The following is a 227676-nucleotide window of genomic DNA, read 5'->3' on the forward strand; positions in this document are numbered from 1 at the left end:
TGGAAGCACGGTAACGTGTGGAGCTGACCGGTACTAATAGGCCGAGGACTTGACCACAAGGTTTTTGCTTGCGTCCACTAGGCAATTCTGAGACAGCAACTGGCAGCTTCGCTGCTTTTTGCGGGGTCTCGTAGGGTTACGGCGGTTATGGCGGGAAGGAAACACCCGGTTACATTCCGAACCCGGAAGTTAAGCTTCTCAGCGCCGATGGTACTGCACTCGGGAGGGTGTGGGAGAGTAGGTCACCGCCGGACAATCTTTGGAAATGGGGTCTCACCTTCGGGTGAGGCCCCATTTCTGTTTTCGGGGGTCGTCCCGCCCCGGGGCGGGACCGGTCGCGGCGGTCGGTATGGCCGTCAGTCCGAGGTCAGAAGTGGCTCGATGCGGTACGGGATCTGGGTCGAGAGAGCGATCGTGGTGTCCGTCCGTTGGATGGCCGGTGACGTCAGGATGTGGGCGATGATCTCCTGCAGATGCTCCGTGCTCCGGGCCACCACCCGGCAGAGCAGATCGTGCTGGCCGCTCGTGCCGTGGACCTCCAGGATCTGCGGCACCCGGTCCAGTGCTTGCACGGCCTCCGCCAGCCGGCCCTGCGCGATCTGCAGCCAGACGAACGCCATGATCGGATAGCCGGCCCGCGCGGGCGACACCGTCGGGCCGAAGTCCTCGATCACTCCGCGAGCCGTCAGTTTCTCCACACGAGCCTGGACCGTGCCTCGGGCGACGCCGAGCAGCCGGGCCAACTCGGTGAGGCCGATACGGGGATGCGCCCGCATGGTCACGAGCAATCGCGCGTCCAAGTCGTCCACCCGCAACTCCCGAAGACTGTGCGATTCGTCCAGAAAGTACCGCTGTAGCCGTACGGAACCAAGCGTATCGCCCAGGTGAAGTGGGCGCTCTTGCCAGGAGACGGGCGAATTGCTGTCATCTACGGCATGTTCGAGGAAGCGCAGTACTTCGCGCCCATCGCGGCGCAGGACGACGGCTCGGTGGTGGTTGAGCTGGCCGCGTCCCATCCGGGGTTCGCCGACCCGGTGTACCGGGCCCGGCGTAACGCCATCGCCGAACTGGCGGTGAACCACCGGCGGGGGGAGCCGATCCCGGCTGCCGAGTACACCGAGCAGGAGCACGAGATCTGGACCCTGGTGACCGGGGAACTGGCCGTCAAGCACGCCAAGTACGCCACGGCCGAGTACCTGGAGGGCGTGGAGCGGCTCGGGCTTCCGGAGACGCGCATTCCGCAGTTGGAGGAGGTCGGTGACCTGCTGGAGCCGCTGACGGGGTTCCGGTACCTGCCGGCGGCGGGGCTGGTGCCGTTGCGGGACTTCTACGGGGTGCTGGCCGACGGCTACTTCCACTCCACTCAGTACATCCGCCACCATTCCGTGCCGTTCTACACCCCCGAACCAGACGTCATCCACGAGGTGATCGGGCACGCCAACGGGCTCGCGCACGACCGGTACGCCGCGCTCTACCGCCTGGCCGGGGGTGCCGCGCGCAGGGTGGAGTCGGAGGAGGCGCTGGAGTTCGTGTCGAAGATCTTCTGGTTCACGCTCGAATTCGGCGTGATGCAGGAGGGCGCCGAGCTCAAGGCGTACGGGGCCGGGATCCTGTCCTCGTACGGGGAGATCGAGGAGTTTCGCGGCATGAGCATCCGGCCGCTCGACATCGGCGCGATGGGGACGACGGACTACGACATCACCAAATATCAGGATGTGTTGTTCCGGGCCGAATCACTTCAGCATCTTGAGGACGTCGTCGGCGGGTTCTGGGAGAACTGCGACGACGACTCCATCGCGAAACTGCTCGCCGACGCCTAGCGGGGGTTGCCGCTTTGTCGTGATAATTCAGCAATGGTGGCGGGGAAGGTGGCATGCGGGATGCTGGCGCTCGCCCTTCTCCTGCCGCTGACGTCGGTCTGTCCGGCTCCCCGGCCGGCCGGGGCCGCCAGGCCGCCTGAGGGAGCGCTCGAAGGGGCCTTCCGGCCTGGCGGGCTTCCCCGGGCCGGGTGGGAGGCCCGGGGACCCGAATCGCCGGTGGCGGATGTGCAGGTCTCCAGGAAGCCGGCGAGTGCGCGGCCGCCCGACGTGCCGGTTGTGGGTGTGCGGCCGCCCGACGTGCCGGTTGCGGGTGCGTGGCCGCCCGACGTGCCGGCTGTGGGTGCGTGGCCGCCCGGGGGGCCGGTCGCGGGTGCGCGGGTCTTCAAGCCGCTGGCGGCGGAGTGGCGGGCTGTCGCGCCGGCGTCGCGGCAGAGGTTCGTCGCCGAGCGTGAGCCGGAGCCCGTGCCGGTGAAGAGGATCGAGCGGCGGCTGACCGGCTTCCTCGCAGGACGGCCCGGCCCGGTCACCGCCATGGTGAAGGACCTCACGACCGGCCGCCTCTACCGGTACCACCGCGGCGAACGCCTCATCACGGCGAGCACCGCCAAGGTCCAGATCCTCATGGCGCTCCTGCTCGACACCCCCTGGCGTGAGCTTCCCGGGAGCGTCCGGCACGACGCCGATCTCATGATCCGCTACAGCGACAACCACGCCGCCGACCGCCTCTGGCTGCGCATCGGCGGCGCCCCCGGGTTCACGAAGGCGGGCCAGCGGTACGGTCTGCGCCACACCCGGGGCGTGCCCGGCGACTGTCTGGACCTCTACTGCTGGGGCATCACCGAAACGTCGGCCGAGGACCAGGTGCGGCTCATGGCGGCGCTCGTGTCGGGCCGCAGCCCGCTGCCGGCCGCCGACCGGGACAAGGTCCTCAAGCTCATGAGCGGGGTCGTCCGCGGGCAGGACTGGGGCATCAGCGCCGCCGCCTGCAAGGGGGACCGGGTGGCGCTGAAGAACGGCTGGCTCAGGCGGGTGTCGACCGGACGATGGGCCGTGGTGAGCGCCGGGCTCGTTCGAGGGGGCGGGCACGACTACGCGGTGGCCGTGTTGACGGAGGGAAGCGCCGAGGTGGGGCAGGGCATCGCGACGGTCGAGGGCGTCGCCACACGGATCATGAAGTCGTTCCGGGCGTGCACGAGGATTCGTTGAGGGCATCCGCGCGCGCCCCTCATCATGGGGATATGACGTATCGCGTGTGCCTGGTCTGCATGGGGAACATCTGCCGCTCGCCGATGGCCGAGGTGGTGCTGCGGCAGGTGCTGGAGCGCCACGGGCTGGGCCGCGAGGTGATCGTGGAGAGCGCGGGCACCGGCGGCTGGCACGCGGGCGCGCCGATGGACGAGCGCGCCCTGCGGACCCTGGCCGGCCGCGGCTACGACGGGTCGGCCCATCGGGCCAGGCAGTTCACCGAGGACTGGTTCGACCGCTACGACCTGGTGCTCGCCATGGACCGCGACAACCTGTCGTTCCTGCGGAGGATGGCGCCCGCGGCGGTCGAGGTGCGGCTGTTCAGGTCCTTCGACCCGGCGGCGCTCGACGGAGCCGAGGTGCCTGACCCCTACTACGGTGGCCAGGACGGCTTCGACGAGGTGCTGGAGCTGGTCGAGAGCGCCGCCGAAGGCGTCGCCAAGCACATCGCCGATGAGATCCGTTGACGACCTGGGCTCGTCGCACGGCCGGCGGTTGCAGCGGGCGGTGCTGGACGACGGGCGCGAGGTCTTCGTCAAGACAGGCGGCGCCCCGGAGGCGCTCAGGTCGGAGGCAGCCGGGCTGCGCTGGCTGGGCGAGGCGATCACGGTCCCCGAGGTGGTCGAGGTGGCCGACGACCGGCTCGTGCTGGCGTGGGTGCCGGCCGGGCGGCCCTCACCGGCCGCCGCCGAACGGTTCGGCCGCGAGCTGGCCCGTATGCATCGGGCCGGGGCGCCCGGCTTCGGAGCCCCGTGGCCGGGGTTCATCGCCGACCTGCCGATGGACAACACGTCCGCGAGCGACTGGCCGGAGTTCTACGCCACCCGCCGGATCCTGCCGTTCCTCCGGCAGGCGTCGCTGCCCGCCGAGGACGTACGGCTGATCGAGCGGGCCGTCGAGCGCCTGCCCGAGGTGGCAGGACCGCCGGAGCCGCCGGCCCGCGTCCACGGTGACCTGTGGAGCGGCAACGTGCTCTGGTCGGGCGGGACGGGCGTGCTCATCGACCCGGCGGCGCACGGCGGCCACCGGGAGACGGACCTGGCCATGCTGGCGCTGTTCGGCGTGCCCCACCAGGACCGGATCCTGGCGGCGTACCAGGAGGAGAGCCCGCTGGCCGACGGGTGGCGGGAGCGGGTGCCGCTGCACCAGCTGCACCCGCTGCTCGTGCACGTCGTCCTGTTCGGCGGGTCGTATCGCGACAGCCTGATGCGGGCCGTCAGTCGGGTGCTGTCCTCGGCGCGTTGAGCCGCTTGAGAACCTCCTCGTGCAGGGCGCCGTTGGTGCAGACCATGCTGCCGCCCTCCAGGCGGGGTACGCCCGCGAGGTCGGTCCAGACGCCGCCGGCCTCCTCGACGATCACGGTGAGCGCGGCCATGTCCCACGGTGAGAGCTCCGGCTCGGCCGACAGGTCCACCGAGCCCTCGGCGACCATCATGTGCGACCAGAAGTCGCCGTAGGCGCGGGTGCGCCAGCAGGAACGGCTGAGGGACAGGAAGTTGTCGAGCCTGCCGCTCTCCTCCCAGCCGCCGAAGCTGGAGTAGGAGAACGACGCGTCGCTCAGCTTGGCGACCGATGACACGCGCATGCGGGTGGCTTCGGCCGGGCCACGGCCGGTCCACGCGCCGCCTCCGGCCGCCGCCCACCACCGCCGGCCCAGTGCCGGGGCCGACACCACGCCGACGACGGCCTTGCCGTACTCCATGAGCGCGATCAGCGTCGCCCAGACGGGCACGCCGCGCACGTAGTTCTTGGTGCCGTCGATGGGGTCGACGATCCAGGTCCTGGCGCCGCCGCCGGTGTTGCCGAACTCCTCGCCCACGATCGCGTCCCTCGGCCGTTCGCGGCCCAGCGTCTCGCGGATCGCCTCCTCGACGGCGCGGTCGGCGTCGCTGACCGGCGTCAGGTCGGGCTTGGTCTCCACCTTGAGGTCGACCGCCTGGAACCGTCGCATCGTCAGGTCGTCGGCGGTGTCCGCCAGGAGGTGGGCGAGGCGCAGATCGTCGTCGTAACCCTGCTCGGAGTAACTGTGCACGGACAGCCACGCTACCGTGCCGGACGCGCCGGGCATCAGTAGGCCACGGGGCCTTTTCTGGTAGGTCCCTCTTTGGTTACTCGCCAGTAGCATGGTGGGCATGTCCTTCGACGCCGGAGCGCTTCTGCTCCAGACCGTGCCCTTCGCCCGCACCCTCGGCATCACCTTCGACCACGCCGCGGACGGCCGGGCCGTCTGCCGCCTGCCCGACCGTGCCGACCTGCACAACCACGTGGCGGGGCCGCACGCCGGGGCGCTGTTCACGCTGGCCGAGTCGGCCTCCGGAGCCGCCATGCTGTCGGCGCTCGGCGACCAGCTGTCGCGGGCCGTGCCGCTGGCCACCACCGCGACCGTCCACTACCGCAAACTCGCCATGGGAGAGGTCGTCGCGGAGGGGCGCCTGCTGGTCTCGCGTGACGAGGTGATCGCGGAGCTGGACGCGGGCCGGCGGCCGGAGTTCGACGTCGCCGTGGAGGTCCGCAACGGCGAGGGCGTCGTGGTCTGCTCGCTGACCGTGGGGTGGACCCTCCGCCCCAACCGCGGCTGAGCTCAGGTCGCCGGCTCGTCCGGGGCGCCCTCGCGGCTGGACAGCAGGCGGCGCAGCGACTCGAGCCGGGCGGGGCCGGCGTGGCCGTCCGCCACCCAGGCGTCGAGGGCGCAGCCCTCGCCGAGGTGGGTGCAGCCCTTGGGGCAGTGCACGGTGCCCTCGACCAGGTCGGGGAAGCCGGCCAGGACCGTCTCGACGGACACGTGCGCGAGGCCGAAGCTGCGCACGCCGGGCGTGTCGATGATCCAGCCGCCTTCCGGCAGCTCCAGGGCCACCGCCGACGTGGAGGTGTGGCGGCCCCGGCCGGTCACCGCGTTGACCTGCGACACGGCTCGGTTGGCGTCCGGCACCAGGGCGTTGACCAGGGTCGACTTGCCGACCCCGGAGTGGCCCACCAGCACGCTGACGTGCCCGCGCAGGTGGTCGCGCAGCTCGTCGAGCGCGCCGCCCTTGTGCACGACCACGTGCGGCACGCCGAGCGGCTCGTAGAGCGCGACCAGCGCGTCGGGCGGCGCCAGGTCGGACTTGGTCAGGCAGAGCAGCGGGTCGATGTCGGCGTCGAACGCCGCCACCAGGATGCGGTCGATCATGCGCGGGCGCGGCGGCGGGTCGGCGAGCGCGGTGACGATGACGAGCTGGTCGGCGTTGGCCACGACCGGGCGCTCGATGCCGTCGGTGTCGTCGGTGTCGTCGGCGGAACGCCGCAGCATCGACGTGCGCGGCTCCACGCGGACCACCCGGGCGAGCGTGTCGGGACGGCCCGAGACGTCGCCGACCAGCGCCACCCGGTCGCCCACCACGATGCCCTTGCGGCCGAGCTCCCTGGCCTTCATCGCGACGACCAGGCGGGCCTCCTGCCGCCGCCTGGCGGCCGAGCCCTTCTCCGGGTGGACCAGCGTCGTGTAGCGGCCCCGGTCCACGGCCACCACGAAGCCCTCGACCGCGTCGTCGTGGGCAGGGCGGATGCGGGTCCGCGGCCGCGAGCCCTTGCCCGGCCTGACCCGTACGTCGTCCTCGTCGTACTGCCGCTTCTTCAGCGGTCTGCTCCCCTGTGTCCGCGGCGCCACCGCGCCCCTCGCTCCGGCAGGCTCATCGTGTGCCCAGCATGGCGGCCCACATGCCGGTGAACTCCGGGAGCGTCTTACCCGTCGTCGTGATGTTCTCCACCTCGACGCCGGGGACGGCCAGGCCGATCACGGCGCCGGCCGTGGCCATGCGGTGGTCGTCGTAGCTGTGGAACAGGCCGCCGTGCAGCGGGCGCGGGCGGACGACGAGGCCGTCGGCGGTCTCCTCGGCGTCGCCGCCGAGCCGGTTGATCTCGGTGACGAGGGCGGCGAGGCGGTCGGTCTCGTGCCCGCGCAGGTGGGCGACGCCGCGGATGCGGCTGGGCGTGGCGGCGAGGGCGGCCAGCGCGACGATCGTCGGCGTCAGCTCGCCCACCTCGCGCAGGTCGGCGTCGATGCCGTCGATCCGTCCGGTGCCGGTGACCGTCAGGTCGCCGCAGCCCGACGCGGCGTCGGAGGCATCGAGGCGGACAGTGGCGCCCATGCCGGTGAGCAGGTCGCGCAGCGCGTCGCCCGGCTGGGTCGTCCGGTGCGGCCAGCCGGGGACGGTGACGCTGCCGCCGGTCACCATGGCGGCCGCCAGGAACGGGGCCGCGTTGGACAGGTCGGGTTCCACCGTCAGGTCGCGCGGGGCGACGGGGCCCGGCTCGACCCGCCACACGTCGGGCTCGCCGTCGTCGACCCGGACGCCCGCCGCCCTGAGCATCTGCACGGTCATCTCGATGTGCGGCTGGGACGGCACGGGCGGCCCGGAGTGGCGGATCGTGACGCCCTTGTCGAAGCGCGCGGCGGCGAGCAGCAGCCCCGAGACGAACTGCGACGAGCCGGAGGCGTCGATGGTGACCTCGCCGCCCGTGATCGGCCCGTGGATGGTGAACGGCAGCGCGTCGTTGTCGACGCGGGCGCCCAGCGCGCGCAGCCCGTCGAGGATGGGGCCCATGGGCCGCTTGCGGGCGTGCGGGTCGCCGTCGAACGACACCGGCCCGTCGGCCAGCGCGGCGACCGGCGGGACGAAGCGCATGACCGTGCCGGCCAGGCCCGCGTCGATGCTCGCGCCGCCCCTGACCGGGCCGGGGGTCACCAGCCAGTCCACGGAGGAGACCGTCTCGTTGGCCGGCTCCAGGCGCGTGCCGAGTGCCCGCAGCGCCGCCACCATCAGGTCGGCGTCGCGGCTGCGCAGCGCCCGGCGGACGGTGCCGGGGCCGTCGGCGAGCGCCGCGAGGACCAGGGCGCGGTTGGTCACCGACTTGGAGCCGGGCAGCGTGACGGACGCGGACACCGGGCCGGTCGCCGTCGGCGCGGGCCAGTGGGCGGCGGCCGCGCCGGTGGGTGCGGGGGTGCCGGCGGGCGCGGGCGTGCCGCCGGCTGCGGGTCCGGATGCGGGCGTGGGCTCGGTCGCGGGCATGGTCAAAGCCTACTTGCCTCGTGGTCCGGCCGGTTTCGCGCCGCTCGCGCGGGTGACCGTACGGCTTCGCGGCCGTTCGTACATGCGAGCGAAAGGCGTACGTGGCAGTGTGGTGTCATGTGCGGTAGATACGCCTCGGCGCGCAAGAAGCACGAGCTGCTGGAGGAGTTCCAGGTCGAGCTCGACGGCGACCCCGACAAGGAGCTGGGGCCCGACTACAACGTGGCGCCGACGAAGAACGTCTACGCCGTGCTCAGCCGGGTGCCCAAGGAGGCCGAGCGGGCGGTGCGGCAGCTGCGGATCGTGAAGTGGGGCCTGGTGCCGGCCTGGGCCAAGGACCCGTCGATCGGTTCCCGCATGATCAACGCCAGGATCGAGACGGTGGCCGAGAAACCGTCGTTCCGCCAGGCGTTCGCCAAGCGCCGGTGCCTGCTGCCTGCGGACGGCTACTTCGAGTGGATGCCGGTCGAGGGTGGCAAGGGCGATAAGTCCGGCAAGGGGGACAAAAAGAAGAAACAGCCTTACTTCATCCGGCCCGAGGATGGCGGGGTACTGGCGATGGCGGGCCTGTACGAGTTCTGGAAGGACCCGACGCGCGCCGACGACGACCCGCTCAAGTGGCTGGTCACCTGCACGGTCATCACCACCGACGCCGAGGACGACCTCGGTCGCATCCATGACCGGATGCCCATGATGATCGAGCGTGAGCGCTGGGCCGACTGGCTGGACCCCAAGCTCACCGACACCGAGGACGCCTCGCGGCTCCTGGTCCCGGCCGACACCGGGCGGTTGACGGCCGTGCCCGTCTCGACGGCGGTCAACAATGTCCGCAACAACGGGCCCGACCTCATCGAACCGCTCTCACCGGAAGAGGAAAGCGGACTTTTCTGATGTGTAAAAACAATGCCAAGCGGGCATCCGGTGAGGAAAGCGGTGGATCCGTTCATCGGGTTCCACCGCGCATCACCCCCTCATGAGCGCCGCGCGGGACATCCGGGGAGTCCTCGCGGCGGACTGTCCCTATGTCCCGGAGGTGCGGATTCGTGGATGCCACGTCCGCTCGTCAGCGTTTGGAGAAGATGCTCGCCGACCTCGACCGGTCGATCGGGGTGCTCCAGGGAGACCCCGTCGCCGTGCGCGATCGCTCCGCGGCCGACGCGGGGTCGGACCTGAGCGACGCCGACCGCGCCCAGGCCATGCTCACCGTCGCGACCGCGCACCGGCGGGCCGTGCTCGACGCGCTCAAGCGCCTGGACGAGGGCAGCTACGGCCGGTGCGTCGACTGCGCCCGGCCGGTGCCCGAGGGCCGGCTGGAGGCGCGGCCCGAGGCGGCGCGGTGCGTGCAGTGCCAGGGCAGGCGCGAACGGCGCCGCTGACCGCCGTCAGGAGACCTTGCGGGCGCTGGCGACCAGATGGATGCCGACCGTGTCGTCGTCGTCCGGGTGCGCCTCCAGCTCGGTGCGCACCAGCCAGTTGAGCGCCCGGGTGCCGGAGCCCAGCACATGGTCGACGGTGGACGGCGACAACACCGTGCGCGGCCGTACCCACTCGACCTCCAGCCCCGCGCCCATGAGGAGCTCGCGGAGCTGACCGCTGCTGAAGCAGCGCGTGATGCTGCCGTCGGGCCAGGGCACCAGCATGACCTCGCCCGTCTGCCGCAGGTGCTGCCACTGGCCCTGCTCGGCCAGGATCGCCATGCCCAGCACCAGCGAGTCGACGCAGACCAGAGTCCGCCCGCCCGGCCGCAGCACCCGCGCCACGTCGCTCATCGCCGACTCGGCCATCAGCTCGATCGACATCGCCCGCTCCTCGGCGAGCACCGCGTCGACGCTCTCGTCGGGCAGGAACGCCAGGTCGTCAGCCCGGACCGACCGCACCCGCTCAGCGTCGCGCAGCCGCGACTGCCCCTCGGCGGCCCGCCGCCAGTCGAGCACCTCGATCACCCGGTGGCCGGCTCTGGCGGCCTGACCGGACCAGCGGCCCCGGCCGCCGGACAGGTCGAGCACCACGGAGGGTTCGCCGGGTAGCCATCGGCTCAGTTGCTCCTCGACGACGGCTCGATAGAAGGTCCAGTACGGTCCGAGCGTCCCTGAGCCGTTCAGTTCCTCGGCCGGAATGGGCAGCACACGCGACTCCTGGGTTCCGGAAATGGCTACCAGCCGGTACGTATGGTTTTCCCCGCACCGGGTCGTTCGTCACCTTCTATCTTGCGGGAACAGACGAGGGGGCGGGCGTGTTGCGACGAGCATGCTCACATTGCTCGAACCTCTCCCCGGTGACCAGCCGGTGCTTGACGAGCGGGTATTCTCGCCTGAGTACGGTGTCCCGCCACGTTCGGCCACCGGTGATCTTAGGGGGGTGGGCCCGGTGCCCGCGACAGGCGCGGAGACTCTGCAACAGCGGAGCGAGCGGTTCGAGCGCGAAGCCATGCCCTACCTCGAGCAGCTCTACTCGGCCGCGCTCCGGATGACCCGGAACCCCGCCGACGCCGAGGACCTGCTGCAGGAGACGTTCGCCAAGGCGTTCGCCTCCTTCCACCAGTTCCAGATAGGCACCAACCTCAAGGCGTGGCTCTACCGCATCCTGACCAACACGTTCATCAACAGCTACCGCAAGAAGCAGCGCGAGCCCAAGCAGTCCGGCACCGAGGAGATCGAGGACTGGCAGCTCGCGCGGGCGGAGTCGCACACCTCGACCGGCCTGAAGTCCGCCGAGGTCGAGGCGCTGGAGCACCTGCCCGACGGTGACATCAAGGAGGCGCTGGCGGCGCTTCCCGAAGAGTTCAGGATCGCGGTCTACCTCGCCGATGTCGAAGGTTTCCCCTACAAGGAGATCGCCGAGATCATGGGCACCCCGATCGGCACGGTGATGTCGAGGCTCCACCGCGGCCGCAGGCAACTGCGCACGCACCTCGAGGACTACGCCCGCGAGCGTGGCCTGGTCCCGGCGGAGGGATCCAAATGAGCTGTGGAAAACCGCACGAGACGGACTGTCGTGAGGTGCTCGACAAGGTCTACGCCTATCTCGACGGCGAGCTCGAGGAGGGCGACTGCGTCGACATCCGGGTGCATCTCGACGAGTGCGGCCCGTGCCTGCAGGAGTACGACCTCGACAAGGTCATCAAGCAGCTCGTGGCCAAGCACTGCGGCTGCGACCCGCTCCCGGGTGACCTGAGGTCCAAGGTGCTCGCGCGCATCGCGCAGGTGAGGGCGGACCTGTCCGACTAGGATTCACCCATGCGCGTGCTCGTGACCGGGGGTGCCGGTTTCATCGGGTCCAATCTCGTCGACCGCCTGCTGGCCGAGGGCCATGACGTGGTGGCGGTGGACGACCTGTCCTCCGGCACCGGCGACAACCTCGCCCAGGCCGCCGCGAGCGACAGGTTCGCGCTGCGGGTGCTCGACATCTGCGACCCGTCGCTGGCCGACCTGGCCGCCGAGGTGCGTCCCGAGGTGATCTGCCACCTGGCGGCGCAGATCAGCGTGCGGCGGAGCGTCGCCGACCCGATGCGCGACGCGCGGGTCAACGTCGAGGGCACCGCGTCGGTGCTGACGGCGGCCCATCGCGGCGGCGCGCGCAAGGTGGTCTACGCCTCCTCCGTCGCCGTCTACGGCCGGCCGGCCACGATCCCGGTGCCCGGCGACGCGCCGGTCGACCCCCGCTCGCCGTACGCGGCCTCCAAGCTGAGCGGCGAGACCTACCTCGCCACGTTCCGCGCGCTCCACGGCATCGAATACACCACGCTGGTGCTCTCCAACGTCTACGGCCCGCGCCAGTCGCCCGAGGGCGAGGCCGGAGTGGTGGCGATCTTCACCGACGCGTTGCTCGGCGGCACGCCGACGGTGGTCCACGGCGACGGCACCCAGACCCGCGACTACGTCTACGTCGACGACGTTGTCGACGGCTTCGTCAGGGCCTGCGGCTCGCGGGGCGACGGGCGGCGCTTCAACCTCGGCACCGGCATCCAGACCACCGACCGCCGGCTCCACTCGCTCATCGCCGACGCGGCGGGCGGCCCGGACAAACCCGGCTTCGCCCAGCCCCGGCCGGGCGACCTGCCCGCGATGGCGGTCGATCCGGTGCCGGCCTTCGAAGGGCTCGACTGGGAGCCGCGCACCGACCTCGCCACCGGGCTCAAGCACACCGTCGAATGGGCCCGGAGTCGCCGCAGGTAGTGGCTTGATTACGCTTTGCTTGCGATTCGCGACTCCGCCGGTGCGGCGACGCCGTCTTCTGTAGCGTGAGCCGCAGACTTCGATGGGGAGGCACCGGATGTCCACAGTGATGCTCGCCCGGCTTTTCGCGGCCCTGACGCTGATCGCTCCTGTCGCGCTGCTGATGACCGGTGACGGAGGGCTCTTCCCGCCCGGGGTGTCCTGGACCTGACCGACCCGTGAGGGGCCGCAATGCGTGATCTGTCGTGGCCGGCGAGGGTCTACCTGCTGGCCGTCATCGGCGTGGCGGCGCTGATGCTCTGGCACGGCCTGTCCTCCCGCGCCGACCTGCTGGCGCCCGAGCGGGTCGGCACGCTGCTCGTGCTCATCCTGCTGTTCCTCGTCTGCGAGTCGATGCCGACGCTGCTCAACGTGGAGCAGTTCGCCGTGTCGGTCAGCTTCTCGGCCGCGCTCGCCGCCGTGGTGCTGATCGGGCCCGAGGGCACGGCGCTGGTCGGGTTCACCGCGGTGCTGAGCGTGCGGCCGGGGCTGCCTCTGGTCAAACGGCTGTTCAACGGCGCGCAGTTCGCGATCTGCGGCACCGTGGCCGGCTGGGTCTACCTCCACCTCGGCGGCAGGACCGGCGTGCCGGCCGCCAACGCGTTCGACGAGCTCATCGGTCCCTACGCCGCCGCGACCGCCGTCTTCGTGCCGCTGAACATCGTGCTCACCCTCACCATGATCCGCCTGGCGACCGGGTCGGGCACCATGGCGATGCCGGTGCGCGGCATGGTGCAGTTCTTGTTGTCCTACCTGGGTTACGGCACGTTCGGGCTGCTGGTGGCCGGGCTGTGGGCGACGGTGCAGTCCATCTCGGCGGTGCTCGTGCTGCTGCCGCTGTTCGTCGCGCGCTGGGCGTTCGGCCAGTACCACGCCCAGCAGCGCTCGTACGACGCCACGATCGCGGCCCTGTGCCAGGCGGTCGAGACCAAGGACTACTACACCCGGGGCCACTGCACCCGCGTCTCCAGGGCCTCCACGATGATCGCCGAGGAGATCGGCATGGGCCGGGAACGGCTGCGGGCCATCGGCTACGCCGGCATGCTGCACGACGTCGGCAAGCTGGGCGTGCCGACCAAGGTGCTGCAGAAGGAGGGGCCGCTCACCGAGGAGGAGTTCGCGGCCATCCAGCTCCACCCGATGCGCGGGCTGGAGATCGTGCGCGGCATCGACTTCCTCGACGAGGCCTACGCCGGCATCATGCACCACCACGAGCGTCACGACGGCAAGGGCTATCCCATGGGGCTGGCCGGTGACGAGATCCCGGAGTTCGCCCGGATCATCGCGGTGGCCGACGCCTTCGACTCGATGACCTCCGACCGGTCCTACCGCGGGGCGCGGCCGGTGGAGGTGGCCGTGCGGGAGCTGCACAAGGGCGCCGGCACCCAGTTCGACCCGGTCATGGTGACGGCGTTCGTCAAGGCGCTGCAACGCCGGCCGTGGCAGCCGCCCCGGCGCGTCGAGCCGCCGCCGCCCGAGGTCGACGAGACCCCCATCAAGGATCACGACGACCCCACGATGCCGATCGAAGTGGTGAGCGGGCCGTGACGCGGGCCTGGCAGGGGCTCGACTCGGGGCAGTTGCTGCTCATCTGCGGCGCCGGGCTGGTCGCCGTGGCCGGGGTGGCGCACACGGCCGCCACCGGCCTCGGCCACCCGGAGGTCGCGATCGGGTTCGGCGCGCTGATCGCCATCGGCGAGCTGGCCCGGCTGACCATGCCCGGCAACCGGGAGGTCGCGCCGATCGGCGCGGCCGCCGCGCTCGGCTACACGCTGCTGCTCGACCTCAGCAGCCAGCAGCTCCACCACTCGGCGCTGCAGGTGGTGGCGGTGATCGCGGTCGGCATGATCGCGGGAGCGCTGCCCCACCTGGCGGTCGGCCGGCCGCCGCGCCTCGACGCGATGGCGCGGCGGCTGCTCACCGGGGCGTTGCTCGCCTTCGCCTTCCGCCCGCTGGCCGACCCGCTCTACCAGCTCACCCAGGAGCCCACCCGCACCTGGTGGCCCGCCCTCGGCGTGATGGTGGTGCTGACCACGCTCGCGTCGCTCATCGACGTGCTGGTGGCCGCGATGCTGCGGGCCGAGCAGGTGCGCACCGCGTTCCGGGTGGCGGTGCGCGACGAGCTCAACATGGCCTTCCCGCTGGGCGCCGCGGTGGCCGCCTCCGGCGTGCTGCTCGCCCTGGCCACGCACAGCATGGACCTCGTGGCGCTGCTCGTCTTCGCCGCGCCGTTGCTGGTCACCCAGGTGGCCTTCCGCAAGTACGCCGGCATCCGGGCCACCTACCTGCAGACCGTACGGGCCCTTTCGCGGGTCACCGAGGTCGGCGGCTACGTCGAGCCCGGCCACTCGCGGCGGGTGAGCCGCCTGGCCGTGGCGGTGGGCCGGGAGCTCGGCATGGCGGAGCCGGAGCTGCTGGAGCTGGAGTACGCGGCGCTCATGCACGACATCGGCCAGCTCTCGCTGAGCGACCCCATCCCGGGCGGCGCGACCGTGCTGACCGACCCGCGGCAGGCCCGCCGCATCGCCGAGCTGGGCGCCGAGGTGATCAAGCAGACGGGGGTGCTCGACCGGGTGGCCGACGTGGTGCGGCACCAGTGCGACGTGATCGGCGACGATCCGCCGCTGTCGAGCCGCATCATCAAGGTGGCCAACGCCTACGACGACCTGGTGGGCGGCTCGACCGACCGCGACCGGGCCGGGGCCGCGCTCGAGCGGCTGCGCCTGGCCGCGGGCACCGCCTACGACCCGGCCGTCATCGAGGCGGCGGCTCGGGTGGTCGACCGGCTGCACGCCGTCAACCGGCTGTAGGAGGCCGACGGTCCGGCCCGCGTTCGTGGCGCCGTGGGCACTCCGGCTTCGTGCGGTTCCTGCGGACGGTCCGGCCCGCGTCCGTGGCGCCGTGGCGTCCCGCCTTTGTGCGGTTCCCACAGACAGCGCTGCGCGGATCGGTGGGTTCGGAGGAACGGGTGCGTCCCCGCGGCGGTCGTAGGGTGGCTGGCGTGCTCGATCGGACCCGTTCTGGTCGCCGGCCGAGGGGAGACCGGGCGCGGGTCACCGCACGCTCGGGCGCCGGATCGCGCGGATGGTGCGCGACGGCGCGTGAGGTCCGCTCACGTGGCATTGTTGGATCTCTTGGAAGAGGGGAGTCGCGGTGGCCGAGGTACGCGCCGAGATGGTGGCGAACGTGTGGCAGGTCGTCGTCAACGAGGGTGACACCGTCTCCGACGGCGACACGCTGGTCATCCTCGAGTCGATGAAGATGGAGATCCCGGTCCTGGCCGAGGACGACGGAGTGGTGGCTCAGCTGAAGGTGAGCGAGGGCGACGTGATCCAGGAGGGCGACCTCATCGCGGTCATCGAGTAGCGCGCTCGACGAACCTGGCCCGGTCGACCACCACCCGCTCGATCGTGCCGCGGCCGACCACCTGGTGCCGGTCGCGGGCCACGAACGTGAAGACGAGCCTCCTGCCGTCGACCTCGGTCAGCTCGGTGGTCACCTCGACGTGGGCGCCGACCGGGCTGGGGAGGAGGTGCTCCATCTCGACCCGGGTGCCGACCGACGTCTCGCCCGGTCCCAGATGGGCGCGCGTGGCCTCGACGCTGGCCTGCTCGGCGAGCGCCAGCAGGCGGGGCGTGGCCAGCACCGGCACGTCGCCGCTGCCGACCTCCTGGGCCGTGTCGGTGCGCTCGACCATGATGAGCACCTGCGAGCGGAGACTTGGAGCGAGCGTCATGACGCCAGCCTACTGGGATCGCTGCGGCGGGCCGGTGCGCGAGGCGGCCGCCCGAGCGGGAGTCGCACGACCGGGAACGCGGGATGCTGATCTCGTAAAACCCGGACAACTACTGGCATTTGGCTTCAGGATAGGGTTTGTACGGCTTATGGCATTGATGTGGTGAGTGAGGCGAGTGAGTCGTACACTCTCAAGATTCTGTGACCTCGGTGTTATCTCGCCGCGACACACGTCCGCTTTGTTGGAGAACCCTGGGGTGCGCGAGATAACCGAGGTAGGGGGGTAACGGGGGAGTCATGGTGGCCCAAGGGACGACGCTGGCGGGGCGATATCGCCTGGACACCCGCATCGGCGCCGGTGGCATGGGCGAGGTGTGGCGAGGCGAGGACATCGTCCTGGCCCGCACCGTCGCCGTCAAGGTGCTGCTCCCGGGCCGGATGGACGACCCGGGGTTCGTCGCGCGCTTCCAGGCCGAGGCCCGGGCGATGGCGACGATCAACCACGCCGGAGTGGTCGACGTCTACGACTACGGCGTGAGCGGCGACACCGTCTACTTAGTGATGAAGTTCGTCGACGGCGAGCCGCTCGACCGGCTGCTGGGCCGGCTGGGCAGGATCCCGCCGAAGGCCGCGATGGAGCTCATCGCGCAGGCCGCCGCGGCGTTGCAGGCGGTGCACGAGCAGGGGATCGTGCACCGCGACGTGAAGCCGGGCAACCTGATGGTGCAGCGTGACGGCACGCTGGTGCTCACCGACTTCGGCATCGCGCGCTCCGACCTCGCCAACCGGCTCACCGACGCCGGCATGGTGCTGGGCACCGCCGCCTACTGCGCGCCTGAGCAGGCCGAGGGCGCTCCGGTGACGCCGGCCGTCGACATCTACGCCCTGGGCGTGGTGGCCTACGAGTGCCTGGCGGGGCAGCGGCCGTTCGACGGCGACAGCGCGGTCACCATCGCGCTCAAGCACATCCGCGAGGCGCCGCCGCCGCTCCCCGCCGACATCCCCGCCCCGGTGCGGGCGCTGGTGGAGCAGGCGCTGTCCAAGGACCCGGCGCGGCGCTTCCCGACGGCCAAGGCCATGAGCGACACGGCCCGCCGGCTCGCGGCGGGCGAGTTGCCGCCCGCAGCCGGGCCGCCCCCAGCGGCGCCGTCCACGGGCGCCACGATGGCGGCGCCGCAGCAGCCGTACCCGCAGGGGCCGCAGCCCGGCGCCCACCAGCCGGGGGCCTACGAGACGGGCGCCCAGCAGTCCTACCAGACGGGCGCTCACCAGCAGTACCCCCAGCAGACCGGCGCTCACCAGCCGCATCCGCACCAGACGGGCGCTCACCAGCCGCACCCGCACCAGACCGGCGGGCACCAACCGCACCCGCACCAGACCGGCGGGCACCAACCGCACCCGCACCAGACCGGCGCTCACCCTGCCGCGTCCCAGGACACCCTGGTCGCCGGGGCAGGGCGGGGCGGCCGGGGGGCGGGCCGGACGCGTCGCAGGGGCGGCCTGATCGCGGGCATCGCCGCCGCGGTGGTGTTGGGTGCGGGCGCGGGAGCGGTGGCCGTGTCGAGCATGAACTCCCCCAAGGAGCCGGACGTCACCGTCACCACGACCAACGCGGCCCTGGAGCCCACACCCGGCAAGACGACCAAGACATCCAGGCCCAGACCCACGAAGACGCCCACGGCGACGCGTGAGCAGATCACGCCGACGCAGCGGTCGCAGCCGCCCACGGAGGAACCCACCAGGAAGCCGACGCCGAACAAGTCGCCGACGCCGACCACCAGCAAGTCGCCGTCCCCGACGCCGTCGGTCACCAAGCAGCCGAGGAAGGCCGTGCCGCACACGCTCGACATGCTCTTCCCGGAGGCCGAGCGGCTCATCACGCAGGCCGGCTTCACCGTGCGGACCGACGACCAGACGGGCGGCGCGTTCCCCGACCAGTGCCTGCGGGTCGTGGAGTCGATCCCGGGCGGCGGCTCGCTGCTGGAGCTGAAGAAGCCAGTCAAGCTGGTGCTCCTGGAAGCCGCCTCGTGCCCGGGGATGACGCCGACGCCGACGCCGACCTACACGGCCAACCGGCGGTAGGCCGGGCTCACACGCCCGTGGTGTTGCGGGGGTAGGCGATCTGGGGATCGGTCGCGATGTTCACCAGGTACGGGACGCCCGAGTCGAACGCCCGGCGCAGCGCCGGACCGATCTCCGACGGCTTGGTGACCAGCTCGCCACCGCCGCCGAGGGCGGTCACCACCTGGTCGTAGCGGCAGTTGGGCTGCAGCTCGGCGGCCACGTCGTAGCCGTAGAGCAGCTGCATGGGATGCTTCTCCAGCCCCCACATGCCGTTGTTGCCGCAGATCATCACCACCGGCAGGTTGTGCCGTACGAGCGTGTCGACGTCCATCAGCGAGAAGCCCGCCGCCCCGTCGCCCAGCAGCAGCACCACCTGCGAGGAGGGCCTGGCCAGCCGCGCCGCGATGGAGTAGCCGAGGCCGGTGCCGAGGCAGCCGTAGGGGCCCGGGTCGAGCCAGTTGCCCGGCCGCCTGGGCTCGACGTACTTGCCCGCGTAGGAGACGAAGTCGCCGCCGTCGCCGATGACCACGGCGTCGTCGTCGAGCACCCGGGCCAGCTCGCCGTAGATGCGCATCGGGTGGATGGGGTCGCTGTCGGCGGCCAGCAGGCCGGCGTCGCCCGCGATCGCCGCGGCGGCCGTCTCCGACAGCCGGGCCAGCCAGGCGGCGTGGCGGTCGGGCTTCACCCCGGCCTCGTCGCAGGCCGTGCCGAGGCTCCAGAACACCACGGACAGGTCGCCGGCGGCGGACGCGGCCGGCTGCATGTGCGTGGCGAGCTGCGACGGCGCGTCGGCGATGTGCACCACCTTGGCCAGCGGGGCGCCGTCCTTGCCGCCGAACCAGCCGTAGCCGAGGCGGAAGTCGAGCGGCGTGCCGATCACGATGACCAGGTCGGCCTGGCCGAGGGCGAGGCCGCGCGCCCGGGTGACGAGCAGCTCGTGACCGGCGGGCAGGATGCCGCGTCCCTGGCCGTTGGGGATGACGGGCAGCCGCCAGGTCTCGGCGAAGTCGCGGGCCGCCTCCTCGGCGCGGTCCATCCACACGTCCGACCCGAGGACCAGCACCGGACGCTCGGCCTCCGCGATCAGCCGGGCGATCGAGGCGAGGGCGTCGGGGTCGGGCTCCAGCGGCGACGGCGTCTGCGTCTCGACGTCGTGGATCGGTGAGGGGGAGAACAGGTGGTCCATGTAGACGTCGAGGAACACCGGGCCGCGGTGCGGCGCGAGGGCGGTGCGGAAGGCCAGCTCGACGTCCTGGCCCACCGACTCGGCGTCGCTCGCGGTGAAGGCCAGCTTGGTGATCGGTTCGAGCAGCGGGGGGTGGTCCATCTCCTGGAGCGCGCCGCTGCCCCAGCGTGACTGCGGGGCCCGGCCGCCGAGGATCACCACCGGGGAGCCGTTGAAGTGGGCCGTGGCGACGCCGCTGACGCCGTTGGTGATGCCGGGGCCCGCCGTGAGCACCGCCAGGCCAGGTCTTCTCGTCAGCCGCGCGGTCGCCTCGGCGGCGAACACCGCGCTCTGCTCGTGCCGTACGTCGAGGATGCGCATGCCCTCGTGCACGGCCCCGTCGTAGAGCGGGAAGACGTGGCCTCCCGACAGGGTGAACATGGTCTCGACGCCATAGGCCTTGGACACGGCGACGGCGGCGTCACCGGCGTGCTTCGCAGACTCCATGCCGGGAACTTACCAACGAGTCACACGAGTAAACAGCGGTTCCACGCCCGTGCTGGGCGGCTCGGCCCCGGCCGGGTCAGCCGCAGCAGACGCGGACGCGGCCGTCACCCGTCTCGGCGGTGATCTTCCTCGGCGAGCCGGGGTCGTGCCGCACGTCCATGTCCACGACGGTCGCGCTGGTCGTCACGTCGTACGACGTCCCGTCGTCGGGTACGACCACGCTCACCCCGCCGGATGCGCGGATCACCGCCCGGACATCCGTCGGCGGCTGCCGGAAGACCAGCTCCACGTCACCGGACCCCACTTCCACGTCGGTGCGCCCGCCGCCCAGTTCCATGGCCGCGACGTCGCCGGAGCCGCTCCTGACGTGCACGTCGCCGAGGGCGTCGGTCACGCGCACGTCACCGGAGACCGTGGTGACGCGCACCTTGCCCTGGACGCCGGCCACGTGCAGCGACGCGCCCACGGTCCTGGCCTCGATGATCGCCTCCGGTGGCACGAACAGCACGTAGCCGACGTCGCAGATGGGTCCGTCGCGCAGCCGGTCGGAGCAGCCGGCACCGAGCCGCAGGGTCCGCCCGTCCCACTCCTCGGTCACGTCGGGCCTGCGCTCGCTCCACCGCAGTCGCCGCTCCAGGACGAGCTCGCCCGCTTCGCCGGCCTGGACGAAGAGGGCGTGAACGCCCGGGCCGGCCTGCAGGTCCAGCACGGCCTGGTCGACGGTGATGGACCTGCGCGAGATCTCCGTCGGCGGATCGGCGTCGGCGACGCCGTGGTAGAGCCCCACGGTGGCCAGCGTCAGGGCGATCACCGTGGCCGCCGTGCCGAGGAGCAGCCAGAGTGCCCTCACGGCAGGCTCCTGACCTTGAGGAACCGCAGCACGGCGAGCACCCGCCGATGATCGCCCTCGGCGGGGGGAAGGTCGAGCTTGGTGAAGATGTTGCCGATGTGCTTGCCCACCGCGCCCTCGCTGAGCACCAGTTCCTGGCCGATGCCCGCGTTGGAGCGGCCCTCCGCCATCAGCTTGAGCACCTCGTGCTCGCGCGGGGTGAGCCGGTCGAGCGGGTCGCTGTGGCCGCGCAGCAGCAGTTGGGAGACGACCTCCGGGTCCAGCGCCGTCCCGCCGGCGGCCACCCGGCGCAGCGCGTCGATGAACTCCGCCACATCGGCCACCCGGTCCTTCAGCAGGTAGCCGACGCCGCCGCCGGTCGCGGAGGCGAGCAGCCGGGCCGCGTACCGCTCCTCGACGTACTGCGACAGCACCAGCACGGCCATGCCGGGCCACTGGCGGCGCAGCACCAGCGCCGCCCGCAGGCCCTCGTCGGAGTGCGTGGGAGGCATCCGCACGTCGGTGACCACCAGCTCCGGCCGGTGCTCCTCGGCCACGCGCAGCAGCCCCTCGGCGTCCGCCACGGCCGCCACCACGCGCATGCCGGCCGCCTCCAGCAGCCGGACCAGGCCCTCGCGCAGCAGGACCGAGTCCTCGGCGAGCACTACTCGCATGGCAGCTCCACTTCGATCGTCGTCGGGCCGCCGAACGGGCTGCTCAGCCGCAGCGTGCCGTCCACCGAGCCGATTCGCTGGGCGAGGCCGCGCAGCCCGGTGCCGCCGTCGAGGTCGGCGCCGCCGCGGCCGTCGTCGTGGACGGACACGCGCAGCCGGTCGCGCTCGCGCGTCACGCTCACCTCGGCCCTGGTGGCCGCCGCGTGTTTGGCGATGTTGGTCAGGGCTTCGGACACGATGAAGAAGGCCACCGCCTCTATGGTCGGGGAGGGGCGCCGGTCGAGGTCGACGCGGAGCCGTACGGGGAAGGGGGCGCGGGCGGCGACGCCGGACAGCGCCGCGTCGAGGCCCTGGTCGTTGAGCACGGCCGGGTGCAGGCCGCGGACGAAGTCGCGCAGCTCCTTGAGTGCCTGTTTGGCCTCCTCGTGCGCCTGCTCGATGGCCGCGCGGGCCGGTTCGGGCAGGTCGGTGAGCGTGGCGCGGGCCAGCCCGAGGTTCATCGCCAGCGACACCAGCCGCTGCTGGGCGCCGTCGTGCAGGTCGCGCTCGATGCGGCGCCGCTCGGCGTCGGCGGCGTCGATGACGCCGGCTCGGCTCTCGGTCAGCGTCTCGATGCGCCGGTCCAGCTCGTGGCGGCTCGGGCCGAGCAGCACGCGGGCGACCGCCAGGTCCAGGCTCGCGGTGGCCCGCGCCAGGATCGGGGCGAGCACGAGCAGAGCCGCACCGACGGTGACGTACGCGCCGGCCACGACGGGGTTGCGCAGGTCGATGGGGAACTCCAGCGGCGGCGGCTGCAGGTGCGGCTGCAGGAACGCCGTCAGCCCCACGAGAGCCCCCGCCCAGGCCAGCGCGACCGGGAGCGCGCACACGACGCTCACCAGCGGCGAGAGCAGGTGGTAGCCGGCCTGCCGCCAGGTCGCCGGGTGGCGCCAGGTGGCGGGCGCCGTCGTCGGCGGGATGCGCACGTCGAGGAAGGCGGCGAACCGCGACCGCTGGACCCCCGTCAGGACCGGCATGCCGCGGCGCAGCAGCGGCGGCACCACCACCATCACCAGCGTCAGCTCGAAGAACACCGCCGAGACCAGGACCCCGGTCATCAGGTGCGCCGTGTCGAGCCAGGCCCGTGCCGACCACGGGCGGGGGACTTTCATGGCCACCACGGTAATGAGCGGGGCGCGGCGCGCGACATGGGTCTGGTGTGCGGGTGGGGGGTGGGGCCAGCCCCACCCCAGCGGGGATCACTACAGCGGGGGCACCGACCAGCCCTTCTCGCGGAACAGCGGGGCGTGCTCCGGGTTGACGAACAGCCGGTCCTCGGGCGCCGGGACGCGGAGGTAGCTCTGCGGGTGCAGGAGCTCCCTGGCGTCGTCCGACAGGTCGAGGACGTAGCGGTCGGGGGCCCGGCGCTGCGCCAGGAAGCGCAGCTCGAACGGCAGGAGCGCCAGCGGAGCGGTGTGCTCCCACAGGCCGAGCCCGCCCGCCCGGGCCGCGCGGACGGCCTCCCTGGCGCGGCCGAGCGCGCCCGCCTCGCCCACCGCGCGGCCGGTGCCGGGCGCGGGCACCGCGTCGGCCACCCGCCCCTCCTGCCGGACGAACGGGTCGACGTTGGGCCAGATGAAGTACGGCACCACGTGGCCCGCGGCGAGCAGGCGCTCGTTGTAGGGGTCGGGGCGGGGCCTCTCGCGCTGCTCGCGGTTGACGTAGCAGAGCAGCCGGCCGTACCTGTCGAGGATCTCGTGCGCGAAGGCCAGCCTGAGCTTGAACGTGGCCTCGGTGTGTCCCTGCTCGGCGAGGTCGCCGGCGATCATGTCCTTGAGCGCCCGGGTGGCGGGGGCGGCGTGGCGGGCGTGGTTGGCGGCGGCGTCCGGCCCCAGCCGGGACAGCAGGTCGCGGTGCAGAGCGCTGCGCAGGACGAGCGGCGGGAAGCCTTCGGCGAACGGGTCGGTGAGGAACGTCGTCCACGCGGGATGCTCGATGGGGACGAATCCGCGCGGGAGGTCCGGGAGACCGGGGTTGCGAGGCAGCTCGAAGCTGACCTCCGGAGCGTCGACGCCGAGCAGGCGCACGCCGAAGTTGCCGTCGGCGGCGATGTTGATCGTGTCGCCGTCGTGCACGACCCTGTCCACCGGCTGCGCCACGCCGTTGCGGCGGGCCAGCAGGCCATGGCCGACCGTGATGCCGGGGACGGGTTGTTCGATCGCCTTTGCCATGCCTGCATCATCACCCCGGATCCGTCGTATGTCCCGATGATCCGAACCAAAGCGCAGTATGCGGCATCTCATCAGTTGTCGTTCATACGGGAGGTTCTGATGATTCAGCTGGGCATGGCGGTGGTGGCCGCCGCCGCGGTGCTGGGCGGCTCGGGAGGCCTGCCGAAGGGCACCCTGTTCATGGAGTCGCACCCGCCGGCGAAGTCGTGGGAGACCTACACCACGTCCGACTCGCTCAGGCGCCCGCTGAGCGTCAACCCGTGCAACCGCAGGAAGGCGTGGGACGGCGGGCGGGTGGCCGCCCGCACCATGGTGCACGCGTGGGAGAACCAGATGCGCGACGAGCAGCTCGTCGTCTACCGCGACACGGCCGAGGCCAGGAAGGCCGTGCGCGGGCTGCGGGCCGAGCTGGCGCGCTGCGCGGTGGTGGGCGGCGGGCACGACCGCTCCCGCTACTACGCCAAGCCGGTCGCGGTGGGCGACGAGGCGCTGAGGGTGGGCGGCCTGCATTTCGAGAACAGCACGAGGTCGGTCGTCATGCGGCGGGGCGCCGCCGTCTACGTCGTGGGGGAGACGGGACGGGTGTCGAAGGGCCTGCCCATGCCGTACTTCCGCGGCCTGGTCGAGCAGGCCGGCCGGATGGCCGCGAAGGTGTGCGGGCTGCCGCGCACCGGCTGCTGAGCCACACCTGACCGGCGCGCCCCGGGACGGGCGCGTCGTGCCGAGGCGGGGCGCGTCCACCGGGGGATCGTAGCGTCGTGCCGAGGCGGGGGCGCGTCCGCGGGGGACGGGCGCGCCTCGGGGGGACGGGTGTGCCCGCGGGGGCGGGCACGTCCACGTGATGGGCGCGCGGCTGTGCGCGGGGGCCGCAGCCGCGCGCCCCGCACGGCCGCGGGCGCGCGCTCCATGGCTTCCGGTCACACCGCTCCCGGTCACACCGGCAGCTCAAAGCTCCGTCTGAACGTGGCGAGGTCCAGGGAACCGCCCAGGGTGGCACCCAGTCCTGCGCGCGCGACGCCGGCGAACGCCTCGGCGCCGAGCGCGCCGCAACCCTCCGGCAGCACCCCGGCCAGCGGGCGTGCCGCCAGCATCTCCAGGTCGGCGACGTTGCTCCGCTCGGCCTCGCCGGGCTCTCGGGGCCAGGACCCGATCACCAGGCCGGCCAGGGACAGCCCGCGGTGTGCCAGTGCCTCCAGCGTGAGCGCCGTGTGGTTGAGCGTGCCCGATCCGGCCCGGACGACCACGAGGACCGGCGCGCCGAGCATCCGCGCCAGGCCGGCGAGTGTGCCGCCGTCCTCGTCGAAGCGCACCAGCAGCCCGCCCGTGCCCTCCACCAGCACCAGCCGGTGGGACTCGGCCAGTTCGCCGATCCGCTCGGCGGCCGCCGTCAGCGACACGGGCGGCAGACCGGCCGCCCGCGCGGCGGCCGCGGGGGAGAGCGGCGCGGGGTAGCGGGCCAGCTCGAACGTCGTCGGCACCCCGGCGAGCCGGATGACCTCGTCCAGGTCCCCCGGCTCGCCGGGGGCTCTGCCCGTCTGGGCGGGCTTCACCACGGCCACGCTCGATCCGCGCTGCCTGGCCAGCGCCGCCACGGCGGCGGTCACGACGGTCTTGCCGACGCCGGTGTCGGTGCCGGTGACGATGAGTACGCTCACCAGGCCAGCCTAGGACGGCGTGGCCCGCGTCCCGCGCCCGGCGCACGGGCCGGCGGTGAGAGCCGGAGTTCGCGGCGCCTGGCCGGCCCAGGGGGCTCGCGAGGGCCGCCTTCGAGGGCTCCCACGGCCCACAGGGCGGCCGTCGCGGTGGCCCGCCGTCGTCCGGTCAGCGGGCGTCTTCCTGGAGGCCCTCAGCCCCGTGCGGCGGGTGGCGGTGCCGGCGGCCGTGCCGTAAAGGATGGGTCAGGGGCGGCGCAGGCGCGTGACGAACTTGTAGCGGTCGCCGCGGTAGAGGGACTGGGCCCACTCGACCGGGTTGCCGTCGGCGTCGAAGGCGTGGCGGGTGAGCAGCAGCATGGGCAGGCCCACGTCCACGCCAAGCGCCTTGGCGTCGTACGGGGTGGCCAGGACCGTCTCGATGATCTCCTCGGCGTCCGTGAGCCGCACGTTGTAGGCGTTGTGCAGCGTCTCGTACAGCGACGAGTGCACCTCCAGCTCGCGGCGCAGCCGGGGGAAGCGGCGGGCCGACAGGTGGGTGGTGTCGATCGAGACCGGCTCGCCGTTGGCCAGCCTGAGCCGGTGGATGCGCAGCACCCGGCCGCCCGGGTTGATCGCCAGGCGGCGGGCCAGCGCCTCGTCGGCCGTGATGTAGCCGATCTCCAGGATCTTGGTGTCGGGCTCCAGGCCGGCGGTGCGCAGGTCGCCGATGTAGGAGGTGAGTTGCAGCACCTGGGCGACCTTCGGCTGGGCGACGAACGTGCCCTTGCCCTGGATGCGCAGCAGCCGCCCCTCCACGACCAGCTCGGTGAGCGCCTGCCGGACGGTGGTGCGGGACGTCTCGAACCGTACAGCCAGCGTCCGCTCCGGAGGCAGCGCGGAACCGGCGGGCAGGCTCTTGGTCAGCTCCAGCAGGCTCCGCTTCACGTCGTAGTACTTCGGTACGCGAGGGCCGTCGTCGGTCACGCTCTCACCTTCACTTCTGCCACGGCGGTGAGGGCGTGTCTGATCACCGCGAGATCATCGGAACTCAGATTGGCCCGAGCGGTCAACCGCAGGCAAGGCCGGCCTTCCGGCACCGAGGGCGGGCGGCGGCGACGCGCGCGTACCCCCGGCTCCGCACAGGTGGCGGCGGCGGCCCGCGCGGTCCCGGGCGGGCCGAGCACCACGGGCACGACCGCGCCCGCCGGCCCGCTCGTCCCCGGACCGGACGCGCGGACCGTGGCGGCCAGCGCACCCGCCCGGCGACGTGCGCGTCCAGGCAGCTCAGGCTGATGCTGAAGGATATCCACAGCGGCGGACGCGGCGACAACCGAGGCCGGTGCCGGAGCGGTGTCGTGGTCGGGCGGCCTGCCCGTGTCGGTCAACGTGTCCATCACCTCCGGCTCCCCGGCACTGCTCCGCCCCGAGATCCGGGGAACGTGGGCAGTGTGACGGTTCTCACAATGTGAGATGCCCCGATTGGTCCGGTTTTCTGCATGAGGCGGCGCCCTTCTTCACCGGCGAGGCCGAGCGAGCGGGCCGCGGCGGGCCGCGCGGCGTGGCCGCCCGCGTGCCGCGGACCGCCGGTCTGCCGTTCGATGGCGGCCCCGTGCGGCCCTGCCAGGGGATCCATGCGCGCCGTCAACCAGGGGGCCGGTTTGGCCGTTGAGGGGAGAACCACGCATGATGCACTCGTGCCCACACTCAGCGACCTCGTCGTCCGCCACACCTCACTCGACGCGGCGGACCTCGAATGGCTGCACTCACTGGTCTCCGACTGGCAGCTGCTCGCCGACCTGTCGTTCGCCGACCTCGTCCTGTGGGCGCCGCTGCTGCCGCCGTCGAAGGAGCCGGCGGGCGGCTGCGACATGGACCACGGCAGCGGGTGGATCGCCATCGCGCAGATGCGGCCCACCACCGGACCCACCGTCTACCACGACGACATCGTCGGCACGGTCGTCGCCCCGGGCGAGCGCCCGCTCATCGACACGGCCTGGAACGAGCGGCGGATCTGCCGCGAGGGCGACCCCGACTGGTCCACCGGCGTGCCCGTGCGCGAGGAGACCATCCCGGTGCGGCGTGCCCTGCCGGGCGGCGAGGGCCGCTTCCTCGCGGTCATCCAGCGCTCCACCAACCTGTCGTCCGCCCGCACCCCGTCCCGGCTGGAGCTGACCTACCTGCAGAGCGCCTCCGACCTGGCGCAGATGGTGGCCGAGGGCCGTTTCCCGTTCTCGGGCGAGGAGCCCATCCTGGTCCGCTCGCCGCGCGTGGGTGACGGCCTGCTAAGGCTCGACCGCGCCGGTCGGGTCACGTACGCCTCGCCGAACGCCCTGTCGGCCTACCGGCGGCTGGGGCTGCACGCCGACCTGGTGGGCGCCGAGCTGGGCCGCGTCACGGCGCAGCTGTGCTATTCCGACGAGCCGATCAACGAGGACCTCATGATCGTGGCCAGCGGGCGCGCGGCCAAGGAGACCGAGGTCGAGTCCGGCGGCACGATCGTCCAGCTCCGCGCCATCCCGCTGATCGTCGGCGGCGGGCGCATCGGCGCGCTGGTGCTCATCCGCGACGTGACCGAGCTGCGCCGCCGCGAGCGCGAGCTGATGACCAAGGACGCGACCATCCGCGAGATCCACCATCGCGTCAAGAACAACCTGCAGACCGTGGCGGCGCTGCTCAGGCTCCAGGCGCGGCGGCTGCGCGTGCCGGAGGGGCGCGAGGCGCTGGAGGAGGCCGTACGGCGGGTCGGCTCGATCGCGATCGTGCACGAGACGCTGTCCCACGCGCCCGAGGAGTTCGTCGACTTCGACGACATCGCCGACCGGGTGATCGCGATGGCCGGCGAGGTCTCGTCGGCCGAGGCGGCTGTCACGCCGCGGCGGGTGGGCGCCTTCGGGGTGCTGCCGTCGCTGATCGCCACGCCGCTGGCGATGGCGCTCACGGAGCTGCTGCAGAACGCCCTGCAGCACGGCCACCCGAAGCGGTTGCAGGTGGTGGTCCGGCCCGAGGCCGACCGGCTCAACGTGGTCGTCTGGGACGACGGCCAGGGGGTGCCGGACGACTTCGACCTCGACAGCACGACGAGTCTGGGCCTGCAGATCGTCCGCACGCTGGTGGTGGGGGAGCTGTCGGGCAAGCTCGCGATCGAGCGGCGCGAGGGCGGCGGGACGGAGGTCACGCTGTCGATCCCGCTGCCCGCCTCGTGAGGCAGCGGGCGCGTACGCGGGCGGGCGTGCGCCTGGGCCGCGTCAGGGGTCGCCACGGCCCGATCCAGCCGCGTGGGGGCGTGCCTGGCGCGGTTCGGGTCAGCCGAAGGGGTGGGACGCCGCGTCCGGCTGCCGGACGCGGGCGGTCCTGGTCGCTGTGGGGATCAACGGTTCTCGCCGGTCGGGTTCATCGAGTGGAACGGGCGAGTGGATCGGGCCGACGGGTAGGGCGGCCGGTCGAGCGGGGGTCAGGCGGAGGCGCGGGCGCGGGCGCGGGCCGTGCGGCGCTTGAGCGCGCGGCGCTCGTCCTCGCTCAGACCGCCCCAGACGCCGGCGTCCTGACCGGACTCCAGGGCCCACTTCAGGCAGGCGTCGACGGCCGGGCACGACCGGCAGACCTGCTTGGCCTCCTCGATCTGCATGAGGGCGGGGCCGGTGTTGCCGATCGGGAAGAACAGCTCGGGGTCCACGTCACGGCAGGCGGCTACATGGCGCCAGTCCATGCGTCACTCCTTAGTAGATGGAGCCTGTGTGCTCCGTGCGGCCACTACTTTGTGAAGAGTTTCACTAAGGCGTGCGTACAGTGACCCGGTCCCTGGTGGTGGACCGGGCTTGCTCGCCCGACGGGCGGAACGACCTCGGGTTATGGTCAAAGGTCCTACGTTCCGACGTCAGTCTTGAGCCTGTCAGCCACGCTGAGTGCACGCAAGGGGTCAGGCCGAAGTTTTGGTCGGAATAGATGTCGTATGCGTCACACCTGACCGAATGTAACAAGCTAGACCAGCACTCGTAACGCGTCCGGGATAGAGCGGAACGTCACCGACTCCCGCTCGCCCAGGTAGTCGCCGTCCAGCTCGAAGGCCACCGGCCGGCTCGCCGTGAGGGTGAACTCCTGCTCGTCGTGGAGCTGGACCAGGTGCCTGCCGGAGGGCAGGGCCTCACTCTCCGTGAGGATGTGCCTGATGAGCGGCACCAGCGCGAGCGGCCCCATCCGCTGGAGCCCGAGCAAGTCGAGTCCGGTCTCGAAGCTCGCCCACGGAGTGGGCCGGACCGGGCGCGGACCCACGTACGTCCACGGCGAGGTGTTGGTGATGATCGCCATGAAGACGCCGTCGGCCTTGGGGATGCCCGGGCCGGTGAGTGTCATGGCGGGGTGCCGCTTGTCGGTCAGCAGATAGTGGCGCAGCGCGGTGGTGACGTAGCGGGTGGGCGTCGCCTTGCGGCCCGCGCCGCGGAGCCCCTCGACGGCGCGGATGACCTCGGCGTCATACCCCATCCCCGCACAGAAGGTGAAATATCGGCTTTCGCTGCTCCAGCGGGCCTGGCCGAGCCCCACGGTCCTGTGCCGTCCCTCGCGCAGCGCCTCCAGCACCGCGCCGGTGGCTTCCACCGGGTCGTTCGGCAGGCCGAGGCCGCGGGCGAAGACGTTCGCGCTGCCGCCCGGGATGACGATCAGCGAGGGCCGTCCGGCAGCCGCGCCGCGGCCGGCCGACGCCGGCGCGGTGGTGCCGTCGTCGATCGGATTGAGCAGGCCGTTCACCGTCTCGTTGATCGTCCCGTCGCCGCCCAGCACGGCCACGACGTCGTATCCCTTGACCCGGGCGGTGGCGGCGAGCGTGGCCGCGTGGCCGCGGTAGCCCGTCTCCTCGACGGTCAGCTCCACGGCGGCGCCGAGCGCGCGGATCAGCACGTCCCGCGTACGGGAGTTCGTGGTCGTCGCCTTGGGGTTGACCAGGAGCATCGCGCGCATGGGGCCAGCGTATCCGTGATCGTTGTCTATCTTGTCGCCAGATTTCCGATTTTGCGGAGCCAGGGGAATGTCCGGCGGCCCGGCAGAGCCGTCGGCCTCCCCGACGTGGGTCCCGCGTGTCCCGGCCGGGGCGCCGACCGCGGTCGCGGGCGGATAGGGTGCGGGTTGTGTCGAAGCGCCCGCCCAGCTTGGTTGCCGCCGCCCTCGTCGTCGCCCTCGAAGGGCTGATCGCGCTGGGGCTCGGCGGCTATGGCATCCTCGAGACGCTGCGCGGGGCGGCCAGTGACCTCACCGCGGGCCTCGCGGCGGGGGCGTTCGGTCTGCTGGTCGGCGCGGGGCTGCTCTGGGTGGCCTGGGGCGGGCTGCTCAAGGTCGAACGCTGGGGGCGTGCTCCCGGCGTGCTGGCCCAGATCCTCCTGATCCCCGTCGCCGTCACGCTCATCCAGTCGCAGCAGGCGCTGCCGGGTGGCACGCTGCTCGTGATGGCCGTGGTGGGCCTCGCCGCACTGCTCGCACCGCCCACGACCCGCGCCCTCGTCGGCGAGGACTGACCACCGGACGGGACGTGACCGGCGGGATTGTGCTGTTCGCAGGACTCACGGCGCCGTACGCGCGCGGGGCTGTGCCGCTGCATTGCCGTACGAGAGGGGGCGCCGGGGTGGGGCAGGAGCTGTGCGGCGTCGAGCGTGCACGGGAAGAGGCGCGCCGGACGCGGGACGGACGGCCCGGAGTGACGGCCCGGAGTGACGGCACTGGAGCGACGGAGCCGGGCGGACGGTGCGGGACGGACGGCCGTGCGAGGCGACGGCCGTGTCCCCGCTAGTCGTCGGCGGTGAGGCCCTCGCGAAGCTGCGCCAGCGTGCGGGCGAGCAGCCGCGAGACGTGCATCTGTGAGATGCCCAGCTCGGTGGCGATCTGGGACTGGGTCATGTTGCCGAAGAAACGCAGCAGCAGGATGCGCTTCTCGCGCGGCGGCAGCCGTTCGAGGAGCGGCTTGAGCGACTCGCGGTACTCGACGCCTTCGAGTGACTCGTCCACGATGCCGAGCGAGTCGGACACGGCGGGGGCGTCGTCGTCGCCGGAGTCGGGCGCGTCGAGAGAGACGGTCGAGTAGGCGTTGGCCGACTCGAGGCCCTCCAGGACCTCTTCCTCGGTCATCTTCAGGTAGGCGGCCAGCTCGGCCACGGTCGGCGCGCGGCCCTCCCGCTGGGAGAGCTCGCTGATCGCCTTGGTCAGCGAGAGCTTCAGCTCCTGCAGGCGGCGCGGCACGCGGACCGCCCAGCCCTTGTCGCGGAAGTGCCGCTTGATCTCGCCCACGATGGTCGGCGTGGCGTAGGTGGAGAACTCCACGCCACGGTTGAGGTCGAACCGGTCGATCGACTTGATCAGCCCGATCGTGGCGACCTGGGTGAGGTCGTCGAGCCACTCACCCCGGTTGCGGAACCGGCGGGCGAGGTATTCGACCAGCGGAAGGTGAAGCTCGACCAGCTCGTCCCGGATGCGCTGGCGGCGCGGCTCCTCGGGGCCGAGCTCGGCCAGCTCGGCGAAGAGCATGCGGGCGCGGACCCTGTCGGGCACGGCGTGATCGCTGGTGGCCATGGCTCCAGTCCTTTCCGTCACGCCGGCCTCGCCGCGCCTCGGCGCTTACGCAGGACGATCGCCATACGGTCCGGAGAGTCGGTCACCGCTTCCACGTCGTCGGCCAGAGCGGTCAGGACCATCCAGGCGAAGTCGTCGCGCTTGGGCGCGGAGCTGCCGACCGTCACGACCTCGACCCTGACCTGCATCTCCAGCCCGGTCAGCTCGAACTCGGCGGTCAGGTCGGTGCCCGGCACGGCCTCGCCCAGGAGCATGGCGCACGCCTCGTCGACCGCGATCCGCAGATCCTCGATCTCGTCGAGCGTGAAGTCGAGCCTGGCCGCCAGCCCCGCCGTGGCCGTACGCAGCACGGACAGGTAAGCGCTCGCCGCGGGGAGCCTGATGCTCACCACGTCACGGATGCCGGCCTCGCCTTCCATGCGCGTCTCGGTTTCCTCGGTCACGTTCCTCCTCGCGTATATGACGCTGACTGCAACTTACCGCCCCTGAGCGGTGCTTGGACGAATCAGACTCGCCATCAACGGAAAAGGCTCTGTGCGGCCGGTCACCACACAGAGCCTTATGTGCCGTTTTACGCGGCCTTGGTCTCCCAGAAGATCTTGGAGATCTCGTCGATCTTGCCGAGGAGGTCCTCCGCCTTGGCGACGTCCACCGTGCCCTTGGCGCCCGCCGCGCCCGCGAGCTTGGTGGCGTCCCAGAACAGCTGGTGGAGCTGGGGGTAGGTCTCGAGGTGCGGCGGCTTGAAGTAGTCGGTCCACAGCACCCACAGGTGGTGCTTGACCAGCTCGGCTCGCTCCTCCTTGATGGTCAGCGCGCGGGCGCGGAAGACGGGGTCCTCGTTGGCCGCGTACTTCTCCATGATCGCCTTGACGGACTCGGCCTCGATCCGGGCCTGGGCGGGGTCGTAGACGCCGCAGGGCAGATCGCAGTGAGCCGAGGCGACATGCTTGGGTCGCAGCAGTCGTGCGAGCATCAGAAAGTCCTTCCTTGATGCTGAGTCAGCTTGGTCCAATTACCGACCTTACTCGTGCCGCAAGGCCCGCGGAGTTGGGGGTATCCGCCCATGAGAGTGCGTGTCGAGGGTGACTCGATGCGTCCCGCGCTGCTGCCGGGAGACTGGTTGCTCGTCCGGCGCGGCGCCCGGATCCGGCCGGGCGACATCGTGGTGGCGAGGCTGCCGGACGACCCCGACCGGCTGATCGTCAAGCGCGCCGGGTGGCGCGGCGCGGACGGGTGGTGGCTGGAGAGCGACAACCAGCGCGCCGCCGGGCGGCGCGACAGCTGGGACTTCGGCCCGGTCGGCGACGTGGTGGGCCGGGTCGTGCTGCGCTACTGGCCGCCGCGGCGCCGCGCCCGGTAGCCGTGGGCGCGGCGTCGCGCCGGGTCGAAGGGGCGGGGCTCAGCGGGGCGGGGCTCAGCGCGGCGGGCGGCGGCGGGCGCGGTAGGCGGCGACGTTGGCGCGGCTGGCGCAACGGGCCGAGCAGTAGCGGCGCGAACGGTTGGAGGAGGTGTCCAGGAACGCCTGCGAGCAGCGTGGCTCCCGGCACCGGCCGAGCCGGTCCGCGCCCAGCTCGGCCACCACCGCGGCCAGGCCCATCACGGCGCTCGCCGCCTCGTCCTCGGCCAGGTGCAGGTGCCAGGGGCGGCCGTCGTGGGCCGAGAGCCGGGGGTGCACCGGGTAGCGCGCGAGCAGGGCGTTGAGCAGCGCGGCCACGGCGTCCTCGTCGCCGGCCGAGGCGGCGGCGAAGACCTCGGCCAGTTCCTCGCGCAACCGGCGCAGGGCCGGCGGCGCGCCGGGGTCGTTGACGAGACGGACCGCCCACTCGGCGTAAGAGGTCAAGTCCACGATGGAGTATTACACAGTGTGACGGGGGAGGGGTCTGCGGGGCTGGTGGAGGTGACCCCCGGTGGCGGGGGAGGGGTGTGTGGGCGCTGGAAGAGATGAGGGCTGTGGCGGGGCGCTGGGGGGTGCGCCCCGCCGGGTGGTGCCCGCCGCGGGAGGGGTCCCGGGCGGTGGTCCTCAGCCCTCGGGGTGCAGGACGCGGCGCAGGAAGGCGCGGGTGCGCTCGTGCCGCGGCTCGCCGATGACCTGGGCGGGCGGCCCGTCCTCGACGACGACGCCGCCGTCCATGAACACGACCCGGTCGGCCACCTCCCGGGCGAAGCCCATCTCGTGGGTCACCACGAGCATGGTCATGCCCTCCTCGGCCAGCTTGCGCATGACGGCCAGCACGTCGCCCACCAGCTCCGGGTCGAGCGCCGACGTCGGCTCGTCGAACAGCATCAGGTCGGGGTTCATCGCCAGGGCCCTGGCGATGGCCACGCGCTGCTGCTGCCCGCCGGACAGCTGGGCGGGGAAGGAGTTCGCCTTGTCGCCGACGCCGACCCGTTCGAGGTTCTCGCGGGCGACCTTCTCGGCCTCCGCCCTGCCCCGCTTGAGCACGCGCCGCTGGGCGACCATGACGTTCTGCAGCGCGGTCATGTGCGGGAACAGGTTGAACTGCTGGAAGACCATGCCGATGCGGCGCCGTACGGCGTCGATGTCCACGTCGGGGTCGGTGACCTCGATGCCCTCGACCAGCACCTTGCCGCGGGTGGGCTGCTCCAGCAGGTTCACGCAGCGCAGCAGCGTGGACTTGCCCGAGCCGGACGGGCCGATGACGCACACCACCTGGCCGGCCTCGACGGTGCAGTCGATGCCCCGCAGCACCTCGTTCTTGCCGAAGTGCTTGTGCAGATCCTTGATCTCGATGGCCGGCGTCATCGGGCCCTCACCTTGCGCTTCTCCAGCCTGGCCGCCAGGTGGCCCAGCGGAACCGTGACGAGCAGGTACGTCACGCCGGCCACCATGATCGGCGTGGCGTTGGCGTACTGGGAGGCCAGGTCGTTGCCGAACTTGGCCAGCTCGACGTACTCGCCGGAGATGCCCAGGAAGAGCACCAGCGAGGAGTCCTTGAGCAGGGCGACGAACTGGTTGGTGGTCGGCGGGATGACGATCCTGATGGCCTGCGGGATGACCACGGTGATCTGCGCCCTGGCCGCCGACATGCCGAGTGAGCGGGCCGCCTCGGTCTGGCCCTTCGGCACCGCCTGCAGGCCCGCCCGGAACACCTCCGCCTGGTAGGCCGCGCCCACCAGGCCGAGGCCGAGGATGCCCTGCCCGTACGTGCCGCCGGGCACCGCGAAGCCGGGCAGCGCCAGCGGCAGGAAGGTGATCAGCAGGAAGATGAGCAGGGCCGGCAGGCCGCGGAAGATCTCGATGTAGAGGCCCGAGATCCACCGGTACGGCCGCACCGTGGACAGGCGCATGAGCGCGAGCAGCAGCCCCAGCAGGAACGCGAAGACGAACCCGCCGGTGGTGTAGATCAGCGTGTTCTTGAGCGCGATCGTGAACAGCTCGGGGAGGGCCTTCTCGGCCACGTCCGGCTTGGCGAAGTTCTGCGCCAGGCTGGGCCAGTCGGCGTACAGGACGACGCCGACGAGCACGGCCACCAGCACGACGTACTGGATCGCGCGGCTGATGCGTTGCTTCTTACGCGGGCTGAGCCGGGCCTTGCCCGGCTCAGCCGCCAATGACTGGTCCGTCATGGATCAGCTCAGCTCACCGGGCTTCTTGCCGAACCACTTCACGAAGACCTGCTCGTACGTGCCGTCGGACTTGGCGGCGGAGAGGGTCTCGTTGATGGTCTTGAGCAGGACCGGGTCGGCGTTCTTCTTCAGGCCGATGCCGTACTGCTCACCCGTGTCGAGGCTGGCGATCATCTCGAACTTCTCGGCGATCTCCGGCTTCTTCAGCCAGGTGAGCACCACCGGCAGGTCCTGGACGATCACGTCGGCCTGGCCGGCCTGCAGGGCCAGCAACTCCTTGGCGGAGTCGGCGTACTCGGTCGGGTTGAAACCCTGCTTCTTGACGTAGTCCAGGCCGGTGGTGCTGGCCTGGGCGCCGAGCTTGAGGTTCTTGGCCTTGATGTCCTCCAGTGACGTGGCGCCCGTGCCCTTCTTGGCCAGCAGCGCCTGCGTGGCGTCGAAGTACGGGTCGGAGAAGGTGATGTTCTGCTTGCGCTCGTCGGTGATCGTCATGCCGGCCGCCGCGACGTCGCACTTGTTGGTGGCCATCGCCGCGCCGCTCTTGATGACGGCGAAGTCGATGTCCACGATCTGCTGCTCCACGCCCAGCTTCTTGGCGACCAGGTCGACGATGTCGACGTCGAAGCCGACGATCTTGCCGCTGGCGTCCTTGAACTGGAACGGCTCGTAGGGGATGTTGGTGCAGGTCGTGAGCTTGCCGGGGTTCACCAGCTTGGCCTCGCCCGCAGCCGTCGCGCCGCCCGGGCTAGTCGTGGCGGCGGTGTCACCGCTGCCCGAACCACTGCCGCAGGCGGACAGTCCGAGGGCGGCGGCCAAGGCGAGCGCGCTGATGGTGTGGCCACGGCGGCTCTTGGACCAGAGGGCCATGTCGGGCCTCCTCAAGTGATATGTCATGAAAGTTGCGTTTTGTGAAGCCTAAGTCGCCGCATGCGACGATCCGTCATCGGGGATTTAACGATGCGTCAACGGAACAGCGTCGCCCCGGACACCGATCCCCGACAGTCGTCTCAGCATGTGGCACTATGGAGCGACGGGTGACCCCCGTAACCCCTCACGAGACGATCGGGAGGGGACCCTGGCGGCTACCGAAGCCAGGCCTCTCGCGCCGTCTGCCGAAGGTCTCCATCGTCCGTCCGATGCCTACTGGGGTCTCTCTGTGACTGCCACTCCTGCTCCCGCCTCTCTCGAATCCCTCGACCTCGACCCGGCCTTCGCCCTGCACCGCGGGGGCAAGCTGGAGGTCCGCTCCACCATTCCCGTCCGCGACGCGGACGACCTGTCTCTGGCCTACACCCCCGGGGTCGCCCGGGTGTGCACCGCCATCGCCGACACGCCGTCGCTGGTCAACGACTACACCTGGGTCTCCAACGTGGTCGCCGTCGTCTCCGACGGCACAGCGGTGCTCGGCCTCGGCGACATCGGCCCCGCCGCCGCGATGCCGGTGATGGAGGGCAAGGCGCTGCTGTTCAAGGAGTTCGCCGGAGTCGACGCCGTCCCCCTCTGCCTGGCCTGCACCGACGTCGACGCTCTGGTCGAGACCGTGGTCCGGCTCGCGCCCTCGTTCGGCGGCATCAACCTCGAGGACATCAGCGCCCCGCGCTGCTTCGAGGTGGAGGCCCGGCTGCGCGAGCTGCTCGACATCCCCGTCTTCCACGACGACCAGCACGGCACCGCCATCGTCACCCTGGCCGCCCTGACCAACGCGGCCCGCCTCACCGGCCGCTCGCTGGGCGACCTGCGCGCGGTCGTGGCCGGCGCCGGGGCCTCCGGCGTCGCCGTGACCCGCATCCTGCTGGAGGCCGGCATCGGCGACATCGCCGTGGCCGACTCCAAGGGCGTCATCTACCCGGGCCGCGACGGGCTCAACTCCGTCAAGGAGGCCCTGGCCCGCGACACGAACAAGGCCGGCCACACCGGCTCCACCGAGCAGGCGCTCGCGGGCGCCGACGTGTTCGTCGGCCTGTCGGGCTCGACGGTCGCGGAGGAGGCCATCGCCTCCATGGCCGACGACTCGATCGTCTTCGCGCTGTCCAACCCGACGCCGGAGGTGGCGCCGGCCGTGGCCGCCAGGCACGCCCGCGTCGTGGCGACCGGTCGCTCCGACTTCCCCAACCAGATCAACAACGTGCTGGCGTTCCCCGGCGTCTTCCGCGGCGCGCTCGACGTGCGGGCCACCACGATCACCGAGAACATGAAGGTCGCCGCCGCCACCGCGCTGGCCGACGTCGTGGGCGACGACCTGCGGGCCGACTACGTCATCCCCAGCCCGTTCGACGCCCGCGTCGCCCCGGCCGTCACCGCCGCCGTGGCCGCCCAGGCCCGGCGCGACGGGGTCGCCCGCATCCCCGGCTGACCGCCCCGCCTCTCCGCGCCCAGGAGCCCGTTCGAGTAAAGAGAAGTCTTGGGCTTCTCTTTACTCAGCGTGATATAACAGGAGCCTTCTGTAAGGATGCCGGCTCCGACTCCTGGCGAGGAGAGCGATGCGACGCGAGCCCAACCGACTGCTTCAGCTGCTCATCGCGGAGGCGGGTTTCTCCCACAAGGGGTTGGCCAGGCGGGTCAACGACCTGGGCGCCGCCCGCGGCGCCCCCGGCCTGAAGTACGACCACAGCTCCGTGCTGCGATGGATCGGCGGCCAGCGGCCCAGAGATCCGGTGCCGTCCCTCCTTACCGAGATTTTCGCCCTACGGCTCGGCAGACCGGTCACGCCTGAAGACCTCGGGATGCCGGCCATCGTCTCACCCCCCGATCTCGGGCAGGTGTTCACGCACACGTGGCAGGAGGGGGTCGCTACCGTGACAGCACTGTGGCGGGCCGATGTGGAGAGACGACGATTCCTGATCGACTCCACGTTATCGATAGGGGCAGGCTCCGTGGGAGCCATGCGCTGGCTGACGTCCCCGACGGACGGGCGCCTCGAAGGCGGCGGCTCACGACGGGTGGGCCGGGCGGACATCGCGGCCATCCGTGAGGTCACCCGTTCCTTCGGCGAGCTCGACAACCGCTTCGGCAGCGGCCGCGTCCGCGTGGCCGTGGTCGAGTACCTCGACACCGCAGTCTCGCCGCTTCTCAAGGACGGCTCGTACGGCGAGGGCACCGGCAGTGAGCTGGCCGCCGCCGCGGCCGAGCTGACCCGGCTGGCCGGGTGGATGGCCTACGACCTGGAACAGCACGGTCTGGCCCAGCGCTACCTGATCCAGGCGCTGCGGCTGGCCCGGGCGGCCGGTGACGACGCGCTCGGCGGCGAGATCCTCGCCGGCATGGCGCACCAGGCCGTCTACATGCGCCGACCGGCCCACGCCCTGGACCTGGCACGGGCCGCCCAGCTCTCGGCCGCGCGCTCGGGCGTGCGCACCCTGATGGCCTCCTGCCACGTGCTGGAGGCGCACGCGCACGCCGGGCTCGGCGACGCCCGTTCCTGCGCCGCCGCGCTGCACCAGGCCGAGCTGGCCTTCGACGGGCGCGCACCCGGGCAGGAGCCCGCCTGGCTGAGCTACTTCGACGAGGCCTACCTCGCGGCCAAGCTCGCGCACTGCTTCCGCGACCTCGGCGACGGGGTGCAGGCCGTCCGCTACGCGCGCCGCTCGCTCGACATGGACGGCCGCTACGTGCGCGGGCGGATGTTCAACCTGTCGCTGCTGGCCGCCGGGCTGACGCAGTGCGGGGAGCTGGAGGAGGCGTGCCGGGTGGCCGCCGAGGCGTTCGAGCTGGCGGGCGAGCTGCAGTCGGTCCGCTCCCGCTCGTACGCCGCCGACCTGCGCAGGCGGCTGGAGCCGTACAAGCGCGAGCCGGTGGTCACGGCCCTGCGCGAGCGCACCCGCGAGCTCGCGGCCGTGTGACGGCGGTCGTCCGAGGGCGGTCCTGTGACGCAGGCTGTCTGAGAGCGGTCGCGTGGTCGTGTGACGGCGGCCCTGTGACGGCGAGAGCCCGCCTCCGGCGCGGGCGCCGGGGACGGGCTCGTCAGCGTCAGCGGGTCAGCCGGGGAGCAGCTCGCCGTTCGGGCCGACGATCTTCTTGGTCTCCGCGAGGTTCGCCTTGGCGTAGACGTCGGCCACCTCGCCGTCGAAGTACGCCGAGGTGATGTGGTCGACGCGGTCGTTGCCGTCCTCGTCGACGAACAGGCTCGTCACGCCGTTGACGTAGCCGGTGCGCTTGTTGTTGTCGTACCTCACCAGCCACGGGCCGCCGTCGGCGCCCGGGGTCATCGAGCACTTGAGCACCTGGTGGGTCTCCACCCGGAAGGTGTTGATCTGGTACGTCTTCGTGCCGGTCTTGCCGGTGCACCACTTCGGGGTCAGGCCCGAGAACGGGCGGTCACCGTCGGGGTGCGGGGCGGACGGGTAGCCGAAGGCGATCACGCGCTGGTTCATCGGCTGGTTCCAGGCGATGCCCTGCCCGCCCACCACGTCACCGAGCCGGCCGGCGTCCTTGACGATCCCGATCATGTACTCGGCCATGTAGTACTCGCGGGTCGTGCCGGGCTTGACCCACTTCTGGACGTAGTAGCGGATGATGGAGTAGTTGCCCCGCTTGTCGTCGCTCTTGTCTCCGGGCCCCTTGTAGGCGTCGTACTCCGCCTTGGTGGCGGGCACGGTCTCCGGCTCGCCGAACTTGTAGCCGCTGCCCTTGCCGGTCTTGGCGTCCTTGTAGGCCTGCGCGCCGACCTCTTCCCGCTCCAGGACCGCGCCGGGGTAGTCGGGGCCGACCCTGTCGGCGGGCTTGTCCTCGCCCTCGCTGTAGCAGTCGCCGAGGTTGAGCAGGCACTTGCCGTACTCCTCGGCGGTGATCGGGCGCGGCTGGACCCACTTGTCGCCCGCCCACTTGTCGAACTCGGCCTTGGTGACCTTCTTCTGGCCCGCGAGACGGAAGCCGTTGTGCACCGCGACGAAGGCGAAGTCGCCGTCGTAGTCGTCGTAGGTGTCGAGGTCGTAGGCCGTGAAGGCGTAGGCGCCCACGTAGACGCCGAAGGGCGCCTTGCCCTGGTAGTAGCCGGGGACGAAGACCCACTTGCGGAAGACGTCCTTGCCGTGCTCGTACACGCAGTGGCCAGCGGTGGCGACCAGGTTGCGGTGGCGCGACTGGATGGAGGTGGCCGAGCACCAGCGCGGCTGACCGGCGCGGTCGAGGAAGAAGACCTTGCCGATCGTCTTCGGCAGGTTGACGTTCTTGCTCTTGGCGGACGGCGGGGTGGTGCCGGTGGGGGCGACCCCGCCGGGCTTGCCGTCACCGGCCTGCGTCTGCGGACGGACGAGCTTGGGGACGTCCTTGGCGTCGACCCGGTACTGCGTGGCCTTCTTCAGCGCGGCGCCGTTGGCGTCGAGCCAGAACTGGGCGTTGCTGTAGGCGTCGGCGGGCTTGGGAGCGAGGGGATCGCTGATCCAGCCGGGCTCTGCGGCAGCCGGCAGAGCGAGTGCGGTGGCGCCGAGGCTTGCTGCGGCGAGGGGGACGAGCAGGCGCTTCACTGAGGAACTCCACGAAGTTTACAACGGGCGTGTCGGAACCCTATCGATCTTCTGGACACTCCGGTAACCCCCGTCACAAAGCACCCAGAAAAGGCCGAAGGGCCCGGCTGGATGCCGAGCCCTTCGGGTGTTGTATGGGGTGAACGCCGACCGAGGTCGTCGTTCGGTCCGCCGGTACTACTTGATGAGCTTGCCGGACCACACGGCCGCAGCGGCCTTGTAGATCGACGCGGTCTCACCGTCGAAGATCGCGGAGGTGATCGTGTCGTAGCGCTTGTTGTTGTCGGTGTCGACGATGAGGCTGGTGACACCGGTGACGTAGCCAAGACGCTTGGCGTTGCTGTACCGGGTCAGCCAGGGGCCACCGTCGTAACCGGCGGTCACGGCGCAACGGAACGACTGGTGCTCCTCAACCCGGCGGGCCGGGATCTTGAGCACCTTCTCCTGGGTCTTGCCGTAGCACCACTTCGGCGTAACGCCGGTGTAGGGCTTGTTGCCGTCGGGGTGCGGGCCGAACGGGTAACCGAAGGTACGGACAGCGGTGCCGCCCTTCTGGTTCCACGCCACACCCTGGCCACCGACGTTGTCACCGAGGCGACCGGCGTCCTTGATCAGGTGACCGACGATGTAGAACTCGCCGACCCAGTAGAACTCCTTGGTGGTCGACTTGACCCACTTCTTGATGAAGTACTGCTGCTTGTGCCACGAGATCTCGGCGCCCTTGGCGTCCTTCTCGGCCCACAGCTTGCCCAGGAACTTGCCGTCAGCCTTCTCAGCGAGGAGTCGCTTGTACTCCTCCTGGCTGATGGAAGCCTTGCTCGCGTTGGTCGGGCCGACGAACTTGGCGTTGTTGTCGAGGCCGTCCGCAGCCTTGTTGTACTCAACCTCGGTGACCTCGGCGGCGGTCAGCTTGACGCCGTTCTTGCCCTCCGCGGTGTAGTACGCCAGAGCGTCCGCCGCGTCCTTCACGTCAGCCGGCTTGCCGACGGTCTCGGGGGCGGAGGTGGTGCTCTCCTTCTGGTACGGGCCGTTCTCGCCGTACTTGGAGACGCCGGCCGTGTACTCCTCGGCCGAGATCTCCTGCTTCTTGACGAACTTCTCGCCCTTGTAGGCGTCCCACTCGGACTTGGAGACCTTCTTCGGCGTGTAAGCCGCGCCACCGATGCCGTTGTACACGGTCACGAACGCGTAGTCGCGGTCGAAGTCCTCGTACACGTCGAAGTCGTAGTGCGTGAAGGCCTGCTTGCCCGCGTAGATGCCCCACGGAGCCTTGCCCTGGTAGTAACCCGGGACGAAGACCCAGTTGGAGACGACCTCGTCGTTGCCGGCGATGTCGTAGACGCAGTGCCCGGCCGTGGCGACCAGGTTGCGGTACTGCGACTGGATGGAGGTGCCGGAGCACCAGTAGGGCTTGCCGTCCTTCGCGACGAAGAACACCTTACCGATGGTCTTCGGGAAGTTGACGTTCTGCGTCTTGGCGACGACCTTCTTCTCTTCGCCGATCGGGACGACCTGACCCGGCTTGGTGTCGCTGCTGTAGCCGCCACCGCTCTGGATCTTGGAGACCTCGAGCGAGTCGGGGTTGAAGGCCACAGCCTGCTTCAGGGCCAGGTAGTTCGAGGCAGACCAGAACTCGACCGTCTCGACGGCCTTGGCCTCGGAGTTCAGAACGTCGCTGGAGACGTCGCTCTGCGCCTGGGCGGTACCGGCCAGGCCGGCGGCCAGGAGACCGGTGGCCAGAACGGCGCCACCGGCGGGGAGGAGGATGCGCTTCAAGGTGACTCCTTGCGCTGTCGTGGAACGCCTCTTGCGTCCCATGCGTCAGTAAAGGGATAGCCAGGAATCTACAGTGTCGATCTTGGGATCGGGTAGCTACTTCGCACAGAAAAGATCGGGTTTGCGGCCCGTGATCGTTCTGTGATGTTTAGGCGGCATATGCGGGTGACTTGCCGGAAGTGTCTGACGCACCCGTTTTCGCAGATCAACATAAGGAAGTTGTCAGTGTGACTTGCGGGGTGCGGCTGGCGTACGGGCGCAGCGGTCTCAGGGCATGTGATGCAGATCACATCGCTTGGATGGCACCGGATGGGCGCGCCGTGCGTCAAAACGCCTCACAGATCGCCGGAAACGCCTAAGGGCCCGGCGATCGCCGGGCCCTTCGTGAGTCAACGCGTCAACGATCGGCGCAACGCCGGTCGCGGTACGTCACTTAGATGATCTTGCCGGACCACACCTTCGCGGCGGCCTTGTAGACGCTCGCGGTCTCGCCGTCGAAGTACGGCGAGGAGATGTAGTCGACGCGGTCGTTGCCGTCCTGGTCGTTGAAGGTGCTGGTGACACCGTTCACGTAGCCGAGACGCTTGTTGTTGCTGTACTTGAGCAGCCAGGGGCCGCCGTCGGCGCCCTCGGTCATGGCGCACTTGAGCGCCACGTGCTCCTCGATCTTCTTGGCGGCCGAGCCGACGAGCTTCTTCGTGGTCTTGCCGTAGCACCACTTCGGCGTGACACCGGTGTAGGGCTTGTTGCCGTCGGGGTGCGGGGCGGCCGGGTAGCCGAACGCGCGGACGTACTTGCCCGTGGGCTGGTTCCATGCCACACCCTGACCGCCGACGTTGTCACCCAGGCGGCCGGCGTCCTTGAGGTTGTGGACGACGATGAAGTACTCGCCGACCCAGTAGATCTCCTTGGTGGTCGACTTGACCCACTTCTTGATGAAGAACTGCTGCTTGTACCAGGCCTTCTCGTTGCCGTTGGCGTCCTTGTCCGCCCAGAGCTTGCCGAGGTACTTGCCGTCGGCCTTCTCGGCGAGGAGCTTCTTGTACTCCTCCTGGCTGATGGCGACCTTGCTCGCGTTGGTCGGGCCGACGAACTTGGCGTTGTTGTCGAGGCCGTTCGGAGCCTTGTTGTAGTCGTGCTCCGTCACCTCGGTGGCGGTCAGCTTGACGCCGTTCTTGCCGGTGGCGGTGTAGTACTCGAGAGCCTGCTTCGCCGTCTTGACGTCGGCGGGCTTCCCGATGGTCTCCGGCGCGGAGGTGACGCTCTCCTTCTGGTACGGGCCGTTCTCGCCGTACTTGGAGACACCGGCCGTGTACTCGTCGGCCGAGATCTCCTGCTTCTTGACGAACTTCTCGCCCTTGTAGGCGTCCCACTCGGACTTGGAGACCTTCTTCGGCGTGTTGAGCGTGCCGCCGATGCCGTTGTAGACGGTGACGAACGCGTAGTCGCGGTCGTAGTCCTCGTAGACGTCGAAGTCGTAGTGGGTGAAGGCCTGCTTACCGACGTAGATGCCCCAGGGAGCCTTGCCCTGGTAGTAGCCGGGCACGAAGACCCACTTGGACATGACGTCCGTGTTGTGCGCGGTGTCGTACACGCAGTGGCCGGCGGTGGCCACCAGGTTGCGGTACTGCGCCTGGACGGAGGTGGCGGAGCACCACTTCTTCTCGCCCTTGGCGTTGACGAAGAACACCTTGCCGATGGTCTTCGGGAAGTTGACGTTCTGCGTCTTGACCGCGGGCTTCTTCTCCTGGCCGATCGGCGAGGCGGAGCCCGGCTTGGTGTCGGCGCTGTAGCCGCCCTTGCTCTGGAGCTTGGCGACGTCCTTGTTGTCCCAGATGTTGGACTGGGTCGCGGCCTTGAGAGCCGCGCCGTTGGACTCGGCCCAGAACTGGGCGATGGCCTTGGCGTCGGCCGCGCTCTTCGCCATCGGGTCGCTGGCGACGTCGCTGGCGGCCGTGGCGGTGCCGGCGAGGCCGGCGGCCAGAAGGCCGGTAGCCAGGAGGGCGCCACCGGCGGGGATGAGGATGCGCTTCAAGGGAACTGCTCCTTGGTCTGTCGTGGGTCGCAACGTGCGTCCCATGCGTCAGTAAAGGGATAGCAAGGAACATAGCGCGGTGATCTTCGCAGGTGGAAGCCGGTTTGCCCCATTCGGCATGCGGCCTTACCGCCGTGACCTTTCCGTTACCAGTCAGTGATCTTCGCTGACGGTGATCGGAGGAGCGCGTCTTCGCAGGGCATGCCGAAGGTCTCGAAAGCGGGTGTGACGGGTCCGTCGCACAAAGTGAGAGCGTGAATGTGACTCAGATCACAGGAACCAAATCCGGGGTCAACTCCGTCTAATGATGCTCCGGCCGCCTTAACGATCTTCGGCAGGGGGGTCTCGGCCCGTCCCGTACACAAAAAAGGGGGGGTCCGGCCGAAGCCGGAACCCCCCGCGGGACCGTGATCCCTACTTGTGCAGCTCGCCGTTCGGGCCGACGATCTTGCCGGACCAGACGTTCTTGGCCGAGTTGTAGACCGACGCGGTCTCACCGTCGAAGTACGGCGAGGTGATGTAGTCGATGCGGTCGTTGCCGTCCTGGTCGGCGAAGGTGCTGGTCACGCCGTTGACGTAGCCGAGACGCTTGCCGTTGCTGTAGTTGGCCAGCCAGGGGCCGCCGTCGTAGCCCGGGGTCACGGCGCACTTGAGGCCGATGTGCTCCTCGATCTTCAGCCAGGAGGCGCCCACGGCCTTGCCGGTGGTCTTGCCGTAGCAGGTCTTCGGCGTCACGCCGCTGTACGGCTTGTTGCCGTCGGGGTGCGGGGCGGCCGGGTAGCCGAACGCGCGCACGACCTTGCCCGTCGGCTGGTTCCACGAGACGCCCTGGCCGCCGACGTTGTCGCCGAGGCGGCCCACGTCCTTGGACAGCAGGATGTAGTTGCGTCCGCCCCAGCTGCGCTTGGGCCCGGTGAAGCGGTCGTAGTCCCTGCGGCTGACCTGCTTGACGCCGGTGAAGCCGATGCCGTTGTAGACGGTGACGAACGCGTAGTCGCGGTCGTAGTCCTCGTAGACGTCGAAGTCGTAGTGGGTGAAGGCCTGCTTGCCCACGTAGATGCCCCAGGGGGCCTTGCCCTGGTAGTAGCCGGGCACGAAGACCCACCGGTCGAGGACGTCACGGTTGCCGTCGGTGTCGTACACGCAGTGGCCGGCGGTGGCGACCAGGTTGCGGTAGTTGGACTGGACCGAGGTGGCCGAGCACCAGCGGTACTTGCCCGAGGCGTCGACGAAGAACACCTTGCCGGTCGTCTTCGGCATGTTCACGTTCTGGGCCCTGCTCATCGGCGCCTTCTCCTCGCCGATCGGCGCGGCGCTGCCCGGGCTGCCGTCGGGGGTGGCCCCGCCCTTGGAGACGACCTTCCGGACTTCCTTGGCGTCCCAGGTGTAGGCGGTGGCGGCGCGCAGGGCCGCGCCGTTCGACGCGAGCCAGAACGACGCGACGGAGGCGGCCTGCGCCGTGTTGCGGGCCATCGGGTCGGAGGCGATGTCGGCACGGGCCTGCACGCTGCCGGCCATGCCGCTGGCCAGGAGGCCGGTCGCCAGAACGGCGCCACCGGCCGGGACAAGGATTCGCTTCAAGGTAACTCCAGGCTTTGCCTTTGTGCTGACGCGGGGCGGATGCACCCCGTAAGCAGCAAACGGTCAGCCCGGAACCTACAGGTCTGGCCCTGGACCCGGAATTTACGGAAGATCAGGTGAAGCGGTCATCGGGCGGATGTGATCGTTCCGAGATCTGATCGTGCCTGATCACCTGGTGGTTGACAACGGTGCGTGTAACTTACGTCACATTTGTGGAGTCTTGAGTGTGGCGGCCCGCTGGTACACCTGGCCGGTGGCGACCGTGAAGGGCGGTGAGGACACCGCGTCGTAGCCGTCCTTGGCGTCGCGGTTCCAGGTGAGGCTGTTGATGCCGTTCAGCCCGCCGAGCTGCTGTACGGGCCGGTAGTCGATCAGCCAGGCGCCACCGCTCGCGCCGGCGCTGAAGTTGCACGGCTGCAGCTGCACCCCGAACTGGAGGTCCAGGCTGGGCGCCACGGTCTTCCTCGTGGTGCCGGCGCAGGTCCGCAGCGTGCGGCCGTTGAACGGTCGGGTGCCGTCGGGCTGCGGGCCCGCCGGGTAGCCGAAGGCGTGGATCGTGAGGCCGAGCCCCTTGCTGACGGCCAGGCCCTGCCCGCCGACGTTGTCCTGCAGCCGGCCGACGTCCTGGGTGGCGAGCTTGCCGTCCTTGTTCACCCAGGTGAAGCCGCGGTTCACGGTCACGAACGCGTAGTCGTAGTCGTAGTCGCCCTTGCCGGGCCAGTGCTCGTGCATGCTGATCGCCGAGCCCACGTAGATGCCGTCCGGCGCGGTCCCGTCCGGGCCCGGGTTGGGGACGAAGATCCAGTCCTGGGCGGCCTTGCCCTGGCGGGGGTCGTAGGCGCAGTGCGCGGCCGTCGCGACGACGGAGCGGTTGCCGGCCGCGACCGCGCTGGCCGAGCACCAGTACTCCTTGGCCCCGAACCGGAAGAAGACCTTGCCCATGGTCTTGGCGGCCGTGCCCTTGCGCGGGAGGGCGGGCGCCACGGCGAGGGACTTCCTCGACGGCGCCGCGGTGCTGATCCGGCCGCCCACGCTCCCCCCGGCGGCGGAGGTGGGCGCCGCCTGGGAGCCCGGCGTGGCGGGGCTGTAGCTGTCGGCCTCCTTGAGGCGCTCCGGCTTCCAGTAGTCGGCGACCCGCTGCACGTCCGCCGAGGTCTTGGTCAGCGTGACCGAGTACACGATCCCGGCGGCCGAGGCGGCGGCGTCGCCTCCGAAGGCAGGCAGCGTCAGCAGCGCGCTCAGCGCGGCTGCCGCCAGATGCCTGGCCCGGGGGATCATGAAAAGCCTTTCGTGGGGTGTAAGGGTGGATTCTTACAGATCTGTCCTATGTATTGCAGCTCGGGTGGGGGATTCGTTATCCGATCAAGCGTGACTTGTGTCCTATAAGACAGTCGTCAAGGCATCCATCCGCATAGGCGCAACTGATCCCTCGTGTCGGTCGTTGCCGCAGGTCAGCGCACCAGGAAAGGTGGTATCCATGCGTCGACTTCTCTGCTTGGCCGTCCTTTCCTGTACGGCTTTCAGCGCCGCTCCCGCCGTGGCTGACACGCACGCTCCCGGCAGGGGACTGAGGCTTTTCTTGATCACAGTCGGGGACAAGACCGGTGTGCTGTCGTGCACCCGGCGTGCCCGCACGCCCGCCTGCACCACTCTGGAGAGAGTGGGCGGCGATCCCGCGCAGCTCACCCGGCCGGACGGCACGGCGTGCACCATGGAGTACAACCCGGTGCACGTCAAGGCGATGGGCATCTGGGACGGCAAGCGGCACGACTACGACCGTACGTTCTCCAACGGCTGCGAGCTGGCCGCCTCGACCGGACCGGTCTTCCGGCTCTGATCCCACCCGGCAGCCCCGGTCCGCCTCCGCGCGGCCCGGGGCTGCCGCGTGTCCGGCAGAAGCACCACCCTGTTGCCGGAACATTGTTCTGCTTCAATGGCGGCATGGACCCCCGTACCCCCTGCCTCGTCGGCGTGGCCCAGCGCACCGTCCGTGACCAGCCCGGCCCCGAGCCGCTCGACCTCTGGGAGGAGGTCGCCCGCGAGGCCGCCCGCGACGCCCGGCTGCCCCTGACGCGGCTCGACTCGATCCAGCTCGTCCACACCGACTCCTGGCAGTACGACTCGCCCACCGGGCGGCTCGCCGAACGGCTCGGCGCCACGCCGCGCCACCAGGCCTACTCCCGTGTCAGCGGCACCGCGCCGCACCTGCTCATCGGGGAGGCCGCCGCCAGGATCGCCGCCGGCGACCTCGACGCGGCGCTGGTGGCCGGAGCCGAGGCGCTGGCCACGCGCAGGGCGTACCGGAAGGCGGGCGAGCGGGTGCCGTGGAGCCATCCGGCCGTCCCCAAGCCCCCCTACGGCTGGGAGCGGCCCCCGCACCCGGCCGAGCTGGCGCACGACCTGTTCCTGCCGGCGCACACGTACGCGATCATGGAGACGGCCCGGCGCGCCGCCCTCGGCTGGACCATCGAGCAGGAGATGGCCGACCGGGCGCGCATGCTGGCGCCGATGACCGAGGTGGCCGCCGCGAACCCGTACGCCTGGCGGCGCACCCCGCGCACGCCCGAGGAACTGGCGGCCGGGGGCAGGTTCGTCGGCTGGCCGTACACGCGCGACACCGTGGCCGTCCTGGAGGTCGACCAGGCGGCGGCCGTCGTCCTGGTGAGCACCGCCCTGGCCGACCGGCTTGGTGTGCCCGCCGACCGGCGGGTGCATCTGCGCGGATGGGCGTACGCCGAGGACACCTGGGAGGTGGCGGCCCGGCCCGCGCTCGGCGCCTCGCAGGCCATCGCGGGTGCCGCCACGGCGGCGTTCGGGCGGGCCGGGGTCACGCTCGACGACATGGGGGCGATCGACCTCTACAGCTGCTTCGCGATCGCGCTCCGGCAGGCCTGCGACGCGATCGGGCTCGACCCGTCCGATCCGCGTGGCCTCACGGTCACCGGCGGCCTGCCGTACGCGGGCGGGCCGGCCAGCGACTACGTGCTCCACTCGACCGCCACGATGGCCGGGGTGCTGCGCGAGCGGGGCGGTCACGGGCTGGTGACCGGTGTCGGCATGCACCTGACCAAGCACGCGTACGCCGTGTGGTCCACCGAGCCGGGCGACGGGCCGGTCGGCGCGCGGGGCGACGCCCGCCCGGTCTTCACGGCCGAACCCGTGCCGATCGTGCCCGCGTACGACGGGCCCGCCGTGGTGGCCGGGTACACCGTGGCGCACGACCGCGAGGGGACGGCCGAGCGGGGCATCCTCGTCGTGGACCTGCCCGGCGGCGGGCGGGCGCACGCCCAGGTGCCGGAGCCGGACCTCCTGGCCGAGGCCGAGTCGCGGGAGCTGGTGGGACAGCGGGTGCGGCTCTCCTCCGACGGCCGGGTCAACGTGGCGCGGTGGTGATACGCAAAACCCGTGCAAAGATTGTGACCGAGTGACTACTGTGAGCTCTTGACATTTTTATGTCATGAGCGGACGCTGGAGTCATGCGGAGGACCACGGTGCGGATCGACGAAGCACTCCTCAACGAGGCGAAGGCGTACGCGGCCCGAAACGGACGCAGTCTCACCTCAGTGATGGAGGACGCCTTGCGACAACTGCTCAACCGCTCCACGGAAACGGCCCGCCGCCCCCATGTGGAGCTCGTGACGTCGGACGCCCGGCTCAGACCCGGCATCGAGCTCACGCCCGAGTTCATCAAAGAGCTGATCGACCAGGAGGACATCGAGCGCTACGCCGGGACGGTGTCGGATGCTGCTGAGTGACGTCAATGTCCTCATCAACGCCTTCCGTCGGCGGGCTGACGATCATGAGGTCTGTCGGCGCCTGGTGGACGGCATGGTCAACGGAGACTCGGCCTACGCGGTGAGCGACTACGTGATCAATGGTGTCGTGCGGATTCTCAGCCACCCCTTCCTGCACGAGGATCCACCCACGATGGACGAGATCCTCGCCTTCGCCGGGCAGGTCCGCAATCAGCCCCACGCCATCGTCCTGGAGCCTAGTGAGCGGCATTGGCACATCTTCACCCGGTTGTGCCGCCAGACACAGGCCAGGAGCAAGCTCGTGCCCGACGCCTATCTCGCGGCGCTGGCCATCGAGCATGGTTGTGAATTCGTGACCTGTGACAAGGACTTCGGCAGGTTCGAGGGCTTGCGCTGGCGGTCACCGCTCAACTGAACTGAAGGCAGGGCGCATGCCACTCCACCGGGTGAGGTCGTCGTGGCCGATCAGTTCGATGTCATCGAGTCGGGCCGGCGCGGGCATCGGCGATGGATCGGCCTGGTCGTGGTGGCGGTGCTCGTCGCGGTCCCGGTGGTGGGCCTGGTCGTCAGCCGCGAGCCCGAGGCGCCGCCGCCGCGCGCGGCCGTGCCCGAACCGATCCGGTCGATGCGCACGCTCAGCAACGCGCCCAACGCCCTCTACCCCAAGCCGAGGGTCAAGGGGGACGACGAGATCGTCCGGGTGGTCTTCCCCGACGGCAGGCGGGGCGAGGTCCGTTACCCCGCCGGGCTGGAGCTCGACCGGCTCGGGGTGCGGCCGTTCCGGGGCGTCTGGATCGACGGGGCGTACCGCCGGCTCACGGCTCCCTACGGCGGCGAGGCGGAGGTGTCCAAAGGCGGCCCGCCGATCAGAAGCCTCACCTCCAACGTGCAGCTCTGGCCGCGCCAGCCGGGCAGCGGCGCGTACGGTCAGGTGCTGCTGTTCGCGTTCGGGCCGTGGCGGATGGCGCTGTACGACCGGTTCGACGGGCTGACGTTCGAGCAGCGGATGGCGGCGGCCGAGCGGCTGCGTGGCCGGGTGACGAAGGACGGCTACCTCGTGCTGTCCGGCGGCGGCCCGGTGCGCCTGGCCGAGCCGGGCGATGTCGCGCAGGGTGATCCGGTCGGCCCGCAACTGTGGTTCGGCAGCGTCGTGGGGGACATGGTGGCGGTCATCCCGCTGCCCGGCTGCGCCAAGGGCTCGCAGGTGCCGGAGATGATGGAGCGGGGCCGCCGCCCGGCCAGGGCCGCCTGCCACGACGGGGTGCAAGTCGCGGCGACCGGCGGGCGGGAGTTCGTCGAGCGGGCCGTCAAGGAGATCAGGATCACGCTGAAGTAGGGTGCGGCCATGTTCGCCGTAACCGCCACACAGACCGATCCCGACAACCCTCTGGCCGGGCTGACGCTCGGCGAACGTCCGGAACCGGAGGTCCCGGACGGCTGGACCACCGTCGCCGTACGGGCCACCGCGCTCAACCATCACGACCTGTGGACGCTCAAGGGAGTCGGCATCCGGCAGGACCGGCTGCCCATCGTGCTCGGCTGCGACGCGGCCGGCGTCGACGAGGACGGCAATGAGGTCATCGTGCACTCGGTGATCGGCAGCGGGGCCGACGAGACGCTCGATCCGAAGCGTTCGCTGCTGTCGGAGGTGTACGACGGCACCTTCGCCGAACGGGTCGCCGTGCCGCGCCGCAACCTGGTGCCCAAACCCGCCGCGCTGACGTTCGAGCAGGCGGCGTGCCTGCCGACGGCCTGGCTGACGGCGTACCGGATGCTCTTCGACAAGGCCGGGCTGCAGCCGGGCGCCACCGTCCTCGTGCAGGGGGCGGGCGGCGGGGTGGCGACCGCGCTGATCGCGCTCGGCCGGGCGGGCGGCTACCGCGTCTGGGCGACCAGCCGGTCGGCCGAGAAGCGCGAGCGGGCCCTGAAGCTCGGCGCGGACCGGGTGTTCGAGCCCGGCGCGCGGCTGCCCGAGCGGGTGGACGCGGTGATGGAGACGGTCGGGCAGGCCACCTGGGACCATTCGCTCAGGTCGCTCAGGCCCGGCGGGCGCGTCGTCGTCTCCGGCGCCACCAGCGGGGCGGTGCCGCCGGCCGACCTCAACCGGGTCTTCTTCCTGCAGCTGTCGGTGGTCGGTTCGACCATGGGCACCCGCGACCAGTTGCGGAGACTGGCAGTCTTCCTGGAGCAGACGGGGGTGCGTCCGGTCATCGACCGGACGCTGCCGCTCGCGCGGGCGCGCGACGGGTTCGCCGCGATGAGCGAGGGTGACGTCTTCGGGAAGATCGTCTTCACGGTCTGAGCGGGCTCAGGCGGACACGCGCCGCCGGGTGGTGACGAAGGCGAGGACGAGGACGGCGGTCAGGCCTCCGTCCCAGGCCGCCGTCTCCGCCGCCCCCGGGACGGCGGCGGTGGCCAGGTATGCCAGCGCCGTGACGGTCAGCGCGGCCTTGTTGGCGATCAGCAGCATCCACACCGTGGCGTGGGTGTCCGGGCGCCAGGCGAGGACGGCGAACAGGCCCGCACACAGGAACAGGCCGTACATGCGCCAGGTGTGCGCGATCAACGCCTCCGGGCCGGCGCCGGCCACCTCGCCGATCGCGCCGGCGCCCGCGGCGGCGGCGGTCAGCGCGGCCAGGACCAGCAGCCCCCGCCCCACCTGGAACCACCGGTTCGGCTGCGCGGTCGTGGCGGTGAGCGTTGCCATGGGGTCCTCCTCAAGAAATGTGCGACAAAGTGTCGCCTTTAGAGAAGCATGGCACACGCGGAGGCCTTAGGGCAACAAGATGTCGCCTTTAGGTGCCGTCCGTGCCGAGGAGTGTGTCGACGATCCGGTCGGCGTAGGCGGCGTCGATGGGTTCGGCGGTGACCAGCAGGCGCAGGAACAGCGGCGCGATGAGCCGTTCGATGAAGAAGTCCGGGTCGGTGCCGGCCGGCAGCTCGCCCCGCTCGATTCCGCGCCGCACGATGGCGCCGGCCAGCGCGAACCGCTTGCTCCAGAACGCCCGTCCGGCGACGGAGATCTCCGGCACCTGCCCCGCGTCGGAGACGAGCGTGCGGAGCAGGCTCTGCCCGTCCGGGGCGGAGATGTTGGCGACGATCGCGTGGGTGAGCAGGCGCAGGTCCTCGCGGAGCGAGCCGGTGTCGGGCATCGGCACCGCCTGTCCGGTCTGGGCGAGCAGCGCCTCGGCGACGAGTTCCTCCTTGGTGGCCCACCGCCGGTACAGCGTCGCCCGGTGCACCTGCGCGCGGGTGGCCACCTTGTCGAAGCTCAGCTTCGAGTAGCCCGACTCGACGAGTTCGTCGAGCACGGCGGTGAGGATCGCCTCGTTGACGCGTGCGCTGCGCCCGCCGGGGCGCGTGCGCCGCTCGGGGTCACCTCGACGGGATGGTGCTGCCATGACGGCTCCTCTCTTATGGCGACACCATGTTGCCACAGTGGGAGGGGGCGTGCGTCGAGGCTCGCGGCGGCGCCGGAATGCGGGCCCGGCCGCGGGCGGGGTGTCGCCGGCGCCTCCTCGCGCGGCACTGGTGGCCGGCGGTCGGTCGGCGTCGTCAGGCCGGATGGCGGCGACGGGCGGTAGGTGGATGGCAGGTCGGGGGGTGGCGGGCGGTGGGTCGACGGCGGGCCGGATGGTGGCGGCGGGCGGTGGGTCGACGGCGGGCCGGATGGTGGTGGCGGGCGGTGAGGCGGCGGGTCGGGGGGTGGGCGCGGGGCGAGGCGCTGCGCCGGGGAGCGGAGGCCGTACCGGATCACGGGCGGAGGGTGTCGCGGATGCGGTCGGACGCCTCGTCGAGGACGCCGCGGAGCTGGTCGAGGCGCTGCGGGGTGAGGCGGGACTCCGAGGCCTCCTCACGGACCCGGGCGACGAAGTCGGCCAGCAGGCCGCCCAGCTCGGCGTCGAGGTCGGCGGCCTGGCCGGGATGGGCGCCCGGCCCGCCGAGCGTGGACCAGATGTCGGCCCAGATCCTGCGCCACTCGCCGCTCAGCCGCTGGCTCTCGTCCTGCCACTGGTGGGCGTGGTCCCGCCACTGCCGGCGCTGCTGCTCCTTGAGCCGTTCGAAGTGCGCCTTCTGCCGCTCGCGCTGCCGTCCGGCGTCGGTCTCGGCTCCGACGCGGACGTCCTTGGCCATCCGGGTCAGCTCCTCGCGGAGCGACTTGACGGTGTCGCGGACGTCCTCCTTCACCTCGCGGGCGATGTCGCGCACCGAGGCGGAGATCTCCTGCTCCAGGTCGGCCAGCTCGTCGAGCCGGGCGTTCAGCTCCTCGCGGCCCTTGTCGGTGATGGAGAAGACCTTCTTGCCGTCGATCACCTCGTGGGTGACCAGCCCTTCCTCCTCCAGGCGGGCCAGGCGCGGGTAGATGGTGCCGGGGGAGGGGGAGTAGACGCCGAGGAAGCGGTCCTGCAGCAGCCGGATCACCTCGTAGCCGTGGCGCGGGCTCTCGTCCAGCAGCTTCAGCAGGTACAGCCGGAGCCGGCCGTGACCGAAGACAGGGCTCATGCGTTCTCCCCCTTGAGCAGCGTGACGTCACCGGAGACGGTGGTCGCCGCCAGCGAGGCCATGCCGCCACCCAGCCGGCCCGACAGCGACTTCGCGCCGGGACCGCTCTTGTCGGACAGCTTCTCGAACGTGCTCATCAGGCGTCCGGAGGTGGACCGGATGCTGACGTCCGTCTCCACGTCCTCCGGAAGCCTGACCAGGATGTCACCCGAGACGCTGTTGAGGGTGACGTGCCCCGTCGGTCTCAGGCTCAGGTCCGCGGTGATGCGGCCGGACACCGTGCCGGCCCGCAGGCGCCGGGGCACTCCTCCGGCCACGGTGAGGTCGCCGGAGACGCTCTGGAAGGACAGGTCGCCCTCCATGGCCCGGCTCTCGACCCCGCCCGAGACGGTGGTGGCGCTCACCTCCCCGCTCACCCCGTCGAGCACGATGTCGCCGGCGGCGCTCTTGACGCTGGTCATGTTCTCGAACCCGGCCACGACGGCCGAGGCGGAGACCACGCCGGCGTTGATCCGGCAGCCTTTCGGGACGGTGAGCGTGGCGACGGTCTCGCGGCGGGCGCTGCGCAGCCAGCTCAGCACGCCCTCCCAGGTGAGGTCCTTGTAGGCGACGCTGAGCCGCTGGGCCTCCTCGTCGTAGGAGACGATCAGCGGGGCGGAGTCGATGCTGGAGACCTCCAGCGACGGCGGGCCCTCGCTGGCCAGCACCGCCAGCCTGCCGGCCACGATGCGCACGTCGAGGGTGGTCACCGGCCCGAACGTCAGCTGCTCGGGTCGTTCGATCGTCCAGTGCCGCATGTCCCCGTCCCTTCGTCCCGGATCACCGTCACACAAGACACGATATGTCGTGAGTCGCGGAAACTCAAGATGTATCGCGTCTTGTCGTGTATCCCGGTCCCGTGAAAGGGCGGGAGGGGTGCTACTCGTCCTCGTCGTCGTCGAGACGGGCCAGCCACGTGGCCAGCCGCTCGACCGGGACCTCGAACTCCGGGTTGAGGTCGACGAACTCGCGCAACCGCTCGCCGAGCCAGAGGAGGCTGACCTCCTCCTCGCCCCGCCTCTCGACGAGTTCCTCGATCCCCCGGTCGGTGAAGTACATCGTGCTCCGTTTCGGTCATGCGTGCGTGCTGCCGGGTCACCGGCTTCCACGCCTCACTCTAGGCCGTCCGCCATATGGGAAGACCCCCGCGCGGCCGGGCCGGCGGGGGTCTTCGGGGGCCGTGATCAGCCGTAGATCTGGCCGAGGATCTCCTGCAGCTCGGCCTCGTGGGCGGCGTGCGAGCCGACCGCGGGCGAGCTGTTGGGGGTCCGCGAGACCCGGCGCAGCGAACGCCCGCCGAGCAGGCGCGGGTCCTCCGCGAGCTTGAGCGTCAGGTAGGGCCACGGGCCCATGTTGACCGGCTCGTCCTGGACCCAGACCAGCTCCGCCTGCGAGCCGTAGCGGGCCAGCTCGGCCGTGAGCTCGTCGGCCGGGAACGGGTAGAGCCGCTCCAGCCGGACGAGCGCGACGTCGTCGCGGCCCGTCTCGTCGCGCTTGGCCGCCAGGTCGTAGTAGATCTTGCCGGAGCTGAGGACCACCTTGGTGACCTTGCCCGGGTCGACCTTCGTGTCGGACAGCACCGGCTGGAAGGTGCCGGACACGAAGTCCTCGGCCCTGGACGTGGCCGCCTTGTGGCGCAGCAGCGACTTGGGCGTGAAGACCACCAGCGGGCGGTGCCGGCCGGACTCGACCTGCCAGCGCAGCAGGTGGAAGTAGTTGGCCGGGGTGGTGGGCTGCGCCACCGTCATGTTGTCGAGCGCGCAGACCTGCAGGAACCGCTCGATGCGGGCCGAGGAGTGGTCGGGACCCTGCCCCTCGTAGCCGTGCGGCAGCAGCAGCACGACGCCGGACTTCTGGCCCCACTTCTGCTCACCGGACGAGATGAACTCGTCGATGATCGTCTGTGCGCCGTTGACGAAGTCGCCGAACTGCGCCTCCCAGCAGACCAGGGCGTCGGGACGCACGACGCTGTAGCCGTACTCGAAGCCCAGCGCCGCGAACTCGCTGAGCAGCGAGTCGTAGACGTAGAACTTCGTGGTGCCCTGGTTGAAGGTCTTCAGCGGCGTGTGCTCGGCGCCCGTCATCCGGTCGACCAGCACCGCGTGGCGCTGCGTGAACGTGCCGCGCCGGGAGTCCTGGCCCACCAGGCGGACCGGGTGGCCGTCGATGAGCAGGGAGCCGAACGCGAGCGTCTCGCCCATCGCCCAGTCGATCGTGCCCTGCTCGACCATCTGGCCGCGCCGCTGCAGCACCGGCGCCAGGCGCGGATGCGGGGTGAAGCCCTCGGGCAGGTTGAGCTGGGTGTCGACGATCCGCTTGAGCGTCTCGTCGCTGATCGCGGTGGGCGTGTCGTCGTGCGACCACTTGACGACCTCGGTGGGCGGCACGCGCATCTCGCCCGCCTCGTGCGGCTTCTTGGCCGCCTCGCGGGTCTCGGTGAACGCCTGCTCCAGCTTGGCCTGGTAGTCGCGCAGCGCCTGCTCGGCCTCCTCGACCGTGATGTCGCCCCGGCCGATCAGCGCCTCGGTGTAGAGCTTGCGGGTCGAGCGCTTGGCGTCGATCAGGTCGTACATCAGCGGCTGGGTGAAGGCCGGGTTGTCGCCCTCGTTGTGGCCGCGGCGGCGGTAGCAGATGAGGTCGATGACGACGTCCTTGCGGAACGCCTGGCGGTACTCGTAGGCGAGCTGGCCCACGCGCACCACGGCCTCGGGGTCGTCGCCGTTGACGTGGAAGATCGGCGCCTGGATCATCCGGGCCACGTCGGTCGCGTAGACGCTCGACCGGGACGAGGCCGGCGAGGTGGTGAAGCCGACCTGGTTGTTGACCACCACGTGCACGGTGCCGCCGGTGCGGTAGCCACGCAGCTGCGACAGGTTGAGCGTCTCGGCCACGACGCCCTGGCCGGCGAAGGCCGCGTCGCCGTGGATGAGCACCGGCAGGACGGTGAAGCCCTCCTCGCCGCGCTCCAGCAGGTCCTGCTTGGCGCGGACGACGCCCTCGAGCACCGGGTCGACCGCCTCCAGATGGGAGGGGTTGGCCACGACCGAGGCGGTGATGGTCTTGCCGCTCGGCGCGGTGAACTCGCCGCTCGCGCCCAGGTGGTACTTCACGTCGCCGGAGCCGTGCGCCGTGCGCGGGTCGATGTTGCCCTCGAACTCGCCGAAGATCTGCGCGTAGGACTTGCCGACGATGTTGGCCAGCACGTTGAGCCGGCCGCGGTGGGCCATGCCGATGACGACCTCGTCGAGGCCCTCGTCGGCGGCGTCACTGATCACCGAGTCGAGCAGCGGGATCAGCGACTCGCCACCCTCCAGCGAGAACCGCTTCTGGCCGACGAACTTCGTCTGCAGGAACGTCTCGAACGCCTCGGCGGTGTTGAGCCGCGACAGGATGTTGAGCTGCTCGTCGCGCTCGGGCGAGGCGTGCGGCTTCTCCACCCGCGCCTGGATCCAGGCCCGCTCCTCGGGGTTCTGGATGTGCATGTACTCGATGCCGACGGTGCGGCAGTAGGAGTCGCGCAGCACGCCGAGGATCTCGCGCAGCTTCATCAGCGGCCGGCCGCCGAAGCCGCCGGTGGCGAACTCGCGCTCCAGGTCCCACAGGGTCAGGCCGTGGGACTGAATGTCGAGGTCGGGGTGCTTGCGCTGCTTGTACTCCAGCGGGTCGGTCTCGGCCATGAGGTGGCCGCGCACCCGGTAGGCGTGGATGAGCTCCAGCACCCGGGCCGACTTGGCCACGTCGTCGTCGTGGGAGGTCGAGATGTCCTGGACCCAGCGGACCGGCTCGTACGGGATCCGCAGCGCCTCGAAGATCTCGTCGTAGAAGCCGTCCTCGCCCAGCAGCAGCCGGTGGATCTGGCGCAGGAAGTCGCCGGACTGGGCGCCCTGGATGATCCGGTGGTCGTAGGTGCTGGTCAGCGTCATGACCTTGGAGACGGCCAGGCGGGACAGCGTGTCGGGCGAGGCGCCCTGGTATTCGGCCGGGTATTCCATCGCGCCGACGCCGATGATCGTGCCCTGGCCGGGCATGAGGCGCGGCACGGAATGGACGGTGCCGATCGTGCCAGGGTTGGTCAGCGAGATGGTGGTGCCGGCGAAGTCGTCGACGCCCAGCTTGCCGCCGCGCGCCTTGCGGACGACCTCCTCGTAGGCCATCCAGAACTGCCGGAAGTCCATCTGCTCGGCGCCCTTGATGGACGGCACGAGGAGCTGGCGCTCGCCGTTGCTCTTCTGGACGTCGATGGCCAGGCCGAAGCCGACGTGCTCGGGCTTGATCAGCGTGGGCTTGCCGTCGACCTCCGTGTAGGAGTAGTTCATCTCCGGCATGGCCTTCAGCGCCTTGACGATCGCGAAGCCGATCAGGTGCGTGAAGGAGACCTTGCCGCCGCGTCCCCGCTTCAGGTGATTGTTGATCACGATGCGGTTGTCGATCAGCAGCTTGGCCGGGATGGCCCGGACGCTGGTCGCGGTCGGCACCGACAGCGACAGGTCCATGTTGGCGGCCGTGCGCGCGGCGGCGCCGCGCAGCTTGACCTCCTCGGCGCCCTTGGGCACCGGTGCGGCAGGCTGCTTCGGCTTCGCGGCCTGCCCGTCGGCCGCCGCGGCCGGTGCCGCGGCGGGGGCCGGCGGCCGGCCGGCCTTCGGGGCCGCTGCGGCGGGAGAGGGCGCGGTCATCGTGCCGTTCGCCGCCTCCTTGGCGGGGGTGCGGCCCGGTCCATAGTCGGGGTTGTAGTCAGCGAAGAAGTTCCACCAGGCCTTGTCGACCGACTCGGGATCCTGGAGGTACTTCTGGTACAGCTCGTCGACAAGCCACTCGTTCTGGCCAAAGCTTGCCAGCGGGTTTGTCCGCGACGACTCAGACGACACGGCGGAAATCGCCCTCTTCCGCAGATCGGCGTTGATGTAAGAGAACCTGTCCAAGGTTACTCGTCTTGTTCGGCAACGCGCGCCGGGGTGGGCGTGCGACCTCCCTCGATCCTCTCAGGACTGTCCAAAGAGGTCACGACCCCCTAGTCAATCAGGGTCATCCGGTGACGTTGCTGTTTGGTATCAACACCGGACCTGGGGGTTTAGTTCCCGCCGGCCAGCAGTCGCGTGGTGATGCGAACCCCCGGCGCCAGCTCCGACAGCAGGTCGGCCAGCTCCTCCCCGGCGGCCTTGAGCTCCTCCATCGTCATCGGCTCCAGCCGTTCGAGGATGAACAGCGCGTTGACCGTCTCCTCGGTGATGCGGGTGCGGACGCACTGGCGCCAGTTCCACCTGCGGCAGGTGACGCCCACGTCGTCGCGCCAGATCACCTCGCCGGGCTCCGGGGCGCCGAGCGCCTCCTCGGAGGACTCGCCGCCCGCCGCCCGCACCAGCCGGGCGGGGCCGGAGTAGCGGTCGAGGTCCTCGCCGCCGATCGGCAGGGCGTGCTTGACGCTGATGACGTTGTAGGCGTCGACGACCTGGTTGATCTCCGGAAGCGGCAGGCGCCGGGTGAGGGCGTCGACCGAGGGCCGGGTGCGCGAGGGCTTGGCGCCGAACGCCCGGTAGGCGTCACGCCAGGCCTCGATCTTGGCGGGCTGCGCCTCGCGGGAGGCGGCGTCGGCGGCGTCGGCCAGCCAGGTCCGGGTGCGGCCGTCGGTGGGCCCGTTGCGCAGGCCGTGCGCCGTCATCAGCAGCACCGCGAAGTCGGGGCGCAGGGCGAAGATCGCGTCGTCCACCTGGATGTCGTCAAGCATGCGGTCAGTGTAGTGAGCCGCGGAAACCGCAAAATACACTTTGCAAAATTGTCTTTGCGACCTAGGTTGGGACGTATGGAGGAGTCCTACGACATCAGCGATCCGCGGGTGCTGAAGGTGGTGGCCCACCCGCTGCGGGTGCGGCTGCTCGGCCTGCTGCGCTCCGACGGCCCCGCGACGGCCAGCGAGCTCGGCCGCGCGGTCGGGGAGAGCTCCGGCTCGACCAGCTACCACCTGCGCGAGCTGGCCAAGTACGGCTTCATCGAGGAGGACCCCGACCGGCGTGACGGCAGGAAACGGCGCTGGCGGGCCCGGCACCGCTACACCTCGTGGGACAACCGGCGGATGCACGCCACCCCCGAGGGCCGCGAGGCGGTCGCCATCATGCAGGCCCGGCAGGTGGAGGTGCTGGTGCAGGCGATGCGGTCCTTCGACGAGACGGGCTGGCCGGCCGAGTGGCTCACGGTGGCGGGGATCAGCGACGACATGGTCCCGCTCCCGGTGGAGGGGCTGCGCGAGCTGAGCGCCCGGATGGGCGAGCTGGTGCACGAGGTGGCGGCCCGCTACGCCGGCCGCCCCGAGGCCGTGCTCGTCCAGGTCTGGCGCGCCGCCTACCCGCGCGAGCAGGTGATCGAGGCCGTCCGGCGCGAGGAGGAGGGGAGATGACCGCACGCTCGGCGTTGCGGCGCTACCTGCTCGTCTGCTTCCTGACCTGGCTCCCGATGGGGCTCATGCTCACCACGATGGTGCTGCTGATGGCCGAGCGGGGTCTCGGCCTCGCCGAGATCGGCCTGGTGTTCACGGTCTTCTCGCTCGTCACCGTCTCCCTGGAACTGCCCACGGGCGGGCTGGCCGACGTGGTCGGCCGCAGGGTGGTGCTGGCCGTGTCCGCCGGGTTCACCGTCGTCGCGCTCGCGCTCATGGCCGTGTCCACGACGTTCTGGGCGTTCCTGCTGACCGGGGTGCTCAAGGGGGTGGCCCGGGCGCTGTCCAGCGGCCCCGCCACCGCCTGGTACGTCGACACGCTGCACGACCTGGAGGGTCCCGGCGCCGACCTCAAGCCGGGGCTGGCCCGCGGCGGGGCGCTGGAGTCGGTGGCCCTGTGTGTGGGCGTGCTGGCGGGCGGGTTCGTGCCGCTCGTGGCACCGGCCCGCCTGGTGTTCCCGTTGGCGGTGCCGCCGATGCTGGGCGCCCTGGCGGCGGCGGTGCTGCTGGTCGTGGTGGTGCTCGCGCTGCCCGAGCCGTCCCACGCCCGCAGGTCGCCGGGCGAGATGCTGCGCGCCGTGCCCGCCACCGTGGCAGGGAGCGTGCGGCTGGCGGCGGGGCACGCGCTGCTGCGCCGCCTGCTGGTGTTCTACCTGGCCTCGGGCATGGTGCTGACCGCCGTCGAACTGCTGACCCCGGGCAGGCTGGCCCGGCTCTCCGGTACGGCGGAGCTGGGCAGCGCCGCGTACGCCGTCGTCGCGGCCCTCGGCTTCGCCGGCAGCGCGGCGGGCAGCGCGCTGGCCCCGCGGGTGGCCCGGCTGGCGGGCGGCTCGGCGCGCGGCGCGGCCGCGGGGGTGGTGCTGGCGGCGCTGTCCGTCGGCGCACTGGCGGCCACGGCCGGGCTCGGCGGCGCGGCGGGCCTGGCGAGCGCAGGAGCGGCCTACGTCGCGATGTTCACGGGGATCTCGGTGACCTTCGTGCTCTGCCTGGAGATGACCCACAACGCGGTGTCCGCCGCGCAGCGGACCACGGTGTCCTCGGCGGGCTCGCTGGCGCAGCAGGCGGGCGGCGCCGTGTCCAACCTGGGCCTCGGGCTGCTGGCCGCCCAGGCGGGCACGGCCGCGGCCTGGACGCTGGCGGCCGTGCTGGCGGGCGCGTCGGCGCTGGTGTTCGTCGGGGCGCCCGGGTGGGCGAGAGGCCGGGCGGCGCGCGACGGGGAGCGGCTCGCCGCGCCCTGAGAGGAGCGGAACACCGCCCCAATAGAACATCGTTCGGGAATTACGTGCACAATCGTGGTCATGGCGAAGTACGTGGTGACCCCGTCCAGCGAGACGCAGCACGCGGCGTGGCGGAGCGGCGCGATCCCGGAGGTGGAGCGGGTGCGGCCGGGGCTGTGGTCCATCCCGGTGCCCATTCCGGTCAACCCGCTCCGCTACGTCCTCGTCTACGCGCTGGAGCTGCCCGACGGGGTGGCCATCGTGGACGCGGGCTGGAACACCGACGAGGCCTACGACGCGCTCGCCGCCGGGCTGGGCGTCGCCGGGTACGCGCTCACCGACGTCAAGGGCGTGCTCGTCACCCACATCCACCCCGACCACTACGGCCTGGCGGGCCGCGTCCGGGAGGTGTCGGGCGCCTGGATCGCGCTGCACCCCGCCGACGCCGCGCTGGTGCACGACCGCTACGACGACGACGCCATCGACTCCCTCGTGCACAGGGAACGGATCCTGCTGGGCCGGGCCGGGGTGCCCGCCGAGACGCTGGACGAGCTGGCCGGCGCGTCGATGATGATCAGGCACCTGGTGGCGACCGCCAAGCCGGACCGGCTGGTCGAGGACGGCGACCGGCTCGACCTGCCCGGATGGGACCTGCGGGCCCTGTGGACCCCGGGTCACTCGCCCGGCCACCTGTGTTTCGTGTCGCCGTCGCGCAGGCTGCTCTTCTCCGGCGACCACGTCCTGGCCAAGATCACTCCGATCGTGGCGGTCCACCCGCAGTCGCGGCCCAACCCGCTGGCCGACTACCTCGACTCGCTGGCCGTGGTGGGCAAGCTCGACGTCGAGGAGGTGCTGCCGGCGCACGAATACCGGTTCGCGGACCTCGCGGGACGGGTCGGCCACGTGACGGCGCACCACGAGGAGCGGCTGGCGGAGATCGAGGCCGCGGTCGCCGCCGCCGGCGACGGGGTCACCTGCTGGGACGTGGCCACCCGGCTCACCTGGTCGCGGGCGTGGGAGACGTTCCCGCCCTTCATGCGCCGCGCGGCCACCAACGAGACGCTGGCGCACCTCGTCTGGCTGGCGGACCGGGGACGGGTGACCCGGGTGGCGGGCGAGCCGGACCTGTGGTTCCCGGGCCTGCCCTGACGATCGGCAGAACCACCGCCGCCGGGTTATGGTGCTCGTACCAGAACGTTGTTCTCCTGCGGTGGAGGTTCGATGCTTCGGTTCGACGACAGGGTCGCGATCATCACAGGGGCCGGGCACGGCCTCGGCAGGGCGCACGCCCTCCTGCTCGCCGAGCGGGGGGCCAAGGTCGTCGTCAACGACCTCGGCGGCGCGCTCGACGGCACCGGCGCCTCCGCCGGCCCGGCGGCCGAGGTGGTCGAGCTCATCACCAAGAACGGCGGCCAGGCGATCGCCAACGCCGACAACGTCGCCACCCCGGAGGGCGCCGGGGCGATCGTCCAGGCGGCGCTCGACGCGTTCGGCCGGGTCGACATCGTCGTCAACAACGCGGGCATCCTGCGCGACAGGTCGTTCGGCAAGATGACGGTCGAGGAGTTCGACGCCGTCCTGGCCGTGCACGTGCGCGGCTCCTACCTGGTCAGCCGGGCGGCCTATCCGCACATGAAGGAGGCCGGCTACGGCCGCATCGTCAACACCTCCAGCCCGGCGGGCCTGTTCGGCAACTTCGGCCAGGCCAACTACTCCACGGCCAAGATGGGCCTGGTCGGCCTGACCAAGACGCTCGGCATCGAGGGCGCGCGCAACGGCATCAAGGCCAACGCCATCGCCCCGGTCGCCTGGACGCGGATGACCGAGTCGCTGCTGCCGGCGGAGTTCGAGGCGAGGTTCACCCCCGAGCGGGTCAGCGCCCTGGTCGCCTACCTGGTGCACGAGTCGTGCGAGGCGAGCGGCGAGGTGTTCTCGGTCGGCGGTGGCCGGGTCGCGCGGGTGTTCGTGGCGGAGGGGCCGGGCTGGCGCTCCGACGAGCCGACCCCGGAGGACATCTCCGACAACTGGGCGGCGATCATGGCCGAGCAGCCGTACGTGCTCACGGCGGCCGACTCGATGAAGGCGATGCTCTAGCAGGCCCGCGGCCCGGGGAGCGGGGAGTCTCCCCGGGTCCTGCGCGTGGTGCCAGGGAGGATCCAGCCGACACCGGCGCGACAGACCGGCGGATGTCGGCAAGAAGCGACCTTTGTTCGCTCATCGGCGAAACCGGGGGAAGTTCGTACGTTTCCGGGTCTTGATTCGCCGGGAAACGGATCTTATCGTCGGCGGCATGACCCCCGCCCCGGGCTCGCCCGGCGACGTCCTCACCCTGATCGGTGCGGGTTCGGCGACGACCCGTTCGGATCTGGCGCGGCTCACCGGCCTGGCCAGGTCCACGATCTCCCAGCGCGTCGACGCGCTCATCGAGTGCGGCCTGGTGGAGGAGACCGAGAACGGCGAGTCCACCGGAGGTCGCCCGCCCCGCCAGCTCCGCCTGCACACCGACGGCCACGCGTTCGCCGGCGTCGATCTGGGCGCCACCCACTGCCGGGTCGTGCTGATGGACATGTCCGGCGGCGTCCTGGCCGAGTGCGAGGACCCGCTCCTCGTGGCCGAGGGGCCCGAGGTGGTCCTGGGCCACGTGGACGAGCGGCTCGACCGGCTGCTCGCCGAGACCGGCCGTCCCCGTGCGGCGCTGCGCGCGATCGGCATGGGGGTTCCCGGGCCGGTCGAGTTCGCGACGGGCCGGCCCAACAACCCGCCGATCATGCCCGGCTGGAACGACTACCCGATCCCCGAGCACTTCGCCGGCTGCGCCGTCCTCGTCGACAACGACGTCAACGTGATGGCCCTCGGCGAGCAGCGCAACGCCTTCCCCGGCGCCCGGCACCTGCTGTTCGTCAAGATCGGCACCGGCATCGGCTGCGGCATCGTCGCCGAGGGCAGGCTGCACCGCGGCGCGCAGGGCTCGGCCGGCGACATCGGCCACATCCGGGTGTCCGGCCACGAGGACGCCGGCTGCCGCTGCGGCAACAGCGCCTGCCTGGAGGCCGTCGCCGGGGGAGCGGCCGTCGCCCGCAGGCTCACCGAGCTGGGCACGCCCGCCGAGACCGGCGCCGACGTGGTCGCGCTGGTGCAGGCGGGCAACACCCAGGCGCTGCGCCTGGTCAGGGAGGCCGGCCGGCTCGTCGGCGAGGTGCTGGCCGGCCTGGTCAACTTCTTCAACCCCGAGGTCATCGTCATCGGCGGCGCCCTGTCACGGGTCCACGAGCACCTGCTCGCGGGCATCAAGGAGACCGTCTACCGCAGATCGCTGCCGCTGGCCACCCACCACCTGTCCATCGTGCCGAGCCGCACCGGGGTCAACGCCGCCGCTCTGGGCGCCGGGATCCTCGCGATCGAGCACTACCTGTCACCCGACAACGTCAACCGCCTCGTCACCGCCTGACTCGCAGGAGGCCCCGATGCTGGTCATGAGGGGAATCGTCAAGCAGTTCCCGGGCGTGCGCGCGCTCGACGGGGTGGACCTCGACGTCCAGGCCGGCGAGGTGCACTGCCTGCTCGGCCAGAACGGCGCCGGCAAGTCCACCCTCATCAAGGTGCTGGCCGGCGCGCACCGCCCCGACGAGGGCACCATCGAGCTGAACGGCGCCCATGTCAGCCCCGCCAGTCCCGTCGACGCGATCCGGCTCGGCATCGCCACCATCTACCAGGAGCTCGACCTCGTCGAGGGGCTGAGCGTCGCCGAGAACATCTTCCTCGGCCACGAACACGCCCGCCTCGGCTTCACCAACCGCGCCGCAGGCAACCGCGCCGCCCACGAGGTGCTGGCCCGCCTCGGCCACCCCGAGATCCGCCCCGCCACCGAGGTCGGCCGGCTCTCCCCGGCGGCCAAGCAGGTGGTCTCCATGGCCCGCGCCCTGTCGCACGACGCCCGGCTGATCGTCATGGACGAGCCGTCGGCCGCCCTCGCCCACGACGAGGTGGCCAACCTCTTCCGCATCATCCGCGAGCTGACCGCCCAGGGAGTCGCCGTCGTCTACATCTCCCACCGGCTGGAGGAGATCCGCGAGATCGGCGACCGCGTCACCGTGCTCAAGGACGGCCGGACGGTCGCGGTCGGCCTGCCCGCCCGCGACACCCCCACGAACAAGATCGTCTCGCTGATGACCGGCCGCAACGTCGAGTACGTCTTCCCGCCACGCGCCGCCCGCCCGCCCGGCGAGGAGGTGCTGCGCGTCGAGGACCTCACCTCGCCGGGCGCGTTCGCGGGCGTGTCGTTCACCGTGCGCGCGGGCGAGATCGTCGGCCTCGCCGGGCTCGTCGGCTCCGGCCGCTCGGAGATCCTGGAAGCGGTGTACGGGGCCCGGGACGCCGCCGGCCACGTCGTGCTCGGCGGCGAACCGCTGCACCCGGGCGGCCCGCTGCAGGCCGTACGGCGGGGCGACCTGCTCGGGGCCCTGCGCCGCGGCGGCGTGGTCCGGTCCGTGCGGCGCGGCATGGGGCTCGCCCCCGAGGAACGCAAGGCGCAGGCGCTGCTCCTCGACCAGAGCGTCACCGCCAACATCACCCTGGGCAACCTGCCGGAGTTCGCCAGGCTCGGCTGGCTGGACCGCGGCCGCGAGAAGGCCGAGGCGCGGCGGCTGGTGGAGGCGCTCGACATCCGGCCCCGCGACCCCGAACGCCCGGTCAAGACCCTGTCGGGCGGCAACCAGCAGAAGGCCGTGCTGGCCCGCTGGCTGCTCGGCGGACGCCGGCTGCTCCTGCTGGACGAGCCGACCAGGGGAGTGGACGTCGGCGCCCGGGCCGAGCTCTACGCGGTGATCCGCGGCCTGGCCGACCAGGGCATCGGCGTGCTGCTCGTCTCCAGCGAGGTGCCCGAGGTGCTCGGCCTGGCCGACCGCGTCCTGGTGCTGCGCGAGGGCTCGGTCATCCACGAGGGCGACGCGCAGGACCTCGACGAGCACCGCGTGCTCGACATGATCATGGATGGGAGAGCCGCCTGATGACAGACACGGGAAACACGTCCGCGGTCGTGGCGGGACCCGGCGCGCTACGCCGCTTCGGCGACATGCGCCACCTCGGCCTCCTCGTCGCGCTCGCGCTGCTCGTCCTGGTCGGCCTGGTCACCAGACCCGACAACTTCGCCACCGCCTCCAACCTCGTCAGCATCCTGTCGCTGGCCGCCACCATCGGCGTGATCACCGTCGGGGCCACGTTCGTCATCATCGGCGGCGGCATCGACCTGTCCGTCGGCGCCATCATGGCGCTGGCGTCCGTGTGGGCGACGACGGTCGCCACCCAGGAGTTCGGGCCGTTCGTGATGGCGGTCTGCGCCATCCTGGTCGGCACCGGCGCCGGGCTCGTCAACGGCCTGCTCATCGCGTACGGGCGGCTGGTGCCGTTCATCGCCACGCTCGCCATGCTGGTCGCGGCGCGCGGCCTCGCGCAGCGCATGTCCGACCGCAAGACTCAGCTCATCCAGACCGGCAACTCCGCCATCGTGGAGCTGTCCACCACCCGGGTGCTCGGCATCCCACTGCTCGTCTACATCTTCGCGCTCGTCGTCGTGCTCGGCTGGGTGCTGCTCAACCGCACCACGTTCGGCCGGCGCACGTACGCCGTCGGCGGCAACCCCGAGGCCGCCCGGCTGGCCGGCATCGACGTCCGCCGCCACACCATGCTGCTGTACGCCCTGTCCGGGCTGTGCTGCGGCATCGCGGCGATCCTCATCATGGCCCGCACCACGACGGGCTCCTCGACCCACGGCGACCTGTACGAGCTCGACGCCATCGCCGCCGTGATCATCGGCGGCACCCTGCTGACCGGCGGCCGCGGCACGATCATCGGCTCCATCCTCGGCCTGCTGATCTTCACTCTGATCACCAACCTCTTCATCCTCAACGGCCTCAACACGAGCGACCAACTGATCGCCAAGGGCCTGATCATCGTCGTCGCCGTCCTTCTCCAGCGGCGGAACCTGAAGGAGAGAGCACCATGACCGAGCACAAGGCGACCGGCATCCAGGCGAGCGACAGGGTGGCGCGCAGAGGGTTCCTCGTCGGCGGCGCCGCGCTGCTGGCGGCCGGCTGCACCAGCAACGAGCCGTCCACCGCGCCCGGCAGCGCGGCGCCCGCGCCCGCCCCCGCGGCGAGCGGCAACGACCAGCCCGGCACCAAGGTCGTCATCGGCTTCTCCGCGCCCGCCGCCGACCACGGCTGGATCGCGGCCATCGCCAAGAACGCCGAGGCCACCGCCAAGCAGTACACCGACGTCGAGTTCAAGCCGGTCGAGCCGACCAACGACATCAACCAGCAGATCTCCGCCGTCGAGTCGCTGATCGCCGCCAAGGTGGGCGCGCTGGTGATCCTGCCCAACGACGGCCAGCAGCTCAACCAGGTCGCCCGGCAGGCCACCGACGCCGGCATCCCGGTCGTCAACCTCGACCGGGTCTTCCCCGACAAGCTGGCCTACCGGACGTGGATCGGCGGCGACAACTACGGCATGGGCGTCGCCGCCGGGCACTTCATCGGCAAGCAGCTCAAGGACAAGGGCGTCACCAACCCGGTCATCGTCGAGATCCAGGGCATCGCCACCCTCCCGCTCACCCAGGACCGCAGCAAGGGCTTCGCCGACGCGCTCAAGACGTACGGCTTCAGCGTCACCGCCAAGCAGGACGCGAAGTTCACCGTCGAGACCGGCAACCAGGTGGCCGCGAGCCTCCTGCAGGCGCACAAGAAGATCGACGCGCTGTGGAACCACGACGACGACCAGGGCGTCGGCGTGCTCGCCGCCATCAAGGAGGCCGGGCGCAACGAGTTCGTCATGGTCGGCGGGGCCGGCTCGCTGAACGCCATGAAGGAGATCCAGTCGGGCTCCTCCGTGCTGCAGGCCACGGTCACCTACAGTCCCACGATGGCCTCTTCCGCGATCAAACTCGCCCGGCTGATCGCCCAGGGGAAGGGCATGAGTGACCTCGTGGAGAACCAAGTTCCGCAGTCCATCACGCTCGCTTCGGAGACCATTACCAAGGAGAACGTCGAGAAGTACCTGCCACTCGGGTTCGAGTCCTGATCGGGGGCTGCATGTCAGACAAGACCACCATCGGCGTGGGCATGGTCGGTTACGCGTTCATGGGCCGCGTCCACTCCCAGGCCTGGCGGAACGTGGGAGCCTTCTTCGACCTGCCGCTGGCACCGCGCATGGCGGTGCTGGCGGGCCGGTCGAAGGAACGCACGGCCGCCGCGGCGGCCCAGCTGGGCTGGGCCGACGTCGAGACGGACTGGAGGGAGCTGATACGGCGCGACGACGTGCAGATCGTCGACATCTGCACGCCCGGCGACAGCCACGCCGACATCGCCATCGCCGCACTCGACGCCGGCAAGCACGTCATCTGCGAGAAGCCGCTGGCCAACACCGTCGCCGAGGCCGAGGCCATGGTCCGCGCCGCCGCGTCCGCGCCCGGCAGGAACATGGTGGCGTTCAACTACCGCCGCGTGCCCGCCGTCGCGCTGGCCCGCCGCTACGTGGAGGAGGGCCGGCTCGGCGAGATCCGCCACGTCCGCGCCCAGTACCTGCAGGACTGGATCGTCGACCCGGACTTCCCGCTGGTGTGGCGGCTGCGCAAGGACAAGGCCGGATCCGGAGCGCTCGGCGACATCGGGGCGCACATCATCGACACCGCCCAGTTCGTCACCGGCCAGCACGTCGTGGGCGTCTCCGCCCTCACCGAGACGTTCGTCAAGGAACGGCCGCTGGCCGCCGACTCGGCCGGCCTCGCCGCCACCGGAGGGGCGGCCACCGGCCCCGTCACGGTGGACGACGCCGCGCTGTTCATCGGGCGGATGTCCGGCGGGGCGCTCGCCTCGTTCGAGGCCACCCGGTTCGCCACCGGCCGCAAGAACGCGCTGCGCATCGAGATCAACGGTTCGCGCGGCAGCCTCGCGTTCGACTTCGAGGCGATGAACGAGCTGTGGGTGAGCGAGGGCGACGGCGGGTTCACCCGGGTGCTCGTCACCGAGCCCGACCACCCGTACGTGGGCGCCTGGTGGCCGCCGGGACACGGCCTCGGCTACGAGCACACCTTCACCCACGAGATCAAGGACTTCCTGGAGGCCATCGCGCAGGGCAGTGATCCCGCGCCGTCGTTCGCCGACGGCCTGCGGGTGCAGCGCGTCCTGGCGGCCGTCGAGCAGAGCGCGGCTGACGCCAGCCGCTACACCGTCGTGGAGGACTGATGAGACCGGTCACGTTGTTCACCGGCCAGTGGGCCGACCTGCCCTTCGAGGAAGTGTGCCGGCTCGCCGCCGAATGGGGCTACGACGGCCTGGAGATCGCCTGCTCCGGCGACCACTTCGACGTGGCGCAGGCCGTCGCCGACCCGTCGTACGTGGAGCAGAAGCGCGCCCAGCTCGACAAGCACGGCCTGAAGGTGTGGACGATCTCCAACCACCTCGTCGGCCAGGCCGTGTGCGACCACCCGATCGACGAGCGGCACAAGGCCATCCTGCCGGCCCGCGTCTGGGGCTCCGGCGATCCGGAGTCGGTGCGGCAGGCGGCGGCCGAGGACATGAAGAACACCGCCCGCGCCGCCGCCCTGCTCGGCGTCGACACGGTCGTCGGGTTCACCGGCTCGTCCATCTGGCACACCGTCGCCATGTTCCCGCCGGTGCCCGCCTCCATGGTCGACGCCGGCTACCAGGACTTCGCCGACCGCTGGAACCCCATCCTCGACGTCTTCGACGAGGCGGGCGTACGGTTCGCGCTGGAGATCCACCCGAGCGAGATCGCCTACGACTACCACACCACGGTCCGCACGCTGGAGGCGATCGGGCGCCGGCCCGCGTTCGGCATCAACTGGGACCCGTCCCACATGGTGTGGCAGGACCTCGACCCGGTGGCGTTCATCCTCGACTTCGCCGACCGCATCTACCACGTGGACTGCAAGGACACCCGTGTCCGCGTCGGCGACGGCCGGCGCGGCCGCCTGTCCTCCCACCTTCCGTGGGCCGACATGCGGCGCGGCTGGGACTTCGTCTCGACCGGGCGCGGGGACGTGCCGTGGGAGGACTGCTTCCGGGCGCTCAACTCCATCGGGTACGCCGGGCCCATCTCGATCGAGTGGGAGGACGCGGGCATGGACCGGCTGGACGGGGCGCGGGAGGCGCTGGGCTACATCCGCGGGCTCAACGCCATCACGCCACCGGCCACGGCCTTCGACGCCGCCTTCTCCACGACGTAACCCGAGGCGGCGCGACCGGGACGGCCCGGGGCATGGTCGTCGCTCCGCTCGGGCCGTCCCGAGCGGGGCTCCGCCCGCATCCGGGATGGGCCCTCTCCGCGCGAACCCGCTGCCGGACGCCGCACTCCCTACGTGGAGCGGGCCTCGCCATCATGATCGACATGAGGATCGGCCGTCGGCAGATCCACCACGCGCCAGGCGGCAGATCCACCACGCCGTGTTCGGCAGATCCACCACGTACTGTGCGGCAGATCCACCACAGGGGCGCTCCAGTGGCTACCCTGAGCGGGTGGACACGGACGAACTCTCGCTGTTCCCACGCCGTGCAGAGGCCATGGCGATGGAGGCGCTCACTGACACACGAGTAGTGGTGATCAACGGTGCCAGGCAGGTCGGCAAGAGCACGCTCGCCCGAGCGATCCTGCGGAGCGTCGCAGGGGCCGGCGAGATCTATTTGGATCAAGCAGCCGTAAGGGCCGCAGCACGGCAGGATCCGGATGGGATCGTGCGTCATGACGGGCTTCTTCTCATAGATGAGATCCAGCGTGTCCCTGATCTTCTGCTCTCCATCAAGCGTGAAGTGGATGCCGACCCACGGCCAGGGCGCTTCCTGCTGACAGGGTCGGCCCGGCTCCTGGACCTCCGTGATCTTCCGGACGCGCTTCCCGGCAGGACAGAAACGATCGAGCTCTGGCCGCTCTCCCAGGGAGAGCTCGATCGAAGCGCCGATGGATTCGTGGACGCTGCGTTTCGGCATGGACCGGACATCACGATTCGCCGGCCTCGTCTACGGCGTTCCGACTATCTTGATCGCGCACTTCGAGGCGGCTATCCGGAGGCGGTACACCGTCCTTCGCATCGGAGAAGAGCCCGCTTCTTCGAGTCATACATCTCTGATCTGATCAATCGGGATGTGAAGCAAGTATCCGACATCGAACGCCCGGCCGACATGCGCCGTCTGCTCAATGTCCTTTGCGGCAGGATGGGGAGCCTGGTTGTCGTCGACAACATCGGTCAAGGTCTCGGGCTGCCTCGTAGCACCGTCAAGCGGTATATCGACCTCCTTGAGTTGGTGTATGTCATCAGACGTATACCGGCCTGGTCCTCCAACGTAACCACACGCGCTGTCGCGACGCCCAAACTCCTGGTCGTCGACTCCGGCCTCGGAGCGCATCTCGCAGGGTTCTCGCCATCCCGTGTCGCCGACGTCACGGCGCCTGTGGGACCCCTGCTGGAGAATTTCGTCCTTGGAGAACTGGCCCGCCAACTGACCTGGGCGGAGGAACCCGTGCGGCTGTATCACTATCGGGATCGCGACGGGGTCGAAGTCGACGGCATTCTGGAACGAGCGTCCGGCGAGGTCGTCGGTATAGAGGTCAAGGCGGCGGAGACCGTACGCGCCGATGATTTCAAGGGGCTTCGGCATCTGGCCCGCAGACTCGGTGATCGGTTCGTCGCGGGGTACGTCCTCTACGCCGGGCAGGAAAGTCTCCCCTTCGGTGACCGCATGCGTGCTCTCCCGCTGGCGGCACTGTGGGAAGCGACTGCCACCCCCTGATGCGCCCGGCGCCGCGGCGAAAGCCTCGGTCAACGCCTCGGGCGGGCGCCCGTCATGGGGTCGGCCGACGGCTCGCCGGGGGTCGCGGCGGTCCGGCCCGGACGGTGTTCGCCGTGGTGACGGCCCCCGGCCGCACGGAGCCGGGCCAGGCGGAAGCCGGCTGTCAGCGCGCCCGCCGCCGCCGCGACGGCCACGGTGATCGTCAGCGGGACGGCGAAGTAGGTGAGCTGCTCCCAGGTGACCGTCCTGCCGTTCATCAGGAACGAGATCAGGTCCGGGTACGCCGCCAGCACGGCCACGGGCAGCAGGGCGGGCACGAGGCGCGACCACGCCCGCCACCGCGGCCGACCGGCCCGCCGGGCCGCCCAGCGGCGCGACCGCAGCACCCCGAGCAGGCCCAGCCCTGCCGCGGCCGCCGTGACGGCCCCCAGCACCAGCTCGAACAGTTGCCTGCCACCGCCCGCCGGCTCCGGCGTCCTGCCCTCGCTCAGCTCGGCCAGGCCGGTGGCGATGTCGAAGGTGTCGTCGTGCAGGGCGGCGCTGTTCGTCATGACGGCGAAGCCGTAGCCCGTGGCGGGCACGACGAGTTGGACGGCGGTGTAGGTGAACAGGTTGCCCGAGTGCCCGAGCCGCCGGGTCTCGTCGTCGATGCCCCAGCCCATGCCGTACTCACGCACCTCGGACGGGGCGTGCATGACGGCCAGGCTCTCCGGGCGCACCAGCCGGCGGCCGTTGCCCGTCTGGGCGATCAGCCAGCGGCCCATGTCGGCGGCCGTGGTCACCACCCCGCCGCTGCCGCCGCCGTTGAGGAAGGCCGGCAGCTCCGGACGGGACCGCCAGAGGCCGAACACGGAGTTGTAGCCGTCGGCGGGCCGTACCTCCCGGTCGCTGACGGCGCTGGAGCGCATGCCGAGCGGGCCGAAGACCCGCTCGCGCAGGTAGTCGCCGAAGCCACGGCCGCTGACCACCTCGACGAGTCGCGCGGCGAGGTCGTAGTTGACGTTGCAGTACTCCCACCGGGTGCCGGGGTCGGCCCGGAGCGTGGCGGTGCCGAGCCGGCCGACGTACTCCCGCAGCGAGTCCGAGTCCTTCAGCGCGCCGATGTCGGTGGTGGTGTCGGACAGGCCGGAGGTCTGGTTCAGCAGGTGACGTACGGTGATCCGCCCGGCGCGGGGGTCGGCCATGCGCAGCTCCGGCAGGTGCTCGGTCACCGGGTCGTCCAGCGCGACCGCTCCCTTGTCCACCAGCGTCATCACGGCCATGGCGGTGAACGACTTGCTCAGTGAGGCCACCCGCATCGGGGTGTCGGCGGTGACCGGCCGGCCGTCGGAGTCGTGGCCGTAGCCTGCGGCGTGCACGACCCGGTTGCCGCGCGTCACGACGGCGGACAGTCCGGGCAGGCCGGTGCCGTCGAGGGCGCGGGTGAGGTAGGCGTCGACGGCGGCGGGGGTGAGGCCGCCAGCGCGCGGCGTCGTGGGCGGTGTGGCGGGGGACAGTCCGGTGGCGAGGGCCAGGGCGATGATCGTGGTCTTCACAGCGTGCTCCGTTTCGCGGGGACGCCGCCGAATCTAGGGATCAGGCGCCGCCGCGACATCGGATGATCGGCTGGTGAGGACCCTGACGAAAGGCAGGTCCTCGTGAGCGCGCGTCACTCGGGCTTCCGGCTGGAACCCCGCCCCGCCCCGCCCCGCCGGGCGGCGCGGACGGGACGGCGCCCGCCCGGCCGGCCGGTTCAGCGGGCCCGGTCGTAGACCAGGGCGATCTCGCCGAGCGTGCCCGTCTCCTGGTGAGTGAGCGTCCACGTCGAAGCGGGCAGGCCGTCGTCAACTCGTGTCGAGGAACAACCAGGGGCGGTCGGGTGGCCTCTCTCGTCCGACCCCGGGCCGGAGCCCGAGGTCTCGACGCTCAGGAAGCATCGATGAGGATGATCTGGCGGAGGACCTCACCGCCCTTGAGCGCGGCCACCGCGTCGTTCAGGTCCGACAGCTTGAGCCGGGCGCTGATCATGCTTTCGAGGTCGAGCTTGCCTGCCTTGTAGAGGTTGGCGAAGTACGGGAAGTCGCGCCGGACGTCCGCCTCGCCGTACAGGCTGGACAGCAGGTTCTTGCCCTCGAAGAGCAGGCTGAACGCCGAGATCGACACCATGTCGTCCATGGCGCCGGCGCCGACCACGATGACGTCGCCGCCCTGGCGGGTGAGCTGCCAGGCGCTCTGGATGGTGGCGGACTTGCCGACCACCTCGAAGCCGTAGTCGAACCCGGCCCCGCCGGTCAGCTCGTTCAGCGCCTCGGGGACCTGCTCGGGGGTGACGGCGTGGGTGGCGCCGACCTTCTTGGCCAGCGCGTGCTTGGACTCCAGCGGATCCACGGCGAGGATGGTCCGGGCGCCGGAGACGCGGGCGCCCTGGATGACCGACAGGCCGACGCCGCCGCAGCCGACGACGGCGACGGTCGAGCCCGGCCGGACGCGGGCGGTGTTGACGACGGCGCCCACGCCGGTGGTGATGCCGCACCCGATGAGCGCCGCCGCCTCCCACGGCACGTCCGCGTCGATCTTGATCGCGCCCTGCCAGGGGATGACGATCTCCTCGGCCCACGTGCCGCAGCCGGCCATGCCGAAGGCCGTGTTGTCGCCGCCGTAGCGGAAGTTGCCCTTGCTGAAGGACTCGATCATGAACTTCATGCACAGGTACGGCTGGCCGCCCACACAGAGGTCGCACTCCTGGCACGCGGGTCGCCAGTTGATGACGACGTGGTCGCCGGGCCGGAGGGCGGTGACGTGCTCGCCGACCTCCACCACCTCTCCGGCGCCCTCGTGTCCCGGCACGAGCGGCACGGGCTGCGGCAGCACGCCGGACATGGCCGACAGGTCCGAGTGGCAGACGCCGGTCGCCTTGATGCGCACCCGTACGTCGGTGGGACCGACGGGCGCCAGCGTGACGTCGTCACGGATGTCGAGCTTGTCGTCGCCTACTGCGTGCAGGAGCGCGGCGCGCATAGGGGGACCTCCTCCGGCTATTCCTCTAGGGAGAGTGCGGCTTTGGGGCACGATCGGACCGCGTGTCGGACGCGGTCGTGCATCTCGGGCGGTGGTTCGGGCAGCAGGACGTGGAGCTGGTCGTCGTCGTCCACGTCGAACACCTCGGGCGCGAGTCCCATGCAGACGGCATTGGCCTCGCAGACCAGATAGTCAACCTTGATCTTCATGTGAGCCTCCTGTGGTCCCATGACACCACTTTGCTGGGCTCGACGATGAATGCGACACGTTTTCGCCCGGTCTGCTCCACATAGGGCAGCAGGAGGTCGTCGGGCACGCCGGGGTTCATCCGGCGGGCCACCTGCATGCCGACGGCCATGACGTGCTCGGGCCGGTCCACCCGCTCGGCGGTGCCGTACACCATGATCCCGCGCAGCTCGGCGTAGTCGTCGCCGGCCTCGACGAGGCAGGTCACGCGCGGGTCGCGCTCCAGGTTGCGCGCCTTCTGCGCCTTGGCGTACGTCCAGAAGGTGACGCGGCCCTCGTCGAGCCCGTAGAACATGGTGACCAGATGAGGGGTGCCGTCGGGGTTGATGGTGGCCAGCTGCAGCTTGCGTGCCTCCTGCAGGAGGGCGGTCACGTCGTCGTCGGACATCGCGATGCGAGCGCGCTGGTTCACGCAGCCAAGTAGAACAGGTTGCAGATTGCCGGGCAAGGGGCCGCCGGAATGTTGTTCGGTTCCGTTAGGGTCGGCCCCATGACGAAGCCGTCCGACCCGCCGCCCCACCTGCCGTCCGACCTGCTGGCCGCCGCCGAGGGCGCCAAGGGCTTCATGCCGCCGAAGGAGGGGCTCGCCCTGTTCGAGACGGCCCTGCGGTACGGCGCGCGGGGCCCCATCTGCGAGATCGGCACCTACTGCGGCAAGTCGGCCATCTACCTGGGCGCCGCCGCCCGGCAGGCCGGGTCGGTGGTCGTCACCGTGGACCACCACCGCGGCTCGGAGGAGATCCAGCCGGGCTGGCCGCACCACGACCCGTCGCTGGTGGACCCGGCCACGGGCCGGATGGACTCGCTGCCGACGTTCCGCGCCACGATCGCCGCCGCCGGGCTGGAGGACGAGGTCGTCGCCGTCGTGGGCGCCTCCGACCGGGTGGCCCGGCTGTGGAACACGCCGCTCGCCATGCTGTTCATCGACGGCGGCCACTCGGAGGAGCCGGTGACGCGCGACTACGAGGGCTGGGCGCCGCACGTGATGGCGGGCGGGGCGCTGGTGTTCCACGACATCTACCCGGATCCGGCCGACGGCGGCCAGGCGCCCTACCGGGTCTACCTGCGGGCGTTGGCCTCGGGGGCGTTCGCCGAGGTGGCGGCCGAGGGTTCGCTGCGCGTGCTCGAACGGGTGGCGCCCGGCATCTGAGGGATCATCCCCCGGCGGGCCATCCAGGTCGCGCCGCGCACCACGAGCTCCTTGACCAGAGCGGCGGGCCGGCCGGTCAGCGCCATCGCGTGCGGCCGGTCGTCGGCGTGGACGAACTGGATCAGACCGTCGCGCCGCCCGAGGCTCACGCACTGGACCACGTACCGGAACCGCAAGGGGGAGGGCTCCCGGCCCCCGAGGCGGGCGATGATCGCGTCGGCCGCGTTGCGTCCGACGGGGAGCGCCGTCGCGCACGCCATGCGCAGCTCCCGCCCGCCCGGGCCGCGCACCGCTGCCGCGTCCCCGATCGCGTAGACGTCCGGATGGGAGATCGACCGCGCCGTCTCGTCCACCAGGACGCGGCCGTGGCCGTCCACGGCGAGCCCCGCCTCGCGGGCCAGCGTGGTGACCCGGAACCCCGTCGTCCACGCCACCGCGTCGGCGGGGACGTGCCGGCCGTCGGCCAGCCGCGCGCCCGAGGCGTCCACCTCGACGACCTTCGCCCCGGTCACCACCTCGACGCCCAGCCGGTCGAAGACCCGCCGCAGGTGCGCCCGGGCGCGGGGCGACCATTGGACGCCCGGTTCCTCGCTCGCCAGCAGCCGCACCCGCAGCGCCGGGTGGCACTCGGCCAGCTCGGTGGCGAGCTCGATCCCGGTGGCCCCCGCGCCCACCACGGCGAGCGTGCCGCCCGCGCCGATCCGCGCCACCCGGTCCCGCAGCCGGCCGGCGTCCTCGGCCCCGGCCACCGTGAAGGCGTGCCCGGCCGCCCCCGCCAGATCGGCGACGCTGCCCGCCGCGTACACGAGCGTGTCGTAGGCCATGGTCGTGGAGCCGAGACGCAGCTCGCGGCGATCGGGCGCGATGCCGGTCACCCTTCCCCGCACGAACCGGGCGCCGCGCAGGACGTCGGGCACGGCGGCCTCCGGGACGGCCTGCCCGGCCGCCACCTGGTGCAGCCGCACCCGTTCCACGAACGTCTCGGCGTCGCTGACCAGCGTCACCCGCGCCCGGCCGGGGGAGAGACGGCGGGCCAGCCGGTTGGCCGCCATGAGGCCCGCGTATCCGGCGCCGATGATCACGATCTGGTGCGTCACTGTACGTCCCCTTCCGGTCATGAAGTCACCTTCTGAACCGGCGAGCCCGGGCGATCCTGACAAGGGGGCGCCGTGAGCTCGGTCACACCTGCTGGAAACGGGTGAGCTTGTCGGGGTTCACCAGGATGCGCAGCGCGCTGACCCGGTCGCCGGTCACCTCCAGCGCCATCACCCCGTACACGCGCCCGCCCACGCTGCCCACCAGGGCGGGCAGGCCGTTGACCTCCGCGATGGTGATCTCCGTGCCGGGCTCCGGCCGGGACACCATGCCCGACAGGTAGCGGGCGACCCGGGCGGCGCCCCGGACCGGGTTGCGGGCCGCCGAGGACTTGCCGCCGCCGTCGGCCCATGACACCACGTCGGCCGTCAGCAGGCGCTCCAGCCCCGCGAGGTCACCGGCGCCGGCGGCGGCGAGGAAACGCTCGGCGACCCGGCGCGCGTGCTCCGGGGGCACGTCGAACCGGGTGCGCTCCCCGTCGAGGTGGGCGCGGGCCCGCCGGTAGAGCTGCTGGGAGCCGGCCTCGGTGATGTCCAGGACCTCCGCGATCTCCCGGTGGCCGTAACCGAACGCCTCGCGGAGCACGAACACCCCCCGCTCCGCCGGGGTCAGCCGTTCCAGCAGCACCAGCACCGCCAGGGAGACGGAATCGCGCTGTTCGGCGGTCTCCATCGGGCCGAGCGCGCCGTCGCCCGTGGGCACCGGCTCGGGCAGCCACATGCCCGCGTACGCCTCGCGCCGGGCCCGGGCCGAGGCCAGCCGGTTGAGACAGAGGTTCGTCAGGACCTTGGTCAGCCACGCGGCCGGGGTGACGACCGCGGCGTGGTCGGCGGCGTGCCAGCGCAGGTAGGCGTCCTGGATCGCGTCCTCCGCCTCGGCCGCGGAGCCGAGCAGCCGGTAGGCCAGCGCGAACAGCCGAGGCCGCTGCTCCTCGAACACGGCGGTCACGTCCTGGTCCGTCGCCACCCGGCCGATGATAGGAGACGGCCGGACCGGCCGGTCGTCGGAGGTCGCGAAGGCCGGCCGGTCGGCGGGTGGTCGTGGGGGACCGGCCGGTCGGCGGGTGGTTGGAGAGCCGGTCGGTCGGTGGGTGGGTGGGTGGTTGGGGTCGTCGGTCGGCCGGTCGGTCGGCGGAGTGGCCGGTCGGTCGGTGGGTGGGTGGTCGGGGTGGTCGGTCGGCCGGTTGGTCGGTGGGGTGGCCGGTCGGTCAGCGGCGGCGGCGGGACCAGGACCGCCGGGTGTCCGCCTGCCAGGCGCGGAAGTCGTCGTGCGTGCGCGGGTCGTGCCCGAGCGCCAGCAGCGCCCGGTCCGCCCAGGAGGCCGCCTCGTCGGCGGCGGCCCCGGCCAGCACCGGCGCGGCCCGTGCCACGTGCCCGGGCAGCGACCCGGCCTGGGCGCGGGCGGCGGCGGCGAACGCGCATCCCTGGGCCAGGTGGGCCCGGAAACCGTCGGCGCCCGCGTGCTCCGCCAGCCGCGCCAGCTCCGCCGGCTCCGCTCCGCCGATGTGCGTGGCGGCGAAGCCCACCCCGCTCCACAGGTCGGCCCGCCGCCCCGCCGGATAGCCGGCGATCGCGGCGGCCACGCCGTCGGGGGCGGCGCCGTCGTGATACCACAGCAGCCGGCCCAGGCCCTGGTCGAAGGTCGCGCAGTGGGCCCGGGTCAGCAGGTCGGGCATGGTTCGCTCGCCCACCATCCGGTCGGTCCCGTCGAGGCCGCGCTGGAACCCGTAGCCGTCCACGGCCAGCCAGCGCAGCAGCGGGTGGGCCCGGCTCGCACCCCGCAGCGGGCGCAGCCGCAGCAGCGCGTACCCGCGTCCCGCGCCGAGGTGGACGGCGTGGGAGTGGCGGCCGGCGGGGCCGTCCAGCAGGTCGCGCAGGCGGCGCCCCCGCGCCAGGGTGAGCAGGTCGAGCACCGTGCACGCGGCCCCGGCGCCCTCGTAGGCGAACGGCCGGCGGTCCGGCGGCAGTGCCTCGATCGTGCCGGGCTCACCGGCGAGCGCGGCGTTGAAGCCGGACACGTACGCGCGTTCGGCGGCCTCGATGGCCGCCTGCGCCGGGCCGGACCCGAGACGGAACCTGCGTCGCGCCAGATCGGCCTGGCCCGGATCCCGCGCCAGCAGCCGGCGCCACCCGCGAGCCGGTCGGCCCGGCCCGCGCATCCGGTCCATGTACGCTGATGTGCCCGTGTCGCCCACGCTTCCCCCGAAGACGCCCCGTACGGCCATCCTCGAAGCTAGTGAGCGGTCGCACGGGCGCGGCGGAGCCGCTCCGCCCTCCCCGGCAAAGAAGCCGCAAAACCGCTTGCGCGCGAGGGCTCAGGCGCGGGCCGGGGTGCAGCCGCACAGGCCGGGGTCGGAGGGCGGGACCGACGCGGCGGAGACGTCGCGGAACAGCCCCGAGCCTCCCGAAAGGCCCTGCAGCGCGTCGGCGGCCAGCACGACGGCGGCGGCCGTGTAGCCGGACCGCTCGTGCGGGAAGTGCCTGCGGTTGGCGAACTGCCAGCCCGTCCAGTAGGAGCCGTCCTCGTGCCGCAGGTGCTGCACGTCGGCGAACAGCCGCGCCGCGCGCTCGCGGTCGCCGAGCGCGTCGAGCGCCAGCACCAGCTCGCACGTCTCCGCCCCGGTCACCCACGGCTGGTCCGACACGCACCGGATGCCGAGCCCCGGCACGACGAACGTCGCCCACTCCCGCTCCAGCAGCTCGACCGCCTGCGCCCCGCGCACGGCGCCGCCGAGCACCGGGTAGTACCAGTCCATCGAGAAGCGGCTCTTGTCGGCGAACGCGTCGGGATGGGCCGCCAGCACGTGCGCCAGGCGGTCGGCGGCCAGCTCCCAGTGCGGCTGTGGATCTCCCAGGTGCTCGGCCAGCAGCACACCGCACCGCAGCCCCTGGTGGATCGACGAGCAGCCGGTCAGCAGCGCGTACGCCGCCGGCCTGCCCCGCGCGTCGCGCTCCCAGACGATCTCGCCGCGTCCGGTCTGCAGCCCGACTACGTAGTCGAGGGCCGCCTTCACCATCGGCCAGTGCCGTTCGGTGGTGTCGTGGTCGCCGGTGACGAGGTGGTGGTGCCACAGCCCGGCCGCGACGTAGGCGGCGTGGTTGGACTCGCCGCCCCGTTCGAGGGCGACGCCGCCGGCCACCTTCATCGGCCAGGAGCCGTCCTCACGCTGGTGCCGGGCCAGCCAGGCGTAGCCGCGCCGCACCGGCTCGGCCAGCCCGGCCACGGTCATCGCCATCAGGCACTCGATGTGGTTCCAGGCGTCGACGTGCCCCTCGGGCCACGGCACGCCGCCGTCGTCCTGCTGGATCGCCGCGATGCTCAAGGCCGTACGGACGACCTCCTCGCGGCCGATCACGCCGCGGGCTTCCTGACGTACAGCACCACGCTCTTGCCGATGAGCGGGTTGAGCAGCGCTTCGGCCACGCGGGTGGCGGCGGGGCGCTTCATGATGTCCCAGACGAGCAGCTCGTGGTAGGCCTTGGCGAGCGGGTGGTCGTCGTTGTTGACCCCGACGGCGCACTTGATCCACCAGTACGGGGCGTGCAGGCCGTGGGCGTGGTGGTGCGGCCCGATCACGAAGCCGGTCGCCTTGAGCTTGGCCGACAGCTCGGCCAGCGTGTAGATCCGCACGTGCCCGCCCGGCGCGGTGTGGTAGTCCTCGTCGAGCGCCCAGCAGATGCGTTCCGGCAGGAAGCTGGGCACCGTGACCGCGGCGGTGCCGCCGGGCTTGAGCACCCGGAAGATCTCCCGCATCGCGGACATGTCGTCGGGGATGTGCTCCAGCACCTCGGCCGCGATCACCCGGTCGAAGGAGCCGTCCTCGAACGGCATGTCCAGCGCCGTGCCCTGCACGGTCTCGCCGGTCGCGCCGTCCGGGACCTCGCCGGCCTTGTCCATCGCGGCGAACATGGCGGCCACACCGTCCAGCTCGCCCTGGTCCATGTCGAAGGCGACCACGTCCGCGCCGCGGCGCAGCACCTCGAAGGCGTGCCGGCCGCCGCCGCAGCCCAGGTCGAGCACGCGCACGCCGGGTCCGACGGGCAGCCGGGCGAAGTCCACCGTCAGCACTTGATCGGTCTCCTTGGGGGTCGGGCGGGGGTGTTCTCCGGTATTTCCGCTGATGTTCTCTCGGCGGGGTTCGCCCCGCGGGGGTGCTCCGCGGGGCTAGCGGCCGCGCCGGGCGGCGATGGCCTCGCGGTACGCCTCGACGGTGCGCTGGGCCACCACGCGCCAGGTGAAGCGTTCCATCACCCGGTCGTAGCCCGCTCTGCCGACCCGCTCGCGCTCCTCGGGCGAGTCGTGCAGCCGGCGCAGCACCGCGGCCAGCTCCTCCGGGTCGCCGGGCGTGACCTGGACGGCCGCGTCGCCGACGACCTCAGGCAGGGCGCCCGTCCGGCTGGCGACCAGCGGGGTGGCGCACGCCATGTGCTCGACGGCCGGCAGCGAGAAGCCCTCGTACAGCGACGGCACCACGGAGATCTCGGAGGTGGCGATGAGCTCGCCCAGCTCGTCGTCGGAGATGCCGTGCACGAAACGCACCCGCTCGCCCAGCGACAGCTCCTGGACGAGCTGCTCGGTCGGGCCGCCCGCGGTGGGCTTGCTCACGACGGTGAGGTGCACGTCGCGCTCGGTGGCCAGTTTGGCCACGGCCCGCAGCAGCGTGGCGACGCCCTTCATCGGCGAGTCGGCGCTGGCCACGGCCACGATCGAGCCCTTGCGGTGCGGCTTGTCCGGCCGGGGGTGGAAGTAGCGCGTGTCCACGCCGAGCGGGATCAGCCGCATGTTGGCCTGCGGCACGTTGAAGTCGCGGTGGATGTCGGCCAGCGACGACTCGCTGACCGTGAGGATGGGGCTGAGCCGGGGCGCGACCTTGGCCTGCATCTTCACGAAGCCGTACCAGCGGCGCATGGTGAGCTTCTTGGCGCCCGTGGCCGCCTCCAGCTCGATGCGGCGGTCCACGCTGATCGGGTGGTGGATGGTGCCGACCACGGGGAACAGCCTCTGGATGCCGAGCAGGCCGTAGCCGAGGGTCTGGTTGTCCTGGACGACGTCGAAGTCGCCGACGCGCTTCTTCAGCTCGCGGTAGGCGCGCAGGGTGAACGTCAACGGCTCGGGGAAGCCGGCCGTCCACATGGTGCCGACCTCGAGGAGGTCGATCCAGTCGCGGTACTCGCTCAGCTTCGGGGTCCGGAACGGGTCCTCGTCGCGGTAGAGGTCGAGGCTCGGCACCTCGTTGAGGATCACGCCCTCGTCGAGCTCCGGGTACGGCGGGCCGGAGAACACCTCGACGTGGTGGCCCAGCGCCACCAGTTCCCGGCTCAGATGGCGAAGGTAGACGCCCTGCCCTCCGCAGGTCGGCTTGCTGCGGTACGACAGCAGCGCGATCCGCAAGGTGTTGTCTGGGTCGCCCACGGACACCCCTTTCTCCGCCCGGTAGGCCCATGAGACGGGCGTGTACCGTGAAAGATGACCTTAATGCGAAAGGCTACCATCCGGTAGATTGCCGAGAATTGTTCCTCACCTCTGCCGCAGGCCGTGCCAACTGCGACGTTGGCGTGACCGAGCGTGATTCGGTAGAACGAGTTCTAGGTGGTCGTGGTGCTGGACCGGGAGGCAGGGCTGTACATTCCCTCCCAGCGGACGCGGTAGCGAGATGGAGGACCCCGTTGGCCAGGCGCGCGTTGATCACCGGCATCACCGGCCAGGACGGTTCCTATCTTGCCGAACACCTCCTCGCGCAAGGCTACGAGGTGTGGGGACTGGCGCGCGGGCAGGCCAACCCACGCGTGTCACGCATGCGCAAGCTGCTGGCGGACGTCCGGGTGGTGCGCGGCGACCTGCTCGACCAGGGCTCGCTCATCTCGGCCGTCGAACGGGTGCAGCCCGACGAGGTCTACAACCTCGGCGCCATCTCCTTCGTGCCGATGTCGTGGGAGCAGGCCGAGCTGACCGCCGAGGTCACCGGCATGGGCGTGCTGCGCATGCTGGAGGCCATCCGGGTCTGCTCGGGTGTGTCGCGGGGCGGCACGCCCAACGGCCAGATCCGCTTCTACCAGGCGTCGTCGTCGGAGATGTTCGGCCAGGTGACCGAGACGCCCCAGACGGAGAGCACCGCCTTCCACCCCCGCTCGCCGTACGGCGTGGCCAAGGCGTACGGGCACTTCCTCACCCAGAACTACCGCGAGTCCTACGGCATGTTCGCCGTCTCCGGCATCCTGTTCAACCACGAGTCGCCCCGGCGCGGCGCGGAGTTCGTCACCCGCAAGGTGTCGCTCGGCGTGGCCCGCATCAAGCTCGGGCTGGCCGACGAGCTGCGCCTGGGCAACCTGGAGGCGCGGCGCGACTGGGGGTTCGCCGGCGACTACGTGCGGGCCATGCATCTCATGCTGCGGGCGGACCGGCCCGAGGACTACGTGATCGGCACCGGTCACATGAAGTCGGTCAGGGAGCTGGTGGAGGCGGCGTTCGCCGCGGCGGGGCTCGACTGGGAGCGCCACGTCGTGACCGACCAGTCGCTGCACCGGCCGGCCGAGGTGGACCTGCTCTGCGCCGACCCGAAGAAGGCCCGGATGCAGCTCGGCTGGGAGCCGACGGTGTCGTTCGACGAGCTGGTGGCGATGATGGTCGAGTCGGACATCAGACTGCTGTCCGACGGAGGCGACCCCGACCAGGACAGCTCCTGGCCCTGACCCGCCGCCCGGGACCCCGGCCCGCCCCGATCTGACCGGCTCCGCTGTGGATACGCCCACCGTCATCCACAGAACTCCGTTCGGCGGCTCGCCGGGCCGTCGTGGCGCGTCACCCTGTGGCCGTGAACCCGATCCTCTCCCCGGCCACCCTGCTCGACCGGGCCCGGCGCGTCACCCGGGCGGTGCCGCAGGCCGTCGTCTGCCGCCAGACGGCCGCGCACGTGTGGGGCCTGCGCACGCTGAGCCAGGGCACGCCCGAGACCGACTGGCCCGTCGAGCTGATCGCGCCCGGCCACCTGGTGCTGCCCGGCTGCGTCACCCACCCGGCGACACCGGCCGCCGCCGACGTCACCGAGCACCGGGGCGTCCGCGTCACCACCGCCGAGCGCACGGCGCTCGACTGCGCCCGCTGGCTGCCGCGCCTGGAGGCGGTTGCCGCGCTCGACCAGTTCGCCCGGCGGGGCGTGGACCTGGAGACGCTGTGGCGCCGGGCGGCCTCCTGGCCCCTGCGCGACCTGGTGGCCCTGGCCGACCCGGGAGCGAGATCGCCGCGGGAGAGCTGGCTGCGCGTCATCCTCATGGACGGCGGGCTGCCGAGACCCGCCACCCAGATCCACGTGTCCCTCGGCGCGGACCGCTCCGCCTATCTCGACCTGGGCTGGCGGCCCTACCTCCTGGCCGTCGAATACGACGGCCAGGAGCACCACACCTCAGCCGCCGACCAGCGCCACGACGGCGCCCGCCGTGAGGAGCTGCGACGGCACGGCTGGCACGTCATCCCCGTCCGCAAGGACGTGATCCCCGGCCGGACGGCCGCCCTGCTGGAGCAGGTGGCCAACGCCCTCATCGCCCGCGGCTGGCGTCCCGGCCCCGCCCAGACGACCCGCATCCTGTCCAGGATCCGCGCTGCCCGCCGGGGCGGAGGCCACCGGTGAGCGCCGTCCCGTTCCGTGCCGCCCGCCGCGGCGGAGGCCACCTGAGCGCCGTCCCGCTCGGCGACGTCCGGGCGGAGCGCACGCCCCGCCTCGCGCGGTCAAGGAAGCAGCGGGGCGCCGCTCTTCCAGACCTGGGCGACCAGCGGGACGCCCGGACGGTAGGAGAGATGGATGGGGGAGGGGGCGTCCAGGAGGACGAGGTCGGCGCGGGCGCCGGGGGCCAGATGGCCCACGTCCGTGCGGCGCAGCGCCCGGGCGCCGCCCATCGTGGCGGCCCAGACGGCCTCGGCCGGGGTCATGTTCATGTCCCGGACCGCCAGGGCGATGCAGAACGGGATGTTCGTCGTGTAGCTGGAGCCGGGGTTGCAGTCGGCGGCCAGCGCCACGGTCGCGCCCGCGTCGAGCAGGCGGCGCGCGTCCGGATACGGCGAGCGGGTGGAGAATTCCGCGCCCGGCAACAGGGTCGCCACCGTCTCCCCGGCTGCCAGCGCCTCGACGTCGGCGTCGCTGAGGTGCGTCACGTGGTCGGCGGACGCCGCGCCCAGCTCGACGGCGATCGCCACGCCGGGGCCCGGCCCGAGCTGGCCGGCGTGCACCCTCGGGACGAGCCCGCGCTCCTTCCCGGCCGCCAGGATCGCCCGGGTCTGGTCGCCGTCGAACGCCCCCCGGTCGCAGAAGACGTCGATCCAGCGAGCGTGCGGCGCGCACGCGTCCAGCATCTCGCCGCACACCAGGTCGACGTAGGCGTCCGGCTTCCCGGCGTACTCCGGGGGCACCACGTGGGCGCCGAGGTAGGTCACCTCGTCGGCCTGCTCGGCGGCCAGGCGCAGGCTGCGGGCCTCGTCCTCGACGGTCAGCCCGTAGCCCGACTTGCACTCGACGGTCGTCGTGCCCGAGCGGAGCGCCTCGGCGACGAGCCGCCGGAGGTTGGCCCGCAACTCGTCGTCCGTGGCGGCGCGGGTCGCCGCGACGGTGGTGCGGATGCCGCCGGCGGTGTACGGCCGGCCGGACATGCGGGCCTCGAACTCGCGGGTGCGGTCACCGGCGAAGACGAGATGCGCGTGGCTGTCCACGAACCCCGGGATGACGGCCCTGCCCTCCGCGTCCACCCGCTCCCGCGCGGCCCCCTCGGGGATCCGCTGCCGGGGGCCGGCCCAGGTCACGACGCCATCCTCGACGACGAGCGCCGCGTCCTCCACCAGGCCGAGCATCCCCCGGCCCAGCGCGGGGTCGTTGGTGACGAGCGAGCCGATGTTGTCGATGAGGAGGGAGCCTCCGCTCATGAGCGTCCTCCGGTGGGATCGGGAGTGGTGGTGAGGGAGGCGATGGCCGCCGAGAGGGTGGCGGGGACGTCCTCGACCAGGAGGTGGCGGCCGTCCGACACGATGGGGCGGCCGCCGACGACCACCTCCCTCACGTCCGTCGCCGTCGCCGCGAACACGACCGACTCCAGCAGCGCGTCCGCGGGTGCGCCGGCCGTCCGGACCGAGTCGAGCCCGACGGTCACGAAGTCGGCCGGGGCGCCCACCTCCAGGCGGCCCGCCTCCGGCCAGCCGAGGCAGGCGTGGCCGTCCGAGGTGGCGGCCCGCAGCAGGTCGGCCGCGAGCCAGTGGCCGCGGTGCCGGGTGGCGAGTCGTTCGTCCAGCTCGACGCCACGCGCCTCCTCCAGCAGGTCCACGACCGCGTTGCTGTCGCTGCCGAGCGAGAGCGGGGAGCCCGCGTCGGCGAGCGACCGGGCCGGGCCGATCCCGTCGGCGAGGTCGCGCTCGGTGGTGGGGCACAGGCACACGGTGGTGCGCGACCCGCCGAGCAGGGCCATGTCCTGCTCGGTGAGGTGGGTGGCGTGCACGGCCGACGAGAGCGGGCCGAGCGCGCCGTGCTCGGCCAGCAGCGCCGCCGGGGTGCGCCCGTACGCGGCCAGGCAGGCCTCGTTCTCGGCGATCTGCTCGGACAGGTGGAAGTGCAGCGGCGCGCCCCGCTCGCGCGCCCAGTCCGCGACCGTGGCGAGCTGGCCGGCGGGGACGGCGCGGACGGAGTGGACGGCGGCTCCGACCCTGGCGTGCTCGCCCCCCTTCAACGCGGACGCCCGCGCGGCCCACGCGTCGGCGTCGCGGTCACCGAAGCGCAGTTGCGGCCCCTCCAGCGGCGCGCCGATCCCGCCGCGCAGGTAGCAGGTGTCGAGCAGGGTGATCCGCACCCCCGCGTCCGCGGCGGCGGCGATGAGCGCCTCGCCCATGGCGTTGGGGGAGGCGTACGGCCGGCCGCCGGCGTCGTGGTGCACGTAGTGGAACTCACCCACGCAGGTCACCCCGGCCAGGGCCATCTCGGCGTAGACCGCGCGGGCCAGGGCGTGGTAGCCGTCCGGGGTCAGCCGGGCGGCCACGGCGTACATCTGCTCGCGCCACGTCCAGAAGGTGCCGCGCTCGCGCTGGGTGCGCCCGCGCAGTGCCCGGTGGAAGGCGTGCGAATGGGCGTTGGCCAGGCCCGGCAGGGTCACGCCACGCAGGTGGACCGTGCCGGGCGGGGGTCCGGCGGCGGTCGTCGGGGGTGCCGACGTGCCCGGCGAGAGTGCGGCGGCCGCCCGCGGTGCCGTTGTGCCGGGCGGGGATGCCGCGGCTGCCCCAGGCAGTGCCGTCGTGCCGGGTGGGGGTGCGGCGGCGGTCCGTGGCGGTGCCGACGTGGCGGCGGGTGGGGTCGTGGGGGTGAGTGCGGTGATGCGGTCGCCGGTGACCTCGATGATCACTCCGGCGACCGTGGAGTCACCACCGAGCCAGGCGTGGTCGGCGTAGTAGCGGGTCACCGGCACGCCAGCTCCTCCAGCACCGTGGCCAGGGCCGTCACACCGGCGACGCAGTCGTCGACGCCGGCGTGTTCGGCGGGGCTGTGGCTCACCCCCGTGGGGTTGCGGACGAAGAGCATGGCGGTCGGCACCGACGCCGACAGGATGCCCGCGTCGTGCCCCGCCCCGGTGGGCAGGGCCGGTGCCCCGCCGAGCGCCGCCGCGATCCGGTCGCGCAGCTCGTCACCGAACCGGACGACCGGGGTGGTGGACTCGGCGACGACCTCGACGCGCACGCCGTGCCCCGCCGCCGCCGCGCGTGCCGCCTCGGTGATCTCGTCCACCATGGCACGGACCGTCCCGGCGTCGGGGGCGCGCCCGTCGAGCCAGGCGTCCACCCTGGACGGGATGGCGTTGGTGCCGTTGGGATCGACGCGGACCCTGCCGAACGTGGCCAGCGCGCCGAGCCGTTCGGCCGACTCCCGGGCGGCGAGCACGGTGGAGGCGAACGGCAGCATCGGGTCGTGCCGGTCGGCCAGGCGGGTGGTGCCCGCGTGGTTGGCCTCGCCGCGGAAGGTGCAACGCCAGCGGCCGTGCGGCCAGATGGCGCTCGCCACGCCGACGGGGGCGTCCAGGTCGGCGAGCCCGCGGCCCTGCTCGATGTGCAGCTCCACGAACGCGCCGATGCGGGAGAGCGCCTCCTCGTCGCGGCCCAGCGCGTCGGGGTCGGCGCCGGCCGCGCGCATCGCCTCGGCCAGGGTCACGCCGTCGGCGTCGCGCAGCTTCCGGGCGTCGGCGGGAGAAAGCACGCCGGTGAGCAGGCGGCTGCCGACGCAGGCCACGCCGAAGCGGGCGCCCTCCTCGTCGGCGAAGTTCACCACGGCCAGCGGGCGGGCCGGCGTGACACCGCGCTCGCGCAGCTCGTCCACGGCGAGGAACGCCGACACCACGCCGAGCGGCCCGTCGAAGGCGCCGCCGCCCGGCACGCTGTCCAGGTGGCTGCCGGTCACCACCGCGCCGGGCCCCGGCGTGCCCCACCAGGCCCACTGGTTGCCGTTGCGGTCGCGTTCGTACGTCAGGCCGCGCCGGGCCGCCTCCTCCTCGAACCAGCCGCGCAGGGCGAGGTCGACCGGAGTCCAGGCGAAGCGGCGGTACCCGTCGGCCCCGCCGCCGCCGATCCGGGCGAGCCCGGCCCAGATCCGCTCGAACCGGACCCTCAGGCCGGACGAAACGAGCCCAGCACGTGGCTCCGGTCCGATCGGTGCCGGTGCCGGTGCTTTCTGTCCCGCTGCGGTGTGTGGTGGCGCCGGTCGCTCCCGTCCCGCTGCGGTGTGTGGTGGCGCCGGTCGCTCTCGTCCCGCCGGCGTGCGGGGCGGTGCTGGTGGCTCCTGCGCCGGGGGCGGGGAGGGGTGGTTCTCGGCGGGGGCGGAGGAGGGCCGGTCGCCGGTGGTGCGGCCGGTCACCTGGGGGTTCCGTCCGCCATCGGGATCGGCACGCCGCGCTCGGCCGCGACCTCGGCGGCCCGGTCGTACCCGGCGTCCACGTGCCGGATCACCCCCATGCCGGGGTCGTTGGTCAGGACGCGCTCCAGCTTGCGGGCCGCCAGCTCGGTGCCGTCGGCCACGGCCACCTGACCGGCGTGGATGGACCGGCCGATGCCGACGCCGCCGCCGTGGTGGATCGACACCCACGACGCGCCTGAGGCGACGTTGACCATGGCGTTGAGCAGCGGCCAGTCGGCGATGGCGTCGGAGCCGTCCAGCATCGCCTCGGTCTCCCGGTACGGCGAGGCGACCGACCCGCAGTCGAGGTGGTCCCGGCCGATGACGATCGGGGCGCGCAGCTCGCCCGAGGCGACCATCTCGTTGAACCGGACGCCGGCCTTGTCGCGTTCGCCGTAGCCGAGCCAGCAGATGCGGGCGGGCAGCCCCTGGAAGGCGACGCGCTCGCCGGCCAGCCTGATCCAGCGGGCCAGCGACTCGTTCTCCGGGAACAGGTCGAGGATGGCCCGGTCGGTGGCCGCGATGTCGCGCGGGTCGCCGGACAGCGCCGCCCAGCGGAACGGTCCCCTGCCTTCGCAGAACAGCGGCCGGATGTACGCCGGGACGAACCCGGGGAAGTCGAACGCCCTGGTGTAGCCGGCCAGCTTGGCCTCACCGCGGATGGAGTTGCCGTAGTCGAAGACCTCGGCGCCCCGGTCCATGAAGCCCACCATGGCCTCGACGTGGCGGGCCATCGACTCGCGGGCGCGCTGGGTGAACCCGGCCGGGTCCTTGGCCGCCTCGTCGCGCATGTCCTCGAACGCCGTGCCGAGCGGCAGGTAGGACAGCGGGTCGTGCGCGGAGGTCTGGTCGGTGACCACGTCGATGGGGGCGTCCATGGCCAGCAGCCGGGGCAGCACGTCGGCGGCGTTGCCGAGCAGCCCGATGGACAGCGGCCGGCGGGCGTCGCGGGCCTCGACGGCCAGCCGCAGCGCCTCGTCCAGGGACGACGCCTGCACGTCGAGGTAGCGGTGCTCGATGCGGCGGGAGATGCGGGACGGGTCGCAGTCGACGCAGATGGCGACGCCGTCGTTCATGGTGACGGCCAGCGGCTGGGCGCCGCCCATGCCGCCGAGCCCGGCCGTGAGCGTGATCGTGCCGGCCAGCGAGCCGCCGAACCGCTTGGCGGCCACCGCGGCGAACGTCTCGTAGGTGCCCTGCAGGATGCCCTGGGTGCCGATGTAGATCCACGAGCCGGCGGTCATCTGGCCGTACATGGTCAGGCCGAGCGCCTCCAGGCGGCGGAACTCCTCCCAGGTGGCCCAGTCGCCCACCAGGTTGGAGTTGGCGAGCAGGACGCGGGGCGCCCACTCGTGGGTGCGCATGACGCCGACCGGCCGGCCCGACTGCACGAGCAGCGTCTCGTCCTGCTTGAGGCCCTGGAGGGTGCGGGCGATGGCGTCGAACGACGGCCAGTCGCGGGCCGCTTTGCCGGTGCCGCCGTAGACGACGAGCTTGTCCGGGTGTTCGGCCACCTCCGGGTCGAGGTTGTTGTGCAGCATCCGGTAGGCGGCCTCCTGCTGCCAGCCCTGGCAGGACAGCTCCGTGCCGCGGGGCGAGCGGATCACCCGCCGGACGTCGTCGCTCATCGCTTCTGGTCTCCTTGCCGTGTCGGTGGTGGCTGCGTGGTCATGGTCGTGGCCGTCATTCGGGCAGGAAGAGCCGCCGTTCGGCGGCGGTGTTCTCGAACTCCTCGATCGCCGCCTGCTCCTCGGTGGGCAGCGCGTAGACCATCGAGTGGACCAGGGCGGCGCACAGCACGCTGGGCGCGGCCTGGGAGTCGAAGGCGAACTGCGAGCTGACGGGCGCGGTGAGGACGACGTCGGCGTGCTCGGCGAGCGCGCCGACGGAGTGGTCGGTGACGAGCGCCACCCGCAGGCCGGCCCGCCGCGCCCAGATCAGCCCTTCGCGCAGTTCCCGGGGGTAGCGGGGCAGTCCGAACGCCAGCGTCCACGTCGCCCCGGCCTGGGCGGCCCGGCTCAGCCGGTCCTCCAGCGCCGAACCGGGCGTGTCGATCACCCGTACGTCGGGATGGGCCTTGGCGGCGAGGTAGCCGAAGAGGTGGGCGAGCGGCGCCGAGACGCGCAGCCCGACGACCGGCAGCGGCCGGGAGGCGGCGAGCCGGGCCGCGACCTCGCCCAGCCGGGTGGCGCCGAGGCCGTCGCGCAGCAGCTCAAGGTTGCGGATCTCGGAGTCGACCATGGCCTGGATGGGGTCGGGCGCCGGTCCGGCGTCCGGCTGGCGGCCGTCGCGCAGCGCGGCGCGCAGGTGGTCGCGGAACTCCGGGAAGCCGGTGAACCCGAGGGCGAAGGCGAACCGGGTCACCGACGGCTGGCTGATGCCGACCGCTTCGGCGATGTCCACGCTGGTCAGGAACACGGCCCGGTCGGGCCGGTCCAGGAGGTAGCGGGCGATCCGCCGCTGGGCCGGCGAGAGCCGGTGGCCCTCGACCAGCTCCCGCAGGCGGGCGGCCACCCGCGAGGCGTCGTCGGAGGCGACCGCCACGCCCGCGTCCACCGGTTCACTCACCGCTCGGTCCCTTTCCGTCCCGTCCCGGAGGTCATGCCCGCCGGGCCGCCGGTTCTCGCCCCTTGTTTGGTAAGCAGATATTCATGCAGAATCGTGTCTGAATATGGATATGTCAACAGCTGGGGTCATCACGCTGGACGGCGTCCGGCTGCGGCCCGCCGACGTCGCCCGCCTGGCCCGCCGTCCCGGCGTCGCGGTCCGCCTGCATCCGGAGGGGCTGGCGCGGGCGGCCGCGGCGCACCGGGCGGCCGGCGAGATCGCACGGCACCGGCCCGTCTACGGACGGACGACCGGCGTGGGCGCCAACCGCACCGCGAGCGTCGCCGACGGTGACCTGCACGGCCTGCGCCTGCTGCGCAGCCACGCGGGCGGCATCGGCGCGCTCGTCCCGGCCGAGCAGGTGCGCGCGATGCTCGCCGTACGGGCCAACCAGGTGCTCGGCGGTGGGGCGGGGCTGCAGCCGGCCTTCGCCGAGGCGCTGGCCGGGGCCCTCGCCACCGGGCACCTCCCGCGGGTGCACGAGGTCGGCGCCATCGGCACCGGAGACCTGACCGCCCTGGCCGAGACCGGGCTCACCCTCATCGGCGAGCTCGCGTGGACCGGCGGCCGGGGCGCGCCGCCCGTCCCCGTCACGCTGGAGCCGGGCGACGCGCTGGCGTTCATCAGCAGCAGCGCCCTGACGATCGGGCAGGCCGCGCTCGCCTGGGCCGACATCGCCGCCCTGCTGCGGGCCACGACCGTCGTCGCCGCCCTGTCCCTGCACGCCGTGGACGGCGGGAGCGAGCCGTACGACGAGGAGGTGCACGCCGCCCGGCCGCATCCCGGGAGCGTCGCGGTGGCCGCTGAGCTGCGCCGCCTGCTCGGCGGAGCCCGGCTGGGCGGCGCCCGCGTGCAGGACCCGTTCGGCTACCGGTGCTTCCCTCAGGTCCACGGGCCGACCGTGGAAGCGGCGGCGCGGGTCGAACAGGTGCTGGAGATCGAGGTCAACGCGGCGGCCGAGAACCCGCTCGTCCGTGCCGCCGGTGGCGGGAGCGTCCACCACCACGGCGGCTTCCACCAGGCCCCGCTCGGGCTCGCCCTCGACCACCTGCGCCTGGCGCTGCTGCAGACGGCCCAGCTGTCCGCGGCCCGGCTGGCGACGCTGGTGGAGCCGGCGTTCACCGGCCTGCGCCCGTTCCTCGCCGACGGGGCGCCGGCCGCTTCGGGGGTGATGATCCTGGAGTACGCGGCCAACTCGGCGCTGGCCGACCTGCGCGGCGTCGCCCACCCTGCCGCGCTCGGGCACGCCGTCCTGTCACGGGGCGTGGAGGAGCACGCCGGCTTCGCCGCGCAGGCGGCCCGCCAGACGCTGCGGGCCGCCGCGTCCTACCGCCTCGTGCTGGCCTGCGAGCTGGTGGCGGCCGTACGGGCGGTGCGGCAGCGCGACCAGCCGCCCGGCCCGGGGACGCCCGTGGGGGCGGCGTTCGCCACGGCGGCCGGCCGGCTCGATCCGCGGTCCGAGGACCGGCCGCTGTCGGCGGACGTCGAGAGCGCGGCCGCCCTCCTGGACGCCCTCGCCGCCATCTGACCCCGCCGCCTGACCCCGCCATCTGACCCCGCCGCCTGACCCCGCCGTCCGACCCCGCCGTCTGATTCCGCCGTCTGATTCCGCCGTCCGACCCCGCCGCGCTCGCGGCACGGCTGGGGTGGCTGGACGTGGGGTCGCCGTCGCGGAACGGGTGGTGGTCGCCGTCCGGCGCCGGGCTCGGGCGGGCGTCAGCGCAGGAGGACCGGCAGCTCCTTGATGCCGTTGATGAAGTTGGAGCGCAGCCGCCGGGCCTCGCCCGTCCGGCGCAGGCGCGGGTAGCGGCGGGCGAGCTGCTCGAACAGGACGCGCAGCTCCAGCTTGGCGAGGTGGTTGCCGAGGCAGAAGTGCGCGCCGCCGCCGCCGAAGCCGATCTGCGGGTTCGGGTCCCGGCCGATGTCGAAGACCTCCGCGTCCGGGAAGACGGAGGCGTCCCGGTTGGCCGAGGAGTAGAAGACGACGACCTTGTCGTCCTCCTTGATCTGCTTGCCGCCCAGTGTCAGGTCGCGGGTGGCCGTGCGGCGGAAGAGGTTGACCGGCGAGACCCAGCGGACGATCTCGTCGGCGGCGGTGCGGGCCAGCGACGGGTCGGCGACGAGGCGCTCCCACTGGTCGGGGTGCTCGAACAGGGCGAGCATGCCGCCGGAGGCCGCGTTGCGGGTGGTCTCGTTGCCGGCCACGACGAGCAGCAGGACGAACAGGTCGAACTCGCTCTCGCTGAGGGTCTCGCCGTTGTCGTCGGGCTGCAGGAGCTTGGTGACGATGTCGTCGCGGGGGTTCTCCCTGCGCAGCGCGGCGAGCTGGTTGGCGTAGGCGTACACCTCCATCGCCGGGTCGCCCTCGTCCTCGGAGGCGGGGGCGTAGTCGGGGTCCTGGGCGCCGATCATGCGGTTGGACCAGTTGAAGAGCTTGTCCCGGTCGGACACGGGGGCGCCGAGCAGCTCGCAGATGACGTACAGCGGCAGGGGCGCGGCCACCTCGGTGACGAAGTCGGCCTCGCCCGAGCACTTGTCGAGCAGGTCGTCGCAGATCTCGCGGATGTGCTGTTCGAGGGCGCCGATCGTGCGGGGCGTGAAGCCCCGGTTGACCAGGGATCGCCGCCGGGTGTGCTCGGGCGGGTCCTGGTTGAGCATCATCAGCCGCTGCAGCGCCCGCTGCTCCTCGGGCATCTCGTCGAACAGGGCGAGCTTGCGGTGCGAGGAGAACAGCTCGGAGTGCCGCGAGACGTGTACGACGTCGTCGTAGCGGGTGACCGCCCAGAACGCGGGCTCGCCCTCGTGCCGGTGGACGGGGTCGTTCTCGCGCAGCCAGCGCAGCTGTTCGTGAGGGGGACCGGAGTTCGCGTACTGGTCCTGGTCGACGAGGTCGATCCGCACAGCCATTCACCTCGAGGGGGTCGATCAAGCGCTTGGTTGAGAAGCCTTAGTGAACGTTGTTCTATTACGGCACATCCTGCCAGTCAATCGCCGCCCCGCGGCGGCGAATCGGTCATCGGATGTCCGGCCGTCACCGCGCGTGTGGAAGCGCCGGTCTCGCGGAGGCCGGGGCGCGCGGCGCCTCCGCTCGCCAACGAAGACCCATCCGATGACCTTGGGGCTCCACTGGGCCGCCGAGTGCTCCGCATCGGCTGGCATCGTCCGATGTCTGTTCTCGCAAGTTGGCAGATGAAGGGACAAATACGGTTTCTAAAGCATCACGGATCGGATGTGTGTCCGGTGCAGGTCTTGACATCTTCTCGCTGCGGCTACCAGCATCGGGCCTATAGACATCCGATGTATGAGCGAAGGACGCGGTGTGAAGCTGCTGCGAGTAGGACCTGTCGGGCAGGAGCGGCCGGTGGTGATGGACAGCGCCGGCAACCTGCGCGACATCGGAGAGCCGGAGATCGACGGGGCTTTCCTCGCTTCCGGGGGAGTGGCACGCGTCCGCCAGGCGCTCGAACGCGACGAGCTGCCGGTCGTCGACCCGGAGGGGCTGCGCATCGGCGCGCCCCTCGCCCGGCCGGGCAAGATCGTGTGCATCGGACTCAACTTCAGCGACCACGCGGCCGAGTCGGGCGCCGAGGTGCCGGCCGAGCCCGTCGTGTTCATGAAGGCCGCCGACACCATGGTCGGCCCGTACGACGAGGTGCTGGTGCCGCGGGGCAGCGTGAAGACCGACTGGGAGGTCGAGCTCGCCGTCGTCATCGGCAAGCGGGCCCGCTATCTCGGCAGCCGGGAGGAGGCCCTGGACGCCGTCGCTGGCTACGCCATCTCCAACGACGTCTCCGAGCGGGAGTTCCAGCTTGAGCGGGGCGGCCAGTGGGACAAGGGCAAGTCCTGCGAGACGTTCAACCCGTTCGGCCCCTGGCTCGTCACCGCCGACGAGATCGCCGACCCGCAGCGGCTGCCCATGCGGCTGTGGGTGAACGGCGAGCTGCGCCAGAACGGCGACAGCAAGAACATGATCTTCGATGTGGCGGAGATCGTCCGCTACCTCAGCCAGTTCATGGTGCTGGAGCCGGGCGACGTCATCAACACCGGCACGCCCGCGGGTGTCGCGCTCGGCCTCCCCGGCCGGCCGTACCTGCGCGCGGGCGACGTGATGGAGCTGGAGATCGAAGGGCTGGGCCGCCAGCGGCAGACGGTGGGGCAGGCATGACCGCCGCGAGGACCCCGTACCGGATCGTGGCGATGGAGACGCACGACGTGCGCTTCCCGACCTCACGAGAGCTCGACGGCTCCGACGCGATGAACCCCGATCCCGACTACTCCGCCGCCTACGTGGTGCTCAGAACCGACGACGGATTCTCCGGGCACGGGTTCGCGTTCACGATCGGGCGCGGCAACGACGTGCAGACCGCGGCCATCAGCGCGCTGGAGCCGTACGTCCTCGGCCGCGACGCCGAGGACCTGGGCGCGCTCTACAAGGAGATGGTGGACGACTCGCAGCTGCGCTGGCTGGGGCCGGAGAAGGGCGTCATGCACATGGCGATCTCCGCCGTGGTCAACGCCCTGTGGGACCTGCGCGCCAAGCGCGAGGGCAAGCCGGTCTGGCTGCTGCTGTCGGAGATGACGCCCGAGCAGATTGTCGGCCTCGTGGACTTCCGCTACCTCAGCGACGCGCTGACGCCGGAACAGGCGCTGGAGATCCTGCGCGCCGCCGAGCCCGGCAGGCGGGAGCGGATCGCCCGGCTCAAGGCGGAGGGCTACCCCGCCTACACCACCTCGCCAGGCTGGCTCGGCTACGACGACGACAAGCTCAGGCGGCTCTGCAAGGAGGCCCTCGACCAGGGCTTCGGCCAGATCAAGCTCAAGGTGGGCGCGGACCTCGACGACGACGTGCGTCGCCTCCGGGTGGCCCGCGAGGTGTGCGGTCCCGACTTCCCCATCGCGATCGACGCCAACCAGCGCTGGGACGTGGCCTCGGCCATCGCCTGGGTCAACGCGCTCAGCGAGTTCCGCCCGCACTGGGTGGAGGAGCCGACCAGCCCCGACGACGTGCTCGGCCACGCCGCCATCGCCGAGGGCATCAGGCCCGTCCCGGTCGCCACCGGCGAGCACGTGCAGAACCGCATCGTCTTCAAGCAGCTCCTGCAGGCCGGCGCGATCTCGTACCTGCAGATCGACTCCGCCCGCGTCGGCGGCGTCAACGAGAACATCGCCATCCTGCTGCTCGCCGCGAAGTTCGGCGTCCCGGTCTGCCCGCACGCCGGCGGCGTGGGGCTGTGCGAGCTGGTGCAGCACCTGTCGATGTTCGACTACGTGGCCGTCACCGGCTCCATGGACCACCGGGTGATCGAGTACGTCGACCACCTGCACGAACACTTCGTGAACCCCGTCGTCATCGAGCGCGGCAGGTACGTCGCGCCGAGCGCGCCGGGCTTCAGCGCCGAGATGCACCCCGAGTCGATCGCCGCCCACAGCTTCCCCGGCGGCGAGGTCTGGAAGGACGCATGAGTCTCACAGCGATCGTGACCGGCGGCGGTTCGGGCATCGGCCTGGCCACCGCGACCCTGCTGGCGCAGCGCGGCATGCGCGTGGCCTGCCTCGACCTCAACCCCCCGGCCGAGCCGTTCGTCGGGATCAAGGCGGACGTCACCGACGACGCCCAGGTCCGCGCGGCCGTCGCCGAGGCGGCCGACCGGCTCGGCGGCATCGACGTGCTCGTCAACAACGCCGGCATCGGGGCGCAGGGCACCGTCGAGGACAACCCGGACAGCGAATGGCAGCGGGTCTTCGACGTGAACGTCCTCGGCATGGTCCGGGTCACCCGCGCGGCCCTGCCGTACCTGAGGCGGTCCGAGCACGCCTCGATCGTCAACGTGTGCTCGATCGCGGCCACCGCCGGGCTGCCCAGGCGGGCCCTCTACAGCGCCACCAAGGGGGCGGTCCTGTCGCTGACGCTGGCCATGGCCGCCGACCACGTGCGCGAGGGCATCCGGGTCAACTGCGTCAACCCCGGAACCGCGGACACGCCCTGGGTAGGAAGGCTGCTGGACGCGGCCGACGACCCGGAGGCGGAGAGGCGGGCGCTCAACGCCAGGCAGCCGATGGGGCGGCTGGTCAGCGCGGAGGAGGTCGCCGCGGCGGTCGCCTACCTGGCGGGCCCGGAGGCCGGCGCGACCACGGGCACGGCGCTCGCGGTCGACGGCGGCATGCAAGGACTCCGGCTCCGGCCGGAGAACTGAACCAAGGCAAGATCAGGGCCGGCCTCACCCGGTCAGGCCCGCCCGAGGAAGGTAGCTCCCTACGATGAAGCTCGGCCCGGCGGTCGCAGGCGCGGCCCTCTTGGCGGTCGTCGCCGCGTGCGGCTCAAGCACACCCACAGCCAGCGACGGGAGCGGAGGCGGCAAGGTCGGCATCGACCACCCGCGTGCCGACTCCGACTTCTGGAACTCCTACATGAAGTACGTCCCGCAGATCGCCGGCGAGCTCAAGGTCGACCTGATGCCGGCCACCAACTCGCAGAACGACGTGACCAAGCTGGTCAACAACGTCCAGGCGCTGACCGGCCAGGGCGCCAAGGCCATCGTCATGGCCCCCCAGGACACGGGCGCGATCGCCAGCACGCTGCAGACGCTGGAGAACCGGAAGATCCCGGTCGTCTCCGTCGACACCCGGCCCGACAAGGGCAAGGTCTACATGGTCGTCCGGGCCGACAACAGGGCGTACGGGACCAAGGCCTGTGAGTTCCTCGGCGAGAAGCTGGGCGGCAAGGGCAAGGTCGTCGAGCTCATGGGCGCGCTCAGCTCCGTCAACGGGCGCGACCGGGCCGAGGCGTTCCGCGAGTGCATGAAGACGAAGTTCCCCGGGATCACGGTCTTCGAGGAGCCGACCGAGTGGGAGGGCAGCAAGGCCGCGTCCATGCTGCAGACCCGCCTGGAGCAGAACCCCGACGTGAAGGGCATCTACATGCACGCCGGCGGCGTCCACCTGGCGCCGACGCTGCAGGTGCTCAAGCAGAAGGGCCTGCTCGTCCCGCCGGACGACCCCAAGCACGTCGTCGTCGTGTCGAACGACGGCATCCCGCAGGAGTTCGAGGCGATCCGCAAGGGCGAGATCGACGCGACGGTGTCGCAGCCGGCCGACCTGTACGCCAGGTACGCGCTCTTCTACGCCAAGGCGGCGGTCGAGGGCAAGACCTTCAAGCCCGGGCCGACCGACCACGACAGCACGATCATCCAGCTTCCTAACGGCCTGGAGGACCAGCTCCCCGCCCCGCTGGTGACGAAGGACAACGTGGATGACAAGAACCTCTGGGGCAACCAGGTCAAGTGATGAACTATCACGTTGAAGCCCGGAACATCGTCAAGCGCTTCGGGCCGACCGTCGCGCTGAACGGCGCGGGCATCGCGATCGCCGAGGGCGAGACCCACGCCCTCGTCGGCCGCAACGGCGCGGGAAAGTCGACCCTGGTGTCGATCCTCACCGGTCTCCAGCGGCCCGACGAGGGCGAGGTGCGGTTCGCCGGCGAGCAGGCGCCCGCCCTCGCCGACCGCGACGCGTGGCGGCGGCGCGTCGCCTGCGTCTACCAGAAGTCGACCATCATCCCGGCCCTCACGGTCGCCGAGAACCTCTTCCTCAACCGGCAGACCGACCGAGGGATGATCAACTGGCGGGAGCTGAGGTCCAGGGCCCGCGAGCTGCTGGCCACCTACGAGGTGGACGTCGACGCCGACACGCCGGCCGGCGACCTCGGCGTCGAGCAGCGGCAGCTCGTGGAGATCGCCCGCGCGCTGTCCTTCGGCGCGCGCTTCATCATCCTCGACGAGCCGACGGCGCGGCTGGACGGCCCGGCCATCGACCGTCTGTTCACCCGCATGCGCGCCCTGCGCGAGCAGGGCGTGACGATGATGTACATCTCCCACCACCTGGACGAGGTGTACGAGATCTGCCAGAGCGTCACGGTGTTCCGCGACGCCCGGCACATCGTCACCAGGCCCGTCGCCGGGCTCCCGCATGACGAGCTGGTCTCCGCGATGACGGGTGAGGCGACCCTCGCCTACGAGCCGCGCGCCCGCACGGCCGGCGAGCGGGTCGTGCTGGCCGGCGCGAACCTGTCGCTGGCGGGCCGCTACCACGACGTCGACCTCGCCGTCCGGTCCGGTGAGGTGGTGGGCCTGGCCGGGTCCGCCAGCAGCGGCAAGGTCGGCCTCGCCGAGACCCTGGTGGGCCTGCGCAGGCCCGACTCGGGCACCGTGACCGTCAACGGCACCCAGGTCAAGCCGGGCGACGTGCCCGCCGCGCTGCGCGCCGGCCTCGGCTTCGTGCCCGAGGACCGCCACCACGAGGGCTTCGTCCCGCTGCTGTCGGTTGCGGAGAACGCCACGATCCCGATCGCGCGCAAGCTCGGCAGGTTCGGCGTCGTGTCGCCGGCCCGGCGTCGGGCCAAGGCGCGGCAGCTCATCGAGGATCTGCAGATCAAGACCGAAGGACCCGAGCAGCCCGTCGGCGACCTGTCCGGCGGCAACGCCCAGAAGGTGGTGTTCGCGCGGGCGCTGGTGGACGACCCGTCCGCGCTCGTCGTGATCAACCCGACGGCGGGTGTCGACGTCAAGGCCAAGCAGGCCCTGCTCGGCGCCGTCGAGGACGCCGTCGAACGCGGGGCGGGCGCCGTGGTCGTCTCCGACGAGCTGGACGACCTGCGCATCTGCGACCGGGTGCTGGTGATGTTCCACGGCCGCGTCGTGAAGGACGTGCCGCGCGGGTGGACCGACCACGAGCTCGTGGCCGTGATGGAAGGCATTGAACAGTGACGACACTGACTGCGCCCACCCCTCGGGTGCGGCTCGCCCGGTTCCGGGACCTGACCCTGGTGCCGGTGATCCTGCTCCTGCTCGTCGTGGGCGCGTTCCTGGACCCGACGTTCCTGACGACGGGCAACCTGACGAACGTGCTCCAGCAGCAGGCGGCGATCTCGCTCGTGGTGCTGGCCGAGGCGATGATCCTCATCTCCGGCAAGTTCGACCTGTCGCTGGAGTCGACGGTCGGCATGGCCCCCGCCATCGCGGTGATGCTGGTGGTCCCGGCCTCCGCCGGCGGGTTCGGGCTCGGGCTGCCCGGCATGCTGGTCATCCCGCTCTGCCTGCTCGTCGGAGCCGCCATCGGGGCGTTCAACGGATTCCTGATCATCAAGTTCCAGCTGTCGGCGTTCATCGTCACGCTGGCGATGCTGATCATCGTGCACGGCCTGCAGCTCGGCCCGACCGAGGGCAAGACGCTGTTCCAGCTCCCCGACTCGATCCTCTACCTGGGCAGCGCCATCTGGCTCGGCCTGCCGGCCTCGATCTGGATCGCGGCGGTGCTGTTCGCGGCGGGCATCGCCGGGCTGGCCTACTTCCGGGTGGGCCGCTCGCTGTACGCCATCGGCGGCAACGCCGACGCGGCCCGCGCGGCGGGCATCCGGGTGGACCGGGTGCTGTGGGGCGTGTTCATCCTGGGCGGCATGCTGGCCGCGCTGGCCGGCATCCTGGAGACCGGGCGGCTCGGCGCGATCGGCTCCAACCAGGGCGTCGGCTGGATCTTCATGGTGTTCGCCGCGGCGGTCATCGGCGGCGTCAGCATGGACGGCGGCAAGGGCACGATCCTCGGCGCGCTCACCGGCGTGCTGGTGATCGGCCTGGTGCAGAACCTGCTCACCCTCAAGGGCGTCTCCGGGTTCTGGCAGCCTGTCGTCTACGGCGCCATCATCCTGGTCGCCCTCATGATCAGCCGGATAGCCGGCGGGAAGGCACAGGATTGAGGACGCTCGACGACCTGCCCCGCCACGGGTTCGGCGCGGCTCCGATCGGCGGGCTGTACGAGGCGGTCGGCGAGGAGCAGGCCCGCGCCACGGTCGAGGCGGCATGGTCGCGCGGGGTCCGGCTGTTCGACACCGCGCCGCACTACGGGCTCGGCCTGTCGGAGCGCCGCCTCGGCGCCGCGCTCGCCGGCCGTACCGGGTACGTGCTGTCCACCAAGGTCGGCCGCCTGCTCCGGCCGGCCGGCCGGGGCGGGCGCGACGACCAGGGCTTCGACGTCCCGGCGGCGTACGAGCGGGTGTGGGACTTCTCGCGGGACGGCGTGCGGCGGTCGCTGGAGGAGTCCCTGGACCGGCTCGGGCTTCCGCGCGTGGACATCGCCCTCATCCACGACCCCGACGACCATCTGGAGGAGGCGCTCACCCAGGCGTACCCGGCGCTGGCCGAACTGCGCGAGGAGGGCGTCGTCCGGGCGATCGGCGTCGGCATGAACCAGTGGCGGGCGCCGCTGCGGTTCGTCGAGGAGACCGGCGTCGACGTGGTCATGCTGGCCGGCCGCTACACGCTGCTCGACCAGTCGGGCCTGCCGCTGCTCGACGCCTGCCTGGAGCGGGGCGTGCGGGTGCTGGCCGCCGGCGTCTTCAACAGCGGCCTGCTGGCCACGCCGCGGCCGTCGGGGACGTTCGACTACCGACCGGCGCCGCCCGCCGTCCTGGAGCGGGCCCGCCGCGTCGCCGCGGTGTGCGAGACGTACGGCGTGGCCCTCCCGCAGGCGGCGATGGCCTTCCCACTGCGCCACCCGGCGGTCGCCTCGATCGTCCTGGGAGCCCGGTCGCCGCAGGAGGTCGAGGCCAACGCCGCACTGTGGAGCCGGCCGGTGCCCGACGACCTGTGGCGAGAACTGGAGGCCGAGGGCTTGATCTAGAGTCTTGGAGATCCGTCCACCGCGCATACTGCAGTATGATTGCGTTATGGCGGAGACGACTCGTATCACGGTGACACTTCCCAGTGACCAGGTCACCGAGCTCAGGAAGCTCACTGACAACGTCTCCGGCTATGTGGCCGAAGCTGTGGCACGCCAGCTCCGGCACGAACTCCTGGGTGCAGACCTCCAGCGTCACCAGGAGGACCACGGGGAGTTTACCGACGAGGAACTGGCCGAGGCTCGCGCCAGGATCTTCGGGGCGGACTCTGGCGGTTCCGCGAGCGCGGCGTGATCGACCACGTCGGAACCGTCGTCCTGGACTCCCAAGGGCTCTCATCCTGGATCACGCAGGACCGCAAGGTTCTCGCCATGTTTCAGGTGTTCCATTCCATGGGCGCCGACTTCGTCATCGGTGCCAACACCATTGTGGAAGCCTGCCACACGCGAGTGGACATGGCTCGGCTCCGGTGGGTGCTCTCCCGGGTGAAGGTCGAGCCGGTGACCGAGAGAACGGCGAAGAGGTCCGCTGAGCTGCTCAAGGCCGCCGGGCTGCACGGCCACAAGTACGCGATCGACGCGACAGTCGCGGAGATGGCTCTGCGCCAGCGGGGGCCGGTGGCCATGCTGACCTCCGACGTGGACGGCATGGCTCGCTTGTGCGGTACCCGCGTGCGACTTATCGGCATCTGACGTGAAACGTCACCCGGGTGGCACCAAGACCCTGGCCACGTACATCTAGCCCTGGGCGTCTCCTCGCGGGCGGTCCCGGGTGGTCCGCTCGTAGAGGTAGCTCGCGATCCACAAACCCGGGATCACCTCGTGCTCGCGACGCGGCCGGAATCCCAGCCGCTCGTACAGCGTTCGCGCGGGCTTGTTGTCGCGCCCCGTGGACACGATGATCCGCCGCCCGCCCGCCCGGGCCATGACCTCCTCGACCAGCGCCCGCCCGATGCCGCGCCGGTGCTCCTCCGGATGCACGACGAGCCGGTTGACGTCCACCTCGTCCGGCGTCTCCTCCCAGGCCACGGCGCCCACCAGCCGCTCGCCGTCGAACGTGCCGAGCCAGGTCAGCGGCTCGCTCCGCAGCCCTTCCAGGCTCTCGTGCAGTGGTGGGATGCGGTCGTCGCCGATGAGCTCCGCCTCCACGGCGTATGCGGCGTGCTGCAGGGCGAGCAGCTCCGGGCCCAGGGAATCATGGGGACTGATGGTCGTGATGCGCACCCCAGAAGTATGGGCCCCGGAGGGAGGGCGGCGCCTGCCCTTTATCGCTCGGGCATCGCCTCGCGGCCCAGGTCCGCCTGGACGCTCGCCCTGACGCGCCGCCGTACGGCGAGGCCGAAGGCGGCGACCAGGAGTCCGGCGACCCCGGCCGCCACGAACGGGCCGGCGGGTCGCCACGCGTCGTACAGCAGCCCGCCCACCGCGGACAGGATCATGATGCCGGCGGCCCCGCAGAGTGTGTGCACGCCGAACGCCGTGCCGCGCACGTCCGCGGGCACCTGCTGGACCAGCAGCGGGCCCGCCGTGGTGATGCCGGCGATCTCCCCGACCCCGATCAGCACCGCGACGACGATCATGTCCGTCCCCAGCGGGTCGGTGACGAGCAGGGTGGACAGGTAGGCGCACGCGGCGACGAGCTGGGCGACGATCACCAGGTCCTGGCGCCGCATCCGGTCACCGAGCCAGCCGAACAGGGGGGCGCACGCCAGCGCGACCATCTGCGCCACGCCCACCACGGCCCCGGCCCTGGCCAGTGCCTCCGCGCCCGACATCCCGCGCTCGTTGACGGCGTGATCCGTGATCCACAGGCTCATGAACCCCACGACGATGGCCAGGTCGGCACGCGCCACGAAGGAGGCGGCGTACGACAGCGCGACCCCGGGGTCGCGTACCAGCACCAGGCCCTCGCGGACGAGGCGGGACAGCGGGACGTGCCCGTCCGCCGGGCCCGCCTTCGCCGGGGAGAGCGTCAGCCACAGCAGGCCGGCCACGACGAGGATGCCGCCCGCGATGATCAGGAAGGACGTCCGGGTCGCCGCCACCGCGTCCAAGCGACGGCCTGGACCTGGTCGAGCCCGGCCTGGTCAACCTGCACGAGTGGCGGATGGACGTCCCCGTGACCGAGCCGGTGCTGGGCGGGGTCGGCAACTACTTCATGTGCGGGGTCGGCCGGGTGCCGGAGCCGTCCGGCCGCTGACCTCGGCCGGGGAAAGGGCGGGCCGACGACGCGGGGCTAGCCGCGGGGCGGCCTGCGGGCGGGCGACGGGATGAGGAGCCACGCCCGCGACGGGCCCGGCTCGTACGGGGAGTCCAGGCGTTTGGCCACCACGCCGGGCAGACCCTGCTCGCGCGCCGCCCGCCGTACCGGGGCCGCCTGGCCCGGCCACGAGGGCGCGGTCTGCCAGCGGGCCGCCGACAGGTCGAGGGCTTCCAGGGCGGAGCGGCGGGCCGTGTACGGCTCGGCCACCAGCGAGCGGCCGTCGTCGTACAGCAGGTCGTAGCAGACCAGCACCTCCGCCCCGGCCAGGGTGACGACCTCTCCGTCCAGCACCACGCTGCGGCTGCCGAGGGAGGCCGCGAGCGGCCGCAGCCACGGATGGTCGCGCGCCGCGTCGGTCCGGCCGCCGTCCACCGGGACCAGCAGCCGGCGCCCGCCCCAGGCGAACTCGTAGGCGTAGTCGGCCTCCGCGCGCGGCGGCCGGACGCGCTCGACCGGAAGCATGGGCTCCAGCGGAGGGAACGGGTCCCTGGCCGGGGGGTCCATGCGGTGGATCATCCAGTTCTTGTCGTCGGTCCGGAACAGCACGAAACGGCCCGAGGCGCGAGAGCCGTGCAACACGACCTTCACCTCGCGGTCCGACCACTTCTCCGTCTCGTAGGTGCCGGTGTCCCAGACCGTCATGGTGCCGCCGCCGTACTCGCCCTGGGGGATCTCGCCCTGGAAGGTGAGGTACTCCATCGGGTGGTCCTCGGTGTGCACGGCCAGGTGGTTGACGGCCGGGTCGGCCGGCAGGCCCTTGGGGATGGCCCACGAGGCCAGCACGCCGTCGCGCTCCAGCCGCAGGTCCCAGTGCAGCGAACGGGCGTGGTGCTCCTGGATCACGTAGGCGTCGCCGCCGCGCGGCTCGGGCGGCTCGGCGGGTACGGGCTCGGGGGTACGGCTGGCGTCGCGTCTGCTGCGGTATCGCTCCAGTTTGTCGGCCACAGCGGCCTTCTACCCGTCGCCGGGGCCGCGTCCCGGCGACCAAAGTCGGCATTGCCGCTACTTTCGGCCGTCGAGCGGCCGCCGCGCCGAACACTAGGGTTGCGACGGCATGATCCATCCGATGGGTCGCGCCTGCATGGAGGCGCAGCCCCACACCGCCTCGGTCGGGGTGAGGCGGGGACGAAGGGAGACGAAACGATGCCATCCGGTGCGCCATCCCGGGGGGCGACGGTGCTCGGCCCGACGGCCGGACAGCGCGGACTCTGCTGGATCGGTTTCCCCCTCCTGGGCGCCGGAGCCGGTTGGCTGCTGAAGCTCCTGGTCGGCTGGGTGTCGTCGCTGCCGTGGACGCCTTTCGAGGGGCCGCTGCGACTGATCGGGTCGATCCCGCCGGCCCCGCTGACGATCGGCGCCGTCGCCGTCGGCGTCGTCGCCGGGCTGCTGCTCGCGTTGCTCGCCGAGCACTACTACGTGACGGTCACCGTCGACGACGACCGGGTCACCGTCGTCTGCCGCGACTCGCGGCAGGAGGTGCCGCGCGAGGCGGTCGCCGGCGTCTTCCACGACGCCAAGCAGCTCGTGCTGCTCGGCCACGACACGGGTGAGCTCGTCCGGCGGGGTGGCGACCTGCCCTCCGAGGAGCGGCTCGTCGCCGCCTTCCAGGCCCACGGCTATCCGTGGCTGGCGGACGGCGACCCGTACCAGGAGGACTTCCGGCGGTGGGTGGAGGGCCACCCCGACCTGTCCGCCGCCGCGCACGCGATCCTCAAAGCCCGCGCCCGCGCGGTCGAGAAGGGCGACGCGGACGACGCCGAGGAACTGCGGGTGGAGCTGGCGAAGCTGGGCGTCGTGGTCCGGGATGAGAAGAAGCGGCAGTACTGGCGGCGCGCGGGCACACCGGACGAGCTGGACGCCCCCGGCTCCCCCTGAAGCCGCCCGCCCCCACCGCCTCCGACCGCCACCCCACTGCGGTCGGCCCCCTCTTCTACGGCCGGTCGGCCCCCTCTTCTACGGTCGGTCGCCCCTCTCCGGCCACCCCTTTTACGGCCGGTCGCCCGCCTCCGACCGCCACTCCACTCCGGTCGGCCCCCTCTTCTACGGCTGGTCGCCCCTCTCTGGCCACCCCTCTTACGGCCGGTCGTCCGTCTCCGGCCCGGTGTCCGTGTTCGGTCGGGTGTCTGTTTCCGGCCCGGTACCCGTCGCCGGTCCGGCACCTGTTCCCGGCGTCAGAGGTCGGGCCAGGGGTTGGTCAGCGGTCAGGCCAGGGCCTTGCGGAGCCAGGACTCGACGCCGGCCACGTGCACGGTGGCCCACGAGCGGGCCACGTCGGCCTGACGGGCGGCGATGGCCTCGTAGATCGCGGTGTGCTGCTCGCGCGTCTTCTCCATCGCGCCCTCCTGGGTGAGCCCGCGCCAGATCCGCGCCCGGGTGGTCGGCCCCGACAGGCTCTCGATGAACGAGCACAGCACCGCGTTCCCCGAACCCTGGGCGATGCGGGCGTGGAACTCCAGGTCGTTGGCGACGAGCTCCTCAATCGTCGGGTCGCCGGGCAGCGACTCCAGGATCGTGCGCAGCTCCTCGATGTCGGCGTCGCTCATGAGCTTGGTGGCCATGGCCGTGGCGGCCGGCTCCAGGATGCGCCGTACCTCGAAGAACTGCAGGACGGTGTCGTCACGGTGCAGGTCGAGCACGAACGACATGGTGTCGAGCAGCAGCCTCGGCTCCAGGCTGGTCACGTAGGTGCCGTCGCCCTGCCGTACGTCCAGGACGTTGATCAGCGCCAGCGCGCGGACGGCCTCGCGCAGCGAGTTGCGTGACAGGCCCAGCCGCTCGGCCAGGTCGGCCTCCTTCGGCAGCCTGGCTCCGGGTGCCAGCTCACCGGAGAGGATCATGCTCTTGATCTTGTCGATGGCCGCGTCGGTGACCGCCACGCTTTTCTCCCTAAACATCGGATGTCTAGGATTCTATGGCCTCGAACCGTACGGCATCGAACCCGCCGACCCGCCGGATCCGGCCCCGGACCTCCAGGGCGCGCAGGTGGGCCGCGGCCTCGCCGGCGGCCATGCCGCGCAGCGCGGGGGCGAGATCGGCCCAGGGCCTGTTCCAGCTCATCAGGGAGGCGACCTCCCAGATGGTCAAGGGACGCCGGTGCTCGGCGAGGAGGGCGGCGAGGCGGTCGAGCCTGTCCTCATGGTGTCGCCGGATCGCCGCCGCCCGGGCCCTCGCGTCGGGAAAGACCCACTCGTGCGCGGGCAGGGCGTCGAGCGGCCCGAGCTCACCGACCCGGTCCAGCGAGTGCAGGAAGTCGCCGAGGGGGTCCACGTCACCCCGGTCGTAGGGATAGATGCCGACATGCGGCGTGATGTCGGGCAGGATGTGGTCGCCGGTGAACAGCCGGTCGGCGTCCTCCAGGTGCAGGCAGATGTGGCCCGGGGTGTGGCCGGGCGTGTGGACGGCGCGCAGCTTGCGGCCCGGCAGGTCCACCAGATCGCCGTCGGCCAGTTCCCGGTCGGGCTGAGCGGGCGGCGGCGGCCGCTCGTCGGACGCCACGTCCACCTCGGCGGGGCCCGCCCCCGCCCTGCGCAGCATCTCCGCCTGGAACCCCCGATGCTCGCCGTCCGAGAGGCCGCGCATGAGCCGCACCAGCGCCGCGTCGGCCTCGTGCATCGCGATCCAGCCGCCCGACACCTCCCGCACCTGGCCGGCGAGCCCGGCGTGGTCAGGGTGGAAGTGCGTCACGACCACGCCTCGCACCTCGGCCACGCCCACACCCACGGCCTCCAGCCCGTCGCGCAGCGCCGCCCAGGCGTCCGGATGGTTCCAGCCGGCATCGACCAGCACCGGTCCCCGGGGGGACTCCACGGCGTAGACGAGCGTGTAGCCGAGCGGATTGCCCGGGATGGGCACCGGCACGCTCCACACTCCGCCGCCGAGATCCCTGGGCCGCTGCTCCGCGTACGGCCTGCGCCGGCTGCTGGTCATGAAAGGGCCCCCGTGAGGTGCTCGTCGCTGTGCTGGATGGTCTCGGGCAAGGAGCGGGATGGTCTCGGGCGGGGATTGGTCGGTCTCGGGCAGTGTGCGGGGCGGTCTCGGGCCGGGGTTGGTCGGCTCGGGCAGTGTGCGGGGTTCTTGGGATTCGGGTGCTCTCCGGCAAGGGGTGGGGTGGTGTCGGGCGGGGGTTCCGGTGGTGTCGGGCGGCGGTTCGGTGGTCTCGGGGCAGGGGTGGGGGTTTCGGTAAGGGATGGAGTGTGGTTCGGGGGAGTGGCGGGTCCGCGGTGTGGGGTGCGCGGGTGGTCAGGAGAGGCGTTCCAGGATGGTGGCCGTGGCGAGCGCGCCGCCCGCGCACATCGTGACCAGGGCCGTCGTCGAGTCCGACCGTTCGAGCTCGTGCAGCGCCGTGGTGAGCAGCCGGGCACCGGTCGCCCCGACCGGGTGGCCGAGCGCGATGGCGCCGCCGTTGACGTTGACCCGGTCGAGGTCGGGCTCGTGCACGCTCGCCCAGGACAGCACGACCGAGGCGAACGCCTCGTTCACCTCGAAGCGGTCGATGTCGTCGATCGTCATCCCGGCCGCGCCGAGCACCCTGGCGGTCGCGTCCACCGGGCCGTCGAGGTGGTAGTACGGCTCGGCGCCCACGAGGGTCTGCGCCAGGATGCGCGCCCGGGGGCGTAGCCCGTGGGCCCGCGCCGCCCGTTCGCTCATCACGAGCACGGCGGCGGCACCGTCGGAGATCTGCGACGAGGTGCCGGCGGTGTGCAGGGCGCCTTCCTTGACCGGCTTCAGCCCGGCCAGCCCTTCGGCGGTCGTCTCGCGCAGGCCCTGGTCGCGCGTGACGTCGCCGACCGGAACGATCTCCCGCTCGAACCGCCCGTCGGCCCACGCCTTGGCAGCCAGTCGCTGCGACCGCACGCCGAACCAGTCGAGCCGCTCCCGGGTGAGCCCGCGCCGGGCCGCGATGCGTTCGGCCGCCGTGAACTGGTCGGGCAGGTCGATGCTCCAGTCGTCGGGGCGCGGGTTGGCCGGCAGCACGTTGCTGCCGAGCGGCGCGCGGCTCATCACCTCCACGCCGCACCCGATGCCCGCCTCGATCACCCCGGCGCTGATCAACGCTGCCGCCAGGTGGACGGCCTGCTGTGACGACCCGCACTGGGCGTCGACGGTGGTGACGCCCGTCTGGTGCGGCAGCCCCGCGTACAGCCAGGAGTGACGCCCGACGTGGCCGCCCTGCTCGCCGGCCTGGGTGACACATCCGGCGAACACCTGGCCGACGACCGCCGGGTCGATGCCGGAACGCCGGACGAGGCCGCCCAGCGCGGTGGCCAGCACCTGCTGGGGCTTGAGGCCGGCCAGCCAGCCGCCTCGCTTGCCGATGGGGGTGCGAACGGCCTCGACGATCACCGGTGTGCCCACAGTCGCCTCCAGAACTATGCTCCGGAGCAGAATGTAACTCGTTCTACTTTCCTGTGGAAGCCCGGGCGTGGGCCGGCAGCGTGCGCGGGAGCCCGAAGGTGTCGAAGAGGCTCAGGTCGAAGAACATCGCCACGTGGCTGACCCCCTCAGAGGTCAGGGTGAGGACCGGCAGCGCGAACGCGTGGTGGAGATCGCCCCGCAGGAGATACATGCCGAAGGCGGGCTGGCCGTTGGCCGCGGCCGGCACGAGGCGCAGGTCGCCGGGCCGCTGGGCCGGGCAGTTGGTCTCGATGAGGCGGCCGATCGTCTCCGCCCCCTGATACCAGGTCGGGTAGGGGGGCATCTCCCAGACCGCGTCCTTGGTGAACAGCTCCACGATCGCGGCCACGTCGTAGCTCTCGAAGGCGGCGACGTAGCGGTCGAGCTGCTCGCGCTGCTCCTGCGGCAGCGGCTCGACGGGGTCGTCGAGACTCGGTGACACCTCGCTGAGCTGGGCCCGCGCCCGCTGCAGCCCGCTGTTGACCGCCGCGGTCGTGGTCTGCAGCACCTCGGCCACCTCGGCGGCCCGCCACCTGAGCACGTCGCGCAGGATCAGGATCGCGCGCTGGCGCGGCGGCAGGTGCTGCAGGGCCGCGACGAGGGCGAGCCTGATGCTCTCGCGCGAGGTGACGATCTGGGCCGGATCGTCGGCGCCCGCGCCCACCAGGGTGTCGGGCACCGGCTCCAGCCACGGCACCTCGGGCCGCTCGGCCAGCGGCGCGGTGGCCTCGGCGCTCGGCGCGCCGAGCCCGGTGGGCAGCGGTCGCCGGCCCCGGCTGTCGATCGCCGTCAGACAGGCCGTGGTGGCGATCCGGTAGAGCCAGGTGCGCAGCGACGAGCGCCCCTCGAAACCGTCGTAGCCGCGCCAGGCGCGCAGATAGGTCTCCTGGACGGTGTCCTCGGCGTCGTGGACGGAGCCGAGCATGCGATAACAGTGCGCCAGCAACTCGCGCCGCAGCGGGTCGGCCAGCTTGAGGAAGTCCTCGGGCGACGGCTTGTCGGTCATACCCCCTGTATACGCGTCGCCACTGACAGAACCCGGCAGCGGCCCGGCCGGCGGGTGCGTCGCCGGTGGCCTGCGCGGACGCCCGTGACACCACGCCGCCGGCGAGCCGTCCGGCGAGCCTCGGGAGGAGTATCGGGGGACGCCGATCACAATCGCGTCCGCGGTGCGGCCCGCTCGCCCGACGCGCGTGCCCCGCCACACCGGCGAGCGGGCGGGCGGTACGTGGGTGACGGGCGAGCCTTCCGGTGGTGACGGGCGGACTGTACGGCGGCCGGCGCGCGGCTGAAGGCGGTGAGCAGCCGAGCCCTTCGACGGCGAGCGCGCGGGCCGTACATGGGTGACGGCGGGCCGTCCGGCGGCGATGGGCGGGCTGTGCGGGGTCAGAGGTCGGTGAGGAGGCGGGAGGCGGCGATCTCGATGCGGCGCTGGATCTGCTCGTAGGTGCGCCGGCCGCGCAGCATCTCGAGGAGTTCGTGCACCCAGATGCTGGACAGGGAGCCCGCCAGCGCCGTCTGCTCCTCGCTCGGTTGCTCCCGCGCCGCGCCGTCGGCGGAGACCCGCAGCAGCAGGCCGGTCATGCGGTCGCCGAACGGCGTCTCGACCTCGGCCAGGATGAGCGAGCGGATGAGCGCGTCGGCCAGCTCGGGCTCGCGCATGAGGCCGCGGGTGGCGCGCATGAGCACGTCGACCGCGCGGCCCGCCGCGCTGGACGCGCTCGGCGGCCTGCGCTCGATGCTGCTCTCCAGCAGGTCGATCTCCTCGCCCACCACCGCGACGACGAGGTCCATCTTGGACGGGAAGTAGCGGTAGAGGGTGCCGAGGGCGACGCCCGCCCGCTCGGCGACGGTGCGCATCTGCATCGCCTCGACGCCGCCGCGCGAGGCGAGGGCGGCCGCGGCCTGGACGATGCGCTTGCGGCGCTGGTGCTGGCTACGCGTACGGACGCTGTGCCCGCCGGGTGTGGGGTGGCTCTCCATGGTCCCCTCGGTGTCGCTGGGGGGCGCGGTGACGGCCGCGTGCGGAGTACGCATGAGAACACGTTATCTGATTTCGCGACGTCACGGCTTGTTACTCGTGGGTTAACAAAGTCTCCGTATAAGCCCATGTCTCCGGCGTTACACGCATATATCCGGAGTTGTCGTTCCAGGGGTCCTCTGGACAAAGATTAGAATGTGTTCTAGTTTGCGTCTCGGTTGACCGAGCGCTTGGTGGAGGGGTGGATGACCGCGGACACACTCGCCGCCCTGCTGCTCGCCCGCACCGGCGACGAGCGTCCCGGCCTCTACGCCGAGGAGCGGGTCTGGTCGTGGCACGAGCACGTCGAGGCGGCCCGCGGCGCCGCGGCCTGGCTCGACGCCCACGTCCCCGACCGGCCCCGGCACGTGGGCGTGCTCTGCGACAACGTCCCCGAGCTGCTCTTCCTCATCGGCGGGGCGGCGCTCAGCGGTCACGTGGTCGTCGCGCTGAACCCCACGCGCCCGCCCGCCGAGCTGGCCCGCGACGCCGCCGCCACGCACGTCACGCTGGTGCTCTTCGCCGACCCGTACGCCGAGACGGCCCGCGCGCTGGCCGCGGAGCTGGGGGTGGACTGCCTGCCCCTGGGCGAGGCCGCCGAGCCCGCCGCCGAGCCCGAGCCCGCCGCCAGGGCCGCCGAGCCCGCCGTCCGGACCGCCGAGACCACGCTCCGGGCCGCCGAGACCGCGCCCGGCGTCCGGGCCGTCGAGCCGGGCGACCTCGTGATGCTGATCTTCACGTCGGGCACCTCGGGCCGCCCCAGGGCCGTGCGGATCACCCAGCGGAAGCTCGCGATCCCCGGCCGCAGCCTGGCCGCGCTGCTCACGCCGGACGACGTCGTCCACTGCTCGATGCCGCTGTTCCACTCCGGCGCGCTGATGGCGGCCTACGCCCCCGCGCTCGCCTCGGGCGCGGCGCTGGTGCTGCGGCGGAGGTTCTCGGCCTCGGGGGTGCTCCCGGACGTCCGCCGGTACGGGTGCACGTACCTGCACTACGTCGGCAAGGCGCTCTCCTACGTGCTGGCCACCCCGCCACGCCCGGACGACGCCGCCAACCCGTTGCGGATCGCCTTCGGCAACGAGGGCGGGGCGACGGCCGTGCGCAGGTTCGGCGAGCGGTTCGGCTGCCGGGTGATCGACGCGTTCGGCTCCACGGAGACGGCGATCGCGCTGACCCCCGACCCGGCCGGGCCGCCGGGCAGCCTGGGCCGCCTGCCCGAGGGGGTGGAGATCCGCGACCCGGCGACCGGTGAGCGCTGCCCTCCGGCCCGGTTCGCGGACGGCCGGCTGGTCAACGCGGGCGAGGCGATCGGCGAGCTGGTCAACGTGACCGGGGCCGGCCTGTTCGACGGTTACTACGACGACCCGGAGGCGGACGCCGAGCGGGTCCGCGACGGGGCTTTCTGGTCCGGTGACCTCGCCTACGCCGACGCCGCCGGCCACGTGTTCTTCGCCGGGCGGGGCACCGAGCGGCTGCGGGTGGACGGGGAGAACCTGGCGGTCGCCCCGATCGAGGCGGTGCTGCGGGAGTTCGCCGGCGTGGTCGAGGCGGCGGTCTACCCGGTGCCGGACGCGGTGGCGGGGGACCAGGTCATGGCCGCCCTCGTCCTGACGGGTCCGTTCTCGCCGGCCGCCTTCGCCGCGTTCCTCGCGTCGCGCCGCGATCTCGGCGTCAAGGGCGTACCCCGATATATCCGTATCTGTCGGGCGTTGCCGCAGACCCCCTCGCACAAGGTCGTCAAACGCGACCTCGCCCGCGAGGCGTGGCGCACCGCCGACCCGGTCTGGCTGCGCACCGGCACCGGCTGGCGGCTCCTGGACGACGAGGACGTCGACGCGATCGAGGCCGGGTTCGCCGGCCACGGCCGGGCACACCTACTGGAGGAGTGATGGATTTCAGCCTGGACGAGACCCAGCAGGACCTTCGGAAACTGACCGCCGAGCTGCTCGCCGGGGACGCGGGCGAGGACCGGTTGCGGGAGGCGGGCCTGTTCGCCGTCTGCGCGCCCGAGGAGGCGGACGGCGCCGGGCTGGGCCCCGTCGAGATGGCGGTCGTGCTGCGCGAGGTGGGCGCCCGCGCCGCCGCCGTGCCCGCGCTGCCCGTCCTGGTGGGCTCGCTGTTCCTCAGCAGGTACGGCACCCGCCCCCCGCACCCGGAGGCCGCGCCCGCCCTGCGGGAGCCGGGCCGCGCCCTCGCCGACCCGCCCGTGACCCGGGCCGACCAGACGGCCGGAGGCTGGGTGCTCACCGGCCGCAAGACCCAGGTGCCGTGGCCCGGCGGCGGCCCGGCCCTCGTCACCGCGGACGCCGGTGTCTTCCTCGTCGAGCACCCGGAGACGAGCCCGGAGTTCACCTCCACCGGCGAGCCGGCCGTCACCGTCGTGCTCGACAGGACCCCGGCCGAGCGGGTGGCGGGCGCCGAGGCCGTCACCCCGGCACGCCAGATCCTCACCCTCGCCGTGGCCGCCCAGGCCAGTGGCGTGCTGGCCGGGGCCCTCCAGCTCACCACCGACTACGTCAAGGCCAGGAGGCAGTTCGGCCGGGCGCTGGCCGAGTTCCAGGCCGTCACCATGCAGATCGCCGACGTGTACGTGGCCGGCCGGGCGCTCGACGTCGCGATGTGGTCGGCAGCCTGGCGGCTCGGCGAGGGACTGCCGGTCGAGGAGGACCTGGCCGTCGCCGCCTTCCACGTGGGGGAGGCGTTCCGCGCCCTCTACACCTGCCAGCACCTGCACGGCGGGCTCGGCCTCGACGTGACCTACCCGCTGCACCGCTACTTCGCCCAGGCCAAGCACCTGTCACACCTGCTCGGCGGCCAGGACGCCCAGCTCGACCTGATCGGAGCGCTCGTCTGATGCTGATCGACCTGACGTCCGACCAGCGCAGGCTCCGCGACGAGCTGCGCGAGTACTTCCAGAACTGCCTCACCGCCGACGACCGCCGCAGGCTCGCCGAGGACCCGTTCGGCGAGGCGTACATGGAGCACTGCCGCCGGCTCGGCCGCGACCGCAAGCTCGGCCTCGGCTGGCCGAAGGAGTACGGCGGAGCGGGCTACGGCCCCCTGGAGCAGCAGATCTTCGCCAACGAGATCGCCCGGGCGAACGTCCCTTACCCGCTCATCACCCTGCAGACCGTCGGCCCCACGCTCATGCAGTACGGCACGAAGGAGCAGAAGGAGACGTTCCTGCCGCGCATCCTGGCCGGCGAGTGCCACTTCGCGATCGGCTACAGCGAACCCGAGGCCGGCACCGACCTGGCCGCGCTGCGCACCACCGCGGTGCTCGACGGCGACCACTACGTCGTCAACGGCCAGAAGATCTTCACCAGCGGCGCCCACCACGCCCAGTACATCTGGCTCGCCGCCCGCACCAACCCGCAGGCCAGGAAGCACAAGGGCATCACCATGATGATCGCCTCCACCGACGACCCCGGCTTCTCCTGGACGCCGATCGTCACCATGGACGGCCGCCACCACACCAACGCCACCTACTACAGCGACGTCCGGGTCCCGGTGGACATGGTCGTGGGCGAGGTGGACAAGGGCTGGGACCTGATCGTCAACCAGCTCAACCACGAACGCGTCACGCTCGGCCCGGCCGGGAACCTCGGCCACACCTACGACCGCTTCCTCGCCTGGGCGCGCCGCACCGGGATGGCCGAACAGCCCGACGTGCGGCGGGCACTCGGCCGGGTGCGCGCCTACTTCCGCACCAACGAGCTGCTCAACTGGCAGGTCGCCGCCACCATGGACCTCGGCTGGCTGGGCGCGCCGGACGCGTCGGCCACCAAGATCTACGGGTCGGAGCGCACCCAGGAGATCGGCCGGCTCGTCGGCGACATCCTGGCCCGCTACGGCGACCCGTCCGACCCGGAGACGGCCGAGCTGCTCGAACGCTTCGACCACGGCGTCAAGGGCGGGGTCGTGCTGACGTTCGGCGGCGGCGTGAACGAGGTGCAGCGCGAGCTGATCGCCATGCTCGGCCTGGGCCTGCCGAGGCCGCCCCGATGACCGGCGCCACGCCGGGCGCCACGCCCGGCCCGGATCCGGCCGACGACGAGCTGCGCGAGCTCGCCGCCAAGCAGGCGGCGCTCGGCGAGGTGCGCGGGACACCCGCCGCCGACCCGGTCAACGCCCCCATGATCAGGCACTGGCTCGACGCCATGGGCGACGCCAACCCGGCCTACCTCGACCGGGGCGTCGCCCCGCCCGCCATGGCCCAGGTGTGGACCATGCAGGGCGTCCGGCCACGCGGCAAGGTCAGCACCCCGGTGGACGACGTGCTCGCCGCGCTGGAGGCGCGCGGCTACACGGGCGTCGTGGCCACCAACTGCGAGCAGACCTACCACCGCTACGCGCGCCTCGGCGAACGGCTCACCCCGGCCACCCGCTTCGCCGGGCTGGCCGGGCCCAAGCGGACGGCGCTGGGCGAGGGGTACTTCGCCACCTGGAACGTCACCTGGTACGCGGACGGCGACGAGCCGGTGGCCGAGATGATGTTCCGGGTGCTCAAGTTCCGGCCCAGGACGCGGACCGGGACGGCCCCGGCCGGGCGGCGCGAGCCGTACCCGCTCAGACCGGCCGTCAACGGCGACACCGCCTTCTTCTGGGAGGGCGTCAGCCGTGGCGAGCTGCGGGTCCAGAGCTGCGCCGACTGCGGCCGGCTGCGTCACCCGCCCGGCCCGCTCTGCCCCCACTGCCGCTCGGCCGACCGGTCGTACGTCACGGCCTCCGGCGAGGGCACCGTCTACAGCTACGTCGTCCACCACCACCCGCCGGTGCCCGGCCGCCGGACGCCGTTCGTGGTGGCCGTGGTGGAACTGCCGGAAGGGGTGCGGATCGTGGGCAACGTCGTGGACTGCCCGCCCGAGGACGTGCGCGTCGGCCTGCCTGTACGCGTGACCTACCGGGCGATGGACGACGACCTGGTCCTTCCGCAGTGGACGCCCAGGGAGCCGCGATGAGGACCCTGACCGCGGACGACGTCGTGATCGGCGCGGCGCTCCCCGGGCTGACGATCGACCTCACGCCCACGCTGGTCGTCTCGACCGCCCTGGCCACCATGGACTTCACCCCGGTGCACCACGACGTCGAGATCGCCCGCGCCCAGGGCTCGACGGACATCTTCCTCAACATCCTCACCACGATGGGCCTGGTCGAGCGGTACGTCACCGACTGGACGGGCCCGGCCGCGCTCATCCGGCGCATCGACGTCAAGCTGGGCGTCCCGGCGTACGCGGGCGACCGGCTCAGCCTCAGCGGCGCCGTCGTCGGCCGCGAGGAGGAGGGGTTCCGGGCCGAGGTGCGCGGCAGGGTCAGCCTCGGCGACCACGCCACCGCCATGGTCACCTTCACGCTCCCCTGACGTACCCCTGCCCCGACGCACCCCGGAGGTGTATCCGCGTGTTGAAGTCGCAGGCCGCGATAGCCGGCATCGGCGCGACCGAGTTCAGCAAGGACTCCGGACGGTCGGAGCTGCGCCTCGCGGCCGAGGCCGTGTTCGCCGCGCTCGACGACGCCGGCCTGGACCCGGCCGAGGTCGACGGCATGGTGACCTTCACCCAGGACGCCAACCAGGAGATCGCCGTGGCCAGGGAGATCGGGGCCGGCGAGCTGACCTTCTTCTCCCGGGTCGAGTACGGCGGCGGCGCCGCCTGCGGGACCGTCGCGCACGCGGCGATGGCCGTGGCCACCGGGATGGCCCGCACGGTCGTCTGCTACCGGGCCTTCAACGAGCGCTCCGGCCGCAGGTTCGGCCAGCCCGACGCGCGGCTCGGCGGGCAGCCGACGTCGCAGGGGCTGGAGATGAGCTGGCACGTGCCGTTCGGGCTGATGACCCCGGCCGCCTGGGTCGCCATGTTCGCCCGGCGCTACATGCACGCCTACGGCGTGACGTCGGAGGACTTCGGCCGGGTCGCGGTCGCCATGCGCCGGCACGCCGCCACCAACCCCGCCGCCTGGTTCCACGGGCGGCCCCTCACCCTGGAGGAGCATCAGGCGTCCCGGTGGATCGTCGAGCCGCTGCACCTGTTCGACTGCTGCCAGGAGAGCGACGGGGCCGTCGCCCTGGTCGTCACCTCCGCCGAACGGGCCAGGGACCTGCGCAGGTCACCCGCCCTGATCACGGCCGCGGCGCAGGGGTCGGGGGAGGGGCAGATGATGATGACCAGCTACTACCGCGACGACATGAGCGGGCTGCCGGAGATGTCCGTGGTGGGCAGACGGTTGTGGGAGATGTCGGGGCTCGGCCCGGCCGACGTCCAGACGGCCATCCTGTACGACCACTTCACCCCGTTCGTCCTGGCGCAACTGGAGGAGCTCGGGTTCTGCGGCCGGGGGGAGGCGGCGGGGTTCGTCCGCGACGGCGGCATCGAGCTGGGCGGGCGCCTCCCGGTCAACCCGAACGGCGGCCAGCTCGGCGAGGCGTACATCCACGGCATGAACGGCATCGCCGAGGCGGTGCGCCAGGTCCGGGGCACCTCGGCCAACCAGGTGCCGGGCGTGCGCAACGTCCTGGTCACCGCGGGCACGGGCGTGCCGACCAGCGGCCTCGTCCTCTCGGCCGGGTGACGCCGGCCGTCAGAAGCCGAAGACGCTGGGCGTCGAGAAGAACACCGCCATCGCGATCGCCACGCAGACCAGGAACCCGATCGCCTCCCAGGCCCAGTCATGGTGCCGGTCCCGGCGCGGCCGCCTGCCCCGGGGGCCCGCCGCGCCGCCCTTGCGCGCCGGCCTGCCGGGCTCGGCGGAGCGCCCCGGCATCCGCCCGCCCGGCCGCCTGGCGGACCGCTCCCCGGTCCTGCCCCTGCTCTGCTCTCCGGACCTGTCCCCGGCCTGCTCTCCGGACCTGTCCCCGGCCCTCTCCCCGGCTTTCCTGGCGGACGGTCTCGTGGCCGACCTGGCCGCGCTCCTGCGCGCGGGCGCCTCGAACGCGCCGGCCCAGCGGTCCAGCGCGTCGGCCTTCCGCTCGTCCGCCCGGGCGGCTCCGGTCGCGTGGCCGTCCTGCTCGGCCTTCCCCTCGGGCGCGGCCTGCGGGGACGGCGCGACAGGGGCGGGCGAGAAGTACCGCGAGGGCGCGAGCCCCCTCGACGCCGTGCTCTCCCGGGATGCCGTCGGATCCGGTGTGGCCGCGAGGTCCTGGAAGGCCGTGCCGCCACGTGCGGCCGGGCCGCCCGGTGGCGCCGACAGGTCCTGCGGTCCGGTGGGGGCCGGCATGACCGGCATCCGGTAGACCGGCTCGGCGGCCCGCTGCGGGGGTGTGGCCTGCTCCCGCGGCGTGAACAGGCTTCCCGGCCGCGCGCGTCCGGCGTGGCCGGGGTCCGCGTGGGCCGCCACGTCGGTGACGGCGGGCAGCTCCAGCGTCTCGGGCTCGTCGTCCAGCACGTCGGCCGGGATCGGCCGCGGCAGGTAGAACGGCCGCTCGACCGGCGCCCGCCCGGTGGAGGAGCGGAACGCCCTCTCGCCGGCCGTCGCCGAGGGGCGGCCTTGCGCGGTCACGTCGCCGGGCGTGGCCGACGGGCGGCCCTGCGCCTGCGCGTCGCCGGGCGTGGCCGAGGGAGCGGGGAACGGCTGCCAGGCGCCCGTGGAGAACTCCTGCCACGACCACGACGACGTCCCGCTCCCGCCGGGGCGGCCCTTCGTGTCGGTGGGGGCCAGCGGGTCGCGCACCTTGGGCATCGGCGCGGTGGCGGCCTCGTGAGGTGCCCGGTGATCCGGCGCGGGCGGCGTCAGCAGGTCGGCCGGGAAGACGCCCGTGGTCGTCGCCGGGTCGCGCAGGTCGTTCAGCGGCAGCGGCCACTGGGGCGGCACCGGCCAGCGCGGCCTGACGAACAGCGGCGCGGCGGGGGCCGTACGGGACCCGGCGAAGTGGACGCGCAGCGCGGCGGGCGGCGACGGCCACGACAGGCGGCCGAGCACGTCACGCAGCGGCGCGACCTCCAGCGCCCCGTAGACGTCGGCCACCGAGCGGGGCGCCCGCCCCCTCGTGGCCGCCAGGGCCGCGCCGAGCAGCCGGCGGTAGCGCCGGGCGGCGTTCATCAGCAGTTCCTGCGCCGTGTCGGGCGCCACGTCGAGCGCCCAGGCCAGCTCGGCGCGGTCGAGCCCGCACACCTCCGACAGCACGAGCACCTCGCGCTGGTGCGGCCGCAGCTCGCGCAGGGCGCGCTCCACCAGGGCCGACGCGGGGTCGGTCAGCGGGTCGGCGGAGGGCGGCGCGTAGACGACGTCGCGCCTGCGGAGCTCGCGGCGGGCGTAGGCGTACAGCGCGGCGCGGGGCGGGGCGGACGCGGCGGCGCCGGTGAGGACGGTCGCCAGCACGTCCGCCGCGGCGCCCTGGTCACCGAGCTGGTCGGCGCAGTACGCGAACAGCCCGGCGGCGTGACGGTCGTAGAGCTCTGCGAGCGACTCGGCGCGCGAACGCTCACCGGTGAGCGGCTGGGTCACGGGGCCGTTCCTCTTGCTGGACGTGGTGCCGGGGGAGTGCGGGGGGCGGTGCCGGTGGGGCAGCTGAGACTGGAGGGTCTGACCGCCGGTGAGGCAATCATGCCAACTCCGGCAGTCCGCCGCAGCACGACATCCCGATTTGATCTGATTGAGGCCGTCGAACAGGCCGTTGTTGTGAACCGTTTAACCACGGGGGTGCGGCGACACGGCGGTCCATGCGGCCGTACTGTGGTCGTCCAGAGATCATGCGGCGGTCGTGGCACGGGGCCGCGACCCCTGCCCGTGAGCGAGAGGTCGCGCGTGATCACATTCGACGCTGTCACCAAACGCTATCCGGACGGCACGGTCGCCGTGGACGACCTCACTCTGGAGGCGCCCACGGGGGAGATCACGGTCTTCGTCGGTCCGTCGGGGTGCGGCAAGACCACGTCCCTCCGGATGATCAACCGGATGATCGACGCCACCGAGGGCAGCATCCTGCTCGACGGCAGGCCCGTACGCGAGATCGACCCGCCCACGCTGCGCCGCGGCATCGGGTACGTCATCCAGCAGGCCGGGCTGTTCCCGCACAAGAACATCGTGGACAACATCGCCACCGTCCCGCGGCTGCTCGGCTGGGACCGGCGCAAGGCGCGCGACCGGGCCATGCAGCTGCTCGAACGCGTCGGGCTGGAGCCGGGCATGGCCGAGCGCTACCCGTTCCAGCTGTCCGGCGGACAGCAGCAGCGTGTCGGCGTGGCCCGCGCGCTGGCCGCCGACCCTCCCGTGCTGCTCATGGACGAGCCGTTCAGCGCCGTGGACCCGGTCGTGCGTACGAGCCTGCAGGACGAGCTGCTCCGGCTCCAGGCCGAGCTGCACAAGACCATCGTGTTCGTCACCCACGACATCGACGAGGCGATCAAGCTGGGCGACCGGGTGGCCGTGCTGCGGGTCGGCGGCCGGCTGGCGCAGCTCGCCGACCCCGAGACGCTGCTGGCCCAGCCCGCCGACGACTTCGTCCGCGAGTTCCTCGGCCATGACCGGGGCATCCGCCGCCTGCAGTTCGTCCCCACCGACGGGCTGCCGCTGCGCTCCGGCCTCACCGTGCCCGAGGGGTACGACGGCGACCGGAGCGAGCCGTGGCTGCTCACGGTGACCCCCGACGGGCGGCCGGTCGGCTGGGTGCCCGGCGACGGCAAGGGCGGACCGGAGCCGTTCGGCACGTTCCGGCCGGGGCTCGACTCCATGCGCGCCGCCCTCGACGCGGCGCTGCTGTCGCCGTCGGGCTGCGCGGTCGCCGTGGACGACGACGGCAGGGTGCTGGGCGTGGCCACCCGGGACGACCTCGACGCGGCCCTGACCGGCGCGGTCGACGGCGGCCGGCCGCCCGCGAGACCGGAGCGCGGCCATGAATGACGGGCCGCCGACGATCTGGGAATGGGTGGCCCGCAACTGGGACACCGGCCGGGTCGGCAGCATCAAGGACCTGCTCGGCGACCACCTCGTCATGTCGCTGGTGCCGATCGTCGCCGGGCTGGTGCTCGCCCTGCCGCTGGGCCTGGCCAGCGTGCGCTGGCGCTGGCTCTACCAGCCGACGGCCGGCCTCTTCAACGTCATCTACGCGCTGCCGTCGCTGCCCGTCTTCATGCTGCTGATCTCGGTGACCGGCCTGTCGAAGACCACGGTGATCATCCCGCTGACGTTCTACGCGATGGCGGTGCTCATCCCGGCCGTGGTCGACGGGCTGGGGTCGGTGCCCGACCACGTGCGCCAGTCGGCCGTGGCCATGGGCTTCACGCCGCTGCGCCGCCTGGTGCGGGTCGAGCTGCCCATCGCCACACCGGTGGTCCTGGCCGGGCTGCGGGTGGTCGCCGTGTCCAGCATCAGCCTGGTCAGCGTCGGCGCGCTGATCGGCCAGGGCGGGCTCGGCATGCTGTTCACCCGGGCCTACCAGAACCCGTTCATGCCGCCCGTCGTCGTCGGCATCGTGCTGATCGTGGCGCTGGCGCTGGTCGCCGACGGTCTGCTGGTCCTCGCGCAGCGGTTGCTCACCCCGTGGGTACGGGCGAGGAGGGCCTCGTGACCTGGCTCGGCGACTTCTTCGGCGACCCGGCCAACTGGTCGGGCCCCGGCGGCATCCCCATGCGGCTGCTGGAGCACCTGGAGTTCTCGGTGCTGGCGCTGCTGCTGGCCGCGCTCGTCGCGATCCCGCTCGGGCTGCTGATCGGCCACACCGGCCGGGGCGGGCTGGTCGTGGTCGTCTCGGCCAACCTGTCCAGGGCGCTGCCCACGCTGGGCCTGCTGGTGATGTTCGTGCTGCTGCTCGGGACCGCCTCGATCTGGCCGGTGATCATCCCGCTGGTGCTGCTGTCCGTGCCGCCCATCCTGGTCAACACGTTCGAGGGCATCAGGGGCGTGGACCCCGAGCTGCGCGACGCCGCGTACGGGATGGGGCTGCGCGGCGGGCAGGTGCTCGGCCGGGTGCTCGTGCCGGTGGCGCTGCCGCTCATCCTGCTCGGCCTTCGCCTGTCGGCCATCCAGGTGGTCGCGACGACGACCGTCGCCGCCTACACCGGGCTGGGTGGGCTCGGCAGGTTCGTGATCGACGGGTTCGCCACGAAGGATTACGCGAGCGTGGTCGGCGGTTCCGTATTGATTGTGCTGTTCGCGCTCGTGGTGCAGCTCGGGTTCACGCTGGCGCAGCGGGTGACGGTCTCGCCCGGCGTGAGCCGGCGATTGAAGACGCGATAAGCGGCAAGAGAGGAAGTCGTGATGAGAGGTAAGTTCGGCACCGCCGCGGTGCTGCTGTCGGCGGCGCTGACCCTGACGGCCTGCGGCGGCGGAGGGGGCGGGGGCAATCCGCTCGACACGACCAGCGCCGCGCCCAGCGGGTCGGCCCCGGCCGGCGGCGGCGGCAAGGCCGTCATCGGGTCGTTCGACTTCGACGAGAGCGTGCTGCTCGGCTCGATCTACGCGCAGGCCCTGGAGGCCAAGGGCGTGCAGGTCGAGGAGAAGCCGCGCATCGGCAGTCGCGAGGTGGTCTACGACCAGGTCAAGAGCGGCGGGCTGACGATCGTGCCCGAGTACAACGGCAACCTGCTCGCCTTCGTCGACCTGAAGGCCACGGCCGCCACGACCGACGAGGTCAACGCGGCGCTGAAGGAGAAGCTGCCGCCCGAGCTGGAGGTGCTCGACTCCTCGCCCGCCGAGGACAAGGACACCCTGTCGGTGACCAAGGAGACGCAGACCAAGGACTCCCTCACCACGATGGAGGACCTGGCCAAGGTGTCGAAGAGCATGGTCGTCGGCGGCCCGCCGGAGTTCAAGAAGCGCTGGGAGGCCCGTTTCAAGGAGGTCTACGGGCTGGAGTTCAAGGAGTGGAAGCCCACCGGCCCGACCACGGCCGACGCGATCAAGGACGGCACCGTCCAGGTCGGCAACGTCTTCAGCACCGACCCCAAGATGGCCGCCAACGGCCTGGTGGCGCTGCAGGACCCGAAGAACATCTTCCCCGCCCAGAACGTCACGCCGCTGCTCAACAAGGCCGCGGCGAGTGACACGGTCAAGACCGTGCTCAACGACGTGTCCGCCAAGCTCACGACCCAGTCGCTGCTCGACATGATGCAGAAGATCTCCGTGAACAAGGACGAGCCCGCCACGGTGGCCAAGGAATGGCTGACCACGAACGGCCTGGGCTGACCGGCCCGGCGCGGGCCCGCCGCCACGCCGGGGGGCCCGGCCGTGCCTGAGGCAGCCGACGGCCTGTTCACCGAGGCCATGGCCCAGCTCGCCGCGGGCGTGGCGGTGATCACCGTACGGGACGATCGTGACGACCTGGGCGCCACCGTGTCGGCGCTCATGTCCGTCTCGCTGGAACCCCCGCTGGTCCTGGCCAGCCTGGCGAGTCGCGGCTACCTCTGCGAGGTGCTGCTGCGCCAGGACCGCTGGGCGGCCTCCCTGCTGTCGTCGGGCCAGGCCGCCGTCGCCAGCCGCTTCGCCACGGCCGGCCGGCCCAGCGCCCGCCTTCTCGTGGCGGGCACGCCCCACCATCGGGGGGAGCACTCGGGTGCGCTGGTCGTCGAGGGGGGAGTCGCGGCCCTGGAGGCCGAGACGGTCCAGGTGGTGCCCGCCGGCGACCACACGCTCTTCCTGGGCCGGGTGCTCGCGGTCGGCTATGTCACGCCGGGCATCCAGCCCCTCGTCCGCCTGCGCGGCCGGTATCGCTCCATGGGTCCGTGAGCCCCGGCCTTCAGGGCGACTGAAGCTTCGGCTAGGCTTCAGCTACCCTGAAGGATGGGGCGCGTCCCGGCGCGTCCCGGAGGAAGGACGACGCGATGGACGCCTACGGAGACCTGCCGTTCCCCTGGACATCTCTGACGCTGAAGGCGATGCGCCTGGCGCGGAGCATCGAGCATCCGGCGGTCTTCAACCACAGCATGCGCACCTATCTCTACGGCCGTTTCCTCGGCGAACGGCAGGGCCTGCTGCCCGGCCGCGACTACGACGACGAGCTGCTGTTCCTGGGCTGCGTGCTGCACGACGCCGGGCTCAGCGACCGCGGCGACGGCGACCAGCGCTTCGAGCTCGACGGCGCGGACCTCGCCGCCGAATGGCTCGCCGAGCAGGGCGTGCCGCCGGAGCGGACCGAGGTGGTGTGGGACGCGATCGCGCTGCACCTGTGCCGCGACATCGCCCTGCGCAAGCGGCCCGAGATCGCGCTGGTCACGGCCGGCGCCGGATACGACATCGGCGGGGACGGCCCCGCGCTGCCGCCCGGCTACGCCGACCGGATCCACGCCGTGCTGCCGCGCCTGCACGGCGCGGCCGTGCTCCACGACGCGATCGTCGGCCAGGCGCTCGCCAAGCCGCACAAGGCGCCGCCGTTCACCGTGCCCGGCGAGCTGGTCCGCCAGGCGACCGGGCAGAGCTGGCCCACCTGGCGGGACCTGGTGAACGACCCCGGCTGGAACGACTATGACGGCTACACCGGGACACTCAGCGGATCGTGTACCAGCCCGGCAGAGTGAGCGGGCCGGTGGCCGGCAGGCCGAGCTCGGCGGACAGGCGGGCCAGCGGCCCCCACGCGTCCAGCCGCACCCGGGCCAGCGCCGCCGCCTTGTCCTCGCTGGACTCCGCCGGGCGCAGCCGCTCCAGCGGGTTCAGCCGCGGGTAGACCCGCACCGGCGCGTCGTGGGCGAGGCCGGCGCGCTCACGGGCCAGCGTCAGCGCGTCCTCCAGGCCGCCCAGCTCGTCCACCAGGCCGCCCTCGCGGGCGTCGGCCCCGGTCCAGACCCGGCCGCGGGCCAGCTCGTGGGCGCGGTCACGGGTCAGCGAGCGGGCCTCGGCCACCTTGCCGACGAAGTCGTCGTAGATGCGGTCCAGCCAGGCGTTCACCCGTTCCCACTGCTCCGGCGAGAACGCGCGCGTGGTGGAGAACATCCCGGCGTTGGCGCCCTCGGCCACCAGCTCGGAGTTGACCCCGATCTTGTCCAGCAGCTCCGACACCACCGGCTTGCCGCCGAACACGCCGATCGACCCGGTCAGCGTGCCCGGCTGGGCGATGATGACGTCCGCGGCCATCGAGACGAAGTAGCCGCCCGAGGCCGCCAGGTCGCCCATCGACACGATCACCGGCTTGACCCTGCGGGTCAGCACGACCTCACGCCAGATGACGTCGGAGGCGACGTACGAGCCGCCGGGGCTGTCCACCCGGAACACCACGGCCTTGACGTGGTCGTCGCGCCGGGCGGCGCGCAGCGCGGCGGCGACCGTGTCGGAGCCCATCGCCCCGCCCCCGCCCAGCGGGCTGCGCCCGCTGCGGCCGGACCTGATCTGCCCGTTGCCGTGCACCAGCGCGATCCCGGCGGCCGTGGGGTTCGGCAACTTGCGCACGGCGGCGGCCTTCGCGTACCGGGAGACGAACAGCAGGTGAGCGTCGTCCCCGGCGGCCTGCTTGACCTCGTCGTACACCTCGTCGCGGTAGGCCAGCCGGTCGACCAGCCCGGCCTCCACGGCCTCGGCGCCGAGGAACGGGCCCCGGTCCACCAGCTCCCGCACCTTGGCCGGGTCGAGCCGGCGCCCCTCGGCGATGCCCGCGACGAACTGCTCCACGACCGACTCGACGATCCGCTCCATCGACTCGCGGTGCGGCTCGGTCATGTGGTCCTGGGTGAAGGTGTTGGCCGCGGTCTTGTACTCGTGGCGCTGGCCCATCTCGTAGCCGATGCCCAGCTTGGCCAGCGTGCCCTTGACGAAGCGCTGCTCCAGCGCCACGCCGGTCAGGCCCACGTCGCCGCTCGGCTGCAGGTAGACGCGCTCGAAGGCGCTGGCCAGGTAGTAGGGCACGGTGCCGTTGCCGAACTCGCCGAACGTCTCGGCGAAGGCGACGGTCAGCTTGCCCGACGCCCGGAATCTGGCCACGGCCTGGCGCAGCTCCTGCACCATGCCGAGCCCCAGCGGGTGGCCGCCGAGCTTGACGACCAGCGCCCTGACGCGGGAGTCGTCGCGGCCGCGCCGGAGACCGGCCAGCACGTCCGAAAGGCGAGGCTTGCGCATGGACAGCACCGCGGTGAGCGCGTCGCTCGGCGGTCCCTCGGTGAGCCCTTCGGTGAGATCGAGCTCCAGTACCAGCGGGGCGTTGCGCCGCTGGCGGATCCTGTCAACGGTTTCGAAGATCGCCTTGCCTGCGTCCATGAAATCCACCCTAAGCGACACATCTTGGACCGGCGCTGCGCTGTTCGAACCCCTGGGGAACGGCCGAGGGCCGGCCCCCTCACGAGAGCCGGCCCTCGGTACGCGCGGATCAACGGTTGACGTGCCGAGCCGATCGCCTTGCTGCCGGCGCCGAGGGAGTTCCCGACGGATCAGAGGCTTCTGGCGGCCCTCTTCAGCGCGGCGGTCGTCGCCTTGGAGCTCAGCCGCACCTTCTCCGCGCCGGTGAGCTTCGTGGTGCCGTTCGTCCCGTGCGCCCAGTTGAGCCAGCCCACGAGCAGCGCGGCGTCCAGCCGTTGCCTCGCCGTCCCGGTGGCCTTCAGCGTCCGGTAGGCCGTGCCCAGCGTCGAGGCGCGGGTCAGCTCCGGGAAGACCTTGCTGGCCTTCTGCACGAGCTTCAGATAGCAGGTGAGCGTCGCGTCGGGGATCGCGCCGCTGCTGCGGTGGATCTCCACGGCCCACTTCTGGGCCGTCAGGCGCTTGCCGACGGCGCCGCGGGTACAGACCGTCGCCGCCGGCTTCGGCGTGACGGTCACCGTGACCGTGACCGTGGGCAGCGGGACGGGGCTCGGCGGGGTGCCCGCGCCCGGATCCCCGGGCTGCGGGTCGCCGTCCGGGTCGTCCGGCGTGGGTGCGGGGCCGCTGCTGCCGGACGGGTCGGGCTCGGGATCGCGGCCGGGGCCGCCGGGGGCCGGGCTCTGGCTGATCCCCGGCTGCGGCGCCGACCCGGTCAGCGCCGCCAGCACGTCCAGCCGGGGCGTGGTCACCTGCGCGCCGCCGGCCTCGTACGCGTACGGCCGGCCGGCCGCCTTGAGCTTGTCCACCAGCTCCGTCACCTGGGCCTGCGGCGACTGCGCCCGCAGCAGCGCCAGCGCGCCGGCCACGTGCGGGGCCGCCATGGAGGTGCCGCTGTGCACCGCCGCGGCGTCGTCCGGCACCGCCGACTCGACGTCCACGCCCGGCGCGAACAGGTCGAGCAGCGGCCCCCGGTTGGAGAAGTCGGCGATGGCGTCGGCGTCGTCGTTCGCGCCGACCGCGACGGTCGAGGACAGGCAGGCGGGGAAGGCGACGCCCTCGTGGAACTCGTTGCCCGCCGCCACCACGGTCGCGGTCCCCTTGGCGAGCAGCGCCTCCACGGCCGGCCTGAAGGCCCGGCCCTCCTCGGTGTCGTCGCAGGAGGCGTCGTACAGCCCGCCGCCCAGGCTGAGATTGACGGCGGCGACCGGCCGCTGCAGCCCGGCCACGTGCTCCATGGCCAGGCGCAGCGACGACTCGTACGCCAGCAGGCACGACGCCTCGCCGCAGATCTCCTCGTCGTTCACCCGGCTGAACACCTGCACCGCGACGATCCCCGCCCCCGGCGCCACGCCGCCGTTGCCGGCGGCGATGCCCGCCACATGGCTGCCGTGCTCGCACAGGTTCACGCCGCCGGCGAGGCACTTGGCGGTCTCGGCGTCGGCGGCGCCGGCGCCGGTCTGCGTGGGCTGCCCGTTCGGGCAGAGCGACTCCACTCCGGGCTCCACGGCCGAGAAGCATGCCTCCTCCACGATCCGGCCGGCGAAGGCCGGGTGGTCGCGGTCGATCCCCGTGTCAAGGACGGCCACCGCCTGGCCGGTGCCGGTGAAGCCGCGGGCGTGCGCCTGGTCGGCGCCGATCAGCGTGAGGCTGGAGGCCAGCGACGGGGGATAGGCCCGGTCACGGTGGATGGACGTCACCCTCGGGTCGTCCGCCAGGGCGGCCAGCTCCTCCGCGGTGCCCTCCACGACCATGAACGGCTGCGTCCGGGGGCGCAGCACCACGTCGACGCTCTCCTCGGCCGCCTGGGCGGCCACGGGCGCGTGCTGGCCGGGGTCGGTGAGCTCGACGATGGCGCGCACCCGGCCCTCGTCCAGGGCCAGGCCGTCCTCCAGCTTCTCCGCCGCCCCTCCGGGACCCGGCGTCCCCTCGGGCTCCGCCTCTTGAGCTCCCGCGTCGCCCGTCTGCTCGGTCTCGGCTTCTCCGGTCTCCGCGGCCTCGGGCTGCGGCTCGCCGGCCGGGCCGGGATCCGGGGCGGAGGCCGGCGCGGGTGCGGGCGTCGGCGCCGGTGTCGCCGTCGTCGCGGGTACGGGCTCCGCGGCGAACGCCGGGACCGAGGGGGCTGTCACGAGCAGGGCCAGCACGACGGAGCACACCGTCAGGGGGCGAAGTCGCACGCGTCCTCCGAGAAGGGGGTGATCTTCGGAGTCTAGGAGGAATCACCCCGCGCGCACAGATCCGCGCCCCCTTTCTCAGCCAACTTTCATGCGACATTTCCCGGCTTGTCGGATTCGGGGATCTCGGTGGTCTCCGGGCGTTCCGCGAACAGCCAGACCGCGCCCAGCGGCGGCACCCGCAGCCGCGTCGAGTAGGGCAGCCCGTGGCGTGGTTCCTCGACCGCCTCCACCGATCCCATGTTGCCGACCCCGCTGCCCCAGTAGTCGTAGGCGTCGGTGTTGAGCACCTCGGCCCACTCCCCGCCGTACGGCAGCCCGAGCCGGTAGTCCTCGTGCGGCGCGCCGCTGAAGTTGACCACGCACGCCAGCGCCGAACCGTCGGCCGCGTAACGCACGAACGAGAACGTGTTGCCCGGCGCGTCGTCGGCGTCGATCCAGCGGAACCCCTCGGGGTCGGTGTCCCGCTCCCACAGGGCCGGCAGCTCCTTGTAGCGCCGGTTGAGGTCGCGGACGAGCTGCTGCACGCCCCGGTGGCCGTCGAACTCCAGCACCCACCAGTCGAGCCCGCGTTCCTCCGACCACTCCGACCCCTGGCCGAACTCGCCGCCCATGAACAGCAGCTGCTTGCCCGGATGCGCCCACATGAACGCCAGCAGCGCGCGCAGCTGCGCGAAGCGCTGCCACTCGTCGCCCGGCATCTTGCCCAGCAGCGAGCCCTTGCCGTGCACGACCTCGTCGTGCGACAGCGGCAGCACGTAGTTCTCGGAGTAGGCGTAGATGAGCGAGAACGTCATCTGGTGGTGGTGGTACTGCCGGAAGATCGGCTCGTGCTGGAGGTAGGCCAGCGTGTCGTGCATCCAGCCCATGTTCCACTTGAAGCCGAACCCGAGCCCGCCCAGGTGCACCGGCCGGGACACTCCCGGCCAGGCCGTCGACTCCTCGGCCACGGTCGAGATGCCCGGAGCCTCCCGGTAGACGACGGAGTTCATCTCCTTGAGGAACTCGACCGCGTCGAGGTTCTCCCGGCCACCGTAGACGTTGGGCGTCCACTCGCCCTCACGCCGCGAGTAGTCGAGGTAGAGCATCGAGGCGACCGCGTCCACGCGCAGCCCGTCGATGTGGAAGTCCTTCAGCCAGTAGACGGCGTTGGCCACCAGGAAGTTGCGCACCTCCCTGCGGCCGAAGTCGAAGACGTAGGTGCCCCAGTCGGGATGCTCGCCACGCGCCGGATCGGCGTGCTCGTACAGCGGGGTGCCGTCGAACCGGGCCAGCGCCCAGTCGTCCATGGGGAAGTGCGCCGGCACCCAGTCGAGCAGCACGCCGACGCCCGCCTGGTGCAGCCGGTCGACCAGGTGCCGGAACTCGTCCGGCGTGCCGAACCTGGCCGTCGGCGCGTAGTAGGAGGTCACCTGGTAGCCCCACGACCCGCCGAACGGGTGCTCGGCCACCGGGAGCAGCTCCACGTGCGTGAAGCCCAGGTCCACCACGTACTCCACGAGCTGCTCGGCCAGCTCCAGGTAGGACAGGCCGGGCCGCCACGACCCCAGGTGCACCTCGTAGACGCTCATCGGGGCCTGCTGCGGCGTCTTCGCGCGCCGGGCGGCCATCCACTCGTCGTCCTGCCAGGTGTAGGCGGACTGCTCGACGACCGAGGCCGTCTGCGGCGGCACCTCGGTCCGCCGCGCCATCGGGTCGGCCTTGTCACGCCACACCCCGTCGGCGCCGAGAATCTGGTACTTGTACCGCTCGCCCGGGCCGATGCCGGGGACGAACAGCTCCCACACCCCCGAGGCGCCGAGCGAGCGCATGGGGTGGGCGGTGCCGTCCCAGTGGTTGAAGTCGCCGACCACCCGGATGCCGCGCGCGTTCGGCGCCCACACGGCGAAGGCGGTGCCGTCGACGTCCTGGTGCCGCATCACCCGCGCGCCCAGCGCCTCCCACAGCCGCTCGTGCCGCCCCTCGCCGATGAGGTGCAGGTCCACCTCGCCCAGCGTGGGCCAGTGCCGGTACGGGTCGCGCACCTCGTGCGGCTCGCCGCCCGCGTACTGCACGCTGAGCGTGTAGTCGGGCACCTTGTCGAGCCCGGGGACCGTCACCTCGAAGACCCCGTGGGCCTGGTGTCTCATGTCGTGGGCGGTCCCGTCGTCCAGCAGCACCCGCACCCGCTCGGCGAGCGGGCGCAGGGCCCGGAACGTCATGCCTCCCGCGACGGGGTGCGCTCCCAGGATCGAGTGTGGATCATGGTGTGCCCCGCCCGCGAGGCGGTCGAGCTCTGTCCTCATCGGCATGCTCCCAACCCTGCCCTACGACGACCGTCCAACCCAGGCACTGCCCGCTTTCATTGCGACAATCACCGGAAGTTGTGAATATCACGTTTATGGCAGCCGGGCGATGAGGGTTCGGGTGGGATTCGTCCGGCTAGGGGGTGGGATTCTTCGCCGTCACGTCGCGCGGGGTGATCCGGAAGCCCTGCCAGTGGATCGGCATCGGGTCGGCGTCCTCGTCGCGGGCGACATGGTGGAAGCCGACGTTCACCCACAGCACCGGGTCGGTGAGCCGCTCCCGGCCGGCGTACTTGTCCACCGACCTGCGGCAGCGCGGCGACGGGTTCTGGGTGGCCAGCCGCTCGCACGCCCTGTACTGCGTGACGTAGAGGTCGGCCCTGGTGAACGCCTCGTCGGCGGGGCCGCGGTACTCGGCGCTGTCGGAGTTGTTGATCTCCCACGACATCGGATGCCGGTCGGCGTTGAGCGCCCGCGGGTCGACCACCCGCCACCAGCGCATCCGCTGGTTGACGGCGCGCGTCTCCCGGGTGAAGGGGGTGCGCCTCATCGTGCGCTTCTTCGTGCGGTCGCCGGAGAAGTCGTACTGCTCCACCACGTCCCGCGCGTCACCGTGGACGTCGAAGTCCATCCGCCAGAACACGTTGTGGCTGTGCGACTCCTCGAAATGACGGTGCCCGACGCCGATCGGCCAGCCGTGCCGGGGCGTGGTCACCGTGCCGGCCAGCGACCCCGTGGCGCCCAGCCGCGGGGTGATGGAGCCGTCGTCGCCGAAGACGAACTCGGAGACGTAGGTGTACCAGCCCACCTGGTAGGCGGCCAGCACCACCAGCTCGCGCCCCTGCCGCGATCTGCGCTCGGCGGGGTCGCCGTAGCCGTCCTTGAGGTGCGCGTGGCCGCGCGCCCGGTCGAGGACGCACACCTTCTCGGCGCGCCGCTCGCCGCCGGGGCAGTCGCCGCTGGTCAGCGCGAACGCGGCCTCGCCCAGCGAGCCGATGTCGTGGTAGCGCGGCTCGCCGCTGTCGTACGGGACGTGGATCTGCGCGAGCGCGGCGCTGCGCAGCACGCTGGTCGGGCTGCCGCCCCGCGGCGTGTAGACGACCTTGCGCAGGGTCAGCCCCTCGATCGTGCGCATCTCCCAGCACATCTGCCAGCGCGCGCCGTTCGGCAGCGTCTTGTCGATCAGGTACGGGGCGGCGCACGCGGCGGCGGCCGGCGCCGCGATCGTCACGGCGGGGGAGGCGTGCGACGCCGCGGCGACGAACGCCGCGAGGGCGAGTCGGAGGAACACGTCACCACTCCAGGGTGTGAACCTTCTTGGCGGACAGGTCGACGACGATGCGGCTGGTGTCGAGGAACGTGCCGTCGGGCAGCCGGACGAACAGGCGCAGGCACCGGTGCCTGGCGCAGGCCCCGCGCGGCGCGGAGTGGATCAGCCCGCGCAGCGCCAGGTCGGCCGCCGAGCCCAGCTCCCGGCCGGCGGCCCGGCGGTAGGCGCTCCTGACCCCGTCGCCGAACCTCGGATCACGCAGCAGCAGCTCGGCGGCGTGCGCCTCCTCCTGGCGGGACGGCGGCGGCTGCACCCCCCTGTCGGTGACCTCGCGGACGACCCGGCCCTGACCGAGGTCCACCGTGCGCACGGTCAGTTCGTCGCGGGCGTAGTCGTAGACGTACGCCTCGGCCCGCCGCGCCCCCTCGCCGTCCTTGGCGTCGTCGCGCTCGACGTAGAGCAACTGCGCCCGCCCGGCGGCCAGGTGGGAGCGCATCCCGGCGGTCGCCAGGGCGGCGGCGCGCCGGATCTCCTCGGTCGTGAGCGGGTCGGCGGGGCCGGGCGCGGCGGCGCGGGCGGCTCCGCCCGCTTGCGCCGCGCCCGCTCCGCCCGGCGCGCCGTCACCCGGCAGCAGCAGGACGCAGGCCGCGAGACCCGTGACCGCCACCGCTGAGGCCGCGAGCACCACCACTCGCCGCATGCCGCCTCCTTTACTCTTCGTTTGCGAACACCTGCGAAGAGTAACCGGACGGCGCTCGGCTGTCGGCGGAACGGCGATATTCGGCGGCCGTGTCCGGCATTGACCTCAAGCATCGTTGAGGTCATAGGTTCCCCGCATGAGCATCCGACGTGCGGGCAAACGCGAATGGACCGGCCTGGCCGTCCTCATCCTGCCCACCCTCCTGCTGTCCATCGACGTTTCCGTGCTGCACCTGGCCGTCCCCGCCCTGAGCGAGGACCTGCGGCCGAGCGGGACCCAGCTGTTGTGGATCAACGACATCTACGGGTTCCTCATCGCCGGATTCCTGATCACGATGGGAACCCTCGGCGACCGCATCGGCCGGCGCAGACTCCTGCTGATCGGCGCGGCGGCGTTCGGGGCGGCCTCCGTGCTGGCCGCCTACGCGCCGAGCGCCGAGTTGCTGATCGCCGCCCGGGCGCTGCTCGGCATCGCGGGCGCCACGCTGATGCCGTCGGTGCTGTCGTTGATCAGCAACATGTTCCACGATCCGGCCCAGCGCACGGTGGCGATCAGCCTGTGGATGACCGGGTTCACCGGCGGCATGGTGATCGGGCCGCTGGTCGGCGGAGTGCTGCTGGAGCACTTCTGGTGGGGGTCGGCGTTCCTGCTCGGCGCGCCGGTGATGGCGCTGCTGCTGGTGGCGGGGCCGCTGCTGCTGCCGGAGTACCGTGACCCGGGCGCCGGGCGGCTCGACCTGACCAGCGTCGGGCTGTCGGTGGCGGCCGCGCTGGCCACCATCTACGGGATCAAGGAGTTCGCGTCGGGCACGACCGGCTTCACCCCGGCGCTGTCCGTCGCGGCCGGGCTGGCGCTGGCCGTGCTGTTCGTCCGGCGGCAGCGGACGCTCGCCGACCCCCTGCTCGACCTGAAGCTGTTCGCCGAGCGCCGGTTCAGCGGCGCCCTGGGCTCGCTCATGCTGGTCATCCTCGTCGGCCCGGGAGTGGGACTGCTCGGCGGCCAGTACATGCAGCTCGTCGCCGGCCTGACACCTCTGCAGGCGGGCCTGTGGACGCTGCCGCCCGTCGCGGCGGTGCTCATCGGGTTCGTGGTGTCGCCGGCACTCGCCCGCCGCTTCCGGCCCGGGTACGTCGGCGCGGCCGGCCTGCTGGTGAGCGTGGCCGGGTTCGTGCTGCTGGCGCGGGTCGGCGCCGACTCCGGGCTCGGAACGCTGGTGGCCGGGCAGGTGCTCTTCTTCCTCGGCGGGTCGCCGCTGCTGGTGCTGGGCACCGACATGGTGGTGGGGGCGGCGCCGCCCGAGCGGTCGGGATCGGCGGCGGCCCTGTCGGAGACGGCGCAGGAGTTCGGCGGGGCGCTCGGGCTGGCGCTCTTCGGCAGCCTGGCCGCGGGCGTCTACCGGGCGCGGCTCGCCGTCCCGGACGGGCTGCCGGCCGACGCGGCGCAGGCGGCCCGCGACACGCTCGGCGGCGCGGCGGCGGTCGCCGCCGGACAGCCGGGGCCGGTCTCGGCGGAGCTGCTGTCGGCCGCCAGGGCCGCCTTCACCGAAGGACTCGTCGCGGTGGCCGTCGCCGGTGCCGTGGTGCTCGCGGTGGCGGCGGTCCTCTCGGCGGTCACCCTGCGTCAGGTCCCTCCCACCGGTCACACCCCGCCCGAGGACCGGCCCGCCGGCCTCCCCGCCCGGGAGGTGGCGACGGCCGGCACGGGACCGCACGAGCCGTCCAGGCCCGCGTCCTGACCGGCGGCCGTCCGGACCCGGATCAGCGGCCTGGCGCCGGCGACGGCACCGGCGGAGGCCGGGCACAGGCGGGTCAGACCCCGGCGGGGACGAGCGTGCCGAGCGGGGCGCCGGCCCCGTCGGCCCGGGCGGCGGCGAGCGCCTCCGCGCCCAGCGCCTCACGGACGACGGCGGTGATCCGGTCGACGTCACCCCGCTCCGCCGGCGGCAGCGGCGCGCCGACCGAGCGGCGCAGCGCGGCGGCCTTGCCGAGCAGCCGGCCGGCCTCCTCGTGCGCCCCGCCCAGCGCCCGGGCCCCCGCCAGGCCCTCCAGGGCCAGCGCGACGGCCCGGGGATCGCCGACCTGGCGGGCCGCCGCCAGCGCGTCGAGCTGGAACGCCAGGGCCGCGGCCGCGTCGCCGCGCTGCTCGGCGACGAAGCCCAGCTCGGCCAGGATCAGCGCCGCCCCCGGGGCGCCGGACACCTCCCGCACCCAGCCGATCCACTTGCGCAGGATCCGGTCGGCCCGGTCGAGCCGCCCCTGCCTGCGGGCGCCGAGCGCCAGCCCCATCTCGGCGAACTCCTCCGCGGGCCGGTTGGACTGCGACACGGCCAGCGCCCTGGCCCGCTCGTGGTAGTCGTCCGCCAGCGCGTGGTCGCCGGTCAGCATGGCGATCCGGCCCAGCCGTGACATCGCGTCGCAGACCGCGCCCCACAGCCCCAGCTCCTCGGCCATCCGCAGCCCGTCGCGGCGCAGCTCGGCGGCCCGCTCGTAGTCGCCGGTGATCTCGGCGAGCGTGCCGAGGTTCTCGGCGGAGCGCATCTCGCCCCACCGGTCGCCGACCTCGCGGAACAGGGCCAGGCCACGCTCGCCGTCGCGGCGCAGCGCCGCGAGGTCGCCGCGCATGCCGGCCCAGCTCGCCAGGACGCTCAGCGCGGCGGCCGTGCCCCACCGGTCGCCCAGCGCCTCGCACGCGGCCAGCGCCGACTCGACCAGCCCCAGGCTCACGGACAGGTCGGCGAAGCCGAACAGGGCGAAGCCGGCGAACCACCGCGCCCTGGCCCGGCGGAGCGGGTCGGGGACGGCCTCGAACAGGCCGGGGTCCACCGGGCGCAGCAGCCCGGACAGCAGGCTCAGCCCGTCGAGCCAGAGCCGCGCCTCGGCGTCGTCGCGGATCGACAGCGCCGCCTCCAGCGCCCGGCGGCCCTCGCTCAGCCTGCCGCGCAGCACCCAGTACCACGCCATCGCGTTGACCAGCCGCACCGCCTCGTCGGCCGCGCCCAGCCGGACGGCATGCTCGATCGCGGCCCGGACGTTGGCGCTCTCGGCGTCGAGCAGCGCGAGGTGGCGGCGTTGCCCGTGGCCGCGCAGGTGCGGCTCCGCCCGCTCGGCCAGCGCCGTGTAGTGCCGGACGTGGCGCAGCCGCAGCCCGTCCAGCTCGCCCGCCTCGGCCAGCCGTTCGACGCAGTAGGCGGCCACGGACTCCAGCAGCCGGTATCGGCCGTCGGCCGTCCGCACCACCAGCGACCGGTCGACCAGCCGGGTCAGCGGGCCCAGCACGTCGAGGCCGGGCTCGGCGCAGACGGCCTCGGCCGCGTCCAGCGTGCAGCCGCCGGCGTGCACGGCCAGCCGCCGCAGCACGAGCCGTTCCTCGTCCGTGAGCAGCTCCCAGCTCCAGTCGATCATGGCGCGCAGCGTCTGCTGCCGTGCCGGACCGCCGCGCCGACCGGCGGCGAGCACCCGGAACCGGTCGTCGAGGCGGTCGGCGAGCCCGCGCGGCGTCAGCGCCCGCATGCGGGTGGCGGCGAGTTCGAGGGCGAGTGGCAGCCCGTCCAGGCGGGCGCAGACCTCGGCGACCGCCTCCTCGTCGTCCAGCTCGACGCCCGCGCGGGCCCGCAGCAGCTCGGCGGCCGCCTCGGGGTCGAGCGGCGGCACCGTCCACAGCGTCTCGCCCGCGATCCGCAGCGGCTCCTGGCCGGTCGCCAGGATGCGCAGGCCGGGCGCGGCCCGCAGCAGCCGCTCGGCCAGCGCGGCGACCTGCTCGACCACGTGCTCGCAGTTGTCCAGCACGAGCAGCGTGTCACCGGTCGCCAGCACGGCGGCGAGCCGGTCGGTCGGCACGGAGGCGCGGGGATCGGTCGGCGCGGCGGTGAGCCGGTCGGTCGGCGCGGCGGCGAGCCGGTCGGGCGGGGTGGCCGGTACGTCGTCACGCAGCCCCAGCACCTTGGCCACGGCCTCCGCCACCTCGGACGGCGAGGCGGACGGCAGCTCGGCCAGCTCGACCAGCCACACGCCGCCGGGGAAGTCCCTGCCCGGATCGGCGGCGGCCTCCAGCGCCAGCCTGGTCTTGCCCACCCCACCCGGGCCCGCGAGCGTGACGAGCCGGTTGGCCGACAGGAGCCGCCGCACCCCGGCCACCGCGGCGTCCCGGCCGATCAGGGGGGTGAGCGGCGCGGGCAGGTTGGTGCGGGGCCGCACGGGCGGCCCGAGCGCGGGGTCCTGCTCCAGGATGGCCTGGTGCAGCGCGACCAGCTCGGGGCCGGGGTCCACGCCCAGCTCGGCGGCCAGCCGCTCGCGCAGGTCGGCGTAGCTCGCCAGCGCCTCGCTCTGCCGGCCCGCCTGGTACAGGGCGCGGAGCTGCGCGGCCCGCAGCCGCTCGCGCAGCGGATGCTCGGCGACCGGGCCGGCCAGCTCGGCGGCGAGCTGACCGTGCTCGCCCAGCGCGAGGCGGACCTCGGCCAGCTCCTCCAGGGCGGCCAGCCGCTGCTCGTCCAGCCGGGCGATCTCGGTGCGGGCGAACTCCTCGTCGGCGAAGTCGGCGTACGCGGGCCCGCGCCACAGCTCCAGCGCCTGGGTGAGCAGCGCGCGCCGGGCCCGCAGGTCCCCGCCGCGCCCGGCCTGGTCGAGCAGGGCACGGAACCGGCCGGCGTCGACGTCCTCGGGGGCGGCGTGCAGCAGGTAGCCGGGTGAGCGGAAGGCGACCAGCTCGCGGTCGCCGAGCGCCCGGCGCAGCTGCGACACCTTCACCCGCAGTGCGCCGGGCGCGTCGCCCGGCGGGTGCTCGCCCCACAGGTCGGCGATCAGCCGGTCGGCCGAGACGGGCGCGCCGCGGTGGACGAGCAGGTGGACGAGCAGGTCGGCCAGCAGCGCGCGGACCTTCGCCTCGGGCACCCGGACGGGCTCGCCTTCCGGCCCCCACACCGTCAAGGGGCCCAGCACCCCGAATCGCATCAGCCCCCCATAACCCTCTCCGAACCGAACCATAACCGCAGCCACCGACAGTGGACTCCGTCAACCCCGACAGCTAAGGAACGCTGAAATGTCGACTGATATCTCGATCATCGGCCTCGGCCTCATGGGCAGCGCTCTGGCCGGAGCCCTGCTCAAGGCGGGCCACCGGGTCACGGTGTGGAACCGTTCGGCCGCGAAGGCCGAGCCCCTGGCCGCCCAGGGGGCCGTCGTCGCCGCCACCGCGGCCGAGGCCGTGGGGGCGAGCCCGCTGGTGGTCGTCTGCGTGCTCGACTACGCCGCCACCCGGCAGACGCTGGAGGGCGCCGACCTGACGGGCCGCGTCGTGCTGAACCTCACCAACGGCCGCCCGGCCGAGGCCCGTGAGATGAGCGCGTGGGTGACCGGGCACGGCGGCGACTACCTGGACGGCGGCATCATGGCGGTGCCGCAGATGATCGGCGCGCCGGGCGCGCTCGTCCTCTACAGCGGCTCCAGGCCCGCCTTCGAGCGGTACGAGGACACTTTGGCCGTCCTGGCCGAGCCGCGCTACCTCGGCGCGGACCCCGGCCTCGCCCCGCTGTACGACCTGGCCATGCTCACCGGCATGTACGGCCAGTTCGCCGGCTTCCTGAGTGCGGCGGCCCTGATCGCCTCGGAGAAGCGGTCCGTGGCCGAGTTCACCGAGTCGCTGCTGGTGCCGTGGCTGCACGCGATGGCCGCCATCACGCCGCCCATGGGCGCGCAGATCGACGCGGGGGACCACGCGACCGACGTGTCCAACCTGGAGGTCAACCGGGTGGCCCTGACCACCCTGGACGCCGCGTTCCGGGACCAGGGCGTCACGTTCGACCTGCTGGCGCCCCTGAAGGCCGTCATGGAGCGGCGGGTCGCCCGCGGGCACGGCGACGAGGACATGTCCGGCCTGGCCGAGGAACTCCGCTGACCCGTCGCCCGGCCCGTCGCGCGGCCCGTCGGCCGGCCTGTCACAGGTCGTCGCGGCGGAAGGCGGCGAGCGGGATGCGGATCCAGGCCGGGCGGTTGCGGGCCTCGTAGACGACCTCGTACACCGCCTTGGACAGCTCGAACGCGCGCAGCAGGGCGGCGTCGCCCGCCGAGATCCTGCCGCCGCCCTCCACGTACCCGGCGAGGAACGCGGCGCGGTTGCGGGTCGCCCACTCCTCGGCGCGGTCCTCCAGGGAGGCCGCTTCGGGTTGGTCGGCCAGCAGGTGGCGGGCGGCGTAGTCGAACGAGCGCAGCATTCCCGCCACGTCGCGCAGCGGCGACGACAGGGCGCGGCGTTCGGCCAGCGGCTGGCCCGGCTCGCCCTCGAAGTCGAGCACCACCCAGTCGCCGGTCGTGCGCATCACCTGGCCGAGGTGGTAGTCGCCGTGCACCCGCTGCACGGGCACCTCTCCGGCCAGTTCCTCCACCCGGTGGTAGGCGGCCTCCATGGCGCCGACGTGCTCGCGCAGCTCGGGCACCTCGGCCACGGCCCCGTCCAGCTTGCGCCGGAACCCCTCCGCCATCCGCTTGACGTCGTGCGCCTCGACGACGTCGGTGGGGAAGGCGGCGGCCAGTTCCCGGTGCACGCGGGCGGTGGCGGCGCCGAGGCGGTGCGCCTCGGCGGCGAAGTCGCCGCCGGCGTCGCCCGCCGCGATGCCGGGCATCTGGTTGTAGAAGTCGCGGACGCTGGTCAGCGCGAGGTCCCAGCCGTCGGTGGAGTTGGACAGGAACTCCTGCATGATCGCCAGCGTGGTGGGCGTGCCGTCGAGGTCGGCTTCCATCCACCCGTACGGCTGGGCGATGTGCGGCGCGCCCCGCTCGGCCAGCGCGGTGACGATCTCCAGCTCGGGGTTGATCCCGGGGATGAGCCGGCGGAACAGCTTGCAGATGTAGGCGTCGCCGTACACGAGGGAGGTGTTGGACTGCTCGGCGCCCAGCACCATGCTGCGCGGCGAGGTGTCGATGGACACGCCGGGCAGGTGCCGGAAGCGCACCTCGCCCCAGCCGCAGTCCTCGGCCATGCAGTCGAGCAGCCGGCCCGTCAGCTCCGGGTCGTGGACGGCGTCGTAGACGTCCCACTCCGAGCGTGACGGGCCGCCGTCGAAGGCGTACGGGCCGTGCGGGCCGATCAGGGCGTGCTTCAGCTGCTCGGGCAGCTCGCCGCGCATGCCCAGCAGGAGCTGGTAGCGGTCGAGGGAGCCGCCCTGCCGCACCGACACGACGAGGTGGCGCAGGCCCGGGTCGCCGGCGTCGAGGGTGACGTCCGACTCGATCGACAGGGCGTCGATCGGGCGCCCCTTGCCGCCGAACCAACGCTGGCGGGCGATCCATGCGGCAAGGAGCTCGTCGAGCACGTCTTACTCCTCCTGGGTGCGCGGTGGCGGCAGGGTGAACCAGTAGAAACCATGCCCAGGAAGCGTCAAAAGATACGGAAGTTCGCCAATTGGCGGGAACGGGACCCCGCCCATCGTCTCGACAGGTGAGACGCCGACGAATCTCCGCAGATCAAGCTCCACCGGTTGCGGGAAGCGCGAGAGGTTGTTCACGCACAGCATGCGGTCGTCGCCCAGCTCACGGACGAAGGCCAGCACGCTCGGGTTGGAGGAGTTGAGCTCGGCGAACTCGCCCAGCCCGAACACCGGGTGCCGCTTGCGGATCTCGATCATGCGACGGGTCCAGTGGAGCAGCGAGCCCGCGTTCTTCTGCTGCGCCTCGACGTTGAGGCCCTGGTAGCCGTAGATCGGGTCCATGATCACCGGCAGGTAGAGCCGGCCCGGGTCGCAGTCGGAGAACCCGGCGTTGCGGTCGGGGTCCCACTGCATGGGGGTGCGCACGCCGTCGCGGTCACCGAGCCAGATGTTGTCGCCCATGCCGATCTCGTCGCCGTAGTAGAGCACCGGCGAGCCCGGCAGCGACAGCAGCAGCGCGGTGAACAGCTCGATCTGGTTGCGGTCGTTCTCCAGCAGCGGGGCCAGCCGCCGGCGGATGCCGACGTTGGCCCGCATCCGCGGGTCCTTGGCGTACTCGGCGTACATGTAGTCGCGTTCCTCGTCCGTCACCATCTCGAGCGTCAGCTCGTCGTGGTTGCGGAGGAAGATGCCCCACTGGCAGTGCTCCGGGATCTTGGGCGTCTGGGCCAGGATCTCGGAGATGGGGTAGCGCGACTCGCGGCGCACCGCCATGAAGATGCGCGGCATCAGCGGGAAGTGGAAGGCCATGTGGCACTCGTCGCCTCCGCCGACCGGGTCGCCGAAGTACTCCACCACGTCCGACGGCCACTGGTTGGCCTCGGCCAGCAGCACCCGGTCGGGGTAGAGGCGGTCCACCTCGGCCCGGACGCGCTTGAGGTACTCGTGCGTCCTGGGCAGGTTCTCGCAGTTGGTGCCCTCCTCCTCGAACAGGTAGGGCACCGCGTCCAGCCGGAAGCCGTCGATGCCCAGGTCGAGCCAGAAGCGCAGGACCTCCAGCATCGCGTCCTGGACGTCGGGGTTGTCGTAGTTGAGGTCGGGCTGGTGGTGGAAGAACCGGTGCCAGTAGTACTGGCCGCGCACCGGGTCGTAGGTCCAGTTGGACGTCTCGGTGTCGATGAAGATGATCCGCGCGTCGGAGTAGCCGGAGTCGTCGTCGGCCCAGACGTAGAAGTCGCCGAACGGGCCCTCCGGGTCGTGACGCGAGGCCTGGAACCAGGGATGGGCGTCGCTGGTGTGGTTCATCACCAGGTCGGCGATGACCCGCATGCCGCGCTTGTGCGCCTCGTCGACGAGCTTCACGAAGTCGCCCAGGTCGCCGAACTCGGGCAGGATCTTCATGAAGTCGGCGATGTCGTAGCCGCCGTCACGCAGCGGCGACTCGTACAGGGGCAGCAGCCACAGGCAGTCGACGCCGAGCCACTGCAGATAGTCGAGCTTGTCGATCAGGCCCTTGATGTCGCCGGTGCCGTCACCGTTGGAGTCGGAGAAGCCCCTGATCAGGACCTCGTAGAAGACGGCACGCTTGTACCAGTAGGGGTCGCGAGGCTTTTCCTCGTCGAAGGAGTTGGGTATGGGTGTGGAGCTCATGAGCCCTCCTTGGTCCGGCTCATGAGGGAGGCGCTAACACACACGTCGAAGACTCCCCGCTGAATTCTGATCTACCGTGGCGCGGCTCGGACGGTGAAGATGTGGGCAGGCTGGATATGGGGATCGAGGCGCACATAATTGCTCTGACGCCAACGATACGACTCCCCGGACAGTTCGTCGTCCACCACGAACTCCGCGTTCCAGTCGAGTCCGAGGGCCGGCATGTCGAGGTCGACCATGGCCTCGTGGGTGTGGTGCGGGTCGAGGTTGATGACCGCCAGGACCACGTCGCCCATGGCGTGCCGTCGTGTGGCCGTGTCGTAGGCGCCCGGGAGCCGCTTGGAGACGCAGACCATGTCCGGTTGGTCCACCCGGTGGAACCGTAGGTTACGCAATTCCTGCAGAGCCGGATGGGCTCTTCGGAACAAATTCAGCTGGGTGATGAACGGCGCGAGGCTGCGCCCTTCCCGCTCTGCTGATTCCCAATCACGCGGCCTGTACTGATATTTCTCACTATCGAGGTATTCCTCGCTTCCCGGGCGAACCGGGATATTTTCTCCGAGTTCGTAACCGGAATACACGCCCCACGTCGGCGACGCGATCGCGGCGAGCACGGCCCTGATCTTGAACGCCGGTATCCCGCCGTGCTGGAGATACTCGTGCAGGATGTCGGGCGTGTTGACGAACAGGTTGGGCCGCAGGAAGTGCGACGTCTCGTGGGCCAGCTCCGACAGGTAGCTCTCCACGTCGGACTTGGAGTTCTTCCACGTGTAGTACGTGTAGGACTGGTGATAGCCGATCTTGGCCAGCGTCTGCAGCATCGCCGGCCGGGTGAACGCCTCCGCCAGGAAGATCACGTCCGGGTCGGTGGCGTGGATGTCGGCCAGCATCCGCTCCCAGAAGGCCACCGGCTTGGTGTGCGGGTTGTCCACCCGGAAGATCCGCACCCCGTGGTCCATCCAGTGCCGGATGACCCGCTTGACCTCGGCGTAGAGGCCCTCCGGGTCCCGGTCGAAGTTGAGCGGGTAGATGTCCTGGTACTTCTTCGGCGGGTTCTCGGCGTAGGCGATCGAGCCGTCGGCCCGGATCGTGAACCACTCCGGGTGCTCCCTGACCCACGGATGGTCGGGGGAGCACTGCAACGCCAGGTCCAGCGCGACCTCCATGCCCAGCTCGCGGGCGCGACCGACGAACGCGTCGAAGTCGTCGATCGTGCCCAGATCGGGGTGGATCGCGTCGTGCCCGCCGTCCTCCGAGCCGATCGCCCACGGCGAGCCGGGGTCGTCGGCCTCCGGGCTGAGCGTGTTGTTGCGCCCTTTGCGGAAGGTGTGCCCGATCGGGTGGATCGGCGGCAGGTAGACGACGTCGAAGCCCATCCTGGCCACGGCGGGCAACCGCCTGGCCGCGGTCTGGAAGGTGCCCGACTTCGACACGCCGGCCCCGTCGACGACCGCCCCCTCCGACCGGGGGAAGAACTCGTACCACGAGCCGTACAGGGCGCGGCGCCGGCTGACCCGGATCTTCCGCGGCCGTGACCTGGTCACCAGGTCACGCAGCGGATGGGCCGCCAGCAACGCCGCGGTCTCGGGCAGCTGCACCACCGACAGCCGGGCCCGCGGGTCCCGGTCGCCGTCACGCAGCGTCGCCGCGACGGCCAGCAGCGCCGCCCGGTGCCCGCAGGCGCTCTCGGCGGAGCCGTCCTCCGGCTTGCCGGCCTGCCTGCCGACAGGCTTGGCGGCCTGCTTGGCGGATCGCGGCTGCGCGGGGATGTGTCCGTTCCTGGCCTGCGGCGTGGTGTGGCCGCCGGCCGCCGGGCAGTCGGCCTGCCGTACGGCGCGGGCGGCGCGCTCGAACAGCCGCGCGCCCTCCTCGCACATCATGTCGACGTCCATGCCGCGCGGGATCTTGATCTCGGCGTCGTGCAGCCACGTCGCGATCGGGTCGCTCCACGCCTCCACCCGGAAGAGCCAGTCGCCCTCGGCGGGCAGGCATACCTCGACCGCCCAGCGGTCGGTGCCGGGCGCGAGCTCACGCATCGGTTTCAGGCGACCACGCTGCCCGTCGGGCGCGGTGAGCACCACGCCCGCGGCCACGGCGTCGTGACCTTCTCGGAACACCGTCGCGGAGACCTCGAAGGTCTCGCCGGCGACGGCCTTGGCGGGCCACTGCCCGCAGTCGACGACAGGGTGGATGTCCGTGATGGGAATTCTTCCGATCATCGCATCTCAAGGTTGCGACGGCACGCTCGGTGCCGCCGGAGGCTTCCGTGGCAAGAACGATCCTTGCATGTAAATTGTGGGCAGCAGTGGATAGACCTCCCGTGTCCCCGGGAGAACTGACAATGGTGGAAGTTGCCCCAATAGTCTCTCTTCATGCTTCTTCCCGGAAGGGGTTTGAAAGCCGCTGCTGAGGGTGAGGGTCTGACAGGTCCCTCCTAGCCCGTAGGGTGCACGAACGTGAGAGCTATCCGCCGGTTTACCGTACGCACCGTCTTGCCCCGGGAGCTGAACGCACTCGGCGAGCTGGTTCACAACCTGCGCTGGTCCTGGCATCCCGAGACCACAGACCTCTTCGCCGAGGTCGATCCCCACCTGTGGCAACAGGTGGGGCACGACCCGGTGGCGCTGCTCGGCGCCGTCGACCCGGCCAGGCTGGGCGAGCTGGCCGTCGACCGGCGCTTCCTGCGCCGCCTCGCCGACGCGGCCGACGACCTGCGCGAGTACATGACCGCGCCCAAGTGGTACCAGACCCTCCCGGACGCCGCCCGGGCCATCGCCTACTTCTCCCCCGAGTACGGGATCGCCGCCCCGCTGCCGCAGTACTCCGGCGGCCTCGGCATCCTGGCCGGCGACCATCTCAAGGCCGCCAGTGACCTCGGCGTGCCGATCCTCGCGGTCGGCCTGCTCTACCGCCACGGCTACTTCACCCAGTCGCTCTCCCCGGAGGGCTGGCAGCTGGAGCACTACCCGTCGCTCGACGCGGGCGGGCTGCCGCTGGCGCTGCTGAAGGAGCAGGACGGCACCCCGGTCAACATCCGGGTCGGCCTGCCCGAGGGCCGCGCGCTGCACGCGCACATCTGGGTGGCTCAGGTGGGCCGGGTGCCGCTGCTGCTGCTCGACTCCGACGTGGCCGACAACGACACCGCCGCCCGCGACGTCACCGACCGCCTCTACGGCGGCGGCACCGACCACCGCCTGATGCAGGAGCTGCTGCTGGGCGTCGGCGGCGTGCGGGCCATCCGCGCCTACTGCCGCATCACCGGTCATCCCGAGCCGGAGGTGTTCCACACCAACGAGGGCCACGCCGGCTTCCTCGGCCTCGAACGCATCCGCGAGCTGACCGAGGCCCGCCTGTCGTTCGACGAGGCGCTCGAGGCCGTCCGGGCCGGCACCGTCTTCACCACGCACACGCCCGTGCCCGCCGGCATCGACCGTTTCCCCAAGGACATGATCGAGCGCCACTTCGGGGGCGACAACGCCTGGCCGACCGTGGAGGTCGAGCGCATTCTCGCGCTCGGCGCCGAGGAGGATCCGGGCCGGTTCAACATGGCGATCATGGGCATGCGGCTCGCCCAGCGCGTCAACGGCGTGTCGGAGCTGCACGGCCAGGTCAGCCGGGAGATGTTCAAGAGCCTGTGGCCCGGCTTCGACCTCGACGAGGTGCCGATCGGCTCCATCACCAACGGCGTGCACGCCCCCACCTGGGTCGGCCGCGAGCTGATGGAGCTGGCCGGACGGGAGCTGCCGTCCGTGATCGAGCGGGGACGCGGCTGGGACGGCGTGCAGAAGATCTCCGACGACGAGATCTGGGAGATCAGGGGCATCCTGCGGCGCCGCCTCGTCGAGGACGCCCGGGTCAGGCTGCGCCGGTCCTGGCGCGACCGCGGCGCCTCCGACGCCGAGCTCGGCTGGATCGACGAGGCCCTCGACCCCGAGGTGCTGACCATCGGCTTCGCCCGGCGGGTGCCCTCCTACAAGCGGCTCACGCTCATGCTGCGCGACCCGGACCGGCTCCGCAGCCTGCTGCTCGACCCGGTCAAGCCGGTCCAGATCGTCATCGCGGGCAAGGCGCACCCGGCCGACGAGGGCGGCAAGAAGCTGATCCAGCAGATCGTGAAGTTCGCCGACCAGGCCGACGTGCGGCACCGCATCGTCTTCCTGCCCGACTACGACATGGCGCTCGGCCGGCTGATGACGCAGGGCTGCGACGTCTGGCTGAACAACCCGCTGCGACCGCTGGAGGCGTCCGGCACCTCGGGCATGAAGTCGGCGCTGAACGGCGGGCTCAACCTGTCGATCCGCGACGGCTGGTGGGACGAGTGGTACGACGGCACCAACGGCTGGGCCATCCCCACGGCCGACGGCGTGCTCGACACCGACCGGCGCGACGAGCTCGAGGCCGGGGCGCTCTACGACCTGATCGAGCACGAGGTGTCCGACCGCTTCTACGACCGGGCCGGCGACGGGCTGCCGCGCCGCTGGCTGGAGATGGTCAAGCACACGCTGGTGTCGCTCGGCCCCAAGGTGCTGGCCGGCCGGATGCTGCGCGACTACGTGGTCGACCTCTACACGCCGGCCGCGCGGGCCGCCCGCGCCCTGTCGGCCGACTCCCACGCCGGGGCGAGGGCGTTCGCGGCCTGGCGGCTGCGGGTGGCCAAGGCGTGGCCCGGGGTGCGGGTGGAGCACGTCGAGGGCTCCGGCGTCGGCGACACCCCCGAGGTGGGCGCCGCGCTCGAACTGCGCGCCACCATCGCGCTCGGCGACCTCACGCCCGACGACGTGCTGGTCCAGGCCGCCTACGGCCGGGTCGGGCCGCACGACGAGCTGGAGCACCCGGCCTACCTCACGCTGACGCCCGCCGACGTGGACGACGACGGGCGCGCCCACTACACCGGCGTGGTGCCGCTCGACCGGACCGGACCGTTCGGCTACACCGTGCGCGTGGTGCCGCACCACCCGCTCGCCGCCTCGCCGGCCGAGCTGGGGCTGATCACCGTTCCCGAGGAGCCGGTCGGGATGACCAACGGCACGCTGCGCTGAGCCGGCGCGGGCCGGGGGCGCCGCCCTCGGCCCGCGCCCGGGCGCTTGACGGACCGGCATAATCGGGTCTGTGGACGACAGCGGGAACTCTTTGCGAGCCGACACCCTGGTGGCCACGGTCCGGGGTGTGCTGCCGTCGCTGACGCCGGCGGCCCAGACCGTCGCCCGCCTCATCCTGGAGGACCCGGCGACGGTGGCGCGCAGCACCATCACCGAGCTGTCGGCCGCCTCCGGCACCAGCGAGGCCACGATCGTGCGCACGGCCAGGCTGCTCGGCTTCGCCGGCTACCCGCAGTTGCGGCTGGCCCTGGCCGCCGCGGCGGCGCAGCCCGACCGCCTGGTGCCCGGCGACCTCGCCCCCGACGACCCGCTGTCGGAGGTGATCCTCAAGGTGGCGCGGGCCGAGTCCGAGGCGATCAACGACACGGTCGCCCAGCTCACCTCCGAACGGCTCGGCCTGGTGGTGGCCGCCGTCACCGCGGCGCGGCGGGTCGACGCCTACGGGGTGGGCGCCTCCGGCCTGGTGGCCGGCGACCTCGCCCAGAAACTGCTGCGCATCGGGCTGTCCAGCCACGCCTTCCAGGACGCGCACCTGGCGCTGACCAGCGCCGTCCTGCTCCGGCCCGGCGACGTCGCGGTCGGCATCAGCACGTCGGGCGAGACGCCCGACGTGCTGGAGCCGCTGGCGAGGGCCAAGGAGGCGGGCGCGACGACCGTCGCGATCACCAACAACCCCCGCTCCACCATCGCGGGGCTGGCCGAGCACGTGCTGATCTCGGCCGGGCGCGAGACGGAGTTCCGCCCCGGCGCCCTGGCCAGCCGCATCAGCCAGCTCCTGGTGGTCGACTGCCTGTTCGTCGGCGTCGCCCAGCGCACCTTCGACACCTCGCAGGAGGCGCTGCAGAGCACCAGGCGCGCCGTCGAGGACTACACCCGGCGGACGCCGCACGCTAGCCGGAGAAGCTGATCCGCACGTCGTCGGCCTTGACGAACATCACGCGGTGCCCGAACTGGATCCGCAGATACCTGGTCTGGCCCTTGACCACCCGGTGGTTCGCCGGGTCGAAGGTCACGGCACGGTAGTACTCCGCCGCGGCGGGCCCGGACAGGGTGTACTTCTCACCGGCCGAGAACGTGTACTGCAGCGGGGTGACCGCCTGGTACGGGATGTCCGCCGGGTAGGCCTCCTTCTCCGGGTACGCCCTGCCGTACACGGGGACCGTCGCCAGGCCCGGCCTGGGCGTCACCACCAGGCCCATGGACGGCACGGCGGTCGGCGCCGCGGCCGGGTTGTGGAACCACGCCTTCTGGCCGAGGTACCAGATGGCCGTCCAGTCGCCCTGCCGGTCGGCCACGGCGAACCGCTGGCCGGTGGTGGCGCGGGCGCTGTGGTCGTACACGCTGTAGAGCGACTCGCCCGTGGGGTGCTTGCCGATGTCCTTGACCAGCGGCGCGTCGGCGCGCGGCTCGGTGCGCAGCCAGACCGTGGAGGCGGGCAGCGGCGGGCAGGCCCGCTCCGGGTTCTTGCGGTCGCACCCGTAGAAGTACGGCTTGTTGGTGGCGAAGTCCGGCTTGATCATGATCGAGCCGGACCGGGGGCCGCCGAGCTGGTGCAGCGGGGCGCCCATCAGCTCGAAGTAGCGGGCCCAGTCCCAGAACGGGCCCGGGTCCTCGTGCATGCCCCTGACGGTGGTGGGCAGCGTGCCGGGCACGTTGTCGTGACCGATGATGTGCGCCCGGTCCAGCGGCACGCCGTGCCGGATCGCCAGGTAGCGGACCAGCCTGGCCGAGGAGCGGTACATCGCCTCGGTGTACCAGGTGCCGCCCTCGGCGAGGAAGCCCTCGTGCTCGATGCCGACGGACTTGGCGTTGACGTACCAGTTGCCGGCGTGCCAGCCGACGTCCTTGGTCTTGATCTGCTGGGCGATGTGGCCGTCGCCGGAACGCACCGAGTAGTGCCAGCTGCCGGGCCACTTCGGGTCCTGGTTCAGCTTGACCGACGGGCCCCAGTAGCCCTCCATGTCGTGGATGACGATGTAGTCGACCTTCTGGCTCTGCGGGCGGTTCGCCAGGTCGTAGTGGCCGTAGTCGTCAGGCGGCAGCTCCTGGTAGGCCGCGGGGATCCACTCGCAGGAGATGGTCGGCGGACACTCGACGCCGTCGCGGCGCGCCGGGCGCAGGCCGAGCTTCTCCAGCCACTTCTCGATCCGCTCCAGGCCGGGCACGGGCCGCAGGGTGACCCGGTGGCCGTCGTCGGTGACCCGGTCGGCGCCGGCCTCGATCGTGGCGAACACCTCGTCGGCGAACACCTTGGCCGCCTGCGCCTCCTCGGCGCCTGAGTACTTGGCGACCGCCCCGTACCACTCGCCGGGGTCGTCGCTCAGCGGCGCGCCGAGCGACTTCTGGTGGTCGGCGAGCAGGGCGGCGCCGCCCCGGATGTTGGCGGCCGGGTCGGTCCGCAGCTTCTCGTGGGTCTCGCCGGTGAGCCGGGCCGCCGCCTCCATGGTGCGCAGCGAGGCGGGGATCTCGGCGGGGGCGGGCGGCTCGGCGTGGGGGTCGAGGGGCCTGCTCTCGTCGCCCCTGGCGTCCTCCTCGCCCTCGCCGTGGTGGTTCGACCCGGTGTAGGCGGCGGCGTCGGTGAGGTGCATGGGGCCGAAGCCGGCGTCGTTGCTCGGCTGTCCGGCGTGCGCGTCCCAGCGCGACTCCAGGTAGGAGACGCCGAGCAGGACGCTCTCGGGGACGCCGTACTCCTCGGCCGCGGCGGCGAACGCCCGCTGCCGGTCGGTCGGTTCCTGTGCGGCCCGCGCCGCTGTGACGTTGGCTAACGGAAGGAGGGCGACCGCGGTGATCGCCAACACTCTGCGCATCTGGACGCTCCTGGGTACGGGGGGCGTTGGGGCAGTCCACAGCGTCTCAATATTTTCTTTCCCGAGCGATAGTCTGGAGAAGGATTTTTTCACCTCCTGGCCCGGAGGATGATCGGGACGCTCTTGTAGGGTTCCGGGCATGGGTGAGTTCGTACGCGTAGAGGTGGCCGACCAGATCGCCACGATCAGGCTTGATCGTCCGAAGATGAACGCCCTCAACGGCCGGATGCAGCAGGAGATCGGCGAGGCGGCCCGCACGGTCGACGCCGACCCCGGCGTGCACGCCGTCGTCGTCTACGGCGGCGAGCGCGTCTTCGCGGCGGGCGTGGACATCAAGGAGATGGTCGCCATGTCCTACGCCGAGATGTCCCGCCACTCCGGCCCGCTCCAGGACTGCTTCACCGCCGTGGCCCGCATCGGCAAGCCCGTGATCGCCGCGGTCACCGGCTACGCGCTGGGCGGCGGGTGCGAGCTGGCCCTGTGCGCCGACTTCCGCGTCGCGGGCGCGTCCGCCAAGCTCGGCCAGCCCGAGATCCAGCTCGGCCTCATCCCCGGCGCCGGCGGCACCCAGCGGCTGCCCCGCCTGGTCGGTCCGTCCCGCGCCAAGGACCTCATCTTCAGCGGCCGCCACGTCACGGCCGAGGAGGCCCTCGCCATCGGCCTGGTGGACCGGGTCGTGCCGGACGCCGACGTCTACACCGCCGCCCTGGAGTGGGCCGCCACCTTCACCGGCGGCCCCGCCCTCGCCCTGCGCGCGGCCAAGCAGGCGGTGGACCACGGAATGGAGACCGACCTCGACACGGGGCTGGAGATCGAGCGGCTGCAGTTCGCCGGGATGTTCGCCACGGAGGACGCCCGGACCGGCATGACCGCCTTCGCCGAGAAGGCCAAGCCCACCTTCACCGGCCGCTGACCCGCCGCACCGCGAGCGCCCACGCACGCCGGACGCTTCACCCGCGCACACCGGTCGCTTCGGCCGGCGCGAGCGCCCGCGCACGCCGGACGCTTCACCCGCACGCGCCGGTCGCTTCACCCGCACGCGCCGGTCGCTTCACCCGCACGCGCCGGTCGCTTCGGCCGCCGCGAGCGCCCGCGCACGCCGGTCGGTTCGCCCCCACGCGCCGGTCGGTTCGCCCCCACGCGGGTCGGGGCGGCGTCCGCGACTCGCGGAGGTGACAGGTGTCAGGTGACTTGTCGTGCTTCACCGAAGCATCGCCTTATGGCCGAGGATTTGGCACTATCGTGGCGTTTCATGATGCGCGTCCTGGTCCCCGCGCGGCTGCGTCAAGCCGTGCGCACGTGGTTCGATGCCCGCTACATCTCCATCGCCGACCACCGCCAAGACATCAGGGACGCGCTCTGGGAGGTCCAGACCCTTCGCCGCGAGATGGCGACCCTGCACGCCGAGGTCGAACGCCTCAGGAAGGCCCCCGCCCGGCCGCCGGCCGCTCCCGGGACCGGCGCCACCGGAGTCGACGCCGCCAAGGTGGAGGACGCCCACCGCCTGGCCCAGGAGACCGCCAAGGCCCTCGACGGCGTGCTGCAGAACGAGGTCCTCGTCTGGCAGGCCATCGACGACCTGCGGTCGCGCCTCACCCCCTCCGCGGCGGGAGAGCAACCGTGCGGGTGATCTGGAAGGAGGGCGAGCTGCTGTTCCGGCTCGACCCCGAGGACGAGATCACCGGGAAGGCGTCCGACGGCCATCCCGTCAAGCTGGCGACCAACACCTGTCACCTGTCCGGCGTACCCGGCGACGCCCACCCCGACCTGTTCGCCGTGGCCGCCTGGACGGTGGTCGCGCCCTGGACGCGCAGGCGGATCACCTTCGACCGGGCCGTCTCGGACCAGGTCGCCGCGGCGCTCCACGACGGGTGGGGCATCGAGGCCGGTCCCGTGGGCGCCGAGCCGCGCCCGGCGGGACCCGTCCTGGCGATCTCCTACAGCGGTGGCGCCGACTCCGTGGCGGCCGCCACCGTCTACCCGCAGGCGCCGCTCGTGCACTTCCAGCGCGTGGCGCACCCCCGCGTCCCCAACAGGTGGCCGCACTACCGCTCCGACGTCCTCGCCAGGCTCGCCCGCCAGACCGGCCGGGACGTCACTGTCGTCCAGTCCGATCTCGAATACACGCTGGCCGAGCCCCGTCCCGGCTACCCGGAGCACCAGGCCGTCGCCGCGGGCGCCCTGCTCATGGCCGACCGGCTCGGACTGGGCGGCCTCGGGTTCGGCTACGAGATGGGGTCACGCTGGCTCGGGGGCGGCCGCTATCTGCTGAGGTACACGCCCGACAACTTCCTGTGGGCGCCGCACGGCGCGTGGGGGCGGTTGTTCGCCGCCGCCGGCGTGCACATCGTGCTGCCCGTCGGCGGGGTGAGCGAGGCGGTCACCATGCGGCTGGCCATGAGCTCCGAGCTCAAGGACCAGGTCCGCTGGTGTCTGCGCGGCACGGACGGGCCGTGCCGCACCTGCGGCAAGTGCCTGTACAAGGAGCTCATCGTGGCCGCCGTCGAACGACGCCCCCTCGACACGCCCATCACCGCCGACCGGCCCGTCGCCCGCAAGTGGCTCAAGCCACCGCCCTACGGCGGCCAGGAGATGATCGAGTACGGCCTCGCCCGCGTGCCCGGCATCGAGAACACCCTCTTCGCCACGGCCTTGTCCCACCTGCGTCCCACCGAGGAGTCCACGAGCTGGCTCGACCGCTGCTACCCGCCGGCGATCGACGAGATCCCCGAACGGTGGCGGCAGCAGGCCGCGACGTTCATGGCCGAACACGTGGGCCACATGACCGAGGCGGAGGCACGCCGGGTGGAGACGTGGGGCTCCGCCGTGCGGAGAGGAGCGGACGCGTGAAGGTGTACCTGTCGGTCGACATGGAGGGCGTGACGGGGCTCACGGACCCCGAGGAGATGCACGCGGGCAAGCGTGGTTACGAGCGCGGATGCGAGCTGATGACCGCCGACGCCAACGCCGCCGTCCGGGGCGCCTACGAGGCGGGCGCCTCCGCGGTGCTGGTCAACGACGCCCACGGGTCCACCAAGAACCTCCGGATCGACCTCCTGGACCCGCGGGCCACCCTGATCCGCGGACCGGGGAAGGCCCAGCGCATGGCGCACGGGCTGGACGGGTCGTTCCAGGCCGCGGGGTTCGTGGGCTACCACGCCCGCGCCGGGGTCCCGCACGGCGTGCTCAACCACACGTGGATGGGCAAGGAGATCCAGAACGTCCACCTCAACGGCGACGTGTGCGGCGAGACCAGGCTGGTGGCGGCGTGCGCCGGGTTCCACGGCGTCCCGGTGGTGCTGGTGGCCGGCGACGAGGCCGTCGGTGAGGAGGCGCGCGACCTGCTCGGCGACGTCGAGACCGTGGCGGTCAAGAGGGGGATCGACAAGTTCTCGGCCGAACTGCTGCCACCGAGCGTCGCCCAGGAACGCATTCGTGAGGCGATGGCCAGGGCCCTCCACCGGTTGACCGACTTCACACCGTACCGGCTGGCTCCTCCGTACACGCTCGGTGTGGAGTGGAACTCGACTGCCATTGCCAGCGCTGTGGCGCTGGTTCCCGGTGTGAAGTCGGTGGGGCCGCGGCACACCGAGTTCACGACGGACGACTTCGCGCAGATCATGGCCCTGTTCGGCATCTTCGCCACGATCGGCGGCCAGATCGCCTGCGGCAGCGGCCCCTACGGCTGACCGGCTCCGCGTCGCCCGCTTGAGCGGGCACCCACGTCCGCGTCGCCTGTCCGGGCGGGCGCCCGTGTCCGCGTCGCCTGCCTGGGCGGGCACCCGCCGCGGCGTTGCCTGTCCGGGCGGGCATCCGTGGCCGCGTCGCCCGCCCGAGCGGGCACCGCCGGGCCGGGTCTGCTCGGGCCCCCGCCGGCGGGCCGCCCGCGGCTAGTGGTCGTCCAGGCCGCGGGCGCTCATGGCCTCGCCCATCGCGTCCGCGTGGCGGAGGACGCTGACCACCAGGGGCACCGCGAACGCCCGTACGCTCCAGGAGAGGCCGCGCGCCTGCTGGGCCTCGCGCACCCTGGTGGCGAGCGCCGAGATGACGGGCACGCTGCGGACGGCCAGGGACAGCACCAGAGACACCCGGAACGGGTCGACACCGAGCAGGCGCAGCGGGGCGAGGCAGCGCTCGAAGCAGGCCATCATGTCGGCGAACCGCGTGGTCAGCGTGACCAGCCCGGCCAGCGCGACCGCCAGCACGAGGCGGAGCGTGGCGGAGACCGCCCCGTGCAGGTCCACCAGCACGAACTGCATCACGAACAGCGCGACGGCGAACCAGCGCAGCGGCTTGACCTGCGCCCACGCCGCGCCCGGCCCGACCCCCGAAACGGCGTACAGCAGCACCACCAGCACGGTGGAACCGCCGAGCCACAGGGGCGAGCCGAGCAGGAACAGCGTCGTGCACAGCAGGGCCAGGCCGAGCAGCTTCGCGCCCGCCGGAAGCCGGTGCAGCGGCGAGTCGCCGGGCACGTAGACGCCGGTCACGACATGAGCTTGCGGTAGTGGCCGATCGCCGGCCCCGGAGTGGAGTCGGCGACCACGCGCCCCTGGTCGAGCACGATGACGCGGTCGAAGGAGTCCAGCAGGCCGAGGTCGTGGGTGACCACGACGACCGGCTGGGGCAGCTCCCGCAGCAGGTCGGCCACGAGCCGGGAGTGGCGCAGATCGAGCAGCGTCGTCGGCTCGTCCATGACGAGGAGCCGTGGTTCGAGCACCAGCACGGCGCACAGCGCCAGCAGTTGCTTCTGCCCGCCCGACAGCAGGTGGGCGGGGTGGTCGGCGTGCCGGTCGAGGCCGTACCTGGCCAGCACCTCGCGCACCCGCTCGTCCACCTCGGCCGGGGACAGCCCCTTGCGCCGCAGGGAGAGCGCGACGTCCTCCGCGACGGTCGGCATGACGATCTGCGCGTCCGGATCGGTGAACAGGAACCCCACGTCCCGCCGGATGCGGGCCGCGTGGCGGCGGGTGTCGTGGCCGAACACGGTCACGTCGCCCGAGGTGGGCAGGGCCAGCCCGTTGAGGAGGCGGGCGAGCGTGCTCTTGCCGGAGCCGTTCGCGCCGACGACGCCGATCCTGTGCTCCGACAGGGACAATGTCACGTCCGACAGCACGTCGCGCCCGGCGAGCCGGACGCCGACACCGTTGAACCGGATCATTCACACCACCTCGAACAGGGCCGCGACGCCCATGCCGCCGCCGACCGCCGCGGTCGCCAGCCCGAGGCTGCCCGGGGGAGCGCCGGAACGCACGAGCCTGCTGAACAGCCTGGTCACCACGACCGCACCGGTCGCGCCCCACGGGTGGCCGAGGGCGATCGCACCGCCGTCGGCGCAGACGCGGCCGAGGTCGGCCTCCAGCGCGTCCGTCACCGCGAGGACCTGCGCGGCGAACGCCTCCACGATCTCCACCGCCGCGAGGTCGTCCATGGTCGTCCCCGTACGGGCCAGCACCCGCCGTACGGCGGGCACCGGACCCCAGCCGGGCAGCGCCGGGTCGCATCCGGCGACGGCGCCCGCCAGCAGCCGGAGCCCCGGCATCCCGGCGCGCAGCGTTTCGGGCACGACGGCGACGGCGGCCGCGCCGTCGCTGATGGGCGAGGAGTTGCCCGCGGTGACCGTGCCGCCGGGCACGAAGGCGGCGGGCAGGCGCGCGAGCGTCCGCTCGCGCAGGACGCGGGGCCGCTGGTCGGCAAGCCTGCCGTCGATCTCGACCAGCTCCGGGCCGAAGCGGGCGGCGAGCGCTCTGGCGTGGCTGCGCAGGGCGTAGGCGTCCTGGCGTTCCCTCGACACGCCGCACGCGGTCGCCAGGGCCTCCGCGGCGGGGCCCATGTCGGGGTCGGCGTGGCCCGCGGGCGCGAAGGGCGCCCTCGGGTACGGCTCGGCGGCGCCGCGCATGGTTCGCAGCGGCGCGGTGGACGCGCTCTCCACGCCGCCCGCTATGACGAGGTCGGCGTCTCCCGCGCGGACGGCCTGCCCGGCCAGCAGGATCGCGGCCAGGCCGCTGCCGCACTGGCGGTCCACGGTGACGCCGGGCACGTCGTGGCCGAGGCCGGCGGCGAGCGCCGAGACGCGGGCGAGGTTGCCGCCGGGGCCCATGCAGTTGCCGAGCACGACGTCGTCGACCGCGAGGTGCGGCACCTCCCGCGCGACAGCCGCGATGACCGGCGCGGCGAGCCGGTCGGCCGTCAGGGATCTGTACGCATGGCCCGCGGTGCCGATGGGGGTGCGCAGCGCCGCGACGACGACAGGCTGCCGGTTCACGTTCAGACCAGCCGCCTCAGTCCGGCGCCGTCGCCGGCGAGCCGACCGGCCACCACGCCTCGGGCGGGCTTGCCCGTGGGGGTGCGCGGCAGATCGCCCACGGCGTACCAGCGTCTCGGCCGCTGCGCCGGGTCGAGCCCCTCGCGGGCCACCGCGTCGAGCGCCGCGCGCGCGGGCGGCGAGCCCTCCAGCACGGCGGTCACGACCGAGCCGAGCAGGGGGTGCGGCGAGCCGACGACGACGACGTCGGTGACACCGGGCACGCCGCGCAGCACCGCCTCGACGTCCTCGGGCACCACGGTCGCGCCCCCGGTCTGGATGGCGCCGTCACCGCGCCCGCGCAGCCGCAACGGTTCTCCCGGCAGGTACGGCTCGGCGCGGTCGCCGACGCTCGTCCAGCCGGCCCCGTCGGTCCTCAGCGGGCCGGCGGCCCCCGCCAGGTACCCCTGGGCCAGCCACGGCGACCGGGCCCACACCTCGCCGTCGCGCACCTGGATCTCCACCTTGGGAAAGGGGCGCAGGCCCGTGCCGTCGGCGTCGACGGCGACGAACGACATCTCGGTGGCGCCGTAGTAGGACACGACCCTGACGCCGGCCCGCGCGGCGGCGTCCCGCGTCTCAGGAGGCAGCGCGGCGCCGCCGACGACGGCGGTGCGCAGCCGGCCGCCGTCGTCCGCCAGGGCGTCGAGGACGGCGGGCAGCAGGTGCGGCACCAGGTGGACGACCGTCGCCCGGCGGAGGTCGTCGGCCGGCACGGCCGTGGCCCGGCGTCCCGGCAGGACGACCGTCGCGCCGGTGGCCAGCGCGTGGACGGCCGCGAAGGCGTACAGGGAGGACACCAGCGGGCCCGGCACCAGCACGACGTCGTCGGGGCCGATGCCGGTCAGCGCGCTCACGTGCGGGAAGGAGCCCGTCCACGACGAGCGGGTGCGCACCACGGCACGCGGCCGCCCGGTGCTGCCCGAGGTGAGGCACGCCCACGCCGGGTCGTCGCCGGCGGGCTCGCCCGTCGCCCACGCCGGGTCGTCGCCGGTAGGCTCGCCCGTCGCCCGCGCGCTCGCGGAGCGCGGGAGGGGCGCGTCGACGTGCCGGTCGACGGGGAGCGCGGGGATCACCCGCGCGCGCTGGTCCGCGTCGCACAGCAGCGGCGTGGCGCCGGCGAGGTCGGCGGCGAGCACGGCGACGAGCTGGTCGACCGGGTCGGACAGGGTGATCGCCACCAGGCCCCCGCCGTCGAGGGGCCTGGTGCTCACCTCGCGCCACAGCTCGGCGTAGGTGAGGGAGCCGGCGGGGCCGTGCAGCGCCGGGTGGTGAGGGCGTTCGGCGGCATGGCGCCGGACCAGGAGAGCGACGGGCATGCGCTGGCTCAGCCGGCCTTCACCCGCTCGCGATGGACGGTGGGGACGGCCGCGGGGTAGGCCCGCTGCGTGCCCCGCGCCACGATCGACGCGATCACCGCCTTGGCGACGTCGCCGGGCACGAACGCCAGGCTGAGGAGCGCGGCCTGACCGAGCGGCAGCCCGGTGACGGCGGCCTGGACCGGGATGCCGACCAGGTAGATCACGCCGACGCCGCCCGCGAGGCACGCCACGAGCAGGCGGACGCTGCCGGGGGACGCCCCGCCGCGCTCGACGATCCACCCGGTCAGGGCCGCTCCGGGGATCCACCCGAGGAGGAAGCCCACCGAGGGCCCGGTGAACACCCCGAGACCGCCGCGCCCGCCGGCGAGGAGCGGCAGGCCCGCGGCGACCAGCAGGATCAGCACGGCGACGGCGAGCGCGCCACGCCAGGAGCCGAGGATCGCGCCGGCCAGCATCACGCCGAACGTCTGCAGCGTGATGGGGACGGTGTTGCCGAAAACGTTCAGCGCCCCGGGCAGGCCGAGGACGGCGATCAGCGCGGCGAACACGCTGATCCGGGCGAGGTCCGCCGTGCGGAGGCCGCGGCGGTGGGGCCGTGTCTGCATCATGCGTCCGATCCCACACCAGGACGCCCTGATCCAAGCATGGAGGGTTCCTACAACGATTCCGATGCGGATCTGGGCGAACGGGACGTGACAGAGCGAGGATTTGTTCATGATCGTTAGTAGGGGTGCTGCGATGTCCGATCGTACGTCGTCACCGGCACCGGACGTCCCGTAGGGGGGCGACGGTGCGCGGGTATACGGTGCCCTCTGGTCGTCGTGGCCGAGGAGCGCGGGCGGGAACGCCGGCCGGGCTCCGGGGTGCTCGTGGGAGGTGGGCGTGGACGGGGCGGCGCTGACACGGCGGGGGCTGCTCGTCGGGATCGGGGCGGCCGGCGGCGCGGGGGCGATGTACGCCGCCATGGGCGCGCTCGGCCTGGCCCCGGACGAGCAGGACAAGAGCTTCACCCCGCCCCGGCCCGGCGACTTCTCGCTGCGGGGCCGGGCCGCCGCCAAGGTGGTCGTCCTCGGCGCCGGCGTCGCCGGCCTGACCGTGGCGTACGAGCTGGGCAAGGCCGGCTACGACTGCACGGTCCTGGAGGCCAGGGCCAGGGCCGGCGGCCGTAACCTCACGCTGCGCCGTGGTGACCGGCTGACCGAGCTGAACGGCCCGGCGCAGGACGTGCGGCTCGGCGAGGGGGTGTACTTCAACGCCGGCCCCGGCCGCATCGCCCCCTGGATGGTCACCCTCGACTACTGCCGTGAGCTGGGCATCCCCATCGAGACGTTCGTGAACAACAACGCGAGCGCGTACGTCCACACGAACGGCCGGACCGTCCGGGCCCGAACCGCCCGAGCCGACATGTACGGATATGTCGCGGAATTATTGGCCAAAGCGACGGATGTCGGCGCGCTCAACCGCACGCTCACCAAGGACGACCGCGAGCGGCTGCTGGAGTTCCTGCGCCGCTTCGGCGACCTCGGGCCCCGGCTCACCTACGAGGGCTCGCCGCGGCGCGGCTTCACGAGATACCCGGCGCTGGACGCCGGAGTCCCCGCCGAAGGCCCCGGCTCGCTGCACGAGGTCCTCGCCGCCGCCACCGGCCGGGCGATCACCACCGACTTCGGCCACGAGCAGGCCGCGCCCATGTTCCAGCCGGTCGGCGGCATGGACGCGATCGTGACCCGGCTCGCCGAGGCGGTGGGCGCCGGCCGCATCCGGACGGGCGCCCGCGTCACCGGGATCACCGACCGGGCCGACGGCGTGGAGGTCACCTGGACCGGCGGCGCCGTCAAGGCCGACTACTGCGTCGCCACCCTCCCGCCCCACCTCCTCGCCAAGATCCCGCACAACCTGGGGGCCCAGGTGACCTCGGCGCTGCGCACGCCCGTGCCCGTCGCCACCGGCAAGATCGGCCTGGAGTACGGCAGGCGCTGGTGGGAGCTGGAGGACCGGATCTACGGGGGCGTCACCGAGACCGACCTCGACATCACCCACATCTGGTACCCCTCGCACGACTACCACGCCGAACGCGGCGTGCTCGTCGGCTACTACAACACCGACCAGCACGCCGAGCTGTACGGCGCGCTCACCCCCGAGGGCCGCAGGCGCCGCGCCCTCACGCAGGGCCGCAAGATCCACGGCGACAGGTACGGCAAGGACCTGCTGTCTGCCGTCTCGATCGCCTGGGAGCGCCAGGAGCACATCCAGGGCGGCTGGGTGCGCTGGCCTGCCGTTGATTCGGCGTTCACTCTTCTGCAACGCCCCGCCGGAAGGGTCTACTTCGCGGGCGACTGGCTCACCCGTCTCATCGCCTGGCAGGCGGGGGCGATGGAGTCCGCCCGCGACGTCGTCACGCGGCTGCACCAACGGGTGCTGCAGTCGTCGTGACGCGCGCGGCCCGCTGGACCGGCGTAGGGTCCTTCGGGAGCGACCGAGGAGATGGGATGACGTTGCGCTGGACGCCCGCCACCGAGCGGGCCGATCTGCTGGCCGACCCGGTGGCGCGGGCGGTGACGACGCTCGGCGCCGGCGTCGAGGTGGCCGAGATAGACCCCGAGCTCGCCGACACGGCGGCGTTCTGCGAGCGCTACGGCGTCACGCTCGACGAGTCGGCCAACTGCGTGGTCGTCGCCGCCAAGCGGGGCGGCGAGACCCGCTACGCCGCCTGCATGGTGCTCGCGACGATGCGCGTCGACGTCAACGGCGTCGTGCGCAGGCACCTGGACGCGCGCAAGGCCAGCTTCGCGCCGATGGCGCAGGCGGTCGAGCTGACCGGCATGGAGTACGGCGGCATCACCCCGCTCGGCCTGCCGGCCGACTGGCCCGTCCTGGTCGACACGCACGTCGCCGAGCATCCCCGGGTGGTGATCGGCAGCGGCGTGCGCCGGTCCAAGCTCGCCGTGTCCGGAGCCACCCTCGCCGGCCTGAAGGGCGCGGAGGTGCTCGCGCTGGCGAACTGAGCCGGCGGCCCCGAGTCGCCGGCGTCCGCGACCGCCCGATCCGCGACCGCCCGATCCGCACCCGACGCGAACGTAGCCAATTCGAGACCGTGGGATGGGAAACCGATGGGGCTCAGCCGGACGTTGTACGAGTGGGAATGTGGCCTCGTGGTTCATCTCGTGGGCGGGGATTAAGCCGGTATGGTGCTTCATGCCATGAACGATGACCGACTTGGCCCTTACCGGCTGCTCAGGCGGCTGGGTGAGGGCGGTATGGGCGTGGTCCACCTCGCCGTCGACCCCCAGGGCCGGCAGGTGGCCGTCAAGGTCCTGCGCTCCGAGGTCGCCGGTGACGAGGTCGCCCGACGGCGCCTGTCCCGCGAGGTCGAGACCATGCGCCGGGTCCGTGGCAGGTACATCGCGGAGGTGCTCGACGCCGACGTCACCGGTCATCGCCCCTACATCGTGACCCGCTACGTCGCCGGGCGCGCGCTCGACGAGATCGTCAAGGACGAGGGCCCGCTGGAGCTGCCCGCGCTGGTCCGGATCGCGCACGGCGTGGCGTCCGCGCTGGCGGCCGTCCACGCGGGCGGCGTGATCCACCGCGACCTCAAGCCCGGCAACGTGCTGGTCGTCGACGGCGACCCGATCCTCATCGACTTCGGCATCGCGCAGGCGGTCGACGCCACGCGGCTGACCCAGACGGGCATGTTCATCGGCACGCCGGGCTTCCTCGCCCCGGAGATCATCGAGGGGCAGGAGGCCGGGCCGGAGGTCGACGTCCACGCCTGGGCCGGCACCCTGCTCTACGCCGCCACCGGCCAGCCGCCGTTCGGCAAGGGCACGCTGGAGATGATCTTCTACAACATCACCGCGGGCAAGGCCGAGATCGGCGCGGCGCCCGCGCCGCTGCAGCCACTGCTCAAGGCGGCCTTCCAGCGCAACCCGGCCAAGCGTCCCAAGGCCGCCGAGCTGGCCGAGCAGACCGCCCGCATGCTGCCCAGGTCGTACAGCGGGGTGCCGGACGAGATCTCCACCGTGCCGCGTCCCGACCTGCCGCCGCCCACGCCCGTCGACAGTCGGCCGGCGTACGAGATCTCGACGCCGCCCGTGACGCCCCGGCGGTCGCTCGACAGCCGGCAGGCGCCCTTCGCCCCCCACCAGAGCCTCGCGCACCCGAGCGGACCGCAACTCGGTGGCGCCCACCCGAACGGCCCGCACCCGAACGGCCCGCACCCGAACGCGGGCGGCCCGAACGCGAGCGGCCCGCATCCGAACGCGGGCGGCCCGAATGCGAGCGGCCCGCATCCGAACGCGAGCGGTCCGAACGCGAGCGGCCCGCATCCGAACGCAAGCGGTCCGAACGCGAGCGGCCCGTACCCCAGCGGCCCGCAGCACGGGCTCCCGCCGCAGCCGCACCCCGGGCCGGGGGAGCCGCCCGGCCGCCCCGCGGCCGGCCCCGGCGTGCCGCCGTACGGCTCAGGGCCGCACGCGCAGGGCGGTCCTGCGCCGGACCAGCCGTACGTCTCGCTGCTGCCCGGCCAGGGCGACCCGTGGCCCACCCGCCGCGTCACCCCCGAGGAGCTGCGCCGCATCCAGGAGGAGGGCACGCCCCCGCAGCCGTGGCAGCCGCCCCAGGCGGCCGACCCGGCCCCCTCGTACGAGCAGGCGCCGCCGTACGAGGGCGACGTGCCCACCCGGCGCGTCCGCCCCGACACGCCCGACTACGGCCGGCCGAGCGGGCCCGGATACTCCTCCGGACCCCACACGCCCGGCTACCCGCCGGCCCCGGGCGCGCAGCACGGCCCGGGTCCGGGGCAGCAGCGGCCCCACCAGCAGCAGCCGCCCCCCTACATCCCGGCCCAGCCCGCCTACCCGCCGGACCCCCAGACCAAGCGCGAGCCGTTCATCCCCGGCGCCCGGCCGGGCCAGGCGCTCCAGCGCTCCAAGGCCTACGGCGTGGCCGGCGCGATGCTGCTCGTCGTCATGGCCGCCGCGGCCGTCGTGGCCCCGGTCCTGGTGGCCGTGGTGGCCGTCCCCGCCGCGGTGCTGCTGCGCGCGGCCGACCTGGCCCAGCGCGACCTCACCGCCCGCCGCTCGACGGGGGCGGCGGCGCTCGACGTGGTCCTGGTGTTCGCCCATCCGAGGGCGCTGGCCAAGTCGGCGGGCATCACGCTCGCGCTGACCCTCTACGCGCTCATCCTCGGCCTGCCGGTGACGCTGCTGCTCACCGTGAGCGGCACCGACGCGTACAACGCGCTGGCCTGCGGCGCGGCGGTGGCCCTGCTGACCGTCTGCGCCGGTCCCGGGGTGGAGGGACCTGGCCGCCAGATGCGCAGAACGCTCTCATCCCTCGTACCCTCGAGAACAGCGGCGATGGTGCTGGCGGGAGTCCTCGCGGTGAGTGCCGCGCTCTCGGTGCTCCTCGCCTACTCCACGATCGGGGACGGTGGGAGGAGGGCCGTATGGGCTCCGCTGGACGTCGCACCTGTGGTGGAGCAGCTCAACGGACTGAAGGGGGACTCGGGGGGATGACGCGGGGACGGTGGCGATGAGCGCGGGTGATACCCGGGCGCCGGAGCGGATCGGTCCTTACCGGGTGGTGCGGAAGATCGGCGAGGGCGGCATGGGCGTCGTCCACCTCGGCGTCGACGCCGAGGGCCGCGAGGTGGCCATCAAGGTGCTCCACCGGCACGTGGCCGCCGATCTCAAGGCGCGCGACCGGCTGACCCGCGAGGTCGAGACGATGCGCCGGGTGCGCAGTCCGCACGTGGCCGAGGTGCTCGACGCCGAGTTGGTCGGCGGCGAGCCCTACGTGGTGACCCGGTTCGCGCCGGGGCGCACGCTTGAGGACGCCGTGCTGACCGACGGCACGCTCGCGGCTCGCGAGGTCATCAAGCTCGCCCAGGGGCTGTGCCAGGCGCTGGTGGCCATCCACGCCGCCGACGTGATCCACCGCGACTTCAAGCCGTCCAACGTCATGCTGGTCGACGGCGAGCCGCTGGTCATCGACTTCGGCATCGCCCATCTGGTCAACGCCACCCGGCTCACCCAGACGGGGATGTTCGTCGGCACGCCGGGCTACCTCGCGCCGGAGATCATCCGCGACACGGAGATCACCCAGGCGGCCGACGTGCACGCGCTGGCCTCGACGGTGTTCTTCGCCGCGGCGGGCACGCCGCCGTTCGGCACGGGCACGTTCGAGGCGGTCTGCTTCAACATCATGGAGGGCCGCGCCCAGCTCGACAAGGCGCCGGCCTGGCTGCGCGGCTGGCTCGCCCGCGCCCTGGACGTCGAGCCGTCGGCCCGGCCGAGCGCGCGCGAGCTGCTGCGCATGGCGCGCGCCCTCGACCCGGCGGTGACCACCTTCCACGAGACGCCGCCGGAGGCGCCGCCCAAGGGCACGACGAAGAAGCTGTCCACACGTACGAAGATGATGGACTCCTTCTCCGACCTGCTGCCGCCGGTCGAGTACGACCGGCCCGCACCGCGCAGGGAGGAGCCGCGCAGGGAGGAGCGCCGCGAGGAGCGCCGCGAGGAGCGGCCGCCCCCTTACGTCCCCGCGCCGATGCCGGCCAGGGCGGCGCCGCGCCCCGACCAGCGGGTGGCGGGCTATCCGGCACCGTCGGCCCACCGTCCGGTGACGGCCGCGCCCGCGCCGCCGGCCACGCGCGAGTCGCGGCGCGAGGCCGCCCGGCAGCGACCTTCCCCGCCGCCGTACACGCCGCCGGGCGAGCGTAGGCGCTACCTGGCCGGCAGCCGGCTCACCGGCGCGCTGCTGCTGGTCACGCTGGTCGCCCTGACGGTCATGATGCCCGTCACGGTCGGCGCCGTGGCCGTCGCCGTGGCGCTGGTGCTGCGGGTGGGCGAATACCTCTTCGGCGACCTGGTCAAACGGCGCCAGGTGCGCGGCTCCAGCGCGGCCGATCCGCTGCTCGTCCTCGTCGGCACCCCGTGGGCGCTGGTGAAGGCGTCGCTGGTGACACTGGTGCACCTGCCGCTGGCCGTGCTGTTCGGCGTGTGCGCCTGGGGGGTGCTGCGCTGGGGTGGCGGCATGAGCGTCAACCAGGCGGCCGCCTGGGCGGCGGGCGCGTTCTCGGCCGGCCTGTTCCTGCTGCCGGGGGGTGGCGCGCCGCGTCAGGCCGTCACCCGCACGCTCACCGGCGTGCTGCGCAGCCCCGGCGCCGCCACGGTGGCGCTGCTCGTCGTCGGCACGGCCGCGTTGTTCGCGGTGATGTTCGCGATGGGCCAGAACACGGTGTGGGCGCCGTGGCAGCCGCCCAACGAGGTGATCAAGGATCTGACGAGGAGCGCCCAGGACAGCGTGGTCGGGCTGATCACCGGGCTGGTCGGCTCCCTGCTCGAGTCCCTGGGGCTGAGCTTCTTCGCGCCCCGGCCCTGAGGCGCCGGGCCGGAGCCGCGCCCGCTGCCCGGCATCGGTCCCGAGCGGCCGGGTCCCGGCATCGGTCCCGAACGGCGGGGTCGCGGGGGAGTCCCGGAGCGCCTTCGGGGGGAAGGATGGGGTATGAGCGATCAGCTGGGCCCGTACCAGCTCCTGTCCCGGCTCGGATCCGGCGGGTTCGGCGAGGTGCACCTGGCGCTCGACCCGGAGGGCCGGACGGTCGCGGTCAAGGTGCTGCACCCGCACGTGGCGGCCGACGCCGGGGCGCTGGCCCGGCTGTCGCGCGAGGTGGAGACGATGCGCCGGGTGGGCGGCCCGCACGTGGCCGAGGTGCTCGACGCCTCGCTCGACGCCTCGGCGGACGGGGCCCGGCCCTATCTGGTGACCCGCTACGTCCAGGGCAGGCCGCTCAGCGCCGTGCCGGTGCCCGTGGCGGGCCTGCGCGAGCTGGCCGCCGGCCTGGCCGGCGCGCTGCTGGCCATCCACGAGGCCGGGGTGGTGCACCGCGATCTCAAACCGGCCAACGTGATGATGGCCGACGGGCTGCCGGTCGTCATCGACTTCGGCATCGCCAGCGCGCTCGACTCGCTGTCGGTGACGGCGTCGGGCGCGGTGGTGGGCACGCCCGGCTACCTGGCGCCCGAGGTGCTCGAGGGGCGCGGAGCGGGCATGGAGGCCGACGTGTTCTCGTTCGGCGCCACGCTGGCCTACGCGGCGACGGGCCGTCAGCCGTACGGGCAGGGGCCGGCCTCGGCGGTCGCCTACCGGGTGGTGCACCACGAGCCCGACCTGGCCGGCGTGCCCGGCTGGCTGGAGCCGCTGCTGCGTGACTGCCTGGCCACCGACCCGGCCGCGCGGCCCACGGCCGCGCGGATCTGCGAGCGGCTGGGCGTGGACCCGGGCGCGCCGGTTCCGCCGCCGCGCGGGCGCGTCGCGCGGTCGCGCGGCGGCGTGCACGAGCTGGACACCCGGCAGTGGCGGCCCGGCGACCGGGCGCGGCCGGGCTCGCCCGAGGAGGCCAGGGCACGGCGCCGGGAGAAGGTCCGCAGGCGCTGGGTGGTCGGGTCGGGGTTGTTCGTCTCGCTGCTGTCGGCGGCCGCCTGGGAGCCGCTGCCCGAGGTGGCGCTGTTCCTGCTGGCGGGGTACGCGCTGGCGGTCGTGGCCGACGCGGGCGTGGCCGTGTTCGCGCGCGCCCCGTACCTCCGCACCCGGGTGGTCGTCGATCTCGCGGGGATCGCCGGTGCGGCCGGGCTCTGCTTAGGGCTCAACGCGGCCTTCAGCACGTTCACGCTGGCGCTGTTCGCGGGGACGGCGCTGGTGGCGGGCATCGTCTTTCTGCTCTCGGCGTGAGGGCCCACGCGGATCCAGGACTGGAACAAAGTTCGGTAGGGTGGAGTGGGATACGATTTGCGGTAAAGCTACCCGTGGGTAACATGGCGGCGGAGGCCGGGGCGCAGCCCCGCGCACCCGCTGTCGGAGGCCCGCGGACCACCTGGCACTCTGGACAGCATGCAACCAGCGCCCGCCGCACCGTCGCGGCGGCGCACGCGAACACGGGAGGTCGGCCACCGGCCATGAACATCGTCGTCTGCGTGAAGCAGGTCCCTGACACGGCGACCGAGCGCAAGCTGCGGTCCGATGACAAGACGCTCGACCGCGACGCCGTGGACGGCGTGGTCAACGAGCTTGACGAGTACGCGGTCGAGGAGGCCCTGAAGCTCAAGGAGGCCCACGGCGGTGAGGTGACCGTCCTCACCATGGGCCCGGGCAAGGCCACCGAGACCATCCGCAAGGCGCTGGCCATGGGCGCCGACAAGGCGGTCCACCTCAGCGACGACGCGCTGCACGGCTCCGACGCGCTGTCCACCTCCTACGCGATGGCCCAGGCGCTGAAGAAGATCGGGTTCGACCTGGTCATCCTCGGCTCGGAGTCCACCGACGCGCGCACCGGCGTGCTGCCCGCGATGCTGGCCGAGCGGCTCGGCGCCCCGCAGCTCACCCTCGCCCGCAAGGTCGACGTCAACGGCTCCTCGATCACCATCGAGCGGCTCACCGACTACGGCTACGACCGGGTCGAGGCCACGCTGCCCGCCGTCGTCTCCGTGGTCGAGAAGATCAACGAGCCGCGCTACCCGTCCTTCAAGGGCATCATGGCGGCCAAGAAGAAGCCGGTCGAGACGCTGGGCATCGCCGACGCCGAGATCGCGGCCGACCAGGTGGGCCTCGGCGCGGCCTGGTCCGAGGTCGTCGAGTTCGCCCCGGCCCCGCCGCGCGCGGTCGGCACCATCGTCAAGGACGAGGGCGACGGCGGCGCGAAGGTCGCCGAGTTCCTCGCCTCCAAGAAGTTCATCTGAGAACGGGGGTTTTACTGATATGTCGGAGATTCTCGTTCTCGTCGAGCACGTCGACGGCGAGGTCAAGAAGGTCACGCTGGAGCTGCTGACCCTGGCCCGCTCGCTCGGCTCGCCCGCCGCCGTCTGGGCCGGCCCGGGCATCACCGCCGACGCCAAGGCCAGGCTGGCCGAGTACGGCGCCGACAAGATCTACGTCGCCGGCTCCGGCGACGTGGTCGACCACGTGGTCGCGCCCAAGGCGGAGCTGCTCGCCCAGCTCGTCGCCGACAAGTCGCCGGCCGCGGTGCTCGTGGTCGCCACGGCCGAGGGCAAGGAGGTCGCCGGCCGTCTCGCGGTCAAGACCGACTCCGGTGTCATCACCGACGCCGTCGGACTGCGCGAGGGCTTCGTGGCCGACCAGTCGATCTTCGGTGGCGGCGTCAACGTCCAGTCGCGGGTGCGCCGTGGCACGCCCATCGTCGCCGTACGGCCCAACTCGACGGCCCCCGAGGCCGCCGCCGGGGCCGGCGCGGAGGAGGAGGTGACCGTCTCCCTGAGCGACGGCGCCAGGGCCGCAAGGATCGTCGAGCGCGTCAAGCAGGAGAAGGGCGCCCGCCCCGAGCTGACCGAGGCCGCGATCGTGGTCTCCGGTGGCCGCGGCGTCGGCTCGGCCGAGAACTTCGCCATCATCGAGGCGCTGGCCGACTCGCTGGGCGGCGCCGTGGGCGCCTCCCGCGCCGCCACCGACGCCCAGTGGTACCCCCACCAGTTCCAGGTGGGCCAGACGGGCAAGACGGTGTCGCCGCAGCTCTACATCGCGGCGGGCATCTCCGGCGCCATCCAGCACCGGGCCGGCATGCAGACCGCGAAGAACATCGTCGCGATCAACAAGGACCCGGAGGCGCCGATCTTCGAGCTCGCCGACTACGGCGTCGTGGGTGACCTCAACCAGGTCGTCCCGCAGCTCACCGAGGAGATCAACAAGCGCAAGTAGCCTCCCGCACGGGAGGAAGAGGGCGCCGCACGTCTGTGCGGCGCCCTCTTTTTTGCATCTACGGCTTCCACCTGTAATATTCAACTTACAGGTGGAAGACGGATGTGAGGATGAGGTCCTGACCAGCGAAGAGTTGCTCGCCGTGCTCGCCGCGATCGGTCACCCGATCCGGCTGCGGGTCATCGCCGAGCTGGCCGCGGGCCAGGTGCACGTCAGCGAGCTGGCTCGGCGGCTCGGCGTGTCGCGCCCGCTGCTCTACATGCATCTCGAACGGCTGGAGAAGGCGGAGCTGGTCCACGGCCGGCTTGAGCTGTCGCCCGACGGCAAAGCACTGAAGTACTTCGAGCTGGCGCCGTTCCACCTCACCCTGACCCCCGACACCGTCCTCGCGGCCCTCCGCGCGGACCAGCAGGAGACCCGTCATGACTGACATCAAGTCGATCGTGCTCCCGATCGTGATCATCCTGATCATGGCGGGAGGCATCGCGGCCTGCGTGGCCCTGTACTTCCGGTTCGAGCGGCGGCGCGCCGAAGCTCTGGCCGCGGAGCTGGCCGGATACCGCGAGCTGGCCGAGCGGGCCGCCCAGCGGCAGGAGGAGGCCCACGCCCGCATCGCCGACCTGGCCGAACGCGTCGCGGCGGTGGAACGACTGCTGCGCAGCGTCGGCTGACGAAGAAGAAAGAGCCCCGGGAGCGAGCGGCAACTCGCCCCCGGAGCGACGGAAACCGCACGTCCACGCCTCGACGGCGTGCCTTCTACGCGTACGTGCCTCCAAGGGAAAGGAGAGCAGCTCATGCTGCTCGCACGCAAATCGTCCGGCCGGCGCGCGCTCGCCGGCCTGCTCGCCGCGCTGGCGCTGTGGCCGCCCGCCTCGGCGGCATCGGCGGCCACCGTCACCCCCACCCTCACCGCGACCGCCCCTGCTCCCGAGCCTGTCACGGCGGAGGCGGCGCGGGCGTTCCTCGACGAGCACGTGACCGCCCAGCTGGCCGAGCTCCGCATCCCCGGCGCCGCGGCCGCGGTGGTCACCGACGACGGCCACGTGGTCGCCCGGGGATACGGGGTGGCCGACGTGAAGTCGGGCCGGCCCGTCAGCGCCGAGCGGACCGTGTTCGCCCCCGCGTCCGTCGTCAAGCTGGTCACCGCCACCGCGGTGATGCAGCTCGTCGAGCGCGGCAGGATCGACCTCGACGCCGACGTCAACGACTACCTCACCGACTTCAAGGTGGCCGACGCCTATCCCGGCCGGCCGGTCACCACCGCCCACCTGCTCACCCACACGGCCGGCTTCGCCGCCGGCGACTACGGCACCGGGGCGGCGAGCCCCGAGCAGGCGCTCCCGCTGGGCGAGTACCTCGCCGGCCACCAGCCCCGGCGCATCCGCCCGCCCGGCACGCGGGCGGTGTACTCCAACTACGGCATGGGGCTCGCCGGGCACCTCGTGGAACTGCGCTCCGGGATGCCCTTCCACCGCTACGTGGCCGAGCACGTCTTCCGGCCGCTGGGGATGTCGCACAGCTCCGTGGCCCAGCCGGAGCCGCGGCACATCGCCGCCGCGCTCGCGCCGGGACACCGCCTGGCGGGCGACCGCCAGGTCCCGGTCACGGGCGCGCTGTACGGGCACATGCCACCGCACGGCGCGGGCTTCCGGTCCACCGCGACCGACATGGCCGCGTTCATGCGGGCCCACCTGACCGGCGGCGGCCCGATCCTGCGGCCGGAGAGCGTCCGGCTGATGCAGGGCCGGCGGTTCGGCAACGCCGAGGGCACCCCCGGCATGGGGTACGGCTTCCAGGAGTACAGCCGCAACGGCCGGCGTCTGGTGGTGCACCGGGGCAACATCCCCGGCTACTTCGCGATCCTGGCACTGGTGCCGGACCGGGGCATCGGGATCTACGCCTCCTACAACGGCAGCGGCGTCGGCGGCCCCGAATCCGTCTGGAAGCTCGTCAACGCCTTCGCCGACCGCTTCGCCCCCGCCGCACCGCCCGCCGCCACGCCGTCCGGGCCGCTGCCCGATCCGGCCAGGTATGCCGGGAACTACCGTCCGGCCCAGGCGGCCGACACCGACGACCTCGGCCGGCTCGCCGGGCTCACCGGAGCCGTCACCGTGTCGGCCGGCGGTGGCGGAACCCTCACCACCACGGGAGCGGTCACGCACGGGACCCCCGAGACGCGGCACTGGACGCAGGTCTCGCCCGGCCTGTTCCAGGAGAAGGGCGGCTACCGCCGGCTCTCCTTCGGCGAAGACGGGCTGCTCGCCGGCGAGAACCCGATCGGCCCGCTGGAACGGCTCTCCTGGCACCAGTCACCGCCCGTGCAGCTCGGCCTGCTCGGCGGCGCCCTCGCCGTGCTGCTGCTGTCCGCGCTGGGCTGGCCGGTGGCGTCCGCGGTCAGGCGCGTACGCGGCCGGACCGTGAAGGCACCCCGGCTCGCCGCGCTTCCCGGCTGGGCCACGGCGGTGCTCGCCGTGGCGTCCGCGGGCACCGTCGTCGCGACGTTCGCCGACCAGAGCAACCTGACGGCGTTCTTCCTCGGAGGCTCGCCCCTCCTGACGGCCGTTCACACGCTGCCCGTGCTGGCCGCCGTGACGACCTGCGCGACCCTGGCCGCCACCGCGCTGGCCTGGCGCCGGCGGTGGTGGAGCCTGGCCGGGCGGGTCCACCACACGGGTGTCGCCCTCGCCGCGGTGGCCTACCTGGCCGTGGCGGCCTCGTACAACCTGCTCGGCTGACGGCTCCGGGAAATCAGAGCCAGCCCATGTCGCGGGCGCGGCGGACGGCGGTGTGGCGGTTCTCGACCGCGAGCTTCGTCACCGCCGACGACAGGTAGTTGCGCACCGTGCCCTCCGACAGGCGCAGCTCGCGGGCGATGCGCGAGACCGGCGCGCCCGACGCGGCCGCGCGGAGGGTGTCGAGCTCGCGCGGCGTCAGCGGGCACTCCCGCATGGACAGGGCGTCAGCCGCCAGCTCCGGGTCGATGTAGCGGCCGCCTCCGTGGATCTGCCTGATCACCTGGGCGAGGGTGGCCGCCGGGTTGTCCTTGCCGACGAAGCCGCGCACGCCCGCCGCCATCGCCCGGCGCAGGTAGCCGGGCCGGCCGTACCCGGTCACGATCACCACCCGGCAGCTCGGCACGGTCTCCGCGATCCGTTCGGCGGCGGCCAGCCCGTCGAGACCGGGCATGTCGATGTCCAGCATGGCCACGTCCGGCCGCAGCTCGACGGCGAGGCGGACGGCCTCGTCGCCGCGGCCGGTCTCGGCCACGACCTCGATGCCCGGCTCGGTGCCGAGCAGCGCGGCGAACGCGCCGCGCACCAGGTGGTGGTCCTCCGCGAGCAGCAGCCTGATCACGCGGCCGCCCCGGCCAGCGGCACGGCGGCGCTGAGGCGGAACGTGCCGCCGCCCGCCTCGGTGGTCAGCGAGCCGCCCGCCTCCGACATCCGTTCGGCCAGACCGGTCAGCCCGTTGCCGCGCACCACCTTGGCGCCGCCGGGCCCGCCGTCGTTGACCATCTCCAGGATCACGCGGTCCTCCTCGATGTACACGCTGACCTCGCACCAGCTCGCGGTGCTGTGGCGCAGGACGTTCGTGACGGCCTCGCGGGCGACCCAGCCGAGCGGCACGTGCACGTGGCCGGGCAGGTCCTCGGGCAGCGCGGGCCGGTCGCAGCGGATGCCGGCCGCGCCCAGCACGGCGGCGACGCCGTCCAGCTCCGTGTCGAGCGACATCGCGCGGTAACCGCGGACGACCTCGCGCACCTCGTGGACGGCCGTGCGGGAGATCCGCTGGATCTCGGCCAGCTCGGCGCGCGCCGCGTCGGGAGTCGTACGGACCAGCCGCTCACCCAGCTCGGCCCGCAACGCGATGGCGTGCAGCGTGTGGCCGAGGGTGTCGTGCAGGTCGCGGGCGAAACGCAGCCGTTCCTCGTCCACGGCGCGCCGGGCCAGCTCGGCCCGGGCCTCCCGCAGGTCGTCCACCACGTGGCACAGCCAGGCCACGCCGTACGTCGTCGGAGCCATGAAGGGCATCGCGACGGCGCCGACCAGCAGGGCGAGCGGCAGCGGCATCCCGGAGGCGAGCATCACCAGCGTCGCGGCGACGGCCGCCGCGAGCGTGACGGCCCAGGTGACGGCGGCGCGGGCGAAGACGACCGAGGCCGCCGAGATGAAGGCCATCGGCAGGCCGAACCAGCTCGCCCCGGCGAACAGCGGGACGCCGTAGGAGATGACGGCCACCACGGCCAGGTCCAGATGGTGCCGCCAGGTCAGCCGGCGCAGGAACGCCGCCCACAGGACCCGCGCGTAGCAGACGGTCAGGAGGATGCCGAAGGACCCGGCCACCACCGTGACGGTCCACCCCGACCCCGTCTCCATCGCCACGCCGACGGCGGGCATGGCGAGCACCCCCGCCATGGACCCGGCGAACAGGGCCACCGCCACCCCGGCGATGACCCTGGTGCTGACCACGCGCGCCTTCATCGGCCCCCAGGTTACGGTCATGCCCGGCGCGGGTCCCATCGGAAGTAGCGGCGGGTGCACCACAGGCTCACGCCGATCCACAGCAGGGCGACGCCGAGGCCCGCGGCCGACGACTGGAACGCCTCCAGGAACCCCACCTCCGGGGCGCCGTCCCGGCCGAAGTCGCGGCCGAGGAAGGCGGTGCGCATCATGGTCACGACGGGGGTCAGCGGCAGCCGTTCGGCCACGCGCTGCCCCCACTCGGGCAGCTCCGACAGCGGCAGCATCATGCCCGAGCCGAACATGCAGACCAGCAGCACCGGCAGCGCCACGAGCTGCGCCACCTCGTAGTTCGGGATCAGCCCGGACGTGCCGATCGCCAGCGCGGCGAACACCGCCGCCCCCAGCACGAAGGCCAGCAGCATGAGGGGGATGTTGCGCGGCACCGGCGCCCCCACCACCGCGATCACGTAGGCCAGGATCACCCCGCCCTGCACCGCTCCGACGAGCGTCGCGTGCAGGATGTCACCCGCGAAGATGGCGCTGGTGGGCAGCGCGCTGCCGCGCAGCCGCTTGTACACGCGCTCCTCCCGCCGCACCACGATGCCCGTGGTGATCGTCATGTACGAGAACGGGAAGACCACCGCGATGGCGCCCACGGCGGCGAACACCGTCATCGGCACCCCGCTCACCGTGGCGCCGCCCTGCGCGTCGCCGCTCGTGTACGCGAACGCCATGAACAGCGGCAGCAGCAGCACGCTGAAGGCCAGCCCGCGCTGGCGCAGCAGCACCGTCTGGTTGAGGCGTGCCTGTGCCCACACCATCGACGCCCAGCTCGCGAACCCGTTCATGCCGCCACCTTCTCCGTCTCCGCGACCTCCAGGAAGATCTCCTCCAGCGACGGCCTGCGCACCTCCAGGCCGGCCAGCTCCAGCCCGCGCTGGTGCGCCCAGGTGAGCAGCACCCGCAGGTCCTCCTGCGGCCGGTCCGTCTCGACCGTGTACGCCTCGCCGTCCGCCCGGACCGAACGTCGCGTCGGCCCGGAGGCGTAGGGCAGCTCGCCCGGCCGCACGCCCGGCAGCCGGAACGCGATGCGGGTGCCCCGGCCGGCGAGGACGGCACCGAGCGTGCCCTCCGTGACGATCCGCCCGGCGTGCATGATGGCCAGGCGCCGCGCGAGCTGCTCGGCCTCGTCGAGGTAGTGGGTGGTGAGCAGGACGGTGACGCCTTCGGCCACCATCTCGCGCACCAGGGCCCACACGTTGCGGCGCGCCTCCGGGTCCAGGCCGGTGGTCGGCTCGTCGAGGAAGAGCACCTCGGGCCGGCCGAGGACGGCCAGGGCCAGGTCCAGGCGCCGCTTCTCGCCGCCGGACAGCTGTCCGACGCGGACCTGCTCGCGGTGCGTCAGCCCGACCCGGTCGAGCACGGCGCGGCGGTCCATGGCCCCCGGGGTCCAGCGGCGCCAGGCGTCCACGGTCTCGGCGACGGTCAGGTCCTTGTAGAAGCCGGCCTCCTGCAGGACGAGGCCCATCCGCCGGCGGACCGCGGCCCGCTCGGCCAGCGGGTCGTGGCCGAGCACGCGCACCTGTCCCTTGGTCGGCGCGCGGAAGCCCTCCAGCACGTCGAGCGTGGTGGTCTTGCCCGCGCCGTTCGTGCCGAGCAGGGCGTACAACTCGCCGCGGGCGACCTCGAAGCTGACGCCGCGGACCGCCTCGAAGTCCTCGTAGCGCTGGTGCAGGTCCCGCACCTCGATCGCTGTCGTGTTCACGCCCCTCACTGTGCCGGTGCGCGCCCCGTGCCCGGCAGTCGCGGATCTCAGCAACCGGCCGGGACGTGCGCGGAGCCGAGCCGTGACATTTGTCAGGGTCCGGCCGCCCGTCCGGCCGCCGTCAGGCGGCCGCGTGGGCGGGCTCGCGCTCGGCGGGCGGCAGGACGGTGATCCGGGCGGGCTCCTCGCGCGGCAGGAACCGGGCCGCCACGGCGATCAGCAGCCCCAGCACGACGGCGATGCCGAGCGCGGCGCGCAGCGACGTGGCGTCCGACAGGTAGCCGATCACCACGGGGCCCAGCAGCAGACCGGCGTAGCCCATGGCGCCCGCCTGGGCGATGGCCGGGCCGGGGTTGTCGGTGGCGGTGCCGGCGAGCGACAGCGTCATCGGCGAGATCGTCGCCACGCCGAGCCCGACGAAGAACATCGCGGACAGCGCCACCAGCGGTGCCGGAGCCGCCAGCACGACGCCGAAGAACCCGGCCGTGGCCAGCCCGGACACGGTCAGCATGCCGCGCACGCCGAAGCGGGAACGCAGCCGGTCACCGGAGAGCCTGGCGATCAGCATGCCCGCCTCGAACACCGGGTAGCCGAGTGCCGCGAGCGCCTCGGGAGCGCCCAGGGAGTCGCGCATGAACAGCCCGTTCCAGTCGGCGACCGTACCCTCGACCATGAACGCGAAGAACATCAGCGCGCCCAGCAGGTAGACGATCGGCGGCATGCGCCGGCGGGCCGTCGTCCCGCCCCGCGTGGCCGAGGGGGCCTCCGGCAGGTAGGCGCGGCCGATGACGACCATGAGCGGCAGCGAGACGAGGCCGACGAGGGCGACGTTGGCGGTGAACGACAGGCCGAGGGCGATGGACAGGCTGCCCAGCCCGCCGGCGGCGATGGCGCCGACGCACCAGCCCGCGTGCATGCCGTTCAGCAGCGGCCGGCCGTAGGCGCGCTCCACCGTGGAGCCCTGGGCGTTCATCGCGATGTCCACCACGCCGAACGCCATGCCGAAGAACGCCGCGGCCGCCAGCAGCAGCGGCAGGTTGGGCGCGAAGGCCACGCCGACCAGGCCGAGCGCCGTCGCCGGGCCGCCGACGCGCAGCAGGGTCTTGCTGCCCGTACGGGCCATGACGCGGCGCATGGACTGCATGGTGACCAGCGCGCCGAGACCCCAGATCAGCAGGATGGTCCCGACGGCGGACTCCGACAGGCCGAGCTTGTCGGTCAGGGCCGGGATGCGCACGGTCATCGTGCCCACCATCAGGCCGGCCACCACAAAGGTGAGGACCGCGCCGTAGCGGGCGGTCCGCAGGTCCTGCGTCATCGTTCGTACCTCTCGCAAGTCTTCAGACAGGGGTGTTCGGTGCGCGCGCCCGCCGGGCGGGCCCCGGGACGGCTGCGCGGCAGCCGGCGGGGCAGGGGGCGGCGGCCCGCGCGTGGGCGCGGGCTCGGCGGCGGGGGGTAGGGCGCGGGGACGGACGTCCCGATGGTGGAAAGCCCCTCGCGGGGGCGGGGGAACGCGGCGCCGGCCACCGCGGGCGCTCCCTGGGGGAGGCCGCGGCCGGTCGCCGGAGGCGGGCCTGTCGGCAGGCCGCGCGGTCACGGGCGCGACGTGGGCCCGCCCGCGGCCTTACGGCATGGCCTCCGGTTTCAGCAGCGCCATCAGTCGGGCCTCCAGGGCCACCAGGTCGGCCTCGGTGTTGAGCCCGGCGTCGTGGCTCGCCACGTCCCACAGGCCCTCACAGGCGAGCCGGACGATCTGGGCCGCCGTGGGGTCGGGCTCGTCGGCCAGCTCCTCGCGGTGCCAGCGCGTCATGGCCTCGCGCAGCGGGGCCAGCAGATAGAGGTTTCCCGAGGCGCCGGTGACCACGGCCCAGCGTCGCAGCCGGCCCGTGCGGACCGCGGCCAGCGTGGCCTTGAGGTAGCGCTCGGTGTAGGTCTGGCCCGGCTGGTCGACGAGGAGCTGGTCGAAGTCGGCGATGAGCCGCTCGACCATGCCCTTGATCAGGGATTCCTTGCTGTTGAAATGGTAGAGAAGGCCGCCCTTGCTCACGCCTGCCCGGTCGGCGACGGCGGAGAGGGTGAGCGCGGCGGAGCCCTGGTCGCAGAGCAGCTCCTCCGCGGCGTCCAGCAACTCGTCCCTTCTCATGCCCGCCACTATACCGTCCGGACGGTACAGTGGCAAACGAGATACCCTTACCGGGTGAGCAGACCGCCCGCCTATCTCGACCACGCGGCGACCACGCCCATGCTGCCCGAGGCGATCGAGGCCATGACGGAGCAACTGGGCAGGGTCGGCAACGCCTCGTCGCTGCACGCGGCGGGCCGGCGGGTGCGCAGGGTCGTGGAGGAGGCGCGCGAGACCGTCGCCGACGCGCTCGGCGCGCGGCCCAGCGAGGTGGTCTTCACCTCCGGCGGCACCGAGGCCGACAACCTCGCGGTCAAAGGACTCTACTGGGCGCGCGCCCCGCGCAGGCGCATCCTGATGAGCGCGGCCGAGCACCACGCCGCCCTCGACCCCGCCCAGTGGCTGGCCGACAGCCAGGGCGCGAAGGTCGAGCTCCTGCCGGTCGACGCGACCGGGCGCGTCCACCCCGACACGCTGCGCGCCGCCATCGCCGCCGACCCCGACGACGTCGCCCTGGTCAGCGTCATGTGGGCCAACAACGAGGTCGGCACCATCCAGCCCGTCCACGTGCTCGCGGCCATCGCCCACGACCACGGCATCCCGTTCCACACCGACGCGGTGCAGGCGGTCGGGCAGCTCCCGGTGTCGTTCGCCGACTCCGGCGCCGACGCGCTCGCCGTCACCGGCCACAAGATCGGCGGCCCGATGGGCGTCGGAGCGCTGCTGCTGGCCAGGGGGCTGACCCCGGTCTCGGTGCTGCACGGCGGCGGGCAGGAGCGCGACGTCCGCTCCGGCACGCTCGACGCGCCCGCCATCGCCGGCTTCGCCGCCGCGGTCCGCACCGCCGTCAAGGAGCAGCAGGAGCAGCGCCGCCGCCTGACCGAGCTGCGCGACGAGCTCATCGAACGCGTCCGGCAGGCGGTGCCCGACGTGGTGCTCAACGGCGACCCCGACCACCGGCTGCCCGGCAACGCCCACTTCTCCTTCCCCGGCTGCGAGGGCGACGCGCTGCTCATGCTGCTCGACGCCAAGGGCGTGGAGTGCTCGACCGGGTCGGCCTGTTCGGCCGGCGTGGCACAGCCGTCCCACGTGCTGCTCGCCATGGGCGCCGAGCCGGCGGCGGCCAGGGGGTCGCTGAGGTTCACGCTCGGCCACACCTCGACCCGTGACGACGTCGACCGCCTGATCGAGGTGCTGCCCGCCGCCGTCGAGCGGGCCCGCCGCGCCGGCCTGAGCTGAGCCGCGTCCGCGCGCCGGGTCAGCTGACGAACGGGACGACCGCGCTCCACGCCGGGTCAGCTGCCACGTCGACGCGCGCCCGGCCCTCCCGCCAGCCCGCCGCCAGCTCGCGCAGCCGCTCGGCGGCGTCACCGTCCGGGTCGGCGTACACGTGCACGATCCGATGGCCCTCGGCGCTCAGGTGCACGGCGAGCACGGCCGCGGCGGCCGGCTCGGCCAGCAGTCCCGCCAGCCGCTCGTCGAACGCGCCCAGCGCCTCCACCGACTCCCCGGCGGGCAGGCCGTCGTCGTCGCGGTGGGCGTACGGCAACGTCACCATGACATGCTGCTCGAACAGCGGGAAGTCGACCGGCCGCAGCGGATGCCTGACCGTCGCCACCAGCGGCGCGCCCGAGGCCGTCTGCCCCTCCAGCAGCGCCCACTGCTCCTCCGTGTAGCCGGAGGCCAGGTCGGCGACCACGGCGGGCAGGTGCACGGCCGCCACGCCGTCGATCGGCTCGTGCGTCACCGTCCTGATCTCGCCCACCCAGCGGGCCACCTCGTCCTCGCCCAGCACCCGGTCGAGCGCGAGCAGCGCCGCCTCCATCCGGTCGTCCTCGCCCAGCTCGCCGAAGACGGGGTGGTAGGCGGCCACGTCCACCCGGGTGGCGCCGAGCGGGGCGCGCAGCCCGAGCACGAGCTTGCCCACCGGCACCTCGACACCGCCCGCCTCGACCGTCAGCTCCTGCGCCCGGGCGTTGGCCTGACGGGACGGATGGAACTCCCACAGCAGGTCGCCCGTGGGCGCCGCCCGGGCCCAGCGGTGCGCCAGCGGGCGCAGCTCGGCGTCGCCCGCGGCCGTCACGACCAGCGCGTGCGCCGCCTCCCTGCCCGGAGCCAGCTCCCAGACCAGATCCGGGTGGACGGCCCGCACGGCCGGGCCCAGCTCGGCGGCCAGCCCCGCGGTGTCGTCCGCCGCCACCAGGGCGTCGATCCGGGGCCTCGCGCCCTCCCACCACGCCCAGAACGTGGCGATGCCGTCGTCTTCCACGTCGCCCTTGCGGCCGAACAGTCGCATAGCCGTGCATCCTTCCAGAAGAGCGGGGTGGAGCGTGCCCGGGCACCGCGCGAAGCGCACCCTCCATCGGACAGTACTCTGGAACGGTCATGGGACTGCGTGTGCTTGCCGCCATGTCGGGCGGCGTCGACTCAGCCGTGGCCGCTGCTCGCATCGCCGAGGCCGGTCACGACGTCACCGGTGTGCATCTCGCCCTGTCGGCCAACCCCCAATCCCACCGCACGGGAGCCCGGGGCTGCTGCACGGTCGAGGACTCACGCGACGCCCGCCGCGCCGCCGACGTGATCGGCATCCCGTTCTACATCTGGGACATGGCCGAGCGCTTCCAGCGCGACGTGATCGAGGACTTCGTCGCCGAGTACGCCGCGGGCCGCACGCCCAACCCGTGCCTGCGGTGCAACGAGAAGATCAAGTTCGCGGCGGTGCTCGACCGGGCGCTCGCGCTCGGGTTCGACGCCGTGGCGACCGGCCACCACGCCCGGCTCGTCGACGGTGTGCTGTCGCGCAGCGTCGACGCGGGCAAGGACCAGTCCTACGTGCTCGGCGTGCTCACCCGCGAGCAGCTCGGCCACGCCATGTTCCCGCTGGGCGACTCCACCAAGGCGCAGGTGCGCGAGGAGGCGGCCCGGCGCGGCCTGACCGTGGCCGACAAGCCCGACAGCCACGACATCTGCTTCATCGCCGACGGCGACACGCGCGGCTTCCTGGCCGAGCGGCTCGGCTCGGCCGAGGGGCCGATCGTCGACCAGGCGGGCGAGGTGGTCGGCAGCCACCAGGGGGCCCACGGGTTCACGGTGGGGCAGCGCAAGGGCCTGCGCATCGACCGGCCGGCCGCCGACGGCAGGCCGCGCTACGTGCTGTCGATCGAGCCCGTGTCCAACACGGTGACGGTCGGGCCGCGCGCCGCGCTGGAGGTCACCTCCATCACCTGCGGGCCGCCCGTCTGGAACGGCCCGTCCGTCCTCGACGACCTGACCGTCCAGCTGCGCGCGCACGGCGAGGTCTACGGCTGCCGCATCGAGGAGTCGGACGGCGGGCTGCGCATCGAGCTCGACCGGCCCGCGACCGGGGTGGCCCCCGGCCAGGCGGCGGTGCTCTACTCGGGCGCCACCGTGATCGGCTCCGCCACGATCGCACACGCCGCCTGAGTCACACGCCGCCTGGTACGCACGCCGCCCGACGCACGCCGCCCGACGCACGCCGCCTGGTACGCACGCCGCCCGACGCACGCCGCCCGACGCGCGCCGCCTGGCGCGCGCGCCGCTAGGTACGCACGCCGCCCGACGCGCGCCGCCTGGCGCGCTGGGGTCTCAGCCCAGCGTGACCGACTCGCCGGCGGCCAGCCTGCGCATGTCGGCGCCCTGCTCGTCCGACTCGTGCTTCAGCCAGCTGTCCACGATGGACAACCCGGCGTCGTTGAGCAACCCGTCGTGCGTCGAGTAGGCGCGGGCCGGACGGATGGTGCGCAGATACTCGACCATCTCCATGCCCTTCAGCCATGGGGCGTTGGTCGGCACCAGCAGCGTCGGCACCTCCACGTCGGGCACCGTCAGCGCGTCACCCGGGTAGAACACCTCCTCGTCGAGCAGGAACCCGACATTCTGGACGATCGGCATGTCAGGGTGGTTCTTCGCGTGCCACTCGCCGAACACCCGCACCGCGAACCCCGCCGCCGTGAAGTCGTCGCCGTGCCGCACCACCTGCACCTTGGCCGGGACGCCCGACAGCTCCCCGGCGACGCCCTCGCAGGTCCACACCTCCAGCTCCGGCGTGGCCGACCTCAGGCGCTCGACGTCGAGATGGTCGAAGTGCTGGTGCGTGACGAGCACCGCGTCGGCGCCGTCGAGCGCCTCCGCCTCGCTGAACGCGCCCGGGTCGATGACGAGGACCTTGCCGTCCTTCTCCAGCCGGACGCACGCGTGACCGTACTTGGTGAGCCTCATCTCCGAGAGCCTACGCTTGTCCCATGTTGACGTGGGAAGCCACCGGGGTCGGGTCGCATCCCGGCAAGGATCATCTGGAGGCGGCGCGGGTCGTCTTCGGCGAGGTGCCCGGCCTGCCGTACCTGCCCGAGCTGCCGGCGCGCGGCGTGGGCGCCGACATGGTCGGCCGGACGGCGGCGCTGCTGGTGGACCTGCCGGTGGAGGTGCAGCCGTCGGGATGGCGGCTCACCGACCGCCCGGGCCGCGATCACCGCAGGGCCGTCGACCATCTCAGGCGCGACCTCGACGGGCTGGAGGAGGCCGGGCACGCCTACGAGGGGCCGCTCAAGGTGCAGGTGTGCGGGCCGTGGACGCTCGCGGGCGCGGTCGAGCTGCGCCACGGCGACAAGATGCTGTCCGACCACGGCGCGGTGCGCGACCTGACCGCCTCCCTGGCGCAGGGCGTCGCCGACCACGTGGCGGAGGTGCGGCGGCGGCTGCCCGGCGTCACCGAGGTCGTGCTCCAGCTCGACGAGCCGGGCCTGCCGGGCGCGCTGGCGGGCACGGTGCCGACCGCGTCGGGGTTCGGGCGGCTGGCCGCCGTCGAGGAGTGGCGGGTGGAGGAGTCGCTGCGCGCCTTCCCCGACCCCGTCGTCCACTGCTGCGCGCCCGCCGTGCCGTACGCGCTGCTGCGCAGGGCCGGTGTGCGGGGCGTGTCGGTGGACGCCTCGCTCGTCAGGCGGCGCGACGAGGACTCCCTGGGCGAGGCGGTCGAGGCGGGCATGGCGCTGCTGCTCGGCGTGGTGCCGGGCACCGACACCCGGCTGCCCGGCCCCGACGTGGTCGCCAAGCCGGCGCTGGAGCTGTGGCGGCGGCTGGGCTTCCCGCCCGACCGGCTGTCCCGCCAGGTGGCGCTCACCCCGGCCTGCGGGCTCGCGGGGGCGTCGCCGGCGTACGCGAGGGCGGCGCTGGGCGCCTGCCGCAAGGCGGCCCAGGTGCTCAGGGAGGACCCGGAGGGCGAGAGGCGGGAGCGGTGACCGCACCCACCCGGGACGGCGGTCCCTGAAGGGTCCGTGGCGGTCTCTCCGAGAGCCCGTGGGGCTCTCCTGAGAGGCCGTGGCGGTCTCCTCCGGGACCGTGGCGCTCTCCTGAAGGGCCGTGGCGGTCTCCTCAGGGACCGTGGCGGTCTCCTGAGGGGCCGTGGGGAGTGTTTGCCGACGGGCTTGTGGCGAGGTGTTGCCGAGGGGGCTTTGGCGGGTCTTGTCTAGGGGTTGTGACGGTTTCGCCGAGGGGTCTGTGACGGTCCTGTTGAGGAACCCGTGGCGGTTCGCGGGTGGTCCGATGGGGATGACCTGGGCCGTTCTTGTCGGTGCCGGGCGATAGCGTTTCCTCAGGTCGGGAACGCGGCGAGAGCGAAGGAGGACTCGCGTGAGCGAGCCAAGCGCCGGGGGCGTGCCGGTGGCCGCGCTGAAGCGGCACGCGGAGCTGACGGAGCTGGTCGAGGAGGCGCGCTGGCGCTACTACGTGCTCGACCAGCCGACGGTCAGCGACGCCGAGTTCGACGGCTGGTTCAGGGAGCTGCTCGCCCTGGAGGAGGCGCACCCGTCGCTCCAGACGCCCGACTCGCCGACGCAGAAGGTCGGCGCGCCGGTCTCGGGCGACTTCGCCAAGGTGCGGCACCTCGCGCGCATGGAGAGCCTCGACAACGCCTTCGACGCCGCCGACATGGCCGCCTGGCAGGCCAGGGCCGAGCGGCTGGCCGAGGGCGACCCCGGCCCCTACCTCGTCGAGCTCAAGATCGACGGCCTGGCGGTGGCCCTCGTCTACCGTGACGGCAAGCTGGAGCGCGGAGCCACCCGGGGCGACGGCCGCACGGGCGACGACGTCACCGCCAACGTCCGCACGATCAAGGGCGTCCCGCACCGGTTGCACGGCGACGACGTGCCCAGCCTGGTCGAGGTGCGCGGCGAGGTCTACATCCCGGTCGACGACTTCACCAAGCTCAACGAGCAACTCGTCGAGCAGGGCAAGCCCCCGTTCGCCAACCCGCGCAACTCCGCCGCCGGCACCCTGCGCCAGAAGGACCCGCGCATCACCGCCCAGCGCCCGCTGCGCATGATCGTCCATGGTGTCGGCGTGTGGGAGGGCGCGACGGCGCCGCGCGCCCAGTCGGAGGTCTACGACCGGCTGCGCGCGTTCGGGCTGCCGGTCAGCGACCTCTACCAGGTGGTCCAGGGCCTCGACGAGGTCAACGCGTTCATCGAGCACTACCGCGTGCACCGGCACGACCCGCCCTACGAGATCGACGGCGTCGTCGTCAAGGTCGACGACTTCCGCACCCAGCGCGAGCTGGGCTCCACCTCGCGGGCGCCGCGCTGGGCGATCGCCTACAAATACCCGCCCGAAGAGGTCAACACCAAGCTGCTCGACATCCAGGTCGGCGTGGGCCGCACCGGCCGGGTCACGCCGTTCGCGGTGATGGAGCCCGTCGTGGTCGCCGGGTCCACGGTCGAGCGGGCCACGCTGCACAACGCCGCGATCGTCGTCAAGAAGGGCGTGCTGATCGGCGACACGGTCGTGCTGCGCAAGGCCGGCGACGTCATCCCCGAGATCGTCGGCCCGGTCACGGCGCTGCGCGACGGCTCCGAGCGGGAGTTCGTCATGCCCACCCACTGCCCCGAGTGCGGCACCGAGCTGGCCTACGAGAAGGAGGGCGACGCCGACCTGCGCTGCCCCAACGCCCGCGGCTGCCCGGCGCAGATCCGCGAGCGCATCTTCTTCGCCGCCCGTCGCACCGCCCTCGACATCACCGGCCTCGGCTACGTCGCGGCGACCGCGCTCACCCAGCCGCTCCCGCCGCAGCAGCCGGCCGTGCGCACCGAGGCCGACCTGTTCGACCTCACGCTGGAGCAGCTCATCCCCATCAGGTCGGTGGTGCGCGACAAGGACACCGGCCTGCCCAAGATCGACCCCAGGACGGGGGAGCAGAAGGTCGTCTCGTTCTTCTCCAACGTCAACGGCCAGCCGAGCCAGAACGCGCTGACGCTCCTCCAGGAGCTGGAGGAGGCCAAACAGAGGCCGCTCGCGCAGGTCCTCGTCGCCCTGTCCATCCGCCACATCGGGCCGCCCACCGCCCGTGTCCTCGCCGACCAGATGCGCTCGATGGACGCCATCATGAACGCCTCGGAGGAGGAGCTGGCCGCCATCGAGGGCATCGGCCCCCGGATGGCCGCCACCATCCGTGAGTGGTTCGCGGTCGACTGGCACCGCGAGATCATCGAGCGCTGGCGGGCGGCCGGGGTTCGCATGGAGGACGAGCCGGCCCCGGAGAAGGGGCCGCAGACCCTCCAGGGCCTCACCTTCGTCGTGACCGGCACCCTCGACGGCTACACCCGTGACAGCGCGGCCGAGGCCCTCACCAGCCGGGGCGGCAAGGTCGCGGGATCGGTGTCGAAGAAGACGTCGTTCGTGATCGTGGGGGAGAACGCCGGGTCCAAGTACGACAAGGCGGTCAGTCTGGGGGTCCCGATCCTCGACGAGCAGGGCTTCGAGGTTCTCCTCAAGGACGGCCCGGAGGCGGCGTCCGCGGTCGCCGTCGCCCCCGAGACCGAGTAACCACCCCCACCCAGGGCCGGACCGTCCGGGAGGAGTCCCGTCCCACCACGCGGAACGCCGCCACCGCACAGGCAGGCGCCGCGCGTGAGCACGGCGCGCGGTAGGGCCGCGCGTGGAGACGTTGCGCGTGGAGACGTTGCGCGTGGAGACGCTGCGCGTGGAGACGTTGCGCGTGGAGACGTTGCGCGTGGAGACGTTGCGCGTGGAGACGTTGCGCGTGGAGACGTTGCGGCCCGCACGCTCGACGCCGACCCCGGCGTGCACGCCGTCGTCGTCTACGGCGGCGCGTGCGGGCCGCATGGAGATGTTGCGCAGCAGGTGTGGTCCCGCGCGGGAGGTGCGCTCGCCGGATGCGTGGGCCGTGTTGAGGGGTGAGTTGGTGCGTGCCGTGGTGGGGGTGCGGCGGAGCGGGCCTCGCTCGGTGGCGAGCGGCGCGTGGGGTGTGTGATCGCGTTTATCGGGCAGGCGCCGTCCCGTCAGCGCTCATGTGTCTCACTGGAAGGCCTTTCATGACTGTCGAACAGCCTGCCGTCTGCCCGAGGTGCCAGGGCGTGACCGTGGCCCTGCACGCCAGTGCCTACACGCCCGCTCGCGCACGGCTGATCCTCGCCAACGGCTACTGTCGCGGCCACGGGTACGACGTCGAGCGCAGCCCCGGACACGACGGGCATGCCGAGGTCACCACGCTCCCCGTCCGCGGTCAGCGGCATCGGGAGGAGCGCACCGGGTCCGACCTCGACGTCTTCCGGGTCAGCCACGCCGAGGTGTGACGAAGGCCCTGTCCGCCGATGCGCACTGCGGTCCCAGTCCGCAAGGGTGAGGGCGGGCGGTCCCCGAGAACGCCTCCACGGCGCGGAGCGCGGGGCCACCCGGAGGGCGCCGTGGCGCTGTCGTTCTGCCTGCTGCTGGCGCCCCCAGTGGCAGGTCGCCCGTCCGCTGCCGCGGTCGGTGATCTGTCCGGTGCGCCTGCGGAGGACTGCGGGCGGCGGGACGTGGTGGGCGGAACCTTGTGGCCCAGCGGGACGAGCGGGGCCAGCGGAACGACCAGCGGGACGGATGCGGACCGGAGAGACGGATGCGGGCCGAAGAGACGGGCGGGCCGGAGAGACGGATGCGGGCCTGAGGGACGTTGTGGGTCGGCGAGACGCTGGGCACGGGGTGAACCCGACAGGTCCGGGACGCAGGGTGTGACACCGTGCCGGGGGCGGTGCCCGCCCTGTCCGGTACGCCGCAGGCCGGTGTCTGCCCGGCGTGGCTCCTCGGCGGGGCTTGCCGAGTTTCCCCGCGAGGGCAGCGAATGGGGCGAAAACCCGCCCAGTAGGCACAGAGCGTCGATATGCTGTCTACACAGTGTTGTTTCCGGGCATATGTCCGAAAGGAGAAGTCACAGAACGTACGCGGTTGGTTTCGCGAAGTGGGGTAAAGGTCGTACCCTCCCATAGTGACCTGATGGGGGTTCTGTTTACCGATGACTGACCCAACCGACACCCGCGACACAGGACCACGCGTCGGCACGCCGCTGTGGGCGTACCTCGCGGGAGTCTCCCTGATCGGCTTCACCGCGCTGGTGGCGGCCATGCTCGGGCTCGACCCGGTCCCGCTGGCGGAGCTCGCGCGCACGCCGCTGTTCTGGGTGCTGGCCGTGCTGGTCGTCCTCGGTGAGCTGCGCCCCGTCATGGTGTCGTCGGCCACGCAGGTGGGCGGCACCTACCCCTCGACGATGTTCACCTTCGCCGTGCTGCTGCACCTGGGGCTGCCCGTGGCGGTGCTGATGCAGACGGTCGCCGTCGTGCTCAACGGGGTGGTGACCCGCAAGGCGTGGCATCGGGTGCTGTTCAACACCGCCCAGTCGACGCTGGCGTTGACCTCGGCCGCCGCCGTGCTCGGCGTGTTCGGGATCGTGCCCGCCCCCGAGGCGCCGTGGGTGCCGTCGGGGAGCGACCTCCCGGCGATGGTGCTGGCCGGTGTCGCCTACTTCACCGTCCGGGCCATGCTGGTGTGCGGGGCGGTGGCGCTGCACGAGCGGCGCTCGATCACCCGGGTGCTCAGGGCGTCGCTGGGCCCGCAGAGCCTCGTCTACGCCGGACTGCTCGGACTCGCGCCGCTGGTCGTGGTCGCGATGAGCCGCGCCCCCGAACTCGTGCCGCTGTCCGTGGCTCCGCTGGCGGCCGTCTACTTCACGGCCACGCTGTCCATGCGCCGCGACCACCAGGCGATGCATGACGAGCTGACCGGCCTGCCCAACCGCAAGATGCTGATCGTCAGCACCGAGGAGGCGCTGGCGGAGGCCCGCCAGGAGGAGCGGGTCGGCCTGTTCCTGCTCGACCTCGACCGGTTCAAGGAGGTCAACGACACGCTCGGCCATCCGGTGGGCGACCGGCTGCTGCAGATGGTGGCGCACCGGCTCACCCACTCCGTGCGGCCCGGCGACGTCGTGGCGCGGCTCGGCGGTGACGAGTTCGCCGTGCTGCTGCCGTCCATCAGGGACGCCCACGCGGCCCGCGAGGTGGCGGCCAGGCTGCGGGCCGCCCTCACCGAGCCCGTACGCCTGGAGGGCATGACGTTCGACCTCGACGGCTCGGTCGGCATCGCGCTCTACCCCGACCACGCGCCCGACTTCGAGCTGCTGCTCCAGCGCGCCGACGTGGCCATGTACCTCGCGAAGGAGGGACGCACCGGGGTCGAGCTCTACCAGCCCGACAAGGACCGCAACTCTCCCGAACGCCTCAACCTGCTGGGCGACCTGCGCCGCGCCGTCGACAACGGCGAGCTGACGCTGCACTACCAGCCCAAGGTCTGCCTCACCGACGGCACGGTGCACGGGGTGGAGGCCCTGCTGCGCTGGCGCCACCCGGTGTACGGGCCGATCGCCCCGGCGGAGTTCATCCCGCTGGCCGAGCAGTCCTACCTGATGCGCCAGCTCACCGCGTACGTCATCGACGCCGCGCTGCAGCAGGCGGCCCACTGGTGGCGCACGGGCCTGCGGGTGCGGGTCTCGGTCAACGTCTCGGCCCGCGACCTGCTCGGCTCGGCCCTGCCCGAGCAGCTGGAGCTGGGCCTGGCCCGGTACGAGCTGCCCCCGGCGGCGATCCAGCTGGAGGTCACCGAGCGCATCCTCATGGGTGACCAGGCCTACCTCCACGAGACGATCAAGGCGCTGGCGGCGCTCGGGGTGCCGCTCGCCCTGGACGACTTCGGCACCGGCTACTCGTCGCTGATCCGGCTGCAGCGCCTGGCCGTCTCCGAGGTCAAGATCGACGCGTCGTTCGTCCGGCGGATGGCCGAGTCGGAGGACGACGCCCGGATCGTGCGCTCCATCGTCGACCTGGTCCGTTCTCTCGGCCTGCGCTCGGTCGCCGAGGGCGTCGAGTCCGACGAGGTCGCCCTGCGGCTGGCCGAGATGGGCTGCGACCTCGGCCAGGGCTGGCTGTTCGGCCGCCCCATGCCCCCGGCCGACGCCACGGCCTGGCTGCAGGAGCGCCACGCCGGTGCCGACGTCGAGTACGCCTACCACCCCGAGGTCACCCAGACGGCCTGAGGATCGAAGTACACTTCGTCGAAGTACACTTCGCTATCTTGGACGGCCTGTGATCCCCAAGCCCGACCGCGTCTTCGCCCGTGACTTCGAGTGGCGCCACCTGGCCAGGTTCGCCGCAGGAGTGGGGCACCACCCTCAGCTCGGAGTCGTCAGTGGACGGCGTCGCCAGGGCAAGACGTTCCTGGTTGAGGCGCTGGTCAGGGAGACCGGCGGGTTCTACTTCGGGGCGACGGAGGCCACGGAGACCGAGTCGCTGAGCCTCTACGCCGACGCGCTCGCCGAGCACGTGGGCGCTCCCGCGCCGTTCCGGTTCGGCAGTTGGGACGAGGCCGTCCGCCAGACGTTCGCCATCGGCGCCGAGCGCCGAGACCTCATGGTGATCGACGAGTTCCCCTACCTGAGCAAGGTGTCACCCGCGCTCCCGTCGATCATCCAGCGGGAGATCGACCGGGCGATCGCCCGGGATGCCCCCGTCTCCCTGCTGCTGTGCGGATCGGCGATGTCGGTGATGGGCCGCCTCCTGGCGGGGGGCGCGCCGCTGCGCGGGCGGGCGTCGCTGGAGCTGGTGGTGCGCCCGTTCGATCACCGGACGGCGGCGGACTACTGGCGGATCACGGACCCCCGGCTGGCGGTGCGCACCCACGCGGTTGTCGGCGGCACGCCCGCCTATCTGCGGTTCGTCGGCGGTGACACGCCGCAGGGGCTCGACGACTTCGACGCATGGGTCCAGCGGACCGTCCTCGACCCTGGGACGCCGCTGTTCCGTGAGGCCCGCTACCTCCTGGAGGAGGAGTCGGACGTACGGGACTCGGCTCTCTACCACTCCGTGCTGGCCGCCGTCGCCTCCGGCAACGGCACCCGGGGCGGGATCGCCGGATACATCGGACGCAAAGCCGCCGACATCGGCCATCACCTCAACGTGCTGGAGGACAGCCACCTGCTTCGGCGGGAACCCGACGTCTTTCGCCCGTCCCGTTCGGTCTACCGCGTGCGCGAGCCGCTGGTGACGTTCTACCAAGTCGTGATGCGCCCTCGTTGGGGGCTGCTGGAGAGCGGGCGGGCGGCGCCCGTCTGGACGGACTCGCAGGGACGTTTCCATGACCAGGTGGTGGGCCCGCACTTCGAGGAGTTGTGCCGCCAGTTCGCCCGGATCGAGGACGTGTTCGGCGAACTGCCGGGAGAGGTCGGGGCCGGCGTGGTCACCGATTCCGAGCGTCGCGAGCAGATCGAGGTGGACGTCGTGGTCTTCGCGCCCGCGATGCCCGGCGAGCCCCGGCGGGTGCTCTCGCTGGGGGAGGTGAAGTGGGGCAGGAGGATGGGCCCGCGGCACAGCGCGCGGCTCAGGCGGGCCAGGGAGGTGCTCGGGGCGAAGGGCTACGACGTGCGGGACACCGTGCTGGCGTGTTACAGCGGGGCGGGATTCGACGGTGCTCTTGCCTCGGAGCCGGACGTGCGGACCGTGGGGTTGGGGGAGCTGTACGGGTGACGGCGGTCTGTGGTGTGTTTCCAGGTGGTTAAGGGTTCGGAGGCGTTCGGCCGACGCCCCTAGGATGTGAGTGTCCAAACTTCATCCACGAAACGGGTTCAACGACTCATGTCCGCCATAACCCGCGACGAGGTCGCACACCTGGCCCGGTTGTCCAGGCTGGCGCTCACGGACGACGAGCTCGACCACTACGCCACGCAGCTCGATGCCATCATCGAGTCGGTCGCGAAAGTAGCCGAGGTCGCCGCCGAGGACGTGCCGCCGTCGTCGCACGCGCTCCCGCTGACCAATGTCTTCCGTGCCGACGAGGTGCGACAGTCTCTCACCCCTGAGCAGGCCCTCTCCGGCGCTCCCGCCGTCGAGGACGACCGCTTCCGGGTGCCGCGCATCCTGGGGGAGGAGGCATGAGTCTGATCCACAGGACGGCCGCGGAGCTCGCCGCGCTGATCGCCGGTGGCGAGGCGTCGGCCGTGGAGGTCGCCGAGGCGCACCTCGACCGCATGGCCGAGGTCGAGCCGAAGGTCAACGCGTTCCTGCACGTGGACCGCGAGGTCACGCTGGCGCAGGCCAGGTCCGTCGACGAGCGGCTGCGGGCCGGTGAGCGGCTCGGCCCGCTGGCCGGCGTGCCGATCGCGCACAAGGACATCTTCACCACGCTCGACATGCCGACCACGGCCGCGTCCAGGATTCTCGAAGGCTGGCGCCCGCCGTACGACGCGACGGTCACGCGCAGGCTGCGCGAGGCCGGGCTGGTGATCCTCGGCAAGACCAACCTCGACGAGTTCGCCATGGGCTCCTCCACGGAGAACTCCGCCTACGGCCCGACCCGCAACCCGTGGGACCTCGACCGGATTCCGGGCGGTTCGTCGGGCGGGTCCAGCGCCGCCGTGGCCGCGTACGAGGCGCCGCTGTCCACCGGCACCGACACGGGCGGCTCGATCCGCCAGCCGGCCGCCGTCACCGGCATCGTCGGCATGAAGCCGACCTACGGCGGTTCGTCCCGCTACGGGCTGATCGCGTTCGCCAGCTCGCTCGACACGCCGGGCCCGTTCGCCCGCAACGTGCTCGACGCGGCGCTGCTGCACGAGGCGTTCTCCGGGCACGACCCGCTCGACTCGACGTCGATCGACGCGCCGGTGCCCTCCGTGGTGGAGGCTGCCCGCCAGGCCGACGTGTCCGGCATGCGGATCGGCGTCGTCAAGGAGTTCGGCGGCGACGGCTACCAGCCCGGCGTGCTGGCCCGCTTCAACGAGGCCGTGGCGCTGCTGGAATCGCTCGGCGCGAAGGTCGTCGAGGTGTCGTGCCCGTCCTTCGTGACGGCGCTGCCCGCCTACTACCTGATCGCGCCGTCGGAGTGCTCGTCCAACCTGGCGCGCTTCGACGCCATGCGCTACGGCCTGCGCGTCGGCGACGACGGCACCCGCAGCGCCGAGGAGGTCATGGCGCTGACCCGGGCCGCCGGGTTCGGTCCCGAGGTCAAGCGGCGCATCATGCTCGGCACGTACGCGCTGTCGAGCGGCTACTACGACGCCTACTACGGCCAGGCCCAGAAGGTGCGCACGGTCATCTCGCGCGAGTTCGAGGCCGCCTTCCAGCAGGTGGACGTGCTGGTCTCCCCGACGACGCCGACCACGGCGTTCCCGATCGGCGAGCGGGCCGACGACCCGATGGCGATGTACCTCGCCGACCTGTGCACGATCCCGACCAACCTGGCGGGCAACGCGGCCATCTCGGTGCCGTGCGGCCTGGCCGACGAGGACGGGCTGCCGGTCGGCCTGCAGGTCATGGCGCCGGTGCTCGGCGACGACCGCTGCTACCGGGTCGGCGCGGCCGTCGAGAAGGCCCTGGAGAGCCGCTGGGGCGGCCCGCTGCTGAAGGAGGCTCCGGCACTGTGACCGACACCGGGACGACCACGAAGATGGCCTACGACGAGGCGCTCAGCCGGTTCGAGCCGGTCCTCGGCCTGGAGACGCACGTCGAGCTGGGCACCGCGTCCAAGATGTTCTGCGGCTGCCCGGCGGCGTTCGGCGCGCCGCCCAACACGCACGTCTGCCCGACCTGCCTGGCGCTGCCCGGCGCACTGCCGGTGGCCAACGCGCAGGCGATCGAGTCGACGATCCGCATCGGCCTGGCGCTCAACTGCTCCATCGCCGAATGGTGCCGCTTCGCCCGGAAGAACTACTTCTATCCGGACATGCCGAAGAACTACCAGATCTCCCAGTACGACGAGCCGCTCTGCTTCGACGGCTACATCGACATCGAGGTCGACGGCAAGAGCGTGCGCATCGAGATCGAGCGGGTGCACCTGGAGGAGGACACCGGCAAGTCCACCCACATGGGCGGCGCGACCGGCCGCATCCACGGCGCCGACTACTCGATCGTCGACTACAACCGGGCCGGCATCCCGCTGGTCGAGATCGTCACCAAGCCGATCCCCGGCACCGACCGGCTGGCGCCCGAGGTGGCCAAGGCGTACGTGACCGAGCTGCGCGAGATCATGCGCTCGCTGGGCGTCTCCGACGTGCGGATGGAGGAGGGCTCGCTGCGCTGCGACGTCAACGTGTCGCTGATGCCGCGCGGCTCTTCGGAGTGGGGCACCCGCACCGAGACCAAGAACGTCAACTCGCTGCGCAGCGTCGAGCGCGCGGTGCGCAGCGAGATCGAGCGGCAGGCGGCGATCCTCGCCGGCGGCGGCCGCATCGTGCAGGAGACCCGCCACTTCCACGAGGACACCGGCACCACCACGTCCGGCCGGTCCAAGGAGGAGGCGCAGGACTACCGCTACTTCCCCGAGCCCGACCTGGTGCCCATCGCGCCCGACCCGGCATGGGTCGCCGAGCTGAAGGCGGCCCTGCCGGAGCTGCCGTCGGTCAAGCGCAAGCGGCTGCAGGCCGAGTGGGGCCTGTCCGATCTGGACATGGCGGCGATGCACAACGCCGACGCGATCGACCTGGTCGAGGCGACGGTCGCGGCGGGCGCCCCGCCGGCCGACGCGCGCAAGTGGTGGATGGGCGAGCTGGCGCGCCGCGCCAACGAGTCCGGCGTCGCGCTGGCCGAGCTGCCCATCACGCCCGCCCAGATCGCCCGGGTCACCGAGCTGGTGGCGTCCGGGTCGCTCAACGACAAGCTGGCCCGCGAGGTGCTCGAAGGCGTGCTGGCCGGCGAGGGCTCGCCGGACGAGGTGGTGGAGCGGCGCGGCCTCAAGATCGTCAACGACGAGGGTGAGCTGTCGGCGATCGTCGACCAGGTCCTCGCCGACAACGCCGACGCGGCCGACAAGGTCCGCTCCGGCAAGATCGCGGCGGCCGGCGCCCTGGTGGGCGGCGTGATGAAGGCCAGCCGTGGCAAGGCGGACGCCGCCCGCGCCCGGGCCATGATCCTGGAGAAGCTCGGCGTCTCCGAATAGTCCGGAGCATCACACGGGAAGGCCCCGCCGGTCCTCGGACCGGCGGGGCCTTCGCGCATCCCAGCAGCCTCCCCTGGCGCAGTACGTCCCTGGTGCCCGGGAATCGGCGGGTTATTCCTTGCGAGCCGGTGCGAGTTCCCGCCGCTCGGCCAGCTTGCGCACCACGGGGGTGAGCAGCGCGCCGAGCGACAGCAGGAGCAGCACCGCGGCGATCGGGCTCCGCACCAGGACGGTGACGTCGCCCGCCCCGATGGCCAGCGCCCGGCGGAGCTGGATCTCCGCCATCGGCCCCAGGATCATGCCGATCACCGCAGGCGCGATGGGCAGCCCGAAGCGGCGCATCGCGAACCCGAGCAGGCCGAGCACGAACAGCACGACCAGGTCGACCGCCGTGCCGTTGAGCGCGTAGACGCCCAGCGCGGCGAACAGGATGATCCCGGCGTACAGGTAGGGCCGGGGCACGCGCAGCACCCGCGCCCAGAGCGGCGCCAGGGGCAGGTTCAGCACCAGCAGCATCGTGTTGCCGATGAACAGCGATGCGATCATGCCCCACACCAGCGCGGGGTTGTGGTCGAACAGCTGGGGGCCGGGCTGCAGCCCGTACTGCTGGAAGGCGGCCAGCAGGATCGCGGCCGTCGCCGAGGTGGGCAGGCCCAGCGTGAGCAGCGGGACGAGGGTGCCCGCCGCCGAGGCGTTGTTGGCGGCCTCGGGCCCCGCGACGCCCTCGATGGCGCCCTTGCCGTACTCCTCGCGGGAGACGCCGCGCGCCAGCTTCTTCTCCGTCGCGTACGACAGGAAGGTGGGGATCTCCGCGCCGCCGCCGGGCAGCGCGCCGAAGGGGAAGCCGAACGCGGTGCCGCGCAGCCACGGCTTCCACGAGCGCGCCCAGTCGGAGCGGCCCATCCAGGCCCGGCCCACGGGCACCACCTCGGGAGCCGCGTGACGCAGCCGCGAGGCCACGTACAGCGCCTCGCCGAGCGCGAACAGGCCCACCGCGACGATCACCACGTCGATGCCGTCGAGCAGCTGCGGGACGCCCAGCGTCAGCCGCGCCTGCCCGGTCTGCTGGTCGATCCCGATCAGCCCGATGACCAGGCCGAGCCCCAGCGAGGCCAGCCCGCGCACCAGCGAGCGCGACAGCACCGCCGACACGCCCACGAACGCCAGGACGGCCAGCGCGAAGTAGTCCTCGGGGCCGAAGCCGATCGCGAAGTCCACCACCAGCGGAGCGGCCACGACGAGCAGCGCCGTGGCGATGGTGCCGGCCACGAACGAGCCGATGGCCGCCGTGGCCAGCGCCTGCGCCGCTCTCCCGCGCCGGGCCATCTTGTTGCCCTCCAGCGCGGTGATCATCGAGGAGGACTCACCGGGCGTGTTGAGCAGGATCGACGTCGTCGACCCGCCGTACATGCCGCCGTAGTAGATGCCGGCGAACATGATGAACGCGCTGGCGGGCGGCACGGTGAACGTGATCGGCAGCAGCAGGGCCACCGTCATGGCCGGCCCGATGCCCGGCAGCACGCCGACGAGGGTGCCGAGGGTGACGCCGACCAGCGCGAACAGGAGGTTGACCGGCGTCAGCGCCGCCGCGAAACCCTCCATCAGCAGCTGGAACGAGCTCATGTCAGATCACCCCCTGCAGCGGGCCGCCCGGCAGGGTGACGCCCAGCCCCTTGACGAACAGCAGGTAGGTGACGATCCCGAGGACCACGCCGACCACCGCGGCGCGCACCCTGTGCTCGGCGCCCAGGACCACCGACAGCCCGAAGAACAGCAGGGACGCGCCGATGATCCACCCGACCGTGTTCAGCACCGCGGTGAACGCCAGGAAGATCCCGCTCACCAGGGCGACGCTGCGCCAGTCGGCGGGCATGTCGCCGTCGATGTCCTCGCTCTCCTCCGGGTCGCCCCGCCCGCCGCGCAGCACGTCCACCACGTAGAACACGCCCACGACGATCATCGCGCCGCCCACCAGGATCGGGAAGAACCGCGGTCCGATGCCGAGCTGTGAGGCGGCCGCCGACACGTCGAGGGTGCCCACGATGACGAACACGCCCAGCCCCAGCACGACGAGCGCCAGGATCAGTTCGGGCCGCCACCACCCGCGCCGCCCCCCTTCGGGCGCGGCGCCGGCGGCGGGAGCCTCCGGTACGGGTGTGTCAGGCGACATCAGGACACGAGGCCCATCTCGGCGATGATGCCCTTGACCCGTGCCTGCTCGGAGTTGAGGTAGTCGGCGAACTGCTGGCCGGTCTGGAACGAGTCGATCCAGCCGTTCTTGGCCACCGCGTCCTTCCACACCTGGGTGTCGTGCATCTTGGTGACCAGGTCGGTCAGCGACTTCTTGGCGGCGTCGTCGAGGCCGCCGGGGGCCACGAAGCCACGCCAGTTGGCCAGCTCGACGTCCAGGCCGCCCTCCTTGAGCGTGGGCGCGTCGAGGTCGGCCAGCCGCTGGCCCGAGGTGACGCCCAGGGCGCGCAGCTTGCCGGACTTGACGTGCTCGGCGAACTCACCGACGCCCGAGATGCCGATGGTGACCTTGTTGCCGAGCAGCGCGTTCAGCGCCTCCCCGCCGCCGGAGTGGGCGATGTAGTTGACCTGCTTGGGGTCCACGCCCGCGGCCTTGGCCATCAGGCCCGCCACGATGTGGTCGGTGCCGCCCGCCGAACCGCCCGCGACCGACACCTTCGCCGGGTCGGCCTTCCACGTGGTCACCAGGTCGGACAGCGACTTGAGCGGCGACTCGGCCGGGACCACGACGATCTCGTACTCCTCGGTCAGCTTGGCGATGGGCGTGGTGTCGCTGAGCGTGACCTTCGACTTGTTCTGCTCGATCGCGCCCACCATGACCAGGCCCATGGTCATCAGCAGGTTGCCGTTGCCCTTCTCGCCCGCGAGCTGGGCGAGGCCGATGGTGCCGCCGGCGCCGGGCACGTTGTAGACCTCGTACTTGCGGTTCGGGTCGGCGGCCTTGAGCGCCTGCTCGGCCACCCGGGACGTCTGGTCCCAGCCGCCGCCCGGCGAGGCCGGCGCCATGATGCGGAGCGTGCCGGTGCCACCGCCGCCTCCGCTGGTCGTGTTTTCGCCGCAGCCGGTCAGCGCGGCCAGTGAGATCGCCGCGAGCGCGGCGAGGATGCGCAGACGCATGTGCACTCCAAGGGGGGATTCACGTTATGGAATCTGGATGGTGAAGTCCGTCCCCGGCAGAGTCGAGCTTTCTCTGATAGTAGTCGTTTAGTTCGTTTTGGTCGCGATCCCGCTGTGACCTGCGACTGTTTCCATGGGGCAGATGAGACGGGTTCGTGACGCCTCCCTCGGCACCCAGCTGTTCGTGCTGCAGATGGTGATCGTGCTGCTCGCCGTGGGCGGCACCACCGGCGTGTGGGCCACTCGCACCCGCGACCAGCTCGACTCGCTGCACCAGCAGCGGGCGCTGGCCATCGCCCAGTCGATCGCGGGGCTCCCGCAGGTGCGCGCGGCCTTCGACACGCCCCGGCCGGAGACGGTGCTGCAGCCGCTCGCGCTGAGCGTGCAGCAGTCCACCGGCGCCGACTACGTCGTCATCGCCAACCGCGAGCAGACGCGCTACGCCCACCCCAACGTCGCGCTGATCGGCCGCAAGCTGTCCACCGACGGCACGTCGGTCCTCACCACCGGCAGGAGCTGGGTCGGCACCGAGACCGGCACGATCGGCACCACGGTCCGCGGCAAGGCGCCCGTCTTCGACGAGTACGGCGACGTCATCGGTCTCGTCTCGGTGGGCGTGCTGGAGGCCACCGTCGTCGGCCAGCTCGCGGGCGCGCTGCCGCCGCTGCTGTGGACGGCGCTGGCGGTGCTGCTGGCCGGGCTGGCGGCGGCGGCGCTGATCACCGCACGGGTGCGCAGGCAGACCTTCGGCCTGGAGCCGAGCGAGATCGCCGCGTTGCTGGAGCAGCGCGAGGGGGTGCTGCACGGCGTCAAGGAGGGCGTGCTCGCCCTCGACCTCACCGGCAGGGTGACGCTCGTCAACGACGCGGCCCGCGAGCTGCTCGGCGAAGTCGGCGAGGACCTGACGCGGATGCCGGTCTCCGACCGGATGCGCGACGTGCTCGGGGGCGCCGACCCCGGCGCGGACCGGATCGTCCTGCACGGCGACCGGGTGCTGGTGCTCAACCGCACGCCGGTCTCCGTGCGCGGCCAGCACCGCGGCTGGGTGGTGACGCTGCGCGACCGCACCGAGCTGGTACGGCTGGCGCGCGAGCTGGACGACACCAGCAGCGCGACCGAGGCGCTGCGCGCCCAGGCGCACGAGTTCGCCAACCGCATGCACACGGTCGTCGGTCTGCTGGAGCTGGGCGAGCACGAGGCGGCCATCGGGTTCATCACCCGCGGCACCGTCGGCGCCTACGCGGCCGATCTGCGCCAACGGGTGCAGGACCCGACGCTGGCCGCGCTGCTGCTGGCCAAGTCCGCCGAGGCGGCCGAGCGCGGCGCCCGGCTGGTGCTCGCCGACGACTGCGACGTGCCCGACGGCGTGCTCGGCGACCCGCAGGACGCCGTGCTGGTGGTGGGCAACCTGGTCGCCAACGCCATCGACGCGCTCGACGGCGCCGCCGGAACGATCGAGGTGTCCGTACGGGCCGGCGCCGACGGCCTGCGCGTGCGCGTGGGCGACTCCGGGCCGGGCATCACCCCCGACCTGGTGGAGGAGGTCTTCAGGGAGGGCTTCACGACCAAGGCGGCCCAGTCGGGGCCCCGCGGTCTGGGACTGGCCCTGACCCGCCAGGCGTGCCTGCGCCGGGGCGGCTGGGTCCGGGTGCGCAACGACGACGGCGCGGTGTTCACGGCCCTGCTGCCGCCGCCGGTCGAGGCGGCCGTGCGATGACGGAGATCCGCGTCCTCGTCGTGGACGACGACTTCATGGTGGCGCGCATCCACGGCGGCTACGTCGCCCGCGTCCCCGGCTTCGAGGTGGTCGCGACCGCCCACAGCGGGGCCGACGCGCTCGCCGCGGTCGCACGGCACCGGCCCGACCTCGTGCTGCTCGACATCTACCTTCCCGACATGTCGGGCCTGGAGGTGCTCAAGGCGCTGGACGACGTCGACGTGCTCGTGATCAGCGCCGCCCGCGACGTGCCCACGGTGCGGGAGGCGATGCGCCGCGGCGCGGTCAACTACCTGATCAAGCCGTTCACCGCGACCGCCCTGGCCGAGCGGCTCCAGCAGTACGCCGAGACCCGCAGGCAGCTCACCGCGATCGGCCCCGAGGCGCGCCAGGACGAGGTCGACCGGCTGTTCGGGACGCCCAGCCCGGCGTCCGCGCTGCCCAAGGGACTGTCGCCGGCCACCTGCTCGCTGGTCGCCGACACGCTGCGCGAGGCGGGCCGCGACCTGTCGGCCGCCGAGGCCGCCGAACTGGCCGGTCTGTCGAGGGTCAGCGCCCGCCGCTACCTGGAGTTTCTGTGTGTGACGGGCCGGGCCGAGCTGCGGCCGCGCTATGGCACCGCCGGCCGTCCCGAGCATCGCTACCGGTGGATAGGTTGACACACTTCCGTAGCCAGATTCCGTGACATAGACGGATGTGCGTGCCTTACTGTTGCCTGAGAATCAGGCAGCGGAACGGGAGGAGATTGAGGCGTGGGTAACGCCAAGCCGATCCAATCACCGACCGATCCCTTCGCGTCTGTGCCGTTACCCTCCTCGGGCACCACGAGCCGGAGGCCGCGCATCGAGGGCCTGCCACCCGGAGTCTCCCGCGACATCTTCGGCGGCCCGGACGGCTCGGCCCAGCCGCCGTCCGGCCCCGCTCCGGCGGGCCCTTCGGCGGCCGACGCGCCGGGCGGCCCTACCGCCGGCGGGCTCGGCGGCGGCGCGCTGCCGCCCGTCACGCCGCCCGCCCAGCCGTGGCCGGTCAGCCAGGGCAAGCCGGGGTCGTCCGCCCGCTCGGCGGCGTTCGGCGCGGTGGGAGGCGCGGCCGACGGCCCTGAGCGGTCGTCGGCGTTCGAGGACCCCGAGCCGCCCCGGCGCCGCCGCGTGCTGCCCGGTGTGCTCGTCCTGCTGGTGGTGCTGGCGTTGCTCGCCTACCTGGTGCCGGCCGTGATGATGTCGGGCGCGGTGCTGCGCGGCACCAGCGTGGCGGGCATCGACATCGGCGGCCTGACCGTGACGCAGGCGGCCGACAAGCTCCGCACCGAGCTGGCCGCCAAGGTCAACAAGCCCGTCACCGTCGAGATCTCCGGCCGCAAGGAGACCGTCCAGGCCGACGAGGCCGGGCTCGAGTTCGACGTCGTCGCCACCATCAGCGAGGCGCGCAGCGGCTTCCCCAGCCCCGTCGACGTGTGGCGGGGCCTCACCAGCACGACCGAGCTGCAGCCGAAGCTCGCCATCGACACCTCCCAGCTCGTCCGGACCGTCGAGGGGCTCGCCAAGAGCCACGACAAGGAGCCCCGCGAGGGCCGCGTGGTCTTCGAGGGGCTGCGCCCGGTGGTGACCGAGCCCGAGGACGGCGTGCTGCTCGACCGCGACGACGCCGTCCGCCGCATCACCGACGCCTTCCTCAACTCCCGCCCCACCGCGGTGCTCACGCTCCGGCCCGCCAAGGCCCGGACCACCCCCGAAGCCGTCGCCGAGGCCAGGGCCCAGGCCCAACGGGCCGTCGCCGCGCCCGTCACGCTCGCCATCGGCGCCAAACGGGCCACGCTGCCGCCCGCCACGCTCGCCGCCCACCTCAGCTTCGTCGCCGACGGCGAGGGCGGGCTCGTGCCCCGGTTCGACGCCGAGGCGGCGCTCGCCGCCGTCGAACGCGATCTCGTCGACGAGAGCCAGGCGCCGCGCGACGCCACCTACCAGATCGTCGACGGCAAGCCCCGGCTGGTCACCGCCCGCACGGGCCGCGGAGTCGACGGCAGGCGGCTGGCCCGCGACGTGGCCAGGGTGATCGGGCGGCAGGGCGACAGGGTCGTGCCCGTGCGGCTGTCGGTAGTCCGGCCCGAGGTCGCCACCGCCGAGGTGAGCAACCTCGGCATCAAGGAGAACGTCGGCGAGTTCACCACCACCTTCGAGTGCTGCCAGCCCCGTGCCACGAACATCCAGCGGATGGCCGCCCAGCTCGACGGCCATGTCGTCAGGCCGGGGGAGACGTTCTCTCTGAACGACACCGTGGGCGAGCGCACCCGCGAGGCCGGCTACGTCGAGGCCGGCCAGATCGTCGGCGGCCGGATGGTCGAGATCGTCGGCGGTGGCGTCTCGCAGTTCGCCACCACCCTCTACAACGCGGCCTACTTCGGCGGGTTCGAGGAGATCGAGCGCACGCCGATGGACTACTACGCCGCCCGCTACCCGGCCGGTCGCGACGCGGCGCTGCTCTACCCCGACCGTGACCTGAAGTGGCGCAACGACTCGGAGTACGGCGTGCTGATCAAGACGGCCTCCACCGGCACGTCGGTCACCGTCACGCTCTGGAGCACCCGGCGCTACGACAAGGTCGAGGCCGTGGAGTCCGAACGCCGGGCCCCCACGGCGTTCCGGCGCACGACCAGCAGCGCGCCCGGATGCATCCCCACCGCCGGGACCGCCGGCTTCACGATCGACGTCACCCGCGTGTTCTTCAAGGGCGGCGAAGAGGTCAAGCGGGACGCGAAGCAGACCACCAAGTACCGGCCGCAGGCCCAGGTGATCTGCGCGTCCACCAACGACCCGGGCTGATCGTCCGCCGAGCGCTGCCGTGCTCGCCGGCCTCCTGCCCGATGCCGATCAGCCGCCCCTCGCCCGCCGGGCGGAGGGGCGCGGAGCAGCCGGTGATCGTCCCCGTGACGCTCACGCGCGGCCGGGGGTGACCGCCAGGATCCTGTCGTCGCCGTCGCGGGGCGATCCCCGGCCGTCCTTGTTGCTGGTCGACACCCACACCGTGCCGTCCGGGGCGGCCGTCACGCCGCGCAGCCGGCCGTACGTGCCGGTGAAGTGGGCGACCGGCTCGCCCGGCGAGCCGTCCTCGCCCAGCGGGACCTGCCACAGGCGCGCGCCGCGCAGCGCGCCCATCCACAGCGAGCCGCCCGCGTACGCCAGCCCGGAGGGGGAGGCGTCGGAGGTGGCCCAGGTGACGACCGGGTTCACGTAGCGGGAGTCGTCCCCCCGGCCCTCGACCTCGGGCCAGCCGTAGTTGGCGCCCGGCAGGACGAGGTTGATCTCGTCCCACCGGTTCGCCCCGAACTCCGAGGCGTACAACCTGCCGGAGGCGTCCCAGGCGAGGCCCTGCACGTTGCGGTGGCCGAGGCTGTAGACGAGCGTGCCGAACGGGTTGCCGGGAGCGGGGGCGCCGTCCACGGTCATCCGCAGGATCTTGCCGGCCAGCGAGTCGCGCCGCTGGGCGAGGTCGCCGTCGCTGACCTCGCCGGTGCCGGCGTACAGGTGGCCGTCGGGGCCGAACTCCAGCCGGCCGCCGTTGTGGACGGCCCCCTTGGGGATGCCCCGGACGATCACCTTCGGCTCGCTCACGCCGCTCTCGCCGAGGCGGTAGCGGACGATGCGGTTGTCCTCGGCGGCGGTGTAGTACAGGAACACCTGGCCGTCCCTGGCCGCCACGCCCATCAGGCCGCCCTCGCCGTCGGGCTCCACGCCCTCGACGACGCCCAGCTCGGTCACCTGCCCGTCGGCGGCCACGCGCAGCAGCCTGGCCGTGTCGCGCTCGGTCACCAGCGCGTCACCGCCGGGCAGGAACTCCATCGCCCACGGCACGGCCAGGTCGCGGGCCACCGTCCTCGGCTCCCCGGGCGGAGCGGCGGCCGACACCGCCGCCGTCGGCGTCACCTGGCCGTCGCCTCCCGACGCCGTTCCGCCCGCGCCGGAGCAGGAGGTCAGAGCCGCCACCGCCATGATCGTCAAGAGCTTCCTCATGTGTCCCATACTTCCTCGCGCGTCATAAGGTTTCCGGCATGAAGATCTGGGTTGCCTCCGAGGCCGTCGCCGGGGCCCTGTCCGACCTGCCCGGCGTGGAGTGCGTCGTCCACGACGGCAAGGGCCCGGAGCCCGGCGGGGCCGAGGAGGTCGAGGTGTGGATCCCGCCGCTGCAGGGCGTGCCCGACGTGCCCGGCCTGCTGGCCAGGATGAGCGCGTTGCGGCTGCTGCAGACGGTGACGGCGGGCGTGGAGCCGTACCTGCCGCACCTGCCCGAGGGCGTCGTGCTGTGCAACGCCCGCGGCGTGCACGACGCGGGCACCGCCGAGTGGGCGGTCGGCGCGATGATCGCGGTGCTGCGGGAGTTCCCCGGCTTCGTGGACGCCCAGCGCAGGGGTGAGTGGACCTACCACCACACCGGCGTGCTGGCCGACGCCACCGTGCTCATCGTCGGCTACGGCTCCATCGGCGCCGCGCTCGAACGCCGGCTCGAAGGCTTCGAGGTGGAGGTCGTCCGGGTGGCGAGGAGCGCCCGCGACGGCGTGCACGCCATGACGGAGCTGCCCGGCCTGCTGCCCGCCGCCGACGTGGTGGTGCTGCTCGTGCCCGCCACCCCCGACACGGCCGGGATGGTCGACGCTGCCTTCCTCGCCCGCATGAAGGACGGCGCCGTGCTCGTCAACGCCGCCCGCGGCGGCGTGGTCGACACCGACGCGCTCGTCGCCGAGCTGCGGAGCGGCCGGCTGCGCGCCGCGCTGGACGTGACCGCGCCCGAGCCGCTGCCGCCCGGCCACCCCCTCTGGAGCGCTCCGGGGGTGTTCATCACCCCGCACGTGGCCGGCAGCACCCCCGCGTCGATCCGCCGCACGCTCCGGCTCGTCCGCTCCCAGGTGCTGCGTCACCTCGCCGGTGAGCCGCTGGAGAACGTGATCACCGACGCCTACTGAGGACGCGTACCTGAGAGGAATCCGGAACGTGGCTGGCCCGTGACCTTCGGTGCGTACGGTTGCTGGTACCAAGTGCTTCCTGACTCGCTGTCAAGTAAGTCCTGGGAGCAATTGGTCCGTGTGGTTATCAGATCGGTGACGACATCGGCGTTGTCACCCCCCGGACACCCGCGACCACGCACACTGGCGGTGTGGTCCGCCGAGCCCCGGCGGCCCCCGGGCAGAGTTCGAGACGGGATGGGCAACGACTGTGATCCGCTGGCGTGACCCTCGAGCACCGCTGACCGCCGCCGCGGCGGCCGGCGCCGCGGGGTTCGCGGCCGTGCTCGTGGCCGGCGGCCCGGCCAGGGGTGTCGCCGGCGCCATCGCCGGGGTCCTGGCCGCCGTCCTGGCGGCGGTCTCGCTGGCGACCGCCTCGTCCAGGCTGGCCGACGACCGCGCGCTGTCGACGGGCGCGCGCTGGATGGGCGGCGGCGCCCTGGTCTGGGCCGCGGGGGTCGTCCTGCGGCCGCTCGCCGAGAGCGCGAGCTTCGCCCTCAGCTTCGCCGACCTGGCGCTGCTGGTGGGCACCGTCCTGATGGGCGGCGGGGCACTCATCGCCTCCGGCCGCACGCTGCCGGGCATGGTCGTTTTACGGCTCGTCACCGACGCCTACCTGTGCGCGGCCTCGCTGTTCCTGATCGGCTGGGTGCTGGCCCTGCGGCACGTCTATCACCAGTCCGACCCGGCGACGTTCACGTTCACCATGCTGCCGCCGATGATCTCGCTGCTGGTGACCTGCGCCGCGATCCCGTCGGTGGTCAGGAGCCGGGCCACGGCGTGGCCGCTCGGCCCGGCCGGGCTCGGCGTCCTTCTCACCACCACGATGGCCGGCACCGCCGACGCGGTTGCCCGGCTCACCGAGACGGGCCAGCCGGTGTGGAGCGCCATCCCGGCGCCGCTGGCGTTCCTGCTGCTGGCCGCGGCCCCCTGGGCGCAACGGCCCCGCGACCCGGAGGCGGCGGCCGCGCAGCCCGCCGCGCCCGTCGTCGGCGTGCTGCTGGCGCTGGCTCCGCTGGGCCTGGTGGCGGTGGGCACGGTCACGCTGATCGTCCACCTGGCGGGCGGCCGCCCGGTCACCCCGGTCACCGGGGTCGTCCTGCTGGCCGGCTCCGCCGTGCTGCTGCTGCTCGTCCGGCTCACCGTGGTGGGCGGCGTCAACTCCCGGCTGCGCCGGCTCGTCTCACTCGCCGACCGGCAGCTGCGCGAGCTGGCCGAGAGCACCGGCGACGTGGTGCTGCTGGTCGACTACGAGGGCGTGGTCCGCGAGATCGGCCCCGGCGTCGAGGCGACCTACGGCTACCGTCCCGACGAGATCGTCGGTGGCACGATCTTCGACTACATCCACCCGGAGGACGTCCCCGGCATCCAGGCGGCGCTGGACGCGATGAGCCTCGACGACGAAGGATCCGACCCCGGCGCCTGCATGATCGCGTGCAGGGTACGCGCGGCCGACGGCACCTGGCGGCCCACCGAGTCGGTCGCCACCTGCAACCTGGGCGGCGAGGAGCTGCTGCTGGTCACCACCCGCGACGTGAGCGACGAGGAGGCGCTGCGCAACCAGGTCGCCCACCTGACCTTCCACGACGGCGTCACCGGCCTGCCCAACCGCGCCTACTTCGAGGAGCGCACCCGCGAGGTGCTCTCCGGCCGCACCGGCCACGTCGCGGTGATCTTCCTCGACCTCGACGGCTTCACCTCGGTCAACGACTCGGTCGGCCATGCCAGCGGCGACTACCTTCTCGGCCAGGCGGCCCGCCGGCTGCGCGGCGCCGTACGTCCGGACGACACGCTCGCCCGGTGGGGCGGCGACGAGTTCGCCGTGCTCGTGGAGACCGGCGGCGAGGCGCAGCTCGCCGTGGACCTCGCCGAGCGGCTGCTGCGGGAGGTCTCCCAGGAGCCGTTCCGGGTGGCCGACCGTGACGTGGCGCTGACCGCGAGCCTCGGCGTGGCCTTCGCCGAGGACGACATGCCGGCCGGCGACCTGATCCGCAACGCCGACGTCGCCATGGCACGGGCCAAGGCGCTCGGCGGACGCCGGGTCGAGGTGTTCGCCGCGCAGATGCACGCCGACGTGGTGCGCCGGCTGGAGCTGGCCGCCGACCTGCAGCGCGCGCTGATCGAGCACCAGTTCGCGATCGAGTACCAGCCGGTCGTCGACCTCGCCACCTCGCGGGTGACCGCGGTCGAGGCCCTGGTGCGGTGGTGGCGCGGCTCGGTCTACGTGCCGCCGGAGCAGTTCCTCGGCCTCGCCGAGGACACCGGGCTCATCGTGCCGCTCAGCGAGTGGATCCTGCGCGAGTCGTGCCGCGAGGTGGCCGCCTGGCGGGCCTCCTCCTGGGACATCGGGCTGTCGGTCAACCTGTCGGCCCGGCAGATCACCGCTCCCCGGTTCGTGGAGACCGTCGAGGAGGCGCTCGCCGAGAGCGGGCTGCCCGCCTCCGCGCTCACCCTCGAGGTCATCGAGGAGATGCTCGTCGAGGACGCCGAGGAGACGATCAAACGCCTGTCCCAGCTGCGCGCGCTGGGCGTGCGGCTGGCCATCGACGACTTCGGCACCGGCTACGCCTCGCTGGCGTTCCTGCGGCAGCTCCCGGTCGACCTGATCAAGATCGACCCGTCCTTCGTGTCCGGGCTGGGCCGCGACGACACGCTCAGCCTGCTCACCCGCACGATCGTGCGGCTCGGCCACGACCTCGGCCTCATCGTGGTGGCCGAGGGCATCGAGCGGCCGGAGCAGCTGGAGCTGCTGCGCGAGATGGGCTGCACCCGAGGGCAGGGCTTCCTGGTGGCGCGGCCCATGGCGGCCCGCGGAGTCGACTCCCTGATGCGCACAAGTCTCACGGTCTGAGACGGGTGTCCCACCAAGTTGACATCGGGGGCTGGGGAGCGGCTAAGGTGTGGCCATGCTTCGCAGTGAGATTCTCGTAGTACTTCGCCGGCGCGCGGGCCGATAGCGAAGCACTTCGACCTGCGCGCCGCCCCTGGTCCCGCCACACGGTGGGAAGGGGCATTTTTTATGTCCTCCAAGCGACAGCCACGCAAGGAACGAGCCGATGACCGAACGGATGACAGGTGCACAGGCCCTGGTCAGGGCGCTGGAGCACGTGGGAGTCGACACCGTGTTCGGGATCCCGGGCGGCGCCATCCTCCCGGCCTACGATCCCCTCTACGACTCGACCAAGGTCCGGCACGTGCTCGTACGGCACGAGCAGGGCGCGGGCCACGCGGCCGAGGGATACGCCCAGGCCACCGGCCGCGTCGGCGTGTGCATGGCGACCAGCGGCCCCGGCGCGACCAACCTGGTGACCCCGCTGGCCGACGCCTACATGGACTCCGTGCCGATCGTGGCGATCACGGGACAGGTGGCCAGCGCGTCGATCGGCACCGACGCCTTCCAGGAAGCCGACATCTCGGGCATCACCATGCCGATCACGAAGCACAACTTCCTGGTCACCGACCCGCTCGACATCCCGCGCACCATCATGGAGGCGTTCCACATCGCCTCGACCGGGCGGCCGGGGCCGGTGCTGGTCGACATCTCCAAGGACGCGTTGCAGGCCGACACCACCTTCTCCTGGCCGCCGGTCATGCAGCTGCCCGGCTACCGTCCGGTGACCAGGCCGCACTCCAAGCAGATCCGGGAGGCCGCCAAGCTCATCGCCGAGTCGCGGCGCCCGGTCCTCTACGTCGGCGGCGGCGTGCACAAGGCGGGGGCCTCCGACGACCTCCTGCGGCTGGCCGAGCTGACCGGCATCCCGGTCGTGACCACGCTGATGGCGCGCGGCACGTTCCCCGACAGCCACCGCCAGCACCTGGGCATGCCCGGCATGCACGGCAGCGTCGCCGCGGTCGGCGCGTTGCAGAAGGCCGACCTGCTCATCGGTCTGGGCGTGCGCTTCGACGACCGGGTCACCGGCCAGCTCTCGACGTTCGCTCCGCACGCCAAGGTGGTGCACGCCGACATCGACCCGGCCGAGATCTCCAAGAACCGCCACGCCGACGTGCCCATCGTGGGTGACTGCAAGGATGTCCTCGGCGACCTCATCACGGCGCTGGAGAACTCCGGCAGGCAGGGCGACTACACCGCCTGGTGGGCGCTGCTCGACGGCATCAAGGAGACCTACCCGCTCGGCTACGACGAGTTCGAGGACGGCTCGCTGGCGCCGCAGTACGTCATGGAGCGGCTGAGCGCCCTCGTCGGCCCCGACGCCTACTACGTGGCGGGCGTCGGCCAGCACCAGATGTGGGCCGCCCAGTTCGTCCAGTACGAGAACCCCGGCACGTTCATCAACTCCGGCGGGCTCGGCACCATGGGCTTCGCCGTCCCGGCCGCGATGGGCGCCAAGATGGGCCGGCCCGAGTCCACCGTGTGGGCCATCGACGGCGACGGCTGCTTCCAGATGACCAACCAGGAGCTGGCCACCTGCGCCCTCGAAGGTGTGCCGATCAAGGTGGCGGTCATCAACAACGGCAACCTCGGCATGGTCCGCCAGTGGCAGACCCTGTTCTACGACCAGCGTTACTCCAACACCGACCTGCAGACGACACGCCGGATCCCGGACTTCGTCAAGCTGGCGGAGGCCTATGGTTGTGTGGGCCTGCGCTGCGAGCGGCCGGAGGACGTCGACGCGACCATCCGCAAGGCCATGGAGATCACCGACGTGCCCGTGGTGGTCGACTTCGTGGTCCACCAGGACGCGATGGTCTGGCCCATGGTCGCGGCGGGCACCAGCAACGACGACATCAAGATCGCCCGTGACATGGCGCCGACGTGGGAGAGCGACGATGAGTAGGCACACGCTGTCCGTGCTCGTGGAGAACAAGCCGGGCGTCCTCGCCCGGGTGTCCGCGCTGTTCAGCCGGCGCGGCTTCAACATCGACTCGCTCGCCGTCGGGCAGACCGAGCACGACGACATCTCCCGGATGACGATCGTGGTGAGCGTCGAGGAGCTGCCGCTGGAGCAGGTCACCAAGCAGCTCAACAAGCTGGTGAACGTGCTCAAGATCGTCGAGCTCGACCCGTCGCAGTCGGTCCAGCGTGAGCTGATGCTGATCAAGGTCAAGGCCGACGCCGACAGCCGCTCGCACGTGCTGGAGCTCGTCCAGCTCTTCCGCGCCCGCTGCGTCGACGTGGCGGCCGACGCCGTGACCATCGAGGTCACCGGCACTCCCGACAAGCTCGAGGCCTTCGTCAAGGTGCTCGAGCCCTTCGGGATCAAGGAGCTCGTCCAATCGGGCATGGTGGCCATCGGCCGCGGCGCCCGTTCCATCACCGACCGGTCCCTCAGGGCACTGGACCGTACCGCCTGAAAGGTTTGACGCAAGTGACCGAGATCTACTACGACGACCAGGCCGATCTGTCGATCATCCAGGGGCGTCACGTGGCCGTGCTGGGGTACGGCAGCCAGGGCCACGCCCACGCGCTCTCCCTGCGTGACTCCGGCGTCGACGTGCGCGTCGGGCTTCCCGAGGGCTCCAAGAGCCGCGAGAAGGCCGAGAACGACGGCCTGCGCGTGCTCACCCCGTCGGAGGCGGTCGAGGAGGCCGACCTCACGATGATCCTCGCGCCGGACCACATCCAGCGCGACCTGTACGCCCAGCACGTGGCCCCCAACCTGGTCGAGGGCGACGCGCTGTTCTTCGGCCACGGCCTCAACATCCGCTACGGCCTCATCGAGGCGCCCGAGGGCGTCGACGTGTGCATGGTGGCCCCGAAGGGCCCCGGTCACCTCGTGCGCCGCCAGTTCGAGGCCGGCCGCGGCGTGCCCTGCCTCGTGGCCGTCGAGAAGAACGCCTCCGGCAAGGCCCTCGACCTGGCGCTGTCGTACGCCAAGGGCATCGGCGGCACCCGGGCCGGCGCGCTGAGGACGACCTTCACCGAGGAGACCGAGACCGACCTGTTCGGCGAGCAGGCCGTGCTGTGCGGCGGCGTGTCCGAGCTGATCAAGGCGGGCTTCCAGACGCTGATCGAGGCCGGCTACCAGCCGGAGGTCGCCTACTTCGAGTGCCTGCACGAGATGAAGCTCATCGTCGACCTGATGTACGAGGGCGGCATCTCCAAGATGTACTGGTCGGTGTCCGACACCGCCGAGTACGGCGGCTACACCCGCGGCCCGCGCGTCATCACCGACGAGACCCGTCAGGAGATGCGCCGCATCCTGGGCGAGATCCAGGACGGCACGTTCGCCCGCCAGCTCGTCGAGGAGTTCGACGGGGGCCAGAAGGAGTTCAGCCGCTACCGCGAGGAGCTGGCGGAGGACCCGATCGAGAAGACGGGCGCCAAGCTGCGTCCGATGATGAGCTGGCTCAAGGCCTGACACTCGCCGTCCGCCTGGTGGGGCCCCGTCCCACCAGGCGGTCCGCTCATTCGCCGTGCGTCGCGATCCGGCGGAACACGATCGTCGCGCGGAACCTGTCCGGCGCGTCGGGGTCGGGCTCGGCCTTGGCGCTGAGCACGTCGATCTCGGCGTCGCCGCCGTAGAAGCGCTGTGCCACGGGATAGGCCGCCCGCTGGATCTCGTCGGGCGTGCCGCCGGTGATGGTCACGTGCAGGTCGAAGGGAATGGGCCTCATCGGGTGTCTCCTTCTCTGGCACAGGCGCCGGCGATCCACCGTCCAGGCGAACCGTCGTCCGGGGAAACGGCCGCGCACACCGCAGGGCCGGCGGACGGGAGGACGCCATGCCATGTCTCCCGCGGGTACGTAGTGATCGCTTTCCCCGGGGGAGACGGATCATGCGGTCCGCTTCGCCGGGAACGAAACGACTCCCCAGGCCCGGCCTCGCCCGGATAGATTGCCGGACATGCGTGAAGTGATCACCGCGGACGGCCGGGTGCTCGCCGTCGAGGAGTGGGGCGCGCCCGACGGCACGCCGGTCTTCTACCTGCACGGCACCCCCGTCGGGCGGCTGGCCCGCCACCCCGACGACGCGCTGTTCACCGGGCTCGGCATCCGGCTGATCACGTTCGACCGGCCGGGGCTCGGCGGCTCCACACCCCGGCCCGGCCGGCGGGTGGCCGACGGCGCCGACGACGTCGCGGCGGTGGCCGACGCGCTCGGCCTCGACAGCTTCCCCGTCTACGGGGTGTCCGGCGGCGGCCCGCACGCGCTGGCGTTCGCCGCCCGCCATCCCGGCCGCGCCACCCGCGTGGCCTCGCTGGCCGCGCTCGCGCCGCGTGACGCCGACGGGCTCGACTGGACGGCCGGGATGATGGCGGGCAACGTCCGTACCGCCGAGGTCGCGCTGTGCGACCGGGAGGCCATGGCCGAGCATCTCGGCGCGCAGCCGTCCGCCCCGCCGCGGCTGCCCGACTCCGAGGCGGCCGTGCTGTCGCGGCCCGAGATCTCCGCCATGCTCGGCGCGGCCTTCGCCGATGCGCTGCGGCCCGGCATCGACGGGTGGGTCGACGACGCCCGCGCCCTGTTCGGCACGCCGTGGGGGTTCGACCCGGCCGACATCACCGTGCCCGTGCTGCTGTGGCACGGGGCGCTGGACCCGGTGGTCCCGGTGGCGCACGCTCACTGGCTGGCCGCCCGCATCCCCACCGCGACCCTCACCGTCCAGCCCGACGCCGGGCACGCCGGCCACTTCGACGCCACCCCGGCCACGCTGTCCTGGCTGCTGGAGGGCGGCCGCACCGCACTCTCGGGCCCACGGACCCAGGCCACCGCCTGATCCCTCCGCCCCCGCGATTCCTCCGCCGCCGCGATCCCTTCGCCGCCGCGATCCCTTCGCCGCCGCGATCCCTCCGCCCCCGCGCCCCGGACGTGCGGGTCCTCCTGCCGCCCGATGCACTCGCTGCGCCGCGTCCCGGAGGGCGGCGGCGTGCGCGACTCCCCGTAGCCGCCGGGGTGGCCGGCGTCGGTGGACACATCACCGCGTGCCGGCCGGGCGGCGGATGGGGCACCGGTGGGCGGCGTGCCGGTTCGGGCAGCAGATGACGCCTATCGTGACGAACCGGCCGCCGGTCAGCCACTCGCCCCACTGCACGTCGACCCCGCGCGGCAGCGCGTCCGCCGCGCCGTCGAGCCGGGCCCGCCGGCCCACCCGGTCCGGGTGCAGGAAGGCCTTGCGCACCCTGCCGTACCTGGTCGCCAGCCACTCCACGGCCTGGGCGGGCTCGTCGAACGTGGCGGCGATCCGGGAGGCGGGCCTGGCCAGCCAGTCGCCGGTCCGCATGGGCGGCAACGGTGACGCCGCGAAGTCCGGGGAGCCGGGGCGGCGCTCCTCCTCCCGCTCGAGCTCCTCGCCGTTGCCGAGCCAGGCGTAGGCATGCCAGTGCACGGGCCACCCCCTGCGACGGACCGCTGCACAGGGGTCATTCCCCGACCCGCCGGTGGTAAGTCGTCCGGCATGTGGGACGTGGGAGCGGGCCCGGACGGTCAGTGGGCGGCGAAGACCTGGGTCCAGTGCGGGCCCTTGGCGGCGTGGCCGACGCCGATGTGGGTGAAGGCGCAGTTCATGATGTTGGCGCGGTGGCCGGGGCTGTCGAGCCAGCCCTGGACGACCTGGGCGGCGGTCCGCTGTCCCATGGCGATGTTCTCGGCCCAGGTGCGGATCGGGGCGAAGCCCGCCGCCCCGACGCGGTCGCCGGGGTCGCGGCCGTCGGGGGAGTCGTGGTCGAAGAAGCCGCGGGCCGCCATGTCGGCGGAGTGCCGCTCGGCCGCGGTGCGCAGCTGGGGATCGTGGACGAGGGGGCGGCAGCCGTTCGCGGCCCGTGCCTGGTTGGTCAGCTTGACGACCGCCTCCTCGACGCCCGAGGCGCCGGTGGGGGAGGGGGTGGGATCGGTGCGGGTGGCGGTGCTCTTCGGCGGGGTGGGGGGCTCGCAGGACAGCTTCACCGGGCGGGACTTGGCGGTGACGGCGCCGTCGACGTCGATGGCGGTGACGTAGTAGTGGGCCGGGGTCCTGATGCACCGCACGCCGGTCACCACCTTGCCGTTGGCGACGAGCTGGGAGCCGCTCTTCAGCGTGCGGTCGGGACCGGGGAGGAGCTTGGTGAGCCGCACCCTGAGCCGGGTGCGGTCGTCGCAGCCGGTTCTGGAGGCCGCCGCCCGGATCGTGCCCTCGGCGATGACCGGCCTGGCGGCGGCGACGCGGCACGCTCGGCGGGTCGCCGCGGCGCCGTCGCGGGAGTCCGTGGGAAGGGCTGTGCGGGCGTCCGAGGGACCGGTGGCGCGGGCGTTCGAGGGGCCGGTGGCGCGGGCGTCCGAGGGTAGGGCGGCGCCTCCCGCCGCGGCCCCGGTTGCGGCGGGCGCCTCGTCGGGGGACGCCACCAGGGCGGCGGGCACCCATGCCGGGGCGCTGATCAGACCCACTGCCGTCAGACCGCCGAGACAGGCCAGAACCTGCAGTCGCCTGTGCAAGATGTGCTCCCTGGGGCTTGAGACACTACGTCGAACCCGCATTCTGGTGGGTACACAACGGACATGTCACGTCAATTCGGGCAATATCTGGAGCTCCAGGTTTCCGAATCGTGATCAAAATAGGGTCGATCTCGACGTATCGCAGCCGATCTGAGGGCGTCCGGGCATGGAACGGGCCCGGCCACCCATGGTGACCGGGCCCTCGCTAGGGAGGTGGCTCAGCAGTGCGCGGGCTTGAGCCAGGAGCATTCCAGTTCGGGGACGTCGGCGGGGGCCTGGCGGAGCTGCGGCAGCGCGTCCACCGTGCCGGTGCGGCTGAACCGGGCGAGACGGATGGCGATCTTGTCCTCGATGTCCTTGGGCGAGCCCGACAGATACTGGTTGAGCATCACGGAGAACACCAGCGGCTCGCCGTCGGCGCTGGTGACGTAGCCCGAGAGCGCGGTGACGCCGGTCAGCGAGCCGGTCTTGGCGCGGACGTTGCCGGCGGCGGGCGTGCCCCGCATCCGGTTGCGCAGCGTGCCGCCGACGAAGCGGTCGGCGTCGCCGGCGACGGGGAGCGAGTCGTACCAGGCCTGGAACCACGGCTTGCCGCGCACGGCGGTCAGCAACTGGGCGATCGAGGCGGGCGAGAACCCGTCGCGGCGCGAGAGCCCGGAGCCGTCGCGCATGTTCAGCACCTGGACGCCGTTGGCCCGGGCGAAGTCGGTGCTCACCTTGAGCCCGGCGGCCCAGGTGCCCTGGCCGGACACCTTGCGGCCCATCGCCTTGGTGAGGATCTCGGCGTGGATGTTGTTGCTCAGTTTCATGAACGGCACCAGCAACTCGCTCAGCGGCATCGACTCGCGCTCGGCCAGCTTCGCCGCCCCGGACGGGGCCGCGCCGGTGACCGTCGGGCCGAGCACCCGCACGCCGTGCTTGGTCAGCGCCTGGCGGAACAGCGCGGCGGCGTACGCGGTGGGGTCGTCGACGGCGACCCATTCCTGGTACGGCGTGGCCACGGTGCCGGTGATGACGACCGTGCGCGTGCCGTGCCGGCGCTCGATGAGCACGTTCGTGGACGCGCCGGTCGTGGCCTTGTTGACGATCTTCAGATAGTCGGTCTCGGGCGTGGTGGAGACCTTCACCTTGTCACCGTCGGCCGCCACCGAGACGATCACCGAGCCGGCGTCGTAGTCGCGGTCGGGGGAGGCGGTCAGCGCGGAGATGGGCGCCGCGTAGTAGGCCGTCTCGTCGTCCCAGGCCCAGTCGTTGCCGAGCCGTACCGAGTCGAACCAGGTGTCGTCGGTGACCAGCCTCCCGGCGACCGTCCTGATGCCCGCGTCGGCGACCTTGGCCGCCAGCGCGTCGTAGTCCTCGGCCAGCATGGTGGGGTCGCCGGTGCCGCGCAGCACCAGGTCGCCGGCGAGCACCGAGCCGGCCCTGCGCGCGGACGACAGCACGCTGGTGGTGAAGCGGTAGTCGAGGCCGAGCGTCTCGGCGGCCGCCGCGCCGGTGAACAGCTTGGTGTTGGAGGCGGGGATCATGAGCTTGCCGCCGTCGGTGCTGTAGAGCTCGTCGCCGTTCGCCGCGCTCCTGACGACCACGCCGGCGCGGGCGATCGTGAGCCGGGAGTCGCTGAGGATCTGGTTGATGTCCTGGGCCAGGTCGGCCACGCCGGGCGAGGGGTCGAGCGCGATGGCGGGGGAGGAGGGGCCGGACGCCCACGCGAGGGCCGCGACGAGCGTGCCCGCGAGGAGGGAGGCTGAGGTGCGCCGCATGGGATCTCCAAGGGACTGGGGGTCTCGCCTGGATCATGGGGGCAGCGCGCCCAGCGTGTAATACGCAAATATCCGTATTTTTGGCACCATCCACGCCGGGCCCGGCACTGCCAGGACCCGGCGCTGTGCGGCCGAGGGGGCGCGGCTGTCAGCCGGTCGGCTGGGGTGAGCTGACCAGGAACCCGCAGTCGCCGAACGAGATCTCGTCGCCCGACTTGATCCGGGCCGGACCGACCAGCCGCCAGCCGTTGAGCCGCGTGCCGTTGAGCGAGCCCAGATCGACGAGCATCCAGCCGCCGTCGTCCTCGCGCCGCAGCTCGGCGTGCACCCGCGAGACGGTCAGGTCGGACAGTACGAGGTCGCACGCGGACCCGCGGCCCACCACGTAGCGGGCCCGGTCGTCGTCGGGCAGGGCGAGGCGGGGCAGGCGCGGCCGTCGCCAGGCGGCGCGCAGGCTGGTGGTGAAGTCGGAGGCGGAGGCCACCACGTCGGTCAGCCGCTGCCGGAAGGACCTGCGGCGCGGCAGGTCGGCGACCAGCCGGTCGAGCTCGTCGCGGTTGCGGGCCCGCAGTGCCTGGTCGACGCGGCCGACGAACGTGTCGTGGGAGATCCGTCCTTCGGCGGCCCGGTCGCGGAGCTCGTCGATCGCGCGGTCACGTTCCCCATCGGACGCGCGGAACGGTGGATGCGTCGAGCTCATGCCCCGAGTATCGGCCTTTCCTGCGTTCTCTGTCCAGAAACCCCGAATCTACAGGCGGTTCAGCCGAAGTCCTTGCCTGGAGCATACTCAGTATGCATACTCAGTATTTATGTCGATCAGGCACGGGCTGCTCGCGCTCCTCAGCAAGGGGCCGCGATACGGCTATCAGCTCCGGGTGGAGTTCGAGGCGTCGACGGGGGCGACCTGGCCGCTCAACATCGGCCAGGTCTACACGACGCTCTCGCGGATGGAGCGCGACGGCCTGGTCGCCCCCGGTGGTGAGGACGACCAGGGGCGCGCCCTCTACACGATCACCGAGGCCGGCCGGCAGGAGGTGGAGCGATGGTTCAGCACCCCCGTCGCCCCCGCCGACCGGCCTCGGGACGAGCTGGCCATCAAGGTCGCCATGGCGGTCGCGGCCCGCGACGTGGACCTCCGCGCGGTCATCCACGCCCAGCGCACCGCCACCATGCGGTCGCTGCAGGAGCTGACCCGGGCCAAGCGGGCCGCGACCGACGGGCTCGCCGAGCGGCTCGTCCTCGATTCGATGATCTTCAAGGCCGAGGCGGAACAGCGCTGGCTGGACCACTGCGAGGCCGTTCTCAAGGAGAAGCACTCATGACTGTGGTGACGTTACGGGACGTGACCCGTACGCACGGGGACGTCCACGCGCTCAACGGGGTGAGCCTCGACGTCGCGCCGGGCGAACTGGTCGCGGTGATGGGCCCGTCGGGTTCGGGCAAGTCCACGCTGCTGAACGTGGCGGGCGGCCTCGACCGGCCGACCTCGGGCAGCGTGACGATCGGCGGCACCGACCTGGCCACGGTGAAGGACCTGGCCGCGCTGCGCCGCCGCGAGGTCGGCTACGTCTTCCAGGACCTCAACCTCATCCCGTCGCTCACGGCCGCCGAGAACGTGATGCTGCCCCGCGAGCTCGACGGCGTCCGCGCCGCCCGGGCGCGCGCCGAGGCGCTGTCCGTCCTGGCCGAGGTGCGGGCGGACCAGATCGCCGACCGCTTCCCCGAGGAGCTGTCCGGCGGCCAGCGCCAGCGGGTGGCGATCGCCCGCGCCCTCGTGGGCGAGCGGCGGCTGCTGCTGGCCGACGAGCCGACGGGCGCCCTCGACACGGCCACCGGCGACGAGATCCTCGAGCTGCTGCGCGACCGCTGCGACAGGGGCGCCGCGGTCCTGCTCGTCACCCACGAGCCGCGCTACGCCGGCTGGGCCGACCGGGTCGTCCACCTGCGCGACGGGGAGATCGTCGACGCGGGCGCCGTCCGCCTGGAGACCGCGCGATGAGCTCCTTCCGCGCCGCCCTGCGCATCGCCCGCCGGGACGCCCTCCGCGCGCGGGGCCGCACCGCCCTCATCATGGTGATGATCGGCCTGCCTGTGCTGGCCATCACGGCGCTGCTCACGCTGAACGCCACCACCGACGTGACCGTCCGCGAAGGGCTGCCCGCCCACCTGGGCGCGGTGGCCGAGGCGCGGGTGGTCACCCACGCCGAGCGCACCCCGGTTCGGCAGACCATGCACGGCGACCTCATGGAGCCCCCGGACCAGGGCGACGGCCCGCCGAGGCCGTGGACGGCCGGCGAGGTCGGTGCGCTGCTCGGCGGGCGCGTGATCCCCCACACCGTCGGGCAGGTGGAGATCCTGCTCCAGGACGGCTACGACCGGGTCGACGCGCTGGGCCTGGACCTGCGCGACCCGATGACCCGCGGCGTCCGTGTCCTGGCCGAGGGCAGGTTTCCCGCCTCGGCGCAGGAGGTCGCGGTCACGCCGGCGCTGCTCGACCGCGGAGTCCGCCTCGGCGACGTGCTGCGGATGACCCGGCAGGCGCGGCCGCTGCGGGTGGTGGGCGTCGTCGAGCACCCGGTGCGGCCGGGAATCCAGGAGATCGCGCTCCTGCCGGGTTCTGTCCCGCAGGACGGGCAGAACGGCCGCGGCGCCGGCTGGCTCGCCGACACCCCCGCCCCCGTCACCTCGGCGGACTCGCGCCGGCTGAACGCGGCCGGTCTCACGGTCATGTCCCGAGCCGTGCTGGAGGAGCGGACGGGGGACCGCTCGTTCTGGCCCTACAACGGCCGGGGCCTGGTCGAGCTCGCGGTCGGCGTCGTCCTCGTCGTCACCGAGACGGTCCTGCTCGCCGGGCCGGCGTTCGCTGTGGGATTGCGCAGGCGGCGCAGGGAGCTGGCCATGATCGCTGTGCAGGGGGGATCCGGCGCACACCTGCGGGCGATCGTGCTCGCAGAGGGGCTCGTCCTCGGCGGTGCGGCGGCCGTGCTGGGCACCGTGCTCGGCGTCGGCGCCGGGCCGCTGGCCCTGTCGGTCGCCGCCCGCGAACTGGACTGGCACCAAGGGCCGTTCGAGGTGCCATGGGGACCGGTTCTCGGCGTCGCCGTGCTCGGCGTGCTGAGCGGGCTGGTCGCCGCCGTGGTCCCGGCGATCCAGGCGGCCACGCAGCACCCCGCCCTGGTGCTCGCCGACCGGGAGCCCGGGCCCCGTCGCCGCGCCGGTCGCCTGCTGCCCGGCCTCGTCCTGCTGGCGCTCGGGCTCGGCGGCCTGGCCGCCACCCTGCACAGGAGCGTTCTGGCCGTCGTGACGGCCTCGGTGCTGGTGGTGTTCGGGCTCGTCGCGGTGACCCCGTGGCTGATCGGTGTCACCGCGCGGTTCGCCCATAGGCTGCCCCTGTCGTGGCGCCTGTCCGTGCGCGACGCCGCACGCCACCGGGTCCGTACGGCGTCCGCGGTGGCCGCGGTGATGGCCGCCACCATGGGGGCGGTCGCCGTGGGCATCGGCTACAGCAGCATGGCCACCGCCGGGGACGCGGCGCGGGTGGTGGAAGCTCCCGTGGGCAGCGTCTCGATCAGCGGGCACGGGGCGGACGACCAGGGCTGGGCGAGGCTCCGGACGGCGGTCGAACGGGCCATGCCGGGAGTGCCGCTGGTGCCGAGCCTGGAGGTCACCGATGCCCGGGGGGCGGCGCTGGGGATGACGGCCTTCCCCAGCCCGGAGCGCTGCCGGCGGGGATGCCAGGTCGTGGCCCCCGACTACTCCCTGCCGGTCGGCGACGAGCGGTTGCTCGCCTTCTTGCAGGGACGGCGGGACCCGCGGGCGGCCGCCGCGCTGCGGGCGGGGAAAGCGGTGGTCTTCGACGGCGAACTCGTCGAGGACGGGATGCTGAACGTGTCGGTCATGCCGTGGCAGGCTGGACCCAGCGGGCGGCGTGTCGCGCTGTTGCGTGTGCCGGCCGTGGTGGCCGAGGGGGCCGGTCGAGAGCAGGGCGGCGCGCTGCTTCCCGCGTCGGCCGTCCGGGACGCGGGCCTGCGTCTGGCCGAGCGGCGCGTATTCGCGCGGCACGTCCCCGACTCCACGGAACGCCTGGAGCGTGACCTCCGGGCGGTCCACGGCTCCGCGAGCCTGCGGCTGGTCCCGGAGAGCCGCTACGATTCCCTGACCGTCCTGTCGGCGGGCCTGGTCGCGGCGCTGGTCGTGGTGCTCGGCGGCACCCTCGCCGCCACCGGCCTGGCCGTGGCCGACATGCGCCGCGATCTGGACACCCTGTCGGCCGTGGGCGCCGCCCCCCTGACCCGCAGGCTCGTGGTGTCCGTGCAGGCCGGATATGTCGCGGGGCTCGGCACGGTGGTCGGCCTGGCCGGAGGCATCGTCACCGGGGTGGCGCTGACCTGGCCGTTGATCGCCGTGATGAGGCCTGCTCGCGGTGGCCGCGGCCTGTTCGACCCGGGGCCCACCGTGATCGACGTGCCCTGGCCCTATGTCGCCGCGATCGTGGCGGGCCTGCCGGTCCTGGCCGCCCTCGTGGCGGGGGTGTTCACCCGGACGCGGCTGGTGGTGGCGCGTCGGCTGGCCTGAGCCGGTACTTCAGCGTCATCAGCACCGACAGGAAGATGATGAGCGCCGGGACCGCGGCCTGCCCGATCAGGACCGCGGTCAGGGCGCTGTCCGGCTGCTCGACCGGCCGGTCGGGCTCCGACTCCAGGAAGCCGCCCAGCGACAGGATGGCGCCGAAGACGAGGGCGCCGAACGAGGCGACCCCGCTCTCGATCGCCGTCCACAGCCCGGTGAACACCCCGGCCCGCCGCTTGCCCGTCGCCTCGGCGTCCACCGCGATCACGTCCGCCAGCATCGAGAACTGCAGCAGCTGCACCCCGGCGTAGCCCATGCCCACCAGCAGCAGCATGACGTGGGCGTACCAGGCGCCGATGGCCGGGGTGGCCAGCGCCGCCAGCGTGCCCACGCCGAACATCAGCCCGGCCAGGATCATCGCGCCCCGCTTGTCGAGGCGCTTGGCCAGCCGGACCCAGACCGGCATCGTCAGCAGCATCGGCCCGACCAGCGCGGCGAAGAGCGTGCTCGTCGCCTTGGGGTCGCCCAGGGTGTAGGCGGCGAAGTACGGGGCGGCGGCCAGCATCATGCTGACGGCCGTCATCTGGGCGCAGCTGAGCGCCAGCAGCCACATGAACGCGGGATTGCCCCGGGCCGCGGTGATCTGGTCGCGCAGCCGGCCGCCGTCGGGCTCGGGGGCGCCCGTCATGGGGGCGCGGGCCGTACCGAAGAACGAGCCGAGCATCGAGGCGAGCAGCACCGCGGCGATCGTCGCCGCCATCAGCCGGTAGCTGCCCAGGGTCCCGCCGTCGCCCTCGCTGTTGACGATGGCCGGCGCGAGGATGCCGCTGATCACGGTGGCGGCGCCGATGAAGATCATCCGCCACTGCAGCAGGGAGGTGCGCTCGTGGTAGTCGGAGGTCATCTCGGCGGGCATCGCCTTGTACGGCACCTCGAACAGTGCGTATCCCGTGGCGGCGGCCATGAAGCAGGCCCCCACGTACAGCGCGGCCGGGACGCCCGTGAGCGGCGGCCCGGCGAAGACCAGGAAGAACGCGACCGGCAGCGTGCAGGCGCCCGCGAGCAGCCACGGCCGGCGTGGACCGAGCCGGGACGTCGTGCGGTCCGACCACCGGCCGACCAGCGGGTTGAGCACCAGGTCCCAGACCTTGGGCGCGGCGACCACCAGCCCGGCCAGCCAGGCGGGCACGGCCAGGAAGTTCGTCATGTAGTAGAGCAGCAGCAGTCCGGGCACCGCGCCGAAGGTCGCCGTGCAGAAGGACCCGACGCCGTAGCCGACACGAACACCCCGCGAGACCGCGGGCGCGCCGAGGGCCGGTGTGATCATGCCTCATCTAAACCCAGCGAGCCCTCGTCCGGTAGGCCCGGTTTCGTGCGACCCCGGACCTCCGCCGGTCTCACCGAGGAGGCGTACGGGCAGACCCTCGGCCTCCCCGTTCAGTCGGAGACCGCGGCGCACACCACGTGGGCGCCGATCTCGATCATCCGCCGCTCGCTGCGCGCGTCCGCCACCCGGGCCATGAGGATCGGCGCCTCGCTGGCCGCGAACTGCGGCAGCCGGGCGCGCACCAGCCGGTGCAGGTCGCGGACCACGTCCTCGGCGGCCGACATGTGCACCTTGACGTGCAACATGATCCCCGGCGCGCCCGACGCGGTGCTCGCCTCGGAGATCCACACGTGGTGCACCAGGGGGAAGTCCGCCAGCAGGTGCCCGATCGCGAGGCGCAGCGCCGGCAGGATCGGATGGGTGCAGCGCCGGTAGCCCGGATCGACCTGCTGCATGGGGCCCGACAGGTGCGGCCGCGGCGCCGGGATCCACGGCATCGCCGGCGCGTCCGGCGTGGGCGGCGCGACCTGGGCGAGCGCGGCCCCGCGCGAGACGGTGGCCATCGCGCCGGTGGCGTACGCGGCGGGGGCGGCGCCCGACAGCACCGGTGTGGGCCCGGTGCGGGTCGAGGTGAGGAAGCGCTGGAGGTCGTCGATGGGCACGGCCGCCGCCGCGGGCCCGGCCGCGTCGATCACGATCTCGCGCACGCCGGTGACGCGCCGGATGTCGAGGATGGTGTCAGCGTCGCAGGCCGACAGCGAATGGCTGCCCCGGTGCCTGGCGTAGGTCGCCGGTCCGGTGTATCCGAGCAGCACCCGGTCACCGGCCTGGGTCGTGCCCAGGACGACGGAGCGGTCGGGTCGCACGGCCACCAGGACTCCACCCTCGGCCAGGGCCGCAAGCAGGCGGTGCGGGGCGCCATGCTGTGCGAGCACGTCGGCAAGCGCAGGATTCCCGATGCTCATAGGACGAACCCTAGGTAGTCGGCCACGGCTTATCAGGCTAATGGCCAACAAATCCCTCGATCAAGACAAAGATGGACGCCGGGTGGATGACTTTGCGGGGTTGGGGGTAGGGCACGCCGTCTCACATTCCGGGTCCCTCGTGAACGCGTTCACAAGCGCGGATAGACTGCTGGGGATCCCGGGGGACTCGCCGACGCGTTCCCCAGCCCGCCGCACGCCTTAAGGATCCATCCCGTGACAAAGCCCGTCGTTCTGGTCGCAGAGGAGCTCTCCGAGGCTGGCCTCGCCGTCCTCGGCGCCGATTTCGAGGTCCGCCACACCGACGGCGCCGACCGTTCCCAGCTGCTGCCCGCGCTCGCCGACGTGGACGCGCTGATCGTCCGCTCCGCCACGCAGGTCGACGCGGAGGCCATCGCCGCCGCGCCGAAGCTGCGCGTGGTCGCCCGCGCCGGTGTCGGTCTCGACAACGTCGACGTCGAGGCGGCCACCAAGGCCGGCGTGATGGTCGTCAACGCGCCCACCTCCAACATCACCAGCGCCGCCGAGCAGACGCTCGCGCTCATCCTGGCCAGCGCCCGCAACACGGCCCAGGCCCACGCCGCGCTGAAGAACGGCGAGTGGAAGCGGTCCAAGTACACCGGAGTCGAGCTCGACGGCAAGGTCGTCGGCATCCTGGGCCTGGGCAAGATCGGCCAGCTCGTGGCGCAGCGCCTGCAGCCGTTCGGCGTCGAGCTGATCGCCTACGACCCCTACCTGCCGCCCGCCCGCGCCGCGCAGATGGGCGTCAAGCTCCTCTCCCTCGAGGAGGTCATCCGGCAGGCCGACTTCATCACCGTGCACCTGCCGAAGTCCAAGGAGACCCTCGGCCTCATCGGCGACAAGGAGCTGCACGAGGTCAAGCCGTCGGTGCGGATCATCAACGTCGCCCGCGGCGGCATCGTGGACGAGGGCGCCCTCTACACCGCGATCAAGGAGGGCCGCGTGGCGGGCGCGGGCCTCGACGTCTTCGCCAAGGAGCCGTGCACCGACAGCCCCCTGTTCGAGCTCGACCAGGTCGTGGCCACGCCGCACCTCGGCGCCTCCACCCACGAGGCCCAGGAGAAGGCGGGCACCCAGGTCGCGCGGAGCGTGAAGCTGGCCCTGGCGGGCGAGTTCGTGCCGGACGCGGTCAACGTCCAGGGTGGCGCGGTGGCCGAGGAGGTCAAGCCGGGCCTGCCGCTCGCCGAGAAGCTGGGCCGGGTCTTCACCGCGCTCGCCGGCGAGGTCGCCACCAAGCTCGACGTCGAGGTGCGCGGCGAGATCGCCGCCCACGACGTGCGGGTGATCGAGCTGGCCGCGCTCAAGGGCGTCTTCAACGACGTGGTCGAGGACTCCGTCACCTACGTCAACGCCCCGCTGCTGGCCAAGGAGCGCGGCGTCAACGTCGAGCTGGTGACCAGCTCCGACAGTCCTCTCTGGCGCAACGTGGTGACCGTGCGCGGCGTGCTCGCCGACGGCCGCCAGGTGTCGGTCTCCGGCACGCTCTCCGGCCCGCGGCAGATCACGAAGATCGTCGAGGTCAACGGCTATGAGATGGAGATCGAGCCGACTGAGCACCTGTGCTTCCTGACCTACGCCGACCGCCCCGGGATCGTGGGCGTCGTGGGCCACCTCCTCGGCGAGCACGGCATCAACATCGCCTCGATGCAGGTGGCGCGGGACGTCAAGGGCGGCAAGGCGCTCATCGCGCTGACCGTCGACTCGGCCATCCCGGCCGAGGTCGCCGAGCAGATCGTCTCCGAGATCGGCGCCGAGAGCGGCCGCACGGTCGACCTGGAGGATTGAGCCCGTAGGGGTGGATGCGGCTGCCGCCGGCTGGTCCGGCGGCAGCCGCCTTTTTGTCTCAAGATGCGAGATATTAGGACATCCAACGAGACAGTGCGTCTGTCACCAGGTACTGTTTCTTGCGATGCGCCAGGTTCTCGTACTCATTACCTGCCGCGGCGGGGCCTGTTAGGGCAGGTCGACCACCCGCCGCGGTGAGCGGCGTCGCGTCGGCCATCAGTCCCTTTTCGTCCGGTCCGTGACCCGGACCACGAGTTCAGGCCCGGTCGGGTCCGTGACCGGGGTCCGACTCTCCTCACCCGACGCTCCGCGAAACGAGATGAGCAGCGACATGTACGAGATGTATCCCTGGAACCGTGCCGACGAGCGCGACGACGAGGCCGCCGAGGCCCTGCAGACCGCCCTGGACCGCCGCGACAACGGCGGCGTGCCCGAGAGCCGGGGCCGCTAGCCCGGTAGTTCCGGACCGCTGGGCCGGAGGCCCGGAGCCGCCGGCCCCAGGATCAGGGACCGCTCGGTCGGGGGTCAGGGTCGCTGGTCCCCGAACTCCAGCCGGTAGAAGCAGGCCAGCCGCCGCACGGCCGGCACCCTGCCCGCCACCCGCACCAGGAGCCGGTAGGGTCCCGGCAGCCGGTCGTAGCCGTCGATGTCGAAGACGCTCAGCGCGTCCAGGCAGCGCAGCCTCGGGCTGATCGACAGCAGGGCGGCGGTCCCGTCGACGGCCCAGTGCATCGTGGCGCCCGCCCTGCGGACCGGCGGGTTGAGCCACTGCAGCCGCAGGCCGCGCGGGGTGAGCGCGTCGAAGATCAGCTGGCCGCTCGGGAACCCCTCGGCGATCCGCCGCAGCAGGGCCCGGCCGCCGTCGCGGTCGAGGTAGTAGAGCAGGCCCTCGGCGACGACCAGCACCGGCTTGTCCCGGGGGACGCGGTCGAGCCAGCCGCTGTCGGTGACCGACGCGCCGACCATCGTCTGCCGGGGACGCTCGGGGAACAACCGCCGGCGCAGCTCGATGACGTCGGGGTAGTCGACGTCGTACCAGTCGACGCCCGCGGGAGGGTCGAGCCGGTGGGCGCGCGTGTCGAGGCCGCAGCCCAGATGAAGCACGCTCGCCTCGGGGTGGCGGGCCAGGAACTCCCGGGCCCATCCGTCGAGGAACCGCGCCCGCAGGGCCACGGCGGCGGCGCTGCCCCGCGTCATCCCGGTGCGGCGGAAGTCGTGGTCGATCCGCCGGGCGACCTCCAGGGAGAGGGTGTCGGCGAGGATCGGGTGCGGCGCGCGGGCGTCGAGCGCCCTGCCGTACAGGGTGGCGAGGAGTGTGGCCTTCTCGGCGGTCAGCCGCACCTTGTCGGTTGCCATGCCCTCACGGTAGTACGCGTCACCGCACCCGTCCGGGTGACTACAGCGTGCTGGCGACCGGCATGGCCGGCGGGGGAGCCTGGCGCAGCTCGCGGATGTGCGCCCAGCGCTTGACGCCCTTCGGGTCGGGCCGGACGGCGCCCACGAAGGAGCTGCGGCGTCCCGCGTCCAGGCGCTCCTCCTTGACCACGTCGCCGGTGCGTGGCGCGTGGACCATGTGCCCGGGGCGGGAGATCATGCCCATGTGGCCGAGGCCGTGGAAGAAGACGAGGTCGCCGGGCTTGAGGTCCTTCCAGGCGATCTTCTTGGAGTAGGCGCCGTACTGGGCGGCGGCGACGCGGGGCAGTTCGATGCCCGCGGCCTGGTAGGCCCGGAGCGTGAGGCCGGAGCAGTCGTAGCCGCTCGGCCCGGTCCCGCCCCAGACGTAGGGGGTGCCCTGTTTGTCCAGGGCGTACCTGACGGCGATCTTCCAGGCGGGGAGCTGGATGTTCCGGGTTCTGGCGCGCTTGACGTCGGCGCCGGTGAGGGTGACGCCGCCGGGGTCCGGCGCCACGGCGGGGGAGGCCGTCGTGGGGGCGGCGGCCGCGGTGGGGGAGGCCGTCGTGGGGGCGGCGGCCGTGGCGGGCGCCGCAGCGGCGGCGGGAGAGGCGACCGCGAGCCCGGCGACGGTCACGGTGGCGGCGAGCACGGGAACGAGGGCGGGGGCGGGCAGGGCGATGGGCAGGGCGAAGCGCGGCACGAAGAGTCCTTCCACACGGCCGGCCGGGTTAGCTGACGGGCTCGGGCCTGGAAGTGGCCCTACGGCGCGCGGACGTGCCGATTCGCCCCAAGAGGGGAGTGGGTCCCCGGCTCCGCGCAACGGCTGCGCGGATTAGGCTTGAGGGACTCTAACGAAACGGTCAAAGCACCGCAATACGGGTAAAACGGATGTCCGATGCTTGAGATGATGTGTTCGTCAGCCGAGACGAGCCGGTAAGGTACGGCCATGGAGTCGCGCAACATACGCCTGGCAGTGATCCCCGGAGACGGCATCGGCACCGAGGTCGTCGCCGAAGGGCTCAAGGTGATCGAGGCCGTCGGCGCCAAGATCGAGGCCACCCACTACGACCTCGGCGCCGCCCGCTACCACCGCACCGGCGAGACGCTGCCCGACGCCGTCATGGAGGAGCTGCGCGGCTACGACGCGATCCTGCTCGGCGCCGTCGGCGACCCCAGCGTGCCGCCCGGCATCCTGGAGCGCGACCTCCTGCTCCGCCTGCGCTTCGCGTTCGACCACTACGTCAACCTGCGTCCGGTCAGGCTGTTCCCCGGCGTGGCGACCCCGCTGGCCGACACCCCGGCCGAGAGCATCGACATGGTCGTGGTGCGTGAGGGCACCGAGGGCCTCTACGCGGGCACCGGCGGCGTCATGCGGCGCGGCACGCCGTACGAGATCGCCACCCAGGAGTCGCTCAACACCGCCCACGGCGTCGAGCGCGTGGTCCGCTACGCGTTCGAGAAGGCGCGCTCGCGGCCCCGCAAGAAGCTGACGCTGGTCCACAAGACCAACGTGCTGACCTTCGCCGGCGACCTCTGGCAGCGCACGGTCGACCGCGTCGCCGAGGAGTTCCCCGACGTCAGCACCGACTACTGCCACATCGACGCGGCCTCGATGTTCTTCGTCACGCAGCCCGAGCGCTTCGACGTGGTCGTCACCGACAACCTCTTCGGCGACATCATCACCGACCTCGGCGCCGCCATCGCCGGCGGCATCGGCCTGGCGGCCAGCGGCAACATCAACCCCGAGCGCACGGCGCCCAGCATGTTCGAGCCGGTGCACGGCAGCGCGCCCGACATCGCCGGGCAGGGCAAGGCCGACCCCACCGCCACCATCCTCTCGGTCGCCATGCTCCTCGACCACCTCGGCCTGGAGGCCGAGGCCGCCCGCGTCGAGCAGGCCGTCGCCGACGACATCGTCGAGCGGCTGGGGGGGGGGGGGGGGCGCCCC

202 protein-coding genes, 1 rRNA gene and 1 riboswitch are annotated in these 227676 nt (G+C 72.4%); of the genes, 107 read left to right on the plus strand and 96 right to left on the minus strand.

Going from position 1 to position 227676, the window contains the following annotated elements; genetic code table 11:
• The first annotated feature begins 137 nt into the window (after positions 1–137).
• Positions 138–254: ribosomal RNA gene (gene rrf, locus CXR44_RS20630) — 5S ribosomal RNA — on the plus strand.
• A gap of 102 nt (positions 255–356) precedes the next feature.
• Here rrf and CXR44_RS20635 read toward each other — a convergent pair.
• Positions 357–809 (minus strand): Lrp/AsnC family transcriptional regulator, encoded by a 453-nt coding sequence (locus CXR44_RS20635; protein ID WP_101787740.1) that lies wholly within the window; start codon positions 807–809, stop codon positions 357–359.
• Between the two features lie 126 nt (positions 810–935).
• Between CXR44_RS20635 and CXR44_RS20640 the strand changes: the two genes are divergently transcribed.
• The 4 genes from CXR44_RS20640 (at position 936) to CXR44_RS20655 (ending at position 4310) form a co-directional block, all read left to right on the plus strand.
• Entirely contained in the window at positions 936–1820 is an 885-nt protein-coding gene (locus CXR44_RS20640; RefSeq protein ID WP_101787741.1) for a phenylalanine 4-monooxygenase, read from the plus strand.
• A 336-nt stretch (positions 1821–2156) separates the two neighbouring features.
• Positions 2157–3026, plus strand: coding sequence for a serine hydrolase (locus CXR44_RS20645; protein WP_245899294.1), 870 nt, complete (start codon positions 2157–2159; stop codon positions 3024–3026).
• A gap of 32 nt (positions 3027–3058) precedes the next feature.
• Positions 3059–3532 carry a low molecular weight protein-tyrosine-phosphatase gene (locus CXR44_RS20650; RefSeq protein WP_101787742.1) on the plus strand — a complete coding sequence of 158 codons (474 nt, stop codon included), beginning with the start codon at positions 3059–3061 and terminating at the stop codon, positions 3530–3532.
• Positions 3519–4310, plus strand: a complete 792-nt coding sequence (locus CXR44_RS20655; protein WP_101787743.1) for a fructosamine kinase family protein — start codon at positions 3519–3521, stop codon at positions 4308–4310. The genes CXR44_RS20650 and CXR44_RS20655 overlap by 14 nt, the downstream gene beginning before the upstream one ends.
• Here the strand turns inward: CXR44_RS20655 and hisN are convergent.
• Positions 4282–5133, minus strand: a complete 852-nt coding sequence (hisN, locus tag CXR44_RS20660) for a histidinol-phosphatase (protein ID WP_101787744.1) — start codon at positions 5131–5133, stop codon at positions 4282–4284. The genes CXR44_RS20655 and hisN overlap by 29 nt on opposite strands.
• Before the next feature lie 64 nt (positions 5134–5197).
• Between hisN and CXR44_RS20665 the strand changes: the two genes are divergently transcribed.
• A complete protein-coding gene (locus CXR44_RS20665) occupies positions 5198–5644 on the plus strand; it encodes a DUF4442 domain-containing protein (RefSeq protein WP_101788028.1) in 447 nt (148 codons plus the stop codon).
• 2 nt (positions 5645–5646) lie between these two features.
• Here the strand turns inward: CXR44_RS20665 and rsgA are convergent, their stop codons facing one another.
• Positions 5647–6681, minus strand: coding sequence for a ribosome small subunit-dependent GTPase A (rsgA, locus tag CXR44_RS20670; RefSeq protein WP_101788029.1), 1035 nt, complete (start codon positions 6679–6681; stop codon positions 5647–5649).
• Between the two features lie 52 nt (positions 6682–6733).
• Positions 6734–8113, minus strand: coding sequence for a 3-phosphoshikimate 1-carboxyvinyltransferase (gene aroA, locus CXR44_RS20675; RefSeq protein ID WP_101787745.1), 1380 nt, complete (start codon positions 8111–8113; stop codon positions 6734–6736).
• A gap of 117 nt (positions 8114–8230) precedes the next feature.
• Here aroA and CXR44_RS20680 point away from each other — a divergent pair, with 117 nt between their 5' ends.
• Positions 8231–9004, plus strand: a complete 774-nt coding sequence (locus tag CXR44_RS20680) for an SOS response-associated peptidase (RefSeq protein ID WP_101787746.1) — start codon at positions 8231–8233, stop codon at positions 9002–9004.
• 152 nt (positions 9005–9156) lie between these two features.
• Positions 9157–9489: a TraR/DksA family transcriptional regulator gene (locus CXR44_RS20685; protein WP_101787747.1), complete on the plus strand. Its 333-nt coding sequence runs from the start codon at positions 9157–9159 to the stop codon at positions 9487–9489.
• Between the two features lie 6 nt (positions 9490–9495).
• Here CXR44_RS20685 and CXR44_RS20690 read toward each other — a convergent pair whose 3' ends face one another.
• Positions 9496–10239: a class I SAM-dependent methyltransferase gene (locus CXR44_RS20690; RefSeq protein WP_101787748.1), complete on the minus strand. Its 744-nt coding sequence runs from the start codon at positions 10237–10239 to the stop codon at positions 9496–9498.
• A gap of 232 nt (positions 10240–10471) precedes the next feature.
• On the opposite strand from CXR44_RS20690, the gene CXR44_RS20695 reads away from it, so the two are divergent.
• The 6 genes from CXR44_RS20695 (at position 10472) to CXR44_RS20720 (ending at position 15693) form a co-directional block, all read left to right on the plus strand.
• Positions 10472–11077, plus strand: coding sequence for a sigma-70 family RNA polymerase sigma factor (locus CXR44_RS20695; RefSeq protein WP_101787749.1), 606 nt, complete (start codon positions 10472–10474; stop codon positions 11075–11077).
• Positions 11074–11340, plus strand: a complete 267-nt coding sequence (rsrA, locus tag CXR44_RS20700) for a mycothiol system anti-sigma-R factor (RefSeq protein WP_101787750.1) — start codon at positions 11074–11076, stop codon at positions 11338–11340. Before CXR44_RS20695 ends, rsrA begins: the two co-directional genes overlap by 4 nt.
• Positions 11341–11349: 9 nt before the next feature.
• On the plus strand, positions 11350–12288 hold the full coding sequence (locus tag CXR44_RS20705) for an NAD-dependent epimerase/dehydratase family protein (protein WP_101787751.1): 939 nt from the start codon (positions 11350–11352) through the stop codon (positions 12286–12288).
• A 231-nt stretch (positions 12289–12519) separates the two neighbouring features.
• The gene (locus CXR44_RS20710) at positions 12520–13875 is read left to right on the plus strand and encodes an HD-GYP domain-containing protein (protein WP_101787752.1); all 1356 of its coding nucleotides are present in this window, start codon (positions 12520–12522) and stop codon (positions 13873–13875) included.
• Complete coding sequence (locus CXR44_RS20715; RefSeq protein ID WP_101787753.1) at positions 13872–15137, plus strand: HD-GYP domain-containing protein; 1266 nt, start codon at positions 13872–13874, stop codon at positions 15135–15137. The genes CXR44_RS20710 and CXR44_RS20715 overlap by 4 nt, the downstream gene beginning before the upstream one ends.
• A 343-nt stretch (positions 15138–15480) precedes the next feature.
• A complete protein-coding gene (locus CXR44_RS20720) occupies positions 15481–15693 on the plus strand; it encodes a biotin/lipoyl-binding carrier protein (protein WP_144070033.1) in 213 nt (70 codons plus the stop codon).
• Here the strand turns inward: CXR44_RS20720 and CXR44_RS20725 are convergent.
• Positions 15683–16063 carry a thioesterase family protein gene (locus CXR44_RS20725; protein ID WP_180903611.1) on the minus strand — a complete coding sequence of 127 codons (381 nt, stop codon included), beginning with the start codon at positions 16061–16063 and terminating at the stop codon, positions 15683–15685. The two genes, CXR44_RS20720 and CXR44_RS20725, sit on opposite strands and share 11 nt — an antisense overlap.
• Positions 16064–16359: 296 nt before the next feature.
• Here CXR44_RS20725 and CXR44_RS40215 point away from each other — a divergent pair, with 296 nt between their 5' ends.
• Complete coding sequence (locus tag CXR44_RS40215) at positions 16360–18144, plus strand: serine/threonine-protein kinase (RefSeq protein ID WP_219601937.1); 1785 nt, start codon at positions 16360–16362, stop codon at positions 18142–18144.
• A 7-nt stretch (positions 18145–18151) separates the two neighbouring features.
• Here the strand turns inward: CXR44_RS40215 and CXR44_RS20735 are convergent, their stop codons facing one another.
• From CXR44_RS20735 to CXR44_RS20755, 5 genes are all read right to left on the minus strand, one after another.
• On the minus strand, positions 18152–19798 hold the full coding sequence (locus CXR44_RS20735) for an acetolactate synthase (RefSeq protein WP_101787754.1): 1647 nt from the start codon (positions 19796–19798) through the stop codon (positions 18152–18154).
• A 76-nt stretch (positions 19799–19874) separates the two neighbouring features.
• On the minus strand, positions 19875–20648 hold the full coding sequence (locus CXR44_RS20740; protein WP_101787755.1) for a DUF4097 family beta strand repeat-containing protein: 774 nt from the start codon (positions 20646–20648) through the stop codon (positions 19875–19877).
• Positions 20645–21301 (minus strand): response regulator transcription factor, encoded by a 657-nt coding sequence (locus tag CXR44_RS20745; protein WP_101787756.1) that lies wholly within the window; start codon positions 21299–21301, stop codon positions 20645–20647. The genes CXR44_RS20740 and CXR44_RS20745 overlap by 4 nt, the downstream gene beginning before the upstream one ends.
• Positions 21292–22452, minus strand: a complete 1161-nt coding sequence (locus tag CXR44_RS20750; RefSeq protein ID WP_101788032.1) for a sensor histidine kinase — start codon at positions 22450–22452, stop codon at positions 21292–21294. Before CXR44_RS20750 ends, CXR44_RS20745 begins: the two co-directional genes overlap by 10 nt.
• 90 nt (positions 22453–22542) lie before the next feature.
• The gene (locus CXR44_RS20755) at positions 22543–23511 is read right to left on the minus strand and encodes a hypothetical protein (protein WP_101787757.1); all 969 of its coding nucleotides are present in this window, start codon (positions 23509–23511) and stop codon (positions 22543–22545) included.
• A gap of 99 nt (positions 23512–23610) precedes the next feature.
• On the opposite strand from CXR44_RS20755, the gene CXR44_RS20760 reads away from it, so the two are divergent.
• The gene (locus CXR44_RS20760) at positions 23611–24192 is read left to right on the plus strand and encodes a hypothetical protein (protein WP_101787758.1); all 582 of its coding nucleotides are present in this window, start codon (positions 23611–23613) and stop codon (positions 24190–24192) included.
• 251 nt (positions 24193–24443) lie between these two features.
• On the opposite strand, the gene bioD is transcribed toward CXR44_RS20760, so the two are convergent.
• The 3 genes from bioD to CXR44_RS38965 form a co-directional block, all read right to left on the minus strand.
• On the minus strand, positions 24444–25166 hold the full coding sequence (bioD, locus tag CXR44_RS20765) for a dethiobiotin synthase (protein WP_101787759.1): 723 nt from the start codon (positions 25164–25166) through the stop codon (positions 24444–24446).
• A 243-nt stretch (positions 25167–25409) separates the two neighbouring features.
• Complete coding sequence (locus tag CXR44_RS20770; protein WP_101787760.1) at positions 25410–26129, minus strand: GntR family transcriptional regulator; 720 nt, start codon at positions 26127–26129, stop codon at positions 25410–25412.
• Complete coding sequence (locus tag CXR44_RS38965; RefSeq protein ID WP_144070034.1) at positions 26126–26542, minus strand: aminotransferase class I/II-fold pyridoxal phosphate-dependent enzyme; 417 nt, start codon at positions 26540–26542, stop codon at positions 26126–26128. The genes CXR44_RS20770 and CXR44_RS38965 overlap by 4 nt, the downstream gene beginning before the upstream one ends.
• Positions 26543–26839: 297 nt before the next feature.
• Between CXR44_RS38965 and CXR44_RS20775 the strand changes: the two genes are divergently transcribed.
• Entirely contained in the window at positions 26840–28348 is a 1509-nt protein-coding gene (locus tag CXR44_RS20775; RefSeq protein ID WP_101787761.1) for a sensor histidine kinase, read from the plus strand.
• 248 nt (positions 28349–28596) lie between these two features.
• Here the strand turns inward: CXR44_RS20775 and CXR44_RS20780 are convergent, their stop codons facing one another.
• Positions 28597–28851: a WhiB family transcriptional regulator gene (locus CXR44_RS20780; RefSeq protein WP_101787762.1), complete on the minus strand. Its 255-nt coding sequence runs from the start codon at positions 28849–28851 to the stop codon at positions 28597–28599.
• Positions 28852–29123: 272 nt separating this feature from the next.
• Complete coding sequence (locus CXR44_RS20785) at positions 29124–30098, minus strand: diacylglycerol/lipid kinase family protein (RefSeq protein WP_101787763.1); 975 nt, start codon at positions 30096–30098, stop codon at positions 29124–29126.
• Positions 30099–30265: 167 nt separating this feature from the next.
• Here CXR44_RS20785 and CXR44_RS20790 point away from each other — a divergent pair, with 167 nt between their 5' ends.
• Entirely contained in the window at positions 30266–30649 is a 384-nt protein-coding gene (locus CXR44_RS20790) for a hypothetical protein (RefSeq protein ID WP_101787764.1), read from the plus strand.
• Between the two features lie 268 nt (positions 30650–30917).
• Here the strand turns inward: CXR44_RS20790 and CXR44_RS20795 are convergent, their stop codons facing one another.
• From CXR44_RS20795 to sodN, 3 genes are all read right to left on the minus strand, one after another.
• A complete protein-coding gene (locus CXR44_RS20795) occupies positions 30918–31697 on the minus strand; it encodes an RNA polymerase sigma factor SigF (protein WP_180903612.1) in 780 nt (259 codons plus the stop codon).
• Positions 31698–31714: 17 nt separating this feature from the next.
• Complete coding sequence (locus tag CXR44_RS20800; RefSeq protein WP_393149216.1) at positions 31715–32140, minus strand: anti-sigma factor; 426 nt, start codon at positions 32138–32140, stop codon at positions 31715–31717.
• A 128-nt stretch (positions 32141–32268) separates the two neighbouring features.
• A complete protein-coding gene (sodN, locus tag CXR44_RS20805; RefSeq protein WP_101787765.1) occupies positions 32269–32670 on the minus strand; it encodes a superoxide dismutase, Ni in 402 nt (133 codons plus the stop codon).
• Positions 32671–32760: 90 nt separating this feature from the next.
• Between sodN and CXR44_RS20810 the strand changes: the two genes are divergently transcribed.
• On the plus strand, positions 32761–33057 hold the full coding sequence (locus CXR44_RS20810; protein ID WP_101787766.1) for a S24 family peptidase: 297 nt from the start codon (positions 32761–32763) through the stop codon (positions 33055–33057).
• 54 nt (positions 33058–33111) lie between these two features.
• On the opposite strand, the gene CXR44_RS20815 is transcribed toward CXR44_RS20810, so the two are convergent.
• The 4 genes from CXR44_RS20815 to CXR44_RS20830 all read right to left on the minus strand — a co-directional run bounded on the left by CXR44_RS20815 (position 33112) and on the right by CXR44_RS20830 (position 36152).
• Positions 33112–33543, minus strand: coding sequence for a CGNR zinc finger domain-containing protein (locus tag CXR44_RS20815; protein WP_101787767.1), 432 nt, complete (start codon positions 33541–33543; stop codon positions 33112–33114).
• A gap of 174 nt (positions 33544–33717) precedes the next feature.
• On the minus strand, positions 33718–34461 hold the full coding sequence (locus tag CXR44_RS20820; protein ID WP_101787768.1) for an amino acid ABC transporter ATP-binding protein: 744 nt from the start codon (positions 34459–34461) through the stop codon (positions 33718–33720).
• Positions 34458–35285, minus strand: a complete 828-nt coding sequence (locus CXR44_RS20825; protein ID WP_101787769.1) for an amino acid ABC transporter permease — start codon at positions 35283–35285, stop codon at positions 34458–34460. Before CXR44_RS20825 ends, CXR44_RS20820 begins: the two co-directional genes overlap by 4 nt.
• A gap of 3 nt (positions 35286–35288) precedes the next feature.
• Complete coding sequence (locus tag CXR44_RS20830; RefSeq protein WP_101787770.1) at positions 35289–36152, minus strand: transporter substrate-binding domain-containing protein; 864 nt, start codon at positions 36150–36152, stop codon at positions 35289–35291.
• A 289-nt stretch (positions 36153–36441) separates the two neighbouring features.
• Between CXR44_RS20830 and CXR44_RS20835 the strand changes: the two genes are divergently transcribed.
• Together CXR44_RS20835 and CXR44_RS20840 are read left to right on the plus strand one after the other, a co-directional pair.
• The gene (locus CXR44_RS20835) at positions 36442–37638 is read left to right on the plus strand and encodes an NAD(P)-dependent malic enzyme (protein WP_180903613.1); all 1197 of its coding nucleotides are present in this window, start codon (positions 36442–36444) and stop codon (positions 37636–37638) included.
• Positions 37639–37765: 127 nt separating this feature from the next.
• Positions 37766–39124, plus strand: coding sequence for an NsdA family TPR-like regulatory protein (locus tag CXR44_RS20840; RefSeq protein ID WP_101787772.1), 1359 nt, complete (start codon positions 37766–37768; stop codon positions 39122–39124).
• Positions 39125–39259: 135 nt separating this feature from the next.
• On the opposite strand, the gene CXR44_RS20845 is transcribed toward CXR44_RS20840, so the two are convergent.
• The 5 genes from CXR44_RS20845 to CXR44_RS20865 all read right to left on the minus strand — a co-directional run bounded on the left by CXR44_RS20845 (position 39260) and on the right by CXR44_RS20865 (position 47417).
• A complete protein-coding gene (locus CXR44_RS20845; protein WP_101787773.1) occupies positions 39260–40747 on the minus strand; it encodes a trypsin-like serine peptidase in 1488 nt (495 codons plus the stop codon).
• A gap of 177 nt (positions 40748–40924) precedes the next feature.
• On the minus strand, positions 40925–42523 hold the full coding sequence (locus tag CXR44_RS20850) for a trypsin-like serine peptidase (RefSeq protein ID WP_101787774.1): 1599 nt from the start codon (positions 42521–42523) through the stop codon (positions 40925–40927).
• 433 nt (positions 42524–42956) lie between these two features.
• Positions 42957–44558, minus strand: a complete 1602-nt coding sequence (locus CXR44_RS20855) for a trypsin-like serine peptidase (protein ID WP_101787775.1) — start codon at positions 44556–44558, stop codon at positions 42957–42959.
• Between the two features lie 414 nt (positions 44559–44972).
• Complete coding sequence (locus CXR44_RS20860; protein ID WP_101787776.1) at positions 44973–46139, minus strand: trypsin-like serine peptidase; 1167 nt, start codon at positions 46137–46139, stop codon at positions 44973–44975.
• Positions 46140–46343: 204 nt separating this feature from the next.
• Positions 46344–47417 carry a trypsin-like serine peptidase gene (locus tag CXR44_RS20865; RefSeq protein ID WP_101787777.1) on the minus strand — a complete coding sequence of 358 codons (1074 nt, stop codon included), beginning with the start codon at positions 47415–47417 and terminating at the stop codon, positions 46344–46346.
• Between the two features lie 301 nt (positions 47418–47718).
• On the opposite strand from CXR44_RS20865, the gene CXR44_RS20870 reads away from it, so the two are divergent.
• The 6 genes from CXR44_RS20870 to CXR44_RS20890 all read left to right on the plus strand — a co-directional run bounded on the left by CXR44_RS20870 (position 47719) and on the right by CXR44_RS20890 (position 52196).
• A complete protein-coding gene (locus CXR44_RS20870; protein ID WP_180903614.1) occupies positions 47719–47976 on the plus strand; it encodes an SSI family serine proteinase inhibitor in 258 nt (85 codons plus the stop codon).
• A gap of 104 nt (positions 47977–48080) precedes the next feature.
• A complete protein-coding gene (locus tag CXR44_RS20875; RefSeq protein ID WP_101787779.1) occupies positions 48081–49532 on the plus strand; it encodes an acetyl-CoA synthetase in 1452 nt (483 codons plus the stop codon).
• Positions 49533–49630: 98 nt separating this feature from the next.
• On the plus strand, positions 49631–49894 hold the full coding sequence (locus CXR44_RS38970; RefSeq protein ID WP_144070035.1) for a hypothetical protein: 264 nt from the start codon (positions 49631–49633) through the stop codon (positions 49892–49894).
• Entirely contained in the window at positions 49881–50309 is a 429-nt protein-coding gene (locus tag CXR44_RS20880) for a type II toxin-antitoxin system VapC family toxin (protein WP_101787780.1), read from the plus strand. The genes CXR44_RS38970 and CXR44_RS20880 overlap by 14 nt, the downstream gene beginning before the upstream one ends.
• Positions 50310–50351: 42 nt before the next feature.
• The gene (locus tag CXR44_RS20885; RefSeq protein WP_101787781.1) at positions 50352–51230 is read left to right on the plus strand and encodes a hypothetical protein; all 879 of its coding nucleotides are present in this window, start codon (positions 50352–50354) and stop codon (positions 51228–51230) included.
• Between the two features lie 9 nt (positions 51231–51239).
• Positions 51240–52196, plus strand: a complete 957-nt coding sequence (locus CXR44_RS20890) for a zinc-binding dehydrogenase (protein ID WP_101787782.1) — start codon at positions 51240–51242, stop codon at positions 52194–52196.
• A 6-nt stretch (positions 52197–52202) separates the two neighbouring features.
• On the opposite strand, the gene CXR44_RS20895 is transcribed toward CXR44_RS20890, so the two are convergent.
• The 7 genes from CXR44_RS20895 to CXR44_RS20925 all read right to left on the minus strand — a co-directional run bounded on the left by CXR44_RS20895 (position 52203) and on the right by CXR44_RS20925 (position 60158).
• Positions 52203–52601: a hypothetical protein gene (locus CXR44_RS20895; protein ID WP_101787783.1), complete on the minus strand. Its 399-nt coding sequence runs from the start codon at positions 52599–52601 to the stop codon at positions 52203–52205.
• Between the two features lie 88 nt (positions 52602–52689).
• A complete protein-coding gene (locus CXR44_RS20900; RefSeq protein WP_101787784.1) occupies positions 52690–53295 on the minus strand; it encodes a TetR/AcrR family transcriptional regulator in 606 nt (201 codons plus the stop codon).
• A gap of 352 nt (positions 53296–53647) precedes the next feature.
• Positions 53648–54397, minus strand: coding sequence for a PadR family transcriptional regulator (locus tag CXR44_RS20905; protein ID WP_101787785.1), 750 nt, complete (start codon positions 54395–54397; stop codon positions 53648–53650).
• The gene (locus tag CXR44_RS20910) at positions 54394–55194 is read right to left on the minus strand and encodes a DUF4097 family beta strand repeat-containing protein (RefSeq protein ID WP_101787786.1); all 801 of its coding nucleotides are present in this window, start codon (positions 55192–55194) and stop codon (positions 54394–54396) included. The genes CXR44_RS20905 and CXR44_RS20910 overlap by 4 nt, the downstream gene beginning before the upstream one ends.
• A 121-nt stretch (positions 55195–55315) precedes the next feature.
• Entirely contained in the window at positions 55316–55495 is a 180-nt protein-coding gene (locus CXR44_RS20915) for a DUF6104 family protein (protein ID WP_101787787.1), read from the minus strand.
• A gap of 125 nt (positions 55496–55620) precedes the next feature.
• Complete coding sequence (locus CXR44_RS20920; protein ID WP_101788035.1) at positions 55621–59301, minus strand: multifunctional oxoglutarate decarboxylase/oxoglutarate dehydrogenase thiamine pyrophosphate-binding subunit/dihydrolipoyllysine-residue succinyltransferase subunit; 3681 nt, start codon at positions 59299–59301, stop codon at positions 55621–55623.
• A gap of 203 nt (positions 59302–59504) precedes the next feature.
• Positions 59505–60158, minus strand: coding sequence for a B3/B4 domain-containing protein (locus CXR44_RS20925; protein WP_101787788.1), 654 nt, complete (start codon positions 60156–60158; stop codon positions 59505–59507).
• Positions 60159–60233: 75 nt separating this feature from the next.
• Here CXR44_RS20925 and CXR44_RS39570 point away from each other — a divergent pair, with 75 nt between their 5' ends.
• The 11 genes from CXR44_RS39570 (at position 60234) to CXR44_RS20980 (ending at position 72879) form a co-directional block, all read left to right on the plus strand.
• Positions 60234–60824: a winged helix-turn-helix domain-containing protein gene (locus CXR44_RS39570; protein WP_180903615.1), complete on the plus strand. Its 591-nt coding sequence runs from the start codon at positions 60234–60236 to the stop codon at positions 60822–60824.
• Complete coding sequence (locus CXR44_RS20935) at positions 60821–62101, plus strand: MFS transporter (RefSeq protein WP_101787789.1); 1281 nt, start codon at positions 60821–60823, stop codon at positions 62099–62101. The genes CXR44_RS39570 and CXR44_RS20935 overlap by 4 nt, the downstream gene beginning before the upstream one ends.
• 60 nt (positions 62102–62161) lie before the next feature.
• Positions 62162–63229, plus strand: coding sequence for an MBL fold metallo-hydrolase (locus tag CXR44_RS20940; RefSeq protein ID WP_101787790.1), 1068 nt, complete (start codon positions 62162–62164; stop codon positions 63227–63229).
• 72 nt (positions 63230–63301) lie between these two features.
• On the plus strand, positions 63302–64174 hold the full coding sequence (locus CXR44_RS20945; protein ID WP_101787791.1) for an SDR family oxidoreductase: 873 nt from the start codon (positions 63302–63304) through the stop codon (positions 64172–64174).
• Positions 64175–64370: 196 nt separating this feature from the next.
• On the plus strand, positions 64371–65528 hold the full coding sequence (locus tag CXR44_RS20950) for an ROK family transcriptional regulator (protein WP_101787792.1): 1158 nt from the start codon (positions 64371–64373) through the stop codon (positions 65526–65528).
• A 16-nt stretch (positions 65529–65544) separates the two neighbouring features.
• A complete protein-coding gene (locus CXR44_RS20955; protein WP_101787793.1) occupies positions 65545–67086 on the plus strand; it encodes a sugar ABC transporter ATP-binding protein in 1542 nt (513 codons plus the stop codon).
• Entirely contained in the window at positions 67086–68081 is a 996-nt protein-coding gene (locus CXR44_RS20960) for an ABC transporter permease (RefSeq protein ID WP_101787794.1), read from the plus strand. Before CXR44_RS20955 ends, CXR44_RS20960 begins: the two co-directional genes overlap by 1 nt.
• The gene (locus CXR44_RS20965) at positions 68078–69154 is read left to right on the plus strand and encodes an ABC transporter substrate-binding protein (protein WP_101787795.1); all 1077 of its coding nucleotides are present in this window, start codon (positions 68078–68080) and stop codon (positions 69152–69154) included. Before CXR44_RS20960 ends, CXR44_RS20965 begins: the two co-directional genes overlap by 4 nt.
• Before the next feature lie 11 nt (positions 69155–69165).
• Complete coding sequence (locus tag CXR44_RS20970; RefSeq protein WP_180903616.1) at positions 69166–70317, plus strand: Gfo/Idh/MocA family protein; 1152 nt, start codon at positions 69166–69168, stop codon at positions 70315–70317.
• Positions 70314–71321 (plus strand): sugar phosphate isomerase/epimerase family protein, encoded by a 1008-nt coding sequence (locus CXR44_RS20975; RefSeq protein WP_101787796.1) that lies wholly within the window; start codon positions 70314–70316, stop codon positions 71319–71321. The genes CXR44_RS20970 and CXR44_RS20975 overlap by 4 nt, the downstream gene beginning before the upstream one ends.
• Before the next feature lie 289 nt (positions 71322–71610).
• Complete coding sequence (locus CXR44_RS20980) at positions 71611–72879, plus strand: ATP-binding protein (RefSeq protein ID WP_219601939.1); 1269 nt, start codon at positions 71611–71613, stop codon at positions 72877–72879.
• A gap of 29 nt (positions 72880–72908) precedes the next feature.
• Here the strand turns inward: CXR44_RS20980 and CXR44_RS20985 are convergent, their stop codons facing one another.
• The 4 genes from CXR44_RS20985 to CXR44_RS21005 all read right to left on the minus strand — a co-directional run bounded on the left by CXR44_RS20985 (position 72909) and on the right by CXR44_RS21005 (position 76534).
• On the minus strand, positions 72909–74414 hold the full coding sequence (locus CXR44_RS20985; RefSeq protein WP_101787797.1) for a serine hydrolase domain-containing protein: 1506 nt from the start codon (positions 74412–74414) through the stop codon (positions 72909–72911).
• Between the two features lie 370 nt (positions 74415–74784).
• The gene (locus CXR44_RS20995) at positions 74785–75876 is read right to left on the minus strand and encodes a Zn-dependent alcohol dehydrogenase (protein ID WP_101787798.1); all 1092 of its coding nucleotides are present in this window, start codon (positions 75874–75876) and stop codon (positions 74785–74787) included.
• Between the two features lie 17 nt (positions 75877–75893).
• A complete protein-coding gene (locus tag CXR44_RS21000; protein ID WP_101787799.1) occupies positions 75894–76085 on the minus strand; it encodes a ferredoxin in 192 nt (63 codons plus the stop codon).
• On the minus strand, positions 76082–76534 hold the full coding sequence (locus tag CXR44_RS21005; protein WP_101787800.1) for a pyridoxamine 5'-phosphate oxidase family protein: 453 nt from the start codon (positions 76532–76534) through the stop codon (positions 76082–76084). Before CXR44_RS21005 ends, CXR44_RS21000 begins: the two co-directional genes overlap by 4 nt.
• Positions 76535–76612: 78 nt before the next feature.
• Between CXR44_RS21005 and CXR44_RS21010 the strand changes: the two genes are divergently transcribed.
• Positions 76613–77272, plus strand: coding sequence for a class I SAM-dependent methyltransferase (locus CXR44_RS21010; protein WP_101787801.1), 660 nt, complete (start codon positions 76613–76615; stop codon positions 77270–77272).
• On the opposite strand, the gene CXR44_RS21015 is transcribed toward CXR44_RS21010, so the two are convergent.
• The 6 genes from CXR44_RS21015 to CXR44_RS21040 form a co-directional block, all read right to left on the minus strand.
• Complete coding sequence (locus tag CXR44_RS21015; protein WP_219601940.1) at positions 77182–78369, minus strand: NAD(P)/FAD-dependent oxidoreductase; 1188 nt, start codon at positions 78367–78369, stop codon at positions 77182–77184. The two genes, CXR44_RS21010 and CXR44_RS21015, sit on opposite strands and share 91 nt — an antisense overlap.
• A gap of 82 nt (positions 78370–78451) precedes the next feature.
• Positions 78452–79333: an RNA polymerase sigma-70 factor gene (locus CXR44_RS21020; protein ID WP_245899295.1), complete on the minus strand. Its 882-nt coding sequence runs from the start codon at positions 79331–79333 to the stop codon at positions 78452–78454.
• A 241-nt stretch (positions 79334–79574) separates the two neighbouring features.
• A complete protein-coding gene (locus tag CXR44_RS21025; protein WP_180903618.1) occupies positions 79575–80534 on the minus strand; it encodes a DUF1702 family protein in 960 nt (319 codons plus the stop codon).
• Between the two features lie 147 nt (positions 80535–80681).
• A complete protein-coding gene (locus CXR44_RS21030; RefSeq protein WP_180903619.1) occupies positions 80682–81722 on the minus strand; it encodes a glycoside hydrolase family 15 protein in 1041 nt (346 codons plus the stop codon).
• Complete coding sequence (locus tag CXR44_RS21035; protein ID WP_180903620.1) at positions 81719–82435, minus strand: class I SAM-dependent methyltransferase; 717 nt, start codon at positions 82433–82435, stop codon at positions 81719–81721. Before CXR44_RS21035 ends, CXR44_RS21030 begins: the two co-directional genes overlap by 4 nt.
• Positions 82436–82531: 96 nt before the next feature.
• Positions 82532–83779 carry a glycosyltransferase family 4 protein gene (locus CXR44_RS21040; RefSeq protein WP_101788041.1) on the minus strand — a complete coding sequence of 416 codons (1248 nt, stop codon included), beginning with the start codon at positions 83777–83779 and terminating at the stop codon, positions 82532–82534.
• A 254-nt stretch (positions 83780–84033) separates the two neighbouring features.
• On the opposite strand from CXR44_RS21040, the gene CXR44_RS21045 reads away from it, so the two are divergent.
• Together CXR44_RS21045 and CXR44_RS21050 are read left to right on the plus strand one after the other, a co-directional pair.
• The gene (locus tag CXR44_RS21045; protein WP_101787804.1) at positions 84034–85056 is read left to right on the plus strand and encodes a GDP-mannose 4,6-dehydratase; all 1023 of its coding nucleotides are present in this window, start codon (positions 84034–84036) and stop codon (positions 85054–85056) included.
• A 122-nt stretch (positions 85057–85178) separates the two neighbouring features.
• Positions 85179–85991, plus strand: a complete 813-nt coding sequence (locus CXR44_RS21050) for a hypothetical protein (protein ID WP_144070036.1) — start codon at positions 85179–85181, stop codon at positions 85989–85991.
• Positions 85992–86089: 98 nt separating this feature from the next.
• On the opposite strand, the gene hutI is transcribed toward CXR44_RS21050, so the two are convergent.
• From hutI to CXR44_RS21075, 5 genes are all read right to left on the minus strand, one after another.
• Positions 86090–87274, minus strand: a complete 1185-nt coding sequence (hutI, locus tag CXR44_RS21055; RefSeq protein ID WP_101787806.1) for an imidazolonepropionase — start codon at positions 87272–87274, stop codon at positions 86090–86092.
• Positions 87271–88797 carry a formimidoylglutamate deiminase gene (locus CXR44_RS21060; RefSeq protein WP_245899296.1) on the minus strand — a complete coding sequence of 509 codons (1527 nt, stop codon included), beginning with the start codon at positions 88795–88797 and terminating at the stop codon, positions 87271–87273. Before CXR44_RS21060 ends, hutI begins: the two co-directional genes overlap by 4 nt.
• On the minus strand, positions 88788–89990 hold the full coding sequence (locus CXR44_RS21065; protein WP_219601947.1) for an allantoate amidohydrolase: 1203 nt from the start codon (positions 89988–89990) through the stop codon (positions 88788–88790). The genes CXR44_RS21060 and CXR44_RS21065 overlap by 10 nt, the downstream gene beginning before the upstream one ends.
• Positions 89991–90229: 239 nt before the next feature.
• The gene (gene hutU, locus CXR44_RS21070) at positions 90230–91900 is read right to left on the minus strand and encodes a urocanate hydratase (protein WP_101787808.1); all 1671 of its coding nucleotides are present in this window, start codon (positions 91898–91900) and stop codon (positions 90230–90232) included.
• 55 nt (positions 91901–91955) lie between these two features.
• Positions 91956–92840, minus strand: a complete 885-nt coding sequence (locus CXR44_RS21075; RefSeq protein ID WP_219601941.1) for a MurR/RpiR family transcriptional regulator — start codon at positions 92838–92840, stop codon at positions 91956–91958.
• Between the two features lie 109 nt (positions 92841–92949).
• On the opposite strand from CXR44_RS21075, the gene CXR44_RS21080 reads away from it, so the two are divergent.
• A complete protein-coding gene (locus CXR44_RS21080; protein WP_245899297.1) occupies positions 92950–94407 on the plus strand; it encodes an aromatic amino acid ammonia-lyase in 1458 nt (485 codons plus the stop codon).
• Positions 94408–94595: 188 nt separating this feature from the next.
• On the opposite strand, the gene CXR44_RS21085 is transcribed toward CXR44_RS21080, so the two are convergent.
• The gene (locus CXR44_RS21085) at positions 94596–95786 is read right to left on the minus strand and encodes a cytochrome P450 (protein ID WP_180903621.1); all 1191 of its coding nucleotides are present in this window, start codon (positions 95784–95786) and stop codon (positions 94596–94598) included.
• A 412-nt stretch (positions 95787–96198) separates the two neighbouring features.
• On the opposite strand from CXR44_RS21085, the gene CXR44_RS21090 reads away from it, so the two are divergent.
• From CXR44_RS21090 to CXR44_RS21130, 9 genes are all read left to right on the plus strand, one after another.
• Positions 96199–97044 carry a fumarylacetoacetate hydrolase family protein gene (locus CXR44_RS21090; RefSeq protein ID WP_101787811.1) on the plus strand — a complete coding sequence of 282 codons (846 nt, stop codon included), beginning with the start codon at positions 96199–96201 and terminating at the stop codon, positions 97042–97044.
• Positions 97041–98342: an L-fuconate dehydratase gene (locus CXR44_RS21095; RefSeq protein WP_101787812.1), complete on the plus strand. Its 1302-nt coding sequence runs from the start codon at positions 97041–97043 to the stop codon at positions 98340–98342. The genes CXR44_RS21090 and CXR44_RS21095 overlap by 4 nt, the downstream gene beginning before the upstream one ends.
• Positions 98339–99073: an SDR family NAD(P)-dependent oxidoreductase gene (locus CXR44_RS21100; RefSeq protein ID WP_101787813.1), complete on the plus strand. Its 735-nt coding sequence runs from the start codon at positions 98339–98341 to the stop codon at positions 99071–99073. Before CXR44_RS21095 ends, CXR44_RS21100 begins: the two co-directional genes overlap by 4 nt.
• A gap of 64 nt (positions 99074–99137) precedes the next feature.
• Positions 99138–100163, plus strand: a complete 1026-nt coding sequence (locus CXR44_RS21105; RefSeq protein WP_101787814.1) for a sugar ABC transporter substrate-binding protein — start codon at positions 99138–99140, stop codon at positions 100161–100163.
• Complete coding sequence (locus CXR44_RS21110) at positions 100163–101641, plus strand: sugar ABC transporter ATP-binding protein (RefSeq protein ID WP_101787815.1); 1479 nt, start codon at positions 100163–100165, stop codon at positions 101639–101641. Before CXR44_RS21105 ends, CXR44_RS21110 begins: the two co-directional genes overlap by 1 nt.
• Entirely contained in the window at positions 101638–102627 is a 990-nt protein-coding gene (locus CXR44_RS21115; RefSeq protein ID WP_245899298.1) for an ABC transporter permease, read from the plus strand. The genes CXR44_RS21110 and CXR44_RS21115 overlap by 4 nt, the downstream gene beginning before the upstream one ends.
• On the plus strand, positions 102624–103550 hold the full coding sequence (locus tag CXR44_RS21120) for an aldo/keto reductase (RefSeq protein ID WP_101787816.1): 927 nt from the start codon (positions 102624–102626) through the stop codon (positions 103548–103550). Before CXR44_RS21115 ends, CXR44_RS21120 begins: the two co-directional genes overlap by 4 nt.
• Before the next feature lie 46 nt (positions 103551–103596).
• Positions 103597–103842 carry a type II toxin-antitoxin system CcdA family antitoxin gene (locus CXR44_RS21125; protein ID WP_101787817.1) on the plus strand — a complete coding sequence of 82 codons (246 nt, stop codon included), beginning with the start codon at positions 103597–103599 and terminating at the stop codon, positions 103840–103842.
• The gene (locus CXR44_RS21130; protein WP_101787818.1) at positions 103839–104240 is read left to right on the plus strand and encodes a DNA-binding protein; all 402 of its coding nucleotides are present in this window, start codon (positions 103839–103841) and stop codon (positions 104238–104240) included. The genes CXR44_RS21125 and CXR44_RS21130 overlap by 4 nt, the downstream gene beginning before the upstream one ends.
• Positions 104241–104285: 45 nt before the next feature.
• Here the strand turns inward: CXR44_RS21130 and CXR44_RS21135 are convergent, their stop codons facing one another.
• The 3 genes from CXR44_RS21135 to CXR44_RS21145 form a co-directional block, all read right to left on the minus strand.
• A complete protein-coding gene (locus tag CXR44_RS21135; RefSeq protein WP_101787819.1) occupies positions 104286–104771 on the minus strand; it encodes a GNAT family N-acetyltransferase in 486 nt (161 codons plus the stop codon).
• Between the two features lie 41 nt (positions 104772–104812).
• On the minus strand, positions 104813–105592 hold the full coding sequence (locus CXR44_RS21140; protein WP_180903622.1) for an MFS transporter: 780 nt from the start codon (positions 105590–105592) through the stop codon (positions 104813–104815).
• Positions 105593–105783: 191 nt separating this feature from the next.
• Positions 105784–106755 carry a DNA polymerase ligase N-terminal domain-containing protein gene (locus CXR44_RS21145; protein ID WP_101787821.1) on the minus strand — a complete coding sequence of 324 codons (972 nt, stop codon included), beginning with the start codon at positions 106753–106755 and terminating at the stop codon, positions 105784–105786.
• A gap of 198 nt (positions 106756–106953) precedes the next feature.
• Between CXR44_RS21145 and CXR44_RS21150 the strand changes: the two genes are divergently transcribed.
• On the plus strand, positions 106954–107685 hold the full coding sequence (locus CXR44_RS21150; protein WP_245899299.1) for a YqeB family protein: 732 nt from the start codon (positions 106954–106956) through the stop codon (positions 107683–107685).
• A 326-nt stretch (positions 107686–108011) separates the two neighbouring features.
• Here the strand turns inward: CXR44_RS21150 and CXR44_RS21155 are convergent, their stop codons facing one another.
• From CXR44_RS21155 to CXR44_RS21175, 5 genes are all read right to left on the minus strand, one after another.
• A complete protein-coding gene (locus tag CXR44_RS21155; protein ID WP_101787823.1) occupies positions 108012–108686 on the minus strand; it encodes a FadR/GntR family transcriptional regulator in 675 nt (224 codons plus the stop codon).
• Positions 108687–108711: 25 nt separating this feature from the next.
• Positions 108712–109737, minus strand: coding sequence for an MBL fold metallo-hydrolase (locus CXR44_RS21160; protein ID WP_101787824.1), 1026 nt, complete (start codon positions 109735–109737; stop codon positions 108712–108714).
• 312 nt (positions 109738–110049) lie between these two features.
• Positions 110050–111165 (minus strand): steroid 3-ketoacyl-CoA thiolase, encoded by a 1116-nt coding sequence (locus CXR44_RS21165; protein ID WP_101787825.1) that lies wholly within the window; start codon positions 111163–111165, stop codon positions 110050–110052.
• A 43-nt stretch (positions 111166–111208) separates the two neighbouring features.
• Positions 111209–112210, minus strand: a complete 1002-nt coding sequence (locus tag CXR44_RS21170) for a sigma-70 family RNA polymerase sigma factor (protein WP_101787826.1) — start codon at positions 112208–112210, stop codon at positions 111209–111211.
• A 380-nt stretch (positions 112211–112590) separates the two neighbouring features.
• Positions 112591–113241 (minus strand): TetR family transcriptional regulator, encoded by a 651-nt coding sequence (locus CXR44_RS21175; RefSeq protein ID WP_180903623.1) that lies wholly within the window; start codon positions 113239–113241, stop codon positions 112591–112593.
• A gap of 189 nt (positions 113242–113430) precedes the next feature.
• On the opposite strand from CXR44_RS21175, the gene CXR44_RS21180 reads away from it, so the two are divergent.
• From CXR44_RS21180 to CXR44_RS21205, 6 genes are read left to right on the plus strand one after another with little or no spacing between them, the layout of a single operon-like run.
• On the plus strand, positions 113431–115113 hold the full coding sequence (locus CXR44_RS21180; protein WP_101787827.1) for an AMP-binding protein: 1683 nt from the start codon (positions 113431–113433) through the stop codon (positions 115111–115113).
• Positions 115113–116078, plus strand: a complete 966-nt coding sequence (locus CXR44_RS21185; protein ID WP_101787828.1) for an acyl-CoA dehydrogenase family protein — start codon at positions 115113–115115, stop codon at positions 116076–116078. The genes CXR44_RS21180 and CXR44_RS21185 overlap by 1 nt, the downstream gene beginning before the upstream one ends.
• Entirely contained in the window at positions 116078–117232 is a 1155-nt protein-coding gene (locus CXR44_RS21190; RefSeq protein ID WP_101787829.1) for an acyl-CoA dehydrogenase family protein, read from the plus strand. The genes CXR44_RS21185 and CXR44_RS21190 overlap by 1 nt, the downstream gene beginning before the upstream one ends.
• Complete coding sequence (locus CXR44_RS21195) at positions 117229–118185, plus strand: bifunctional MaoC family dehydratase N-terminal/OB-fold nucleic acid binding domain-containing protein (protein ID WP_101787830.1); 957 nt, start codon at positions 117229–117231, stop codon at positions 118183–118185. Before CXR44_RS21190 ends, CXR44_RS21195 begins: the two co-directional genes overlap by 4 nt.
• Positions 118182–118586: a MaoC/PaaZ C-terminal domain-containing protein gene (locus CXR44_RS21200; protein ID WP_101788046.1), complete on the plus strand. Its 405-nt coding sequence runs from the start codon at positions 118182–118184 to the stop codon at positions 118584–118586. Before CXR44_RS21195 ends, CXR44_RS21200 begins: the two co-directional genes overlap by 4 nt.
• Positions 118587–118618: 32 nt before the next feature.
• Entirely contained in the window at positions 118619–119791 is a 1173-nt protein-coding gene (locus CXR44_RS21205; RefSeq protein ID WP_425437448.1) for a lipid-transfer protein, read from the plus strand.
• 9 nt (positions 119792–119800) lie between these two features.
• Here CXR44_RS21205 and CXR44_RS21210 read toward each other — a convergent pair whose 3' ends face one another.
• Positions 119801–121663 (minus strand): RNA polymerase sigma factor, encoded by a 1863-nt coding sequence (locus CXR44_RS21210; RefSeq protein ID WP_101787832.1) that lies wholly within the window; start codon positions 121661–121663, stop codon positions 119801–119803.
• A gap of 300 nt (positions 121664–121963) precedes the next feature.
• Between CXR44_RS21210 and CXR44_RS21215 the strand changes: the two genes are divergently transcribed.
• The 6 genes from CXR44_RS21215 (at position 121964) to CXR44_RS21240 (ending at position 126669) form a co-directional block, all read left to right on the plus strand.
• Positions 121964–123058: an ABC transporter ATP-binding protein gene (locus CXR44_RS21215; protein ID WP_101787833.1), complete on the plus strand. Its 1095-nt coding sequence runs from the start codon at positions 121964–121966 to the stop codon at positions 123056–123058.
• Positions 123051–123725 carry an ABC transporter permease gene (locus CXR44_RS21220; protein WP_101787834.1) on the plus strand — a complete coding sequence of 225 codons (675 nt, stop codon included), beginning with the start codon at positions 123051–123053 and terminating at the stop codon, positions 123723–123725. The genes CXR44_RS21215 and CXR44_RS21220 overlap by 8 nt, the downstream gene beginning before the upstream one ends.
• Positions 123722–124393: an ABC transporter permease gene (locus tag CXR44_RS21225; protein WP_245899300.1), complete on the plus strand. Its 672-nt coding sequence runs from the start codon at positions 123722–123724 to the stop codon at positions 124391–124393. The genes CXR44_RS21220 and CXR44_RS21225 overlap by 4 nt, the downstream gene beginning before the upstream one ends.
• A 21-nt stretch (positions 124394–124414) precedes the next feature.
• Complete coding sequence (locus CXR44_RS21230; protein ID WP_101787835.1) at positions 124415–125341, plus strand: ABC transporter substrate-binding protein; 927 nt, start codon at positions 124415–124417, stop codon at positions 125339–125341.
• A gap of 78 nt (positions 125342–125419) precedes the next feature.
• Complete coding sequence (locus CXR44_RS21235; RefSeq protein WP_101787836.1) at positions 125420–125881, plus strand: flavin reductase family protein; 462 nt, start codon at positions 125420–125422, stop codon at positions 125879–125881.
• Between the two features lie 95 nt (positions 125882–125976).
• Positions 125977–126669, plus strand: a complete 693-nt coding sequence (locus CXR44_RS21240) for an HD domain-containing protein (RefSeq protein ID WP_101787837.1) — start codon at positions 125977–125979, stop codon at positions 126667–126669.
• On the opposite strand, the gene sppA is transcribed toward CXR44_RS21240, so the two are convergent.
• The 5 genes from sppA to CXR44_RS21265 form a co-directional block, all read right to left on the minus strand.
• Complete coding sequence (sppA, locus tag CXR44_RS21245) at positions 126638–128335, minus strand: signal peptide peptidase SppA (protein WP_101787838.1); 1698 nt, start codon at positions 128333–128335, stop codon at positions 126638–126640. The genes CXR44_RS21240 and sppA overlap by 32 nt on opposite strands.
• A gap of 170 nt (positions 128336–128505) precedes the next feature.
• On the minus strand, positions 128506–130545 hold the full coding sequence (locus CXR44_RS21250) for a S8 family peptidase (RefSeq protein WP_144070038.1): 2040 nt from the start codon (positions 130543–130545) through the stop codon (positions 128506–128508).
• 86 nt (positions 130546–130631) lie between these two features.
• Positions 130632–132827, minus strand: coding sequence for a 1,4-alpha-glucan branching protein GlgB (glgB, locus tag CXR44_RS21255; protein ID WP_101787840.1), 2196 nt, complete (start codon positions 132825–132827; stop codon positions 130632–130634).
• A 136-nt stretch (positions 132828–132963) separates the two neighbouring features.
• Positions 132964–134118 (minus strand): copper amine oxidase, encoded by a 1155-nt coding sequence (locus tag CXR44_RS21260; protein WP_101787841.1) that lies wholly within the window; start codon positions 134116–134118, stop codon positions 132964–132966.
• Between the two features lies 1 nt (position 134119).
• On the minus strand, positions 134120–134797 hold the full coding sequence (locus CXR44_RS21265) for a Tat pathway signal sequence domain protein (RefSeq protein WP_180903624.1): 678 nt from the start codon (positions 134795–134797) through the stop codon (positions 134120–134122).
• Between the two features lie 136 nt (positions 134798–134933).
• Between CXR44_RS21265 and CXR44_RS21270 the strand changes: the two genes are divergently transcribed.
• On the plus strand, positions 134934–136532 hold the full coding sequence (locus CXR44_RS21270) for an MFS transporter (RefSeq protein ID WP_101787843.1): 1599 nt from the start codon (positions 134934–134936) through the stop codon (positions 136530–136532).
• A 73-nt stretch (positions 136533–136605) separates the two neighbouring features.
• Here CXR44_RS21270 and CXR44_RS21275 read toward each other — a convergent pair whose 3' ends face one another.
• On the minus strand, positions 136606–139743 hold the full coding sequence (locus tag CXR44_RS21275; protein WP_101787844.1) for an AfsR/SARP family transcriptional regulator: 3138 nt from the start codon (positions 139741–139743) through the stop codon (positions 136606–136608).
• A gap of 88 nt (positions 139744–139831) precedes the next feature.
• On the opposite strand from CXR44_RS21275, the gene CXR44_RS21280 reads away from it, so the two are divergent.
• Positions 139832–140686: an NAD(P)-dependent oxidoreductase gene (locus CXR44_RS21280; RefSeq protein ID WP_101787845.1), complete on the plus strand. Its 855-nt coding sequence runs from the start codon at positions 139832–139834 to the stop codon at positions 140684–140686.
• A gap of 40 nt (positions 140687–140726) precedes the next feature.
• On the opposite strand, the gene CXR44_RS21285 is transcribed toward CXR44_RS21280, so the two are convergent.
• From CXR44_RS21285 to CXR44_RS21295, 3 genes are all read right to left on the minus strand, one after another.
• Positions 140727–142100 (minus strand): maltokinase N-terminal cap-like domain-containing protein, encoded by a 1374-nt coding sequence (locus CXR44_RS21285; protein WP_101787846.1) that lies wholly within the window; start codon positions 142098–142100, stop codon positions 140727–140729.
• A 3-nt stretch (positions 142101–142103) separates the two neighbouring features.
• Positions 142104–143804: a maltose alpha-D-glucosyltransferase gene (gene treS / locus CXR44_RS21290; RefSeq protein ID WP_101787847.1), complete on the minus strand. Its 1701-nt coding sequence runs from the start codon at positions 143802–143804 to the stop codon at positions 142104–142106.
• Positions 143805–143875: 71 nt separating this feature from the next.
• Entirely contained in the window at positions 143876–146023 is a 2148-nt protein-coding gene (locus tag CXR44_RS21295; protein ID WP_101787848.1) for an alpha-1,4-glucan--maltose-1-phosphate maltosyltransferase, read from the minus strand.
• A gap of 237 nt (positions 146024–146260) precedes the next feature.
• Between CXR44_RS21295 and glgP the strand changes: the two genes are divergently transcribed.
• Together glgP and CXR44_RS21305 are read left to right on the plus strand one after the other, a co-directional pair.
• The gene (gene glgP, locus CXR44_RS21300) at positions 146261–148843 is read left to right on the plus strand and encodes an alpha-glucan family phosphorylase (RefSeq protein ID WP_101787849.1); all 2583 of its coding nucleotides are present in this window, start codon (positions 146261–146263) and stop codon (positions 148841–148843) included.
• 70 nt (positions 148844–148913) lie between these two features.
• A complete protein-coding gene (locus CXR44_RS21305; protein ID WP_101787850.1) occupies positions 148914–149810 on the plus strand; it encodes a MurR/RpiR family transcriptional regulator in 897 nt (298 codons plus the stop codon).
• Here CXR44_RS21305 and CXR44_RS21310 read toward each other — a convergent pair.
• Positions 149794–151710: an N-acetylmuramoyl-L-alanine amidase gene (locus tag CXR44_RS21310; protein ID WP_101787851.1), complete on the minus strand. Its 1917-nt coding sequence runs from the start codon at positions 151708–151710 to the stop codon at positions 149794–149796. The genes CXR44_RS21305 and CXR44_RS21310 overlap by 17 nt on opposite strands.
• Before the next feature lie 139 nt (positions 151711–151849).
• Here CXR44_RS21310 and CXR44_RS21315 point away from each other — a divergent pair, with 139 nt between their 5' ends.
• The 4 genes from CXR44_RS21315 to CXR44_RS21330 all read left to right on the plus strand — a co-directional run bounded on the left by CXR44_RS21315 (position 151850) and on the right by CXR44_RS21330 (position 155399).
• On the plus strand, positions 151850–152623 hold the full coding sequence (locus CXR44_RS21315) for an enoyl-CoA hydratase/isomerase family protein (RefSeq protein WP_101787852.1): 774 nt from the start codon (positions 151850–151852) through the stop codon (positions 152621–152623).
• A 339-nt stretch (positions 152624–152962) separates the two neighbouring features.
• Entirely contained in the window at positions 152963–153340 is a 378-nt protein-coding gene (locus tag CXR44_RS21320; RefSeq protein WP_101787853.1) for a hypothetical protein, read from the plus strand.
• Positions 153331–154560, plus strand: a complete 1230-nt coding sequence (locus tag CXR44_RS21325) for a DUF6395 domain-containing protein (RefSeq protein WP_101787854.1) — start codon at positions 153331–153333, stop codon at positions 154558–154560. Before CXR44_RS21320 ends, CXR44_RS21325 begins: the two co-directional genes overlap by 10 nt.
• Positions 154557–155399, plus strand: a complete 843-nt coding sequence (locus CXR44_RS21330; RefSeq protein WP_101787855.1) for a M55 family metallopeptidase — start codon at positions 154557–154559, stop codon at positions 155397–155399. The genes CXR44_RS21325 and CXR44_RS21330 overlap by 4 nt, the downstream gene beginning before the upstream one ends.
• Positions 155400–155600: 201 nt before the next feature.
• Here the strand turns inward: CXR44_RS21330 and CXR44_RS21335 are convergent, their stop codons facing one another.
• Genes CXR44_RS21335 through CXR44_RS21355 form a run of 5 tightly spaced genes read right to left on the minus strand, consistent with a single transcriptional unit; the run spans position 155601 to position 159944 of the window.
• Positions 155601–156200: an energy-coupling factor transporter transmembrane component T family protein gene (locus CXR44_RS21335; protein ID WP_101787856.1), complete on the minus strand. Its 600-nt coding sequence runs from the start codon at positions 156198–156200 to the stop codon at positions 155601–155603.
• Positions 156197–156871, minus strand: a complete 675-nt coding sequence (locus tag CXR44_RS21340; RefSeq protein ID WP_101787857.1) for an energy-coupling factor ABC transporter ATP-binding protein — start codon at positions 156869–156871, stop codon at positions 156197–156199. The genes CXR44_RS21335 and CXR44_RS21340 overlap by 4 nt, the downstream gene beginning before the upstream one ends.
• The gene (locus tag CXR44_RS21345; protein WP_101787858.1) at positions 156872–157975 is read right to left on the minus strand and encodes a thiolase family protein; all 1104 of its coding nucleotides are present in this window, start codon (positions 157973–157975) and stop codon (positions 156872–156874) included.
• A gap of 2 nt (positions 157976–157977) precedes the next feature.
• The gene (locus CXR44_RS21350; protein ID WP_101787859.1) at positions 157978–159333 is read right to left on the minus strand and encodes a class I adenylate-forming enzyme family protein; all 1356 of its coding nucleotides are present in this window, start codon (positions 159331–159333) and stop codon (positions 157978–157980) included.
• An 8-nt stretch (positions 159334–159341) separates the two neighbouring features.
• The gene (locus tag CXR44_RS21355) at positions 159342–159944 is read right to left on the minus strand and encodes a biotin transporter BioY (protein WP_101787860.1); all 603 of its coding nucleotides are present in this window, start codon (positions 159942–159944) and stop codon (positions 159342–159344) included.
• A 274-nt stretch (positions 159945–160218) separates the two neighbouring features.
• Here CXR44_RS21355 and CXR44_RS21360 point away from each other — a divergent pair, with 274 nt between their 5' ends.
• The 10 genes from CXR44_RS21360 to CXR44_RS21405 all read left to right on the plus strand — a co-directional run bounded on the left by CXR44_RS21360 (position 160219) and on the right by CXR44_RS21405 (position 172784).
• Positions 160219–161769 (plus strand): flavin monoamine oxidase family protein, encoded by a 1551-nt coding sequence (locus tag CXR44_RS21360; RefSeq protein WP_245899301.1) that lies wholly within the window; start codon positions 160219–160221, stop codon positions 161767–161769.
• A 56-nt stretch (positions 161770–161825) separates the two neighbouring features.
• Complete coding sequence (locus CXR44_RS21365; protein WP_101787861.1) at positions 161826–162341, plus strand: YbaK/EbsC family protein; 516 nt, start codon at positions 161826–161828, stop codon at positions 162339–162341.
• Positions 162342–162536: 195 nt separating this feature from the next.
• Complete coding sequence (locus CXR44_RS41725) at positions 162537–164855, plus strand: serine/threonine-protein kinase (RefSeq protein ID WP_180903625.1); 2319 nt, start codon at positions 162537–162539, stop codon at positions 164853–164855.
• A 16-nt stretch (positions 164856–164871) separates the two neighbouring features.
• On the plus strand, positions 164872–166722 hold the full coding sequence (locus CXR44_RS21375) for a serine/threonine-protein kinase (protein ID WP_101787863.1): 1851 nt from the start codon (positions 164872–164874) through the stop codon (positions 166720–166722).
• A gap of 123 nt (positions 166723–166845) precedes the next feature.
• Entirely contained in the window at positions 166846–168072 is a 1227-nt protein-coding gene (locus CXR44_RS21380; RefSeq protein WP_101787864.1) for a serine/threonine-protein kinase, read from the plus strand.
• 224 nt (positions 168073–168296) lie between these two features.
• Positions 168297–169076 carry an electron transfer flavoprotein subunit beta/FixA family protein gene (locus CXR44_RS21385; protein WP_101787865.1) on the plus strand — a complete coding sequence of 260 codons (780 nt, stop codon included), beginning with the start codon at positions 168297–168299 and terminating at the stop codon, positions 169074–169076.
• A gap of 19 nt (positions 169077–169095) precedes the next feature.
• Positions 169096–170049: an electron transfer flavoprotein subunit alpha/FixB family protein gene (locus CXR44_RS21390; protein WP_101787866.1), complete on the plus strand. Its 954-nt coding sequence runs from the start codon at positions 169096–169098 to the stop codon at positions 170047–170049.
• 91 nt (positions 170050–170140) lie between these two features.
• On the plus strand, positions 170141–170479 hold the full coding sequence (locus CXR44_RS21395) for an ArsR/SmtB family transcription factor (RefSeq protein WP_245899302.1): 339 nt from the start codon (positions 170141–170143) through the stop codon (positions 170477–170479).
• Complete coding sequence (locus CXR44_RS21400; RefSeq protein WP_101787867.1) at positions 170472–170720, plus strand: hypothetical protein; 249 nt, start codon at positions 170472–170474, stop codon at positions 170718–170720. Before CXR44_RS21395 ends, CXR44_RS21400 begins: the two co-directional genes overlap by 8 nt.
• Positions 170721–170843: 123 nt before the next feature.
• On the plus strand, positions 170844–172784 hold the full coding sequence (locus CXR44_RS21405) for a serine hydrolase domain-containing protein (RefSeq protein ID WP_101787868.1): 1941 nt from the start codon (positions 170844–170846) through the stop codon (positions 172782–172784).
• A 13-nt stretch (positions 172785–172797) separates the two neighbouring features.
• Here the strand turns inward: CXR44_RS21405 and CXR44_RS21410 are convergent, their stop codons facing one another.
• From CXR44_RS21410 to CXR44_RS21435, 6 genes are all read right to left on the minus strand, one after another.
• Complete coding sequence (locus CXR44_RS21410; protein WP_101787869.1) at positions 172798–173403, minus strand: response regulator transcription factor; 606 nt, start codon at positions 173401–173403, stop codon at positions 172798–172800.
• Positions 173400–174530 carry a sensor histidine kinase gene (locus CXR44_RS21415; protein ID WP_101787870.1) on the minus strand — a complete coding sequence of 377 codons (1131 nt, stop codon included), beginning with the start codon at positions 174528–174530 and terminating at the stop codon, positions 173400–173402. The genes CXR44_RS21410 and CXR44_RS21415 overlap by 4 nt, the downstream gene beginning before the upstream one ends.
• Before the next feature lie 17 nt (positions 174531–174547).
• Entirely contained in the window at positions 174548–175360 is an 813-nt protein-coding gene (locus CXR44_RS21420; protein ID WP_101787871.1) for an ABC transporter permease, read from the minus strand.
• Positions 175357–176277, minus strand: coding sequence for an ABC transporter ATP-binding protein (locus CXR44_RS21425; RefSeq protein ID WP_180903626.1), 921 nt, complete (start codon positions 176275–176277; stop codon positions 175357–175359). Before CXR44_RS21425 ends, CXR44_RS21420 begins: the two co-directional genes overlap by 4 nt.
• A 121-nt stretch (positions 176278–176398) precedes the next feature.
• Positions 176399–177874 carry an MFS transporter gene (locus tag CXR44_RS21430; protein WP_342748582.1) on the minus strand — a complete coding sequence of 492 codons (1476 nt, stop codon included), beginning with the start codon at positions 177872–177874 and terminating at the stop codon, positions 176399–176401.
• A gap of 27 nt (positions 177875–177901) precedes the next feature.
• On the minus strand, positions 177902–178420 hold the full coding sequence (locus CXR44_RS21435; RefSeq protein WP_101788050.1) for a TetR/AcrR family transcriptional regulator: 519 nt from the start codon (positions 178418–178420) through the stop codon (positions 177902–177904).
• Between the two features lie 54 nt (positions 178421–178474).
• Between CXR44_RS21435 and CXR44_RS21440 the strand changes: the two genes are divergently transcribed.
• Positions 178475–179638: a cysteine desulfurase family protein gene (locus CXR44_RS21440; protein WP_281260292.1), complete on the plus strand. Its 1164-nt coding sequence runs from the start codon at positions 178475–178477 to the stop codon at positions 179636–179638.
• Positions 179639–179657: 19 nt separating this feature from the next.
• On the opposite strand, the gene CXR44_RS21445 is transcribed toward CXR44_RS21440, so the two are convergent.
• The gene (locus tag CXR44_RS21445) at positions 179658–180695 is read right to left on the minus strand and encodes a DUF695 domain-containing protein (RefSeq protein ID WP_101787874.1); all 1038 of its coding nucleotides are present in this window, start codon (positions 180693–180695) and stop codon (positions 179658–179660) included.
• Positions 180696–180784: 89 nt separating this feature from the next.
• Here CXR44_RS21445 and mnmA point away from each other — a divergent pair, with 89 nt between their 5' ends.
• Positions 180785–181843: a tRNA 2-thiouridine(34) synthase MnmA gene (gene mnmA, locus CXR44_RS21450; RefSeq protein WP_180903627.1), complete on the plus strand. Its 1059-nt coding sequence runs from the start codon at positions 180785–180787 to the stop codon at positions 181841–181843.
• Positions 181844–182005: 162 nt separating this feature from the next.
• Here mnmA and CXR44_RS21455 read toward each other — a convergent pair whose 3' ends face one another.
• On the minus strand, positions 182006–182638 hold the full coding sequence (locus CXR44_RS21455; protein ID WP_101787875.1) for an MBL fold metallo-hydrolase: 633 nt from the start codon (positions 182636–182638) through the stop codon (positions 182006–182008).
• Between the two features lie 23 nt (positions 182639–182661).
• Between CXR44_RS21455 and CXR44_RS21460 the strand changes: the two genes are divergently transcribed.
• The 8 genes from CXR44_RS21460 (at position 182662) to gatB (ending at position 194662) form a co-directional block, all read left to right on the plus strand.
• Positions 182662–183654, plus strand: a complete 993-nt coding sequence (locus CXR44_RS21460; protein ID WP_101787876.1) for a methionine synthase — start codon at positions 182662–182664, stop codon at positions 183652–183654.
• Positions 183655–184045: 391 nt separating this feature from the next.
• Positions 184046–186232, plus strand: a complete 2187-nt coding sequence (gene ligA / locus CXR44_RS21465) for an NAD-dependent DNA ligase LigA (RefSeq protein WP_101787877.1) — start codon at positions 184046–184048, stop codon at positions 186230–186232.
• Between the two features lie 551 nt (positions 186233–186783).
• Positions 186784–187002, plus strand: coding sequence for a hypothetical protein (locus CXR44_RS21475; RefSeq protein WP_101787879.1), 219 nt, complete (start codon positions 186784–186786; stop codon positions 187000–187002).
• A gap of 698 nt (positions 187003–187700) precedes the next feature.
• Positions 187701–189770: a putative bifunctional diguanylate cyclase/phosphodiesterase gene (locus CXR44_RS21480; protein ID WP_101787880.1), complete on the plus strand. Its 2070-nt coding sequence runs from the start codon at positions 187701–187703 to the stop codon at positions 189768–189770.
• Between the two features lie 49 nt (positions 189771–189819).
• The gene (locus CXR44_RS21485; RefSeq protein ID WP_101787881.1) at positions 189820–191256 is read left to right on the plus strand and encodes an ATP-binding protein; all 1437 of its coding nucleotides are present in this window, start codon (positions 189820–189822) and stop codon (positions 191254–191256) included.
• Positions 191257–191364: 108 nt separating this feature from the next.
• Positions 191365–191664: an Asp-tRNA(Asn)/Glu-tRNA(Gln) amidotransferase subunit GatC gene (gene gatC / locus CXR44_RS21490; RefSeq protein WP_101787882.1), complete on the plus strand. Its 300-nt coding sequence runs from the start codon at positions 191365–191367 to the stop codon at positions 191662–191664.
• The gene (gene gatA / locus CXR44_RS21495) at positions 191661–193151 is read left to right on the plus strand and encodes an Asp-tRNA(Asn)/Glu-tRNA(Gln) amidotransferase subunit GatA (protein WP_101787883.1); all 1491 of its coding nucleotides are present in this window, start codon (positions 191661–191663) and stop codon (positions 193149–193151) included. Before gatC ends, gatA begins: the two co-directional genes overlap by 4 nt.
• Positions 193152–193174: 23 nt before the next feature.
• Positions 193175–194662: an Asp-tRNA(Asn)/Glu-tRNA(Gln) amidotransferase subunit GatB gene (gatB, locus tag CXR44_RS21500; protein ID WP_101788053.1), complete on the plus strand. Its 1488-nt coding sequence runs from the start codon at positions 193175–193177 to the stop codon at positions 194660–194662.
• A gap of 111 nt (positions 194663–194773) precedes the next feature.
• On the opposite strand, the gene CXR44_RS21505 is transcribed toward gatB, so the two are convergent.
• The 3 genes from CXR44_RS21505 to CXR44_RS21515 are packed head-to-tail and all read right to left on the minus strand — an operon-like array spanning position 194774 to position 197809.
• Positions 194774–196285, minus strand: a complete 1512-nt coding sequence (locus tag CXR44_RS21505; protein ID WP_101787884.1) for a tripartite tricarboxylate transporter permease — start codon at positions 196283–196285, stop codon at positions 194774–194776.
• Position 196286: 1 nt separating this feature from the next.
• The gene (locus CXR44_RS21510; RefSeq protein ID WP_101787885.1) at positions 196287–196832 is read right to left on the minus strand and encodes a tripartite tricarboxylate transporter TctB family protein; all 546 of its coding nucleotides are present in this window, start codon (positions 196830–196832) and stop codon (positions 196287–196289) included.
• Positions 196832–197809 (minus strand): tripartite tricarboxylate transporter substrate binding protein, encoded by a 978-nt coding sequence (locus tag CXR44_RS21515; RefSeq protein WP_101787886.1) that lies wholly within the window; start codon positions 197807–197809, stop codon positions 196832–196834. Before CXR44_RS21515 ends, CXR44_RS21510 begins: the two co-directional genes overlap by 1 nt.
• A 142-nt stretch (positions 197810–197951) precedes the next feature.
• Here CXR44_RS21515 and CXR44_RS21520 point away from each other — a divergent pair, with 142 nt between their 5' ends.
• The 3 genes from CXR44_RS21520 to CXR44_RS21530 all read left to right on the plus strand — a co-directional run bounded on the left by CXR44_RS21520 (position 197952) and on the right by CXR44_RS21530 (position 202345).
• Positions 197952–199526 carry an ATP-binding protein gene (locus CXR44_RS21520; protein WP_245899303.1) on the plus strand — a complete coding sequence of 525 codons (1575 nt, stop codon included), beginning with the start codon at positions 197952–197954 and terminating at the stop codon, positions 199524–199526.
• Positions 199523–200185, plus strand: a complete 663-nt coding sequence (locus CXR44_RS21525; protein ID WP_101787888.1) for a response regulator — start codon at positions 199523–199525, stop codon at positions 200183–200185. The genes CXR44_RS21520 and CXR44_RS21525 overlap by 4 nt, the downstream gene beginning before the upstream one ends.
• 141 nt (positions 200186–200326) lie before the next feature.
• Entirely contained in the window at positions 200327–202345 is a 2019-nt protein-coding gene (locus tag CXR44_RS21530; protein ID WP_144070041.1) for a VanW family protein, read from the plus strand.
• A gap of 111 nt (positions 202346–202456) precedes the next feature.
• Here CXR44_RS21530 and CXR44_RS21535 read toward each other — a convergent pair whose 3' ends face one another.
• Positions 202457–203533, minus strand: coding sequence for a PQQ-dependent sugar dehydrogenase (locus tag CXR44_RS21535; RefSeq protein ID WP_101787890.1), 1077 nt, complete (start codon positions 203531–203533; stop codon positions 202457–202459).
• 38 nt (positions 203534–203571) lie between these two features.
• On the opposite strand from CXR44_RS21535, the gene CXR44_RS21540 reads away from it, so the two are divergent.
• The 5 genes from CXR44_RS21540 to ilvC all read left to right on the plus strand — a co-directional run bounded on the left by CXR44_RS21540 (position 203572) and on the right by ilvC (position 210839).
• Positions 203572–204480 (plus strand): 2-hydroxyacid dehydrogenase, encoded by a 909-nt coding sequence (locus CXR44_RS21540; RefSeq protein ID WP_101787891.1) that lies wholly within the window; start codon positions 203572–203574, stop codon positions 204478–204480.
• Positions 204481–204730: 250 nt separating this feature from the next.
• On the plus strand, positions 204731–207370 hold the full coding sequence (locus tag CXR44_RS21545; protein WP_245899304.1) for a putative bifunctional diguanylate cyclase/phosphodiesterase: 2640 nt from the start codon (positions 204731–204733) through the stop codon (positions 207368–207370).
• A 205-nt stretch (positions 207371–207575) separates the two neighbouring features.
• Positions 207576–209315 (plus strand): acetolactate synthase large subunit, encoded by a 1740-nt coding sequence (locus CXR44_RS21550; RefSeq protein ID WP_101787892.1) that lies wholly within the window; start codon positions 207576–207578, stop codon positions 209313–209315.
• Positions 209308–209832, plus strand: coding sequence for an acetolactate synthase small subunit (gene ilvN / locus CXR44_RS21555; RefSeq protein WP_101787893.1), 525 nt, complete (start codon positions 209308–209310; stop codon positions 209830–209832). The genes CXR44_RS21550 and ilvN overlap by 8 nt, the downstream gene beginning before the upstream one ends.
• Before the next feature lie 23 nt (positions 209833–209855).
• On the plus strand, positions 209856–210839 hold the full coding sequence (gene ilvC / locus CXR44_RS21560; protein WP_101788055.1) for a ketol-acid reductoisomerase: 984 nt from the start codon (positions 209856–209858) through the stop codon (positions 210837–210839).
• 46 nt (positions 210840–210885) lie between these two features.
• On the opposite strand, the gene CXR44_RS21565 is transcribed toward ilvC, so the two are convergent.
• Positions 210886–211095 (minus strand): hypothetical protein, encoded by a 210-nt coding sequence (locus CXR44_RS21565; RefSeq protein WP_101787894.1) that lies wholly within the window; start codon positions 211093–211095, stop codon positions 210886–210888.
• A 229-nt stretch (positions 211096–211324) separates the two neighbouring features.
• Here CXR44_RS21565 and CXR44_RS21570 point away from each other — a divergent pair, with 229 nt between their 5' ends.
• The gene (locus tag CXR44_RS21570) at positions 211325–212197 is read left to right on the plus strand and encodes an alpha/beta fold hydrolase (RefSeq protein WP_180903628.1); all 873 of its coding nucleotides are present in this window, start codon (positions 211325–211327) and stop codon (positions 212195–212197) included.
• 198 nt (positions 212198–212395) lie between these two features.
• On the opposite strand, the gene CXR44_RS21575 is transcribed toward CXR44_RS21570, so the two are convergent.
• From CXR44_RS21575 to CXR44_RS21590, 4 genes are all read right to left on the minus strand, one after another.
• Positions 212396–212806 carry a hypothetical protein gene (locus tag CXR44_RS21575; protein ID WP_101787896.1) on the minus strand — a complete coding sequence of 137 codons (411 nt, stop codon included), beginning with the start codon at positions 212804–212806 and terminating at the stop codon, positions 212396–212398.
• A gap of 98 nt (positions 212807–212904) precedes the next feature.
• Positions 212905–213888, minus strand: coding sequence for a CAP domain-containing protein (locus CXR44_RS41045; protein ID WP_245899305.1), 984 nt, complete (start codon positions 213886–213888; stop codon positions 212905–212907).
• Positions 213889–214106: 218 nt separating this feature from the next.
• A complete protein-coding gene (gene dacB / locus CXR44_RS21585) occupies positions 214107–215648 on the minus strand; it encodes a D-alanyl-D-alanine carboxypeptidase/D-alanyl-D-alanine endopeptidase (protein WP_101787897.1) in 1542 nt (513 codons plus the stop codon).
• Positions 215649–215796: 148 nt separating this feature from the next.
• Complete coding sequence (locus CXR44_RS21590) at positions 215797–216348, minus strand: FHA domain-containing protein (protein WP_101787898.1); 552 nt, start codon at positions 216346–216348, stop codon at positions 215797–215799.
• Positions 216349–216457: 109 nt separating this feature from the next.
• On the opposite strand from CXR44_RS21590, the gene CXR44_RS21595 reads away from it, so the two are divergent.
• From CXR44_RS21595 to CXR44_RS21605, 3 genes are read left to right on the plus strand one after another with little or no spacing between them, the layout of a single operon-like run.
• Positions 216458–216970 carry a PadR family transcriptional regulator gene (locus CXR44_RS21595; RefSeq protein ID WP_101787899.1) on the plus strand — a complete coding sequence of 171 codons (513 nt, stop codon included), beginning with the start codon at positions 216458–216460 and terminating at the stop codon, positions 216968–216970.
• Positions 216967–217647: an ABC transporter ATP-binding protein gene (locus CXR44_RS21600; RefSeq protein ID WP_101787900.1), complete on the plus strand. Its 681-nt coding sequence runs from the start codon at positions 216967–216969 to the stop codon at positions 217645–217647. Before CXR44_RS21595 ends, CXR44_RS21600 begins: the two co-directional genes overlap by 4 nt.
• A complete protein-coding gene (locus CXR44_RS21605) occupies positions 217644–220223 on the plus strand; it encodes an FtsX-like permease family protein (RefSeq protein ID WP_101787901.1) in 2580 nt (859 codons plus the stop codon). Before CXR44_RS21600 ends, CXR44_RS21605 begins: the two co-directional genes overlap by 4 nt.
• Here the strand turns inward: CXR44_RS21605 and CXR44_RS21610 are convergent.
• Both CXR44_RS21610 and CXR44_RS21615 read right to left on the minus strand, forming a co-directional pair.
• Positions 220183–221544, minus strand: coding sequence for an MFS transporter (locus tag CXR44_RS21610; RefSeq protein ID WP_101787902.1), 1362 nt, complete (start codon positions 221542–221544; stop codon positions 220183–220185). The two genes, CXR44_RS21605 and CXR44_RS21610, sit on opposite strands and share 41 nt — an antisense overlap.
• Before the next feature lie 110 nt (positions 221545–221654).
• On the minus strand, positions 221655–222479 hold the full coding sequence (locus tag CXR44_RS21615) for a hypothetical protein (protein WP_245899306.1): 825 nt from the start codon (positions 222477–222479) through the stop codon (positions 221655–221657).
• Between the two features lie 264 nt (positions 222480–222743).
• On the opposite strand from CXR44_RS21615, the gene serA reads away from it, so the two are divergent.
• Positions 222744–224333: a phosphoglycerate dehydrogenase gene (gene serA / locus CXR44_RS21620; protein ID WP_101787904.1), complete on the plus strand. Its 1590-nt coding sequence runs from the start codon at positions 222744–222746 to the stop codon at positions 224331–224333.
• A 319-nt stretch (positions 224334–224652) separates the two neighbouring features.
• On the plus strand, positions 224653–224784 hold the full coding sequence (locus tag CXR44_RS41730; RefSeq protein ID WP_281260293.1) for a hypothetical protein: 132 nt from the start codon (positions 224653–224655) through the stop codon (positions 224782–224784).
• A 74-nt stretch (positions 224785–224858) separates the two neighbouring features.
• Here CXR44_RS41730 and CXR44_RS21625 read toward each other — a convergent pair whose 3' ends face one another.
• Both CXR44_RS21625 and CXR44_RS21630 read right to left on the minus strand, forming a co-directional pair.
• Complete coding sequence (locus tag CXR44_RS21625) at positions 224859–225689, minus strand: class I SAM-dependent methyltransferase (RefSeq protein ID WP_101787905.1); 831 nt, start codon at positions 225687–225689, stop codon at positions 224859–224861.
• A 40-nt stretch (positions 225690–225729) separates the two neighbouring features.
• A complete protein-coding gene (locus tag CXR44_RS21630) occupies positions 225730–226428 on the minus strand; it encodes a C40 family peptidase (protein ID WP_101787906.1) in 699 nt (232 codons plus the stop codon).
• A 2-nt stretch (positions 226429–226430) separates the two neighbouring features.
• Positions 226431–226577: riboswitch (cyclic di-AMP (ydaO/yuaA leader) on the minus strand.
• A gap of 97 nt (positions 226578–226674) precedes the next feature.
• On the opposite strand from CXR44_RS21630, the gene CXR44_RS21635 reads away from it, so the two are divergent.
• Positions 226675–227676 (plus strand): 3-isopropylmalate dehydrogenase (locus CXR44_RS21635; protein ID WP_101788057.1); only part of this gene is annotated, 1002 nt, incomplete at its 3' end.

This window comes from Nonomuraea indica (assembly GCF_002850745.1).
Lineage (GTDB): Bacteria > Actinomycetota > Actinomycetes > Streptosporangiales > Streptosporangiaceae > Nonomuraea > Nonomuraea indica.

What these genes read in the sequence shown, in the direction of transcription:
- CXR44_RS20640 (WP_101787741.1), top strand. Translation starts at nt 936, where the DNA reads ATGTTCGAGGAAGCGCAGTACTTCGCGCCCATCGCGGCGCAGGACGAC.
- CXR44_RS20650 (WP_101787742.1), top strand. Translation starts at nt 3,059, where the DNA reads ATGACGTATCGCGTGTGCCTGGTCTGCATGGGGAACATCTGCCGCTCG.
- CXR44_RS20655 (WP_101787743.1), top strand. Translation starts at nt 3,519, where the DNA reads ATGAGATCCGTTGACGACCTGGGCTCGTCGCACGGCCGGCGGTTGCAG.
- hisN (WP_101787744.1), bottom strand. Translation starts at nt 5,133, where the DNA reads ATGCCCGGCGCGTCCGGCACGGTAGCGTGGCTGTCCGTGCACAGTTAC.
- CXR44_RS20665 (WP_101788028.1), top strand. Translation starts at nt 5,198, where the DNA reads ATGTCCTTCGACGCCGGAGCGCTTCTGCTCCAGACCGTGCCCTTCGCC.
- aroA (WP_101787745.1), bottom strand. Translation starts at nt 8,113, where the DNA reads ATGCCCGCGACCGAGCCCACGCCCGCATCCGGACCCGCAGCCGGCGGC.
- CXR44_RS20680 (WP_101787746.1), top strand. Translation starts at nt 8,231, where the DNA reads ATGTGCGGTAGATACGCCTCGGCGCGCAAGAAGCACGAGCTGCTGGAG.
- rsrA (WP_101787750.1), top strand. Translation starts at nt 11,074, where the DNA reads ATGAGCTGTGGAAAACCGCACGAGACGGACTGTCGTGAGGTGCTCGAC.
- CXR44_RS20705 (WP_101787751.1), top strand. Translation starts at nt 11,350, where the DNA reads ATGCGCGTGCTCGTGACCGGGGGTGCCGGTTTCATCGGGTCCAATCTC.
- CXR44_RS20710 (WP_101787752.1), top strand. Translation starts at nt 12,520, where the DNA reads ATGCGTGATCTGTCGTGGCCGGCGAGGGTCTACCTGCTGGCCGTCATC.
- CXR44_RS20725 (WP_180903611.1), bottom strand. Translation starts at nt 16,063, where the DNA reads ATGACGCTCGCTCCAAGTCTCCGCTCGCAGGTGCTCATCATGGTCGAG.
- CXR44_RS40215 (WP_219601937.1), top strand. Translation starts at nt 16,360, where the DNA reads ATGGTGGCCCAAGGGACGACGCTGGCGGGGCGATATCGCCTGGACACC.
- CXR44_RS20735 (WP_101787754.1), bottom strand. Translation starts at nt 19,798, where the DNA reads ATGGAGTCTGCGAAGCACGCCGGTGACGCCGCCGTCGCCGTGTCCAAG.
- CXR44_RS20745 (WP_101787756.1), bottom strand. Translation starts at nt 21,301, where the DNA reads ATGCGAGTAGTGCTCGCCGAGGACTCGGTCCTGCTGCGCGAGGGCCTG.
- CXR44_RS20750 (WP_101788032.1), bottom strand. Translation starts at nt 22,452, where the DNA reads ATGAAAGTCCCCCGCCCGTGGTCGGCACGGGCCTGGCTCGACACGGCG.
- CXR44_RS20755 (WP_101787757.1), bottom strand. Translation starts at nt 23,511, where the DNA reads ATGGCAAAGGCGATCGAACAACCCGTCCCCGGCATCACGGTCGGCCAT.
- CXR44_RS20760 (WP_101787758.1), top strand. Translation starts at nt 23,611, where the DNA reads ATGATTCAGCTGGGCATGGCGGTGGTGGCCGCCGCCGCGGTGCTGGGC.
- CXR44_RS20780 (WP_101787762.1), bottom strand. Translation starts at nt 28,851, where the DNA reads ATGGACTGGCGCCATGTAGCCGCCTGCCGTGACGTGGACCCCGAGCTG.
- CXR44_RS20785 (WP_101787763.1), bottom strand. Translation starts at nt 30,098, where the DNA reads ATGCGCGCGATGCTCCTGGTCAACCCCAAGGCGACGACCACGAACTCC.
- CXR44_RS20795 (WP_180903612.1), bottom strand. Translation starts at nt 31,697, where the DNA reads ATGGCCACCAGCGATCACGCCGTGCCCGACAGGGTCCGCGCCCGCATG.
- sodN (WP_101787765.1), bottom strand. Translation starts at nt 32,670, where the DNA reads ATGCTCGCACGACTGCTGCGACCCAAGCATGTCGCCTCGGCTCACTGC.
- CXR44_RS20810 (WP_101787766.1), top strand. Translation starts at nt 32,761, where the DNA reads ATGAGAGTGCGTGTCGAGGGTGACTCGATGCGTCCCGCGCTGCTGCCG.
- CXR44_RS20820 (WP_101787768.1), bottom strand. Translation starts at nt 34,461, where the DNA reads ATGACGCCGGCCATCGAGATCAAGGATCTGCACAAGCACTTCGGCAAG.
- CXR44_RS20825 (WP_101787769.1), bottom strand. Translation starts at nt 35,285, where the DNA reads ATGACGGACCAGTCATTGGCGGCTGAGCCGGGCAAGGCCCGGCTCAGC.
- CXR44_RS20830 (WP_101787770.1), bottom strand. Translation starts at nt 36,152, where the DNA reads ATGGCCCTCTGGTCCAAGAGCCGCCGTGGCCACACCATCAGCGCGCTC.
- CXR44_RS20840 (WP_101787772.1), top strand. Translation starts at nt 37,766, where the DNA reads ATGCGACGCGAGCCCAACCGACTGCTTCAGCTGCTCATCGCGGAGGCG.
- CXR44_RS20865 (WP_101787777.1), bottom strand. Translation starts at nt 47,417, where the DNA reads ATGATCCCCCGGGCCAGGCATCTGGCGGCAGCCGCGCTGAGCGCGCTG.
- CXR44_RS20875 (WP_101787779.1), top strand. Translation starts at nt 48,081, where the DNA reads ATGGACCCCCGTACCCCCTGCCTCGTCGGCGTGGCCCAGCGCACCGTC.
- CXR44_RS20880 (WP_101787780.1), top strand. Translation starts at nt 49,881, where the DNA reads ATGCTGCTGAGTGACGTCAATGTCCTCATCAACGCCTTCCGTCGGCGG.
- CXR44_RS20890 (WP_101787782.1), top strand. Translation starts at nt 51,240, where the DNA reads ATGTTCGCCGTAACCGCCACACAGACCGATCCCGACAACCCTCTGGCC.
- CXR44_RS20895 (WP_101787783.1), bottom strand. Translation starts at nt 52,601, where the DNA reads ATGGCAACGCTCACCGCCACGACCGCGCAGCCGAACCGGTGGTTCCAG.
- CXR44_RS20900 (WP_101787784.1), bottom strand. Translation starts at nt 53,295, where the DNA reads ATGGCAGCACCATCCCGTCGAGGTGACCCCGAGCGGCGCACGCGCCCC.
- CXR44_RS20905 (WP_101787785.1), bottom strand. Translation starts at nt 54,397, where the DNA reads ATGAGCCCTGTCTTCGGTCACGGCCGGCTCCGGCTGTACCTGCTGAAG.
- CXR44_RS20910 (WP_101787786.1), bottom strand. Translation starts at nt 55,194, where the DNA reads ATGCGGCACTGGACGATCGAACGACCCGAGCAGCTGACGTTCGGGCCG.
- CXR44_RS20915 (WP_101787787.1), bottom strand. Translation starts at nt 55,495, where the DNA reads ATGTACTTCACCGACCGGGGGATCGAGGAACTCGTCGAGAGGCGGGGC.
- CXR44_RS20925 (WP_101787788.1), bottom strand. Translation starts at nt 60,158, where the DNA reads ATGCTTGACGACATCCAGGTGGACGACGCGATCTTCGCCCTGCGCCCC.
- CXR44_RS39570 (WP_180903615.1), top strand. Translation starts at nt 60,234, where the DNA reads ATGGAGGAGTCCTACGACATCAGCGATCCGCGGGTGCTGAAGGTGGTG.
- CXR44_RS20935 (WP_101787789.1), top strand. Translation starts at nt 60,821, where the DNA reads ATGACCGCACGCTCGGCGTTGCGGCGCTACCTGCTCGTCTGCTTCCTG.
- CXR44_RS20940 (WP_101787790.1), top strand. Translation starts at nt 62,162, where the DNA reads ATGGCGAAGTACGTGGTGACCCCGTCCAGCGAGACGCAGCACGCGGCG.
- CXR44_RS20945 (WP_101787791.1), top strand. Translation starts at nt 63,302, where the DNA reads ATGCTTCGGTTCGACGACAGGGTCGCGATCATCACAGGGGCCGGGCAC.
- CXR44_RS20950 (WP_101787792.1), top strand. Translation starts at nt 64,371, where the DNA reads ATGACCCCCGCCCCGGGCTCGCCCGGCGACGTCCTCACCCTGATCGGT.
- CXR44_RS20955 (WP_101787793.1), top strand. Translation starts at nt 65,545, where the DNA reads ATGCTGGTCATGAGGGGAATCGTCAAGCAGTTCCCGGGCGTGCGCGCG.
- CXR44_RS20960 (WP_101787794.1), top strand. Translation starts at nt 67,086, where the DNA reads ATGACAGACACGGGAAACACGTCCGCGGTCGTGGCGGGACCCGGCGCG.
- CXR44_RS20965 (WP_101787795.1), top strand. Translation starts at nt 68,078, where the DNA reads ATGACCGAGCACAAGGCGACCGGCATCCAGGCGAGCGACAGGGTGGCG.
- CXR44_RS20970 (WP_180903616.1), top strand. Translation starts at nt 69,166, where the DNA reads ATGTCAGACAAGACCACCATCGGCGTGGGCATGGTCGGTTACGCGTTC.
- CXR44_RS20995 (WP_101787798.1), bottom strand. Translation starts at nt 75,876, where the DNA reads ATGCGCGCCGCGCTCCTGCACGCAGTAGGCGACGACAAGCTCGACATC.
- CXR44_RS21000 (WP_101787799.1), bottom strand. Translation starts at nt 76,085, where the DNA reads ATGAAGATCAAGGTTGACTATCTGGTCTGCGAGGCCAATGCCGTCTGC.
- CXR44_RS21010 (WP_101787801.1), top strand. Translation starts at nt 76,613, where the DNA reads ATGACGAAGCCGTCCGACCCGCCGCCCCACCTGCCGTCCGACCTGCTG.
- CXR44_RS21025 (WP_180903618.1), bottom strand. Translation starts at nt 80,534, where the DNA reads ATGGACCGGATGCGCGGGCCGGGCCGACCGGCTCGCGGGTGGCGCCGG.
- hutI (WP_101787806.1), bottom strand. Translation starts at nt 87,274, where the DNA reads ATGAGCGGAGGCTCCCTCCTCATCGACAACATCGGCTCGCTCGTCACC.
- hutU (WP_101787808.1), bottom strand. Translation starts at nt 91,900, where the DNA reads ATGAGCGACGACGTCCGGCGGGTGATCCGCTCGCCCCGCGGCACGGAG.
- CXR44_RS21080 (WP_245899297.1), top strand. Translation starts at nt 92,950, where the DNA reads ATGTCAACAGCTGGGGTCATCACGCTGGACGGCGTCCGGCTGCGGCCC.
- CXR44_RS21085 (WP_180903621.1), bottom strand. Translation starts at nt 95,786, where the DNA reads ATGGCTGTGCGGATCGACCTCGTCGACCAGGACCAGTACGCGAACTCC.
- CXR44_RS21095 (WP_101787812.1), top strand. Translation starts at nt 97,041, where the DNA reads ATGACCGCCGCGAGGACCCCGTACCGGATCGTGGCGATGGAGACGCAC.
- CXR44_RS21100 (WP_101787813.1), top strand. Translation starts at nt 98,339, where the DNA reads ATGAGTCTCACAGCGATCGTGACCGGCGGCGGTTCGGGCATCGGCCTG.
- CXR44_RS21105 (WP_101787814.1), top strand. Translation starts at nt 99,138, where the DNA reads ATGAAGCTCGGCCCGGCGGTCGCAGGCGCGGCCCTCTTGGCGGTCGTC.
- CXR44_RS21110 (WP_101787815.1), top strand. Translation starts at nt 100,163, where the DNA reads ATGAACTATCACGTTGAAGCCCGGAACATCGTCAAGCGCTTCGGGCCG.
- CXR44_RS21125 (WP_101787817.1), top strand. Translation starts at nt 103,597, where the DNA reads ATGGCGGAGACGACTCGTATCACGGTGACACTTCCCAGTGACCAGGTC.
- CXR44_RS21150 (WP_245899299.1), top strand. Translation starts at nt 106,954, where the DNA reads ATGCCATCCGGTGCGCCATCCCGGGGGGCGACGGTGCTCGGCCCGACG.
- CXR44_RS21160 (WP_101787824.1), bottom strand. Translation starts at nt 109,737, where the DNA reads ATGACCAGCAGCCGGCGCAGGCCGTACGCGGAGCAGCGGCCCAGGGAT.
- CXR44_RS21170 (WP_101787826.1), bottom strand. Translation starts at nt 112,210, where the DNA reads ATGACCGACAAGCCGTCGCCCGAGGACTTCCTCAAGCTGGCCGACCCG.
- CXR44_RS21175 (WP_180903623.1), bottom strand. Translation starts at nt 113,241, where the DNA reads ATGCGTACTCCGCACGCGGCCGTCACCGCGCCCCCCAGCGACACCGAG.
- CXR44_RS21180 (WP_101787827.1), top strand. Translation starts at nt 113,431, where the DNA reads ATGACCGCGGACACACTCGCCGCCCTGCTGCTCGCCCGCACCGGCGAC.
- CXR44_RS21185 (WP_101787828.1), top strand. Translation starts at nt 115,113, where the DNA reads ATGGATTTCAGCCTGGACGAGACCCAGCAGGACCTTCGGAAACTGACC.
- CXR44_RS21190 (WP_101787829.1), top strand. Translation starts at nt 116,078, where the DNA reads ATGCTGATCGACCTGACGTCCGACCAGCGCAGGCTCCGCGACGAGCTG.
- CXR44_RS21195 (WP_101787830.1), top strand. Translation starts at nt 117,229, where the DNA reads ATGACCGGCGCCACGCCGGGCGCCACGCCCGGCCCGGATCCGGCCGAC.
- CXR44_RS21200 (WP_101788046.1), top strand. Translation starts at nt 118,182, where the DNA reads ATGAGGACCCTGACCGCGGACGACGTCGTGATCGGCGCGGCGCTCCCC.
- CXR44_RS21220 (WP_101787834.1), top strand. Translation starts at nt 123,051, where the DNA reads ATGAATGACGGGCCGCCGACGATCTGGGAATGGGTGGCCCGCAACTGG.
- CXR44_RS21230 (WP_101787835.1), top strand. Translation starts at nt 124,415, where the DNA reads ATGAGAGGTAAGTTCGGCACCGCCGCGGTGCTGCTGTCGGCGGCGCTG.
- CXR44_RS21235 (WP_101787836.1), top strand. Translation starts at nt 125,420, where the DNA reads ATGGCCCAGCTCGCCGCGGGCGTGGCGGTGATCACCGTACGGGACGAT.
- CXR44_RS21240 (WP_101787837.1), top strand. Translation starts at nt 125,977, where the DNA reads ATGGACGCCTACGGAGACCTGCCGTTCCCCTGGACATCTCTGACGCTG.
- sppA (WP_101787838.1), bottom strand. Translation starts at nt 128,335, where the DNA reads ATGGACGCAGGCAAGGCGATCTTCGAAACCGTTGACAGGATCCGCCAG.
- glgB (WP_101787840.1), bottom strand. Translation starts at nt 132,827, where the DNA reads ATGAGGACAGAGCTCGACCGCCTCGCGGGCGGGGCACACCATGATCCA.
- CXR44_RS21265 (WP_180903624.1), bottom strand. Translation starts at nt 134,797, where the DNA reads ATGCGGCGAGTGGTGGTGCTCGCGGCCTCAGCGGTGGCGGTCACGGGT.
- CXR44_RS21270 (WP_101787843.1), top strand. Translation starts at nt 134,934, where the DNA reads ATGAGCATCCGACGTGCGGGCAAACGCGAATGGACCGGCCTGGCCGTC.
- CXR44_RS21275 (WP_101787844.1), bottom strand. Translation starts at nt 139,743, where the DNA reads ATGCGATTCGGGGTGCTGGGCCCCTTGACGGTGTGGGGGCCGGAAGGC.
- CXR44_RS21280 (WP_101787845.1), top strand. Translation starts at nt 139,832, where the DNA reads ATGTCGACTGATATCTCGATCATCGGCCTCGGCCTCATGGGCAGCGCT.
- treS (WP_101787847.1), bottom strand. Translation starts at nt 143,804, where the DNA reads ATGAGCTCCACACCCATACCCAACTCCTTCGACGAGGAAAAGCCTCGC.
- CXR44_RS21295 (WP_101787848.1), bottom strand. Translation starts at nt 146,023, where the DNA reads ATGATCGGAAGAATTCCCATCACGGACATCCACCCTGTCGTCGACTGC.
- CXR44_RS21310 (WP_101787851.1), bottom strand. Translation starts at nt 151,710, where the DNA reads ATGCGCAGAGTGTTGGCGATCACCGCGGTCGCCCTCCTTCCGTTAGCC.
- CXR44_RS21315 (WP_101787852.1), top strand. Translation starts at nt 151,850, where the DNA reads ATGGGTGAGTTCGTACGCGTAGAGGTGGCCGACCAGATCGCCACGATC.
- CXR44_RS21320 (WP_101787853.1), top strand. Translation starts at nt 152,963, where the DNA reads ATGATGCGCGTCCTGGTCCCCGCGCGGCTGCGTCAAGCCGTGCGCACG.
- CXR44_RS21340 (WP_101787857.1), bottom strand. Translation starts at nt 156,871, where the DNA reads ATGATCCGGTTCAACGGTGTCGGCGTCCGGCTCGCCGGGCGCGACGTG.
- CXR44_RS21350 (WP_101787859.1), bottom strand. Translation starts at nt 159,333, where the DNA reads ATGCCCGTCGCTCTCCTGGTCCGGCGCCATGCCGCCGAACGCCCTCAC.
- CXR44_RS21355 (WP_101787860.1), bottom strand. Translation starts at nt 159,944, where the DNA reads ATGATGCAGACACGGCCCCACCGCCGCGGCCTCCGCACGGCGGACCTC.
- CXR44_RS21365 (WP_101787861.1), top strand. Translation starts at nt 161,826, where the DNA reads ATGACGTTGCGCTGGACGCCCGCCACCGAGCGGGCCGATCTGCTGGCC.
- CXR44_RS41725 (WP_180903625.1), top strand. Translation starts at nt 162,537, where the DNA reads ATGAACGATGACCGACTTGGCCCTTACCGGCTGCTCAGGCGGCTGGGT.
- CXR44_RS21375 (WP_101787863.1), top strand. Translation starts at nt 164,872, where the DNA reads ATGAGCGCGGGTGATACCCGGGCGCCGGAGCGGATCGGTCCTTACCGG.
- CXR44_RS21380 (WP_101787864.1), top strand. Translation starts at nt 166,846, where the DNA reads ATGAGCGATCAGCTGGGCCCGTACCAGCTCCTGTCCCGGCTCGGATCC.
- CXR44_RS21385 (WP_101787865.1), top strand. Translation starts at nt 168,297, where the DNA reads ATGAACATCGTCGTCTGCGTGAAGCAGGTCCCTGACACGGCGACCGAG.
- CXR44_RS21390 (WP_101787866.1), top strand. Translation starts at nt 169,096, where the DNA reads ATGTCGGAGATTCTCGTTCTCGTCGAGCACGTCGACGGCGAGGTCAAG.
- CXR44_RS21400 (WP_101787867.1), top strand. Translation starts at nt 170,472, where the DNA reads ATGACTGACATCAAGTCGATCGTGCTCCCGATCGTGATCATCCTGATC.
- CXR44_RS21405 (WP_101787868.1), top strand. Translation starts at nt 170,844, where the DNA reads ATGCTGCTCGCACGCAAATCGTCCGGCCGGCGCGCGCTCGCCGGCCTG.
- CXR44_RS21415 (WP_101787870.1), bottom strand. Translation starts at nt 174,530, where the DNA reads ATGAAGGCGCGCGTGGTCAGCACCAGGGTCATCGCCGGGGTGGCGGTG.
- CXR44_RS21420 (WP_101787871.1), bottom strand. Translation starts at nt 175,360, where the DNA reads ATGAACGGGTTCGCGAGCTGGGCGTCGATGGTGTGGGCACAGGCACGC.
- CXR44_RS21435 (WP_101788050.1), bottom strand. Translation starts at nt 178,420, where the DNA reads ATGAGAAGGGACGAGTTGCTGGACGCCGCGGAGGAGCTGCTCTGCGAC.
- CXR44_RS21445 (WP_101787874.1), bottom strand. Translation starts at nt 180,695, where the DNA reads ATGCGACTGTTCGGCCGCAAGGGCGACGTGGAAGACGACGGCATCGCC.
- mnmA (WP_180903627.1), top strand. Translation starts at nt 180,785, where the DNA reads ATGGGACTGCGTGTGCTTGCCGCCATGTCGGGCGGCGTCGACTCAGCC.
- CXR44_RS21455 (WP_101787875.1), bottom strand. Translation starts at nt 182,638, where the DNA reads ATGAGGCTCACCAAGTACGGTCACGCGTGCGTCCGGCTGGAGAAGGAC.
- CXR44_RS21460 (WP_101787876.1), top strand. Translation starts at nt 182,662, where the DNA reads ATGTTGACGTGGGAAGCCACCGGGGTCGGGTCGCATCCCGGCAAGGAT.
- CXR44_RS21480 (WP_101787880.1), top strand. Translation starts at nt 187,701, where the DNA reads ATGACTGACCCAACCGACACCCGCGACACAGGACCACGCGTCGGCACG.
- gatC (WP_101787882.1), top strand. Translation starts at nt 191,365, where the DNA reads ATGTCCGCCATAACCCGCGACGAGGTCGCACACCTGGCCCGGTTGTCC.
- gatA (WP_101787883.1), top strand. Translation starts at nt 191,661, where the DNA reads ATGAGTCTGATCCACAGGACGGCCGCGGAGCTCGCCGCGCTGATCGCC.
- gatB (WP_101788053.1), top strand. Translation starts at nt 193,175, where the DNA reads ATGGCCTACGACGAGGCGCTCAGCCGGTTCGAGCCGGTCCTCGGCCTG.
- CXR44_RS21505 (WP_101787884.1), bottom strand. Translation starts at nt 196,285, where the DNA reads ATGAGCTCGTTCCAGCTGCTGATGGAGGGTTTCGCGGCGGCGCTGACG.
- CXR44_RS21510 (WP_101787885.1), bottom strand. Translation starts at nt 196,832, where the DNA reads ATGTCGCCTGACACACCCGTACCGGAGGCTCCCGCCGCCGGCGCCGCG.
- CXR44_RS21515 (WP_101787886.1), bottom strand. Translation starts at nt 197,809, where the DNA reads ATGCGTCTGCGCATCCTCGCCGCGCTCGCGGCGATCTCACTGGCCGCG.
- CXR44_RS21520 (WP_245899303.1), top strand. Translation starts at nt 197,952, where the DNA reads ATGAGACGGGTTCGTGACGCCTCCCTCGGCACCCAGCTGTTCGTGCTG.
- CXR44_RS21525 (WP_101787888.1), top strand. Translation starts at nt 199,523, where the DNA reads ATGACGGAGATCCGCGTCCTCGTCGTGGACGACGACTTCATGGTGGCG.
- CXR44_RS21535 (WP_101787890.1), bottom strand. Translation starts at nt 203,533, where the DNA reads ATGAGGAAGCTCTTGACGATCATGGCGGTGGCGGCTCTGACCTCCTGC.
- CXR44_RS21540 (WP_101787891.1), top strand. Translation starts at nt 203,572, where the DNA reads ATGAAGATCTGGGTTGCCTCCGAGGCCGTCGCCGGGGCCCTGTCCGAC.
- CXR44_RS21550 (WP_101787892.1), top strand. Translation starts at nt 207,576, where the DNA reads ATGACCGAACGGATGACAGGTGCACAGGCCCTGGTCAGGGCGCTGGAG.
- ilvN (WP_101787893.1), top strand. Translation starts at nt 209,308, where the DNA reads ATGAGTAGGCACACGCTGTCCGTGCTCGTGGAGAACAAGCCGGGCGTC.
- CXR44_RS21565 (WP_101787894.1), bottom strand. Translation starts at nt 211,095, where the DNA reads ATGAGGCCCATTCCCTTCGACCTGCACGTGACCATCACCGGCGGCACG.
- CXR44_RS21570 (WP_180903628.1), top strand. Translation starts at nt 211,325, where the DNA reads ATGCGTGAAGTGATCACCGCGGACGGCCGGGTGCTCGCCGTCGAGGAG.
- dacB (WP_101787897.1), bottom strand. Translation starts at nt 215,648, where the DNA reads ATGCGGCGCACCTCAGCCTCCCTCCTCGCGGGCACGCTCGTCGCGGCC.
- CXR44_RS21590 (WP_101787898.1), bottom strand. Translation starts at nt 216,348, where the DNA reads ATGAGCTCGACGCATCCACCGTTCCGCGCGTCCGATGGGGAACGTGAC.
- CXR44_RS21595 (WP_101787899.1), top strand. Translation starts at nt 216,458, where the DNA reads ATGTCGATCAGGCACGGGCTGCTCGCGCTCCTCAGCAAGGGGCCGCGA.
- CXR44_RS21600 (WP_101787900.1), top strand. Translation starts at nt 216,967, where the DNA reads ATGACTGTGGTGACGTTACGGGACGTGACCCGTACGCACGGGGACGTC.
- CXR44_RS21605 (WP_101787901.1), top strand. Translation starts at nt 217,644, where the DNA reads ATGAGCTCCTTCCGCGCCGCCCTGCGCATCGCCCGCCGGGACGCCCTC.
- CXR44_RS21610 (WP_101787902.1), bottom strand. Translation starts at nt 221,544, where the DNA reads ATGATCACACCGGCCCTCGGCGCGCCCGCGGTCTCGCGGGGTGTTCGT.
- CXR44_RS41730 (WP_281260293.1), top strand. Translation starts at nt 224,653, where the DNA reads ATGAGCAGCGACATGTACGAGATGTATCCCTGGAACCGTGCCGACGAG.
- CXR44_RS21625 (WP_101787905.1), bottom strand. Translation starts at nt 225,689, where the DNA reads ATGGCAACCGACAAGGTGCGGCTGACCGCCGAGAAGGCCACACTCCTC.